General features: G+C 65.0%; 201 protein-coding genes, 4 tRNA genes, 5 pseudogenes and 1 riboswitch. Of the genes and pseudogenes, 145 read left to right on the top strand and 65 right to left on the bottom strand.

Features of this window, described 5'->3' with window-relative positions:
* Positions 1–63: 63 nt before the first annotated feature.
* A complete protein-coding gene (locus AC6CH3_RS05930) occupies positions 64–1,035 on the bottom strand; it encodes an acyl-CoA thioesterase (protein ID WP_498131530.1) in 972 nt (323 codons plus the stop codon).
* Between the two features lie 62 nt (positions 1,036–1,097).
* Between AC6CH3_RS05930 and AC6CH3_RS05925 the strand changes: the two genes are divergently transcribed.
* Positions 1,098–1,760 (top strand): DUF8185 domain-containing protein, encoded by a 663-nt coding sequence (locus tag AC6CH3_RS05925; RefSeq protein WP_498131529.1) that lies wholly within the window; start codon positions 1,098–1,100, stop codon positions 1,758–1,760.
* A 51-nt stretch (positions 1,761–1,811) separates the two neighbouring features.
* Here the strand turns inward: AC6CH3_RS05925 and AC6CH3_RS05920 are convergent, their stop codons facing one another.
* From AC6CH3_RS05920 to pepN, 4 genes are all read right to left on the bottom strand, one after another.
* Positions 1,812–2,273, bottom strand: a complete 462-nt coding sequence (locus AC6CH3_RS05920) for a globin (protein ID WP_400575707.1) — start codon at positions 2,271–2,273, stop codon at positions 1,812–1,814.
* Positions 2,274–2,275: 2 nt separating this feature from the next.
* A complete protein-coding gene (locus AC6CH3_RS05915; RefSeq protein WP_498131528.1) occupies positions 2,276–2,947 on the bottom strand; it encodes a mechanosensitive ion channel family protein in 672 nt (223 codons plus the stop codon).
* Positions 2,948–3,061: 114 nt separating this feature from the next.
* The gene (locus AC6CH3_RS05910; RefSeq protein WP_498131527.1) at positions 3,062–3,562 is read right to left on the bottom strand and encodes an OsmC family protein; all 501 of its coding nucleotides are present in this window, start codon (positions 3,560–3,562) and stop codon (positions 3,062–3,064) included.
* A 22-nt stretch (positions 3,563–3,584) separates the two neighbouring features.
* Positions 3,585–6,137, bottom strand: a complete 2,553-nt coding sequence (gene pepN, locus AC6CH3_RS05905; protein WP_498131526.1) for an aminopeptidase N — start codon at positions 6,135–6,137, stop codon at positions 3,585–3,587.
* Between the two features lie 134 nt (positions 6,138–6,271).
* On the opposite strand from pepN, the gene AC6CH3_RS05900 reads away from it, so the two are divergent.
* The 3 genes from AC6CH3_RS05900 to AC6CH3_RS05890 all read left to right on the top strand — a co-directional run bounded on the left by AC6CH3_RS05900 (position 6,272) and on the right by AC6CH3_RS05890 (position 8,798).
* Complete coding sequence (locus AC6CH3_RS05900; RefSeq protein ID WP_498131525.1) at positions 6,272–7,288, top strand: hypothetical protein; 1,017 nt, start codon at positions 6,272–6,274, stop codon at positions 7,286–7,288.
* Between the two features lie 104 nt (positions 7,289–7,392).
* Positions 7,393–7,887, top strand: a complete 495-nt coding sequence (locus tag AC6CH3_RS05895; protein WP_498131524.1) for a ribose-5-phosphate isomerase — start codon at positions 7,393–7,395, stop codon at positions 7,885–7,887.
* On the top strand, positions 7,887–8,798 hold the full coding sequence (locus AC6CH3_RS05890) for an Fpg/Nei family DNA glycosylase (RefSeq protein WP_498131523.1): 912 nt from the start codon (positions 7,887–7,889) through the stop codon (positions 8,796–8,798). Before AC6CH3_RS05895 ends, AC6CH3_RS05890 begins: the two co-directional genes overlap by 1 nt.
* An 82-nt stretch (positions 8,799–8,880) precedes the next feature.
* Here AC6CH3_RS05890 and AC6CH3_RS05885 read toward each other — a convergent pair.
* Positions 8,881–8,951, bottom strand: a tRNA-Gly gene (locus AC6CH3_RS05885).
* A gap of 132 nt (positions 8,952–9,083) precedes the next feature.
* Between AC6CH3_RS05885 and AC6CH3_RS05880 the strand changes: the two genes are divergently transcribed.
* The 6 genes from AC6CH3_RS05880 (at position 9,084) to AC6CH3_RS05855 (ending at position 14,402) form a co-directional block, all read left to right on the top strand.
* A tRNA-Pro gene (locus AC6CH3_RS05880) sits at positions 9,084–9,158 on the top strand.
* 80 nt (positions 9,159–9,238) lie between these two features.
* Entirely contained in the window at positions 9,239–10,621 is a 1,383-nt protein-coding gene (tig, locus tag AC6CH3_RS05875) for a trigger factor (protein ID WP_498131522.1), read from the top strand.
* A gap of 267 nt (positions 10,622–10,888) precedes the next feature.
* A complete protein-coding gene (locus AC6CH3_RS05870; protein WP_205654111.1) occupies positions 10,889–11,485 on the top strand; it encodes an ATP-dependent Clp protease proteolytic subunit in 597 nt (198 codons plus the stop codon).
* 39 nt (positions 11,486–11,524) lie between these two features.
* Positions 11,525–12,184 carry an ATP-dependent Clp protease proteolytic subunit gene (locus AC6CH3_RS05865; RefSeq protein WP_205654046.1) on the top strand — a complete coding sequence of 220 codons (660 nt, stop codon included), beginning with the start codon at positions 11,525–11,527 and terminating at the stop codon, positions 12,182–12,184.
* A gap of 183 nt (positions 12,185–12,367) precedes the next feature.
* Positions 12,368–13,657: an ATP-dependent Clp protease ATP-binding subunit ClpX gene (gene clpX, locus AC6CH3_RS05860; protein ID WP_498131521.1), complete on the top strand. Its 1,290-nt coding sequence runs from the start codon at positions 12,368–12,370 to the stop codon at positions 13,655–13,657.
* A gap of 130 nt (positions 13,658–13,787) precedes the next feature.
* Positions 13,788–14,402: a mycothiol-dependent nitroreductase Rv2466c family protein gene (locus tag AC6CH3_RS05855; protein WP_494034331.1), complete on the top strand. Its 615-nt coding sequence runs from the start codon at positions 13,788–13,790 to the stop codon at positions 14,400–14,402.
* Positions 14,403–14,853: 451 nt separating this feature from the next.
* Here AC6CH3_RS05855 and valS read toward each other — a convergent pair whose 3' ends face one another.
* Positions 14,854–17,475, bottom strand: coding sequence for a valine--tRNA ligase (valS, locus tag AC6CH3_RS05850; RefSeq protein ID WP_498131520.1), 2,622 nt, complete (start codon positions 17,473–17,475; stop codon positions 14,854–14,856).
* Between the two features lie 75 nt (positions 17,476–17,550).
* On the opposite strand from valS, the gene AC6CH3_RS05845 reads away from it, so the two are divergent.
* Both AC6CH3_RS05845 and AC6CH3_RS05840 read left to right on the top strand, forming a co-directional pair.
* Positions 17,551–17,919, top strand: coding sequence for a DUF488 domain-containing protein (locus tag AC6CH3_RS05845; RefSeq protein ID WP_498131519.1), 369 nt, complete (start codon positions 17,551–17,553; stop codon positions 17,917–17,919).
* A 30-nt stretch (positions 17,920–17,949) separates the two neighbouring features.
* Positions 17,950–18,711 (top strand): SDR family oxidoreductase, encoded by a 762-nt coding sequence (locus AC6CH3_RS05840; RefSeq protein WP_498131518.1) that lies wholly within the window; start codon positions 17,950–17,952, stop codon positions 18,709–18,711.
* 16 nt (positions 18,712–18,727) lie between these two features.
* On the opposite strand, the gene AC6CH3_RS05835 is transcribed toward AC6CH3_RS05840, so the two are convergent.
* Positions 18,728–19,855, bottom strand: coding sequence for an endonuclease/exonuclease/phosphatase family protein (locus AC6CH3_RS05835; protein WP_498131517.1), 1,128 nt, complete (start codon positions 19,853–19,855; stop codon positions 18,728–18,730).
* A gap of 390 nt (positions 19,856–20,245) precedes the next feature.
* On the opposite strand from AC6CH3_RS05835, the gene ileS reads away from it, so the two are divergent.
* From ileS to ndk, 4 genes are read left to right on the top strand one after another with little or no spacing between them, the layout of a single operon-like run.
* Positions 20,246–23,611 carry an isoleucine--tRNA ligase gene (gene ileS, locus AC6CH3_RS05830; RefSeq protein ID WP_498131516.1) on the top strand — a complete coding sequence of 1,122 codons (3,366 nt, stop codon included), beginning with the start codon at positions 20,246–20,248 and terminating at the stop codon, positions 23,609–23,611.
* 5 nt (positions 23,612–23,616) lie between these two features.
* Positions 23,617–24,978 (top strand): bifunctional folylpolyglutamate synthase/dihydrofolate synthase, encoded by a 1,362-nt coding sequence (locus AC6CH3_RS05825; protein ID WP_498131515.1) that lies wholly within the window; start codon positions 23,617–23,619, stop codon positions 24,976–24,978.
* Positions 24,978–25,442, top strand: coding sequence for a DUF4233 domain-containing protein (locus tag AC6CH3_RS05820; RefSeq protein WP_498131514.1), 465 nt, complete (start codon positions 24,978–24,980; stop codon positions 25,440–25,442). The genes AC6CH3_RS05825 and AC6CH3_RS05820 overlap by 1 nt, the downstream gene beginning before the upstream one ends.
* 40 nt (positions 25,443–25,482) lie before the next feature.
* Positions 25,483–25,902 (top strand): nucleoside-diphosphate kinase, encoded by a 420-nt coding sequence (gene ndk, locus AC6CH3_RS05815; RefSeq protein ID WP_400575739.1) that lies wholly within the window; start codon positions 25,483–25,485, stop codon positions 25,900–25,902.
* An 88-nt stretch (positions 25,903–25,990) separates the two neighbouring features.
* Here the strand turns inward: ndk and AC6CH3_RS05810 are convergent, their stop codons facing one another.
* A complete protein-coding gene (locus AC6CH3_RS05810) occupies positions 25,991–26,674 on the bottom strand; it encodes a vitamin K epoxide reductase family protein (RefSeq protein ID WP_498131513.1) in 684 nt (227 codons plus the stop codon).
* Positions 26,675–27,136: 462 nt separating this feature from the next.
* Here AC6CH3_RS05810 and AC6CH3_RS05805 point away from each other — a divergent pair, with 462 nt between their 5' ends.
* The 12 genes from AC6CH3_RS05805 (at position 27,137) to AC6CH3_RS05750 (ending at position 40,610) form a co-directional block, all read left to right on the top strand.
* The gene (locus AC6CH3_RS05805; RefSeq protein WP_498131512.1) at positions 27,137–30,532 is read left to right on the top strand and encodes an Rne/Rng family ribonuclease; all 3,396 of its coding nucleotides are present in this window, start codon (positions 27,137–27,139) and stop codon (positions 30,530–30,532) included.
* A 178-nt stretch (positions 30,533–30,710) separates the two neighbouring features.
* A riboswitch (TPP riboswitch) is annotated at positions 30,711–30,808 on the top strand.
* The gene (gene thiD / locus AC6CH3_RS05800) at positions 30,791–32,341 is read left to right on the top strand and encodes a bifunctional hydroxymethylpyrimidine kinase/phosphomethylpyrimidine kinase (protein WP_498131511.1); all 1,551 of its coding nucleotides are present in this window, start codon (positions 30,791–30,793) and stop codon (positions 32,339–32,341) included. It overlaps the preceding riboswitch by 18 nt.
* Before the next feature lie 344 nt (positions 32,342–32,685).
* A complete protein-coding gene (gene rplU, locus AC6CH3_RS05795) occupies positions 32,686–32,994 on the top strand; it encodes a 50S ribosomal protein L21 (RefSeq protein WP_003803420.1) in 309 nt (102 codons plus the stop codon).
* Positions 32,995–33,054: 60 nt separating this feature from the next.
* A complete protein-coding gene (gene rpmA / locus AC6CH3_RS05790) occupies positions 33,055–33,318 on the top strand; it encodes a 50S ribosomal protein L27 (RefSeq protein WP_003803426.1) in 264 nt (87 codons plus the stop codon).
* 117 nt (positions 33,319–33,435) lie between these two features.
* Positions 33,436–35,025: a GTPase ObgE gene (obgE, locus tag AC6CH3_RS05785; protein WP_498131510.1), complete on the top strand. Its 1,590-nt coding sequence runs from the start codon at positions 33,436–33,438 to the stop codon at positions 35,023–35,025.
* Positions 35,026–35,089: 64 nt separating this feature from the next.
* Positions 35,090–36,187: a glutamate 5-kinase gene (gene proB, locus AC6CH3_RS05780; RefSeq protein ID WP_498131543.1), complete on the top strand. Its 1,098-nt coding sequence runs from the start codon at positions 35,090–35,092 to the stop codon at positions 36,185–36,187.
* A 26-nt stretch (positions 36,188–36,213) separates the two neighbouring features.
* Positions 36,214–37,563: a glutamate-5-semialdehyde dehydrogenase gene (locus tag AC6CH3_RS05775; protein WP_498131509.1), complete on the top strand. Its 1,350-nt coding sequence runs from the start codon at positions 36,214–36,216 to the stop codon at positions 37,561–37,563.
* A gap of 98 nt (positions 37,564–37,661) precedes the next feature.
* A complete protein-coding gene (locus AC6CH3_RS05770; protein WP_498131508.1) occupies positions 37,662–37,886 on the top strand; it encodes a hypothetical protein in 225 nt (74 codons plus the stop codon).
* Positions 37,831–38,559 (top strand): nicotinate-nucleotide adenylyltransferase, encoded by a 729-nt coding sequence (gene nadD, locus AC6CH3_RS05765; RefSeq protein ID WP_498131507.1) that lies wholly within the window; start codon positions 37,831–37,833, stop codon positions 38,557–38,559. The genes AC6CH3_RS05770 and nadD overlap by 56 nt, the downstream gene beginning before the upstream one ends.
* A 7-nt stretch (positions 38,560–38,566) precedes the next feature.
* On the top strand, positions 38,567–39,934 hold the full coding sequence (locus tag AC6CH3_RS05760; protein ID WP_498131506.1) for a hypothetical protein: 1,368 nt from the start codon (positions 38,567–38,569) through the stop codon (positions 39,932–39,934).
* 44 nt (positions 39,935–39,978) lie between these two features.
* Positions 39,979–40,380 carry a ribosome silencing factor gene (rsfS, locus tag AC6CH3_RS05755; protein WP_205654029.1) on the top strand — a complete coding sequence of 134 codons (402 nt, stop codon included), beginning with the start codon at positions 39,979–39,981 and terminating at the stop codon, positions 40,378–40,380.
* 154 nt (positions 40,381–40,534) lie between these two features.
* A tRNA-Ala gene (locus tag AC6CH3_RS05750) sits at positions 40,535–40,610 on the top strand.
* 91 nt (positions 40,611–40,701) lie between these two features.
* Here the strand turns inward: AC6CH3_RS05750 and AC6CH3_RS05745 are convergent.
* Positions 40,702–41,091, bottom strand: coding sequence for a hypothetical protein (locus AC6CH3_RS05745; RefSeq protein WP_498131505.1), 390 nt, complete (start codon positions 41,089–41,091; stop codon positions 40,702–40,704).
* Between the two features lie 248 nt (positions 41,092–41,339).
* Between AC6CH3_RS05745 and AC6CH3_RS05740 the strand changes: the two genes are divergently transcribed.
* The 3 genes from AC6CH3_RS05740 to AC6CH3_RS05730 all read left to right on the top strand — a co-directional run bounded on the left by AC6CH3_RS05740 (position 41,340) and on the right by AC6CH3_RS05730 (position 44,050).
* Positions 41,340–41,415 (top strand) — tRNA-Ala (locus AC6CH3_RS05740).
* Positions 41,416–41,525: 110 nt separating this feature from the next.
* Entirely contained in the window at positions 41,526–42,674 is a 1,149-nt protein-coding gene (locus tag AC6CH3_RS05735; protein WP_498131504.1) for a class I SAM-dependent methyltransferase, read from the top strand.
* Between the two features lie 173 nt (positions 42,675–42,847).
* Positions 42,848–44,050, top strand: a complete 1,203-nt coding sequence (locus tag AC6CH3_RS05730) for an ROK family transcriptional regulator (protein WP_498131503.1) — start codon at positions 42,848–42,850, stop codon at positions 44,048–44,050.
* Position 44,051: 1 nt separating this feature from the next.
* Here AC6CH3_RS05730 and AC6CH3_RS05725 read toward each other — a convergent pair whose 3' ends face one another.
* Positions 44,052–44,249, bottom strand: coding sequence for a hypothetical protein (locus AC6CH3_RS05725; RefSeq protein ID WP_494034350.1), 198 nt, complete (start codon positions 44,247–44,249; stop codon positions 44,052–44,054).
* 407 nt (positions 44,250–44,656) lie between these two features.
* Here AC6CH3_RS05725 and AC6CH3_RS05720 point away from each other — a divergent pair, with 407 nt between their 5' ends.
* Positions 44,657–45,622: a methylenetetrahydrofolate reductase gene (locus tag AC6CH3_RS05720; protein WP_498131502.1), complete on the top strand. Its 966-nt coding sequence runs from the start codon at positions 44,657–44,659 to the stop codon at positions 45,620–45,622.
* 138 nt (positions 45,623–45,760) lie between these two features.
* A complete protein-coding gene (gene metE, locus AC6CH3_RS05715) occupies positions 45,761–48,091 on the top strand; it encodes a 5-methyltetrahydropteroyltriglutamate--homocysteine S-methyltransferase (protein WP_498131501.1) in 2,331 nt (776 codons plus the stop codon).
* A gap of 105 nt (positions 48,092–48,196) precedes the next feature.
* Here metE and AC6CH3_RS05710 read toward each other — a convergent pair whose 3' ends face one another.
* Positions 48,197–48,703 (bottom strand): DUF2004 domain-containing protein, encoded by a 507-nt coding sequence (locus AC6CH3_RS05710; protein ID WP_400575766.1) that lies wholly within the window; start codon positions 48,701–48,703, stop codon positions 48,197–48,199.
* 45 nt (positions 48,704–48,748) lie between these two features.
* Positions 48,749–49,666, bottom strand: a complete 918-nt coding sequence (locus tag AC6CH3_RS05705) for a LysR family transcriptional regulator (protein ID WP_498131500.1) — start codon at positions 49,664–49,666, stop codon at positions 48,749–48,751.
* A gap of 122 nt (positions 49,667–49,788) precedes the next feature.
* Between AC6CH3_RS05705 and AC6CH3_RS05700 the strand changes: the two genes are divergently transcribed.
* The 7 genes from AC6CH3_RS05700 (at position 49,789) to nrdF (ending at position 57,751) form a co-directional block, all read left to right on the top strand.
* Positions 49,789–51,144, top strand: a complete 1,356-nt coding sequence (locus AC6CH3_RS05700; RefSeq protein WP_498131499.1) for an NAD(P)/FAD-dependent oxidoreductase — start codon at positions 49,789–49,791, stop codon at positions 51,142–51,144.
* Positions 51,141–51,866 carry a DUF1365 domain-containing protein gene (locus tag AC6CH3_RS05695; RefSeq protein ID WP_498131498.1) on the top strand — a complete coding sequence of 242 codons (726 nt, stop codon included), beginning with the start codon at positions 51,141–51,143 and terminating at the stop codon, positions 51,864–51,866. The genes AC6CH3_RS05700 and AC6CH3_RS05695 overlap by 4 nt, the downstream gene beginning before the upstream one ends.
* A complete protein-coding gene (locus AC6CH3_RS05690; protein ID WP_498131497.1) occupies positions 51,863–53,188 on the top strand; it encodes a class I SAM-dependent methyltransferase in 1,326 nt (441 codons plus the stop codon). The genes AC6CH3_RS05695 and AC6CH3_RS05690 overlap by 4 nt, the downstream gene beginning before the upstream one ends.
* 465 nt (positions 53,189–53,653) lie before the next feature.
* Positions 53,654–53,899, top strand: a complete 246-nt coding sequence (gene nrdH / locus AC6CH3_RS05685) for a glutaredoxin-like protein NrdH (protein WP_056625338.1) — start codon at positions 53,654–53,656, stop codon at positions 53,897–53,899.
* A 137-nt stretch (positions 53,900–54,036) separates the two neighbouring features.
* A complete protein-coding gene (nrdI, locus tag AC6CH3_RS05680; protein ID WP_498131542.1) occupies positions 54,037–54,495 on the top strand; it encodes a class Ib ribonucleoside-diphosphate reductase assembly flavoprotein NrdI in 459 nt (152 codons plus the stop codon).
* 26 nt (positions 54,496–54,521) lie between these two features.
* Positions 54,522–56,678: a class 1b ribonucleoside-diphosphate reductase subunit alpha gene (gene nrdE / locus AC6CH3_RS05675; RefSeq protein WP_400575769.1), complete on the top strand. Its 2,157-nt coding sequence runs from the start codon at positions 54,522–54,524 to the stop codon at positions 56,676–56,678.
* A 98-nt stretch (positions 56,679–56,776) separates the two neighbouring features.
* A complete protein-coding gene (nrdF, locus tag AC6CH3_RS05670) occupies positions 56,777–57,751 on the top strand; it encodes a class 1b ribonucleoside-diphosphate reductase subunit beta (protein ID WP_400575771.1) in 975 nt (324 codons plus the stop codon).
* Positions 57,752–57,858: 107 nt separating this feature from the next.
* Here the strand turns inward: nrdF and AC6CH3_RS05665 are convergent, their stop codons facing one another.
* From AC6CH3_RS05665 to AC6CH3_RS05650, 4 genes are all read right to left on the bottom strand, one after another.
* Positions 57,859–58,626 (bottom strand): SCO1664 family protein, encoded by a 768-nt coding sequence (locus AC6CH3_RS05665; RefSeq protein WP_498131496.1) that lies wholly within the window; start codon positions 58,624–58,626, stop codon positions 57,859–57,861.
* Positions 58,626–59,180, bottom strand: coding sequence for a DUF3090 domain-containing protein (locus tag AC6CH3_RS05660; RefSeq protein ID WP_498131495.1), 555 nt, complete (start codon positions 59,178–59,180; stop codon positions 58,626–58,628). Before AC6CH3_RS05660 ends, AC6CH3_RS05665 begins: the two co-directional genes overlap by 1 nt.
* Before the next feature lie 25 nt (positions 59,181–59,205).
* Complete coding sequence (locus AC6CH3_RS05655) at positions 59,206–59,898, bottom strand: MSMEG_4193 family putative phosphomutase (protein ID WP_498131494.1); 693 nt, start codon at positions 59,896–59,898, stop codon at positions 59,206–59,208.
* 64 nt (positions 59,899–59,962) lie between these two features.
* Positions 59,963–60,325, bottom strand: a complete 363-nt coding sequence (locus AC6CH3_RS05650) for a UBP-type zinc finger domain-containing protein (RefSeq protein WP_498131493.1) — start codon at positions 60,323–60,325, stop codon at positions 59,963–59,965.
* 245 nt (positions 60,326–60,570) lie between these two features.
* Between AC6CH3_RS05650 and AC6CH3_RS05645 the strand changes: the two genes are divergently transcribed.
* From AC6CH3_RS05645 to AC6CH3_RS05635, 3 genes are all read left to right on the top strand, one after another.
* The gene (locus AC6CH3_RS05645) at positions 60,571–62,334 is read left to right on the top strand and encodes an NAD(P)/FAD-dependent oxidoreductase (RefSeq protein WP_498131492.1); all 1,764 of its coding nucleotides are present in this window, start codon (positions 60,571–60,573) and stop codon (positions 62,332–62,334) included.
* Positions 62,318–63,163 (top strand): hypothetical protein, encoded by an 846-nt coding sequence (locus AC6CH3_RS05640; protein WP_498131491.1) that lies wholly within the window; start codon positions 62,318–62,320, stop codon positions 63,161–63,163. Before AC6CH3_RS05645 ends, AC6CH3_RS05640 begins: the two co-directional genes overlap by 17 nt.
* A 113-nt stretch (positions 63,164–63,276) precedes the next feature.
* Positions 63,277–63,711, top strand: coding sequence for a hypothetical protein (locus tag AC6CH3_RS05635; protein ID WP_498131490.1), 435 nt, complete (start codon positions 63,277–63,279; stop codon positions 63,709–63,711).
* Positions 63,712–63,765: 54 nt separating this feature from the next.
* On the opposite strand, the gene AC6CH3_RS05630 is transcribed toward AC6CH3_RS05635, so the two are convergent.
* Positions 63,766–63,969, bottom strand: a complete 204-nt coding sequence (locus tag AC6CH3_RS05630) for a VOC family protein (RefSeq protein WP_498131541.1) — start codon at positions 63,967–63,969, stop codon at positions 63,766–63,768.
* 42 nt (positions 63,970–64,011) lie between these two features.
* Positions 64,012–64,170 (bottom strand): hypothetical protein, encoded by a 159-nt coding sequence (locus AC6CH3_RS05625; protein WP_498131489.1) that lies wholly within the window; start codon positions 64,168–64,170, stop codon positions 64,012–64,014.
* Between the two features lie 72 nt (positions 64,171–64,242).
* On the opposite strand from AC6CH3_RS05625, the gene AC6CH3_RS05620 reads away from it, so the two are divergent.
* The 6 genes from AC6CH3_RS05620 to AC6CH3_RS05595 all read left to right on the top strand — a co-directional run bounded on the left by AC6CH3_RS05620 (position 64,243) and on the right by AC6CH3_RS05595 (position 68,897).
* Complete coding sequence (locus tag AC6CH3_RS05620) at positions 64,243–64,407, top strand: nitrilase-related carbon-nitrogen hydrolase (RefSeq protein ID WP_498131540.1); 165 nt, start codon at positions 64,243–64,245, stop codon at positions 64,405–64,407.
* On the top strand, positions 64,394–64,612 hold the full coding sequence (locus AC6CH3_RS05615; protein WP_498131488.1) for a hypothetical protein: 219 nt from the start codon (positions 64,394–64,396) through the stop codon (positions 64,610–64,612). The genes AC6CH3_RS05620 and AC6CH3_RS05615 overlap by 14 nt, the downstream gene beginning before the upstream one ends.
* A 601-nt stretch (positions 64,613–65,213) precedes the next feature.
* Positions 65,214–65,504: a hypothetical protein gene (locus AC6CH3_RS05610; protein WP_498131487.1), complete on the top strand. Its 291-nt coding sequence runs from the start codon at positions 65,214–65,216 to the stop codon at positions 65,502–65,504.
* Between the two features lie 280 nt (positions 65,505–65,784).
* A complete protein-coding gene (locus tag AC6CH3_RS05605) occupies positions 65,785–67,140 on the top strand; it encodes an extracellular solute-binding protein (RefSeq protein WP_498131486.1) in 1,356 nt (451 codons plus the stop codon).
* Positions 67,141–67,143: 3 nt separating this feature from the next.
* Positions 67,144–68,025 carry a carbohydrate ABC transporter permease gene (locus AC6CH3_RS05600; protein WP_498131485.1) on the top strand — a complete coding sequence of 294 codons (882 nt, stop codon included), beginning with the start codon at positions 67,144–67,146 and terminating at the stop codon, positions 68,023–68,025.
* Positions 68,022–68,897 carry a carbohydrate ABC transporter permease gene (locus AC6CH3_RS05595; RefSeq protein WP_498131484.1) on the top strand — a complete coding sequence of 292 codons (876 nt, stop codon included), beginning with the start codon at positions 68,022–68,024 and terminating at the stop codon, positions 68,895–68,897. Before AC6CH3_RS05600 ends, AC6CH3_RS05595 begins: the two co-directional genes overlap by 4 nt.
* Positions 68,898–69,113: 216 nt before the next feature.
* On the opposite strand, the gene AC6CH3_RS05590 is transcribed toward AC6CH3_RS05595, so the two are convergent.
* Together AC6CH3_RS05590 and AC6CH3_RS05585 are read right to left on the bottom strand one after the other, a co-directional pair.
* Positions 69,114–69,458 (bottom strand): hypothetical protein, encoded by a 345-nt coding sequence (locus tag AC6CH3_RS05590; protein ID WP_498131483.1) that lies wholly within the window; start codon positions 69,456–69,458, stop codon positions 69,114–69,116.
* 124 nt (positions 69,459–69,582) lie between these two features.
* Positions 69,583–69,861, bottom strand: coding sequence for a hypothetical protein (locus AC6CH3_RS05585; protein ID WP_498131482.1), 279 nt, complete (start codon positions 69,859–69,861; stop codon positions 69,583–69,585).
* Between the two features lie 1,840 nt (positions 69,862–71,701).
* On the opposite strand from AC6CH3_RS05585, the gene AC6CH3_RS05580 reads away from it, so the two are divergent.
* Positions 71,702–73,591 carry a heavy metal translocating P-type ATPase gene (locus tag AC6CH3_RS05580; protein WP_498131481.1) on the top strand — a complete coding sequence of 630 codons (1,890 nt, stop codon included), beginning with the start codon at positions 71,702–71,704 and terminating at the stop codon, positions 73,589–73,591.
* A gap of 160 nt (positions 73,592–73,751) precedes the next feature.
* Here the strand turns inward: AC6CH3_RS05580 and AC6CH3_RS05575 are convergent, their stop codons facing one another.
* Positions 73,752–74,213, bottom strand: coding sequence for a pyridoxamine 5'-phosphate oxidase family protein (locus AC6CH3_RS05575; RefSeq protein WP_498131480.1), 462 nt, complete (start codon positions 74,211–74,213; stop codon positions 73,752–73,754).
* Between the two features lie 181 nt (positions 74,214–74,394).
* Between AC6CH3_RS05575 and AC6CH3_RS05570 the strand changes: the two genes are divergently transcribed.
* The 5 genes from AC6CH3_RS05570 to AC6CH3_RS05550 all read left to right on the top strand — a co-directional run bounded on the left by AC6CH3_RS05570 (position 74,395) and on the right by AC6CH3_RS05550 (position 79,814).
* Positions 74,395–74,847 carry a pyridoxamine 5'-phosphate oxidase family protein gene (locus tag AC6CH3_RS05570; RefSeq protein WP_498131479.1) on the top strand — a complete coding sequence of 151 codons (453 nt, stop codon included), beginning with the start codon at positions 74,395–74,397 and terminating at the stop codon, positions 74,845–74,847.
* Between the two features lie 352 nt (positions 74,848–75,199).
* On the top strand, positions 75,200–76,144 hold the full coding sequence (locus tag AC6CH3_RS05565) for a 1-phosphofructokinase family hexose kinase (protein WP_498131478.1): 945 nt from the start codon (positions 75,200–75,202) through the stop codon (positions 76,142–76,144).
* A 157-nt stretch (positions 76,145–76,301) separates the two neighbouring features.
* Positions 76,302–77,300 (top strand): 2-hydroxyacid dehydrogenase, encoded by a 999-nt coding sequence (locus AC6CH3_RS05560; RefSeq protein WP_498131477.1) that lies wholly within the window; start codon positions 76,302–76,304, stop codon positions 77,298–77,300.
* An 11-nt stretch (positions 77,301–77,311) separates the two neighbouring features.
* Positions 77,312–78,829 carry an L-lactate permease gene (locus tag AC6CH3_RS05555; protein WP_498131476.1) on the top strand — a complete coding sequence of 506 codons (1,518 nt, stop codon included), beginning with the start codon at positions 77,312–77,314 and terminating at the stop codon, positions 78,827–78,829.
* A 106-nt stretch (positions 78,830–78,935) separates the two neighbouring features.
* Positions 78,936–79,814, top strand: a complete 879-nt coding sequence (locus tag AC6CH3_RS05550; RefSeq protein ID WP_498131475.1) for a universal stress protein — start codon at positions 78,936–78,938, stop codon at positions 79,812–79,814.
* A 47-nt stretch (positions 79,815–79,861) separates the two neighbouring features.
* Here the strand turns inward: AC6CH3_RS05550 and AC6CH3_RS05545 are convergent, their stop codons facing one another.
* The 5 genes from AC6CH3_RS05545 to AC6CH3_RS05525 form a co-directional block, all read right to left on the bottom strand.
* Positions 79,862–80,326 (bottom strand): pyridoxamine 5'-phosphate oxidase family protein, encoded by a 465-nt coding sequence (locus AC6CH3_RS05545; RefSeq protein WP_498131474.1) that lies wholly within the window; start codon positions 80,324–80,326, stop codon positions 79,862–79,864.
* A gap of 76 nt (positions 80,327–80,402) precedes the next feature.
* Positions 80,403–80,801, bottom strand: a complete 399-nt coding sequence (locus AC6CH3_RS05540; protein ID WP_498131473.1) for a nuclear transport factor 2 family protein — start codon at positions 80,799–80,801, stop codon at positions 80,403–80,405.
* A gap of 51 nt (positions 80,802–80,852) precedes the next feature.
* Positions 80,853–81,827, bottom strand: coding sequence for a membrane protein insertase YidC (gene yidC, locus AC6CH3_RS05535; RefSeq protein WP_498131472.1), 975 nt, complete (start codon positions 81,825–81,827; stop codon positions 80,853–80,855).
* Positions 81,828–82,146: 319 nt separating this feature from the next.
* Positions 82,147–82,938 (bottom strand): cation diffusion facilitator family transporter, encoded by a 792-nt coding sequence (locus tag AC6CH3_RS05530; protein ID WP_498131471.1) that lies wholly within the window; start codon positions 82,936–82,938, stop codon positions 82,147–82,149.
* Complete coding sequence (locus AC6CH3_RS05525; protein ID WP_498131470.1) at positions 82,935–83,261, bottom strand: ArsR/SmtB family transcription factor; 327 nt, start codon at positions 83,259–83,261, stop codon at positions 82,935–82,937. The genes AC6CH3_RS05530 and AC6CH3_RS05525 overlap by 4 nt, the downstream gene beginning before the upstream one ends.
* Positions 83,262–83,795: 534 nt before the next feature.
* Here AC6CH3_RS05525 and AC6CH3_RS05520 point away from each other — a divergent pair.
* The 3 genes from AC6CH3_RS05520 (at position 83,796) to AC6CH3_RS05510 (ending at position 85,851) form a co-directional block, all read left to right on the top strand.
* Positions 83,796–84,269 (top strand): SRPBCC family protein, encoded by a 474-nt coding sequence (locus tag AC6CH3_RS05520; RefSeq protein WP_498131469.1) that lies wholly within the window; start codon positions 83,796–83,798, stop codon positions 84,267–84,269.
* A 32-nt stretch (positions 84,270–84,301) separates the two neighbouring features.
* Entirely contained in the window at positions 84,302–84,718 is a 417-nt protein-coding gene (locus AC6CH3_RS05515; RefSeq protein ID WP_494034448.1) for a CBS domain-containing protein, read from the top strand.
* Positions 84,719–84,873: 155 nt separating this feature from the next.
* On the top strand, positions 84,874–85,851 hold the full coding sequence (locus tag AC6CH3_RS05510; protein ID WP_498131468.1) for a dienelactone hydrolase family protein: 978 nt from the start codon (positions 84,874–84,876) through the stop codon (positions 85,849–85,851).
* A gap of 37 nt (positions 85,852–85,888) precedes the next feature.
* Here the strand turns inward: AC6CH3_RS05510 and rlmC are convergent, their stop codons facing one another.
* Together rlmC and AC6CH3_RS05500 are read right to left on the bottom strand one after the other, a co-directional pair.
* Positions 85,889–87,013, bottom strand: a complete 1,125-nt coding sequence (gene rlmC, locus AC6CH3_RS05505; RefSeq protein WP_498131467.1) for a 23S rRNA (uracil(747)-C(5))-methyltransferase RlmC — start codon at positions 87,011–87,013, stop codon at positions 85,889–85,891.
* 67 nt (positions 87,014–87,080) lie between these two features.
* A complete protein-coding gene (locus tag AC6CH3_RS05500; RefSeq protein WP_498131466.1) occupies positions 87,081–87,971 on the bottom strand; it encodes a ribonuclease Z in 891 nt (296 codons plus the stop codon).
* 116 nt (positions 87,972–88,087) lie between these two features.
* On the opposite strand from AC6CH3_RS05500, the gene AC6CH3_RS05495 reads away from it, so the two are divergent.
* Positions 88,088–89,305 carry a pyridoxal phosphate-dependent aminotransferase gene (locus tag AC6CH3_RS05495; protein ID WP_498131539.1) on the top strand — a complete coding sequence of 406 codons (1,218 nt, stop codon included), beginning with the start codon at positions 88,088–88,090 and terminating at the stop codon, positions 89,303–89,305.
* A gap of 553 nt (positions 89,306–89,858) precedes the next feature.
* On the top strand, positions 89,859–90,599 hold the full coding sequence (locus tag AC6CH3_RS05490) for a DNA alkylation repair protein (RefSeq protein ID WP_498131465.1): 741 nt from the start codon (positions 89,859–89,861) through the stop codon (positions 90,597–90,599).
* On the opposite strand, the gene AC6CH3_RS05485 is transcribed toward AC6CH3_RS05490, so the two are convergent.
* A complete protein-coding gene (locus tag AC6CH3_RS05485; protein ID WP_498131464.1) occupies positions 90,596–91,960 on the bottom strand; it encodes an ammonium transporter in 1,365 nt (454 codons plus the stop codon). The genes AC6CH3_RS05490 and AC6CH3_RS05485 overlap by 4 nt on opposite strands.
* Positions 91,961–92,319: 359 nt before the next feature.
* Here AC6CH3_RS05485 and AC6CH3_RS05480 point away from each other — a divergent pair, with 359 nt between their 5' ends.
* The 3 genes from AC6CH3_RS05480 (at position 92,320) to AC6CH3_RS05470 (ending at position 93,510) form a co-directional block, all read left to right on the top strand.
* Positions 92,320–92,571 (top strand): hypothetical protein, encoded by a 252-nt coding sequence (locus tag AC6CH3_RS05480; protein WP_498131463.1) that lies wholly within the window; start codon positions 92,320–92,322, stop codon positions 92,569–92,571.
* Between the two features lie 8 nt (positions 92,572–92,579).
* Complete coding sequence (locus AC6CH3_RS05475; protein ID WP_498131462.1) at positions 92,580–93,026, top strand: DUF1810 domain-containing protein; 447 nt, start codon at positions 92,580–92,582, stop codon at positions 93,024–93,026.
* 307 nt (positions 93,027–93,333) lie between these two features.
* Positions 93,334–93,510 (top strand): CsbD family protein, encoded by a 177-nt coding sequence (locus tag AC6CH3_RS05470; protein WP_498131461.1) that lies wholly within the window; start codon positions 93,334–93,336, stop codon positions 93,508–93,510.
* Here AC6CH3_RS05470 and AC6CH3_RS05465 read toward each other — a convergent pair.
* The gene (locus AC6CH3_RS05465) at positions 93,497–94,072 is read right to left on the bottom strand and encodes a metallophosphoesterase family protein (RefSeq protein WP_498131460.1); all 576 of its coding nucleotides are present in this window, start codon (positions 94,070–94,072) and stop codon (positions 93,497–93,499) included. The genes AC6CH3_RS05470 and AC6CH3_RS05465 overlap by 14 nt on opposite strands.
* A gap of 32 nt (positions 94,073–94,104) precedes the next feature.
* Here AC6CH3_RS05465 and AC6CH3_RS05460 point away from each other — a divergent pair, with 32 nt between their 5' ends.
* The 5 genes from AC6CH3_RS05460 (at position 94,105) to AC6CH3_RS05440 (ending at position 97,552) form a co-directional block, all read left to right on the top strand.
* Positions 94,105–94,629, top strand: coding sequence for an NUDIX domain-containing protein (locus tag AC6CH3_RS05460; protein WP_498131459.1), 525 nt, complete (start codon positions 94,105–94,107; stop codon positions 94,627–94,629).
* Entirely contained in the window at positions 94,622–94,975 is a 354-nt protein-coding gene (locus AC6CH3_RS05455) for a TraR/DksA family transcriptional regulator (protein WP_498131458.1), read from the top strand. The genes AC6CH3_RS05460 and AC6CH3_RS05455 overlap by 8 nt, the downstream gene beginning before the upstream one ends.
* 83 nt (positions 94,976–95,058) lie before the next feature.
* Positions 95,059–95,247, top strand: a complete 189-nt coding sequence (locus AC6CH3_RS05450; RefSeq protein ID WP_400576020.1) for a DUF1918 domain-containing protein — start codon at positions 95,059–95,061, stop codon at positions 95,245–95,247.
* Positions 95,248–95,255: 8 nt separating this feature from the next.
* Positions 95,256–95,720: an LpqB family beta-propeller domain-containing protein gene (locus AC6CH3_RS05445; RefSeq protein ID WP_498131457.1), complete on the top strand. Its 465-nt coding sequence runs from the start codon at positions 95,256–95,258 to the stop codon at positions 95,718–95,720.
* Positions 95,717–97,552, top strand: a complete 1,836-nt coding sequence (locus AC6CH3_RS05440) for a DUF5671 domain-containing protein (RefSeq protein ID WP_498131456.1) — start codon at positions 95,717–95,719, stop codon at positions 97,550–97,552. Before AC6CH3_RS05445 ends, AC6CH3_RS05440 begins: the two co-directional genes overlap by 4 nt.
* Here AC6CH3_RS05440 and AC6CH3_RS05435 read toward each other — a convergent pair.
* A complete protein-coding gene (locus AC6CH3_RS05435; protein WP_498131455.1) occupies positions 97,523–98,227 on the bottom strand; it encodes an endonuclease/exonuclease/phosphatase family protein in 705 nt (234 codons plus the stop codon). The two genes, AC6CH3_RS05440 and AC6CH3_RS05435, sit on opposite strands and share 30 nt — an antisense overlap.
* 260 nt (positions 98,228–98,487) lie before the next feature.
* Here AC6CH3_RS05435 and AC6CH3_RS05430 point away from each other — a divergent pair, with 260 nt between their 5' ends.
* Positions 98,488–99,291: a thioesterase family protein gene (locus AC6CH3_RS05430; RefSeq protein ID WP_498131454.1), complete on the top strand. Its 804-nt coding sequence runs from the start codon at positions 98,488–98,490 to the stop codon at positions 99,289–99,291.
* A 25-nt stretch (positions 99,292–99,316) separates the two neighbouring features.
* Here AC6CH3_RS05430 and AC6CH3_RS05425 read toward each other — a convergent pair whose 3' ends face one another.
* Positions 99,317–99,697, bottom strand: a complete 381-nt coding sequence (locus AC6CH3_RS05425; RefSeq protein WP_498131453.1) for a DUF2177 family protein — start codon at positions 99,695–99,697, stop codon at positions 99,317–99,319.
* Between the two features lie 22 nt (positions 99,698–99,719).
* On the opposite strand from AC6CH3_RS05425, the gene AC6CH3_RS05420 reads away from it, so the two are divergent.
* The gene (locus tag AC6CH3_RS05420; RefSeq protein ID WP_498131538.1) at positions 99,720–100,469 is read left to right on the top strand and encodes a lipoate--protein ligase family protein; all 750 of its coding nucleotides are present in this window, start codon (positions 99,720–99,722) and stop codon (positions 100,467–100,469) included.
* 20 nt (positions 100,470–100,489) lie between these two features.
* Here AC6CH3_RS05420 and AC6CH3_RS05415 read toward each other — a convergent pair whose 3' ends face one another.
* Positions 100,490–100,849 (bottom strand): VOC family protein, encoded by a 360-nt coding sequence (locus AC6CH3_RS05415; RefSeq protein ID WP_498131452.1) that lies wholly within the window; start codon positions 100,847–100,849, stop codon positions 100,490–100,492.
* Between the two features lie 149 nt (positions 100,850–100,998).
* Positions 100,999–101,613 carry a LysE/ArgO family amino acid transporter gene (locus tag AC6CH3_RS05410; RefSeq protein WP_498131537.1) on the bottom strand — a complete coding sequence of 205 codons (615 nt, stop codon included), beginning with the start codon at positions 101,611–101,613 and terminating at the stop codon, positions 100,999–101,001.
* 78 nt (positions 101,614–101,691) lie between these two features.
* Here AC6CH3_RS05410 and AC6CH3_RS05405 point away from each other — a divergent pair, with 78 nt between their 5' ends.
* The gene (locus tag AC6CH3_RS05405) at positions 101,692–102,573 is read left to right on the top strand and encodes an ArgP/LysG family DNA-binding transcriptional regulator (RefSeq protein ID WP_494034466.1); all 882 of its coding nucleotides are present in this window, start codon (positions 101,692–101,694) and stop codon (positions 102,571–102,573) included.
* A gap of 7 nt (positions 102,574–102,580) precedes the next feature.
* Here the strand turns inward: AC6CH3_RS05405 and AC6CH3_RS05400 are convergent, their stop codons facing one another.
* Entirely contained in the window at positions 102,581–102,838 is a 258-nt protein-coding gene (locus AC6CH3_RS05400) for a mycoredoxin (protein ID WP_494034467.1), read from the bottom strand.
* Between the two features lie 104 nt (positions 102,839–102,942).
* Between AC6CH3_RS05400 and AC6CH3_RS05395 the strand changes: the two genes are divergently transcribed.
* Complete coding sequence (locus tag AC6CH3_RS05395; RefSeq protein ID WP_498131451.1) at positions 102,943–103,692, top strand: SOS response-associated peptidase; 750 nt, start codon at positions 102,943–102,945, stop codon at positions 103,690–103,692.
* 9 nt (positions 103,693–103,701) lie between these two features.
* On the opposite strand, the gene AC6CH3_RS05390 is transcribed toward AC6CH3_RS05395, so the two are convergent.
* Positions 103,702–104,121, bottom strand: coding sequence for a VOC family protein (locus AC6CH3_RS05390; protein ID WP_498131450.1), 420 nt, complete (start codon positions 104,119–104,121; stop codon positions 103,702–103,704).
* Between the two features lie 14 nt (positions 104,122–104,135).
* Here AC6CH3_RS05390 and AC6CH3_RS05385 point away from each other — a divergent pair, with 14 nt between their 5' ends.
* Positions 104,136–104,462 (top strand): chorismate mutase, encoded by a 327-nt coding sequence (locus AC6CH3_RS05385; RefSeq protein ID WP_400576038.1) that lies wholly within the window; start codon positions 104,136–104,138, stop codon positions 104,460–104,462.
* Between the two features lie 78 nt (positions 104,463–104,540).
* Here AC6CH3_RS05385 and AC6CH3_RS05380 read toward each other — a convergent pair whose 3' ends face one another.
* The gene (locus AC6CH3_RS05380) at positions 104,541–104,927 is read right to left on the bottom strand and encodes a hypothetical protein (RefSeq protein ID WP_400576040.1); all 387 of its coding nucleotides are present in this window, start codon (positions 104,925–104,927) and stop codon (positions 104,541–104,543) included.
* Between the two features lie 143 nt (positions 104,928–105,070).
* Between AC6CH3_RS05380 and AC6CH3_RS05375 the strand changes: the two genes are divergently transcribed.
* The 6 genes from AC6CH3_RS05375 (at position 105,071) to pdxS (ending at position 113,378) form a co-directional block, all read left to right on the top strand.
* A complete protein-coding gene (locus AC6CH3_RS05375; RefSeq protein ID WP_498131449.1) occupies positions 105,071–105,412 on the top strand; it encodes a DUF6504 family protein in 342 nt (113 codons plus the stop codon).
* Complete coding sequence (locus tag AC6CH3_RS05370; protein WP_498131448.1) at positions 105,409–108,948, top strand: DNA polymerase III subunit alpha; 3,540 nt, start codon at positions 105,409–105,411, stop codon at positions 108,946–108,948. The genes AC6CH3_RS05375 and AC6CH3_RS05370 overlap by 4 nt, the downstream gene beginning before the upstream one ends.
* Positions 108,949–109,119: 171 nt before the next feature.
* Entirely contained in the window at positions 109,120–111,084 is a 1,965-nt protein-coding gene (gene thrS, locus AC6CH3_RS05365) for a threonine--tRNA ligase (RefSeq protein ID WP_498131536.1), read from the top strand.
* A gap of 19 nt (positions 111,085–111,103) precedes the next feature.
* On the top strand, positions 111,104–111,691 hold the full coding sequence (locus AC6CH3_RS05360) for an HIT family protein (protein ID WP_205653964.1): 588 nt from the start codon (positions 111,104–111,106) through the stop codon (positions 111,689–111,691).
* A complete protein-coding gene (gene pgsA / locus AC6CH3_RS05355) occupies positions 111,681–112,301 on the top strand; it encodes a phosphatidylinositol phosphate synthase (RefSeq protein ID WP_498131447.1) in 621 nt (206 codons plus the stop codon). The genes AC6CH3_RS05360 and pgsA overlap by 11 nt, the downstream gene beginning before the upstream one ends.
* 150 nt (positions 112,302–112,451) lie before the next feature.
* Positions 112,452–113,378: a pyridoxal 5'-phosphate synthase lyase subunit PdxS gene (gene pdxS / locus AC6CH3_RS05350; protein ID WP_400576050.1), complete on the top strand. Its 927-nt coding sequence runs from the start codon at positions 112,452–112,454 to the stop codon at positions 113,376–113,378.
* A gap of 165 nt (positions 113,379–113,543) precedes the next feature.
* Here pdxS and AC6CH3_RS05345 read toward each other — a convergent pair whose 3' ends face one another.
* Positions 113,544–115,556: a M3 family metallopeptidase gene (locus AC6CH3_RS05345; RefSeq protein WP_498131446.1), complete on the bottom strand. Its 2,013-nt coding sequence runs from the start codon at positions 115,554–115,556 to the stop codon at positions 113,544–113,546.
* Between the two features lie 83 nt (positions 115,557–115,639).
* Between AC6CH3_RS05345 and AC6CH3_RS05340 the strand changes: the two genes are divergently transcribed.
* Positions 115,640–116,956 (top strand): CapA family protein, encoded by a 1,317-nt coding sequence (locus tag AC6CH3_RS05340; protein WP_498131445.1) that lies wholly within the window; start codon positions 115,640–115,642, stop codon positions 116,954–116,956.
* A gap of 9 nt (positions 116,957–116,965) precedes the next feature.
* Here AC6CH3_RS05340 and AC6CH3_RS05335 read toward each other — a convergent pair whose 3' ends face one another.
* Together AC6CH3_RS05335 and AC6CH3_RS05330 are read right to left on the bottom strand one after the other, a co-directional pair.
* Positions 116,966–117,706, bottom strand: a complete 741-nt coding sequence (locus AC6CH3_RS05335) for a type 1 glutamine amidotransferase (RefSeq protein WP_498131444.1) — start codon at positions 117,704–117,706, stop codon at positions 116,966–116,968.
* The gene (locus AC6CH3_RS05330) at positions 117,703–118,995 is read right to left on the bottom strand and encodes a MurT ligase domain-containing protein (protein WP_498131443.1); all 1,293 of its coding nucleotides are present in this window, start codon (positions 118,993–118,995) and stop codon (positions 117,703–117,705) included. The genes AC6CH3_RS05335 and AC6CH3_RS05330 overlap by 4 nt, the downstream gene beginning before the upstream one ends.
* A gap of 91 nt (positions 118,996–119,086) precedes the next feature.
* Here AC6CH3_RS05330 and pdxT point away from each other — a divergent pair, with 91 nt between their 5' ends.
* The 9 genes from pdxT to AC6CH3_RS05285 all read left to right on the top strand — a co-directional run bounded on the left by pdxT (position 119,087) and on the right by AC6CH3_RS05285 (position 129,051).
* Entirely contained in the window at positions 119,087–119,809 is a 723-nt protein-coding gene (gene pdxT / locus AC6CH3_RS05325) for a pyridoxal 5'-phosphate synthase glutaminase subunit PdxT (RefSeq protein ID WP_498131442.1), read from the top strand.
* A 3-nt stretch (positions 119,810–119,812) separates the two neighbouring features.
* Positions 119,813–120,568 (top strand): YebC/PmpR family DNA-binding transcriptional regulator, encoded by a 756-nt coding sequence (locus AC6CH3_RS05320; protein WP_498131441.1) that lies wholly within the window; start codon positions 119,813–119,815, stop codon positions 120,566–120,568.
* 34 nt (positions 120,569–120,602) lie between these two features.
* On the top strand, positions 120,603–121,181 hold the full coding sequence (gene ruvC / locus AC6CH3_RS05315; RefSeq protein WP_498131440.1) for a crossover junction endodeoxyribonuclease RuvC: 579 nt from the start codon (positions 120,603–120,605) through the stop codon (positions 121,179–121,181).
* Positions 121,182–121,275: 94 nt separating this feature from the next.
* Positions 121,276–121,920 (top strand): Holliday junction branch migration protein RuvA, encoded by a 645-nt coding sequence (gene ruvA, locus AC6CH3_RS05310; protein ID WP_498131439.1) that lies wholly within the window; start codon positions 121,276–121,278, stop codon positions 121,918–121,920.
* Complete coding sequence (gene ruvB / locus AC6CH3_RS05305) at positions 121,913–123,001, top strand: Holliday junction branch migration DNA helicase RuvB (protein WP_498131438.1); 1,089 nt, start codon at positions 121,913–121,915, stop codon at positions 122,999–123,001. Before ruvA ends, ruvB begins: the two co-directional genes overlap by 8 nt.
* A 234-nt stretch (positions 123,002–123,235) precedes the next feature.
* Complete coding sequence (yajC, locus tag AC6CH3_RS05300; protein ID WP_498131535.1) at positions 123,236–123,622, top strand: preprotein translocase subunit YajC; 387 nt, start codon at positions 123,236–123,238, stop codon at positions 123,620–123,622.
* 112 nt (positions 123,623–123,734) lie between these two features.
* Positions 123,735–125,492, top strand: coding sequence for a protein translocase subunit SecD (gene secD / locus AC6CH3_RS05295; protein ID WP_498131437.1), 1,758 nt, complete (start codon positions 123,735–123,737; stop codon positions 125,490–125,492).
* Entirely contained in the window at positions 125,492–126,508 is a 1,017-nt protein-coding gene (gene secF / locus AC6CH3_RS05290; protein WP_498131436.1) for a protein translocase subunit SecF, read from the top strand. Before secD ends, secF begins: the two co-directional genes overlap by 1 nt.
* 149 nt (positions 126,509–126,657) lie before the next feature.
* Positions 126,658–129,051, top strand: a complete 2,394-nt coding sequence (locus tag AC6CH3_RS05285; RefSeq protein ID WP_498131435.1) for a RelA/SpoT family protein — start codon at positions 126,658–126,660, stop codon at positions 129,049–129,051.
* Between the two features lie 108 nt (positions 129,052–129,159).
* Here the strand turns inward: AC6CH3_RS05285 and AC6CH3_RS05280 are convergent.
* The 3 genes and pseudogenes from AC6CH3_RS05280 to AC6CH3_RS05270 form a co-directional block, all read right to left on the bottom strand.
* A pseudogene (locus AC6CH3_RS05280) lies at positions 129,160–129,396 on the bottom strand (type IV toxin-antitoxin system AbiEi family antitoxin); the annotation flags it as partial.
* A 362-nt stretch (positions 129,397–129,758) separates the two neighbouring features.
* Positions 129,759–131,396 (bottom strand): DUF349 domain-containing protein, encoded by a 1,638-nt coding sequence (locus AC6CH3_RS05275; RefSeq protein ID WP_498131434.1) that lies wholly within the window; start codon positions 131,394–131,396, stop codon positions 129,759–129,761.
* Positions 131,397–131,468: 72 nt separating this feature from the next.
* Positions 131,469–132,269: a peptidylprolyl isomerase gene (locus AC6CH3_RS05270; RefSeq protein WP_498131433.1), complete on the bottom strand. Its 801-nt coding sequence runs from the start codon at positions 132,267–132,269 to the stop codon at positions 131,469–131,471.
* 252 nt (positions 132,270–132,521) lie between these two features.
* Here AC6CH3_RS05270 and hisS point away from each other — a divergent pair, with 252 nt between their 5' ends.
* Positions 132,522–133,886, top strand: coding sequence for a histidine--tRNA ligase (gene hisS, locus AC6CH3_RS05265; RefSeq protein ID WP_498131432.1), 1,365 nt, complete (start codon positions 132,522–132,524; stop codon positions 133,884–133,886).
* Between the two features lie 24 nt (positions 133,887–133,910).
* Here the strand turns inward: hisS and AC6CH3_RS05260 are convergent, their stop codons facing one another.
* Positions 133,911–135,185: an APC family permease gene (locus AC6CH3_RS05260; RefSeq protein ID WP_498131431.1), complete on the bottom strand. Its 1,275-nt coding sequence runs from the start codon at positions 135,183–135,185 to the stop codon at positions 133,911–133,913.
* Positions 135,186–135,280: 95 nt separating this feature from the next.
* Here AC6CH3_RS05260 and aspS point away from each other — a divergent pair, with 95 nt between their 5' ends.
* Together aspS and AC6CH3_RS05250 are read left to right on the top strand one after the other, a co-directional pair.
* Positions 135,281–137,068: an aspartate--tRNA ligase gene (gene aspS / locus AC6CH3_RS05255; protein WP_498131430.1), complete on the top strand. Its 1,788-nt coding sequence runs from the start codon at positions 135,281–135,283 to the stop codon at positions 137,066–137,068.
* Positions 137,069–137,175: 107 nt separating this feature from the next.
* On the top strand, positions 137,176–138,000 hold the full coding sequence (locus AC6CH3_RS05250; RefSeq protein ID WP_498131429.1) for a GNAT family N-acetyltransferase: 825 nt from the start codon (positions 137,176–137,178) through the stop codon (positions 137,998–138,000).
* A 146-nt stretch (positions 138,001–138,146) separates the two neighbouring features.
* Here the strand turns inward: AC6CH3_RS05250 and AC6CH3_RS05245 are convergent, their stop codons facing one another.
* Entirely contained in the window at positions 138,147–138,821 is a 675-nt protein-coding gene (locus AC6CH3_RS05245; RefSeq protein WP_498131428.1) for an acVLRF1 family peptidyl-tRNA hydrolase, read from the bottom strand.
* An 89-nt stretch (positions 138,822–138,910) separates the two neighbouring features.
* Between AC6CH3_RS05245 and AC6CH3_RS05240 the strand changes: the two genes are divergently transcribed.
* The 14 genes and pseudogenes from AC6CH3_RS05240 to nusB all read left to right on the top strand — a co-directional run bounded on the left by AC6CH3_RS05240 (position 138,911) and on the right by nusB (position 152,844).
* Positions 138,911–140,449 (top strand): replication-associated recombination protein A, encoded by a 1,539-nt coding sequence (locus AC6CH3_RS05240; protein WP_498131427.1) that lies wholly within the window; start codon positions 138,911–138,913, stop codon positions 140,447–140,449.
* A 181-nt stretch (positions 140,450–140,630) separates the two neighbouring features.
* Positions 140,631–141,257 carry a 30S ribosomal protein S4 gene (rpsD, locus tag AC6CH3_RS05235; RefSeq protein ID WP_215049997.1) on the top strand — a complete coding sequence of 209 codons (627 nt, stop codon included), beginning with the start codon at positions 140,631–140,633 and terminating at the stop codon, positions 141,255–141,257.
* A 144-nt stretch (positions 141,258–141,401) separates the two neighbouring features.
* Positions 141,402–141,776, top strand: coding sequence for a DUF948 domain-containing protein (locus tag AC6CH3_RS05230; RefSeq protein WP_498131426.1), 375 nt, complete (start codon positions 141,402–141,404; stop codon positions 141,774–141,776).
* 17 nt (positions 141,777–141,793) lie between these two features.
* Entirely contained in the window at positions 141,794–142,024 is a 231-nt protein-coding gene (locus tag AC6CH3_RS05225) for a DUF6167 family protein (RefSeq protein WP_400576087.1), read from the top strand.
* Positions 142,025–142,147: 123 nt separating this feature from the next.
* Entirely contained in the window at positions 142,148–144,826 is a 2,679-nt protein-coding gene (gene alaS, locus AC6CH3_RS05220; protein WP_498131425.1) for an alanine--tRNA ligase, read from the top strand.
* A 7-nt stretch (positions 144,827–144,833) separates the two neighbouring features.
* Positions 144,834–145,433 (top strand): Holliday junction resolvase RuvX, encoded by a 600-nt coding sequence (gene ruvX / locus AC6CH3_RS05215; protein ID WP_498131424.1) that lies wholly within the window; start codon positions 144,834–144,836, stop codon positions 145,431–145,433.
* A complete protein-coding gene (mltG, locus tag AC6CH3_RS05210; protein ID WP_498131423.1) occupies positions 145,430–147,325 on the top strand; it encodes an endolytic transglycosylase MltG in 1,896 nt (631 codons plus the stop codon). The genes ruvX and mltG overlap by 4 nt, the downstream gene beginning before the upstream one ends.
* The gene (locus AC6CH3_RS05205; protein WP_498131422.1) at positions 147,322–148,182 is read left to right on the top strand and encodes a shikimate dehydrogenase; all 861 of its coding nucleotides are present in this window, start codon (positions 147,322–147,324) and stop codon (positions 148,180–148,182) included. Before mltG ends, AC6CH3_RS05205 begins: the two co-directional genes overlap by 4 nt.
* A gap of 26 nt (positions 148,183–148,208) precedes the next feature.
* Positions 148,209–149,408, top strand: coding sequence for a chorismate synthase (aroC, locus tag AC6CH3_RS05200; RefSeq protein ID WP_400576097.1), 1,200 nt, complete (start codon positions 148,209–148,211; stop codon positions 149,406–149,408).
* 56 nt (positions 149,409–149,464) lie between these two features.
* Positions 149,465–149,947, top strand: a pseudogene (locus tag AC6CH3_RS05195) (shikimate kinase); the annotation flags it as partial.
* Positions 149,948–150,105: 158 nt separating this feature from the next.
* Complete coding sequence (gene aroB, locus AC6CH3_RS05190; RefSeq protein ID WP_498131421.1) at positions 150,106–151,194, top strand: 3-dehydroquinate synthase; 1,089 nt, start codon at positions 150,106–150,108, stop codon at positions 151,192–151,194.
* Positions 151,194–151,712 (top strand): tetratricopeptide repeat protein, encoded by a 519-nt coding sequence (locus tag AC6CH3_RS05185; protein WP_498131420.1) that lies wholly within the window; start codon positions 151,194–151,196, stop codon positions 151,710–151,712. Before aroB ends, AC6CH3_RS05185 begins: the two co-directional genes overlap by 1 nt.
* 158 nt (positions 151,713–151,870) lie before the next feature.
* Positions 151,871–152,434: an elongation factor P gene (gene efp, locus AC6CH3_RS05180; RefSeq protein ID WP_400576102.1), complete on the top strand. Its 564-nt coding sequence runs from the start codon at positions 151,871–151,873 to the stop codon at positions 152,432–152,434.
* Positions 152,434–152,844 carry a transcription antitermination factor NusB gene (gene nusB, locus AC6CH3_RS05175; RefSeq protein ID WP_400576104.1) on the top strand — a complete coding sequence of 137 codons (411 nt, stop codon included), beginning with the start codon at positions 152,434–152,436 and terminating at the stop codon, positions 152,842–152,844. Before efp ends, nusB begins: the two co-directional genes overlap by 1 nt.
* Positions 152,845–152,949: 105 nt before the next feature.
* Here nusB and AC6CH3_RS05170 read toward each other — a convergent pair whose 3' ends face one another.
* Positions 152,950–154,218, bottom strand: a complete 1,269-nt coding sequence (locus AC6CH3_RS05170) for a PrsW family intramembrane metalloprotease (RefSeq protein WP_498131419.1) — start codon at positions 154,216–154,218, stop codon at positions 152,950–152,952.
* A 150-nt stretch (positions 154,219–154,368) separates the two neighbouring features.
* On the opposite strand from AC6CH3_RS05170, the gene pyrR reads away from it, so the two are divergent.
* The 13 genes from pyrR to AC6CH3_RS05105 all read left to right on the top strand — a co-directional run bounded on the left by pyrR (position 154,369) and on the right by AC6CH3_RS05105 (position 169,474).
* Positions 154,369–154,953 (top strand): bifunctional pyr operon transcriptional regulator/uracil phosphoribosyltransferase PyrR, encoded by a 585-nt coding sequence (gene pyrR / locus AC6CH3_RS05165; RefSeq protein ID WP_498131418.1) that lies wholly within the window; start codon positions 154,369–154,371, stop codon positions 154,951–154,953.
* A complete protein-coding gene (locus AC6CH3_RS05160; protein WP_498131417.1) occupies positions 154,950–155,945 on the top strand; it encodes an aspartate carbamoyltransferase catalytic subunit in 996 nt (331 codons plus the stop codon). The genes pyrR and AC6CH3_RS05160 overlap by 4 nt, the downstream gene beginning before the upstream one ends.
* Positions 155,945–157,348, top strand: a complete 1,404-nt coding sequence (locus AC6CH3_RS05155; protein ID WP_498131416.1) for a dihydroorotase — start codon at positions 155,945–155,947, stop codon at positions 157,346–157,348. Before AC6CH3_RS05160 ends, AC6CH3_RS05155 begins: the two co-directional genes overlap by 1 nt.
* Positions 157,348–157,869 (top strand): PH-like domain-containing protein, encoded by a 522-nt coding sequence (locus AC6CH3_RS05150; protein ID WP_498131415.1) that lies wholly within the window; start codon positions 157,348–157,350, stop codon positions 157,867–157,869. The genes AC6CH3_RS05155 and AC6CH3_RS05150 overlap by 1 nt, the downstream gene beginning before the upstream one ends.
* A complete protein-coding gene (carA, locus tag AC6CH3_RS05145; RefSeq protein ID WP_498131414.1) occupies positions 157,850–159,112 on the top strand; it encodes a glutamine-hydrolyzing carbamoyl-phosphate synthase small subunit in 1,263 nt (420 codons plus the stop codon). Before AC6CH3_RS05150 ends, carA begins: the two co-directional genes overlap by 20 nt.
* Positions 159,112–162,411: a carbamoyl-phosphate synthase large subunit gene (gene carB / locus AC6CH3_RS05140; protein WP_498131413.1), complete on the top strand. Its 3,300-nt coding sequence runs from the start codon at positions 159,112–159,114 to the stop codon at positions 162,409–162,411. The genes carA and carB overlap by 1 nt, the downstream gene beginning before the upstream one ends.
* A complete protein-coding gene (gene pyrF, locus AC6CH3_RS05135; protein ID WP_498131412.1) occupies positions 162,404–163,288 on the top strand; it encodes an orotidine-5'-phosphate decarboxylase in 885 nt (294 codons plus the stop codon). Before carB ends, pyrF begins: the two co-directional genes overlap by 8 nt.
* 86 nt (positions 163,289–163,374) lie before the next feature.
* Positions 163,375–163,698, top strand: a complete 324-nt coding sequence (mihF, locus tag AC6CH3_RS05130) for an integration host factor, actinobacterial type (protein ID WP_400576119.1) — start codon at positions 163,375–163,377, stop codon at positions 163,696–163,698.
* A gap of 40 nt (positions 163,699–163,738) precedes the next feature.
* On the top strand, positions 163,739–164,311 hold the full coding sequence (gmk, locus tag AC6CH3_RS05125; RefSeq protein ID WP_205653914.1) for a guanylate kinase: 573 nt from the start codon (positions 163,739–163,741) through the stop codon (positions 164,309–164,311).
* Between the two features lie 39 nt (positions 164,312–164,350).
* On the top strand, positions 164,351–164,611 hold the full coding sequence (gene rpoZ, locus AC6CH3_RS05120; protein WP_205653913.1) for a DNA-directed RNA polymerase subunit omega: 261 nt from the start codon (positions 164,351–164,353) through the stop codon (positions 164,609–164,611).
* 39 nt (positions 164,612–164,650) lie between these two features.
* The gene (coaBC, locus tag AC6CH3_RS05115; RefSeq protein WP_498131411.1) at positions 164,651–165,907 is read left to right on the top strand and encodes a bifunctional phosphopantothenoylcysteine decarboxylase/phosphopantothenate--cysteine ligase CoaBC; all 1,257 of its coding nucleotides are present in this window, start codon (positions 164,651–164,653) and stop codon (positions 165,905–165,907) included.
* Positions 165,908–165,983: 76 nt separating this feature from the next.
* The gene (gene metK / locus AC6CH3_RS05110; protein ID WP_400576124.1) at positions 165,984–167,219 is read left to right on the top strand and encodes a methionine adenosyltransferase; all 1,236 of its coding nucleotides are present in this window, start codon (positions 165,984–165,986) and stop codon (positions 167,217–167,219) included.
* Positions 167,220–167,329: 110 nt separating this feature from the next.
* Complete coding sequence (locus tag AC6CH3_RS05105) at positions 167,330–169,474, top strand: primosomal protein N' (protein WP_498131410.1); 2,145 nt, start codon at positions 167,330–167,332, stop codon at positions 169,472–169,474.
* Here the strand turns inward: AC6CH3_RS05105 and AC6CH3_RS05100 are convergent.
* The 3 genes from AC6CH3_RS05100 to AC6CH3_RS05090 are packed head-to-tail and all read right to left on the bottom strand — an operon-like array spanning position 169,471 to position 172,366.
* A complete protein-coding gene (locus AC6CH3_RS05100; RefSeq protein WP_498131409.1) occupies positions 169,471–170,559 on the bottom strand; it encodes a glycosyltransferase family 4 protein in 1,089 nt (362 codons plus the stop codon). The two genes, AC6CH3_RS05105 and AC6CH3_RS05100, sit on opposite strands and share 4 nt — an antisense overlap.
* The gene (locus AC6CH3_RS05095) at positions 170,556–171,485 is read right to left on the bottom strand and encodes an alpha/beta fold hydrolase (RefSeq protein WP_498131408.1); all 930 of its coding nucleotides are present in this window, start codon (positions 171,483–171,485) and stop codon (positions 170,556–170,558) included. The genes AC6CH3_RS05100 and AC6CH3_RS05095 overlap by 4 nt, the downstream gene beginning before the upstream one ends.
* Before the next feature lie 11 nt (positions 171,486–171,496).
* Positions 171,497–172,366, bottom strand: coding sequence for an aldo/keto reductase (locus tag AC6CH3_RS05090; protein ID WP_498131407.1), 870 nt, complete (start codon positions 172,364–172,366; stop codon positions 171,497–171,499).
* 87 nt (positions 172,367–172,453) lie between these two features.
* On the opposite strand from AC6CH3_RS05090, the gene AC6CH3_RS05085 reads away from it, so the two are divergent.
* The gene (locus AC6CH3_RS05085; protein ID WP_498131406.1) at positions 172,454–173,917 is read left to right on the top strand and encodes a protein adenylyltransferase SelO; all 1,464 of its coding nucleotides are present in this window, start codon (positions 172,454–172,456) and stop codon (positions 173,915–173,917) included.
* Between the two features lie 36 nt (positions 173,918–173,953).
* Here the strand turns inward: AC6CH3_RS05085 and AC6CH3_RS05080 are convergent, their stop codons facing one another.
* Positions 173,954–174,238: a hypothetical protein gene (locus AC6CH3_RS05080; protein WP_498131405.1), complete on the bottom strand. Its 285-nt coding sequence runs from the start codon at positions 174,236–174,238 to the stop codon at positions 173,954–173,956.
* Between the two features lie 42 nt (positions 174,239–174,280).
* Here AC6CH3_RS05080 and AC6CH3_RS05075 point away from each other — a divergent pair, with 42 nt between their 5' ends.
* Positions 174,281–175,480, top strand: coding sequence for a M23 family metallopeptidase (locus AC6CH3_RS05075; RefSeq protein WP_498131404.1), 1,200 nt, complete (start codon positions 174,281–174,283; stop codon positions 175,478–175,480).
* A gap of 25 nt (positions 175,481–175,505) precedes the next feature.
* On the opposite strand, the gene AC6CH3_RS05070 is transcribed toward AC6CH3_RS05075, so the two are convergent.
* Positions 175,506–176,465: a sugar-binding transcriptional regulator gene (locus AC6CH3_RS05070; RefSeq protein ID WP_498131403.1), complete on the bottom strand. Its 960-nt coding sequence runs from the start codon at positions 176,463–176,465 to the stop codon at positions 175,506–175,508.
* A gap of 128 nt (positions 176,466–176,593) precedes the next feature.
* Here AC6CH3_RS05070 and AC6CH3_RS05065 point away from each other — a divergent pair, with 128 nt between their 5' ends.
* The 7 genes from AC6CH3_RS05065 to AC6CH3_RS05035 all read left to right on the top strand — a co-directional run bounded on the left by AC6CH3_RS05065 (position 176,594) and on the right by AC6CH3_RS05035 (position 187,169).
* Positions 176,594–178,384, top strand: coding sequence for a glycerol-3-phosphate dehydrogenase/oxidase (locus AC6CH3_RS05065; protein ID WP_498131402.1), 1,791 nt, complete (start codon positions 176,594–176,596; stop codon positions 178,382–178,384).
* 60 nt (positions 178,385–178,444) lie between these two features.
* Entirely contained in the window at positions 178,445–179,191 is a 747-nt protein-coding gene (locus AC6CH3_RS05060) for an MIP/aquaporin family protein (protein WP_498131401.1), read from the top strand.
* A gap of 73 nt (positions 179,192–179,264) precedes the next feature.
* Positions 179,265–180,779 carry a glycerol kinase GlpK gene (glpK, locus tag AC6CH3_RS05055; RefSeq protein ID WP_498131400.1) on the top strand — a complete coding sequence of 505 codons (1,515 nt, stop codon included), beginning with the start codon at positions 179,265–179,267 and terminating at the stop codon, positions 180,777–180,779.
* A gap of 299 nt (positions 180,780–181,078) precedes the next feature.
* Positions 181,079–183,610 (top strand): leucine--tRNA ligase, encoded by a 2,532-nt coding sequence (leuS, locus tag AC6CH3_RS05050; RefSeq protein ID WP_498131534.1) that lies wholly within the window; start codon positions 181,079–181,081, stop codon positions 183,608–183,610.
* Between the two features lie 72 nt (positions 183,611–183,682).
* Complete coding sequence (locus AC6CH3_RS05045) at positions 183,683–184,783, top strand: DegV family protein (RefSeq protein WP_498131399.1); 1,101 nt, start codon at positions 183,683–183,685, stop codon at positions 184,781–184,783.
* Positions 184,784–185,104: 321 nt separating this feature from the next.
* On the top strand, positions 185,105–186,022 hold the full coding sequence (locus AC6CH3_RS05040; protein ID WP_498131398.1) for a ComEA family DNA-binding protein: 918 nt from the start codon (positions 185,105–185,107) through the stop codon (positions 186,020–186,022).
* 154 nt (positions 186,023–186,176) lie between these two features.
* Positions 186,177–187,169: a ComEC/Rec2 family competence protein gene (locus AC6CH3_RS05035; protein WP_498131397.1), complete on the top strand. Its 993-nt coding sequence runs from the start codon at positions 186,177–186,179 to the stop codon at positions 187,167–187,169.
* 264 nt (positions 187,170–187,433) lie between these two features.
* Here the strand turns inward: AC6CH3_RS05035 and AC6CH3_RS05030 are convergent, their stop codons facing one another.
* The 3 genes from AC6CH3_RS05030 to AC6CH3_RS05020 form a co-directional block, all read right to left on the bottom strand.
* The gene (locus tag AC6CH3_RS05030; RefSeq protein ID WP_498131396.1) at positions 187,434–187,607 is read right to left on the bottom strand and encodes a hypothetical protein; all 174 of its coding nucleotides are present in this window, start codon (positions 187,605–187,607) and stop codon (positions 187,434–187,436) included.
* 459 nt (positions 187,608–188,066) lie between these two features.
* Positions 188,067–188,654: a DUF305 domain-containing protein gene (locus AC6CH3_RS05025; protein ID WP_498131533.1), complete on the bottom strand. Its 588-nt coding sequence runs from the start codon at positions 188,652–188,654 to the stop codon at positions 188,067–188,069.
* Positions 188,655–188,897: 243 nt separating this feature from the next.
* Positions 188,898–189,320, bottom strand: coding sequence for a four-helix bundle copper-binding protein (locus AC6CH3_RS05020; RefSeq protein WP_498131395.1), 423 nt, complete (start codon positions 189,318–189,320; stop codon positions 188,898–188,900).
* Between the two features lie 453 nt (positions 189,321–189,773).
* Between AC6CH3_RS05020 and AC6CH3_RS05015 the strand changes: the two are divergent.
* Positions 189,774–189,983 (top strand): annotated as a pseudogene (locus tag AC6CH3_RS05015) (IS110 family transposase); the annotation flags it as partial.
* A gap of 1,231 nt (positions 189,984–191,214) precedes the next feature.
* Here the strand turns inward: AC6CH3_RS05015 and AC6CH3_RS05010 are convergent.
* Positions 191,215–193,914: a cation-translocating P-type ATPase gene (locus AC6CH3_RS05010; protein ID WP_498131394.1), complete on the bottom strand. Its 2,700-nt coding sequence runs from the start codon at positions 193,912–193,914 to the stop codon at positions 191,215–191,217.
* A 150-nt stretch (positions 193,915–194,064) separates the two neighbouring features.
* Between AC6CH3_RS05010 and AC6CH3_RS05005 the strand changes: the two genes are divergently transcribed.
* The 10 genes and pseudogenes from AC6CH3_RS05005 (at position 194,065) to AC6CH3_RS04960 (ending at position 208,498) form a co-directional block, all read left to right on the top strand.
* Positions 194,065–196,500 carry a phosphoketolase family protein gene (locus AC6CH3_RS05005; protein WP_498131532.1) on the top strand — a complete coding sequence of 812 codons (2,436 nt, stop codon included), beginning with the start codon at positions 194,065–194,067 and terminating at the stop codon, positions 196,498–196,500.
* 369 nt (positions 196,501–196,869) lie between these two features.
* Entirely contained in the window at positions 196,870–197,115 is a 246-nt protein-coding gene (locus AC6CH3_RS05000; RefSeq protein WP_498131393.1) for a hypothetical protein, read from the top strand.
* A pseudogene (locus tag AC6CH3_RS04995) lies at positions 197,103–197,387 on the top strand (recombinase family protein); the annotation flags it as partial. The gene AC6CH3_RS05000 and the pseudogene AC6CH3_RS04995, both read left to right, overlap by 13 nt.
* A gap of 892 nt (positions 197,388–198,279) precedes the next feature.
* Complete coding sequence (locus AC6CH3_RS04990; RefSeq protein ID WP_498131392.1) at positions 198,280–198,849, top strand: hypothetical protein; 570 nt, start codon at positions 198,280–198,282, stop codon at positions 198,847–198,849.
* Between the two features lie 1,884 nt (positions 198,850–200,733).
* The gene (locus AC6CH3_RS04985; RefSeq protein ID WP_498131391.1) at positions 200,734–201,696 is read left to right on the top strand and encodes a 1-phosphofructokinase family hexose kinase; all 963 of its coding nucleotides are present in this window, start codon (positions 200,734–200,736) and stop codon (positions 201,694–201,696) included.
* Positions 201,697–201,804: 108 nt separating this feature from the next.
* The gene (locus tag AC6CH3_RS04980; RefSeq protein WP_498131390.1) at positions 201,805–202,809 is read left to right on the top strand and encodes a 2-hydroxyacid dehydrogenase; all 1,005 of its coding nucleotides are present in this window, start codon (positions 201,805–201,807) and stop codon (positions 202,807–202,809) included.
* 11 nt (positions 202,810–202,820) lie between these two features.
* Positions 202,821–204,338 (top strand): L-lactate permease, encoded by a 1,518-nt coding sequence (locus tag AC6CH3_RS04975; RefSeq protein ID WP_498131389.1) that lies wholly within the window; start codon positions 202,821–202,823, stop codon positions 204,336–204,338.
* A 108-nt stretch (positions 204,339–204,446) separates the two neighbouring features.
* Entirely contained in the window at positions 204,447–205,370 is a 924-nt protein-coding gene (locus AC6CH3_RS04970; protein ID WP_498131388.1) for a universal stress protein, read from the top strand.
* A gap of 241 nt (positions 205,371–205,611) precedes the next feature.
* Positions 205,612–208,128 carry a cation-translocating P-type ATPase gene (locus tag AC6CH3_RS04965; protein ID WP_498131387.1) on the top strand — a complete coding sequence of 839 codons (2,517 nt, stop codon included), beginning with the start codon at positions 205,612–205,614 and terminating at the stop codon, positions 208,126–208,128.
* A gap of 37 nt (positions 208,129–208,165) precedes the next feature.
* Complete coding sequence (locus AC6CH3_RS04960; protein WP_498131386.1) at positions 208,166–208,498, top strand: hypothetical protein; 333 nt, start codon at positions 208,166–208,168, stop codon at positions 208,496–208,498.
* Between the two features lie 485 nt (positions 208,499–208,983).
* Here the strand turns inward: AC6CH3_RS04960 and AC6CH3_RS04955 are convergent, their stop codons facing one another.
* The 4 genes from AC6CH3_RS04955 to AC6CH3_RS04940 form a co-directional block, all read right to left on the bottom strand.
* A complete protein-coding gene (locus AC6CH3_RS04955) occupies positions 208,984–210,456 on the bottom strand; it encodes a multicopper oxidase family protein (RefSeq protein WP_498131385.1) in 1,473 nt (490 codons plus the stop codon).
* Entirely contained in the window at positions 210,456–210,713 is a 258-nt protein-coding gene (locus AC6CH3_RS04950; RefSeq protein ID WP_498131384.1) for an SHOCT domain-containing protein, read from the bottom strand. Before AC6CH3_RS04950 ends, AC6CH3_RS04955 begins: the two co-directional genes overlap by 1 nt.
* Before the next feature lie 490 nt (positions 210,714–211,203).
* A complete protein-coding gene (locus AC6CH3_RS04945; protein ID WP_498131383.1) occupies positions 211,204–211,674 on the bottom strand; it encodes a pyridoxamine 5'-phosphate oxidase family protein in 471 nt (156 codons plus the stop codon).
* 122 nt (positions 211,675–211,796) lie between these two features.
* Positions 211,797–212,222 (bottom strand): pyridoxamine 5'-phosphate oxidase family protein, encoded by a 426-nt coding sequence (locus AC6CH3_RS04940; protein ID WP_498131382.1) that lies wholly within the window; start codon positions 212,220–212,222, stop codon positions 211,797–211,799.
* Positions 212,223–212,704: 482 nt separating this feature from the next.
* Between AC6CH3_RS04940 and AC6CH3_RS04935 the strand changes: the two genes are divergently transcribed.
* Positions 212,705–213,169, top strand: a complete 465-nt coding sequence (locus AC6CH3_RS04935) for a pyridoxamine 5'-phosphate oxidase family protein (protein ID WP_498131381.1) — start codon at positions 212,705–212,707, stop codon at positions 213,167–213,169.
* A 669-nt stretch (positions 213,170–213,838) separates the two neighbouring features.
* On the opposite strand, the gene AC6CH3_RS04930 is transcribed toward AC6CH3_RS04935, so the two are convergent.
* Positions 213,839–214,702, bottom strand: a complete 864-nt coding sequence (locus AC6CH3_RS04930) for a universal stress protein (protein ID WP_498131380.1) — start codon at positions 214,700–214,702, stop codon at positions 213,839–213,841.
* Positions 214,703–215,217: 515 nt separating this feature from the next.
* Positions 215,218–215,688 carry a pyridoxamine 5'-phosphate oxidase family protein gene (locus AC6CH3_RS04925; RefSeq protein ID WP_498131379.1) on the bottom strand — a complete coding sequence of 157 codons (471 nt, stop codon included), beginning with the start codon at positions 215,686–215,688 and terminating at the stop codon, positions 215,218–215,220.
* A gap of 161 nt (positions 215,689–215,849) precedes the next feature.
* Here AC6CH3_RS04925 and AC6CH3_RS04920 point away from each other — a divergent pair, with 161 nt between their 5' ends.
* A complete protein-coding gene (locus tag AC6CH3_RS04920) occupies positions 215,850–216,359 on the top strand; it encodes a pyridoxamine 5'-phosphate oxidase family protein (protein ID WP_498131378.1) in 510 nt (169 codons plus the stop codon).
* A 61-nt stretch (positions 216,360–216,420) separates the two neighbouring features.
* Here the strand turns inward: AC6CH3_RS04920 and AC6CH3_RS04915 are convergent, their stop codons facing one another.
* A complete protein-coding gene (locus AC6CH3_RS04915) occupies positions 216,421–217,140 on the bottom strand; it encodes a tellurite resistance/C4-dicarboxylate transporter family protein (protein WP_498131377.1) in 720 nt (239 codons plus the stop codon).
* Positions 217,141–217,434: 294 nt separating this feature from the next.
* Here AC6CH3_RS04915 and AC6CH3_RS04910 point away from each other — a divergent pair, with 294 nt between their 5' ends.
* On the top strand, positions 217,435–218,898 hold the full coding sequence (locus AC6CH3_RS04910) for an MGDG synthase family glycosyltransferase (protein WP_498131376.1): 1,464 nt from the start codon (positions 217,435–217,437) through the stop codon (positions 218,896–218,898).
* Between the two features lie 171 nt (positions 218,899–219,069).
* Here AC6CH3_RS04910 and AC6CH3_RS04905 read toward each other — a convergent pair whose 3' ends face one another.
* Entirely contained in the window at positions 219,070–220,269 is a 1,200-nt protein-coding gene (locus AC6CH3_RS04905) for an IS110 family RNA-guided transposase (protein WP_498131375.1), read from the bottom strand.
* A 456-nt stretch (positions 220,270–220,725) separates the two neighbouring features.
* Between AC6CH3_RS04905 and AC6CH3_RS04900 the strand changes: the two are divergent.
* The 3 genes and pseudogenes from AC6CH3_RS04900 to AC6CH3_RS04890 all read left to right on the top strand — a co-directional run bounded on the left by AC6CH3_RS04900 (position 220,726) and on the right by AC6CH3_RS04890 (position 224,123).
* Positions 220,726–221,645: pseudogene (locus tag AC6CH3_RS04900) on the top strand (IS110 family transposase).
* Positions 221,646–222,061: 416 nt separating this feature from the next.
* Entirely contained in the window at positions 222,062–222,532 is a 471-nt protein-coding gene (locus tag AC6CH3_RS04895) for a hypothetical protein (RefSeq protein ID WP_498131374.1), read from the top strand.
* Between the two features lie 415 nt (positions 222,533–222,947).
* On the top strand, positions 222,948–224,123 hold the full coding sequence (locus AC6CH3_RS04890; protein WP_498131373.1) for a glycosyltransferase: 1,176 nt from the start codon (positions 222,948–222,950) through the stop codon (positions 224,121–224,123).
* A gap of 844 nt (positions 224,124–224,967) precedes the next feature.
* Here AC6CH3_RS04890 and AC6CH3_RS04885 read toward each other — a convergent pair.
* A complete protein-coding gene (locus AC6CH3_RS04885; RefSeq protein ID WP_498131531.1) occupies positions 224,968–225,489 on the bottom strand; it encodes a transposase in 522 nt (173 codons plus the stop codon).
* Positions 225,490–225,839 lie beyond the last annotated feature (350 nt).

The following is a 225,839-nucleotide window of genomic DNA, read 5'->3' as shown; positions in this document are numbered from 1 at the left end:
CAGTGACCTCACAAGGGAACCGGCCTTTCGCATGCCCGGGCGGGAGAGAGCGGATAGCCCCGGTCAGCCCTTGCGCATCTGGTGCTGCAGGACTTTGGACTGGAACGCCCCCGCAACCTTGCTCTTCAGGTCCGTCGGCACACGGACCATTCCTTCCTGGGCGACCGACGCCACGTGCAGGCCGTCGCGGTTGAAGATCTTCCCCGTCGCCAGTCCCCGGGCACCCTGGGCGCTGGGCGATTCCTGGACGTAGAGCAGCCACTCGTCAACCCGGACAGGCCGGTGCCACCACATGGCGTGGTCCAGGCTGGCCACGCTCATTCCCGGTGTGATCCAGCTCAGCCCGTGCTTGCGGAGGATCGACTCCAGCAGCGTGTAGTCGCTCGCATAGGCCAGGGCCGCCCGGTGGGTGTTGGCGTTGTCCGGCATGCGGCTGAAGGTCTTCATCCAGACGGCATTCCGGGCTTCCTTCGTGCCCGTGGCTGCCACATAGAGGGCCGGATCCACGTGCCGGATGTCGAACGGCCGCTCATACGCCCAGTGCCGCGCCACCGGATGGTCAAACTTCCCCAGCAGGTCGGCGGTGCTGGGGAGTGACTCAGGATCAGGGATTCCGGCCGGCATCTCGGACTGGTGTTCGATTCCCTCGTCCCCGGCCTGGAACGAGGCGATCATGCTCAGGATCGGCTTACCCTCCTGGTACGCATGCACCCGGCGTGCCGAGAACGAACGCCCGTCCCGCAGCCGCTGTACCCCGAAGGTAATGGGCTTGTCTGCGTCGCCGGGCCGGAGGAAGTACCCGTGCATGGAATGCACCGTCCGCTCCGCGTCCACTGTGCGCATTCCGGCTATGAGGGACTGCGCCAGCACCTGGCCGCCAAAGACCCGCTGGTGCGGCTGCCGCTGGGAAGGGCCCATGAAGATGTCCTCATCCGTGCGGGCACCCTCAAGCTCGCCGAGGTCCAGCAGTTCGATCAGGGAAGTTGTGGGATCGTTCGTGGGCAGTTCCTGCAATCCGGCGTCCGCTTCAGTCATGGTTTGACTCTAGACGTCGCCCCGGCAGCGCTCAACCGAGCCCAGCCGGTAGTGTTTTAGATGTGTCTGATCTCCTCACCCAGTCCTTCCGCTTCGCGGATCCCCGCGATCTAGCGGATCTCCGCACCTACGTCACCCGTGCCAAGGCCGTGGACGACGGCGCCATCCGCCTCCAGGCCACGGGTCCGGTCCTGGCCGCGTATGTCTGCGTGCTCCGGCCCAGGATCCTGGGGGAGTCCACGCCAACGATCCTCGGTCTGCGGACGATCGGCCTCGCGGAGCCGTCCACCACGGACGTGACGGTGCCGCTGGCGGCCGTCCTCGACCGGCTCGCCCGCGCGGGGGAGAACGACGCCGAGCTGCCGGTCCCGCCGTCGACCGTCACTGAATCCTGGGCCGGTGTGGGAGCACCGCGGGGAGGCTGGGAGCTGATCGGTTCCGTTCCGGACTCCGAGCTGCGCGAGGCCGCCGAGGCCGGCATCACCGAGGTCGCGGGAATCATGCCGGACAATCCCGGCGCCCACATCGTCAACAACGCCCGTGCGGCGGTCTGGGGCCGCGAACTGGAGGGGCGCTCCGGGCTTCCGGCAGGCGCGGCTTTTGCCGCCCTCACGCTCGGCTTCCTCGGCAGCGGTGACCAGCAGCTGTTCCGGGCAGGGCGCTGGTTCCGCCTCAGCGGCAGCCGAGGGCACGTCCTGGCCAGGACAGGTGCCGGCCTGCTCTAGCAGGGACCTGGCACAGGCCCGTCAGCCGAATCGGCGGGAGCCTGCGGGAACCTAGGCCCCGGACGAGGGGCTGTTGACCATGGAAAGCGCAGCCCGCTCCATGTAGTCCCACAGGGTGCCCTCGTACAGCGGCGGCAGTTCCAGCGAGTCCACGGCGGCGCGCATGTGGTGCAGCCAGCGGTCCTTCGCCTCCGGCGTCACCTGGAACGGCATGTGGCGCATGCGCAGCCGGGGGTGGCCGCGCTCCTCGCCGTAGGTGGTGGGTCCGCCCCAATACTGTTCGAGGAACATCAGGAACCGCCGCTTGGCCGGCTCCAGGTCCTCTTCCGGGTACATCGGCCGCAGCAGGGGGTCGGTAGCCACGCCGTCGTAAAACACGTCGATCAGCTTCACAAACGTCTCGTGGCCGCCCACGGCGTCATAGAAGTTGTCCGTGTAGCCCGGCTGGCTGAAAGGATCGTTGCGCATCAGCTGCCGGGGCGCGTTGGGTTCCGAAGGTGTCGGGAGGGTCATGGCTACTCTCCGGCCTTCTGCTGCGGTCCGTGGTGGGCCTCGGCCTCAAGCGGCCCGGCGTCCGGCTCCTCTGCCGGCGGCACGTAGTTGCCCTGCGACCGGTTGCCCACGCGGAGGATTTCGCCGTTCCGCAGGTACCAGATTGCCCCGTCTTCGTCGCGGACCCGGGTGATCCTGAGCCCGATGGACTCCACCACGCCAACCACTTCGCTGGTCTCGATGATGTCCCCGATGCCGTACTGGTCCTCGATGGTGATGAAGATGCCGGCCAGGAAGTCGCGGATGAGCTGCTGGGCGCCGAAACCGATGGCGATACCGAGGATACCGACGCTGGTCAGCAGCGGTGCGACGTCCACGTCCAGGTTCTTCAGCACGTAAATGCTGGTGATGACGGCGAGGACCACGCCCACCAGGCTGTTCAGCAGCGAGCCGATGGTCCTGGCCCGCTGGACACGGCGTTCATGGTCCAGGGCACGCAGGGCGGGGGCGACCCACCGGAAGTGGGGCTTCTTAAACAGTGTTGTTCCGGTGGCAACCCGCTTGGTGATCCGGGAGATCAGGTAGGTTGCCAACAGCCACAGGAGAACGCCTGCGCCGAGGCTGATCGCTATTCCGGGGACGTTTAGCCCCGCGGGCTCAAGCGACGCCGTAGGCGTTGTAAACATGCTGTACATCAGTAGGGATGCTCCTTGTACTTTCCAGCCAGTTACTTTCCAGCCAGTTGCTGTCCGGCGCGGCCGACGGTTCCGCCGGCGTTGCCGCGGCGGCTGGGATGTTCGCTATTAAGCCTAGCCGGACTGAGCCGGTGGTTCGCCTTCGGCTGTTGTGGTAACGGGAACGTGCCCCACGGGGAAATTTACGCTGCGGGCGATGAAGCACACCGCGTTGGCCTCGCGGTGCATCTGCTCGGCAAGCGCGACGTGGACCGGGTCGGCCACCGTCACGTGGGGGCGGAGGGTCACGGTTTCGAACTGGCCGCTGCCGTCGCGATTGAGGCGCATCAGTCCGCTGGCGTTGTCCTCATACGACAGGACAACGACTCCGTGCCGCACCGCCACATGCAGGAACGACAGCATGTGGCACTGCGCCAGGGCCGTGAGCAGGAGCTGCTCCGGGTTGTACCGCGACCGGTCGCCGTGGAACGTCGGATCTGCCGAGCCTTTGAGGACCGGCAACCCCGGAATCTCGACGTCGTGGTCACGGGAGTATTCCCGGTACGAGGACGTTCCGCTGCCGCGGTTGCCGGTCCAGCGAACAGTCAGCGAATAATGATGCTCGTCGAGGGCCATGCCGCCAGTTTAGACGCCGTTCCTAGACGTCAGCTGCGCGTGCCCGCAGGGCGCGGGCTACGCCGTCGCGGTTTTCCAGCATCATGCGGCGCAGCGCCGCGCTTTCCTCCGGGAGCGCCGCCAGGAAGGCGTCCGTGCGGTCCACGGTGGCCTGCGTGGTCAGCTGCGCCGGGTAAAGCCCGACGACGATCTGCTGCGCCAGCGCGTTGGTCCGCTCCGCGACAATTCCGGGAACCGCCTCAAAGTACTTCTCCGAGTACGGCTGCAGCAGCCGGGTGTCCAGCACGCGCGTGAATCCGGCGACGGCCGATGCCTGAATAGCGTTGGACAGCTCGCCCTTGACCACGATCGACTCCCACGCGGCAGCCTTGGCCTCGGGCGTGGGGATGGCCGCTTGCGCCAGGGCGGCCGCATTCTGCCCGCTGGAGGTGTTGTCCCGAGCCAGTTCGGCGTCGATCTGTTCCTGGCCCATCCGTCCGCCCACCACAAGGGAGGCCACCAGTTCCCAGCGCAGGTCCTGGTCCACCGTCAGGCCGGACAGCGTGAGGGAGCCGTCCAGCAGTCCTGCCACATTGTCCAGCTGCTGCCCGCTGCGGGCCAGCAGGGCGTAGGACTTGATGAACTGCAACTGCGCATCCGAGCCGCCCGGCACGGCCGAGGCAAGGTCCCACAGCCGGTCGCCCGCCGCCACAATCGTGGCTTCCCGGTGTTCCTCGGCAACGTAGAAGGTCAGCGTCGTGGCCAGCTGCCGCAGCTGGACCAGGATCACCGAGGAGTCGCTTTCGGCGGCGATGTTCGCCAGGATCAGGTCCACGTAGCCGCGGGCCGGGCTCTCGCCGTCGCGGGCGGCGTCCCAGGCTGATCCCCACACGAGCGTGCGGGGCAGGCTCTCCCTGAAGTCCTTCAGATGCGCCTTGGCCGTGGCCAGCGACCTCTCATCCAACCGGACCTTGGCGTATGCGAGGTCGTCGTCGTTGAGGAGGACAAGGTCAGGCTGGCGCAGTCCCACCAACGCCGGAACGTCCGTGTGCTCCCCGTCGACGTCGAGCTCCTCACGGTGTGTGCGCTCCAGCTTTCCCTCGTCCGTGACGTCGTAGAACCCGACGGCGAGGCGGTGCGGGCGCAGGGTCGGCTGGTCAGGGACGGCGGACTGCCGGATGCCGAAGCCGGTGATCGTGCCGTCCGCGTCCACAGCCAATTCGGGCTGCAGGGTGTTCACCCCGGCCGTTTCCAGCCAGAGGCGCCCCCACTGGTCCAGGTCGCGTCCGCTGGCCTTTTCCAGTTCGATCATGAGGTCTCCCAGCTCGGTGTTGCTCCACGCGTGCTTGGCGAAGTACTCACGGACGCCGGCCATGAACTGCTCCGGGCCCACCCACGCCACGAGCTGGCGCAGCACGGACGCGCCCTTGGCGTAGGTGATCCCGTCGAAGTTGACCTCCACATCCTGAAGGTCGTTGATCTCGGCGAAGATGGGGTGCGTGGTGGGCAGCTGGTCCTGGCGGTAGGCCCAGGACTTTTCGACCGAAGCGAACGTGGTCCAGGCACTCTGGAACTTGGTGTTTTCCACAGCGGCCAGATGCGACATGTATTCGGCGAAGGATTCATTCAGCCAGAGGTCGTTCCACCAGCGCATGGTCACGAGGTCGCCGAACCACATGTGCGCCAACTCGTGCAGCACGGTGATGGCGCGCCGTTCCACTTGGGCCTCCGGGACCTTGCCGCGGAAGACATACCCCTCCAGGATGGTCACTGCCCCTGCGTTTTCCATGGCGCCGGCATTGAATTCGGGCACGAACAGCTGGTCGTACTTTTCAAAGGGATACGGGCTGCCGAACTGCGCCTCGAAGAACTCGAACCCCTGGCGGGTGAGTTCAAAAATGTTGTCGGCGTCCAGGTACTGCATCAGGGACTTCCGGGCGAACACGCCCAGAGGAATGACGCGGCCGTCCGAGCCGGTAACGTCGCTGCGTACCGACTGGTAGGGGCCCGCAATAAGGGCGGTGACGTAGGAAGAGAGCCTCGGCGTCGGCGCAAACTCCCAGACGGAACGGGCGCGGCCGTCAGCTCCCGGGGACGTTGCCACAGGCGCCGGTGTGGGGGAGTTGGAGACGACATCCCAGTGCGACGGCGCCGTCACGGTGAACTTGAACGTGGCCTTGAGGTCCGGCTGCTCGAAGACGGCAAACATGCGGCGGGAGTCCGGCACCTCGAACTGGGTGTACAGATACACCTCGCCGTCCACCGGATCAACGAAACGGTGCAGCCCCTCGCCCGTGTTCATGTACGGCGTGTCCGCCACCACGGTGAGTTCGTTCTGACCGGCCAGGTCCGGCAACTGGATGCGGACGCCGTCGGAGACCTCCGTCGGGTCCAGTTCCCGGCCGTTGAGCGTCACGCTGTGGACCGCGTCGGTTACGGCGTCGATGAAGCTGGAGGACCCGGGCGCGGCGCTGAACTTTACGGTGGTGGTGGCACCGAAGACTTTCTCGCCCCTGGTCAGGTCCAGGCTGACGTCGTAGGAATCGACGGAGATCAGTTCGGCGCGTTCGCGGGCTTCGGCGCGCGTCAAGTTCATACCTGGCAAGGTTGTGCCTCCAGAGAGTGGTGGGTATTACTGTGAAGTCATTCTTTCATTCAGCGGGTCTTTGGCAAGCTGCGTGGATCACGTTCCCGGTCCCGCCGGCGGCGCCGCAGGGGTAGCGTTAAGGCATGGGAAAGTTCCTCGATTCGGTGGACACCAAGGCGCTGCGCTTCGCGATCGGGTTTCCCGTACTGCTCGCTGCGGCCTTCGCCCTCAGCGCCATGTTGCTGCAGCCTGACCTGCCGGACCCCCTGGCCGTTCGCTGGGACGACGGCGGCGGCGCCAGTTTTGCGCCGTTTGCCGCGTACGTGGGCGCCGGAGCTGCCCTGATCGCGGCCGCCGGCTGGCTGGTGCTGCTGCAGGCCGTGCCCCTTTCCAGGCCCACGGTGATGCGCCGCATCATGATGGGTGCCGGCCTGACGGTCAGCCTGTTTGTGACCACCGTGCTGGCCGCGGGCCTTGTGGGGCAGGCGGGGGTGGCCGACGCCCGGGACTCCCATGTGGACCTGATCGTTCTGGCCACGGGCAGCGGCGCCGCCCTCTCGCTAGGAGTGATCATGGGATTCGTCTTTAAGGCGGACCAGCAATGGACTCCGGAGGACGACCAGGCGCTGCAGCGGGCCCTGGAGCTGGAACTTGACCCCGAACTGGCCACTGATTCGATCAGGATGTGGGTCCACGCCCGCAGCTCGGTCTTCGTCATGATCGGCGTCGCCAGCCTGTTTCCGGCCTCCCTCATTTCCATCGCCGTTCCCTGGCTCGGTGTCCTGCTGGTTGCCGCGGCCATCGTCGGTGCTGCCTTTCTCTTCGCCAGAGTCACAGCGGACCGCAGCGGGCTGCGGGTTTTCGTTGCCGGGATACTGCGCGTGGTGGATGTACCGGCCGAGGCCATCTCCGCTGCGGCTCCGGCGGATGTCCGCGCCGCTGACTATGGCGGCTGGGGCTACCGCAACCACGGCGGAACCGCGGCCGTGCTTGTAAGCAGCGGCCCCGCCGTCGTCGTCCGGAAAACCGACGGCCACCGGCTCGCGGTCAGCGGCGGGAACCCCGACGCTGCGGCACGCCTCGCCGACGTGCTGACGCGCGTTGCCGCGCGGGCACGGCGGGAAGGCCGTCCGCCGCTCCAGGGGGACACAGACGCGTAACCCGCGCGTCATGGCCGGAGTGCCACCTAGTACTCTGGGAGCTGTTGATTTTGCCCTGTACAGCCCGGCTGCGCCCCGGTGCTCACGACTGAACGGAAGCCCCCGTGACCACAACTCCTGCATTTCCGCGGGTCCACATCGCCACCGACCACGCCGGCATGGAACTGAGCGCCCATCTGGTCAGCCACCTGTCGGCCAAGGGCTATGACGTCGTGGACCACGGGCCCAAGGAATACGACGCCCTGGATGACTACCCGTCCTTCTGCATCAACGCGGCACTCGCCGTCGTGGCGGACCAGCAGGCCGGCGTGCACGCCCTGGGCATCGTGCTGGGCGGCTCGGGGAACGGCGAGCAGATCGCCGCCAACAAGGTCAAGGGTGTCCGTGCGGCACTCGCCTGGAACCACTCCACCGCAACCCTGGCCCGGCAGCACAACGATGCCAACGTGGTGGCTGTAGGCGGCCGGCAGCACAGCGTCGACGAGGCCACCGCCCTCATCGAGGCGTTCCTGCAGGAGCCTTTCAGCAACGACGAGCGCCACATCCGCCGGATCGGAAAAATCGCAACCTACGAAACCACGGGCGAGGTCGTCGAGTAGTGCCCGAAGGGCATTCCATCCACCGGCTGGCCCGGCAGTTCCGGGACGTCTTTGCCGGCCGGCGGCTGGCCGTCTCCAGCCCCCAGGGCCGTTTCGCTGCCGGTGCAGCCGTGCTGGACGGCCACGCGGTGGTGCGCGCGGTGGCGCACGGCAAGCATCTGTTCCTGCATTTTGAGCACGGGATAGTCCTCCACGTCCATCTGGGCCTGTACGGCGCCTGGGACTTCGGCGGCGACAGCGAGTTCCGCGGCGCGTCGAGCATCGGTGCCCCGCGCAGGATTGGGGAGCGGGAGGTGCCGGCTGACGCCGGGGCCGACGGCGGCACGCCAGGCTACGACGGCCCTCCGGAGCCGGTCGGCGCCGTGCGGGTGCGGCTGGCCTCCGACCACGGCTGGGCCGATTTACGCGGCGCCACCACCTGCGCAGCCATCACCGAAGCCGAAGCCGAGGCGGTCCTCCGGCGGCTGGGGCCGGATCCGCTGCACGACGCGCAAGGCGCCCGCGAAATCTTCATCCAGCGGCTGACGGCGCGCAGCACGCCGCTGGCGTCATTGCTGATGGATCAAAAGGTGATCGCCGGCGTCGGGAATGTGTACCGGGCTGAAGTGCTCTTCCGCCAGGGTATCGATCCGCTGCTTCCGGGCCGGTCGCTCTCAGCCTCCGCTGCCGGGCGGGTCTGGGACGACACGGCTGCGGTCATGGCCGACGGCGTCCGCGACGGCCGGATCATCACCACGACAGCGGGGTACTGGAGTGACCCGGCTACGCTGCCGCCCAACGAGGAAGCGCACTTTGTCTACCGCCGGCACGGCCAACCGTGCCGGGTGTGCGGCACTGCCGTGGCGCTGGCAGAGCACGCCGCCCGCAAGCTCTACTGGTGCCCCACCTGCCAGCTCGCGAAGGGGGCCTAGTCAGGCAGCAGCCTGGCTGGGCCCGGCAGAGCTTTACGCCTGGACACGAATAAGGGCCCCTCATCAGAGGGGCCCTTCGCGGAGGGGACGACGGGAATCGAACCCGCGTAATCAGTTTGGAAGACTGAGGCTTTACCATTAAGCTACGTCCCCGGAAGAAGGCGGTGTTTCCACTGCAGATCTTCGGGATGGCTGTTCAAGCCGCATATAACTAAACCTAATTCATGCCCCCGGTGTCAAATGTGCAAAGCCGGCAGGTATGAACGTAGACTGTCCTGTGCATTACGGGGTGTAGCTCAGCTTGGCTAGAGCACCTGCTTTGGGAGCAGGAAGTCGCAGGTTCAAATCCTGTCACCCCGACTCTGTGGCCCTGGCCGATGGCCCGGGCAGAGAATCGCGTTTGCAGAACCCCATCCAACAAAACCAGGAGTACTTAGACCGTGAAGAGCGCTGTCGAGAACCTCACCCCCACGCGGGTCAAGCTCAATGTTGAGGTCCCCTTTGAGGAATTGAAGCCCAGCATCGACGAGGCATACAAGACCGTTGCTTCGCAGATCTCGGTTCCTGGCTTCCGCAAGGGCAAGGTTCCCTCCAAGCTGATCGATCAGCGCGTCGGCCGCGGCTACGTGCTCGAGACGGCCATCAACGAGGGCCTCAACGGCTGGTACCAGGCTGCCGTTCAGGAATCCGGCATCCATCCGCTGAGCCGTCCGGAGGTTGAGATCACCGAGGTTCCGGACCCGTCCGCAACCGACGGCGAACTCAAGTTCCACGCCGAGGTCGACGTCCGCCCGGAGATCGAACTGCCGGACTACTCCGGCATCAAGGTTGAGGTCGCCGCTGCCGAGTCCTCCGACGCCGATGTCGACAAGGCACTGGATGAGCTGCGCGGCCGCTTCGGCACCCTGAAGTCCGTGGACCGCCCGGCAGCCGACGGCGACTTCCTCACCATCGACATCACCGCGACCATCGACGGCGCCGAGGTGGACTCCGCTTCGGGCCTGTCCTACCAGGTCGGTGCCGGAACCATGCTCGAAGGCATGGACGAGGCAGTCACCGGACTCAGCGCCGTCGAAGACGCCATCTTCGACACCACCCTCGTCGGCGGCGACCACGCCGGTGAAGCAGCCCAGGTCAAGGTCGTGGTCAAGTCCGTCAAGGAGCGCGAGCTTCCCGAGGCCAACGACGACTTTGCCCAGCTGGCATCGGAGTTCGACACCCTCGCCGAACTCCGCGAGGACCTCGCAAAGCAGGCCGCCGACTCAAAGATCGTGGAGCAGGGCGTCGAAGCCCGCGACAAGGTCCTGGACAAGCTCGTCGAACTCGTCGAGGTTCCGGTTCCGGACTCCGTCGTCGAAGAGCAGATCGAGCAGCACTTCAAGGCCGAGAACTCCCACGGTGAAGGTGAGCACGACACCGAGGAGCACCGCGCCGAGGTCAAGGCCAACACCGAGCGCGCCTTCCAGAACGAAATCATCCTCGACGCCATCGCCGAGAAGGAAGAAGTGGGTGTCAGCCAGAACGAGCTGATCGACTACATCGTCACCACGGCCAGCCAGTACGGCATGGACCCGAACCAGTTCGCCCAGATCATCGATCAGAGCGGCCAGGTCCCCATGATGGTTTCCGAGGTCCGCCGCCGCAAGGCACTGGCAGTCGTCCTCGGCCAGGCTGAGGTCACGGACTCCGCGGGCAACAAGGTTGACCTGAGCGATTTCGTCCGCCCTGCAGGCCAGGACGAGGCTACGGCCGCCGAGGGCGAAGCCGCCGAAGAGGCAGCCGAGGTCACCCCCAGCGACGATCCTGCAGCCGCGAAGTTCTAACCGCTGCCGCGTCCCAGCAGCTGCGCTCTGACAGCGTGAGGGCAGCCCCCGGATCCGTTGATCCGGGGGCTGCTTCGTTTAACTCCGCTGTACGGCCAGCGACGCCGCAGCGGGGGCCCCGGCGATCGTGCGCCGTCAGCGAACAGCGCGATTTCGGCGAACAAAACGGCTGCGAAAGCGGTTAGTGTCCAAGTAGTGAAGTTCAGTGATGTCACCGTCACCAGCGAGAGGTAAGTACATATGTCACAGCAAGCAGAGGCGCCCCGCATGGCAACTGTCGATCCGGCAGCCCAGGACAACTACATCTACAACCGACTGCTGAAAGAGCGCATCATCTGGCTTGGCTCCGAGGTGCGCGATGAAAATGCGAACGCCATCTGCTCGCAGCTGCTGCTCCTGTCCGCAGAGGACCCGAGCAAGGACATCTACCTTTACATCAACTCTCCCGGCGGTTCCGTGACCGCCGGTATGGCGATCTATGACACCATGCAGTTCATCCCGAACGACGTCGTCACCGTCGCCACCGGGCTGGCTGCCTCCATGGGCCAGTTCCTGCTGTCATCCGGGACCAAGGGAAAGCGGTACGCCACCCCGAACGCCCGCATCCTGATGCACCAGCCCTCGGGCGGCATCGGTGGCACGGCCTCCGACATCAAGATCCAGGCCGAACTCATCCTGCACATGAAGAAGGTCATGGCTGAGCTGACCGCCGAGCAGACCGGCCAGACGGTGGACACGATCCTGAAGGACAACGACCGCGACAAGTGGTTCACCGCAACCGAAGCACTCGAATACGGCTTCTTCGACAAGATCTCCGCGCATGCCGGTTCGGTAGCCGGCGGCGGCGGCACGGCCCAGAACTAAACCGGCACGCAGAGCGAACTGAATCCAGGAGTAAAGAACATGAACTACAATTTCGGCTCGACTGCCGGCAACCTGCCGACCAGCCGCTACGTGCTGCCCCAGTTCGAAGAGCGCACGCCGTACGGCTTCAAGCGACAGGACCCGTACACCAAGCTGTTCGAGGACCGCATCATCTTCCTCGGTGTCCAGGTTGACGACGCTTCGGCCGACGACGTCATGGCGCAGCTGCTGGTGCTGGAATCCACGGACCCGGACCGCGACATCACCCTCTACATCAACTCCCCGGGCGGTTCCTTCACCGCCATGACCGCGATCTACGACACCATGACCTACATCCGCCCGGAGATCCAGACTGTCTGCCTTGGCCAGGCGGCCAGCGCCGCCGCCGTGCTGCTTGCAGCGGGAACGCCCGGAAAGCGGCTGGCCCTGCCGAACGCCCGCGTGCTGATCCATCAGCCCTCGCTGTCCGGCGGCCAGGGCGGCCAGGCCTCCGACCTGGAGATCCAGGCGGCCGAGGTCATGCGGATGCGCTCCTGGCTGGAGGACACGCTGGCCAAGCACTCCGGCCGGACCCCGGAACAGGTCAACAATGACATCGAGCGGGACAAGATCCTCACCGCGGCCGAGGCCCAGAGTTACGGCCTGATCGACCAGGTGCTGGATTCGCGCAAGATCAAGCCGCAGGCGATTGCCAGATAGCAGCGGCTGACCAAGACGCCGGTGCGGTTCAGATTTTTGAACCGCACCGGCGTCTTGTTTCCACCTCTCGGGCCGAATGTAACCTAGAGTGGATGTAATCACGGCCAGACTGCGAGAGGATGGCCGGGACTCAAACAACCGGTGCAAAGCTGCACTCGCAGCAAGATACTAAGGGGTTCACATATGGCTCGGATTGGCGAGAGCACGGATCTGCTCAAGTGCTCTTTCTGCGGAAAGAGCCAGAAGCAGGTGCGCAAGCTCATTGCCGGGCCCGGCGTCTATATCTGCGACGAGTGCATTGAACTCTGCAACGAGATCATTGAAGAGGAGCTCGCCGAAGTAGCCGATCTGGGCAGTTTTGAACTGCCCAAGCCCCGCGAAATCTTTGACTTCCTGCAGGAATACGTCATCGGGCAGGAACCCGCCAAACGGTCCCTCGCCGTCGCGGTCTACAACCACTACAAGCGGATCCAGGCCGGCCATGCCCCCAAGAGCGGCAGCCTCGCGGACGGCGTCCACCACGACGACGTCGAGATCGCCAAGTCCAACATCCTCCTGATCGGTCCCACCGGCTGCGGCAAGACCTACCTCGCACAGACCCTCGCCCGCCGGCTCAACGTTCCGTTCGCGGTCGCCGATGCGACCGCCCTGACCGAAGCCGGGTACGTCGGCGAGGACGTCGAAAACATCCTGCTGAAGCTCATTCAGGCGGCGGACTATGACGTGAAGAAGGCCGAGCAGGGCATCATCTACATCGACGAGATCGACAAGATCTCGCGCAAGAGCGAGAACCCGTCCATCACCCGCGACGTTTCGGGTGAGGGTGTGCAGCAGGCACTGCTCAAGATCCTGGAAGGCACCGTGGCCTCCGTGCCGCCGCAGGGCGGCCGCAAGCACCCGCACCAGGAATTCATCCAGATCGACACCACCAACGTGCTGTTCATCGTGGCCGGCGCCTTTGCCGGGCTCGAGGAGATCATCGGTTCCCGGTCCGGCCGCAAGGGCATCGGGTTCGGCGCACCGCTGAACGAGGTCAAGAACAACACCGACTCCTACGGCGAGGTCATGCCGGAGGATCTGCTGAAGTTCGGCCTCATTCCCGAATTCATTGGACGCCTCCCGGTCATCACCACGGTCTCGAACCTGGACCGGCCGGCGCTGATCCAGATCCTCTCGACCCCCAAGAACGCGCTGGTCAAGCAGTACCAGAAAATGTTCCAGCTGGACGGCGTGGAGCTCGTGTTCGATGACGGTGCCCTGGAACTGATAGCGGACCAGGCACTCGAGCGGGGGACCGGCGCCCGCGGGCTCCGCGCGATCATGGAGGAAGTCCTCCTCCCGGTGATGTTCGACCTTCCCAGCCGGGACGACATTGCCAGCGTGGTCATCACGGCGGACGTCGTAGCCAAGAAGGCACAGCCCACCATGATCGCGCACGACGTCGTGGCCAAGCGGCGGAATAAATCCGCGTAGTTACCCGCTGTCCTTAACGGTGTGCCTGTCGCGCGCCGTCCCCGCTGAACTCACGTGATGGCATCCGCGCGCGCTGATGCCGGATCACTGCGAACAGCCTTGCCGCCACGAACAGTGAAGGAATTCATCCATGACTGAGACCCTCCCGAACAAGGCAGACTTCTGGTTCGACCCCCTGTGCCCTTTCGCCTGGATCACCTCGCGCTGGATCGGGGAGGTGGAAGGCGTCCGCGACATCACCACCGACTGGCACGTCATGAGCCTTTCCGTGCTCAACGAAGGCCGTGAGCTGGACCCCAAGTACCGTGAAGCCATGGACAAGGGGTGGGGCCCGGTCCGCGTGATTATCGCCGCCCAGGAACAGCACGGCGACCAGGTGGTCAAGCCGCTGTACGACGCCATGGGTACGCAGATCCACGACGGCGGCGAGAAAGACTTTTCGATCGTCATCAGCAAGGCCCTCGCTGAGTGCGGACTTCCTGCCGAACTCGCGCAGGCCGCGGAGTCCGATGCCTTCGACCCCCAGCTCCGCGCCAGCCACGAGCAGGGGATTTCGCTGGTGGGCCAGGACGTCGGGACCCCCGTGGTCGCCTTCAACGGCACGGCGTTCTTCGGCCCGGTGCTGACGCGCATTCCGCGGGGTGAGGAAGCCGGCCGCCTGTGGGATGCCACCATCACCCTGGCGTCCTACCCGCACTTTTTCGAGATCAAGCGCAGCCGGACGGAAAGCCCTGCCTTCACCTAGGGCGGTCCGCGCCGTTTCCGGTGCCGTGGGCCCCGGGAGAACTACATCAGAGTAGTTCTCCCGGGGCCCTTGCGCATCCAAAAGCGGAGGACCAGAATAGTTGTTACCCACTTCGAAAGAAGAGGGACGCAAGAACCAAAGATTCAGTGACATGCATCTAACGCAGCCTTCGGCAAAGTTAGAAGCAGGCTACCAGTGACAAGGTAGGAAGACCTGAAAATTCTGAGGATCTTGCCAGACTGTCAAAGATGTCACCAGACAGCCGAAAAGTCGAAGCCCCACCAACCGCAAAAAGCTGATGGGGCTTCCCCTTTGCCCTCAAACAGGTGGGCCTTAGAGCAGGTGTGCCGTCAAACAGTTTGCCCCGGAAGTGTTTCCGAAAACAGAAGCCCCACCAGCCGGACGCTGATGGGGCTTTGCTGTTGTCGCTTGACTGTCGTCAGGGTGCCGATCAGGCCGGCGCGTTCTCCTCGGCGGGAACCAGCACGACGTCGCTGACGGTGAGCTCTCCCTCGCCGGTCTCCAGCACGATTTCCTGGGCGTTCGCCGCAGCCTTCAGGTCGTTGAGGCCGGCCCGGAGCTGGGCCACGAGCGGGGCGGTGGCCGTAATTGTCGCGGTGAGCACTTCGGTGCGCTGCTTGACCTTGGCCTCGGACTTGGCCTTGCGGATGCCGCTGAGCGCCACGCCCACGGTGCCCAGCATGGCGGTGTCGCCGTCGGCAATCTGCAACGCCGCCGGCCACGCAGCCCGGTGCACGGACCCCGTGCGCCACCAGCTCCACACTTCCTCGGTAGCGAAGGGCAGGAACGGGGCGAAGAGCCGGAGCAGCGAGTCCAGGGCGGTGGCCAGTGCGGCCAGCACGGAGGCCTGCTCGGTTTCGCCGGCGGCCCCATAGGCACGGTCCTTGATGAGCTCCACATAATCGTCCGTGAACTGCCAGAAGAAGCTCTCGGTGATCTGCAGTGCCCGGGCGTAGTCGTAATTGTCGAACGCCCTGGTGGCTTGCGCCACCACATCCGAGAGCTGGGCCAGGAGCGCCCGGTCCAGGGGATTCGTCAGCACGGACAGGTCCGTGGAGACCACGGAGTTCTCCGTGGCGCCAAGGTTCAGCACAAACTTCGAGGCGTTCAGCAGTTTGATGGCCAGGCGGCGGCCAATCTTCATCTGCGCGATCTCGTAGGCCGTATCGGCGCCCAGCTTGGCGGAAGCCGCCCAGTACCGCACGGCGTCGGAGCCGTACTCGTTCAGGACGTCGGTCGGCACAACGACGTTGCCCTTGGACTTGGACATCTTCTTACGGTCCGGGTCCAGGATCCAGCCGGAAATGGCGGCGTGCTTCCACGGGGCGCAGTCCTGGAGGGCATCCGCACGCACTGCCGAGGAGAACAGCCAGGTCCGGATGATGTCGTGGCCCTGGGGGCGGAGGTCGAACGGATATACCTTGCTGAACAAGTCTTCGTCCCGGCTCCAGCCGCCGACGATCTGCGGCGTCAGGGAGGACGTGGCCCAGGTGTCCAGCACATCAGCGTCGCCCGTGAACCCGTTGGGCTGGTCGCGCTGGGACTCGTCGAAGCCAGGCGCCGCATCTGCGGCAGGGTCCACCGGCAACTGTTCGTCGGAAGGCAGGATCGGGGCGTCGTAGTCAGGGTTGCCCTGGGCGTCCAGCGGGTACCAGACCGGGATCGGCACGCCGAAGAACCGCTGGCGGGAGACCAGCCAGTCACCGTTGAGGCCGGCAATCCAGTTCTCGTACCGGGAACGCATGAAGGACGGGTGGAAGTCGATCTCGTGCCCGCGGGCAATCAGGCGCCCGCGGCGGTCCTCGTCGCGGCCGCCGTTGCGGATGTACCACTGGCGGGAGGTGACAACCTCGAGCGGCTTGTCGCCCTTTTCGAAGAAGTTCACCGGGTGAGTGATCTTCTTCGGCTCTCCATCCAGCAGGTTGGCCGCGGTGAGGAGCTCCACCACGGCTTCCTTTGCGGAGAAGACGGTCTTTCCGGCGATGGCTGCATACGCCTCGCGGCCGGCGTCGGTGGTGATCCAGTCCGGGGTCTCGGCGAGGATGCGGCCGTCGCGTCCCACGATGGCGCGGGTGGGCAGCTGGAGTTCGCGCCACCAGGTGACGTCGGTCAGGTCGCCGAAGGTGCAGACCATCGCGATGCCCGAGCCCTTGTCCGCCTTGGCCAGCGGGTGGGCCTTGACTTCCAGTTCGACATCGAAGAGCGGGGACTTCACGGTCTTGCCGAACAGCGGCTGGTAGCGCTCGTCGTCGGGGTTCGCCACCAGCGCGGCACACGCGGCCAGGAGCTCGGGACGCGTGGTCTCCACGAAGATCTTCTCGCCGTCGGCGGTGAAGAACGGGTAGCGGTAGTAAGCGCCCGGCACCTCGCGGTCCTCGAGCTCGGCCTGGGCCACGGCGGTGCGGAACGTGACGTCCCACAGCGTGGGGGCTTCGGCCATGTAGGCGTCACCCGCGGCCAGGTTGGCCAGGAATGCGCGCTGGGACACGGCACGGGAGGTGTCGTCAATCGTGCGGTAGGTGAGGTTCCAGTCGACGGACAGGCCGAGAGTCTGGAACAGGTTCTCGAAGACCTTCTCGTCCTCGACGGCGAGTTCCTCGCAGAGTTCGATGAAGTTCTGCCGGGAGACGACGTCGAAATCCCGCTGGTTCTTCGCCGGCTGTGCCGGCGGCTGGTAATCCGGGTTGTACGGGATGGCAGGATCGCAGCGGACACCGTAGTAGTTCTGGACGCGGCGCTCAGTGGGGAGGCCGTTGTCGTCCCAGCCCATCGGGTAGAAGACGTTCTTGCCGGTCATGCGCATGTACCGGGCCTGGACGTCCGTCTGCGTGAAGGAGAACATGTGGCCCACGTGCAGGGAACCGGATGCAGTCGGCGGGGGAGTGTCGATCGAGTAGACCTGCTCCCGGGTGGTGTCCGGGTTGAACCTGTAGGTCCCTTCCTCGAGCCAGCGCTGCGTCAGGGCAGCTTCGAGCCCTTCGAGGGCCGGCTTGTCCGGAACGTTGATAGGGGCGGTGGTGGGCGTGTCTGTACCCTGATTTGCTTGAGCCATGGAGCAATTGTTTCATGGCCGCTGCCGGGTTCTTGCAGCGGCGGTGTCCGTGACGCCTGCAGTAGCATGCCCGGTATGGGCAACGCACACGGTCGTTTCGCGATCAAGCGGATCTATGACGAACCCGCGGACGACGACGGCTGCCGGGTTTTGGTGGACAGGCTCTGGCCGCGCGGGGTCAGCAAGGAGCGTGCGGCCCTTGAGCTGTGGCTCAAGGAGATCGCGCCGTCCCCGCCCCTGCGGCGGGAATTCGCCCACATGCGGGAGCGCTTCGCGGACTTCCGGGAGCAATATGAAGCGGAACTGGAACAGAACCCCGCCGTGGGGCAGGTGCTGGACCTGGCGGCGCGGGAGGGCAAGGTGACCCTGCTGTACGGCGCCAGGGATCCGGAAGTAAACCATGCCCGGGTGCTGCTGGAATTCCTGCAGTCACGGCAGCGCTGAGACATTTCCCGATTCCGTTAGGGTGGTGCCATGACTGAGGCATCGAACACTAAGGCAGCTGTAGTAACGGGTGCGAGCACCGGCATTGGCGAGGCGACAGTCCGTGCGCTGAGGGCTGAGGGATGGACCGTCTACGCCGTGGCCCGGCGCCAGGAGCGGCTGGCTGCGCTGGAAGCCGAGACAGGCGCCGTCGCTGTTCCTGCCGACATCGCCGAGGACGCGGACGTCGCCAGGCTCCTGGCTGACGTGACCGCCGGCGGCGGGATCGACACCCTGATCAACATCGCCGGTGGAGCCCGCGGCGCAGACCCCGTGGGACAGGCACAGACGGATGACTGGGAGTGGATGTACCGGGTCAACGTCCTGGGCACCATGAAACTGACCCGTGCTTTCCTGCCGATGCTCCGCGAACACGGCGAAGGCACCGTCCTGAACCTGACCTCCACGGCCGGGCTCGTGGCCTATGAGGGCGGCGCCGGCTATAACGCGGCCAAGTTCGCCCAGCGTGCCATGACCAATGCCCTGCGGCTGGAGGAGGCCGAAAACAATGTCCGCGTGATTGAAGTGGCGCCGGGGCTGGTGCGCACGGAGGAATTCGCGCTCATGCGGCTGGGCGATGAGCAGGCGGCCCAAGACGTCTACCAGGGGGTGGAAAAGCCGCTGACCGCCGAGGATGTGGCGGATGTGGTGCGGTACGCCGTCTGCGCGCCGCACCATGTGAACCTGGACCAGATCGTGATGCGGCCCGTTGCGCAGGCGGCCAACCACAAACTGATCCGCAAGCAGGCCTGACGGACTGCCGCCGAACCTAGTCTCCCACCGGGATGCCCAGGGTGGCCAGGACCGCGGCATGGTCGGTTCCCGGGACCCGGTGCGCCGCGTAGCCGGAGTGCACGATCTGTGGGCTCGTGACGAGATGGTCGATGGCAATGCCCGGCAGCGGCACGCCTTCCATCGGCCACGTGGGGGTCAGCCGCCGGCCGGCCGCGGTCCCCACGTCCACCAGCTTCGGGCCCGGGCCGCCGTCGAGCAGCGCCCTGAACTCGGAGTGGTCGTAGGTGGCGTTGAAGTCGCCAATGAGCAGGCGGTTGGCCGCTGGTGCGCCATCGGGCACCGTTGAGCCGCCTCGGGAGACCGGACCGTCCTGAACCACCGAACCGTCCTGGGCCACCGGACCCGCCTGGGCCAGGCGTCCCAGCGCCGCGAGGTCGCTGCGCCACTGTGCGATGCGGACGTCCACAGGGGGCAGCGCATGCACGTTGGTGACCTCCACGCTGCCGGTGCGGCCCGCGTCCTGAACAGTGAGGCGTACCGTCGGCATCTGAAAGGGCGTGTCGGGAAGGAGCCCCACGGGCTCCATTGGGTGGGCCGCATACAGAGCGCTGCCGGCGCCGTCGTCCGTGGGGCTGCTGACCCTGTTGGGCAGCAGGCTTCCGAGTCCCTCGGCGGCCAGCCGGTCCTCAAATCTCTGCGTGTGTTCCTGGACTCCGAGCAGTTCCACGCCGTTCTCCCGGACCAGCCGGACGACCTCCGCAGCATCCGCTTCGCCGAACTGTGAATTGATGTTCATAGCCGTGAGCTCGGTGCTGGGACGGGAGGCATCGGGAATTGCGCGGCCGGCGTCCAGCGGGAAGAGCCAGAACAGTTGGGCGGACAGCAGGAGTGCGGCCACAACGGTGATCCAGGTGCGGCGGCCTGCCAGCGCCAGGCCAAGCCCCAGAACTGCCGGGACCACCAGCCATGGGGTGAAGGACAGCAGCTGGACCACCGGCGTCGGCCATTGCCCCGGCACAGCCCGAAAGATCGACAGGGACACGACCGGCACCATAACGGCCAGCGCCAGCACCCGCCACGCGAAGAGCGCGCCGTGTGGGAGCGCGGCAGGTTGCAGGAGAGCGGGGCCATTTTGGGCCGGTCCGGGGGATGGAGCGGTCATGGCATCGAGTCTAGGCAGGAAAGGGCGCAGGATGCCCGCACTGCCGGGCCGGGCGGGTTTCTGCAGGGGCCTGACCGGTTAGGGAGTCCGCGAGCGCAGCCGCTAGACTTGTACCAACAGCTTTGACCCGGCCATCACCGGCGAGCTTCCGGAAGAACGCCCGGTGCGCCTCCGCGTGCCAGGGCAACTAGAACCGGACGGGTAAGCCCGTCACAGCAGTAATTGAGCGGCCGGTGCCGGAACAGCCCCCCAGGGGCGGTCCCAGTCCCGGTAAGTGAGGTGGTACCGCGGTACCGGTGCGTTGGACGGTGAAAGCCGGCCGGCAGTGCACGGGCCGTCCTCGCATCCTGAATGATCCACTTGTTCACCAGCTCAACCCAGGATGTCGAGATGACCTATTACCCCAAGGCCTCTGCCGCACCGTCAGGCGCCAACGCCTCAGGCGTATCCGCCTCCGTGAAGTTTCCGGAGATCGAAGAGCGGATCCTCAAGTACTGGGACGAGGACGGCACCTTCCAGGCGAGCATCGACCAGCGCAGCGCGGACCTTCCCGGCGGCACCACCGGCAGCAACGAGTTCGTCTTCTACGACGGCCCTCCCTTCGCCAACGGGCTGCCGCACTACGGCCACCTGCTGACCGGCTACGCCAAGGACCTCGTGGGCCGCTACCAGACCCAGCGCGGCAAGCGCGTCGAGCGCCGCTTCGGCTGGGACACCCACGGGCTGCCCGCCGAGCTGGAAGCGATGAAACAGCTGGGCATGACGGACAAGACCCAGATCGAGGCCATGGGCATCGACAAGTTCAACGACGCCTGCCGGGCCTCCGTCATGAAGTACGCCGACGAGTGGCAGAGCTACGTCACCCGGCAGGCCCGCTGGGTGGACTTCGACAACGACTACAAGACGCTCAACGTCGAGTACATGGAGTCTGTGCTGTGGGCCTTCAAGCAGCTGCACGAGAAGGGCCTCACCTACAACGGCTACCGGGTCCTGCCGTACTGCTGGAAGGACGAGACCCCGCTGTCCAACCATGAGCTGCGCATGGATGACGACGTCTACAAGAACCGCCAGGACCAGACGGTCACCGTGACGTTCCCCGTGAAGGCGGGGGAGTCGGAGCTCTCCCGGCAGCTGGCCGGCGTGCAGGCGCTCGCCTGGACCACCACCCCCTGGACCCTGCCCACCAACCTGGCGCTCGCCGTCGGGCCTGACATCACCTACGCCGTGCTCCCCGCCGGTCCCAACGGCATCAAGGCAGCATCTGCTGATGCCCCTGTCACCGGCAGCTTCCTGCTCGCCGCCGACCTGCTCGGCACCTACGCCAAGGACCTGGGCTACGGTGATGGTGCCGACGGCGTTGCTGCCGCTGCCGCCGCCGTCACGTCCACCCACACCGGCGCCGAGCTTGCGGGCCTCCGCTACGAGCCGCTGTGGCACGACTTCAGCGACACCGAGAAGTTCGGCACCGAAAACGCGTGGCAGTTCCTCGTGGCCGACTACGTCACCACCACCGACGGTACGGGCATCGTCCACCAGGCCCCCGCCTTCGGTGAAGATGACCAGAAGGTCTGCGAGGAAGCCGGCATCCCGGTCATCCTGTCGGTCGACGAAGGCGCCAAGTTCCTGCACCTGTTCGCCCATGGCGACCTGCACGACATCGCCGGGCTGCAGGTTTTCGAGGCCAACAAACCCATCACCCAGGTGCTGCGCGCCCAGGGCCGCCTGGTCCGCCAGGCCAGCTACGAGCACAGCTACCCGCACTGCTGGCGCTGCCGCAACCCCCTGATCTACCGGGCCGTCTCCTCCTGGTACGTCGAGGTCACCAAGTTCCGGGACCGCATGTCCGAACTGAACCAGGAGATCAACTGGATCCCCGGGAACGTCAAGGACGGCCAGTTCGGCAAGTGGCTCGCCAACGCCCGCGACTGGTCCATCAGCCGCAACCGTTACTGGGGCAGCCCGATCCCCGTCTGGCAGTCCACGGACCCCGAATACCCGCGCACGGACGTTTACGGCTCGCTCGCCGAGATCGAGGCCGACTTCGGCCGCCTGCCGCTGAACAAGGACGGCCAGGTTGACCTGCACCGGCCGTTCATCGACGAACTGACCCGGCCGAACCCGGATGACCCGCGCACGCCCGAAGAGGGCCAGTCCGTCATGCGCCGCGTGGAGGACGTGCTCGATGTCTGGTTCGACTCCGGTTCCATGCCCTACGGCCAGGTCCATTACCCGTTCCAGAACGAGGCGTGGTTCAACACCCATAACCCGGCCGACTTCATCGTGGAGTACATCGGGCAGACGCGCGGCTGGTTCTACATGCTGCACATCCTGTCCACGGCACTGTTCGACCGGCCCGCCTTCCGCAACGTGATCAGCCATGGCATCGTGCTGGGCTCTGACGGGCAGAAGATGTCCAAGAGCCTGCGCAACTACCCGGACGTGTCCGAGGTGCTGGACCGTGACGGCTCCGACGCCATGCGCTGGTTCCTCATGTCCAGCCCCATCCTGCGCGGCGGCAACCTTGTGGTCACCGAACAGGGAATCCGCGACGGCGTCCGCCAGGTCATCCTGCCGCTCTGGAATGTGTACAGCTTCTTCACGCTGTACACGAATGCATCCAACGTAGTGGACGGTACAGCTGCCGGCTACGACGCCAAATTGCGCTACGACGGCTACTCCGACACCCTGGACCAGTACCTGCTGGCCAATACGGGGGACCTGGTCCGCAACATGACCGCCCAGCTGGACAGCTACGACATCTCCGGGGCCTGCGATGAACTCCGCAGCTACCTGGACATGCTCACCAACTGGTATGTCCGCCGCAGCCGCCAGCGCTTCTTCGACGAGAACGCCGACGCCTTCGACGCGCTGTACACGGCCTTGGAAGCCGTGTGCCGCGTCGCCGCCCCGCTGCTGCCGCTCGTATCCGAGGAAATCTGGCGAGGCCTCACCGGCGGCCGCTCCGTGCACCTGGCCGACTGGCCGGACGCCGGACTGTTCCCGGCCAACGCCGGACTCGTGGAAGCGATGGACCGGGTGCAGCAGATCTGCTCCACCGGATCGTCCCTGCGCAAGGCAGCGAACCTGCGCGTGCGCCTGCCGCTGCAGGAACTCACTGTTGTGGCACCCGGCGCAGATGCGCTGAACGGGTTCGCCGCCGTCGTCGCCGATGAGCTGAACCTGCGCTCCGTGCGTCTCCTTGACGCCGCCAGCGCTTCCCCTGAGGAATTCGGCATCGAACAAAAGCTCGTGGTCAATGCCCGCGCGGCGGGCCCGCGCCTGGGCAAGAACGTCCAGCTCGCCATCAAGGGCTCCAAGTCCGGTGACTGGTCCATCTCCGACGCCGGTGTGGTGACAGCCGGCGGCCTCGAGCTCGAGCCGCAGGAATACACGCTGGAGACAGTGGTTGCCGAGTCCGACGGCGGTTCGGCCTCAGCGTCTTCTGCTGCCGCAGTTCTGCCCACCGGAGGTTTCGTCGTTCTAAATACCGAGGTCACGCCCGAGCTCGAGGCCGAGGGCCTGGCCAGGGACATGGTCCGCTCCATCCAGCAGGCCCGCAAGGATGCCGGACTCAACGTGAGCGACCGGATCCGGACCTCGGTCACCGCGGTGCAGAGCGTGCTGGACGCCCTGCTGGCCAACGCAGAACTCGTCAAAACCGAAACCCTGACGCTGGAGCTGGACACCGTTCCTGCCGACTCCGGGGAACCCCGCATCGGTGTCGAAAAAGTCACCGTCGAAAGAGCAGAGGCCTGAAACATATGACCGACGAATTCTCAGTGGAGAGCGTCTACGCCGAGCTGCTGGGCCGGGCGCCGGAAAACAAGATGGAGCCCCGGCTCGCACCGCTGTTCCGGGCCATGGACGTGCTGGGGGAGCCGAACAAGGCCTTTCCGATCATCCACGTCACCGGCACCAACGGAAAAACCTCCACGGCCCGGATGATCGAGGCGGGCCTGCGGGCCCACGGCCTCAGCACGGGCCGTTACACCAGTCCGCACCTGTCCAAGGTCACTGAGCGGATCAGCGTGGACGGCGCCCCGGTGTCCGACGAAACGTTCGTGCGCATCTGGGACGAGATCCGGCCCTACCTGGAAATCGTGGACAACGAACTCATCGCCGAGGGCCAGCCCAGGCTGACCTACTTCGAGTGCCTGACGATCCTCGCTTTCGCGGTCTTTGCCGACCAGCCGGTCAACGTGGCGGTCATGGAGGTGGGCCTCGGCGGCATCACGGATGCCACCAACGTGGGCGACGGCCAGGTTGCCGTGGTGACGCCCATTTCCCTGGACCACACCGACCTGCTCGGCGACACCACGGAGGACATTGCCTACGAAAAGGCCGGCATCATCAAGCCCGGCGGCTTCCTCATCAGCGCCGCCCAGCCCGTGGACGCCGCCCAGGTGCTGCTTGAGAAAGCCCGGGAAGTCCAGGTGCCGTTCAAGTTCGAAGGCGTCGAATTCGGCGTCGAATCCCGCCAGGTTGCTGTCGGCGGGCAGGTGGTGACCGTCCAGGGCATCGCCGGACGCTACCCGGAGCTGATGGTGCCGCTGCACGGATCCCACCAGGCCGAAAATGCGGCCGTGGCCGTCGCCGCGCTGGAGGCCTTCCTGGGCGGGGGAGAGAAGGAGCTTTCCGCAGAAGTTCTGCAGGAGGCCTTCGCCACCGTCTCGTCCCCAGGGCGCCTGGAAGTCATGCGGACTGCGCCCACCATCATCGTGGACGCGGCGCACAATCCGGAAGGCATCCGGGTCACGGCCGAAGCCATTGAGGAAGCCTTCAGCTTCAGCAAACTGGTGGTTGTGGTCGGTGTCCTCAAGGAAAAGGACGCCGAGGAGATCCTGCGCCAGCTCAAGGAGTCACTCGGCGGCCTTGCCGAGGAATTCTGCTTCACCCAGTCCAACTCCCCGCGGGCGGTTCCCGCCGCGGAACTGGCGGAGATCGCCGTCGACCTTGGCTTTGGCGAGGACAACATCCACATCGCCGAGAAGCTGGACGATGCGCTGGAATGGGCCGTGGAACGCGCGGAGGCCAACGAGGACCTGGCCGGCGGCGTGCTGGTGACGGGTTCCATCACGCTGGTGGCTGATGCGCGCATCCTTCTCGGGAAGACGGCAGCCTGATGGCACGGCTCACTAAGGCCCAGCGCGAATGGCGGCCAGGCATGCCCAAGAAACGCCGGTCCACCAAGGTCATGTTCGCCTCCACCGTGCTCCTGCTGGAAGCCTTCGTGGCATTCTTCGCCACACTGGCCGTGTTCGGCCTGCGCCGCAGCGAGGTGCCCCCTGTCCTGATTCTGTCGGTGGGCATCGGACTGAGCGTGGTTTTGGTGCTGGCCTGCGCCGTCCTGTCCAAGCCGTGGGGCGTAGGCCTCGGCTGGATCCTGCAGCTGGTGCTCATCCTCGCCGGGTTCGTGGAGCCGATGATGTTCCTCGTCGGCGTCCTGTTTGCGCTGGCCTGGTGGTACGGGATCCGGACCGGCATCCGGATCGACCGGGAAGCCGCGCAAAGAGCCCGGGAACAGGCGGAATGGGAAGCCGCGCATTCGGACGGATGCCGCGATGAAGGCGCCGGCCAGAACCCGTAGAATTACCCGGAAACCCACAACCAACCGCATTGGAGCAGCTGTGAGCATTGAGCGCACCCTCGTCCTTATCAAGCCCGACGGCGTCACCCGCAACCTGACCGGCGAAATCCTTGGCCGCATCGAGGCAAAGGGCTACACGCTGGCCGAGCTCAAGAAGGTCAACGCCACCCGGGAGCTGCTGGAGCAGCACTATGAAGAGCACGTGGGCAAGCCGTTCTACGAGCCGCTGGTTGATTTCATGCTCAGCGGCCCGGTCGTCGCTGCGATCTTCGAAGGCCACCGCGTCATCGAGGGCTTCCGCTCGCTGGCCGGCACCACTGACCCCACGACGGCGGCGCCGGGCACCATCCGCGGCGACTTCGGCCGGGACTGGGGCCTGAAGGTCCAGCAGAACCTGGTCCACGGCTCGGACTCCGTCGACTCGGCCGAGCGCGAAATCAAGATCTGGTTCCAGGCCTAGAACAGCGCCTAAGCGCGAACTGGCAGCAAATGCCCTCAAAATCAGCTTTTGAGGGCGTTATCTGCCAGTTCGCGCTTTTTCTTTTGGCCTAGAAACCGGAGGTGCCGATGAATACCTGGATGAAGGCGAAGAAGATCGTGGCGATGACTGCCACATAGAGCAGCGCGGTGATGATCCATCCGGCGTCGCCGAGAATTTTGGCCACACCCGTCGGCGCCGGGATGGCCCCGCGGACAACGTTGCGGACGGTGACCCAGACGAAGAGGGGAATCATGGCAGCCCACACCACCATGCAGAACGGGCACAGGATGCGGATCTCATAGAGCGCCTGGAACCACAGCCACACAACGAAGGCGAAACCGAGAGTGACGCCGGCCTGCAGTCCCAGCCAGTACCAGCGGCTGAAACGGGCGCCGGACAACAGCGCCATGCCGACGGTGATGATCACGGCGAAGGCCACTATGCCGATGAACATATTGGGAAAGCCGAAGACCGAACTCTGCGGCGTTTGCATCACCTGGCCGCAGGAGATCCACGGGTTCACGTCGCAGACGGTGGTGTGGTTGGGATCCTTGAGAACCTCGAGCTTTTCCAGCACCAGGATGCCGGACGCGATCCATCCCACGATGCCGGTGATGACCAGCAGCCACCCAAACGGGCGGTCACGCGTCATGGCCGGTCCTGCAGCTTCGGCAGCTGCAGCCCGCCCCGGGGTTTCGTCGGCGTAGTCGTGCTCGGAATCCGTGCCGGTGGAAGACGGAATGCTGGGCATGGGGGTGGCGTCCTTTATCTTGGGTGCTCCTGCCCAGATTGTATCGCCGCAGTCTGGATGCAAGCTTGGTGCGGCGGGCACTCCCGGCTCCCTTGACTGTGTTTGTCACTCAATGACGGCGTTTTTGAACTGCTGTATGAGAGAATGAACGTGGCTGGAACGCGAACCACATTCGGGTTCCAGTCCGGTGGCTTGTTCCCAAGACCGCCAATGAGACGCAGCGGAGGCCCGGATAACGGAAATCCTGCCTCCGCATTCCATTGGACGGCACCTGGTTGTGGATTGCAGAAACAACGGGTTCCAGTAACATTCCCGCCGGCCTTTCAGGGCTGCCGCACCCCACTGCCGGTGCGAACCTGAGGGTATCCAATTGACTTCTGTCAACGCCTGCGGGTTTTGACAATATGTGCCCCAACGGGTGCCGGATGTGGCGGCATGTCAGGGGCAGGAGTGTCGCCACATATGGATAATGACCAGGTAAACGCCGTTAACGAGGATCCGGCCGCCAACGCGGAAGCGGTAGCTCCCAAGAAGGCCACCCGCACACGGCGCAAGGCAGCGCCCAAGGTAAAGGAACCCGAGGCCCAGGCGTCGCTGCCGGAACCGGCGCTGCAGGAGCCTGTCCTCGGCGAGCCCGCGCTGTCGGCTGACTCCGTTGTGTCGGAACCCGTGGACGCAGCGCATTCTGAAGTGACGGCGGTGGAAGCTGCCGTTGCGGAGGCAAAAGCCCCGGTGCGTCGCACGCGTTCCCGCAAGAAGGCCGCGGACCAGCCGCTCCCCGCGTTCGCCGAAGGGGCGGGCGCCGAGGCAGCCGCCGGGGCATCCGCTGAAGCGGCCGCCGTCGAGCCCTCCGGTGCCGAGCCCTCCGGTGCCGAGCCGGCCGGAGAGCCTGAAGCGAAGCCCGTCCGCCGCCGCCGCGTTGCAAAGGCCAAAACTGTAGAGCCCGCCACCGAACAGTCCGACACTGAAGAGCAGCCAGCGCCCGCGTCCGCAGAAGCCGCAGCGGCCGGGTCCGCTGCTGAAACTTCTGCCGTGGAAACTCGGGTCGAAGAAACGCCGGTCGCAAAAATCCAGGCGGAGACAGCCGCCGCGCAGGCCGCCGAAGCTGAAGCCGCCGAGGATGCAGCCGAGATCGAGGAGGAGCCGTCGCCGGCCGCTCCGGCAGGTTCGCTCTTCCTGGAGCCGGCATCGGTCACGTCGATCATCTTCCAGGCGCCCGACCTCAACACCGTGATTCGCCCGGCTGCCACTCCCGCCGCGGAGGACACTGAGGCCGAAGGCGGCGAGGACGAGCAGGACGACGAGGGCGGACGACGCCGCCGCCGCAGCCGCGGCCGCCGTGGGCGGACCCGGAACGGCCGTGAAATCACTGACCGTGACGTCTCGGAGCGCGACGACTCCGGAGCCGACGCCGAGGGCGCAGACGCGTCCGAGGACACCGACGAAGAGACCGTGGGCCAGGGTGACGAAGGTGTGACGTCCCGCCGCCGGCGCCGCCGCCGGCGCGGGGACCAGGACCTCGAGCTCACCGGCGGGGGAGACGACGATCCCCCCAACACGGTGACCCGCGTCCGGGCCCCGCGCGTTCCCAGTGAGCCTGCCGTCAGCAACCGGGTGACCAGCGTTAAGGGCTCCACGAGGCTCGAAGCGAAGAAGCAGCGCCGCCGTGAATCCCGCGACACCGGCCGCCGCCGCACCGTCATCACCGAGGCCGAGTTCCTGGCCCGCCGCGAATCAGTTGACCGGCAGATGATCGTGCGCCAGCGCGACGACAGAATCCAGATCGGTGTCCTCGAGGACGGCGTGCTGGCCGAGCACTTCGTGTCCAAGACACAGCAGGACTCGCTGATCGGCAACGTCTACCTGGGCAAGGTCCAGAACGTCCTGCCGTCGATGGAAGCGGCCTTCGTTGACATCGGCCGCGGCCGCAACGCCGTGCTCTACGCCGGTGAAGTGAACTGGGAAGCGGTGAACCTCGAGGGCAAGCAGCGCCGGATCGAGAACGCCCTGAAGTCCGGGGATTCCGTCCTCGTCCAGGTCACCAAGGACCCTGTGGGCCACAAGGGTGCACGCCTGACGAGCCAGATCTCCCTGCCCGGACGCTACCTGGTGTACGTGCCCGGCGGTTCCATGACGGGCATCTCACGCAAGCTGCCCGACGTCGAACGCAACCGCCTGAAGCGGATCCTCAAGGACCGCCTGCCCGAGGATGCCGGCGTCATCGTCCGCACGGCGGCCGAAGGCGCGTCGGAGGAAGAGCTCACGCATGACATCAACCGCCTCCGGGCGCAGTGGGAGGGCATCGAAAGCCAGGCGAAGTCCACCAAGGTCCTCGCTCCCGAGCTGCTGTACGGCGAACCGGACCTGACCATCAAGGTTGTCCGCGACGTCTTCAACGAGGATTTCTCCAAGCTGATCGTCTCCGGCGACGAAGCATGGGACACCATCGAGGCCTACGTCACCTACGTTGCCCCGGACCTTGTCGGACGGCTTGAGAAGTGGACCAAGGACCAGGACATCTTCTCGGCCTGGCGCATTGACGAGCAGATCCACAAGGCGCTGGACCGCAAGGTGTTCCTGCCGTCCGGCGGTTCCCTCGTCATTGACCGCACCGAGGCCATGACCGTGGTGGACGTCAACACGGGAAAGTTCACCGGCAGCGGCGGCAACCTCGAGGAAACCGTCACGAAGAACAACCTGGAGGCGGCCGAGGAAGTTGTCCGCCAGCTGCGCCTCCGGGACATCGGCGGAATCATCGTGATCGACTTCATCGACATGGTCCTGGAGTCCAACCGGGACCTCGTGCTGCGCCGTATGGTGGAGTGCCTGGGCCGTGACCGCACCAAGCACCAGGTGGCGGAAGTGACCTCACTGGGTCTCGTCCAGATGACCCGCAAGCGCATGGGCACCGGCCTGCTGGAAGTCTTCGGCGAACAGTGCGAGGTATGCGCCGGCCGCGGCGTGGTCACGCACGACGAGCCCGTGGAACACCGGCGGGCCAACGTTGTTGCGGCCGAGCACCACGTTCCGCGGGCGGAGCACCAGCCCGCCGTGCGGACCGAACGCAAGAGCCGCCGGCGCGGCAAGGGCGGTCAGCTTCCTGCGGAAACGGGCACCGCTGCACCTGCTGCCGTCCACCACGAGCCCACGGAGGCCGAGCGCCACGCCAAGGCTGAGGCGACACGGGCCGCACTTGCCAACATCGCGGCCGCGGCCCATGCAGCGCATCTCCATGAGGACGCCGCCCACCAGGCCGCTTCCGCCGGAGCACAGCGCTCTGCCGCTGCCCCGGCGCCATCCGCCCCGGAAAGCCCGGCGGTGCACCGTACCCCGGAGACGGAGAGCGTTTCAGGCCGTCCCGGCGCCGTGCTGACCTTTGGCGGCGAGAAAGTCGTGCTTCCTTTCGTCGAGCACGCCGGCGAGCCGGCCTCCGAAACTCCTGCCCTGACGCTGGACCGGCTGGAGGAGGCGTTCGCGCACCTCGGCGCGCCGGCCGCTCCCGCTGAGGAGCAGCCGACGGCGGACCGCGCACCTGCCGCTGGGGAGACGTCCGCTGCCGAGCCGGCAGCGCCGGCCGGAACGCGGCCTGCCCCGGCAGGCGCGGACCACGACGCCGACCGGTTCGCTGACCACTCGGCGGTGCAGACCCGCACGCGCCGGCCGCGCCGCAACCGCAGTGCCAGCCGGGCTCAGGGCGCAGCCAACGAGACATCCGTGGAACACCACGAGACCGCTCCGGCATCAGCAGCCGGGCACTCGCACGAAGCCAAGGCGCCGGATTCAGGCAGCGCCCCTGCCCCGAAGCCTGCCAGCGAGCCGATCATTCTCGGCGTCGGCGTGCCTGCGTCCGAGCTGTGAGGCGGACGGATTTCCGTTTGAACTGACCTGATTCAACGGGCCAGTGCCGCAACGGCGGCACCGGCCCGTTGTGCTTTTGCGCCAGGGAACGTCCGCAGGCTGTTGCCCCGGCACATTGCGGGGCTGCCGGTCGCAAACTGCAACGCAGTGCCCGAAGGGGAGCAAACCGCTAGGCTGGGGGACTGACACGGGGTGCCGCGCACGGAGCCGGCTGAGATCCAAACCCGTTGAACCTGACCGGTTAGCACCGGCGAAGGGATGTCTCCTTTGTCTTCACTATCTGCCCTGCACCTTGTCCAGCCTGCGTCGGGTGAGGCTGTACCGCCCACCCGCAGCATTCCCCGCGTCCTGGCCATCGCCGGCTCGGACCCGTCCGGCGGAGCCGGCATCCAGGCGGACCTGAAAAGCATCGCCGCCACGGGTGGCTATGGAATGGCGGCCATCACGGCGCTGACCGCCCAGAACACCCGGGGCGTCAGCGCCGTGCATGTCCCGCCGGCTGACTTCCTGACGGCACAGTTGACCGCCATCAGTGACGACATCGCCGTGGACGCCGTAAAGATCGGCATGCTGGGCGACGCACAGGTGATTGCCGCGGTGCGCGGCTGGCTGGAGAAGGTGCGCCCCGGCGTCGTCGTTCTTGATCCCGTGATGGTGGCAACCAGCGGGGACCGGCTTCTGCAGGAGTCTGCTGAGGCGGCCCTGCGGGAACTCCTGCCGCTGGCTGACCTGATCACACCCAACCTCGCCGAGCTTGCGATGCTGCTCGGGGAGCCGGAGGCCTCCACCTGGCCGGACGCGCTGGAGCAGGGCAAACGGCTGGCCGCCGAAACGGGGGCCACCGTCCTCGTCAAAGGCGGGCACCTGGACGGTGCCGACTGCCCCGACGCCCTGGTGAATACGGGCGGCGCCCTGTCGGCCGATGTCGTCGTGGTGGACGGCCCGCGGGTGCCGACCCGCAACAGCCACGGGACCGGGTGCTCCCTGTCCTCGGCGATGGCCACCGTGCAGGCCCGTGTGGGCGACTGGGAACAGTCACTCCGCACCGTCAAGCCCTGGCTGGAAGAGGCCCTCCGCTCCTCCGGGCAGCTTGAGGTGGGGCACGGCAACGGGCCGGTCCACCACTTCCACCACCTGGCGTCCCCGGGAGCAGGCGCCGAGGGCAGTTTTGCGGACCTGCTCCATGCGGAGGCCGCCGCGGATCTCGACGCGATCTACGGCCTGGGCTTCATCCGTGGGCTGGCTGAAGGCACGCTGCCCGAAAGCGAGTTCGCCTATTACCTCGCGCAGGACGCCATCTACCTCAACGGATACTCACGCGTCCTGGCACGGGCCAGCGCCCTCGCCCCCACCGAGGCTGAGCAACTCTTCTGGGCCCGTTCTGCGCAGCAGTGCCTTGAAGTGGAGTCCGAGCTGCACCGCAGCTGGCTCAGCACCCGGATGGTGCTGCCCGACCTCGGGCCGGTCACCAAGGCTTATGTGGACCACCTGGTGGCAGCGTCTGCCTCGGGGAGCTATGCCGTGCTGGTGGCCGCGGTGCTCCCGTGCTTCTGGCTTTACGCCGAAGTGGGGGAGACCCTGCACGCCGAATTCCTCGCAGCCGGCGCCGCTGAAGGGCATCCGTACGCGGAGTGGTTGCGCACCTACGCCGACGAGGGCTTTGCAGAGGCCACCCGGCAGGCCATCGCGATCACCGACGCCGCGGGCCGCGCGGCGTCCGACGCAGAACGCAGCCTGATGCTGACGGCATTCAGGCAGTCCTGCCGCTACGAGGTGGATTTTTTCGACGCGCCGCGGCTCCACAGCTGAACGGTCTCCGGCGCAGGAGCCGGTATGATAAACGCGCACGGTGACGGCAGGTCGGTGCAACAGGCCTGTGGTGCTTATCACGGACAACCCGCCGAAACCAGCCTCATTTGCGGCCGAAGACGAAATTAGCGTATTCTAGATCTTCGGTGCTTACGCCAACACTTGGGTTATGACCCCGGGAACGGTCCTTTTGGAATTCCAAACGGCATTGTTCCGGGGATAGCTCACGGATTCCCCCGGGGAATCCACGGCGTTGAGGCACAGCGAGAGCCGGACCAAACACCTTTGGACCCAGGTTCCGCACGCAAATTTAGTAATAAACGTCGAGAGAAGTGAGTTCCCAAGTGGTGTACGCGATTGTCCGCGCAGGCGGCCGCCAAGAGAAGGTTTCCGTTGGAGACTTCGTTACCCTGAACCGCGTCGCCGGTGGAGCCGGCAGCACCATTGAGCTGCCCGCACTGCTCCTGGTAGACGGTGACAAGGTCACATCCGCAGCTGCGGACCTGGCCAAGGTAACTGTTACGGCTGAGATCCTCCAGGACCTCCGTGGTCCGAAGATCGTCATCCAGAAGTTCAAGAACAAGACCGGTTACAAGAAGCGCCAGGGTCACCGTCAGGAACTGACCAAGGTCAAGATCACCGGTATCAAGTAACCTCTGGTTACTGTTCAGGTTTTCAGCAGATTCCCCAGAATTTAAAGGCAGGCATTCCAAATGGCACATAAAAAAGGCGCGAGCTCCACTCGCAACGGTCGTGACTCCAACGCCCAGTACCTCGGCGTCAAGCGCTTCGGCGGCCAGGTAGTTTCCGCAGGCGAGATCATCGTCCGCCAGCGTGGCACCCACTTCCACCCCGGTGCAGGCGTTGGCCGCGGTGGCGATGACACGCTGTTCGCACTGCAGGCAGGCGCTGTTGAATTCGGCACCCGCCGCGGCCGTCGAGTCGTGAACATCGTTGCTGCTGCAGCTGCAGAGTAACAACAGGATCTGAACCGGTGGAGCGGGCCATGATGGCCCGCTCCACTGGTCTTTTAACCGCATTACAATCAATTTGGGCGTCCAGAACGTCCGGATTAGGCACAGAGGAGATTCACCGTGGCGAGCTTTGTAGACCGGGTAGTACTGCACGTATCCGGCGGTACCGGCGGCCACGGCTGTGTCTCGGTGCACCGTGAGAAGTTCAAGCCGCTTGGCGGCCCCGACGGCGGCAACGGAGGCAATGGCGGAGACGTCATCCTCCGCGTGGACTCCCAGACCACCACGCTGCTGGACTACCACCACGCCCCGCACCGGCACGCCACCAACGGCGGGCCCGGCATGGGCGACTGGCGCGGCGGCAAGAACGGCGAAACGCTGATCCTTCCGGTCCCGGACGGCACGGTCGTCAAGACCAGGGACGGCGAGGTCCTGGCGGACCTCGTGGGCGAAGGCACCGAGTTCATCGCCGCGGCCGGCGGGCTCGGTGGACTCGGCAACGCAGCCCTGTCGTCCCAGAAGCGCCGGGCGCCGGGCTTCGCTTTGCTCGGCATCGAGGGCGAGTCCAGCGACATCGTGCTGGAACTGAAGTCCATCGCAGACATCGCCCTGGTCGGCTTCCCGTCCGCCGGCAAGTCAAGCCTGATCGCAGCGATGTCCGCCGCAAGGCCCAAGATCGCCGATTATCCTTTCACGACGCTCATCCCCAACCTCGGCGTCGTGCAGGCCGGCGACGTGCGGTTCACCATCGCCGACGTCCCCGGTCTCATCGAAGGCGCAAGTGAAGGCAAAGGCCTGGGGCACAACTTCCTGCGCCACGTCGAGCGGTGCGCCGCTTTGGTTCACGTTTTGGACTGCGGTACGCTGGAATCTGACAGAGATCCACTCTCCGACCTCGCCATCATCGAAGCTGAACTCGAAAAGTATGCCGTTGATATGAGCTATGCCGGCACCGACGGCGAGGTTGTTCCGCTGAACCACCGGCCCCGGCTGGTGGCTTTGAACAAGGTCGACCTGCCTGACGGCAAGGACATGGCCGAGTTCGTCCGCCCGGAGCTGGAGTCGAGGGGCTACCGCGTGTTCGAGGTTTCGGCCACGAGCCACGAAGGTCTCCGGCAACTCGGATTTGCCATGGCGGAGATCGTCAAGGCCGCCCGTGACTCTGTGGCCGCGACGCCGCCGAAGGTGCACGCGCCTGTGCTGCGCCCCCGCGCAGTCAACGAGGCCGGCTTCAAGATCCGCCGCGAGGAAAAGAACCTGGAGCCGCTGTTCCGCGTTCTGGGTGAGAAGCCCGTGCGCTGGGTCAAGCAGACTGACTTCACCAACGAGGAGGCCATTGGCTACCTCGCGGACCGGCTGGCCAAGCTTGGTGTTGAAACCGAGCTGTTCAAGCAGGGCGCCAAGCCCGGCGACACCGTAGTGATCGGTGACGACGACGGCGTGGTGTTCGACTGGGAGCCGACCATGATGGCAGGCGCCGAACTGCTGGCGTCGCCGCGCGGCACCGATGTCCGCTTTGCAGACATCGGGGACCGGCCCACCCGTGGCCAGAAGCGTGAAGAACAGATTGAACGCCGTGAGGCCAAAGCAGCGGCACGCGCCGAGCTGGAAGCCGAGCGCAAGGCGGGCATCTGGACCGAATCAGTCAGCGGGCGCCGTGCCGCACGGCCGCTCAAGGAGAGTGGACTGAACACCCAACATGAGGAGTGAACCCGCACACGTGTCTGATAATTCCGCAATTGTCATCGAGGAACCAAGAACCGACGACCGCAGCATGCTCGCCAGGGCCCGCCGCATTGTCGTCAAGGTCGGATCGTCGTCGCTCACGAGCATCAAGGGCGGAATCTCCGAAGAGGCATTGATCGAGCTCTCCAATGCGCTGGCCGCCAAGAGCAACGAAGGCACCGAGATCATTCTGGTCTCCTCCGGTGCCATCTCGGCGGGGCTGGCGCCTCTTGGCCTGGTCAAGCGCCCGCGCGACCTGGCGACGCAACAGGCCGCAGCCAGCGTGGGGCAGGGGCTGCTCATGGCCCGCTACACGCACGCCTTCGCGGCGCACGGCGTCACCGTGAGCCAGGTGCTGCTAACCGCGGATGACCTGATGCGGCGGAGCCACCACCAGAACGCGTTCCGGGCATTGAACCGTCTGCTGAACCTGGGCGTGGTCCCCGTGGTCAACGAGAATGACACCGTCGCCACCCACAAGATCCGCTTCGGCGACAACGACCGGCTCTCGGCCCTTGTGGCCCACCTGGTCCGCGCCGATGCGCTGGTGCTGCTTTCCGACGTCGACTCCCTGTACGACGGCCCGCCCGCCAAGGGCGCCAAGCGGATCCCGCAGGTTGACGGCCCCCAGGACCTGGAGGGTGTCAACATCGGCAGCCCCGGCAAGGCCGGCGTCGGCACCGGCGGCATGCAGACCAAGGTCGAGGCCGCCACGATGGCCGCCGATTCGGGCATTCCCGCCCTTGTCACCTCAACGGCGAACGCCGCGGCCGCCCTGGCCGGCAAAGACGTGGGAACCTGGTTCTCGGTCAACAGCGGCCGCAAGTCCGTGCGCATGATGTGGCTCGCCCACCTGGCACACGTGCAGGGCCGCCTGATTCTCGACGACGGCGCCGTGAGGGCCGTCCGGGACAACGGCGCCTCGCTGTTGCCGGCCGGTATTACGTCCGTTGAAGGCCACTTTGAGTCGGGCGACGCCGTCGAAATGATCGCGCCCGACGGCACCGTGATTGCCCGCGGCCTGGTCAACTATTCAGCCGACGAACTGCCGCAGATGCTGGGCCGTTCCACCGTGGAACTGGGGGAGTCCCTGGGCCGCGGTTTCGACCGTGAAGTTGTCCACGTAGACGACCTGGTTCTGGTCTAACGGCCAGACTCACCTAGACTTGAATGATGACTGAGGCACTGATGAACCAAGCAGCAGAGACATCCACCGACGCTACGCAGGTCCCCTCCACGCCGGAAAACAGCCAGCCCTCACCCGCTGAGGTTGAAGCGGCCGTGTACGCGATCGCCGACCGTTCCCGCCAGGCTGCCCGCAGCATGTCCCGCGCCAACCGCGCACTGAAGGACAAGGGCCTCCGGGCCATCGGGACCGCCCTCCTCGAGCGCAAGGCTGAAATCCTCGCGGCCAACACCAAGGACGTAGAGGCGGGGCGCGCCAACGGAACGTCGGCCGCCCTGCTGGACCGGCTGACCCTCAACGACGCCCGCATCGAGGCCCTCTCCGGCGCCCTGGAAAACCTCGCGGGACTTCCCGACCCCGTCGGCAACGTAGTCCGCGGCCAGACCCTGCCGAACGGCCTGCGCCTGCGCCAGGTCAACGTTCCCATGGGCGTTGTTGCAGCCATCTATGAAGCACGCCCCAACGTCACCGTGGATATCGCAGGACTCGCGCTCAAGAGCGGCAATGCGGTCATCCTGCGCGGCGGAACCGCGGCTGCGGCCACCAACGAGGCCCTCATCAGCGTCCTTCGCGAGGCTCTCACCGCCGTCGGCCTCCCCGCCGACGCGGTCCAGACCGTGGACCAGTACGGCCGCGAGGGCGCCAACGTGCTCATGCGCGCCCGGGGCCGTGTTGACGTGCTGATTCCCCGCGGCGGGCGTGAACTGATCCAAACCGTGGTCAACAACTCCTCCGTCCCGGTTATCGAGACCGGCGAGGGCAACGTCCACATCTTCGTTGACGAGTCAGCCAGCGAGGACATGGCCGTGGAGATCCTCCTCAACGCCAAGACCCAGCGTCCCAGCGTCTGCAATACGGTGGAAACGCTTCTGGTCCACTCCGGCTCCAAGGTCCTCCCGGCGGTAGCGGCGGCACTGAGCAAGGCCGGAGTCAGGCTCCATGCCGATGAGCGGGTCCGGGCTGCGCTTCCCGCATCCGTCGAGTCCGTGCCGGCCACCGATGAGGACTGGGCCACCGAATACATGGACCTGGACCTGGCCGTGGCCATGGTGGACAGCCTCGACGAGGCCGTGAAGCACATCCGCACGTGGACAACCGGGCATACCGAGGCCATTCTCACCAATGACCTGGGGAACGCCGAGCGCTTCATCGCGGAGATCGACTCTGCCGCGGTGATCGTGAACGCGTCCACGCGCTTTACTGACGGCGGCGAGCTGGGCCTGGGGGCCGAGGTCGGCATCTCCACCCAGAAGCTTCACGCGCGCGGTCCGATGGGCCTCACGGAACTCACCACCACGAAGTGGATCGTGCAGGGCGAGGGCCAGGTCCGCGGCTAGCACCGCCATTATCGCGTCAAACAACGCGGTAACATATACAGAAGTCCGGAACGGCGGGAAATGCCGCCGTCGCCATCCTTTCAGCCCTAGGGGAGAAAATGCTGCTCCAGCAGATCGCCTTGTCCGCCGCCCAACACGAAGAACGGGCCCCGCTGTGGGCGGAACCCTGGGTCTTCGGCATTGCGATCTTTGCCATCCTGTTGGTCATGATGTTCGTTACCTTGTCCTACACGAACCTGGGCAACCGCCACACCGCGGTTGACGAGCATGCAGACCCGCACCGTCAGCACCCCAACAAGCACGACCACGGCCAGGGCCACTAACATTTCCGCCGCATTGCACCACGGCGGCCGGCAAGGCCGGCTGAGGCTGGGCGTGATGGGTGGGACGTTTGACCCCATCCATCACGGCCACCTCGTTGCGGCAAGTGAGGTGGCAGCCAAGTTTGGACTGGACGAAGTGGTGTTCGTCCCGACCGGCCAGCCGTGGCAGAAGTCGAGCAAGAAAGTCAGCGAGCCGGAGCACCGCTACCTGATGACCGTGATTGCGACGGCATCGAATCCGCGCTTCACCGTCAGCAGGGTTGATGTGGACCGCCCCGGTCCCACCTACACCATCGACACCCTCCGTGACCTCCGGCGACAGCGCCCCGACGCTGATCTGTTCTTTATCACCGGCGCGGACGCCTTGGCGCAGATTCTGTCATGGAAAGATATCGACGAGCTCTGGTCGCTGGCCCACTTCGTGGGAGTCACGCGCCCCGGGCACGAACTCGACGGCATGGGCCGCGACGACGTCAGCCTCCTGACAGTGCCGGCCATGGCGATTTCCTCGACGGACTGCCGGGCACGGGTGGCTGAGCACAACCCGGTCTGGTACCTGGTTCCGGACGGCGTCGTTCAGTACATCGCCAAGTACGGCCTGTATGCCGCACCGCCGGCCGAACGAACCAGCTCTGAGCTTACCGAGACAGACGATCCCGCCAGCACTGAATGAGTTTTTAATGAGTCAGGAACAGCCTCCCATCCGCAGCCGCCGTGAATTACGGAAGGCCAGAGATGCAGCCCAGGGTCAGATCCGGGACGCCAGCACCGCCGGTGCCGGTGAGGTAACCCCTGCGACAAAACAACCTGCCGCGAAGCAGACTGTTACGAAAAAGGCAGACGCGAAGCAGCCTGTTACGAAACAGGCTGAACCGGCCCGGCCTTCCCCTAAGCAGCCTGCACCCCAGGTGCCCGCGGACCGCCGCAAGACGGACACTGCCCGCGGCGCGGAGGCAACGCGTCCGTCCTCAGCGACCGGACGTGTCCGGCGTGTAGCGCCGGGTCCCGTGGACTCGGTTCCCGCCGGTTCGGCGGCCGAGCGCTCTTCCCAGATCAGGGCCAGGGACCGGGCAGCGCTCCGCACCATCAAGGAACTTGCGGAGAAGGAAGGACAGCTGTCAGCCGGCGGGCCTCCCACGCGGCGCCAGCTCAGGCTGCAGCAGCTGGAACAGGCCGTCACGTCGGCCATTCCGGTGGTCCCGCCCGCTTCCGGCCAAGGCACTGCTTCCGGCAAGGGCCCAGCCCAGCCGCAGGCGCCGGCCCAACAGCCCGCACCGGCGCAGCCACAGGCGGCCCCAAAGGCAGCTTCCCGCGAATCGACCTCCGGTGTTCCCCAGGAGCTGCCCGACGGTATGACCGTTGAGCAGGCCCTTGAGGCGCGGGCCCTCATAGCCGAACAGGCCAAGAACCAGATCGCGAAGATGGAGCACATCGCGGCAACGGATCCTGAAGCTGTGGATCCTGAGATCCTGGCCGAGCAGATCGCTCTTGCGGAACGCGCTGCCGTGCTCAACAAGCGCGCACTGGCCAAGCAGAAGCTGGCGGAAAAGAACACCCCGGCGCAGCCTCAGAACGATCCGTCGACCGCCAGTAACCTGGCCATGGTGACGCCGCTGGAGTTCGTCCAGGTGCCCGGCGTGGACCGTCCCGTCATGAAGCGTCCGGCCACATCGTATGTTCCCGTGGTGACCAATCCCGGGCCACGCATCCCTGCGCGTGGTTCCCGCCCATCCAAGGCGGCGGGCAATGCGACGTCTACGGGACGGGCCCGGGTGATTGCCCGTGCTGAAGCTGCTGCCAAGGCTGCCGCTGCACCGGCCGCCGCTCCCCAGGCGACCGCGGGCCGGGATACGGATGCCGTTGAGGAGTTCACGGGGCTTCCGCCGGTTTCGGCGAAGTCCGCCTATGGGCTGGATCCGCTGGATGCTGCCACGGCAGGCCTCGCCCGGGCACAACGGCTCCGCATTCTTCAGCTGGGGGTGCTGGCCCTCGGGGCCCTGGCACTTATCGCCGGCGTCATCATGATCATCAGCGGCCTGTCGCGCTGACTTCCACAACCAACACCAGGTTTTACACCACTACAAGGAGTCCCGTGACTGCATCTGATTCATCCATCGCCACAGCCCGACACGCAGCGAGGGCTGCGGCGGACAAGATTGCCCAGGACATCGTGGCTCTCGATGTCAGCGAACGCCTGGCCTTGGCGGACGTCTTCCTCATCGCCTCGGCCCCCAGCGAACGCCAGGTCAACGCCATCGTTGACGGGATCGAAGAAGAACTCATCAAGCAGGACCTCCGTCCGGTGCGTCGCGAAGGACGGTCAGCGGGACGCTGGGTGCTGCTGGACTACTCCGACGTGGTGATCCACGTACAGCATGAGGAAGACCGCGTCTTCTACGCCCTCGAGCGGCTTTGGAAGGACTGCCCGGTCGTGGATTTGCAGCTCGGCGATGACACCTCGGCCAAGGCCGCCGCAGGCTCCGATTCCGAGTAGCCGCGGCGGAACAGCGCCGAATATGCCGGATTTGGAATTTTCGGAAACGCTGTTCTAAGATATTTGAGTTGCTTCGGAGCGATCAGGACAGATCGATCCGGACAGTAGGACGGGCCAGCAGGCGAAAGCCGAAGGCATCGAAGCGGCGAAAATTGGGGCTGTGGCGCAGCTGGTAGCGCACCTGCATGGCATGCAGGGGGTCAGGGGTTCGAGTCCCCTCAGCTCCACCACCAACCGCTGGAACCGGGATTACTCTGGTTCCAGCGGTTTTTTGTTGCCGCTCACTACGGAGGCTGCGCGCAGGGCAGGAGCAGGTGGCGCCTACTGCTCCGGACTTCCCGGACGCTGGTGGGGCAGGTAGCCCTGCCGCGTGGCCTCACGCACCAGCAGCCGTATGTTCGCGAACAGGACCGCCTTAACGGCCACCGGATCCGGCCTGTGTCCGCGCTTCACCGCTTGCTCAAGCTTCTGGCAGTATTCTTCGAGCCTCAAGCCCCCGGCCATGGCCGACGTCACCCTCAGGCTCACGAGCGGCTCCACGGCCGACGCAGGCTCTTCGCTTGCCAGGCCACGCAGGATCGCGGCCGCGCGGACAGGCAGCAGCTGCAGGTACTCCTCGAAAAACGCTTGGGCCACCGCACGTCCCGCCTCGTCTGCCAGGGACCGCAGCACGGCGCCGTCCAACGGGGGCAGGTCCTGATCGTCGGCCACCGCAGTCCTCCTGGGTCTACAAAGAGCCGCGACGCTGCTGCCCGGCTCCTTGAATGCTCCCGCGGCGACCTCAAGGCCGTTAAAGTGTTCCCGCATGTTCGGATCAAGACTCCAGATTCCGTCGCGGCGTGAGCCCGAGCGAAGCGTCAGCCTGCGGCAGCGCTCCTCGATTTCGCTTCCGGGAGATTGTGCATTACGCTATTCAGGTTGCTTCCGGGAAACACAAAGACCGGCAGCGGCAACAGTTCGGGGCTGTGGCGCAGCTGGTAGCGCACCTGCATGGCATGCAGGGGGTCAGGGGTTCGAGTCCCCTCAGCTCCACCAAGAACAAGAAAGGGTCGTCCCATGGGGCGGCCCTTTTGCGTTATCCATCGGGTCTGCATTGTGTATCCGGTGGGCGGAGGCAAGCAGCGACGAACAGGCGGCAGCGGTACGTGACGGAGAACAGTTTAGGGCAGGTTCTGGGCACGCTCCGGAGATACCCCGACGTCGAGGCGGTGAACCTGCAGGCATGGGATGCCACGGACGTGCTCCTGCTGGACACGGCCGCCGAACTCCTGACGCCGGAGAGCGACGTAGCCGTCATCGGAGACCGCTACGGGGCCCTCACGCTCGCCCTCCTCTCGGGGATTGCGCCCCGGGTGCCGGCCCGGATCCGCGTGCACCAGGATCTCATCACGGGCGAACGGGCACTTCGGAACAATGCGGCAGCACTCGGCATTGATGCCGGCTTTGAGCAGCTCCCCTTGGGGGAAGGGCTTTTGGCCGGTGCGGACCTCGTCCTGTTGCAGCTTCCCAAGACCCTCGCCGAACTCGAGGAAATCAGCGCCGCCGTGGCGCGGTACGCGTCTGCCGGGGCGGTGGTCCTGGCCGGTGGCCGCGTGAAGCACATGTCCTTGGGCATGAACGCCGTGCTGGGGCGGTACTTTGAATCCGTCCAGCCGCAGCTGGCGCGCCAAAAATCCCGGGTCCTCGTGGCCTCGCGCGCCAGAGCCGTGCAGCCACCGCCGCCGTATCCCGTGACGGAGCACAACACCGAGCTCGATCTGGACATCTGTGCCCACGGCGCCGTTTTCGCCGGCACTAAGCTGGACATCGGAACACGTTTCCTGTTGCGCTTCCTCCCTGATATGCCCGAGGCCGCCACCGCCGTGGATCTGGGCTGCGGCACCGGCGTCCTGGCAGCCATGTACGCCCGGGCCCACCCTGGGTCGGCAGTCATCGCCACTGACCAGTCAGCGTCCGCCGCAGCGTCCGCAGCGGCCACGGCAAGGGCGAACGGCCTGGGCGGGCAGATTACGGTGCTGCAGGAGGACGCCATGGCTTCCCTCCCGGCTGGCGCCGCCGACCTCATCCTGCTGAACCCGCCCTTCCACCTCGGCGCGAGCGTGCATGCGGGCGCCGGCATCAAAATGTTCGAGGCCGCGGGCCGCGTCCTGGCTCCGGGCGGTGAGCTCTGGACTGTCTTCAACAGCCACCTGCGGTACGTACCGGCTCTCGAACGGCTTGTGGGCCCCACCCGCATCAAGGGCCGAAATCCCAAATTCACGGTGGCTCTCAGTGTCAAGGGGCAGGCCGGCTAGGCCCCGCCGTTGGCACCGGCCACGGGCCTCACGCATTCGCGCGTGGGACATACCCGTATACCGGCAGGTAACGTACGATTCAGACATCGATAGTGGCCCACCGACGATGCTTAGGGGATTCCTTGACCGAGATCCGCCAGCCCTCACCGAGGCGCGGAACAAACTTGCCCCGCATGGGTGACTTCAATCTGACCGTCATCCTGGATGCGATCCGGCGCTCGTCCGGAGGCCTGAGCCGCGTCGAACTGGCGCAGATCGTCGGTCTGTCCCCGCAGACCATCTCAAACATCTCCCGCCGCCTGCTGGACCAGAACCTCATCATCGAAGCGGGAAAGGAGGGGAGCGGGCCGGGAAAACCCCGCACGATTCTCCGCCTCAACCCGTCGGGGATGTACGCCGTGGGCGTGCACCTGGACCCCGCCGTCGCAACGTTTGTGCTGCTGGACCTCGTGGGTGCGGTGGTCCAGCATTCGCAAATCAAAACCCCCGCGGACGGCGGCCCGGACGCTGTCATTGCCGCCATCGCCGACGAGATTGAACAGCTGATCCGGGCCTCCGGCGTGGACCAGGGCAAGATCGCCGGTCTGGGCGTTGCGGCGCCGGGACCGATCGACCATGACAACGGAACCGTGGTGGAGCCTCCGCTGCTGACCGGCTGGCACCGTGTTCCGCTCCGTGACGCACTGGCGGACGCCACGGGCATGTCCGTCCTCATGGACAAAGACGTCACCAGCGCCGCCGTCGCGGAAACCTGGGCAGGCGGCCCCAGCGGTACCGGGAGCTTCGTGTTCATGTACATGGGCACCGGCATTGGCTGCGGCATCGTGCTCAACGACGAGGTTGTGCGCGGTTCATCGGGCAACGCGGGCGAGATCGGCCATATTGTCGTTGATCCGGACGGCCCTCTCTGTGACTGCGGCCTGCGGGGTTGCGTCAAGTCATCGTGCATTCCCAAGGTCCTGGTGGCTGAAGCCCATGCCGCCGGAGTCCTGGACGAGGCCGCCCCGCTGTCCAACGGACCGGCCGTGCAGGAAGGGTTCGCCCTGCTGTGCCAGGCTGCCGACGCAGGAAACGAGGCAGCAGCGGCCATCATCGACAAATCAGCTGTCCTGGTGGCGCGGGCGGCGGCCGTGGTGGCCAACACGCTCGACGTTGACCGTGTTGTATTCGGCGGACCGTTCTGGGCTCCACTGTCCAAGCGCTACCTGGACCAAGTCCCCGATCTGATCAGGGAAAACAGCGACGCCCGGAACATCCACGCCATCGAGGTGGTGGGAACCGGGGTGGGGGAGGACGTCGGTGCCGTGGGGGCTGCCTGCCTGGTCCTGGAGCACACGCTTGCGCCCCGCGCGCAGCGGCTGCTGCTGGAGGGTTGAGTCAGTCGATGTCCTCGACGATCGTTCCGTAGGGAATGGTGTCATCAAGGTGTGCCTGGTGGCCTCGCGGGACATACAGCACGCGGACGCCGTGGAGCTGGTCCGCTGCGGACTGCAAGAGGACAGGCCGGACCATGTCAACGAAGCTCGGGTCCTTGTCGGCAAGATATTCCTGGTAGCTGGCTGGTAGCTGGATCATGGCAAAAGAATAGACCTGTTCCCGCCCCAAAGGGAGGGCTCCTATGCGGCAGCCGGCGAAGAAAATTCTGTGGCGGACGGTCAAGGAGGCGTAAGAATGCGTCTTAATTCGATGCCCGACTTGAACGGTGCCCGGCACGGCTCCTAGAGTTCTATACAAGTTACCGAGGTAACGTGTCAGCGATCCTCCGCTGCGGATATGCCGCCAGGCAGCCGCCAAGGAGGATGTGGGTGCCCCCATGTGGGCCTGACATTTGCTCACGGACAGCTTTTATTCAGGCGTAACAGTCGCGGCTGCGCCCTGCCGAAGTTGCTTCCGTGTTCCCCAAACTCAATTCATTGACCGCTCACTGCACGGGCCCACGCCACGGCAGTTCCGCCTTCAATGGCCCATAGCCAAGGACGCAAATGTCACCACCCAGCCTTATTGAGACACATCCAAATCTTTCAGACGCCGCCCCGGTGGCGCTCTCCTACGAGCTCTTCCCGCCGCGCTCTCCCGCGGCTGCAGAGACACTCTGGACCACCATCCGCGAGCTCGAGACCACTGACCCCGACTATGTCTCCGTCACATACGGTGCCAGCGGCTCCAACCGGGACACCGCCGTCGAACTCATCAACCGGCTCGTCCTGGAAACCACCCTCCGGCCGCTGGCCCACCTGACCTGCGTGGGAAACACGCCGGCGGAACTTGCCGAGATCATCGGGGAGCTCCTGGATGCCGGAGTCCGCGGCATCCTCGCCCTCCGCGGCGACCAGCCCAAGGACCAGGGAGAGCCCGTCAGCGGTTCGCTCCGCTACGCGCAGGACCTGATCGAGCTCATCCGCCGCGTTGAGCAGCGCCGTTCCGCGCTGCTGTGCGCCGGCAAGGTGGCTGTTGGCGTGGCCGCGTATCCCACCCGGCATCCGGAATCCCCGAGCGAGGCGCACGACGTCGAGGTGCTGCTGGCCAAGCAGCGCTCCGGAGCGGACTTCGCCATCACCCAGGTGTTCTTCCGCACCGAGCAGTACGCGGACCTCATCACGAGGGCGCGCCGCGCCGGCGTCACCATCCCGATCATTCCGGGCGTTATGCCGCTCACGAGCCTGCGGAGGCTGAAGCGCCTCGGCGAGCTCACCGGCGTTCAGCCCGCCCCGGAACTCATCGAACGGCTTGCCGCTGCGGACTCCGACGCCGAGCGGCTCCGCATCGGCGTCAGCGCCACCGTGGATCTGGCCAACGCCGCCCTGGATGCCGGAGCCCCCGGGCTCCACCTGTACACGTTCAATGAACACCAGAGCGCGATGGACGTCCTCGACAAGCTGTCGCTTGCGAGGCCCACACGCTCCGCCAGCCGCCTCAACGCGCTCGCCCGTCGTCAACTGGCCAGTTGACAATACCGCCAGCTGACAACACCGCCAGCTGACAACACCGCCAGCTGACAACACAGCCAGCCGACAACACCGCCAGCTGACATTGCGCGGCAGGCAGCCACGACCCTCACACTTTCTCAACCATTCAAGGAATCTCACATGACTGAACAGAACACCGCGTTCCCGTCCGCCTCGATCCTGGGCTACCCCCGCATCGGCCGCCGCCGCGAACTGAAGAAGGCCGTCGAAGCCTACTGGGCCGGCAAGATCGACGCCGCCGCCCTCGACGCGGCCGCCAAGGAAATCCAGCTGGGCACCGCGAAGCGCCTGCAGGGCCTGGGCCTGACCGAGGCTGCCGCCGTTCCCGGTACCTTCTCCTTCTACGACCAGGTGCTCGACGCCGCCGCCCACCTCGGCGCCGTTCCCGCCCGTTTCGGCAACCTCCTCAACGCTGAGGGACAGCTGGACATCGACGGCTACTTCACCCTGGCCCGCGGCAACAAGGAACAGCAGCCGCTGGAGATGACGAAGTGGTTCGACACCAACTACCACTACCTCGTACCGGAGATCGGCCCGGAGACCAACTTCGCGCTGACCTCCAACCGGATCGTTGAGGAATTCGAATACGCCCTCGCCAACGGTGTGGAGACCCGCCCGTACATCGTGGGCCCGGTCACCTTCCTCCTCCTGAGCAAGGCTTCCGACGACGCCCCGGCAGGCTTCAGCCCGCTGTCCCGCCTTGAGGACGTCCTCCCGGTCTACAGCGCACTGCTCGAGAAGCTGGCCGCTGCCGGCGCCAGCTGGGTCCAGCTCGACGAGCCCGCCCTGGTGGTTGACCAGGACACCCCGGCCCAGGAGATCCAGGCAGCCGTTGCCCGCTCCTACGAGGTGCTCTCGGCCGTTGCCCAGCGCCCGCAGCTGTTCGTCTCCACGCCCTACGGCGCGCTGAACGGCCAGCTCGGCACCCTCGCCGCCACCAACATCGACGCCCTGCACATCGACGTCTTCAAGGGTGCCGTTCCCTCCGCCGCGGCATTGGCCGCCCTGGGCGGGAAGACCCTCGTTGCAGGTGTCGTTGACGGCCACAACATCTGGCGCAACGACCTGCAGGCTTCGGCGGACAAGGTCGCCGAACTTCAGAAGTCTGTCGCCAAGCTGGCCATCAGCACCTCCACCTCCACCCAGCACGTCCCGCACGACGTCGAGGAAGAGACCCAGCTGTCCGAGCAGCTCCGCAGCTGGCTGGCATTTGCCGACCAGAAGGCCGTCGAGGTCGTCACCCTGGCAGGTCTGCTGACCGACGCCGCCGCCGTGCAGCCGGCCATCGACGAAGCCACGGGGATCATCGCGTCCCGCGCTGCCGCAGAGGGTGTGCAGCGCGCCGACGTCCGGGCCCGCACCGCCGCCCTGACCTCCGCCGACTTCAACCGCTCCGAGTACTCGGTCCGTGAAGCCGCCCAGGAGACGGCCCTTGCCCTGCCGCCGCTGCCGACCACGACCATCGGCTCGTTCCCGCAGACGTCCGAGATCCGCACCGCCCGTGCCCGCGCCAACAAGGGCGACCTCACCACGGAGCAGTACGAGCAGCTCATGAAGGACGAGATCAAGCGCGTTGTGGAGCTCCAGGAAGAGCTCGGCTTCGACGTCCTTGTGCACGGCGAACCCGAGCGCAACGACATGGTCCAGTACTTCGCGGAGAACCTCGAAGGCTTCGACGTCACCGTCCACGGCTGGGTCCAGTCCTACGGCTCGCGCTGCACCCGTCCCTCCATCCTCTGGGGCGACGTCACCCGCAGCGCCCCCATCACGGTGGACTGGGCCAAGTACGCCCAGTCCCTCACCAACAAGCCGATGAAGGGCATGCTCACCGGCCCGGTCACCATCCTCGCCTGGTCTTTCGTCCGCGACGACCAGCCGCTGGGCGAGACCGCCAACCAGGTCGCCCTGGCGCTGCGCGACGAGATCGCCGACCTCGAGGCTGCCGGCATCAAGATCATCCAGGTGGACGAGCCCGCACTGCGCGAACTCCTGCCGCTGCGCAAGGCGGACCAGCCCGCATACCTGGACTGGTCCGTGAACTCCTTCCGCCTGTCCACCGCCGGCGTTGCTGACGAAACCCAGATCCACACGCACCTGTGCTACTCCGAGTTTGGCGCCATCATCGACGCCATCGACGGACTGGACGCCGACGTGACCTCGATCGAGGCAGCCCGCTCCCGCATGGAGGTTGTCCACGACCTCGAGTCCCACAACTTCGGCCGCGGCGTTGGCCCGGGCGTCTACGACATCCACTCGCCGCGCGTTCCGGGCGAGCAGGAAGTCACCGAGCTGCTCAGCACCGCCGTCAAGCACGTCCCGTCCCGCCAGCTCTGGGTCAACCCGGACTGCGGCCTGAAGACCCGCGGCTACACCGAGACCGAAGAGTCCCTGCGTAACCTCGTCGAGGCCACCAAGACAGTTCGCGCAGAACTGCTGGAAAGCGCAAAATAAGAATGTAGCCGCTGATCGAGCTTGAGACGCGACGGCGGGCGGTCACCTCAGGGTGACCGCCCGCCGTCGGCGTTTAATGCTCCTGTGGTTGAACCCGTCGAATCCTCACGACTCCCAGAGGATTTCGTCGTCCACGACGCCGTCTTCGTCCGCGGAGGCCACGAGCACCTCGTCGGTGAAGTGCTCGCCGAGGGTGAAATCCATGACGAAGTAGCGTTCGGGCTGGCCGGGGTAGATGCCCACATGGCCCAGCTTCAGGGCCTTCAGGAACACAGCGTTCGTCAGCTGGCTCTTGTCCTGGACGCCGAAGACCTTCTGCAGGTGCTCGTCCTTGATGGCGTTGCAGTGGAAGCGGAGATACTCCTGCGGGCTGGTGCCTTCCTGCTCCAGCTCTTCAGCGATCATTTCGCGGACCTCGTCCACGAGCTCGGGCAGGTAGCGCAGCCGGTAGTCCACCTTGTGCATGGCTGCTTCATCGAAGTGGTCGTGCGCGTTGATGTTCAGGTCCAGCTCAAGGCGCTGTCCGGCAAGCTCATGTTCCGTGGCGATGTTACGGTCCCGGCCGTGGTTGAGCTCGATTACTCCGAAGTGCTGGCTCGCTACCTTGGTCATATCTTCAACATAGACCCGAAAAGCGGCTCATTCCAGCATCGGCGATTATTTATCTGAAGACCCCAGACTGCCGAGCGTGTCAGCCAGCAGGTCCACGAAGAGCTGTACGCGGGCGGTCTTCTTCTCGTTGATCAGCAGCGCAAAGACGTTGCGGGCCAGCCTGATCTCCGGCACATCCAGCACCACGACGCCGGACGGCCGGTGCAGCAACGCAAGCTCGGGTACGAGTGCGGCGCCCAGCCCCGCAGCGGCCATCTCCAGACTGGCGTGAAAGTCGTCGCTGTACGCCACAACGCGGGGATGGAGGTTGCAGCTGGCAAAGAGCCGCTCGATCACGGTGGCATCGCTCGTGCCGGGATGGTGCATGATCCAGGGCATGTCCGAAAGATGGTCCGCTGCCACCTTCGCCTCGGTGCGGAAACCCCAGCCGCTGGGCAGGACCACGCGGAAATTGTCGTCGCCGATCCACTGCCGGTTGATCGTGTGCGGCCAGGCGAGCCCTGACTGGCCCACCTGGTACACCAGAGCCACATCCACGTCTCCGCCGGTGCGGAGCCCCTGGATGGTCTGCGCCGGCTCGGCCACGGAAACCCGGAGGTCGATGCCCAGGTTTTTCCAGGCCGGGTTCTTCAGAATCTTCGGCAGGACGTAGGTGGCGAGGCTGGGGAAGATGCCCAGCCTCAGCTCCTGGCTTGTGGCGTCCTGGGTCTTCGATGCGGCGGCCATCAGGGCCTCGATGTCCGTCAGGACCTTGGCCGCATGGCGGGCCATCACCACTGCGGCATCAGTGGGCACCACGCTCCGGGCCGACCGCTGGAACAGATGGACGCCAGTGTCGCGTTCCAGCGCTGACATCTGCTGGGACACGGCGGAGGCGGTGTAGCCCAGCCGGCTCGCAGCGGCCGCAAACGACCCCAGCCTGGTCACTTCCAGCAGGGTCCTGAGATGTACGGGATTGACCACCAGCCCACATTACTCCCGCTGCTCAGCCGCACGAAAACAGCAGCACCCATCCGTGCGCTCTCCTGTTCCGAATAGCCCGTGAGTATTCAAGCAGCGGCAGCTGTCCAGCAGAGGAGCAAGGAATGTCATCGAGCCCAGCGGCGACTGGAGACGGGCACCGGCGCGTCGCCGTCGTCGGCAGCGGAGTGGCGGGCCTGACGGCCGCGCACATTCTTAGCCGGCGTGATCACGTGACACTGTTCGAGGCGGACGCCAGGGCCGGAGGCCACGCCCACACGCATGACATTCCGCAGGCGACGGGGACGCTGGCCGTCGACACCGGATTCATCGTCCACAACAACCGCACCTACCCCAACCTCATCAGGCTCTTCGGGGAGCTGGGCGTCGAGACCCAGGACTCCGATATGACCATGAGCATCCGGTGCGACGGCTGCGGCCTGGAATACGCAGGAGCCAAGGGCGCCGCCGGCGTCTTTGCCCGCCCTGCCAACCTCCTGCGGCCCCGGTACCTGAGGATGCTGGCCGAAATCCTGAGGTTCTGGCGCAGGGCACGGGCACTGCTGGCCGCAGGTCCGGAGGCGGGCGCGGAGGAAACCCTGGGATCCTTTTTGGAGCGGGAAAACTTCAGTGGCTACTTCACGGCCCATTTCATGGCTCCGGTGGTCAGTGCCGTCTGGTCCTGCGACCCGACCACCGCGCTCTCGTACCCTGCGCGCTATCTCTTCACCTTCCTGGACCACCACGGCATGCTCGGCATCAAGGGCTCCCCGCAGTGGAAGACGGTAAAAGGGGGATCCCGGAGCTATGTTGACCGCGTGGTGGACGGCATACAGGAAGTCCGCCTCAACAGTCCCGTCATTGCCGTGCGGCGCACAGCCGCAGGGGTCCGGATCACGACGGCGGACGGCACCGAGGAGTTCGACGCCGCCGTCATCGCTGCCCACCCGCGCGAGGCTCTGGCCATGATCGAGGATCCCACGCCGGACGAAACCAGTGTGCTGGGCGCCATGCCGTACTCCGTGAACCACATCACGTTCCACCGCGACCCCGCCGTGCTGCCGCACAGCGAGGCAGCCCGGGCTTCCTGGAACTACCGGCTGCCATCCTGCGGGGCGCGCCCGGGCCACGTGCTCGTCAGCTACGACCTGACCCGTCTCCAGCGCCTCCGCCCCGAGGACGGCGGCAGCTACATCGTCAGCCTGGGCGAATCCGAGCTCATCGAACCGGGAAAAGTGCTGCAGGAGCTCGTCTATGAGCACCCCCAGTACACGCCGGATTCCGTGGCCGCGCAGGCCCGGCTGGGGGAGCTCGGCGATTCCCGGCTGGCGTTCGCCGGCGCGTACCACGGCTGGGGGTTCCACGAGGACGGGGCAGCGTCGGGGGTCCGGGCTGCCGCCCTGCTGGGCAGGGAGTGGGAGGCCCCCGCCGTCGGGCACCGGATGATGGCCGCCGGGCAGCCGGCGGAGCTTGCGCCATGACGGCGGCCATCTACCGCACCAGCATCCGGCACGTGCGGCGGGACCCGCTGGCCAACGCTTTCACCTATCGCAGCTACAGCTGGTTTGTGGACCTCGATGAGCTGCCCCACCTGCCATGGTGGCTGCGGCCCATTGCAACCTTTCACGCGGAGGACCACCTGGGCGATCCCAAGGCCAGCATCCGGGCGAACGTGGATCGCTTTCTCGCCGTCAACGGGCTGGAGCCCGACGGCGGCAAGGTCACCATGCTGGCGAACGCCAGGGTCCTTGGCCATGTCTTCAACCCCATCAGCCTGTTCTGGTGCCACGGTGCCGACGGCAGCCTGCGCGCGGTCATTGCCGAAGTGCACAACACCTACGGGGAACGGCACTGCTACCTGGTGGCCACAGATGATGCCGGACGTGCGAGCACCGACAAGGAATTCTATGTGTCGCCCTTCAACGAAGTGGACGGCAGCTACCGGATGACTCTGCCGGAACCCGGTGGCCGGCTGGCCGTCGCGGTAGTGCTCGAGCGGTCCGGGCGGAAGCCATTCACGGCCACCATGACCGGCGTGCGCACGGCGGCCACGCCCCGCAGCATTGCCGCCGCGGCGCTCGACGTTCCGCTGGCGCCGCTGCGCCTGGTCGCCCAGATCCACTGGCAGGGAATCAAGCTTTGGGCCCGTGGACTGCCCGTCGTCAACCGCCCCCACCACCCCCCACAGGAGACAGTCGCATGACTCTCACAGACCCGACGTACCAGGGAAGCCCGGCCGGTCCGCTCCGGATCCCGCCGGCTCCGGCCGCCATCGACGCCGACGTCTGGCCCGGCGTCGCGCATCCGCCTGCCGGGGCGAAAGCCGCCCTGGCGGGGAAAGCCGCAGGTGCCCTGTTCAGGGGTGCCGCCCGGCGGCTGCCGCTGCGCGTGGAATACCCTGACGGGTCCCAGCTGGGTGCCGGGGACGCGAAGTCCCCGGTGATGACGATGATCAGGCCCGACCATTTCGACGCCCGCATCGGCGGCAACGGCCTGATCGGCCTGGGGGAGTCGTTCATGGCGGGGGACTGGGAGGCGTCCGACCTGGCCGGCGTGCTCGAGGTCTTCGCCTCCTCGGTGGACACGCTGATTCCTGTGCCGCTGCAGAAGCTGCGCAGCCTGTATCTGCCCCGCGCACCGCGCCAGGAGCGCAACACGGAGCAGAACACGCGCGGCAACATCTCGCGGCACTACGACCTGTCCAACGAGCTCTTCGCCACCTTCCTGGACACCACCATGAGCTATTCCTCGGCGCTGTTTCCGCCAGGCGCCGGTCCGCTGCCGGACGTCGGCTGGGAGACCATCGCGGCGGCGCAGCAGGCCAAGATCGACAGGCTGCTGGACAAGGCCGGAGTGGGAGAAGGGACGCGCCTGCTGGAGATCGGCACGGGCTGGGGCGAGCTTGCCCTGCGCGCAGCTGCCCGCGGTGCCACCGTCTACACGGTCACGCTGTCCAGCGAGCAGCAGGCGCTGGCACGGCAGCGGATTCAGGATGCGGGTTACTCGGACCAGGTCACGGTAGCGCTGCAGGACTACCGCGCCGTGGAAGGCGAGTACGACGCCGTCGTGTCCGTCGAGATGATCGAGGCGGTGGGCTATGAGTACTGGGCCATCTACTTCCAGACCATCGACAGGGTGCTGGCGCCCGGCGGCAAGGTGGCCATCCAGGCCATTACGATGCCGCACGACCGGATGCTCGCCACCCGGAATGCCTACACCTGGGTGCACAAGTACATCTTCCCGGGAGGTTTCCTCCCTTCAGTGCGGGCGATCGAAAGTGTCACCGAGCAGCACACCACGCTCCGGGTCCGGGAACGGCGGGGGATGGGCGACCACTACGCGGCCACGCTCCGGCTCTGGGAGGAACGGTTCATTGAGCGGGCCGGCGAGGTGCGGGAACTCGGATTCGATGAGGTCTTCCAGCGGATGTGGCTGTTCTACCTCTGCTACTCCCGGGCCGGTTTCCAGTCAGGCTACCTGGATGTGCAGCAGATCGTGCTGGACCGCCGTGAGGCGCAGCTGTAGCCACGTTTCCTTAATCACATGAAGGGGTCCGGAAGCATGCTTCGGGGCCCCTTAATCGTGTCCGGCGCCACGTCTGCGGGCCGGTCCGAGGAGGTGCGACACGCCGTCTTCCGCGCGACACGCTGGGGTTTAAATGTGTCTAACTACTCCACAGGGTGTGGATTTCGTCCGCGAAAATGCCGGAAATCCGGACATTTTGGGGACCCCCGCCTGTGGATTAAAAGTGCATTAAATGACATACTTGTAATACATCATCTAGGGGTTCCGCTGGGGGCCTTGCACTACATGTAGTATCGACATACAGATTGAGCGGGAGACCGGTGATGCCAGTACCGGGCAGTAGGGTTCTGGTTGACAGCAGTTCCAGGCAGGGTCTCCACCGCATCGGTGAAATTAGACGCAGAGACTTCAAGCAGAGTCTTCAGGAGTACAGAAGCAGTGACTTCAACAAAGGGGACAGGGACCATGACCGTTACGGTTTACACGAAGCCGGCCTGTGTTCAGTGCAACGCAACCTACCGCGCGCTGGACAAGAAAGGCATCACCTACCAGAGCGTGGACATCTCCCAAGACGCGGACGCCCTTGAGCGCCTGAAGTCACTGGGGTACATGCAGGCTCCGGTTGTCGTCACGGACCAGGACCACTGGTCCGGCTTCCGTCCGGACAAGATCGAAGAGCTGGCGCTGAGCGCCGCTGCTTCGGTGGCCTAGGCTACGCAAGCCCGAAGGCCTGCACCAGGGCCGAATGCCGTTCCGGCCAATGAATACCAGTAGGTGAGGTGACTCCCATGGCCGCGCCGGCTTTTGCCGATGCGCCGGTTGCAGCGCAGGCTGACAACACGACGCCGATGAACCGGGCACCCGAGGACAGTGCGTCCGGGAACCGGACGCACTGTCACCTCATCTATTTTTCTTCGGCCTCCGAGAACACCAGGCGCTTCATCGACAAGCTGGGCGCAGATGCGGCGCGCATTCCGCTGTATCCGAAGGACCAGCCGCTCACTGCTTCCGAGCCATATGTGCTGGTGGTGCCGACGTATGGCGGAACCGGAGGCGAGGGCTCCGTGCCCAAGCAGGTCATCCGGTTCCTGAACAACCCGCAGAACCGCCGCCTGCTCAGGGGCGTTATCGGGGCGGGGAACACGAACTTCGGGGACAACTACTGCATGGCGGGGGACATCATCGCCGCCAAGTGCGGCGTTCCCCATCTATACCGTTTCGAACTCATGGGGACGCCGGAAGACGTCGACCGTGTACAAAAAGGATTGGAAGAGTTTTGGACACGACTGTCGCAGACACAGAAGTAACCAGGCCCGAAGGAAGGGACAAGCCCATGGACACGGCTGTTGAAAAGCAGGAGAAGCCGGCGCTCCCTGCCGCATACAAGGGCCTGGGCTACCACGAGCTGAACGCCATGCTGAACCTGTATGGCCCCAACGGCGAGATCCAGTTCGAGGCGGACCGCGAGGCCGCACACCAGTACTTCCTGCAGCACGTGAACAACAACACGGTCTTCTTCCATGACCTCGAGGAGAAGCTCGACTACCTGGTGAAGAACCAGTACTACGAGCGCGAAACCCTCGACCAGTACACGATGAACTTCATCCGCGAGCTCTTCAGGCGCGCGTACAAGAAGAAGTTCCGCTTTGAGACCTTCCTGGGCGCCTTCAAGTTCTACACGTCCTACACGCTGAAGACCTTCGACGGCAACCGCTTCCTGGAGCGCTACGAGGACCGGGTCTGCATGGTTGCCCTGCACCTGGCCCGCGGCAACGAGCAGTTGGCCACCCAGATGGTGGATGAGATCATCGAGGGCCGCTTCCAGCCCGCCACACCGACGTTCCTGAACGCCGGCAAGAAGCAGCGCGGCGAGCTGGTCTCCTGCTTCCTGCTCCGCATCGAGGACAACATGGAGTCGATCGGCCGCTCAATCAACTCGGCGCTGCAGCTGTCCAAGCGCGGCGGCGGCGTGGCGTTCGCGCTGACCAACATCCGCGAGGTCGGCGCGCCGATCAAGCAGATCGAGAACCAGTCCTCCGGCGTCATCCCCGTGATGAAGCTGCTCGAAGACAGCTTCTCGTACGCCAACCAGCTCGGTGCCCGCCAGGGCGCCGGTGCCGTGTACCTGCATGCCCACCACCCGGACATCTACCGGTTCCTGGACACCAAGCGGGAGAACGCGGACGAGAAGGTCCGCATCAAGACGCTGTCCCTCGGCGTCGTGATCCCGGACATCACCTTCGAGCTGGCCAAGAAGGACGAGGACATGTACCTGTTCTCGCCGTACGACGTCGAACGCGTCTACGGGATGCCGTTCTCCGACGTCTCGGTCACCGAGAAGTACTACGAGATGGTGGACGATTCCCGGATCAAGAAGACCAAGATCAAGGCGCGCGAGTTCTTCCAGACCCTCGCCGAGATCCAGTTCGAATCCGGCTACCCGTACATCATGTTCGAGGACACCGTGAACCGGGCCAACCCGATTGACGGCAAGATCATCATGTCCAACCTGTGCTCCGAGATCCTCCAGGTCTCCCAGCCCACGACGTACCACGACGATCTGTCCTACGACGAGACCGGCAAGGACATCTCCTGCAACCTGGGTTCGCTGAACATCGCGAAGACCATGGACTCGCCGGACTTCGGCCTGACCATCGAGACGGCCATCCGGTCGCTCTCGGCAGTCTCGGACATGTCCAATATCACCTCGGTGCCGTCGATCGCCAAGGGCAACGACCAGAGCCACGCCATCGGCCTGGGCCAGATGAACCTGCATGGCTACCTGGCGCGTGAGCGGGTGCACTACGGTTCCGAGGAGGGCCTGGACTTCACCAACATCTACTTCTACTCGGTGGTGTACCACGCCATCCGCGCCTCCAACCTGCTGGCCATTGAGACGGGCCAGACGTTCGGCGGCTTCGAGAAGTCCAAGTACGCGTCGGGTGAATTCTTCGACAAGTACACGGAGCAGGAGTGGGTGCCGGAAACCGAGAAGGTTAAGGAGCTGTTCAAGAACGTCCACATCCCCACACAGGATGACTGGCGCGAGCTGAAGGCCTCCGTCATGGAGCACGGCATCTACAACCAGAACCTGCAGGCCGTCCCGCCCACCGGCTCGATCTCCTATATCAACAACTCCACCTCCTCGATCCACCCGGTGGCGTCCAAGATCGAGATCCGCAAGGAAGGCAAGATCGGCCGCGTCTACTACCCGGCGCCGTACCTGACCAACGACAACCTGGAGTACTACCAGGACGCGTACGAGATCGGCTACGAGAAGATCATCGACACCTATGCCGCTGCCACGCAGCACGTGGACCAGGGCCTGTCGCTGACGCTGTTCTTCAAGGACACCGCCACCACCCGCGACATCAACAAGGCCCAGATCTATGCCTGGCGCAAGGGCATCAAGACCATCTACTACATCCGTCTCCGCCAGCTCGCGCTGGAAGGGACCGAGGTGGAGGGCTGCGTCAGCTGCATGCTTTAGTTGTAGCTTCGACTAAATCGTCACCAGTACGACGGCGGGCAACCGCCCGCCGTCGTACGCTTTAATTAAGAAACCACCCAAACTTTTTAGGGGAAGATATGACCGAGAGGGTCAAGCTGCTGACGCACGTCGAAGCGATCAACTGGAACCGGATCCAGGACGACAAGGACGTGGAGGTCTGGAACCGCCTGGTCAACAACTTCTGGCTGCCGGAGAAGGTGCCGCTGTCCAACGACGTCCAGTCCTGGGCAACGCTGACGCCGGCGGAGCAGCAGCTCACCATGCGGGTGTTCACCGGTCTGACGCTGCTGGACACCATCCAGGGCACCGTCGGCGCCGTTTCGTTGATCCCTGATGCGCTCACGCCACACGAAGAAGCCGTCTACACCAATATCGCGTTCATGGAGGCTGTGCACGCGAAGAGCTACTCGTCGATCTTCTCGACGCTGTGCTCCACCAAGGAGATCGACGACGCGTTCCGCTGGTCCACGGAGAACGAGAACCTTCAGAAGAAGGCGCAGATCGTCATGGACTACTACCAGGGAGACGATCCCCTGAAGCGCAAGGTGGCCTCGACTCTCCTGGAGAGCTTCCTGTTCTACTCGGGCTTCTACCTGCCCATGTACTGGTCTTCACGGGCCAAGCTGACCAACACGGCCGACCTGATCCGCCTGATCATCCGCGATGAGGCCGTGCACGGTTACTACATCGGCTACAAGTTCCAGAAGGGCCTGGAGAAGGTTTCCGAGGAGCGCCGCCAGGAGATCAAGGACTACACCTTCGAACTGCTCTTCGAGCTGTACGAAAACGAGGTCCAGTACACGCACGACCTCTACGACGGCGTCGGCCTGGCCGAGGATGTCAAGAAGTTCCTTCACTACAACGCCAACAAGGCCCTGATGAACCTGGGCTACGAGGCGATGTTCCCGGCCTCCGTCACGGACGTGAACCCGGCGATCCTGTCGGCCCTGTCGCCGAACGCGGACGAGAACCACGACTTCTTCTCGGGCTCGGGTTCCTCCTACGTGATCGGCAAGGCCGTCAACACTGAAGACGAGGACTGGGACTTCTAGTTCTTGTCATCACACTGCTCGCCGAGAAGTGTCCCGACGGGGTCTCGTCGGGACACTGCCTTTCAACGTCCGCCTGACGGCCTACGAAGCCTGCAGCCCTGGTGTCCTTAGAACAGCGGCCAAGGAACTGCGGGCATGTCGCCGCTCGGAGCCGGGAACCGCCCTGTCAACCGCAACCGGGTGCAGCGCGCGGCGAGTGAGGCGATTTCTCCGGCGCTGAGCAAGTCCGCGAGGTTTCGGCCCAGGTCACCGTGCAGCCCTTCGATGACGCGATCGACGCCGTCGCATTCCTGGTCGGTCAGGGTCTCTCCCAGCCACCCCCACAGCACCGTGCGCAGCTTGTGATCCTGGTGAAAGGTGAGTCCATGGTCCACGCCGTGCCGGTGCCCGTCCGTCATGGCAAGGATGTGAGCGCCTTTGCGGTCGGCGTTGTTCACGACGACGTCGAACACCGCCATGCGTCTCAGCGCCGGCGTGTCCTCGTGGACGAGGGCGACCATCCGTCCCTCCCCATCCTGACCCTCGAGAACGTGTTTCCAACCACTTCCCGGGACGTCGTCCGTAGCGACGAGGTCCACCGCGTTCTGGTCGGCGTCTGTCTCCTGCCACAACTGCACCATCCCTTCGCCGAACGGACCATCGCGCAGCCAGGTGCGTGGCACCACGTTCCAGCCGAGGACCTCTGACACCAGGTAGGCGGCGACCTCCCGGTGGGCAAGGAAGCCGTCGGGAAAATCCCACAGCGGTTTCTCTCCGGCTATCGGCTTGTAAACGACCGCGGTGTCACCGATGGTGCCCAGGAAGGTGGCATTCGACGCCGTCGTAATGCGGCCAGTGAGCGTCAGCTCGGCAGTCAGCAGGTCGGGCGCCGGCATCAGACTTCGGGAAGAGTGCAGAGGTGTCCGTCTGGGTCCACGGGATAACCGCAGAGCGGGCATGCGGGACGCCCGGCGCCGACAACCTCTCGGGTCCGCTTGGCGAAGGCACGGGCGGTACCGACCGGCATCCGCACCAACAGCATTTCGGGCACTTCCGCGCCGTTCCCATCAAGCGATTCGTCGTTGTCATCGTCATCGACATCGGTGATCGGGAATGCCTCTATGACCACTTGCGCCGTCGTCGGGTCCCAACCCAAGGTCATGGCACCGGTTCGGAACTGCTCGTCGACCGCCTCGAGCTGGTCATTGTCGACGAGTTCGATGGGAGTACCGGTGGGAACGCTGAAGGGGTTGCCCTCAAGGGTGATGAGCTGATCAAGGATTTCGTCAATCTTCTCGGCAAGCTGGGCCGACTGCTGCTTCTCGAGGGCGATGCTCACGATTTGCTTACCTGTGCGTACCTGCAGGTAGAACGTGCGCTCCCCTGGAACGCCGACGGTACCGATGACGACCCGGTCAGGCCAGGCAAACTCGTGAACACGTGTGGGCATGTCAGTATTTTAGGCACATGAGGTTTTAGTGAGCCGTATGCCCGGCACCGCCGCCCACCGGCGCATCGCCGGAGTTGACGCCTTTCGACAGCCATGACAGATCCCCCGCGTCGGTGTTCGTCGCATAGACGCTCGGCCGAACTGCACCGTAGTGGACGATCGATACGGAGGCAGGGCCCACATTTATGCGCTGGAACAGGTCGAGGTGCATGCCGAATGCGTCGGCGAGGATTGATTTGATGATGTCACCGTGACTCACTGCCACCCACACGGCTCCTGGCCCGTACTTGGCTTCGAAGGCTGCATCGTGGCGCCGGATTGCTGTTACCGACCGAGCCTGCATCGCCGCCATGGATTCACCGCCGGGAAAAACGACGGCGGACGGCTGCGACTGCACAGCCGCCCACAGGCCTTCCGTCGCGAGATCACTGAGCATGCGGCCCTGCCACTGGCCGTAATCGCACTCGGTGAGATCGGGATCGGTCGGCGCATAAGGATTACCAGCCTGGCGATCGAGGATGAGCCGGGCGGTTTGCTGACAACGCTCGAGGGGGCTCGATACCACCCCAACTAAGGGCACGACCGCGAGTCGGTCTCCGGTCAAAGCTGCCTGCTCGCGCCCGATCTGGTCCAAACTGACGCCGGCCGCCCGCCCCGCCAGCAGTCCAGCGGCATTGGCTGTGGTGCGGCCGTGCCGCACGAGGATTACTGTCGCCATCCATACAGCCTAACCAGCATCCTTCGTCGAATCCCCGTCAGCGCTGATGGTTCTGGATCCGCGGTTACCGGTGTAGGTGCTCTCGCCAGTCTGCCGGTACCTTGTCTGCCGGTGCAGGTGCTGGCTGCTCTAGCGGTCTGGACTGAGGATCCGGAAGCCGCGGGCCGCGGAAGAACTTCTTTGTAGTGTGCTCGTAGAACCACTCCTCCCCAGGTTCAAAGGACCTCACGACGGGGTGACCGACGGTTCGCGCGTGGGCACTTGCATGCTGTGAGGGTGATGAATCGCAGCATCCGATGTGCCCGCATTGGGCGCAGCGGCGAAGATGTAGCCACCAGCCTGGGCCGTCACCGCTGAGGCACTCCAGACACCCCGTTCCACTGGGTGTGGCGGCCAGGCTGATTCCCGGAATGGGGCGATTCTCCATGGGGTCCTCCATTTCCATCGCTCCGGTTCTGCTCAGGTCATCCCGCTTGCCCACCGCCGGGAGCCATTCTGGCAGAATCTCCGCGCCTTAGGAATGACGGAATCGAGGCGACAACCGGGGCCCGATACAACTCCGACACTGGTGGCGAAGGACCTTCCGGGAGGCAACAAGCACCCCTTGTCCCCAATGTCCTCGCACGGGTATCGTGAGCGTCACCGATCCATTGATCCGGAAAGACGGCGGCCATGGATGACTCGGTTCCGGTCATGCTGATTGCTACCACAGACCCGACCTCTCGGCGCGTTCTTGGAGATGAGCTACGTCGACGGTACGGTGCCGACTATGAGGTGGTGGCCTGCGCCGACCACGCCCACGGGCGGGCGGTGCTTGAGGGGCTCCGGCGCTGGAATCGCCAGGTCGCCCTCATCCTCGCGTGCTACGGCCCGGCTGACCGCGGTGGGCTCGATTTCCTGCGGCGTTCCTATGTCTTTCACCCGGCAGCCAAGCGTGGTGTTGTAGTCACATGGGGTGACTTCGCCAGCGCCCCCACTGTATTCCGGGCGATTGCGCAGGGGTACGCCGAATTGGTGATCATACGTCCCGAACGATCGCGCGACGAAGAATTCCATGGGGCGATTACCGACGCCCTCGACGACTGGCACCTGGCCCAGGGGGTCGGGTTCGAGGCGGTCCGGCTGATCGGGGAGGTAGGCGACGAACGGACTCATATGTTGCGCGATTCCTTGAGTCGAAACCACATCCCGGTGGGCTTCCACCCTGTGGGGTCCGAGACCGCGCAACGGACGCTGGAGAGCCTGGACCTGCGCGACCCCGTGCTGCCGGTCATGGTGCTGGAGTTCACCGCTTCACCAATTGTCCTCGAGAACCCCAGTGACCTGGAGATCGCCGAAGCGATGGGGGTGACCCGACCGCCGCCGGCGGACAAGATCTTCGATGTGGTGGTTGTGGGAGCCGGTCCATCCGGTCTCGCGACCGCCGTGTATGCCTCCTCCGAGGGCCTCTCCACCATGGTCGTGGAGGGTGAGGCTGTGGGAGGCCAGGCCGGCACCAGCTCGTTGATCCGCAACTACCCTGGCTTCTCCCGCGGTGTGAGCGGTGCCCACCTGGCCTACCGCTCATTTCACCAGGCCTGGACTTTGGGCACGGACTTCCTGTTCATGCGGAAGGTGGAGGGCGTCCGCGTGGACGGGGCGTTGTACGCTGTATCGATTTCCGATGGAAGTGTCGTGCGGTGCCGCACAGTCGTGGTGGCCACCGGAGTGGACTACCGCCGCCTCGGCGTACCTCAGCTGGAGGATCTGGTCGGCAGAGGCGTCTTCTACGGCGCCACAGTCTCCGAGGCGCCGTCGATGGCCGGAAAGCACGTCTGCGTCGTGGGTGGCGGCAACTCGGCCGGACAAGCGGTTCTGCACCTTGCTAAGTACGCGAAGAAGGTGACGCTGCTGGTGCGCGGACCCACCCTGTCGGCCAGTATGTCGGACTACCTCATCTCCCAACTCGAGGCCACCCGGAACGTTGCGATCCGCCACAGCACCGTGATCGTGGGGGTCCGCGATCAGGACGGATTCCTTGCCGCCGTCAAGGTCGCCGCATCCGGAGCCGACGCAACCCCGAGCGAGGAGATCGAAGCGGGCGGCTTGTTCGCGCTGATCGGTGCGGTGCCGCGGACCTCCTGGCTGCCCGACACCGTAGAGCGTGACCCAGCCGGCTTTCTGCGCACGGGCGCCAGCCAGGATGTCAGTGTCGCCGGGTCCACCAGGCCGGACAGGGCGCCATTAGCGCTGGAAACCAGCATGCCCGGCATTTTCGCGATCGGCGACGTGCGGGCCGGTTCGATCAAAAGAGTGGCTACCGCAGTCGGGGACGGCGCCACCGTGGTCTCGATGCTTCACAGCTACCTGGCCGAGAACCCCCTGCCTGCCTCGCCCCCTGCCCCTGCTGAGATCGCCGCATCCGAGGAACTGCCCGGTGATGTCCACTTCAACTGAGGTCACACCGTTGATTCCGCCGATGCGGCGGCTGCTCTACGTCGCTGCATTCCTCGTGTTTCTTGCCGGGCTCGTGCTGTTCGTGTTTCCGCTCCGGACTGAGGAATGGTTCGCGTGGACAGTCAATCCGCCCATGACCGCTGTCTTCCTCGGGGCGGCATACTGGTCGAGTGCCGGCCTGGAAGTGACGGGCGCCCGCTCAGCGAATTGGGATTCAGCGAGGCTGGCAGTCTGGCCCGTGTTCGTCTTCACGACATTGACCCTCGGAGTCACCCTGCTTCATCTCGATCGATTCCACTTGTCGCCGGACACTGCCCCCACCGCGCAGGTAGCCACTTGGGCCTGGCTGGCAATCTATGCCATCGTGCCCGTGGCGATGCTCGTCATAAGCTGGATGCAGGTCCGGTCCAGGCGTCCTGCCCCAAAGTCCGTAACGGCGGGAAGGCCAATGCTACCCTCTGCGCTCCGGCTGCTCCTGGCGGGAATCGCCGCGGTACTGCTGCTATATGGCGCGGCGCTCCTGGCAGTACCCATTCCTGCCGCGACGTGGTGGCCGTGGCCGCTGTCCGAGCTCACAGCGAGGGCGATCGGAGCGTGGCTGGTCGGTCTTGGGTGGGCGGCCGCCCAGGGCCAGTTGAGCGGCGACCTTCGCACCGTCCGCCCCGTGGCGCTAACCTCCGTTGCCTTCGTCATTCTGCAGGCGCTTGCCCTGCTGCGGTATGGCGACGCCCTGACATGGCCGAGCGCACCGGCGATCGGCTTTGTAACTGTACTACTTGCCATTGGAGTGGCCGGCGGATGGGCACTCGCCCTTTCCCGTGGCCGGTAGTCCGGCCGGAATTTCGTGAGCGTCCTACATGAAGAAGAGAGGGGGTGGTGGCTTTGCCTGCCGTCCAAACTACACCGCAGAACCAGGCCCGCCTCCGGACGGGAGCCGCTCTCATGACGCTTGCCGGGCTGGCCTTCGTTGCTTACGCCGCAGTCTTCCTGGGACTCAACTTTACGGGTGCCTTCCTCGAGTTGGGTATCGGTCCCGATCAAGTGGACAAGGGGATGGCGGAGGTCGAGGCGTTCAGCCCGCAACTGCATCACTACATCAGCCATCTGCACATTGCGCTGAGCGGCTTCATCGCTGCGACCGGGCTGGCCATCGCAGGCCTCTCCTGGTACGGGGTGCGCCGAGGAGAACGGTGGGCCTTCACCACAGCCGTTATCGTCCCGACCGTCGGACTCGCAGTGGCCCTCCCCGCGCATTACCCGTGGGGTCTGGCCACTCTAGGGCACCTCGGCCCGGTCTACCTCGCTGTCCTGATTTTCCTGGCAGGGGTCGGGGTAGCCTACAGCGGGATGCGAAGCCCTGCGAGGAATCGCAATTGACATTCCGAACCAGTCCGCCGGCGGATCGCGGTCACCGAGATTCGAAGTGCCTGCTCAAGCCGGTGGCGCCCAGCTCTGCAGCTCGACGGCGTTGCCCTCGGGGTCGGTGACATAGCACCAGGTGACCCTGCGCCCGTCGGCTGTCGTGAGGGTGACGACTTCGCCAACGGAGCTCCCGCCCTCATCGAGGACGCGGCGTCGGGCGGCGTGGACGTCCGCAACCGCGAAGGCGATGTGGCGGAAGCCCGGCCGGTCAATCCCACTTCCGACGCTCCGTCCGTCGAGACGAACGTGTAGATCTCAAGCGTCGGGCCCCGAGTAGTCTCGCTCCGGTGGAACCGGCGTGCATCCGAAGAGACGCACGTACCAGTCGGAGAGGCGGCGCCAGTCGCGTGCGATCAGATTCGTGTGCCCGTATCGGGTGCCGTCGATGGGTCCGCTTGCCTCGTCACCAGTCATGGACGCATCGTACCCACTGCGGGCCCAGAATGAACCGATGCAGACGTCCACGGCGTCGGTTACAGACAGGACCTGAATGTCACCGAGACTCGAGTCGGGAGGGTTGGCGGCCTCATCTGTTGGGAGAACCGCATGCCTCTCGCGCGATATGCGATCTATCGTCAAGGCGTGCAGATCTGGACGGCCCCGACGGCCGATGACTCTGACGGCTGGATCTCCACGATTGCCAGACGATGATCAGGCGCTCGGACGAGGTGGAGCGGCGATTTTCGAGCCACTTAACGGCCGTGCCATAGCGGGTCCTCTCTATGACCAGGAAGGAATAGTTGTCGCAGACGTCGACCTGGATCGCTCCATGACGGCCAAGCGAATTTTCGACGTTGTGGGGCACTACAGCCGCGAAGACATCCTCTACCCACAGGCCTCAACCACGCTTCGGTAGGCCCGGCATTTCAGCCCCAATACCACTTGAGCGCGTAAAATTGCCTTATGCGCCCTGAGGAAGCGATCGCACTGGTATTCGCGATGGCTATCACGTGGGTCGGCACCATTCTGGTGCTGCTTTCGAGGCTCGACCGCCCTGAAAGGCGGGCACGGCGCCAGGAACGGAGAGCCGGCCGGGCCGTGCACGAGCGGTCGCACCGCGTAACACGACCGCGGCGGCTGGTGCACCACCGAAGGCCGGCCCGCCGCGGCCGGAGTCGAATCGTGTAAAAATGCTTGGAAGCTCTGCTGACTTAGCAACATCTGATCGCCACTCCATGTGATGCCAATTCGGACATAACATTGTTGTATGGGCAGCACGGAAGCGATTGCTCTTGTCTTTCTATTTCTTGTCATCTGGGTCGGCACGATCCTGGTGTTGCTGTCCCGTGTGGACCGCGATGAGAGGCGGGAACGGCGCCAAGAACGGAGAGCCAGTCGACAGGCTGGGCATCACGCGCACTAAGCAATCCGACCCCGCTTGGCATGAGGACCGGCAGAGTTGACGACACGCCAGACAGCTTCGCAAGACTGTCAGCGGCCGGCGAGATCATGGACGTATGACGGCGCCAACAGTGGAAGCTGCGATCCATGACTTGATGGATCTTGCTTGGAATGTGGTCTATGACCTTCTGGCGGAGCGCGGCCTGCTCGGTGACGGGCTGGACGTCGGTGAGTACACAGGGATCCATTCCTGGGTGGAAGGCCTTACGCGCTACACCATCGTGCACTCCCGTACGGTTGCGGTGTTGTTCCTGGACACCCGCCCGGTGGATGCCATCGTGTTCCATCACGACCTGCTCGGTGCCGACGACCCGAAGAGCTTCTTCACCGAAGCCGGGAGGGCGTAGTAGGCAGCAACTTCGGCGGGCGGGCAGGGCCGGCAAGAGGGTGAGGTTACGAACTTCTGAAAGCCCCGACCGCTACCACCCAAGCAAACGCAATTTGCTGACCGGAAAGGGATACTCTGTCAGAGAGGCTGGGGAGGGTTCCCGGCTGAAGGCTAGTGCTTGAAGGCTGAGGACCGGCTCACGCCGGTTAGCCGGTGGGCGATATTCACCTGAAATTGCATACAGGCTGGGGCCAGCTGGAGGATATTGGGGGCTGCAGCCGCTCGAAGATTGGAGCGTCATGCACCGCCCTGCCAGATCATTTGTGGCACTGTTGTCTGCGGCAGTGCTGCTGGCAACATCGGCCTGTTCCCCGGAACAGCCGGCCGCAGAAAACCGGACACTGAAGATCGTCTACCAAAAGACAGACTCCTTTACCGCCCTCGACACCCTGTTCAAGGATGCCAAGAAGGAATTTGAAGCCGCTAACCAAGGCACCACCGTTGAGCTGCAACCCATCGAGGCGAACGACGACGACTATGGCACCAAGCTTGCACTGGCCCTGAGGTCAGCGGAAACCGCACCGGACGTCTTTTACGAGGACACTTTCAAAGTGCGGTCGGACGTCGACGCCGGATACCTCCTGAAGCTTGACAGTTACCTTGAGAAATGGGACGACTGGAAGACCTACAGTGAAGCCGTCCAGGCTGCCGGCACCGGGGACGACGGCGGCATCTACGCTGTCCCGCTGGGCACTGACACCCGCGGCATCTGGTACAACAAGAAGGTCCTGCAAAAGGCAGGGATCGCCGTGCCGTGGCAGCCCCGGACCTGGGATGAAATACTCGACGCTGCCCGCAAAATGAAGGCCGCGGACCCCTCCGTGGTTCCCTTCAACATGTACGCCGGCAAGGCGACCGGTGAAGGCACCGTAATGCAAAGCTTCTACGAGCTGTTGTATGGCACGGACAGTGAGCTGTATGACCAGCAGGAGAAGAAGTGGGTGGTCGGCTCGCAGGGCTTCACCGATGCGCTGGCCTTCCTGAAAACCCTCTACGACGAAAAACTGGCCGTTACGCCTGCCGAGGCGCTCGACGCGAACGTCTGGAAGAAGGTCTTCGGCGAATGGTTGCCGAAGGGCAAAATGGGGGCCGTCGTGGAAGGTTCCTACGCGCCGTCGTTCTGGCAGAAGGGCGGCAGTTACGAGTGGGCAGGCTACGCCGAAGACATGGGCGTGGCTAAGTTCCCCACCCAGCACGGCCAGGAGCCGGGCGGCGTCAGCATGTCGGGCGGCTGGACCCTGGCCGTCGGTGCGGACTCCAAGAATCCGGACCAGGCATTCCAGTTCCTTGCCACGGCCCTGAACAAGAAGAACTCACTGGCGTTCACCGTTGCGAGTTCCCAAATCGCGGTCCGCTCCGACGTTGCCGCCGAACCCGACTATCTGGCGGCCAACCCGTTCGTCAAAGACGTGTCAGAACTCGTTTCCGTCACCCACTACAGGCCCGCAACAGCGGACTACCCGCGGATCTCCGCGGCCGTGCAGGTTGCCACTGAAGCTGTGATCACGGGTACGCTCTCGCCGCAGGAGGCAGCCGAGCAGTACGACAAGACAATCAGGGACCAGGTGGGTGACGCCAAGGTTCTGCAGAAATAACGCATGGGTGCCCGCAAGTCCGTCCGGCAGCAGCTCCGGCTGCTGCCGGTCGTGCCGTCCGTCCTGCTGCTCCTCCTTTTCCTCGCGGCGCCTGTCCTGTGGTCCTTCCACGCGTCCTTCACGAATGCGGCCCTTACCGGCCGGAACGCCAGGAATCCGGCCTGGACCGGCGTCGACAATTACGCGCGGCTGCTGACCGACTCCGCATTCCCGGCGTCAGTTGTCCTGACGGTTGTTTTCGTGGTGGCGTCCGCGATCGTGGGCCAGAATCTGCTGGGACTGCTGATTGCCGGACTGATGACGCGTGCCCGGAAGCCCGTGTCCGCCGTCGTGGGTACCGCCGTGGTGGCGGCCTGGGTGCTTCCCGAGATTGTTGCCGCGTTCGCCGCTTACGCCTATTTCAGCAGGGACGGGACGTTCAACCAGCTGCTCGCAGGTGCGGGCTGGGGCGGTGCCGATTGGCTGTACGCGTTTCCCATGGTGGCCGTGGTGCTCGCCAACATCTGGCGCGGCACCGCCTTCTCTATGCTGGTGTACCGGGCGGCCCTCGCCGACGTGCCGGAGGACATCTCCGAAGCCGCCCTCATGGACGGCGCATCCGGCCGGCAGCGGCTGGTGTTCATCACGCTGCCATTGATCCGGTCCAGTATCGCCACGAACCTGATGCTCGTGACCCTCCAGACCCTGGCGGTCTTCACGCTGATCTGGGTGATGACGGCTGGCGGACCGTCCAATGCCAGCACCACTTTGCCGGTCCTTGCCTATCAGGAGGCCTTCAAGTTCGGCGACATCGGCTACGGCACCGCCATCGCCTCCGTGCTCATTGTCCTGGGCCTGGTGTTCGGGATTGCGTACGTCCGGCTGCTCAAGGGGGACAGCCGATGACGACGGCGGAACAGGCGGCCCGGCGGACCGCTGACGGGCGGGTATCCTCGCCGCGGCGCCGTACCGCCAGTGCTCCGGCAGATGCCGCGCTGCTGCTGATCGGCGTCTGCTTTCTGCTGCCGTTGCTGTGGCTGGTATTCGCTTCGCTGGATACCAACGCCGGTTACCAGACACAGCTGCCCGCCAGCGCCTCGCTCACCAACTTTGCGGCTGTCCTCACGCCGGAATTGCTGATCAGGCCGCTCTGGAACAGCCTGCTGCTCTCCGGCGGGACGGCGACGGTGACCCTGGCGGCTGCCGTGCTGGCCGCCTACCCGCTTTCCCGGTTCCAGTCCAGGTTCAACAGGCCGTTCCTGTATTCGATCCTGTGCGGGACCTGCCTGCCCATCACCGCGATCATGGTTCCGGTCTACGGCCTGTTCGTCCAGTTGCGGCTGCTGGACTCCATGCCGTCAACCGTTCTCTTTATGGCGGCGACGGCACTGCCAATGGCCATCTGGATGACCAAGAACTTCATGGACACGGTGCTCGTCTCGCTGGAGGAAGCCGCCTGGATGGATGGTGCCTCCGGGCTGACGGCACTGCGCACCGTGGTGCTGCCCCTCATGCGCCAAGGGCTGGGCGTGGTGTTCATCTTCGTTTTCATCCAGACCTGGGGCAACTTCTTCGTGCCCTTCATACTCCTGCTGTCCCCGTCGAAACAGCCCGCGTCCGTTTCGATCTTCAGCTTCTTCGGCCAGCATGGAGCCATCGCCTACGGCCAGTTGGCCGCATTCTCCATCCTGTATTCGGTTCCGGTCCTCGTCCTGTACGTTCTGGTGGCGCGCGGGTCCGGCGGATCGTTCGCGTTGTCCGGGGCGGTCCGGGGCTAAGCCAGGGTCAGTCGATGTCTTCGTACTACTACACCGAGACGCCGCGTGGCCGCTCGGTGCGGACCGGCTGACAGGCTCCCTCTCATCGGATACCCGGTGATCAACAGTCGGCAGTGGCTTCTCGGGATGAGAGCTAGCCGAAGAGGGTTCGGGTCGTGCTCCTGGTTGAGTCAGTTATGCCAACCGTAGGTATTCCAGCCAGGAAGCCGCTGCGCCTCATGGAACCGGGACTTGCTTGTCACCGCCCGGCCACGGCCAGAACATGACGAGGTTGACCCAGGCAAGACCCAGAACAAGCACGATGCGAATCCACAGCCACCAACCGGTGTTCCATATCCAAAGGGCAATGGCCCAGGGCAAGAGGAGAACGAACTCGATTACCTGCAGCAGCCAGTGTTGTCCGCGGAAGGTGTTCCACAGGTCGCTCAGATCACCTTGACGCCAAATCAGGAGCGCGCCGAAGGCCGCCCAAAGGATTGCCGCGACGAAGAATATCGTGACGTTGAATATAGCCTCGCCCAAGGTTTTCCTCCTCTTCGGGGATGTCTCGGGGGCGGTCATATTCTTGAGGATACGCCCGCCATACCGCGGTCGACAGGGGCAGAAAGTCTGCCGTTCTCAGTGTTATAAGCGATCAGGTCTCGGCTCTGGGGACGCTATGAAACGGGCTGCTGATCCGTTCGATTCACCAAGTTTTTGATCCACTTGTGGATGTCCTAGTGGTCTCGCCAACGTGCAGTCTGCTCAGGTGCAGGATGCCGAGAACAAGGAACAACATGGACAATCCAAGTGCCGGCCAAAACGCAGCTGTGTTCATCGGCGCATTGAACAAGGGTTTGACCAGCTCGCCGACGGCCAGCGAGAAGATGAGGGTGAAGCCGAGGACGTACATGGCCGGCAGCAGTACCAGTCCCGTCCCCTGGTTCCTGTAGGTCAGGATGGACAGGATCAGGAAGGCGGGCATGATGAAGCACAGGTCCAGGATGAAGATCGAGTAGAGGGAGTCGATCTGCTCCCCGGTTTTGCATCAGGGGCAGGAGCATCCCGATCCAGAGCGGGTAAAAGATGAGGGGCTGGAGGATGGCGCCGGAGGCGGATACACGGCGAAGGGTCTTGGAGAGGGCAGGTTCGGGCAGATCACGGCGAAGGTGGGCTCCGGCATAAACCAAGGCCCAGAACGCCAAGGTGAAAATCGCCATATAGACGAGGTACAGGCCGTTGTAGGCCCGCTCGATCACGTAGATTCCATACGCATAGAAGAGGTAGCCCAGAAGGCCCAGCGCAATAATCTGGTGTTTCACCCGGCCGGCATGGGCCCTGAGGGCCAGGTAGAGGAGGCCCAGTGCGGCGGCGACGGATAGCAGGTCCTGTGAATAGGCCCCTGGGATGAGCGCGTCACTGACGATGCGGTCGTAGATCCCGGGTGCCCAGAGCCCTATCGCTGCAGCACTGAGTGTCAGGACTCCGGTAACAGCCCAAAGGAACCGATGAAGGTTCGTATGAGTGAGCATGGCGACCTTTCGGGGAGGCGTGGTCTGCAGTTCAATCGGGGAATGCGCCTTATATTCAGCAGTGAAGACGGCGATGACGCTAGCCGCAATACCCCCGGAGGAGAGAAAGGCAGTGCCTGCTGCGGGCCGAAGCACCAGCAAATGAAGACACTCACCTGCAGCAGAGGAAGGCGCGGACTTCTGCCCTCCCAGAGCCCATCCCTGAGTCGTACTCTGCAGGACACTGCAGCTTGGAGGCGAGACATGCAAGCAGCGGTTGTCTACGAATCGATGGATGGCCATAGCACAGCATCGCCCAGGCAATAGATGCTCGCCGAAACCCTGAAAGACGGGTAACCATGTAGCTAGGGCGACAGCGGGGTAGCGGGAGAGGACATGGCGGACTCCACGAAGAACGTAAATGTGATCGTGTTCGCCCTAGCGGTGCTGCTGTGCGTCGGCTTTATCGCCTTGCCGTTGTGGCCGCGGCTGCGATGACGGATGCTGATCGGCAGGAGCCGTCATGGTTGTCGACCGACTCGGCCGCTAGGCATGCTCCATGCTGTCAGTTGCAGCGCGTCATCACGATTGTCACGAGCACTTTTCGCCGAACACGAGGAGTTGCCCGAAGCGCATCGAACCTGGCCGATCAGTGTGAATCCCCGAACGTGGATGGTGGTCAGATCGGTAGTGCACAAAGTAGTAGCGGGTGCTTAGGTTGAAAGATGAATGAACATCGCCGGACCCTGAGGGCGGTAAAGGCCTTTCACACCTTTGCCTGGTTCACCATTGAGGCGTGCATGGTTTACCTGCTCTATTCCGGGGTACGTGGGCGCACGGACCAGCGGGCGGCCACGGCGGCCGCCGTTGTGGCCGGGGAATCAGTCATCTTTATTGCCAATGGATTTCACTGCCCGCTCACCCCTTTGGCCCGGCGCCTCGGTGATCCCTCAGGCGGTTCCGTGACGGACATCTACCTGCCGAAGTGGTTCGCGCGGAATCTTCCGGCGATCCATGTTCCCTTATTGGTTTTCGCCGCGGTGGCCCATTGGCGAAATCTCCACTCTGCAAGATCCGGTATGGCCACGCCGCCAGCGGTTGTGAAGAGGAGGAACGGCCGGTGAGCGTCCCTCGGTCTGGCGTTCCGACGTTCCGGATTCCCGACGGCCTGGCATCCCGGCACCCGGCCCCAGCCACGGCCGGATCGTGCCCAGCGCTCAGCGTCGCATGCAGGAAGCGCTCTTTGCGGCGGACCGGGATGTTCGCTTGCCTTGCCGGCGGAACCAGTCAGGCTGCGGCGGAGGACGGTTACTGATGGGCTTTGTCCGCCGGTATCCGCTGGTGGCTGCCACGGTTCTCTGCGGCCTGGTGGTGGCCGGTCTGCTGTTGGGTGGGGAAGCGGTGGCGGCGCAGTGGACTGCCAGCGTCTATGCGCTGTTCATCACGGTCCGGCTGACGGCAGACATGATCCGCGCGGTCGTTCGCGGGCGCCTGGGAATAGATTTGCTGGCGGTGGCCGCCGTGGCGAGCACGGTGGCCGTGGGCGAGTACATAGCGTCCCTGATCGTTGTGCTCATGCTCTCCGGTGGCCGTGCACTCGAGGACTTTGCGCAGGGACGCGCCCGGCGGGAGCTGAGTGCCCTGCTTGAGCGCGCACCTCAGATCGCCCACCGGGTGAGAGCGGGCCGTGCTGTCGAAGACATCAGCGTGGAGGAGGTCCGCCCCGGCGACATGCTCCTGCTCAGGCCTGCCGAGGTAGTGCCGGTTGACGGGCTGCTGGCCTCAGGGTCCGGGTCCTTTGACGAATCGGCCCTGACCGGTGAGAGCCTTCCGGTGGAAAAGACGGCCGGAGACCCGGTTATGAGCGGTTCGGTCAACGGGCCCTCCGCGGTACGGATGCAGGCATCAGCCGCGGTGGCTGATTCCCACTACAGCCGGATCGTGGCGCTCGTGCGGGAAGCTGCTGCCAGCCGTGCCCCCATTGTCCGGATGGCGGACCGTTATGCCGTACCGTTTACCCTCTTCGCGTTTGTCCTTGCCGGGACTGCCTGGCTGGCCAGCGGCGATCCGGGACGGTTTGCCGAAGTCCTGGTGGTGGCCACCCCCTGCCCGCTGCTCATTGCTGCACCCGTGGCGTTCGTGGCCGGCATGAGCAGGGCTTCCAGGGCTGGCATCATCGTCAAGCACGGCGGCACACTGGAAACGCTGAGCAGAATCCGGGTTGCCGCTTTCGACAAGACCGGGACACTGACCGGTGGGCGGCCGGTGCTGGTCGAGGTCCGCACCGCCGCCAGGGTACCGGGCATCAGTCCGGATGAGCTGCTCCGGAGGGCAGCCTCGGCGGAACAATACTCGTCCCATGTTCTGGCTGCTTCGGTGATGGAAGCTGCGGCCCGGCGCAGGCTGCCGTTGCTGGCCGCAAGGGACGCTACCGAACATGCCACCCACGGAGTGTGGGCGGACTTCGGCAGCTGCACGGTCGTCGTCGGCAAGCGCCGCTTTGTTGAGGAAAACGCTGCCCGGGTGGAGAATGCGCAGCTGACCAGCGGGCAGATGGCCGTGTACGTGGGCATCGATGGTGTCTTCGCCGGAACGCTGATCATGAGTGATGCTGTACGCCCGAACGCGGCGCAGACGCTGGAGCAGCTGCGCCGGCTGGGAATCCGCGAGACGCTCATGCTGACAGGTGACGCGAAGGAAACCGCGGAACATATCGCCGCCGAACTTGGTATCACTCGGATCCAGGCCGAGTGTCTGCCGGCGGACAAGGTGGAAGCGGTGGAGGCCCTGCCGTCCCGGCCGGTCATGATGATCGGTGACGGTGTTAACGATGCACCGGTGCTGGCCGCGGCGGATGTGGGAGTGGCGATGGGAGCCAAGGGTTCCACCGCGGCCAGCGAGTCCGCCGATGTGGTGATCATGCTCGATGATCTGTCCAAGGTGGCCCGGGCCGTGGAGATCGGACAGCGCAGCGTGAAGGTGGCCCTGCAGAGCATCTGGATTGGGATCATCCTCAGCACCGGGCTCATGATCATTGCCGCCTTCGGCTATATTCCCGCCGTAGCCGGCGCCCTGTCCCAGGAGCTGGTGGATTTGGCCACGATTCTCAACGCGCTGAGGGCGCTGGCGCCTGCGCAGAAGGCGGGTTCTGTCAGCCAGATGACGCTGCGTCCCGCGCTGCCGGAGAACAAAGTGCATCCATAACCGGATGACGAGCCGGAAGCGGGTGCCGAACACTCTGCTTTGTCGCGGTCGAGGCTGCCTGATGGGCGAGGGATGTCAGCAGGTCGGCGTCATCCTTGGATGGGGCTGCCTACGACGAGAAAATCATCGGAGGTCGGTACGCCTGTGCACTGGAAGAGAGCTATTCGAAGGATTTTCGGCGCGGGTCGTTGATCCGGGTGGCCCATACATCCGGGGCGTTGACCTTGAACCGTCGTCCCGTCAACACCTGTGGCTGCAGCCGCACGTAGTGAGACTTTGCGCCGGGTTCCCAGGGCTCCAGGCCGAGGGCGTCCGCGGCGGATTGTTCATCCGGGTTCTCGATCAACGTGGTGCTGCCCCGCGCGACGACGCTCCACGCTTCCTCCGCCGTGGGCTCGTAACCGTCGATCTCGAATGCGGCAGGTTCTTCCTTCATGGATGTCCACAGCTTTGTCCCTGCAGCCGTCCGGAACACGATGCTCCTGCGTTCCAGTACGAAGTTCACCGGAAAGATCTCGGGGTGGCCGTCGACGATTAGAGCGAGTCGTCCCACGATGGAGGCTGCCAGCAGCGCCCAGCACTCATCGAAATCGATCTTGCTGCCCTTGGGTGCATCGTTCATGTGTACAAATACTACTGTCAGCGGATGCGTCCCTCCACGGCTTGCTTGAACGTACGCCTTTCCATGATCTCGCCGCCCCTGCAGCCACATTCGACTGACAGACCACTTACCCAAGCCGTCGAACCTGACGGTGGACGTTCCGCTCTTTTGACTGATCCTTCGGGTGGCTATGCTCGGCTGCATGAACAAGCCTGAGGAAGCACCCGAATCTGAAGTTCTAAGCCTCAACGAATGCTGGAAATACCTTCGATCCTCCTCCATTGGGAGACTGGCAGTGGTGAGCAGCGCCGTGCCAGAGATTTTTCCGGTGAACTACCTGCCAGAAGACGCGACACTCATTTTCCGCACGGGACCGGGAACCAAGTTGGATGCCCTGCATGAAGGTGGACCTGTCGCGCTCGAAGCCGACGGGCTGAACAGCTACGGGACCATTGCCTGGAGCGTTGTGGTGAAGGGGCTTGCTGAAACAGTCCCCATGAGTGACCAGGATCGGGCATCGGCGGCAGACCAGAGGCTCTTTCCTTGGGAACCGGGAGTCAAGGAGCATCTAATCCGGATCACGCCAACAGAAGTCAGCGGCCGCCGTTTTGTCATCAGTTCGCCCAAGCGATGGTGGTCACCTCAGGAGTCCTGATGACGGCGGCATGATTTGGTTGACTTAACTTTCTTGGATGTGGGGCTGCCGTTGGCCTGTCGGGGCTGCCTGGAAGACGTCGGGATGGCCCTCGATGATGACCGCGAGCCGTCCCACGGTCGTTTCACCAGGTAGCCTCCAACAATCGTCCAGGCCGAGTATCTCTGCTGTCCCAGGATCTCCGACATGGAGCAGACTCGTACCGGGTCAGGAGCGTTCTGGCTGCTCACCCAAGTTGAAGTGCCGCCCACTGATCCGCGTCGGCTTGATTTCCACGTAGAGTTGCGTCATCACGAAGCGACCCGGTCCTGCGGCAGTCCCTTATGCTGGGCGCATGGAAGCCTCACAGCCCATGAGCACCAAACAGATTCTCACTCTCACGGTGAACCCGGCGCTGGATGTCAGTACCTCAACTGAGCAGGTGGTCAGCGTTCATAAGCTGCGGTGCGGCACGAGCCGAGTGGATCCGGGCGGCGGGGGAGTGAACGTGTCGAGGGTGGTCCAGCGGCTGGGCGGGCGTACTTTGGCGGTATACACCGCAGGTGGTCCTGTAGGAGAGGCCTATCGCCGTCTCATTGAAGCCGAACGCATCCCCAGCCTGGTGTTGCCGATCCAAGGCAGTACCCGCCAGAATTTTACAGTCGATGAGACGTCGACCGGGAACCAGTTCCGTTTTGTACTCGAAGGTCCTGAGCTGAGCGAGACAGAGTGGGGCACCTGCCTTGATCTTGTCGCCCAAGCAATCCCGGTTGGCGGGTATGTGGTTGCCAGCGGCAGCCTGCCGCCGGGGGTTCCGGAAGATTTTTATGCCCGCGTGGTCCGCCTGTCGCGGGAGGGCGGTGCCCGCTGCATAGTGGATACGTCCGGACCCGCCCTCGCCCAAGTACTGGCTGAGGGCGTCTTTCTGGTCAAACCCAGTCGGCGCGAGTTGGGTGAGCATTTTGGTGTATCACTGGACAGTGAACAGAGCCAGGTCGAGGCAGCGGCTGCGCTGGTCGCCGACGGCTCTGCGGAATACGTTGCGCTGACCCTCGGCGGAGCGGGCGCCGTGCTCGCTGCGAAATCCGGTGTTGTCCGATTGCCGGTTCCGTCGGTGCGGGTGCTCAGCACAGTCGGGGCTGGCGACAGTTTTCTCGGCGCATTTGTGCTCCGGCTCGCCCAGGGCCACCCTGTGGAAGTGGCTTTCCGTTCCGCGGTCGCTGCCGGGAGCGCGACGGCGATGACGCCGGCCACAGAATTGTGCCACCGGCGCGACGTTGAACGTCTGGAGGCTGAACTTTCCGCGGCAATGCCTTGAGCGCCACCGCGTCCACTCGATGGAAACGTTGCGGCACCCGATGCTGTTTTCCGCCCCCGGCCGGGCTCACTGTGGACCGCACCCGGGCCTGCCCCTAGAGTGTTGGGGATCAGCAGAGTGTTGGGGGCAGTGACGTTAGCGGAGGCAGACGATGCGGGTGGCCGTTTACAGCACGAAGCCGTATGACAAGCAGTTCCTGACCGAGGCAAACGTGACCCACCAGCATCATCTGTCGTTCTTTGAGCCCCGTTTATCCCATGACACGGTTCCGCTGGCAGCGGGTGCCGAAGCGGTCTGCGCCTTTGTCAATGACGATCTAAGTGCGGGGGTACTCGATGACCTTGCCCGGCTTGGCGTCCGCCGGGTGGCGCTACGCTCTGCGGGCTTCAACCATGTGGATCTGAACGCGGCGGCGGCGCTGGGGATCTCGGTGACGCGTGTCCCGGCCTATTCGCCACACGCGGTAGCCGAGCACTGCGCGGCCCTGGTGCTCGCATTGAACCGGAAGACTCACAGGGCCTACAACCGGGTCAGGGAAGGTAACTTCGCGCTGGCGGGCCTGATGGGTTTCGATCTGTTCGGAAAGACCGTGGGGATCATCGGGACCGGCCGGATCGGGAGCTGTTTCGCACGCATCATGATTGGTTTTGGCTGCCGGGTGGTCGCGAGCGATCCATATCCCAGCGATGAGTGCCGCGCTATGAAGGTGGAGTACGTGCCCCTTGAAGCTTTGCTGGCTCAGAGCGACATAGTGTCACTGCACCTGCCCCTGACACCCCAGACTCATCACTTCATTGACGCTGAGCGATTGGGCAGCATGCGCGATGGGGTCATGCTGATCAACACGAGTCGGGGCATGCTGATCGACACTGTCGCTGTAATCAAAGCACTTAAGCGAGGGAAGCTGGGTTATCTGGGTTTGGACGTGTACGAGGAGGAGGCTGACTTATTTTTCGAGGACCTCTCCGACCAGGTCCTGCGCGATGACGTATTTTCCCGGCTGCTCACCTTCCCCAACGTGCTGATCACCGGCCACCAGGCGTTCTTCACGCGTGAGGCCATGACCAACATCGCGGCAACGACGATGGATAATCTGACGGCTGCGGAGCACGGCGAGACCCTGAACCAGGTCACCGCTGACGACCTCGCACGGTAACCCGGGCAGACGTGCTGGCATTCTTAGCCGTCACACCGGTACTGCTGGTGCTGGTGCTGATGACCGCTGCTGGCTGGTCGGCCGCCCGGGCAGGGGCCGTCACAGCGGCGGTCACCCTTGTGGTGGCCGTTGCGGCATTCGGCTTCGGTGGTCCGGCAGATCAGTTCACAGTGCTCTCCGGAACGGCCGGCGTTGTGGCCGAAGCTGCGTTCGTCGCCATGACGGTGGCAGGTATCATCGGGCCGGCCCTGGGCATCCATTACCTGCAGCAACGGACCGGGGCTGCAGAGCGTTTGCGCGAGGGCCTGGCCCGCCTTCACCCTGACCCCCGGCTGGGTGCGCTGGTGGTGGCGTGGTTCTTTGTCCTGTTCCTTGAAGGCGCCGCCGGATTCGGCACCCCGGTGGCGTTGGCTGCACCGTTCCTGGTGGCCGCCGGCATGCCTCCGGTACCTGCGGTGGCAGCTGCCCTCATGGGCCACGCCGCGGGTGTTTCTTTCGGCGCCATTGGCACACCAGTGCTGGCTCAAAGCGCCCTTGTTGAATTTTCCGGGGCGGAGCTGGCCAGGGCCACAGCTCCATACCACGCTATCCTCGGAGGGATCCTGACTGCTGCGGTGGCGCTGACCATCGGGCGCGCCGTGAAAGGCAGCCGCAGGCTCTGGCCCTGGGCTGTCCTGGCCGCGGCTTCTTTCCTGATTCCCTACGCCCTGATTGCCACCTTTGTGGGCCCCGAACTCCCCACCCTCGGCGGCGCCCTGGCCGGCGTTGCCGTCTTCGCCGTCGTGCTTGTCCGACGGCGGCTGGAGACGGCTGGCTCCTCCGGCATCCAATCCGCGGGGCTGGGGGAGCGTGTGGCGCTGTTGCGCGCAGCCACGCCGTACCTGGTCCTGGTAGCCCTGGTTCTTGCCACCCGCCTCATCCCCCCACTACGCGAGATCCTGGAGGGCGTGACGGTCCAGTGGGAAACGGGCACCGGCTTCTCCGGCAGCGTCCGGCCGCTGTTCCACCCGGCGATGCTGCTGACGGTGGCCTTTGCCGCCGGAGCGGTCGGGCAAAGGGCTCCGGGGCGCGACGTCCGGGAGGCCTTCCTGACCGCGACCAGGCAACTCGGCCCGGTGATGGTTGCGCTGATTGCGATGGTCACCATCGCCCGCACAATGTCCCACGCCGGGATGACCGAGGAGCTGGCCCTTGCGGCAGCCGGAATCGGCACGGCATGGCCGCTGGTCGCACCCGCCGTCGGGGCGTTCGGGACTTTCGTCACCGGGTCCGCGACCGCCTCCAACGTGCTCTTTACCGAACTCCAGGCCACTACCGCCCACAATGCCGGCCTTCCCGCGCTACCCCTCCTGGGGGCCCAGGGATTCGGTGCCGCGGTAGGCAATATCGTGTGCCCACACAATATCGTGGCTGCAGTGGCCACGGTGGGCCTCACCGGGCAGGAGGGCAAGGTGCTGCGCGCCACCTTTCCAATAGCCGTGCTCTACGTCATACTCGGAGGGCTTCTGGCGCTTGCCTTCACGCGATGAGACAACCCCCAAACGGATACCCGGGCCCCTGACCGCCCCAAGTACTCTGAGAGAAAACGCCACCGGTTCAGGAACCGAACGTGAAATACCGGACAAGGGAGAAACCGTGCAGGAATCCAAGACCATCGTGGTCGGCTATGACGGCTCGGCTCAAGCCGCACTGGCCGTCCGCTGGGCGGCAGAGCAGGCGGGCCTGCGGAACTGTTCCCTGCATCTGGTGCATTGCACACTGTCACCCCTGCCGGACCACGATCTTGATCCCGTCCCCGGCGCCGCAGACAGCGGACTGGAGCGGTCCGCACAAGTCACACTCGACGAGGGCCTGGCTGTTGTAAATCAGGCCGCACCGGAGGTGGAAGTCCGAACGAGCCTTCTATACGGGTGGCCCAGCGTTCATCTGCCCAAAATTTCCGCAGGCGAAGAGCTGCTCGTCGTGGGAAGCCGCGGCATCGGTGGCTTTATCGGCCTGCTCGTCGGGTCCGTGAGTCTGGAAATGGCAGCCACCGCAGCATGTCCCGTTGCGGTGATCCGATCTGTGGAGCACCCTGACGGGCCCGTTGTTGTGGCCATTGACAGCTCAGGTTCAAGGGCTGCACTGGAGGATGCCTGTGCCGTGGCCGCGGTGACGGGAGCGGACCTCATCATCGTTCACGTACAACATGCCCCGGCCGGTTACAGAATGCTTAGGGATCCCGTCGACGTTCACGCGGCAGCAGAGGAACATCTGGATTCAGCGGTCAGTACGGTCCGGGATCTGGCGCCGGGAATCACCGTCCAAAGGCAACTTCTCACCGATACTTCCATCCCGCGGGCCATCCTGAACGCGTCCCGGCGAGCCCGTCTTACAGTCGTGGGAACCAAAGGCCATGGGCTCATAAGAGGCACCATCGGTTCCACCGCCCACGCAGTCCTTCACCATGCCCAAGGTCCGGTGCTCATCTCCCGGCGCGAGGGCACTCTGGAAGTCGCCCCGGAAATGCTGTGAGCCTCAAGACCTGGGAAGGTCCGGCGATCGGGAGGCCGATCCTGCGGCTAGGTCCAGTCCGAAGAGAAATCCAAAGGCGGCCACCACCGCGTTCTCGAATGAACGGCGAACCTGCGCCCGGTGACCTCCGTGGGCCTGATCTGAATCAGATGCTCCTTCAGACCCGGCTCCCAAGGTTCACGATCCGGCCCTGCCATCGCCAAATTCACCTCGCTGTCTGGTATGGGCCCGGGGATGCCTCTGACAACGACGCTCCAAACCTCGGTTCCATAGAGGTTTAGCCCGTCCGTCTCGAAGGCAACAGGGGTCCCCGCAAGCAAGGAACGGAGCTTTGTTCCAGGCGCCGTCCGAAACAAAAGTGTCCTCTCGAGGGGCAGAAAATTCACCGGGAATATTTCGGGTGTCGTGCCGTTGATGACGGCCAGCCTGCCGATGTAAGAGGACGCCAGATACTTCCAGCATTCGTCTACGGTAAGAACTTCGGCCTTCGGTCCCGGCTGCGAGGTGCCCATGGCCGTGATTCTAAACGCCCGGCTCGGGCAGGACTAGTAGAAGGTGCGTGTAAAGGCCGGGCATGCCTCTCAGTCGTCACTCAACCACGGTGTCTGCATGCCGGTGGGCCACTTTCCATTCGCCGCCTTCGCGGCGATAAATTTGCGTGGCCCGCAGGCTGTAATTGCGCGGCTGGCCGTCGACTGATGCTGAAGTGTGCTCTAAACCTGCGGTATAGGCCACGTCGCCCACGACGTCATAGGCCTGCACCTCGAAGCTGTACGACGTGCAGTCAGAGAATTGCCTTTCAAGGCCCGTGAACAGCTCGTCCAGTTCACGCTGCCCTATAGCGCTGCGCCACGCTCCCAAGATGCTCACGGGCTCTTTGCGGGACCATAGCTCCCGTCGCGGCGCGGCGTCCCCGTTGTGAAGGGCGACTTCCGCCTGATACAACGCGGACTTCACCCAGGCAAGGAATTCGTCGGAGTCACTCATACCTCAGTATGCTCCGGCAACACAGTCGCTGCGAGAGCCGAACGGCAGGCGCTACTTTCTCTTCTTTTTCCTGTTCTTGCGTTGTGGCTGGCTGCGCTGGCTGTGGGCGTGTGCGATCGCAGCGGCGGCCTCTGCCTCGACGTCGGCCTTTTTGTTTCCCAGGGAGGGGACGGGCGGGAGGCCTTTGGCGGCCCGGCGCTCGGCGAGGGCCTTGGCTGCGGGGGAACCCGGCGTCGGCATCCGGCGGATAACGAAGAACTGCTGACCCATGGTCCACAGGTTGGTCGTCGTCCAGTAAATCAGGACACCGATGGGAAAGTTGATGCCGCCCACACCGAACACGATGGGCAGGAGGTAGAGCATCATTTTTTGCTGGCGCATGAACGGGGAGGCCATGGCCTCTTCAGACATGTTCTTCGCCATGATCTGCTTCTGCGTGATGAACTGCGAAGCCGTCATCGCCAGGATCATCACGATGGTCAGGATGGTGACCGCTGTCGGGTTGCCTTCGGGATTGTGAAGCAGCGTAGCCGAGAGCGGGGCGCCGAAGATGGTGGAGTCATCGAACTGGATCACCTGGGCGTGGCTCATCGCACCAATGCCCTTGCCCTGGTCACGGGCTGTGCTGATGCCCGACAGCACCGTGAACAGCGCGAAGAAGAACGGCATCTGGATCAGGAGGGGCAGGCAGGCGGAGAACGGGTTGGTGCCGTGCGTCTTGTACAGGGCCATCTGTTCCTGACCCATGGCCTGGCGGGACAGCGGGTCTTTCTTGCCCTTGTACTTGTCCTGCAGCTTCTTCAGGTCCGGCTGCAGCAGCTGCATGCCCCGCTGCGCCTTGATCTGCTTGACGAACACGGGAATCAGGGCGGCCCGGATCACCAACACGAGCCCGATGATGGACAGCGTCCACGTCCAGCCGCTGCCCGGCGGCAACCCGATGCTGCTCAGGCCCTCATGGAAGCCCACCATGATGATGGACACGAACCAGTTGAACGGAAACATGACCGTTTGAAAAAAGTCCATGCAATACCCCTGTTCATCAGGCTCGCCCCAGGGCAGCCGCGCGTGCTCGTCGCAGTTCTTGGTCGGCCTGAGGCTTTTGCCCCCAGACTACGCGCACCCCGGCTGCTACGCTCGGGCAATCACCAGAGGCACGTGAGGTTTTGCACGTCGATTCCAGGCCTTTTGGTCAGCCATGTCTCCATCAGTTCGCCAAGGTCGGATTCGTGGCCGCCCGACCAGTCATCCATGCCTAATCCGCGCTGTCCGAGGAGGTCTGACAGCGACTGAAGACTTCGGAAGTGCCCCTGCACGCATGACCTGATGAGGAAGGCTGGGGCGGTCAGGATTGATCCGGACTGGCGCCATGCCGCAGTTCCTGAAAGTGCACAGGTTTGCCGGGCATGAGGGTCTTTGAACAGCCCGTCCCAGTTTCTCCATTGCCTGATCGATCCGTGCCGCAGCAGTCATCCTCATCAGCAGCGACGCTGGCAGATGCAGCCAGCGGCACGGTGCAGCAGACGTCGCCGCGCCAGGCATTGATGCCCTCACGGACGGCGATCCCGGCAATGACCAGGGCAGCACCGGCGTCGGCCCACCACCATCCCATCGCGCTGTTCAACACCAGACCGACCAGCAGGACTGCCGACAAGTAGGTGCACAGCAGGGTCTGTTTAGAATCCGCCACAGCCGTCCTGGAGCCGAGCTCCCGACCGGCACGTCTCTGCAGCCACGACAGGACCGGCATGATGGCCAGGCTGAGGGCCGCGATCACGATGCCCGGCGTGGAATGCTGGGCTTCGCCACCGCCGGTCAGGGACCTCACTGAATCCACGGTGACGAAGGCGGCAAGGGCGAAGAACGATATCGCAATGATCCGCAGGGTCAGGTGCTCTCGTTTCACCGGATCCTTGGCGGAGAACTGCCAAGATAAGGCCACGGCAGACGCGACCTCAATCACCGAATCCAGGCCGAATCCGATCAGTGCCGAGGAGTCCGCCACATTTCCGGCCCAGAGGGCCACGACGGCTTCGATGATGTTGTAGGTGATCGTCGCGGCCGCGAACATCCGGACGCGGCGGTTCAGGACGGCGCGGCGGGCCGGCGACGGGACGGTCCGTGTGGCATTGCTCATGCGACGCACGTCCCATCCGGTGCGCAGCAGGCGGGGTCAACGGCCAGCACGACGCCGATCAGATCCTTGATCGCATGGCCCAAGCGGGCGTCGGCGAGCTCGTACCGGGTTCGCCGGCCATCGGCGGCGGCCACTACCAAGCCGCAGCCGCGCAAGCAGCTCAAATGGTTGGACATGCTCTGCCGAGACACTCCGAGCGCGTCGGCCAAATCCGACGGGTAGGCCGGCTCATCGGCCAGTGCCAGCAGAATCCGGGCCCGGGTCGGATCCGAGACAGCGTAGCCAAACCGCGCGAGCACCGGAGCGTGCGTGAGGGTTTCCATGAACCTAAAAGTACACTCAAGCGTGTATTCAGGCAATCGTGTATTGCGGGCAAGCCGAGAACGCAGGCGCAAAAGTGGGGAGGGTGCGACTCAGGCTGCACCGGTGACAGGCCGCGCAAAACGGTCATCGGCCCTGGTTGGCACGCCTGTCGGTAGGGGCTTGGCCCCGGTCTGTTACTCGCAAAGACCGGCGGCGGGCTGGGAGTCTACGTGGCATGGGGGAAACCACCAGACCGTCCGTCGCCGGCCTGAAATAAGCCTACGCCGTCAACCAACTTTGGCCCATGGTTAAACAGCGGCATCTGCCGTAAGAGATGGATCCGGGCTGGAAGAGCCAGACTGCCAGGCGGAACATGGCTGCCGAGGAACGGTCCCATTCGGTGGTTTCCCGCGGGCTGTTCCGGGACTTGGAGGGTCTGGACACAGACGGCCAGTGGATTTACCTTTCAGGAGGGGGGGTGCTGTTGCAGAAGAACGGCGCCCGCTGCCGGTCCGTTTTTTCGCGGGCCGTCCCTCACTGACAGGAGGAAGAAAATGCAAACCGTTGAAGAGACCGTTGATGTCGCTGTTCCGGTCCATACGGCCTACAACCAGTGGACACAGTTCGAATCCTTCCCGCAGTTCATGTCCGGAGTTGAATCCGTGACCCAACTGACAGACACAACCAACCACTGGGTTACCAAGGTCGCTGGTGTGGAGCGGGAATTCGATACGGAAATAGTCGACCAGGAGCCGGACGACCGGATCGCCTGGCGCAGCACCGACGGCAAGTCTCATGCTGGCATCATCCGGTTTACGCCGCTCGATGCCAATCACACCAAGGTTAAAGTCCATTTTGAATGGGCGCCGGAAACCTTCACGGAGAAAGCAGGTGCGGCCCTGAAGATTGACGAAATGCAAGTCAAAGCCGATATGCGTAAATTCAAGGATTTCATCGAGTCCCGCGGCACCGAAACCGGAGCCTGGCGTGGAGAAGTCGAGGACACCGGCCCGACCGGGCAGATGTAGAAGCCTCTGTCGGATCATTTGAGGAGAATGCCATGACCACTGCCCGTGAAATCATGACCGGCGGCGTTGAATGCGTCGGTGAAAATGAAACCCTGGAACAGGCTGCGCGGAAAATGAAGGACCTTAACGTCGGTTCTCTGCCTATCTGCGGTGAGGACAACCGGCTCAAGGGCATGCTCACGGACCGTGACATTGTGATCAAGTGCCTCGCTGAGGGCGGCGACCCCCGAACCGCCACCGCCGGGGAATTTGGCCAGGGCAAGCCCGCGACCATCGGCGCCGACGATTCCATCGAGGAAGCGATCCGGACGATGCAGGACCACCAAGTCCGTCGACTGCCGGTCATTGACGGCCATGATCTGGTCGGAATGCTCAGTCAGGCCGACATCGCCCGTAACTACCCTGAGGAGAAGGTCGGGGAGCTCGTCGAACTCATCTCCTTCTACTGAATCGGTCCCTCATCCGGACGGGTCCACCGGGCGCCGGGGCGGCGCTGTACCAACGCGTACACCCGCCCACGGCGCCCGTTGCCCGGCCGGCACCCGGCCCTCTTGCCGGGTGAATGACTTCGGAGGAGGATACCTTCACACTGAAGGAGGCCCTCGTGACGCAGCTAGGTAAATTCGAGAAGTACCTGATCGAGGAGTTTTTCGACGATTACCGCGCGGGCACCATGAGTCGTCGCACCTTCACGCGTCGGGTGGCATTCATTACCGGCAGCATGGGTGCAGCTGCGGCGGCAATGCTGCTGGTGGGCTGCACGCCAAATGAAGTTCCGCGCAGCACCGATCCCATGCCAACTCCCGAACCATCAACGCCGTCCCCGGGCCCAGGAACCGCCACCGCGGGCGCGGTTCCTGGAGCCAAGAGCCCGCTGTCCGTTCCGGAAGGTGCCGCCGGAATGGTGACGGCGACCGTGCAGGTACCTGCGGGCGGAACCAACATCAGTGGGTACCTTGCCCGGCCAGAGGGGAACCGGCCCGGACCTGCCGTTCTGGTCTGCCACGAAAACCGCGGGCTGACTCCCCACATCCAGGACGTGGCACGCCGTTTCGCCAAGGCCGGGTATGCGGCGCTCGCATTGGACTTGCTCAGCCGCGAGGGCGGCACTGCGAGCCTGGACCGGGACGCCGTACCCGGTGCGCTGACCAAGGCAGGAGCCCAACGCCACGTCTCCGACTTCAAAGCCGGTTTCGATTACCTGAACTCACAGGACTACGTCGACGCAGGCCGCATCGCCATGACCGGCTACTGCTTTGGAGGCGGCATTACCTGGCAGGCGGCGACGGAACTGACCGGGCTTAAGGCAACGTCGGCGTTTTACGGGCCGGCACCGGATTTGGAGAAGGTTCCGGCCATCAAACCGGCGGTTTTCGGTGTCTACGCGGAACTTGACGACCGGATTACCGGCGCCATGCCGGCCTTCCGGGACGCCCTCGCCGCAACAGACGTCCGCCATGAGATCAAGGTCTATCCCGGCGTCGACCACGCGTTCCACAACGACACCGGCGAGCGTTACAACGAGGCACAGGCCACCGCCGCGTGGAACGACACTCTGGCGTGGTTCAAACGGTACGTCTAAGGCACCGGCAGGCGCGTGAAGGTTTTGCCTTCTCCGACTATGACCTCTCGAGCAGCACCATGGCTTCGTAGTGGGAAGTTTGAGGGAACATATCCAACAGCCGGACGCGTCGTGCCGTGAACGACGGCATGGCTGCAAGATCGCGGGCCAGCGATTTGGCATTGCAGCTTGAGTAGACCACATGCTGCACGGTTGAGGATTCCAGCCACCCGCACAGCTCGTTGCCGATACCGCGCCTCGGAGGATTGACGATCACGAGTTCGGGCTCCGGGCTTGTGGAAACGGCGAAGGCCGTGGCGTCGCCAGACTGGAATCGAACCCTCTGCAGGCCCGCGTCCCTGCTGCTCAATTCGGCGCTGGCGATGGCTTCCCGGCTCGTTTCGACGCCGACAACATCCCTGGACGGGTCGGCGCAGTGCAGGGCAAAGCCGCCAACGCCGCAATAGAGGTCCCAGACGGAAGCCGGCGCGACCTCACCCACCCATTCGCTTCCCTGGCGGTACAGGGCAGCCGCCATCTCGGTATTGGTCTGGAAGAAGCTCTGCGGCCTCAGATGGAGGTCGAGGTCATTGACGCGCATCCGTAGCGTTGACTGCTCAGTAAGCAGCACCTCCCGGTCGCCTTCCAGCACAGCCTTGTGCTCCGGGTGCAGGTTGACGGACACCACCTTCAGCTGCGGCAACGCCTCCAGCAAGAAGGGCAGGTGACGGCGGATGCGGTTGATCAGGTTCTCGGACCGCAGGACCAGGCGCAGCATCAGCTCGCCGTCCGGGGATTCGGTGACGATCAGGTGCTTGAGCTCGCCGCTGCGCCGCGGCACGTCATATGGCGTAAGCCTGGCCTGGCTGATGAACGAAGCGAAGCCCGGGAAACAGGCCTGCAGGCCGGGGGAGCATACCCCGCATTGGCGCAGGTCCACGCCCTGCCCCTCGGTGTCGAGAATACCGAGGGTAGGATTCCGCACCGAGCCTCCGACGACCATCTTGGCCTTGTTACGGAAACCAGACTCCCGGCTTTCCACCGGCGGCAGCCATTGGAGCGAACTGTGGCCGGCGAGCAGCGTTCGGCAGTGCAGCTCTTTGGCGGCTAACTGTTCGGAGTAGGGTTGACCCATCTGTGTGCACGAAAGGCAACGGGCAGCATCAAAGTAGGAGCATCGCATGGCGTTGCAATTCTACTTTTCCCGCGGGACTTCCTAGGCACCAGGTGACCGGCTTGCCTGCCCCAGGTCACGTTACTGGCCGCCGCTTGGGAAAGCTGATCCTGTCGAGATCATTCGCCGCAATAACCGCAGCGCCGTCCGCCCTTGCCCTTGCCTGGTCCGCGAGCAGGCCGGTATCCCCATAGCGGGACGAGAAATGGGTGAGGACCAGCGTGCCGGCCCCGCCGCCGGCCGCCAGATCACCGGCCTGACCCGCCGTGAGGTGGGCATACTGCGTGGCCAGGGATGCGTCGTCATCACTGAACGTTGACTCGGCCACCAGCAGGTCCACGCCTTCGGCCAGCGCTTCGGCGCCCCCGCAGGGAGCGGTGTCCATGACGAAGGCGAAGCGCTGACCCGGCCGGGGCACGCTCACGTCCTCAGGTCGCACGCCGTGAAGGATCCCCTCACGTTGCAGCCGCCCGATGTCCGGGCCGGTTATGCCCGCCGCCTTCAGCCCCTCAGGCAGAAACGTGCGGCCGTCAGGTTCGCTGAGCCGGTAGCCGAAGGTTTCAATGCGGTGCCGCAGAGGCTGCACCTCCAGGCCCGGAGCGATCTGTCCCGCCTCGGCGTGGGGCTGCAGCCGCAGATCCAGGCCGGGGGAGGCGACGGACACCAGCGCGCGGACGATGTCGTCGCCGCTGGCGGGATAGTGCAGATGAACCGGGTGCGTCACACCATCCAGCACCATGCGAGACAGCACCCCGGGCAGCCCGAAGCAGTGATCACCGTGGACGTGGGTGAGGCAGATGCGCGTAATTTGGGAGGCCGAGACTCCGGCGTGGATCATTTGCCGCTGCGTGCCCTCTCCCGGGTCGAAGAGCAGTCCCTCGCCGTCCCAGCGCAACAGGTAGCCGTTGTGGTTCCGGGTGCGGGTTGGTACTTGGGAGGCGGTGCCCAGTACGACCAGTTCACGCATGAAACCGAGTCTCTCACTGGTTCGCGAGGCAGGCCACCTTTCCCCAACAGGAGAACCCTGGGCAAAAAATCGCCCGCCTTCAACGCCGTGTCGGGAGGTTTATGAAAAGATCAACCATGCGTCCGATGCAGCTCTCCAGCAAACTCCAGAACGTCCGCTATGAACTGCGGGGGCCACTGCTTCAAACGGCGAAGCAAATGGAGGCCGAGGGCCACCGGATTCTCAAAATGAATCTGGGGGACACCGCCGAGTTCGGACTGGAGGCGCCCGAATCCGTGGTCGTGGACATGATCCATCATTTGCGGGGGGCCCAGGGTTACAGCGATTCCAAGGGCATCTTCTCGGCGCGCACGGCGATTTCCCAGTACTACCAGACCCGCGGCCTCCTGCAGATCGGCGTCGAGGACATCTTCATCGGCAACGGAGTCAGCGAGCTCATTTCCATGAGCCTGCAGGCGTTCATGGAAAACGGGGATGAAGTCCTCATCCCCGCTCCCGACTACCCGCTGTGGACCGCAGCTGTCGCGCTGACAGGCGGCAAACCGGTGCACTACCTGTGCGACGAGGGCGAAAACTGGTGGCCGGACATGGCTGACGTCGAGTCAAAGATCACCCAACGCACCAAAGCGATTGTCATCATCAACCCGAACAACCCCACCGGGGCCGTCTACCCCCGGCATATCCTGGAGCAGTTCGCCGCCCTGGCCCGCAAACACAACCTCGTGCTTTTCTCGGACGAGATCTACGAGAAAATCCGCTACGAGCATGCCGAGCACATTCACACTGCCTCCGTCGCAGATGATGTCTGCTGCCTGACCTTCAGCGGACTCTCCAAGGCATACCGCATGCCCGGCTACCGCGCCGGTTGGGTGGCCGTCACCGGCCCGCACGCCGTGACACTGGCCTACCGTGAAGGGCTCGAGCTGCTGGCTTCCCTCCGGCTGTGCCCCAACGTCCCCGCCCAGCACGCGATCCAAACCTGTCTTGGCGGCTACCAGAGCATCGAGGCCCTGATCCGGCCCGGGGGGAGGCTGCGTGAACAGCGCGATCGTGCGCACAGACTCCTGACAGCCATTCCAGGGGTGACGTGCGTGCCCGCCGCTGGGGCCATGTACCTGTTTCCACGGCTCGATCCTGAGCTGTATCCGGTCAAGAACGACGAGCAGTTCGTTCTTGACCTGCTGCGGGACCAAAAAATCCTGGTGTCGCACGGAACGGCCTTCAACTGGCCCCAGCCGGATCATTTCCGGTTCGTCATCCTGCCATCCGTCGAGGATATCGAAGAAGCAGTGCGCAGGATCTCAACCTTCCTGGCCGCATACCGCAACAGCTAATGGGAGTCCCGCAGGTCAACCGACCGGATGCCCGTGGTCGCAGGTTGTTTCGCCTGGCCGGACTTCGTGCCCCTGGATGCACGTCACAGAGGGCGGCTGCGGAGTATCGTGCGCGAGGAAGAACAAACTGCTCCTGCCGTGGCTGAATTGGCTCTCTTCCCGCCGCAGCCATGAAAAAGCTTTCCGCCGCGGCTGTTTGGACGTCTCTGAGTTCCAATGGTGTGGGTGCATAAACGGAATCTTGACCACGGCTGCCTCGACTTTCCAACGTTCCGTCGCTGCCTCCGCGCAATGACGCGCGCGTGATCCGCGCAGTAATGGACGTGCAGCGATAGAGCCGGTGCGATGAGTATAGGCGCGGGCGCCTTGCTGCATAAGCCCCCGCGTTGAGCAGGCCGAGGAAAAAGCAGGCAACGGCCGACGGCGGCGCCTCCTGCGTGGCCGCCGTCGGTCATGTGCGGGGAGACACGGAGAACCCGGCCGCAGGGCCGGTGTCACTGGCTTCCGGGATGCGGATTGGCCGCCACGGAAACGGACGGCGCAGAATAAAGAGATGAGTGAGGCTGGCGAGTTCATCGACCGCGCCCTGCAGCGGGAAGGGGCCTGGTACAGGGCCGACGAGATGCGCCGCACGTATGGTGACCGTTTCCAGGACGGGCATCTTCAGCGCGGGGATCTCCAAGGCGGGGATCTCCAAAGCGGAGACGCGCAGGGCGACCAGCTTGAATTTTACGGGTCCTCCGTCGGTGCAGTGCGCGGCACAGTCAGAGACGCGCTCCGCCGTCACTCCGACCTGACGCATGATGACATCACCGCGTTGAGTTCCGAGCTGTGGTCCGAGCCGGTCTTTGAACGCCGCCTCGCAGCCGCGGTTCTCCTGCAATCCAAGGTGCGGCTTCTCAGGAACTCGGATCTGACCCGCATCGAAGGCTTTGTCAGAACCGCCCGGTTGCGCGCACTGGTCGATTCCCTGGCCGTGGACGTCGTTGGGCCGCTGATGGAGAGCATCGACGCGCAGGGCAGGGGCCGCGCTGAGTCCGTGCTCGACCGGTGGGCCCGTGAACCTGACGTGTGGCTGCGCCGCGCCGCCCTCCTGGCTCCGCTGCGTGCCCTGCAGCGTGGCGGCGGTGACTGGGACAGGTTCTCAAGCCGGGCGGCGTTCATTCTCGCGGAGCCCGCAGCTCCCGGACCCGACGGCGACGCTGCCCGGGAGGCAATCGCGCTGGTCCTCGATGAAGTGTCAAAAAGCCGGCCCGAGCTGCGGCTTTCGCCCGCCGCTCAAAGACGTGGTTAGGCGCTGACCTTCTCGGGCTCTTCGACGGCCTCGGCTTCTGGTTGGACGGCCTCGGCCTCAACGGGGGACGCTGTCGCCACCGGGTGCAGGATCTGGGGGCGCGGGTGGAATTGGCCGTGCCCCAATGCCCCGAACTCGTACGCAGTCTCGGCGTGCTCGGACAGATCGACGCCGGCGACCTCGTCCTCGTGGCTGACCCGGAAGCCGATGGTCTTGTGGATCGCGATGCCGATGACGGCCGTCATGAGGACTGAGAGGCCCAGGGTGATGAGCGTCGCCACGGTCTGGGCAATGAGCTGCTGGAAGCCGCCGCCATAGAGGAGACCTCCGCCCGCCCCGTCGACCGGCAGGGCGATGAAGCCCAGCGCCAGCGTTCCGACCAACCCGGCGCCCAGGTGCACGCCCACGACGTCAAGGGAATCGTCGAAGCCGAACTTGTACTTCAATTCCACGAACATGGCGCAGGCGAACCCAGCCACGAGCCCCAGGCCCACCGCGGCCAGGGGGCTGATGTTTGCGCAGGACGGGGTGATGGCCACCAGACCGGCGACGGCCCCGGACGCGGCACCGAGGGACGTCGGGTGGCCGTGGCGGACCTTCTCGGTAACGAGCCAGCTGAGCAGTGCGGCGGCAGGGGCCACGAGGGTATTGGTCCAGATCAGTCCGGCCTGCTCGGCGGTCGTGGCTGCACCGGCATTGAAGCCAAACCAGCCGAACCACAGGAGGGCCGCGCCGAGCATGATGAACGGGACGTTGTGGGGCCGGTGGCCGGGATCCTTGCCGAAGCCGTGGCGCTTGCCGACGATGAGGGCGAGGACCAACGCCGCGCTGCCGGAGCTGATTTCGACGACGGTGCCGCCGGCGAAGTCGATGACCTGACCGAACGCCGCAGTGACAGCTCCGCCCCGGCTCATGAGGCCACCGCCCCAGACCATGTAGGCGAGAGGGCAGTAGACGGCTGTGATCCAGAGCGGAACGAAAACAACCCAGGCCGTGAACTTCGCCCGGTCGGCGATAGCGCCACTGATGAGGGCAACGGTGAGCATGGCGAACGTGGCGCTGTAGCCGGCTTTGATGAGGTCGGTACCGGCAAGGTTGGTCAGCCCGAAACTGGCGAACGGATTGCCGAAGAGGCCCATGATGCCTTCGCCGCCGCTCATCGAGTAACCCCAGAGGACCCAGACGACTCCGACGATGCCTGCCGAGACGAAACTCATCATGATCATGTTGAGCGAGGCCTTCGCCCGCGTCATACCCCCATAAAACAAGCCCAGGGCAGGGGTCATCAGCAGAACGAGCGCCGTCGACAGCAGTATCCAGATGTTTCCAGCAGTGAGTTCCACCGGTGTGTCCCTTCGCATCACAGTAGCCAACCGGGCTCCGTTGATGCCCGCCGTTTTCCCCTCGTCGATACTTGTCGGGCTTTGTTTCGGGGCGGGGCTGGCTGCGTTTCGTAAAAGTTTCGGAATGGGACCTTGCGTAAAGCCCGCATGACCGGACTATTTCAGGCATGTTAACGGAAGCCCTCGGGTGGCCTCGTGTGATTGGCCGCTCCTCGAACCTGGGCGCGGAAACACGGGAACCGGGAGACCGCCACGGTGAGGTCCGGCCAGGAGCGGCAGCATTACGGCTGAGTGAACGGATCCTCACTGGAAATCAGCTCCTCCAGAGTGCCTTCTGGGGGATTGACCGCCGCCGCAGGGCGCGGCCACGATGGGGTATGACTGATTCCGCAGCCACTGGCGCTGACTATTTTGACGATGAGCCCGGACCGGGGGCGCAGGTCCCGGCTGATCCCGAGACGGTAGAGCACATCGCGGATGAAATCCGTGACGATATCCGTCTCGGCCACGTCGTCGACGACGACGTGAATCATGTCCTGCAGGAGCGCCTCGATGGCGCCGGCATCTCTATGCGCCCGGAGGACGTGGACACCCTGGCCGACGAGATCGAGCGGGATGCATCAACTTAGGAGCTGCAGTGGAGGATCCCTTTGACCTGGACCGCTTCGTAACGGCCCAAAACAGTGGCGGCACCTATGAACAGGCGCTCACTGAGCTGCAGACCGGCAGCAAACGAAGCCACTGGATGTGGTTCATATTTCCCCAGATCGCAGGACTCGGGCAGAGCGCCACATCCAGGAAGTATGCGATTTGTTCGCTGGAGGAAGCCACTGCCTATCTGCAGCACCCGGTCCTCGGCCCGCGGCTGATCGAGTGCGCTGATACTGTCGGGGCGCTCAAGGACCGAACGGCAGAAGAGGTTTTTGGAGGGACCGATGCACGGAAGCTGCACTCATCCGTGACCCTGTTCCTCCGCGCAGCGCCGGGGGAGCCTGCATTCAAGCAGGTACTCAGCCGCTTCTTCGAGGGAGAGCCGGACGCCGCTACGGACGAGCTGCTGAAGAAACAGCGCGACCTGGACTGAGAGTGGGAGAAGAGAGGTCGCCAGGTCCCTGCGCATCAGGGGTGAATGCGCCGGGACCCGGCAGTCCCTCATCAACAGGTCGCGGCTCCCTTGTTCTTCAGGACACCGCCAGTGTCCCTTTTGCGTCTTGGGAAAAGCCCGGTCCCCGGACCCGAACTGGTGGTGGTGCCAGCCCCCCGCAAAGAGGGGGTCTTCCCAAGGTTTAAGGGGGAGTCCTCCCATCCTTCACCGGGCTGTTCGGCGGTTCTACACTTGAAGCACCAGCCTGCCCGCAGCCAGCGGGCTACGCGGACGGAAGGACAGTGTCATGGGTCTGGACGACAAGATTGATCACGCAGCAGAGAAGCTTGGTGGCAAGGCCAAGGAGAGCGCTGGCAAGGCCAGGGACGATGAAGGCCTGGAAGCCGAGGGAAAGACGGATCAGGCCAAGGCTGACCTCAAGCAGGCCGGCGAAAAGGTCAAGGATGCCTTCAAGCACGACTGATCTGACCTGACCCCGAAGCCCCGCCTGTCGTTGCAGGCGGGGCTTCCTGCCGCTCCGGGGGTTTTGTGACCTCCACCAGTTCCAGGTCAACCAGACGGCCGCTGTCGACGGCAGCGGTCATGTACGTGCACACGGGCTGGCGGCGGCGGTCTGTGGGCGAGCCGGGGTTCAGCAGGCGCAGCCCGCCCGCCGAGGTCGTGTCCCAGGGAATGTGCGAGTGGCCGAAGACCAGGATGTCGGAGTCCGGGAAGAGCGCCTCGCATCGCTCCTCGCGGCCTTTTGCGGGGCCCGTCTCGTGGACCATGCTGATGCGTAAGCCTTCCAGCGTGATGCTGGCCGTTTCCGGCAGACGCTCCCGAAGCTCGGCGCCGTCGTTGTTGCCGTACACCCCGACCAGCCTCCGGCTGCGGCGTTCGAACTCGTCCAACAGTTCCGCGGTTACCCAGTCACCGGCATGGAACACGACATCCGCGTTGGCGACGGCGGCCCACACCTGATCGGGCAATCCCCGTGCCCGCTTAGGCACATGGGTGTCGGAAATCAGCACTAGCCGGAGGCTCATCAAAGCATCTTCCCATGAGGCAGACTGGGACGATGGAGAGAATCGTGCCTGCCCCGCCCGGAGATCCCCGCCGCCCGCTTGGCCCACGGGACCCAGGCGATGCATGGGTGGAGGGCGACCACGGAAGATTCTGGGGACGCTTTGGATCCGCCGGGCTCCTGGCCCATGACCCCGGGAAGGGCATCCTGCTGCAGCACCGCGCCGTCTGGAGCGACCACGGCGGAACCTGGGGGCTGCCCGGCGGTGCGCTCCACCAGGGGGAGGATGCCGTCACCGGGGCGCTGCGCGAAGCCTTTGAGGAAGCCGCTGTCCCGGAGGGCAACGTCAGAGTCCTGTTTACGTCCGTCTTCGACGTCGGCTACTGGTCCTACACCACGGTCGCCGTCCGGGTGGTGGAACCGTTCGAGCCAACCATCACCGACCCGGAGAGCATTGAACTGAGATGGATCCCGGTCGAGAACGTGGCGCGGCTGAACCTGCATCCCACCTTCGCCGCTTCCTGGCCCGCGCTCAGTCAGAAACTCCTCGACCACGAACGGCGGGTGCTCCGTGATTGACGTCGGGCGGTTCCGGATGCTCCTGGAGGAGGAACGGGCACGGAAACTCGCCCTGCTGCCCGCGCTCCGCGCAGACATTGCCTCGGCCAACATTGCCCGGCAGAACTCAAACGTGGACGACGAACACGATCCCGAAGGCGCCACGATCGCCTTCGAACTGTCCCAGGCGTCGGCACTGCTGGACCAGAGCAGGTCCGGCCTTGCCCAGGTCGAGGCAGCTTTGGACCGGATCGCTGCCGGCACTTACGGCTCGTGTGCGATATGCGGCGAACAGATCGCGGAGGGCAGGCTCGAAGCCCGGCCCTGGACGCCGTTTTGCATCCTGCACGCACGAGGCAGGGCCTAAGCGGCCGGAGTAGAAACATCCGGCCCGCAGGCTGTTCCGAAGCCGGGACGGAAACCGTACGCTAGGGCTGGGAGGTGATTGCCATGGAGGCAGCACAAGGAGACCGCATCATCATCCATGGCCGGACGGTGGAATCGTCGGACCGGCATGGGGAGATTCTGGAAGTCCGTGGCCCTAACGGAACTCCGCCGTACCACGTCCGCTTTGACGACGGCCACGAGACCATCCTGTATCCCGGCGGCGATTTCGCCGTCGAGCACCGCACTACGTAGCTCCTGCGGTGCGTGAATCGGCGAGACGACCCGATCGGATCCTGATCGTCATCCTTTCCGTCATTGCCGGCCTCGTAGTGGTGGCGCTGGCTGCGGTCTTCTTCCGTGGCCAGCCGGAACCACTGGACGAGGGGACGCCCGCGGGCGTTGTGCAGCGCTACGCCGCCGCGGTGCTCGACGGCGATGAAGCCACCGCGTCAGGTTACCTGGCGGACCGGTCCGGGCGGCCGTGCGGCCCGGTAGAGCGCGCTGCCCGCAGCGGGCTGCGGGTCACTCTCGTGTCAACGACGGAACGCGCCGACTCCGCGGACGTCCACGTGGCCATCACGGTTTCGAATGGAAGCGGTCCGTTCGGAAGCCAGGAATATGAGTCCGAGGGCGTGTTTGACCTCGTCAAGGTCGGCGGGCGGTGGCTCGTGAAAACCGCCCCCTGGCGGTTCACCATCTGCCCGGCCGCTGCTGTGAGCCCATGAGCACTGTCCGGCCGGATACGGCCCTGCCACAGCACTCGGCGCTGACCATTGTCCGCCGCCTGATACTTTTCCTGCTCCTGTTTGCCCTTGTCCTGATCGCGGCATCGGGCCTGAGCGGCCTGCTGGGGCGGCTGTTCTCCAGCGGAGCCTCGCTGGCGGAGGGCGACGTCGGCGGGCTGGCCAGGTCGCTCGCCTTCGCTTTGGTCGGCGGCACGCTCGCGGCCCTTCTCTGGTGGGCAGTGTGGCGACGGCTGCGCGAGGGCGGGGAAAGGGCCGCGCTATCCTGGGGCCTCTACATCGCCGGCGTCTATGCTGTCGCCCTCATCACGTTCGCCACGGCACTTCTCGGGCTGGCGTCCTCGCTCATCGGCGGGGAGGCGCCGCAATGGTATTCGGAAGCAGCCACGGGCCTGGTGTGGGCTCTGGTTTGGGTGTGGCACCGGTGGATGTGGCTGGATCCGGCCAGAGGGCCCCGCCGCCTCGCCGGCGTGCCCGTTGTGGTGGGCTCGGTGTTCGGGCTGTTGATCGGTGCAGGCGGGGCTGCCACGGCCCTGGGAAACCTTCTCGATGCCGGACTTCAGGGATTCACCGGAACGCAGTCTTTCGGGAACCCTTGGTGGGTCCCGGTGCTGCAGCCTCTGGTGTGGGCGGCCGGTGGAGCCGTGGTCTGGTGGTGGCATTGGATCCGTGGCCGCGGACGTTTCCTGACAACGGGCCTGGCCAACGTGGCACTTGCCGTCGTCGGTGTCCTTGGCGGCTGCATCCTTGCCCTCTCCGGCGCGATCGCCTCACTCTATGTGCTGCTCCGATTGGCCTTTGACCGCTCGGGCCCGCTTCCGCAGCTCCTGGAACCACTTGGTCCCGCTGTGGCGGCGGCCGTGATCGGCGCGGTGGTCTGGCGCTATCACGCTGCGCTCGCAGGGCACAGGCCAGGCGCTATGCGCGAGGCGTCCCGGCTGCTGGCGGCCGGTGCCGCATTGGTCGCCGCGGCCTCAGGGGTCGGCGTGGTGATGAATGCGTCACTCGGGCTGGCGGAAACCGCGCTCGCGGGAACAGGCCTGCGGACGCTGCTATTGGGCGGCCTTAGCGCTTTGTCCGTGGGCGGTCCGGTTTGGTGGCAGATGTGGGACCCTCTGCACCCGCGGCACCATCAGCGGATCCGTCAGAGGAGCCTTGAGCCGTCTGAGCACCGGGGCCAGCGCATTTACCTGGTGGTGGTTTTCGGTATCAGTGCCGTGGTGGCCCTCATCGCGCTGCTGGTGATCGGCTACCTGGCATTTGAGCATCTCCTCGATGCCTCCGGCAGGGGCAGCCTGCTCGGGAGGGTGCGCGCCCCGCTCGGCCTGCTGACGGCCACGGGACTGGTCGCGGCCTACCATTACGGTGTCTGGCGGCGGCAACGGACGGTCCCGCCGCCCACGGAACCCGTCCCGCCGCCGGGGGAGCCGTCCGCGGAGCCGGTCCCCAGGGGCGGAATCGGCCACGTGATCCTCGTGACCGCCTCAGATCCCGTTCCGTTATCCCGCGCCATACGCGACGCCAGCGGCGCCGAAGTTACGGTGTGGAAAAGGGCCGACGGCGGCGCTGCCGCCGCGGGATCCGGCACAGCGGGACCCGCCGATGCTGCCGCCCTCGGCACGGTGGAACTCGGCGCGGCGGAAACCGGCGTCGAGGGTTCAGACATGCAGCCGGATCCCGCAGATCTGGCACAGGCGCTGAACGGCATCAGCTGCCCCCGTGCACTGGTTGTCGTCGGCCGGGACGGCCGGATCGACATTATCCCTTTGGCGGACGGCGCCGCGTCAGGAGACGGGCTGCCTTTTGATCGGTGAGCGGTCCTGGCCGTATTCCGCGGTGACCAGGATCGGCAAGTGGTCCGATTTGCCGCGCGGCAGTGTCTCCACGCTCGAAATATCCAGCCCCAGGGACGTGGCGAAGTCGAAGTGCCCCTTGAAGACCTTGTAGCGCGTGTACGTCCTGCGGTTGCTGAGCGACAGGGCATAGCCCGAGTCCTTCATGTGCGCATGCAGGCTCTTGGTGAAGAACGGGTAGTTGAAGTCGCCGACCATCAGCGTCATGAGTCCGCTGCCCATGCTCAGGAGCTCCGCGTGCGCGGCATGGATCTGCTTCCGGCGAAGTGAATTGGAAGCGGTCAGCGGCGCCGCGTGAAAGGAGCCGATCACCAGTTCGTGGTCCGTCTCGTTGTCCACCACCCGGGTGCCGATGAGGCGCTCGTGGGCGGGTGCCATGACGTGGTCGTGCATGGACTTCTTCAGGGCAAAGGTTTTGGTTTCCAGCGCCGTGAACCGCTCGGTGCGGTAGTAGATCGCCAGTCCGAGCCTGTTGCCTTTGGTGAAGTCGGCCAGGTGCAGGGGACCGAGGGTTTCCGGCAGGTCCGCGGAATCGCATTCCTGGAGGCAGAGGGCATCGATTCCGAAATTGCGGGCCAGATTGACCAGCTCTCCGCTGGCCTTGTGCTTGCGGAGGTTGTAGCTAATTACTCGCATCAGTGGAACCTCTTCCGAGGGCTGCTAGAAGGACCTGGCTCCGAGTCTACCCAGAAAATCCTCTGGGGATCGGTAGGTTACTGCCCCCCGGGCTACCCGCCGGGCGCATGCCCCTGGGTGTTCACTGGAGACTTCCGGGGCCCCCATATTGGTCCCGATATTGGTGCCGTTGGATGTGAACGAGGTACCCGGGACGGTGGCAGTGGGGAGCTCGCGATAGGGTGATCGCAGATTTGTTTACTGTGTCGAAAGGGTCAACGTTGACTGCTGCACTGCCGGAACTCGCGGACGGCGATTTCTATTACCAGGACCTGGGCGGGGGGCACTTCCGCTCCACGATTCACGCCCAGGGTGCCTGGAACGAGCATGAACAGCACATGGCGCCGGCCTCCGGGTTGCTTGCCGACCGGTTGGAACGGCATGAGCCGCGCGGCGACATGCGGATGGCACGCCTCAGCTACGAAATCCTCGGCCTGATTCCCGGCGGCGAGTTCGAGGTCGTCACCACGACACTGCGCCCGGGCAGGACCATCGAACTCCTGCAGGCAGAACTGGTGGCTGCCGGACGCGTCATCATCCGGGCCACGGCCTGGCGGATGATCACCAGCGACACCTCCGCAGTGGCCGCCATCGAGGACGCTGACATCCCGTCACCCCACGACTGCAAACCCTACGACGGCGCCAGCGTCTGGCCCGGCGGATACATCCGGTCACTGGAGATGAGGGTGGCCGACGGACACCGTCCCGGCGCCGGCAAGGTGTGGCTGCGCACCGACCATCCGCTGACTGATGCGTCGGACAGCACCGATATGGCCCGGCTGATGGGCCTGGTGGACACGGCAAACGGCATCGCCGCCCGGGTGCCGCCGGGCAAGGACAGCTATTCCTTTCCCAACCTGGACCTGCAGATCCACATGTATCGCCGGCCGGAGGGCGAATGGCTGGGGCTCGACAACGCGGTCTCTTTCGGAGCCGACGGCATCGGGCTCACCTCAACCGTGCTGCACGATATGGCAGGGCCGTTCGGCCGCGCGGAGCAGATCCTGACGCTGCGGAAAAGCTGACGCCCCGGAAGTCCGGATCCCGCGGTTACCGGTGAAAGACCAGCCAGCCGGCCAGCGTCGCGAGGGCGGTCAGGACGGCGCCCCAGGCCATGTCCACGAGGATCAGCTGGAGGGGCCAGGTTTTGAGCGTCGCCGCGTTGGTCAGATCATACGTGGCGTAGGCGAAGGCACCGAGCGCGGCACCGTAGCCGACGGCGGTAAGCCAGCTGCCGCCGTCGAGCGCCGGACGCAACGCGAAGAAGACGATCCCGGCGATGTAAATCGCGTAGAAAGCGACGGCGTACCCTAGATTGGGCCGTTGGGCCAGCAGGTCGCCGATGTGGCCGCGGTAAAACGGGTTCATGAGCTTGAGCCATACGGCATCGATCACGGCGAAGGCGGCTGCGACGACCAGGAATTGCAACATGACCATAAGGGAGCTTAGCAACATGCACCAGGCCGGGGCCGGAGCACCGACGCTGACCATCGTTCGCCAGCACGATTCGCTGGGCGCCGCCCGGGACCTGGACTTCGGAATCGAGCTGCTGGGCCTGGCGAAGACGGGGAGGGTCGGCCCCACGCTCAGGCTGTACCGCCCGGCCCCGACGGTTGCCTTCGGCCAGCGCGACACGCATCTTCCCGGGTTCGAAGCCGCGGCGCAGGCGTGCCGGGAGCAGGGCTTCGAGCCCCTGATCCGCAAGGCCGGCGGGCGGGCCGCCGCCTACCACCAAGGGACCCTGATCGTCGACCACGTGGAGCCGCACGCCGATGCGATCGCCGGAGCCAAGGGCAGGTTCGCGTTCTTTGGTGAGATGCTGGCGGAGGCCCTGCGAAGCATCGGAGTGCCGGCTGCAGTCGGCGAGATCCCGGGGGAATATTGCCCGGGCGAGTTCAGCGTCCATGGAACGCACCCGGACGACTCCGCGCACCGGGTCAAGCTCGTGGGCACCGCCCAGCGCGTGGTGTCCGGCGGATGGCTGTTCAGCTCCGTCGTCGTGGTGGAAAACTCCGCGCCGCTCCGCAGTGTCCTCACGGCCAGCTACGGCGCACTGGGCCTGAACTGGGACCCCACGACGGCCGGTGCCGTTGACGACCTTGTGCCGCACCTGGACGTGCAGTCCATCGAGGACGCCGTGATCAGCACGTACAGCGGCTACGCGCCCCTGGCGTACGCCGAGTTCGGCAGCCTGCAGCGGTAGTCAGGACTAAGCTGCCGGCGCTATTCCGTCGCTGCCGGTATCTGGCAGACCATCAGGACGTTGCCGTCGGGGTCCCGGAAGTTAAACCACTGGTCCTCGTTGACCTCTGTGAGTTCCACGCCACGGTCCTTCATGAACCCGTGCGCGGCCCGGATGTCCGAGGTGTTGAAGTGAAAGGCCGGAACCTTGAAGACTGCATCGGGGGAGTAGATCTTGCTGTCCAGGACCAGGCCCGTGCCGTTCATGGGCAGCATGTACAGATGGTCGAGAATGGAATCTTCGACAGGCACGCCCAGCACGCCGCAGTACCAGTCCCGGGCCCTCTGGACATCGCTGACGGGGACGAAAACGGTGCCAATTTGCGCGGAAACTGGGTTCATGGCCATCCTTCGTGACGTGGGTTGCGACTGTGCCTGGACCTGCGGTTTTTGACTCCGGGTTTGAACTGTAGTGCGGAGCGGAAAATACCGCCAGAGCAACGCGCGTCCTCCAGGACCGCGGCTGCCGCCGAACCTGGTAGCGGACGGGCCTACGGAATGACCAGGAACGCGGCCAGTGCCAGCATCAGGAGGGCGATGGCGCCGTCGAGGACCCGCCAGGCTCCGGGCCGAGCGAACACCGGAGCCAGGAACCGTGCCCCGAAGCCGAGAAGGGCGAACCAGAGCGTGCTTCCCGCAATCGCTCCCCAGGCGAACGGCCAGCGGCCTTCAGGGCCGTGGTCGGCTGCGATCGATCCCAGGAGCACGACGGTGTCCAGGTACACGTGCGGGTTCAGCCAGGTCAGTGCGACGGCGGTTCCCACCGTTGCGGCCAGCGTGTTCCGGGAAGTGGTGACGGCTGCGCTCAAGCTGCGTGGCTTCAAGGCGCGCCGGGCTGCGAAAAGGGCGTAGGCAAGCAGGAAAGCTGCGCCTGCCCAGCGCACGATGACCAGGGCCAGCGGCGCCGCCTGGATGAGCGCGCCGACGCCGGCGACTCCCGCCGCAATCAGGACGGCATCGCTCGCGATGCACACCGCCACAATTGGCGCCAGGTGTTCGCGCCGCAGTCCTTGCCGCAGGACGAAAGCGTTTTGTGCGCCAATGGCGACGATGAGGGACAAGCCCGCGCCGAAGCCGGTGACCAGGGCGCCGAGGGTTGAAGTAATTTCCACTTGCCTGACTCTAGGTCCCCGGGAATCATGAGTACAGCTAAAGTTTCTTACCCCAATTAAGGAAAACTTAGGATGGATGCCACCACAGAGCAGCTCAGGACGTTGGCTGCTGTGATCGACCACGGGACATTTGACCGCGCCGCCGCGGCGCTGCATGTGACGTCGTCGGCGATCAGTCAGAGGGTCAAGGCGTTGGAGCAGCAGACAGGGCGGGTCCTGCTGCTCCGCACCAAGCCGGTCCGGCCAACGAAGTCCGGAAGCGTGGTGGTGCGCCTGGCGCGGCAGGTGGCATTGCTGGAAAGCGAGGCCATGGAGGAACTGGGCCTGGAGGGTGCAGGGTCCCGCCCCCGCATTCCGCTGGTAATCAACGCGGACTCCCTCGCCACCTGGGTGCTGCCGGCCTTGGCGGGGGTGGAGCGGGCAAGTTTCGAAATCAGCATCGATGACCAGGACTATTCCATCGAGCGCCTCCGGGAAGGGACGGCAATGGCGGCCATCACCTCAAACCGCGAGCCCGTGCAGGGCTGCACGGTCCGGCCGCTGGGCGTCATGCGCTACCGCGCTGTGGCGAGCCCTTCCTTTGCCGCGCAATGGCTGTCAGACGGTTTTACCGATGCGGCGTTGTCGCGGGCGCCCCTGGTGGTGTTCAACCGCAAGGATGCCCTCCAGGACCGTTACCTCGAGGGCAGGCTGAAGCCCGGGGCCAGCTACCCGCCCCGTCACTACGTCCCGGCGTCGTCGGACTTCATGCGGGCGATCGAACTGGGGCTTGGGTGGGGAATGTTGCCGGATCTTCAGTCCAAGGGGCTTCTGGACGCAGGCACGCTAACGGTGCTGGATAAAAGCGGGCATGTGGACGTTCCGCTGTACTGGCAGCAATGGTCCATAGAGTCGGCCACGCTCGCCCGGATCGCCGCTGCCCTGCAGGAGGCAGCAGCGGCCGGGCTGCGCTGACGGGGGGCTAGGCCGCGAGCCGGCTCTTGACCTCGGCGGCTGAAGGGTTCGTTGCGGCGGTGCCGTCCGGGAACAGCACGGTGGGAACTGTGCGGTTGCCGCCGTTGATCTGCTCGACAAGTTCGGCCGTGCCGTCAACCTCTTCGATGTTGATCTCGGTATAACCGATTCCCTGGGCATCCAGCTGCTTCTTGAGCCGGTTGCAGTAACCGCACCAGGTGGTGGAGAACATGGTGATGCTGCCGTCTTCGGGGGTGAAGTCCACGGAGAGCTCCTCAGGTATAGGTTCGTGCCTGTCAGTTTCGTTCAGTCAACGTTAACCCGTGAGCCGGTATTTCCCCGTTTGTGTTGCGGTGGCATGCTGGTGCCATGTGTGGACGTTACGTAATGGCCAGGGCGGTCGGGGATCTGCTGGCCGAATTCGACGCCGAGCTTGAGAACGAAATGGAGCTCCCGCCGTCGTGGAATCTGGCGCCCACGGATGATGCGCCCATCGTCCTGGAACGGCTGATCGAGGGCGCCACAGTCCGCCAGCTCCATATAGCGCGCTGGGGACTCGTGCCGTCCTGGGCCAAAGACCCGGGAGTCGGGCCGAAGATGATCAATGCCAGGAGCGAAACGGTGCTCGAGAAGCCTGCATTCCGCAAGGCCGTACAGTCCCGGCGCTGCGCAGTGCCGGCTGACGGCTATTACGAGTGGAAGCAGGGCGAAGGGCGACGCAAACAGCCGTACTACGTGCATCCCAAGGAAGGGCCGGGAATGGCCTTCGCAGGCCTCTATGAGTGGTGGAAGGACCCCTCCAAACGGCAGGATGACCCGGGCCGCTGGATGCTTTCCATGTCAATCATGACGGCGGATTCACCACCGGAGGGTGCCGAATCCACTGTGTTCGGTGAGCTCACCGCCCTTCACGACCGTGTTCCGCTGCCCATGAGCCGGGACACCATGGCAGCATGGCTCGACCCCCAGGTTGACGACCCAGCCGGGCTGCTGGACCTCGTCCGCTCCGGGGTCAGGGACGAGGCGGCAGGCTGGCGCGTGGATTCGGTAGGGCCGGCCGTGGGCAACGTCAGGAACAATTCGCCGGAACTCATCGAGCCCGTGGGAGCACTCTTCTAGCGGGCCGCATCACAGGCTGACCCGTCCGCCGTCGTCAACTGTCCACGTGGGGTTGAAGGCGATCTCCCACCTGAAACCGTCCGGATCGGCGAAGTAGCCCGTGTACCCTCCCCAGGGCTGGGTCTTGGGGCTTGCCACGACCGTTGCGCCGGCAGATTCCGCCTGGGCCATCACTTCATCGACTTCGGCAGCGCTTTGCACGTTGTGGCTGAGCGTGATGCACGGGACGGACTCGGGGGCATCCACCGCGGCTTCGGCCTGCATCTGCCTGGCGTCCCAGAGGGAGAACATGAGGCCATGGTTGGCCTGAATGAAGACCACTTCGGGGAATTCCTTGTGGACGGGCCAGCCGAGGCCCTCAACGTAGAAGCTGCGGGAGGCGGCCACGCTTCGCACTCCCAGGGAAATAAAATCGACTCGGGGCTGCATGGTTCGATACTGTCATGGACATGCCCACAAATCACGGAGACGATAAAAGCGCCCAGGCTGACAGGGAGCAGCTCGCCGCTGTGCGGATCGCAGTGGACGAGGTTGATGACCAGATCGTCACGCTGATTGCACGCCGCGAACGTCTGATCAGGATCGCGGGAACGCTAAAGGGCGATGACGCCGAGGTCCGGGCTCCCGGGCGCGTGGAACGTGTGATTGAACATGTCCGCGCCGCTGCCGAGAAAAAGGAAATCGACCCGGACATCGTGGAAACCACCTACCGGGCCATGATTTCGAAGTTCATCGAGCTCGAGATGAAGATCCATAACGAGAACAACTGACCGGGCAGCAGGAACTGCCGGCGGGACGTCGGGGCGACGGCGGGAAACAGGCCCCGAGTATTTTGCTTCCTTAGGTGCCTAGAGGGCTTCTTCCACCGGTACGCCGGACTGGAATTCCCGTCCGTCGGCCTCGCTGAAGGCTGACATGAGGTGGCCTTTCTCCAGTCCGAGCACCGTGCTCATGGGAAAGTTACCCGTTATGGTGCTGCCCGAATGCTCGACGCTCTTGACGTCGAAGTTTTCTTCGGTGCCGTCATGGCTGAACGAGTACATCGACACGGCTTCGCCGTTCATGAACTCAATTCCGAGCCTTCGCTGATGTGAATAGTCCGGAGTTGCTGCCACGAGCCCCACTACAAAGGCGCCCGATCCTGGAATATTGCCGTCAATATCAAATTTGGCCTCCAAGATGGTGTCTTTGGCGGCGATGCTTACGTGCTTCAGGAGTGCGTCATTGGAACTCATGGCTCCATCCTGCCCCTTGAGCCGCTGTCAGTCCACACCCATCTAGGTTTTGCCGGAGCCCAGGCGTAGACTGGACTTATTCGAATACATATTCGAACCATCCTTCATCTGCAGCACCTTCATCTTGGTTTCCGGAGGCACCTATGGGCATGTTCAGCGAGTCCGTGGACGTTGCCTGTGGACCGGAAGGCCAGCCCGTGGAACTGCAGTGGGGCGGGCGGAGGTACACGGTCTGCGCCGAGCCGGTTCATTGGTATGAACGCCGCCAGTGGTGGGCCGAGGAACAGCGGGCTCCACTGGGCAGCGGGCCCGGACTTGTGGATCACGAGATCTGGAGAGTTCAGGTAGCGCCCCTGGAAGCCTCGTTGTCCGAAGAGGCCCCTGCGGCCCCTGAACACCTGACACTCGATCTGGTCCGGCATACCGGCAGCGGACGCTGGCGGCTGCTCCGGATCCACGACGCACTCCGGCATAAGACAGCATGAGCTTTACCCACCTGCACGTTTCCACCGCCTTCAGCGCCCACTACGGCGTTTCCTGGCCCGATGAACTCGCCCAATCGGCGGCGGCCCAGGGTGCAACCGCCCTTGCCTGCACGGACAGGGACGGCCTGTACGGAACGGTCAAGCATCTGAAAGCCTGCATGGCTGCCGGCCTGGACCCGGTGGTCGGGGTGGACCTCGCCGTTTTCGACGACGAGGGAGATCTTCGCACCCAGCTTTCCGGCCGCGTAGTGGTGCTTGCGCACGGCCACAACAACGGGGCCGGCTACAAGGCGCTCTGCCGGTTGATTTCCGATGCCCATGCCCGCACCACGGGCAAGTCCGGGGGAGCGGTGCCGGCTGCAGTCACCCGGGCGGAACTGGCCTCAAGGATTCTTGACCCGCTTACCCTGAAGCCCGTGCTCAGCGTGCTGATCGGGCCGGATTCCGACGTCGGAAGGGCCATGGGCGGACGCCGTTACCTCCGGCCCCGCACGCTCTTCAAGAGCTGGCTGGATTCCCTGCCGGCCGGAAGCGTCGTCGCGGAGGTCGTCTCCCATCTCAGCGCCCCGGGAGAGCCCCTTAGCACCGCCCATGCGGTCCGCATGCTCAAGCTCGCCCAGGAGTACAGTGTTCCGGCGGTCCTCACCAATGCAGTCCGTTATTGTGCCGAGGACGGTGCCGCCACGGCCGATGTCCTCGACTCCGCCCGGACCCTGAAGTCCCTGCCCGAACTCTCAGCCGCGCCACTGCTGCAGCCCAATGGGCAGGGCTGGCTGAAGTCCCCTGATCAGATGCTGCAGCTGGGCAAGGAAATTATTCACGCCGCCGGGTATGGGGCGGCGGATCTTCAGGTCCTGCTCGCGCAAACGGAGGCGCTCGCCGACCGCTGCAGGATGGATCCCGTCACGGACATGGGCTGGAAGCAGCCCGTCGTTCCTGAGGCTTCGGTGATCGGCATCGAGGGTGACCCCCTGGCGGAACTGGCCTTGAGGTGCGAGGCCGGTGTGGTACGCCGCTTTCCGGGTATTTCCGGGAAGGCCGAGGCTGAAATGCGCAGCAGGCTGGAGCACGAACTGAAGATCATCGCCAACCTCGGCTTCGCCTCCTATTTTCTGACGGTGGCCGAGGTATCGCGGATGATCCTGGACATGGGCGTGCGGGCCGCTGCCAGGGGCTCGGGAGCGTCCAGCCTGGTGAACTACCTGCTCGATATCAGCCAGGTGAACCCGCTGCAGCATGACCTTATTTTCGAACGCTTCCTGTCGCGGGACAGGTCCACCCTTCCGGATATCGACATCGACGTCGAAAGCGCTGAGCGGCACAACGTATACCGGAAGATCTTTGACCGTTTTGGCGCCGAGCGCGTCACGCTCATGAGTATGCAGAACGGCTACCGTGCCCGGGGGGCAGTGCGGGACGCCGGGATGGCCTTGGGCATGGACGACGGCGACATTGGAGAGATTGCCAAGCAGCTGTGGCGCTTTTCCGCCCGCAGGTTCAGGGAAGCCCTGGAAGAAAAACCCGAGCTCCGTGAATTTGCTGACCGGGTGGAGCAGCGGGATGCGTCAGGCAACCAGCAACTGGACCTGCTCGTGGACCTCACCGAACGCCTGGACAGGCTTCCCCGCCACATCTCAATGCACCCCTGCGGAGTCATCCTTGGCGACGCGACCCTGCTGGACAGAACTCCTGTGCAGCCCAGCGGGCTGGGGCTGCCGATGAGCCAGTTCGACAAGCACGACATGGATCCGATGGGAATGCTCAAACTGGACGTGCTGGGAGTCCGGATGCAAAGCGCCATGGCGTTCGCCGTCCGGGAGATCATCCGGATCCATCCCGCCAAAGCCGATGTGGTGGCTGCGGGCGCCCACCCCGCGGGTCCGGACGGCAACGGCCCGGACTACATCAGGGAGGACGGCTTCATCGACCTCAACGCGGTGCCGCTGGATGATGAGCCCACCTATGAGCTCATCCGGAGCACCCACACCCTGGGATGTTTCCAGATCGAATCGCCGGGCCAGCGCGAACTGGTCGGCAAGATGGCGCCAAGGGAATTCAACGATCTCATCATCGACATTTCCCTGTTCCGTCCCGGGCCCATGAAATCCGACATGGTGCGGCCGTTCCTCGAGCACCGGCACGGATTTGCGCCGGAGGTCTATCCCCATTCGGATCTCAAACCCGTGCTGCAGGAAACCCACGGTGTCACGGTGTTCCACGAGCAGATCCTGAGGACCTTTGACGTGATGACCGGCTGCGGGCTGGCCAAAGCCGACGAGTTCCGCAGGGCGTTGAGCAACGAGGTCATGGAATCCCAGGTGGAGGAGTTTTTCCGCCGCATGGCAAAGGCAAAAGGGTATTCGCCGGACGTCGTTGACAAGGTCTGGGGGACCTTGAAGTCCTTTGCCAGCTTTGGCTTCTGCAAGGCCCACGGCGCTGCCTTTGCCGTGCCCACCTACCAGTCGGCCTGGCTGAAAGCGCATCATCCGGAGGCCTTCCTCGCCGGACTGTGGGAGCACGATCCGGGCATGTACCCCAAGCGCCTGCTTGTCGCCGAGGCCCGCCGCCTGGGAATCCCCATCCTGCCGCTGGACATCAACCGCAGCGGCGCGGAGTACCGGGTGGAGCGCATCGTTTCGGGGCCGGACCAGGGCAAACTCGGCATCAGGCTGAGCCTGAAAGGCATCTTCGGGCTCTCCGGGGCCGAACTGAAGCGGATAGTGGCCGGACAGCCCTTCGACTCCCTGGCTGACCTGAGGGCGCGGTCCAGGCTGACGAAACCGAGCATCAAGAGGCTGGCCCAGCTGGGAGCCTTCGATTCCTTGCACAGGGAATCCGGCGGAGCGGCCAACCGGGCGGACCTGGTCCAGCATCTGCAGACCCTGCAGAACAGCCAGCACCGGAAAGCGCCCGACGTCGTTGCGGGCCAGCTGGCTCTGCCCCTCGGAGACATTGAACTGAGGAACGTCAAGGCCGAACTTCCGCCACCCACCGTCGTGGAGAATGTCAGGGCGGAACTTGACCTCATGGCCGTTGACGTCAGCGAGCACCTGATGTCCAGCCACCGTCCGCTGCTGGACAGGCTGGGCGTCACCACTGCCGACAAGCTCCTCGGACTGAGGAACGGCACTGAAGTTCTGGTGGCCGGGGTCCGCATCGCCACCCAGACCCCGCCCATGCGCGGAGGCAAAAGAGTGGTGTTCATCAGCATCGACGACGGCACCGGCTGCGTGGACTCTGTCTTCTTCCATGAGGCGCAGGAGAAGTCGGGACCTCTGCTGTTCGGCACCCGCCTGCTGCTTATCAGGGGAACCACCCGGCGGACGGGCCCTCGGGGGATCAGCCTCAGCGCCAGCATGGCCTGGGACCTGAGCAGGATTGAGACCCTGCCTTTCCCGGCGAAGGATTCCCCCTCCGGGCGCGGACCGGAGAGCGGGGAACCCAACACCGGCACCGTCATCCCGGCCGAGTTCCGGACACCCGGCCCGTTGAGCGGGACCGGCAGGAACCTGGCCATCACCGGCCTGGGCGGCTGAACCCCACCACCCCTGCCCGTGTGCCGCTTTGGCTGGCCTCAGCCGTAACCGATACGATTGACGAGGCTGGCTGTGGTCCCCGTATGCCACAAGCTACGAAGCCTTAACTTTGAATAGGAGACACCCGTGTCAGAAGCCCAGCAGATCACCCTCATCGTCGATGGCGAAGAGATGAAGGTGACTACCGGGACCACCGGCGCGGAAGTCTTCTTTGAGCGCCGCGACGTCGTTGTGGCCCGGGTTGACGGCGAGCTGAAGGACCTTGACCAGCCGCTTCCCGAAGGTGCCGAGGTCCAAGGCGTCACCATCGACTCCCCGGACGGCCTCAACGTCCTTCGCCACTCCACCGCCCACGTCATGGCCCAGGCCGTGCAGCAGCTGCGTCCCGACGCCAAGCTCGGCATCGGCCCGTACATCACCGACGGCTTCTACTTCGACTTCGACGTCGCGGAGCCCTTCACCCCCGAAGACCTCCGGCAGCTGGAAAAGATGATGCTCAAAATCGTCAACCAGAACCAGAAGTTCGTGCGGCGCGTCGTTTCCGAGGATGAAGCCCGCGAGGCGATGAAGAACGAGCCCTACAAGCTGGAACTGCTGGGCAAGAAGAACGAAGCCGCCGACGCCGGGGAAGGCGTCAACGTCGAGGTGGGCGCCGGCGACATCACCATCTACGACAATGTTGACCGCAAGAGCGGTGACAGCGTCTGGTGCGACCTGTGCCGCGGTCCCCACCTGCCCAATACCAAGCTGATCTCCAACGCCTTCGCCCTGACCCGTTCCTCGGCCGCCTACTGGCTGGGCAACCAGAACAACCAGCAGCTGCAGCGCATCTACGGCACGGCCTGGCCCACCAAGGACGCACTGAAGGCTTACCAGGAGCGCATCGCCGAGGCCGAACGGCGCGACCACCGCAAGCTCGGCGCCGAGCTGGACCTCTTCTCGTTCCCGGATGAGCTGGGCTCGGGCCTGCCGGTGTTCCACCCGAAGGGCGGCATCATCCGCAAGGCCATGGAGGACTACTCGCGACAGCGGCACGTGGATGCAGGCTATGAGTTCGTCTATACCCCGCACATCACCAAGGGGCACCTTTACGAAGTCTCCGGCCACCTGGACTGGTACAAGGAAGGCATGTTCCCGGCGATGCACATCGACGCGGAACTGAACGAAGACGGCACCGTGCGCAAGCCCGGCCAGGATTACTACCTGAAGCCGATGAACTGCCCCATGCACAACCTCATATTCCGGTCCCGCGGGCGCTCGTACCGCGAGCTGCCCCTGCGCCTGTTCGAATTCGGTTCCGTCTACCGGTATGAAAAGTCCGGTGTGGTGCATGGCCTGACCCGGGTCCGCGGCATGACACAGGACGACGCCCACATCTACTGCACCCGCGAACAGATGAAGGACGAACTCACCGGCACGCTGAACTTCGTCCTGGGCCTCCTCAAGGACTACGGCCTTGACGATTTCTATCTGGAGCTTTCCACCAAGAACGAAGACAAGTTCGTGGGTGACGACACCGCCTGGGAGGAAGCCACCCGCACCTTGGCCGAAGTGGCCGAAGCGTCCGGACTGGAGCTGGTCCCGGATCCCGGGGGAGCCGCGTTCTACGGGCCGAAGATCTCCGTCCAGGCCAAGGACGCACTGGGCCGCACCTGGCAGATGTCCACGATTCAGCTCGACTTCAACCTGCCCGAGCGCTTCGAACTCGAGTACCAGGCTGCAGACGGCACACGCCAGCGCCCGGTCATGATTCACCGTGCGCTGTTTGGTTCGGTGGAACGGTTCATGGGCGTGCTCACCGAGCACTATGCAGGAGCCTTCCCCGCCTGGCTGGCTCCCGTCCAGGTGGTCGGCATCCCCGTGGCGGAAACCTTCAACGACTACATGTTCGACGTCGTGGACCAGCTGAAGGCCGCCGGGATCCGCGCCGAGGTTGACATCTCCTCGGACCGGTTCCCCAAGAAGATCCGCACCGCCAGCAAGGACAAGATCCCGTTCGTGCTGATCGCCGGCGGCGAGGACGCCGAAGCGGGCGCGGTGTCGTTCCGTTTCCGCGACGGCAGCCAGGACAACGGTGTGCCGGTGGCAGAGGCGGTCCAGCGGATCGTGGACGCCGTCCGCAACCGGACCAGCTAGCCACAAACGAGAGGCACACGTGCAGGAGAACACAGGCGCAGGCTATCCGGGCGACGCCGAGGTGACGGACGATTTTGGCCTCGCCGGCGTTCCGGACGCTTTCCAGCGCCTCTGGACTCCGCACCGCATGGCGTATATCAAGGGCGGGCAGCACCAGTACAAGAACCAGGACGACTGCCCTTTCTGCGTTGCTCCGGCCCGCACCGATGAGGAATCCCTGATCGTGTACCGCGGCCGCACCAGCTACGTGGTGCTGAACCTGTTTCCCTACAACCCAGGCCACCTGCTCGTGTGCCCGTACCGCCACGTTCCGGACTACACGGACCTGACCGTCGAGGAGACCGCCGAATTCGCCGACCTCACGCAGACAGCGATGCGCGTGCTGCGGAAGGTGGCAAATCCTGGCGGATTCAACCTGGGCATGAACCAGGGCGTGGTGGGCGGGGCAGGGATTGCCGGGCACCTGCACCAGCACATCGTTCCGCGGTGGGGCGGGGATGGAAACTTCTTCCCCATCATTGCCCAGACCAAGGCGATCACGCAGACACTCGACGAAGTGCGCCAGCAGGTGGCCGAAGCGTGGCCGGGGGAGACGCATGCTGAATAGGCATGCCCGCGGGTTCTTCACCGCGCTGTTCTCCCCGCTTGCCCGCTGGCTGCTCAAAATGGGGGTCTCTCCGGACGCCATCACCATTGTCGGCACTGCCGGCGTGGTGATCGGCTCGCTCGTGTTCTACCCGCTCGGGCAGCTCTGGTGGGGGACCCTTTTCATCACCGCCTTCATCTTCTCCGATGTCATCGACGGCATCATGGCGCGGATGCAGGACCGCGAAGGCGCCTGGGGCAACTTCCTGGACTCCACCTTGGACCGGCTGGCCGACGGCGCATTGTTCGCAGGCGTGGCCATCTGGTTTTTCACCGGGGGAGGGGATACCGCGATTGCCATTGCCGCCGTCGTCTGCTTGGTCCTGGGCATGGTGGTGTCCTACGTCAGGGCCAAGGCGGAGTCCCTGGGCTTCCAGGCGAATGTGGGCATCGCCGAACGCGCCGAACGCCTTGTTTCGCTGCTCGTCGTTACCGGCTTCACCGGGCTGGGACTGCCGAGCATCGTGCTGTTCGTGACCCTGGTGCTGCTTGCCGGTGCCAGCCTCGTCACCGTGGTGCAGCGCGTGCTGGCGGTCCGCCGCCAAGCCACCCAGGACACAGCGCAACCCTGATTAAGCCCCGCCGCCACGGTGGGACTAGTATTAGGACTACCTGGTCCATGGATCCGGGAATCCGGTGTGTGCGAACTGGGGCATTGTGTGCCCTCTGCACCGGGTCGAGAGACCGGATCCAGCAACATCTATCTACCCATAGGGGTTTTTGTGTCTACACCTGATGTAAGCAGCGAAGCCGGCTCGTCCGCCAACAGCGTCACGGGCAGCAACCGCGTCAAGCGCGGCATGGCAGAGATGCTCAAGGGCGGCGTCATCATGGACGTCGTCAACGTCGAACAGGCCCGCATCGCCGAAGACGCCGGTGCCGTTGCCGTGATGGCGCTCGAGCGCGTCCCGGCCGACATCCGCGCCCAGGGCGGCGTGTCGCGCATGTCCGATCCGGACATGATCGACAAGATCATCGACGCCGTCTCCGTGCCGGTCATGGCCAAGGCCCGGATCGGCCACTTCGTCGAGGCGCAGGTCCTGCAGTCCCTCGGCGTTGACTACATCGACGAGTCCGAGGTCCTGACCCCGGCCGATTACACCAACCACATCGACAAGTGGAACTTCACCGTTCCCTTCGTCTGCGGTGCCACCAACCTCGGTGAGGCGCTGCGCCGCATCAACGAGGGCGCGGCGATGATCCGCTCCAAGGGCGAGGCCGGCACCGGCGACGTCTCCAACGCCACCACGCACATGCGCCAGATCCGCGCGGAGCTGCTCAAGCTCGCGGCCCTGCCCGAGGACGAGCTGTACGTCGCGGCCAAGGAACTGCAGGCACCGTACGAACTGGTCAAGGAAGTTGCCTCCACCGGCAAGCTCCCCGTGGTGCTCTTCACTGCCGGCGGCATCGCCACCCCGGCCGACGCCGCGATGATGATGCAGCTCGGCGCCGACGGCGTGTTCGTCGGCTCGGGCATCTTCAAGTCCGGCAACCCGGCCCAGCGCGCCGCCGCCGTCGTGAAGGCCACCACCTTCTTCGATGACCCCGATGTCATTGCCAAAGCCTCCCGCGGCCTGGGCGAAGCCATGGTGGGTATCAACGTGGACGAGATCCCGCAGCCGCACCGCCTCGCCGAGCGCGGCTGGTAACGTTCGGGCGCTTCTCAAGGAGCGTGGCGCTGAGCGCCCCGCTTCTTGAGCCTCTGCGCCCTCTCTTATTAAGCCGAGAGAGTTAGGCGCCATTGTCGCCAGGCGTAAGTACGACGTCGGCCGGTCACCTTGTGAGGTGACCGGCCGACGTCGTTGTTTCCTGGGTTACTCGAGGCCGCGGCGCTTCAGCAGCGGCTCAAGGGCGGCGGCACGGCCGCGGAAGGTGCGGAAGGATTCGAGCGGATCCCGGCTGTTGCCACGCGAGAGGAGTTCCGCGCGGAATCGGTCCCCGTTGGTCCGGTTGAGCCCCCCGTTCTCGACAAACCAGTCCACGGTCTCCGCGTCAAGGACTTCACTCCAGATGTAGGAGTAGTAGCCGGCGGCGTAGTAATCGCCCGCGAAGATGTGCTGGAAGTAGCCGGTGCGGTACCGCGGCGGGATGAGTGTATGCGCCACCCCGGCCGCGGCCAGGGCCTTCGCCTCGAACTCCACGACGTCCTGTGGAACGCTGCCGGCGTCCAGCACGTGCCACGCCAGGTCAAGCAGCGCTGCGCCGAGGTATTCAGTGGTCGCGAAACCCTCGCCCCACAGCCGTGACTCGTTCAGCCGGTCCACAACATCCTGCGGGAGCGGTTCGCCGGTGGCATGGTGGCGGGCATAGTTTGCCAGGACCTCCGGCCACATGAGCCACATTTCGTTGACCTGGGACGGATACTCCACGAAGTCCCGGGGCACGCTGGTGCCCGAAAACCGCGGATAGGTGACCTCGGAAAAGAGCCCGTGCAGGGCGTGCCCGAACTCGTGGAAAAGGGTGCGGACCTCATCCAGGGTCAGGAGCGTGGGCTCACCGGCCGGCGGCTTGGAGATGTTGAGGTTGTTGATCACCACGGGCTGGGTGCCCAGGAGGGCCGACTGATCGACCAGGGAATCCATCCAGGCTCCGCCGCGCTTGGATTCCCGCGTGTAGTAGTCCCCCAGGAACAGTCCCAGCCCGGAGCCGTCGGCGTCGCGCACTTCCCAGATGCGGACATCGGCATGATAGCCGGAGAGCTCTGGACGCTCGTGGAACGTGATGCCATACAGCGAGGTGGCAGCGAAGAACACTCCGTCCACCAGAACCCGGTCCAGTTTAAAGTAGGGCCTGATGGCCTGTTCGTCCACGGCATAGCGCTCCCGGCGGACTTTCGCGGAATAGTAGGCCCAGTCCCATGCCTCGAGCTGGTGGCCGGCACTCTCGGCCAGGGCCGCGGCCTCGGTGTCAGCGTTCCGGACAGCGGCCGGGGCCAGCCGGTTGAGCATGGAGCGGACCGCCTCGAAGTCCGGGGCTGTCTGCCGGTCCACTACGAGTTCGGCGAAGTTGCCGAAGCCCAGCAGGGCGGCCTTCTCGGCGCGCAGCCGCACCATGGACTTGACCAGGTCCTGGACGTCAAGGCTCCCGCCGCTGCTGCCGCGGGCGATGGATGCCTCGTAAAGACGGCGGCGGACGCCGCGGTTCTCCAGCGCGGCCATGGCGGGCTGGTTGCTGGGCTGGATGAGCGTGAGCAGGAACTTTCCCTCGTGGCCCGCCACACGGGCCGCTTCCGCTGCGCTGGCGACGTCGTCGGCCGGCAGGCCCGCCAGTTCCGCGGCGTCGTCCAACAGCAGGGCGGCACTCTTCATCGCATCCTTGACGCGCTGTCCGAACTCTGTGCCAAGGCGCGACAATTCCGCATTCAGCTCCTTGAGCTGTTCCTGGCCTTCGTCATCGAGCTGGATCCCGGACTGCCGGAACTCCTTGAGGTACTCCTCGACAAGCCGGACGGACTCGGCATCGAGGTTTGCCATGTCGATGGCGGCGAAGCGTTCGTACAGGCCCCGGTTGAGGTAGACGGCATCCTGATGGGCAGCGAATCGCGGCGCGAGTTCCGTTTCGAGATCCTGGATCGCATCCGAAGCGTCCGCCGACACCACCGTGAAGAATGCCGAAGCAGCCCGCTGCAGCAGGCGGCCGGAGCGTTCCATGGCCAGCGCGGTGTTCTCGAACGTCGCCGGATCGGGGTTGCCTGTGATGGCCTGGATCTCGGCCAGGTGTTCGGCCAGGCCGGCGTCCACGGCCTCGGCGTAGTGGGTGTCCTCGATGGCCTCAAAGGGAGGCAGCCCGAACGGCAATCCGCTCGGGCTCAGCAGGGGATTAGTCATGAAGCAACCCTTTCATGCAGGCGCGGTGTTCACAATGACAGCGTTCGCGTTTTTGGATGGCGTGCCACCGTAGGATGGCGTCTATGGGGAACACATACACCATGCTGATCAGCCGCACTGCCCGGGCCTCTGCGGCGGCGGCACTCATTGCAGCGCTGGCGTCCTGCGGAGTCATCGCCGGGCAGGGCAACGGCCAGGGCGGACCCGACGGCGGCGCCGGGCAGGGGAGCGCCAGCGCAACACCTGCTGCGCCGGAGGGATCATCGGGTACATCGCCCAGCGCGTCAGTTCCGCCGGCCACGGCTTCCAGCCAGAACCCGGTTCCCAGCCAGACGCCGACGCCCGGGGCCGGGCCCGAATGCCTGGCTGTCCGCTGTGCCTCCGTGGTGGTCACCGGCGACATGCTGGTCCACACGCAGCTGTGGGAGCAGGCCCGCCAGGATGCCTTGGCGGCGGGTTCCAAGGGTTTGGACTTCGGGCCGCTGCTGGAAGGCCAGCGGCGGTATATCGAGCAGAGCGACCTCGCCATCTGCCACCAGGAGACTCCCGTGGCGGCCCCGGCGGGCCCGTTCTCGGCGTACCCGTCGTTCAACGTGCCGCCGCAGATCATCGCGGCCGCCAAGGCCGTGGGCTACCAGGCGTGCACCACGGCAAGCAACCACACCATCGACCAGGGCACGGCAGGACTGGTCCGGACGCTGGACGCGCTGGACGCTTCCGGACTGCAGCACACCGGCTCCTACCGGACCGAGGCGGATTCGAACGGCATCCTGATCATGCCGACGGCCGCCGCCGACATCGCGGTGATCCAGGGCACCTACGGCCTGAACGGCCAGATTCCCGAACAGGACTGGCAGGTGGACATGCTCGACGCGCCGACCATGATCGCCAAGGCGAAGAAGGCGCGGCAGCTCGGCGCGGACATCGTGCTCGGGGTCATGCATGCGGGGGACGAATATGCGAGTGTCCCGAATGCGCAGCAGCAGGAGGTGGCCCACGCGCTGGTGGACAGCGGACAGTTCACCATGATCTACGGGCATCACACGCATTCGGTGCTGCCGATTGAAAAGTACAAGGGAACGTGGATCGTCTACGGCCTGGGCAACGGCGTGACGGAACTCTCGCCGGTCTATGCGGTCAACAACGAAGGTCTGCTGGTCCGTGCCCAGTTCAGCCAGGATGCAGCGGGCAAATGGACGGCAGCCGACCTCGGCTGGGCGCCGTCAGTCATTGTCAACGCGCCCTACCGCTGGTGTTCGGTCGCATCTGACGCACCGCAGGGCGTCTGTGCAAGCCCCGCAGCTGACGCCGAAACCCGGCAGCGGACCAAGGCCGTGGTGGAATCGATGGGGGCCGCGAAGGCGGGGGCCCACGAACTCCTGATCAGCAAGGAGAAGTAGCGGCCCTGTTCAGCGCGGCCGGCGGGCCGCGTGTTCCCTGGCAAGCACGGCGAAGCGGTCGTCCGGTTCGCCGGGCGTGAAGGACCCGTACTTGCGTTCGGCGGCGTTCCGGATCAGGAAGTCCGCGATGGCCGGGTTCTTGGGGAGCAGCGACCCGTGAAGGTAACTCGCCACGATGTTGCGGTAGCGGGCGCCCTCGTGGCCGTCCTTGCTGTTGTTGCCGGTCCCCTTTTCAACCGTGCCCAGAGGCTTGACACCCGGGCCGAGGGTCGTCTGGCCGCTGTGGTTTTCGTAGCCAAGGACCTCGCCGAACTCGGCGGTGGTCACCTTCACGTTGCCGATCAGGCGCTCGTCCGTTCCGTGGGTCTCCACATCCAGGATTCCGATGCCCGGAATAACGGTGCCCGAGCGGGTCTTGAAGAAGTGCCCGAACAGCTGGTAGAGCCCGCAGATCACCAGCATGGGTGCGTCGTCCTCCGCAAGGCCCCGAAGCGTGTCCGCCCTCATCTGCAGGTCGTCCTGGATCACCAACTGGCCGCTGTCCTGCCCGCCGCCCGCGACGATCACATCCACCTCGTCGGGGAAATCGTCGCCCGGGTTGTATTCGAGCAGTTCCGGCGTGTAGCCGTGCCATTTCAGCCGCTGCTGCAGCACCAGGGCGTTGCCCCAGTCACCGTAGATGTTCATGTCGCGCGGATAAAGCTGCAGGACCCGGATGGTCCCCTTGCTGCCTGATGTCCCGGGGGTCATGAGACCACCTCCACTGTGGTGATTTTGGAGAGCTCACGGCGGATGGCGAGCATGGCGGTATAGGTGCAGAAGACGCGCTTCGGTTTGTCCTTCGCGCCGGCGATAAAGGCGGCCAGTGCAGGGGCAATTTCCGTGTCGACAGAGCGGACGGCCACTTCGTCGTACTGCAGGCGCAGGGCCATGTCATAGGCGCGGGAGCCGCTGACCTGGTCCACGCCGTCTTCCCGCAGCGATTCAAAGTCGACGTCCCACAGCCAGGACATGTCGCGCCCGTCCGCGTAGTTGTCGTTGATCGCGATCATGGTGGCGTACCCGCCCGAGGGGAAGGACTTCAGGCCCAGCCGGAACCCGCTGGGGTTTTTCACGAGCACGAGATCCAGAGGCAACCCGTCCACCACCAGGCTTTCGCCGCGGCCGAAGGCGGGGGCCACCTTGGACAGCGCGTCGAGCAGGGCAGCGTGGTCCGCCGTCGCAGCACCGCTGCCGCAGATGCTGCGGGCCAGCACCAGGGCCGCAGCGGCGTTGAAGATGTTGTAGACGCCGCGGAGCTTCATTGAGGTGGTGACCGTGGCGCCGTCGTACTCGAAGTCGGCGCTGTCGGCACCCACCTTGCGAAGCACGACGTCGGCAGCCGGCCTTTGGGGGACAGTCGCCGGAGTGGGGCTGCCGGGTCCGGCGCGCAGCTCGTCGTCGCTGGGAAAGGTGCCCAGCAGGGAATCGTCGAGGCCGAAGTAACGGACGTCGGGTCCCTGCAGTGTGTCGGCGATCCGCGCCACGCGGGGATCCTCGCGGTTCAAGACCACCGTCCCGGTGGTCTTGTCGGCGATGTGCTGCAGGAGCTGGGCCGTCTTGTCGATTTCCCCGAAGCGATCCAGCTGGTCGCGCAGCACGTTCAGCAGGAGGCTGTAGCGGGGCGGGACCCGATTGACGAAGTGCACTGCATGGGCTTCATCAAGTTCCAGCACCGCAATGTCGGCATCAAGGCGTCCCCGCCAGTCGACGTCGCCCAGCAGGGCAGCGGCAACACCGCGCGTGAAGTTGCTGCCGGTGCGGTTGGTGAAGACCTTCAGGCCCTGGCTTTCCAGGAGCTCCACCACCATCTTGGTGGTGGTGGTTTTGCCGTTCGTTCCGCTGACCACCGCCACCCCGTGGGGGAGTGTGGACAGTGTCCGCTGCATGAAGCCGGGATCGATTTTTTCGACCACCAGACCTGGAAAAGCGGAGCCTCCGCCCCTGAGCCGGGTGACCCGGCGGACGAGCTTGCCGAGCGGAATGCTGAAGGAAAACATGCTCTGTAATATATCCCAGTTGAGGCATGGAACGGGCGGTCGCCCTGCCGTCGGGGGCCGGATCCAGCTTCCGGGACACTATGATTATTGGATGACCAATCCCCTTTCTGCCGCGCAGCCGCGCGTTCGTCCAGGTATCGGTTCAGGATTGCGCATCGGCGTCCTGGCGCTCCAGGGCGACTTTCGCGAGCACCTACGTTCCGTGGAGGCATCCGGCGCTACCGGCGTCGGGGTCCGCCGTCCGGCGGAACTTGACGGCCTGGACGGTCTCATTATTCCCGGGGGAGAATCCACTGCCATTGACAAGCTGGCACGGGCCTTTGAGCTCGCGGACCCGCTGCGGAAGCACATCGCCGAAGGGTTGCCCGTCTATGGATCCTGCGCCGGGATGATCCTCCTCGCCCATGACATTGCGGACCCCGCCACCGATCTTGCCGGCAATCCGCAGCAGACCTTTGGCGGCCTGGATATCACGGTGCGGCGCAATGCCTTCGGGCGCCAGCGGGAATCTTTCGAGACCGACCTTGAATTCAAGGGCCTGGACTTCAGCGCCACCGAACAGGGTGTGGCTCCCGTGCACGCCGTTTTCATCCGCGGCCCGTGGGTAGAACGGGTGGGACCGGACGTCGAGGTCCTTGCCCAGGTGGAGCCGGCAGACCCGGCGCATGCCTCCCACGCAGCCGATCTGCAGGGGACAGCTAGAATTGTTGCAGTGCGTTCCGGCCAACTGCTGGCCACCTCCTTCCACCCGGAAGTGACAGGGGAGAAGCGCGTGCATGAACTTTTTATCCGCATGATCAGAGGAGAAGCGTAAAGCATGTCAGGCCACTCCAAATGGGCAACGACCAAGCACAAGAAGGCCATCATTGATAGCCGCAGGGCCAAGTCGTTCGCCAAGCTGATCAAGAACATCGAAGTCGCGGCACGCATGGGCGGCCCGGACCTTGCAGGCAACCCGGGGCTGGAACTGGCCGTGACCAAGGCCAAGAAAACCTCGGTGCCCAACGACAACATTGACCGCGCCATCAAACGCGGTGCCGGGCTCACCGGCGAAGTCGTTGACTACACGGAGATCATGTATGAGGCCCGCGGTCCCCAGGGCTCCGCGCTCCTCATCGAGTGCCTCACCGACAACAAGAACCGCGCTGCCTCCGAGGTGCGTCTCGCCATTTCCCGCAACGGCGGCACCATCGCCGACCCCGGATCGGTCAGCTACCTGTTCACCCGCAAAGGCGTTGTCACTTTGCCGAAGAACGGCCTGAGCGAGGACGACGTCCTCATGGCAGTCCTCGACGCCGGCGCCGAGGAAGTCAAGGACAACGGCGACACCTTCGAGATCCATTCGGATCCGAAGGACCTCCAGGCCGTCCGCGACGCACTCAAGGAAGCCGGGATCGAATACGACACCGACGAGGCTGAGTTCGTGCCATCCATGGAGGTGCCCCTCGACCTGGATGCCGCCAAGAAGTTCATGAAACTCGTTGACGCGCTGGAAGACCTGGATGACGTCCAGAATGTCTACAGCAACGCCGACCTCAGCGATGAAGTGCAGGCCGCGCTGGAAGCCGAGTGATCCCGCAGCCCTGCTGTGATTTCGAGGCCCGGCCTTGACGCTGCGCGTCCTGGGCGTCGATCCCGGCCTCACCCGCTGCGGCATTGGCGTGGTGGACGTGGAAAAGAACCGTCGCGCCACCATGGTGGCGGTGGGCGTGGTGGGGACCTCTGCCGAGGAGACCCTGGATCAGCGTCTGCTGGTCATTGCCCTCGCCATCGACGAGTGGCTCGACCGGTATGAACCGCACGTGCTGGCTGTTGAGCGGGTCTTCTCCCAGCTCAACGTCAGCACCGTCATGGGCGTCGCCCAGGCTTCCGGCGTCGTGATAGCAGCAGCCGCCCGGCGGGGAATCCCGGTGGCGCTCCACACGCCGTCGGAAGTCAAAGCGGCGGTGACCGGCAGCGGAAACTCCAACAAGGACGCCGTCACGAAGCTCGTGACCAAGATCCTGCGGCTGGACGCCCCGCCGCGGCCGGCAGACGCCGCCGATGCCCTCGCCCTGGCCATCACCCACGCGTGGCGGGCCGGCAGCGGGGCCGCCATTGCCACCACCGGACCGGGCAGCAGTTCGCTGACTCCGGCCCAGCGGGCGTGGGCGGAAGCGGAAGCAAAGGCGCGGCGCGCCCGGTGAGTGTCCGGCTGAATGGCCGGGGAACTTGTTAGGGTATTCGTAGATATGTTCGGATAGCCGGTCTTTTTGCCGGCGGTAGTTCAGGAGCCCGGCCTTGATAAGTTTTCTTCGCGGAACCGTAGCGCACGTGGGCCTGTCCACCGCCGTGATCGACCTCAACGGCGCCGGGATGTGCGTGAACGCCACCCCGCGGACCCTCAGCCGGCTCCGCGCCGGCGAGGAGGGTCAGCTCTTCACCTCACTGATCGTCAGGGAGGATTCCCTGACACTCTTCGGCTTTGCGAGCGACGACGAGCGCGAGGTCTTCGATGTCCTGCTCAGCGTCAGCGGAGTCGGGCCGCGGCTGGCCCTCGCGGTGCTGGCGGTCCATGATCCGGAAGCCATCCGCGTCGCTGCGCACACCGGGGACAGCAAAACGTTCACGAAAGTCCCCGGAATCGGCCCTAAGGTCGCCGGACGCATCGTGCTGGAACTGGCCGGCAAGCTGGTTCCCCATGGCACTGCGCCGAGTGCAGCCCCTGCCCCGTCCGGGGAAGCGGTCTGGAAGCCGCAGGTGGTGGCCGCCATGACAAGCCTCGGCTGGTCCGAAAAGGATGCATCCGGCAGCATCGACAAAGCCCTGGCCGACGCCCCCGAGCTTGCCGGCCAGGGCAATGTCGCTGAAATACTGCGCACCACGCTGCGCTGGCTTGGCCAGGACGGCGCCCGTGCCGGCAACAGGGTAGGCAGCCGTGGCTGAGCCGTCCCTCGTCGCCGGGGGAGAAGAACCCGAGGAAAAGGCGATCGAGGCCGCCCTGCGGCCCAAAAACCTGCACGATTTCGTGGGCCAGCACCGTGTCCGCAAACAGTTGTCCCTCGTGCTGCAGGCATCCCGGATGCGCGGCCGCAGCGCCGACCATGTGCTTTTCTCCGGTCCGCCGGGCCTGGGCAAAACCACGCTGGCCATGATTGTCGCAGCCGAAATGAACGCACCCCTCCGGATCAGCAGCGGTCCGGCGATCCAGCATGCAGGGGATCTGGCCGCCATCCTTTCCTCGCTGTCGGAGGGCGAGGTCCTTTTCCTGGATGAAATCCACCGGATGTCCCGCCCCGCTGAGGAAATGCTCTACATGGCGATGGAGGACTTTCGGGTGGACATTGTGGTGGGCAAGGGAGCCGGAGCCACGGCCATCCCGCTGGAACTGCCGGCGTTCACCCTGGTTGGCGCCACTACCCGCGCCGGGCTGCTGCCCGGACCGCTGCGTGACCGGTTCGGTTTCACCGGTCACCTGGAGTTCTACTCTGTGGAGGAGCTGGAGCTGGTCCTGCGCAGGTCCGCCGGCCTCCTTGACCTGAAGGTGAATTCGGCAGGGTTCAGCGAAATCGCCGGACGGTCCCGCGGGACGCCGCGAATCGCCAACCGGCTGCTGCGGAGGGTGAGGGACTGGGCCTTGGTGCACGGCATCGAGCAGATCGACGCCAGATCCGCCTCGGCCGCGCTGGACATGTACGAAGTGGACAAGCGCGGCCTGGACCGGTTGGACCGGTCCGTGCTTGAGGCGCTCATCACCAAGTTCGGCGGAGGGCCGGTAGGCCTGTCCACGCTGGCGATCGCCGTCGGCGAGGAACCCGAAACGGTCGAGACCGTAGCCGAACCGTTCCTGGTCCGGGAGGGACTCCTGGGCCGGACGCCCCGGGGACGCATTGCGATGGCCCCGGCATGGACCCACCTGGGGTTCGCCGTTCCCGACGGCGTCTTCGGGCAGGAGGCTCTGGACCTGTTCGGACCGGACCCGGAAGATGAACAATCCGCTGCGGACTGGATCTCAAACGCCCAATAACAGCGGCCTTTCAGCTTTTCCCTCTAGACTGGAATGACGCTCGGCACGTCCGTGTCTTCGTTTCCGTGGCCGGCCCTCCGGGGGTCGGCCGACTCGGGCATGTATCCTGCCCGGGAATGCGGCGCGAAACGGACGCTGCTGTCAACCAGCTACGCAAGTACAGAATGGAACTTCCACGTGTTCGGAAATATAACTGCCCAGGCCCAACCGCAGGCCGGTGGCGGCATCGACATCATGACCATCCTGCTGTTCGTCATGCTCGGCATCTTTATCTTCATGATGTTCCGCCGCAACAAGAAGACGCAGCAGCAGCAGGCCGCAGTGCAGTCGCAGTTCGCTCCCGGCGTTGAGGTCATGACGAGCTTCGGCCTCTTCGGCCGCATCGTCTCGATCGATAACGAGGAGAACAAGGTTGTGCTGGAACTGTCTCCCGGCAACCTGGCCACCGTCCACCGCCAGGCCGTCACCAAGATCCTGGAGCCCGCGGCGGCTGACGCGACCCCCGTGCCGGATGACGCTTCGTCCCTTACCGCCGACACCGAGGGCAGCGCGCCGACGACCGCCGAAGCCCAGGACGACGCCGCGAAACGCAGCAATGATGAAGGCAAGAAGGACATCTAGTCCACCGGCGCGTTAGCGCGCCGCTTATCATCTCTTCGGCCGCGGCCCGCCGTCGGGACGGGCCCGCTCAGCCCGCACCGGCGGCTGCTCCGTAACAACAGAAAGATCGACAATGGCACGAACTGGCCACAAGAAATCAGCCATCAGGGTGCTGGTCTGGCTCGGCGTAATTCTGGCTGTCATGACGGCCGTCCTCGCGGGCGGCACCATGGCCGGACAAGCCAGCTGGGCCCCCAAGCTGGCCCTTGACCTTGAGGGCGGCACCCAGATGATCCTGGCGCCCAAGGTAGAGGGCGGTTCGGACATCAACGAAGAGCAGCTGAACCAGGCGGTCGCGATCATCCGCCAGCGCGTCGACGGTTCGGGTGTCGCTGAGGCTGAAATCAGCACCCAGTCCGGCCGCAACGTCGTGGTGAGCCTTCCGGGCACGCCCTCCTCGGAGACCCGGGCGCTGATCCAGGCGTCGGCCGACATGAACTTCCGCCCTGTGCTGTTGAACGGGCCCGGAACGCCGGTTCCTGCGGCGGAGCGCACCCCGGAGGCGCAGCTGCCCAAGCCCACCGCCAAGCCGGAGAACGGCAGCGATTCGAACTGGATCACAGCGGACATCATGAAGCAGTTTGAGGCACTGGACTGTGCCAATCCTGCACAGGACAAGCAGGAGCGCTCGGATCCCGCCAAGCCGTTGGTCACCTGCGAGCCGGCCACCGACGAGACCCCGGCGATCAAGTACATCCTGGGCCCGGTTGAGGTCAAGGGCGTCGAGATCCAGGGTTCCACGTTCCAGCTCCAGCAGGGCGCCCAGGGTGCTGTCACCAACGAGTGGGCAGTCAACATCCAGTTCAACGCCGAGGGCACGGCCAAGTTCAAGACGGTCACCGAACGGCTCAACCAGTTCTACGTGGCGGCCGGCGGAGATACCGGCACCGATCCCAAGTCGCAGTTCGCCATCGTCCTCGACGACCAGGTCATTTCCGCGCCGCGGTCCCAGGCCGTGATCACCGACGGCCGGCCGCAGATCACCGGCGGGTTCACCGAGCAGTCCGCCAAAGCGCTGTCCGACCAGCTGCGCTTCGGCGCGCTGCCCATCAGCTTCGACATCCAGAGTGAGCAGCAGATTTCGGCGACCCTGGGTGGTGAGCAGCTCCGGATGGGGCTGCTGGCAGGCCTGATCGGGCTGCTGCTCGTGGTCGTCTACTCCCTGTTCCAGTACCGGGCCCTCGGCTTCGTCACCATCGCCTCACTGGTGGTGGCCGGTGCACTGACCTACCTGGCGATCGCCATCCTTGGCTGGACGGAAAACTACCGTCTGTCCCTGGCGGGCGTCGCCGGTATCATCGTCGCCATCGGCCAGACCGCCGACTCGTTCATCGTTTACTTCGAACGCATCCGTGATGAGCTCCGTGAGGGCCGCGGCCTGGTGTCGGCCGTCGAGAACGGGTGGAAGCGGGCCAAGCGCACCGTGCTGGCTTCCAAGGCCGTCAACCTCCTGGCGGCACTGGTGCTCTACTTTGTGGCCGTCGGCAACGTGCGCGGCTTCGCCTTCACCCTCGGCCTGACCGCCATCGCCGACCTGATTGTCGTCTTCATGTTCACGCATCCGACCCTCCAGCTGCTGGCCCGGACCCGCTTCTTCGGTGAAGGCCACCGGTTCTCGGGCCTCGACCCCGAACGCCTGGGTGCTGTGCCGCTCTACAGGGGCGCCGGCAGGATCCGGACCCCGGAGGAACGGCCCGCCGTCGTGCGCGCCAAGAACACGGGAGCGTCGGCCGAGGCGGAGCGCCGGATGACGATTGCAGAACGACGCCTCGCGGAAAAGCAGCAGCAGCTTGCGGGTTCCTCCAAGGGCGCCAACAAGGAGGGCAAGTAATGGCTAGAAGCTTTGCGACATTCGGTAACGAGCTCTACACCGGAAAACGCTCCTACGACTTTGTCGAGCGGAAGAAACTGTGGTTCCTGATAGCGCTTGCCGCGGTTGCACTGTCGATCCTTATCCCGGTGGTCAAGGGCGGGTTCAACCTGGGCATCGAGTTCCGGGGAGGATCGGAATTCACCGTGTCCAACGTCACGAGCACGGACGCGGGACTCGGCGAAAAGGCCGTGGAGGACGTAGTCCCGGGCAGTGTTCCCCGCGTCGCCAACGTCGCCGGGACCACGATGCGCATCCAGACGGACAAGCTCTCGGATGACGAAACCCTGAAAATCAAGCAAGGCCTCACCACTGCCTACGGCGTCACTGACAACGAGGTGACCTCGACGTTCATCGGGCCCACCTGGGGTGCCGACGTCACCAAGCAGGCGCTGATCGGCCTGGTGGTCTTCGTGGGACTGGCGACCGTCCTCATGTCGCTGTACTTCCGGACCTGGAAGATGTCCCTGTCGGCGATCGCGGGCATGCTGGTGACGATGTTCATCACGGCCGGCGTGTACGCCCTCAGCGACTTCGAAGTGACGCCGTCGGCCATCATTGGCTTCCTGACGGTGCTCAGCTACTCGCTGTACGACACTGTGGTGGTGTTCGACAAAATCCGCGAAAACACGGCCGACATCGACATATCCACCCGGCGGACGTTCGGCGAGGAAGTCAACCTGGCCGTCAACCAAACCCTCGTGCGTTCCATCAACACCATGATGGTGGCCATTCTTCCGGTGGCCGCGATCCTGTTCATCGGTGCCGGCCTGCTCGGTGCCGGAACCCTGCGGGACCTTTCGCTGGCGCTGTTCGTCGGGATCCTGATCGGCACGGCAGCCACGATTTTCATCGCTGCGCCGATGTACGCGTGGCTGCGTCAGAACGAGCCCGAACTGGTCAAGCAGGCAAAGCGCGTGGAGCACCGCCGTGCAGACGCCGCCGCCAAGGCTTCCGCCGAACCAGCCAAGGCCTGACAGTCCCAAGCTGAAGGCCGGATGCCGTCGTTTCGACGGTATCCGGCCTTTTGCGTCGGTGTCCTGTCGTTCGGCGACGTTCCGGTTATCAGGCACGCCCGCGGCGGGAATAGACTGGAATAATTAAACGGGTCGTGAGGGGTGCTTCATTGGAAGAACGTTCGACGTCGGCGCCAGAGGCTGCCGGTCATGACGGTCCGGGCCATGGCCCGCAGACTGGTCTCGTGGCTGCCGGACGTCCCGGCCCGGGTGTGCCGGTGGACAACTCCGGTGTGCGTCCCACATTTCCCGGCCGCCGTGAGCGTACCCGGTCCCGGCTCGCGAGGCTGACAGGCCGCGGCACCGCAACGTATTCGCCCATCCTGGAGCCGCTGCTCCGGACCGTCCGGGCGAACAACCCCAAAGAGGACTTCGACCTCATCCAGCGCGCTTTCGTGGTGGCCGAGCAGAGCCACCGCGGACAGAAGCGCAAGAGCGGCGATCCATACATCACGCACCCCGTGGCGGTGGCTACAATCCTCGCCGAACTGGGGCTCAGTGGGACCACGCTGGCCGCTGCGCTGCTGCACGACACCGTCGAAGACACTCCCTACACCCTCGACGACCTGAAGGCCGACTTCGGACCGGAAGTGGCCATGCTGGTGGACGGTGTCACCAAGCTGGACAAGGTCAGCTTCGGCGAGGCCGCGCAGTCCGAAACAGTCCGCAAGATGGTCGTGGCGATGGCCAAGGACATCCGCGTGCTGATGATCAAACTGGCAGACCGGCTGCACAATGCCCGGACGTGGCGCTTCGTGTCCGCCGAGTCCTCGGCACGCAAGGCACGCGAGACGCTGGAGATTTTTGCCCCCCTCGCGCACCGGCTTGGCATGAACACCATCAAGTGGGAACTCGAGGATCTCTCCTTTGCCGCACTGTATCCCAAGGTCTACGAGGAAATAGTCCGCATGGTGGGTGACCGGACACCTGAGCGCGAAAAGAGCCTGAGCGTGATCCGGAACCAGATCGCCGAGGACCTTCGCGTGGCCAAAATCAAGGCCACCATCACCGGCCGGCCGAAGCATTATTACTCGATTTACCAGAAGATGATCGTCCGGGACAAGGACTTCGACGACATCAACGACCTCATGGGCGTGCGCGTGCTGGTGGACTCGGTGCGCGACTGTTACGCCGCGCTGGGCACCCTGCATTCGCGCTGGAACCCCCTTCCCGGGCGGTTCAAGGATTACATCGCCATGCCAAAGTTCAACATGTACCAGTCGTTGCACACCACCGTGATCGGCCCGGGCGGAAAGCCCGTGGAGATCCAGATCCGCACCCACGAGATGCACCGGCGGGCCGAGTACGGCGTTGCCGCCCACTGGAAATACAAGGACCAGCCCAACCGCACGGCCGCCGCGCCAGGCAGCCCCCGGGACGGGGACATGGGCTGGCTGCGGTCACTCGTGGACTGGCAGCAGGAGACCTCCGACCCCGGTGAATTCCTGGACTCGCTGCGTTTTGAGATCAATGCCAGGGAAGTCTTCGTGTTCACGCCCAAGGGCGAAGTCATGGCGCTGCCGGCCGGCTCCACACCCGTGGACTTTGCCTATGCGGTGCACACCGAGGTGGGCCACCGCACCATCGGCGCCCGGGTCAACGGGAAGCTCGTGCCGCTCAACAGTGAACTGAACCACGGCGACTGGGTGGAGATCTTCACCTCGAAGGCCGAAGGGGCCGGGCCGAGCCAGGACTGGCAGCACTTCGTCAAGAGCGCCCGGGCACGGAACAAGATCCGCCAGTGGTTCAGCAAGGAACGGCGCGAGGAGGCAATTGACCGCGGCAAGGAGTTGCTGACCCGCGCCATGCGGAAGCAGAACCTGCCCCTGCAGCGCCTGATGACCCACGATGCGCTGGCCGCAGTGGCCGAGGAATTCAAGTACGTCGACATCTCGGGCCTGTACGCCGGCGTGGGCGACGGGCACACGTCCGCGCAGCACGTCATGGAAAAGCTCGTCGACATGCTTGGCGGGAACGACACGCCGGAGGACGACCTCACCGAGGTCAGCATCCCCACCCAGGTCAGCAAGGCGCGTTTCTCCGACTCCGGCGTGGTGGTCCGGGGCGTAGGTGACGTCTGGGTCAAGCTGGCGCGCTGTTGCACTCCGGTGCCGCCGGACCCCATCCTGGGGTTCGTCACGCGGGGCTCCGGCGTTTCCGTGCACCGCACGGACTGCACGAACATCTCTGACCTGAAGGACCAGCCGGACAGGATCGTGGACGTTGACTGGGCACCGACGCAGTCCAGCGTGTTCCTCGTGGAGATCCAGGTGGAGGCCCTGGACAGGAAGTCGCTGCTCTCGGACGTCACCCGCGTGCTTTCGGAGAACCACGTGAACATCCTCGCCGCGAGTGTGCACACCTCAACGGACCGTGTGGCCATCTCCAAGTTTGCCTTCGAGATGGGTGATCCCAAGTACCTGAGCCACGTGCTCAGCGCCGTCCGGCGGATCGACGGCGTCTTTGATGTCTACCGGACCACAGGGAACCGCCGGCGAAGCTAGGGCCAGTTTGTCCAGGGCCGCCTTCTTGTGGGGCAGCCTGGGCGATGCCTCCACGGCCAGGACCAGCAACCGGACACGGACATCAAGTTCGGGCCTTTCCAACAGCTGGCGCAATGCCGGGACGGCACGCTCGGCGTCCACGTGCAGGGCGATGTCCAGTGCGGTGCGCAACGGGCTGGAAACCATCAGGCCGCCGAGGCTGACGACATCAAAGGGGCCGAGCCGTACCTCATGGAGCGTGCAGCCGCGGGTTGCGCGCAGACTGGAAACACGGCGCTTGGCATCCACCAGGAGGGCCATCCGGTCCGGTTCACGGGCGCACCCGTAGATCCAGGCGGCCGTCATCCGTCCGGCCACCACACGTTGCCGGATGGCAGGCGGCACCGCATTCGCTGCCGCACGTGCCCGCAGCTGCGGCGAAGCCTCCACGCCCGGCACCGTGTAGCCGTGCTGATGGAGCTGCGTCAGCACGCCGTCGGCCGCCATGGACTGCAGCTCGGGCGACGAAAACAGCTGCCCGGGCGCGTAGAGGTCCAGGAACTGGCCGGGGGAGTCAGAGGCGCCTGCGAGTGGGCCCGACGTGCGCGGAGACGCCCTGCCCGGCGTTGTGAACGCTTCCATCCAGCCATCGTGCCTGACGGGCCGGAACGAGTACAGGCCCCGCCCCGGTCATGTGGATAACCGGTACGGGGCCTGCAGGACTGAGACTAGGAGAGCTCGCTGGCGGATCGCTGGATCTGGTCCAGCCAGGCCTGGCGGGCGTCAAGGGCTTCGCGGGCGGCCTTGATCTTGCGCTGGTCCCCGGCCTTCTCGGCCTTCTCGAGATCGTCCTTGAGACCCGCGATGGCGGACTCGAGCTGGCTCAGGGCGCTGTTGGTGCGGGCCTTGGTCTCAGGGTTGGAACGCTGCCAGTTCTCTTCCTCGGCCTGCCGGACGGCGTCCTCAATCCTGCGCAGTCCTGCCTCGACGCGTCCCATGTCCGCGCGGGGGACCTTTCCGGCGTCCTCCCAGCGGTCACGGATGGACTGCAGTGCCTTCTTGGCGGCACCGAGGTCCTTGACGGGAAGGATGGTGTTGGCCTCCTCGAGAAGGGCTTCCTTCACTTTGAGGTTGGCGGCGTATTCCTGGTCAATCTCGTCGTTCGCGGCCTGCCGGTTCGTGAAGAAGACGTCCTGGGCGGCACGGAAGCGCGCCCACAGCGCGTCGTCGTCCTTGCGGCTGGCGCGGGGGGAGGCCTTCCACTCGTCCATCAGGCGTCGGTATTCACCTGCAGCAAATCCCCAGTCCGTCGAGGAGGACAGGGCCTCAGCCTCGGCGATCAGCTTTTCCTTGGCGGCCTTCGCTGCCGAGTTGTTGCTGTCCAACTGGGAGAAGTAGGCGCGGCGGTGGCGGTCAAACACCGTGCGGGCGGCACGGAACCGCTTCCAGAGGGCGTCCTCATTGCTGCGGCCGAGGCGGACACCGCTCTTTTGCGCGGTCTTCCAGCTCTCGAACAGTTCATTCATCCTGGCGCTGGAGGTCTTCCACTGGATATGGGCCGGATCTGTTCCCGAGATGGCTTCGGCTTCGGCGACGATGGCCTCACGCGCGGCCAGTTCGGCTGCGCGGACGGCGTCGTGCTGTGCCTTCTCTGCCTTTTCGAGCTCGGTGATCTGTGTGGACAGCGTGTCCAGGCGGCCTTCGGCCGAACGGATGTCGCCCACCATGTTGCGCTCAGCCAACTGCTCGCGCAGATGCGTGACAGTCTTCTGCATGTCAGTGGTGGGGGCCTTGGACGCAACCCTCTGCTCCAGCAGGAGGATCTGGGCCACGACGTCGTCGTACTTCCGGGCGAAGTAGGCCAGGGCCTCGTCATCGCTGACGTCCGGGTACTGGCCGACCGGGTGTTCCTCGCCGTCGATCGTCAGGAAAACGTGGCCGTCTCCTTCAACACGGCCCCAGCGGGCCGCTTCCGCGAGCGACGTGGCCGACGGTGCGGTCACCGGCGCCGCCGTGGCCGCAGGGCCTGCCTTCGGGCGCGCCGCAAAAGCTGCCGGTGACGGACGGGGTGACGGGGCAGGCCGCGGCGACGGGGCCGGGCGGGCGGCGGGCGACTCCGCCGGTGCCTCTACCGCAGGTTCTTCTCCAGCGCCCTGCGCGGGTGCCTCTTCCACCGGAGCAGCGTCTGACGGCGCAGCCTCCACCGGTGCAGCCTCAGCCGGCGCAGCCTCCTCCGGAGCTTCGTGCGCCTGCGTTTCGTCTGCCTGGGTACCTTCGGCAGCCGCCTCCTCGGGCCCGGCCGGAGGAGCCGGAGCCTCAATCAGGTCTGCTGCTGCTGTTTCGTCGGATTTCTGACTGTCTGTCACCGCTAAAAGTCTTTCGCTTGGAGGAAAATACTCTCGTAATCCACCTGGGGCCGCGTGGGGACCCGGGGCTTCTTACTTCAGAGAAAACGAGTCTATCGTGACTGGTTCCACAGGCGTGCCGTCGGTCGCATTTTCGCCCTGCTTAAGACCCGCCGCCGCAATCTTTGTGACCACGTCCAGTCCGGAAGTCACTTTGCCTACCACCGTGTAACCGCCGGCGGCGTCAGACGGAATCACAGTGTCCTTGTACACAATGAAGAACTGTGTCCCGTTGCCATAGGCGTTTCCGCCGGTCCGGGCCACCGCGATGGTGCCAGCCGCATACTTGTTGTCCGCGGGCGTGTTTTCCAGCGGACCCCAGGTGTAATTGGGGTCGCCCTGCCCGTCACCGCTTTTGGAGCCGCATTGCAGAACGCCGAAATTCTCGGCGGTGGTAAGCCGGTGGCAACTCACGCCCTTGTAATAGCCCTGATCGGCGAGGGACTTAAATACAGCTGCGGCCTGCGGCGCTTTGGTGCCATCCAGCTGCACTCCCACGGCCCCGCGATTCAGTTTGAGTTCACCGGTGAAGGCCTTGCCCGCTGCTGTTTCCGGCTTGGGAATGTTGGCGGCGTTGGTGGCCGGCGCCGACGGCGACGCGGAAGGGGACTGCAGCCCCGCCTCGGCAGCCGCAAATTCCTCTTCGGTCGGGTTTCCGGAGTAGACCGCGAGCTGAAGCACGACGGCGAGTATCAGCGCCGCCGTTCCGGCGCCGCCTGCAATCAGGTTGTCCCGCCTGCGCCGCTTCTCCTGGTCACGGCGAAGCTCGCGCTTGGCTTCCATCTGCTGGATACGCCGCTTGGCTTCACGCATATCGCGTGGAGATGCCGCCACAGGTCCTCCTCGTTGATCGGGCTGCCCCCGGGGTCACCCGCTGAAGGCATCCCCGGCTGCAGCTGCACGGCGGCAGCCTGTTCCGGCGCCTGCATTAGAGATGCAGGCGCCAAAAGCATAAACTGACTGCCGCACATAGTTTATGCATGACAGCCTGGACTCCCGCCCTTGCCCGCCGTTTTTGATCAATGGCGATTTCGGAATGCTGGGCAGCGGACTCCGGCGGTCGGTTACCTGAGGAGAAATTCCACCATGGCACGCACAGCCTCCCTGTCCGGATTCCCCGAGTGGCTTCCCGAGGAGCGGCTGGTGGAGCAGCATGTCCTGGACAGCCTGCGGCGCACCTTTGAACTGCACGGTTTTTCCTCCATCGAGACCCGCGCGGTGGAGACGGTGGGCCAGCTGCTGCAAAAGGGCGAGATCGACAAAGAGGTGTACGGCCTCAGCCGGCTTCAGGACGACGAAGATGAAGCCGCAGCTGGCACAGGCAAAGGGAAGCACGACCCCCACGCGCTTGCCCTTCACTTCGACCTGACGGTTCCGTTCGCCCGTTACGTCGTGGAGAACGCCGGATACCTCGCGTTCCCGTTCCGCCGGTACCAGATCCAGAAGGTGTGGCGCGGCGAGCGTCCGCAGGAGGGCCGGGCCCGCGAGTTCACCCAGGCTGACATTGACGTGGTGGGAGACGGTGACCTGCCCTTCCGCTACGACGTCGAGATCGCGCTGGTCATCGCGGAAGCGCTTAGCGCCCTGCCGATTCCGGATTTCCGTCTCCGCATCAACAACAGGAAGCTGGCCGAGGGTTTCTACCGGGGCATCGGGCTGGACGACACTGCCGGCGTCCTGCGCAGCATCGACAAGCTGGAAAAGATCGGTCCGGCCAAGGTGGCGGAGCTGCTCAAGACCGAGCTCGGTGCCACCGATGACCAGGCGCAGGCGGCGCTCAAGCTGGCCGGCATCCGCACCGAGGACACGTCCTTCGTGGCCCAGGTCCGTTCCCTCGGGGTGAGCAATGAACTCCTCGAAGAGGGCCTGGACGAGCTCGAGCAGGTCATCGAGGCCGCCGTGAAGCGGGCACCGGGCAAGGTCATTGCCGATTTGAGCATCGCCCGCGGGCTTGACTACTACACGGGAACAGTCGTGGAAACCGTGCTCGTCGGCCACGAGCAGCTCGGATCCATCTGCTCGGGCGGCCGCTACGACGCCCTCGCGAGCAAGGGCAACCGGAAGTTCCCCGGCGTCGGACTCTCCATCGGCGTGACCCGGCTGGTGTCCCGCATCCTCAGCCAGGACTTGGCAAAGGCGTCCCGCTCCGTCCCCACCGCCGTTCTGGTCGCCCTCAACGCGGACGACACCTGGGGCGAGGCCCAGGACGTCGCCATGCAGCTGCGCAGCCGCGGCATCGCCACCGAAGTCGCCGCGAAGGCGGAGAAGTTCGGAAAACAGATCAAGTTCGCTGACCGCCGCGGCATTCCCTTCGTCTGGTTTACCGATGACGACGGCAAGCACCAGGTGAAGGACATCCGCTCGGGCGAGCAGGTCGACGCCGATCCGGCGACGTGGACGCCGTCGGACGAGGACCTGTACGTCCGGGTCACAGGTGCCTCCCCGGAGTAGGCCCGTTTCAGCCGGTGGTGCCGCTCAGCTGGTGCTGCGGCGGCCCCGCCGCTGCAGCACCACCGCCCGGCCTGCCACGCCGGCTGCCAGCACCGCCGCCATGGTCAGGACTGATGACGGCGGCAGCGTGAAGGCCAGGACCAGGCAGCCCGCAAGCCCCGCTGCATTGAGCCATCGCGGCGCGTGAAAAGGGCGGTCCGTCAGGCTGTATGCCGCCGCGTTTGCTACCGCGTAGTACACGAGGACGCCGAAGCTGGAAAAGCCCACCACGGTCAGTACGTTGCTGGTCAGCAACAGCACAATCACGACGGCGGCAACGGCCAGTTCAGCGACGAACGGCACCGTGTGGCGTCCCCCGACCCGGGCGAGCGGGCCCGGCAGATCCCGTTCCCGCGCCATGGCCATCGCGGTGCGTCCCACGCCCGTAATAAGTGCCAGCAGCGCCCCCAGGGACGCCGCGGCCGCTCCGCCCTGCACGAACGCTGCGCCGGCAGCCAGCTGTGAATTCGTCACCGCCTCCAGCAGCGGGGCCGCGGATCCTGCCAGCCGGGACAGCGGAAGGTGCCCCAGCAGCAGCACCGCCAGCACCAGATAGATGCCAAATGCTGCCGCGAGGGCGCCCAGGATGGACCGCGGGATAACCCGGGCAGGGTCTTTCACCTCTTCGCCGAGCGTGGCGATGCGCGCATATCCGGCGAACGCGAAGAACATCAGGCCCGCGGCGGGAAGGACACCCCAGGCGCTGTCCGCGCCGTCCGGGTCCGCAGTGGAGGGCGACGGGCCCGCGTCCGCGGGATGAGGCCCGAGGATGCTGGCCGCAGCCACAAAGACGAGGGTGGCCAGAACGATGCCCAGCAGGATGCGCGTCAGGAACGCCGTCCGGGTGATGCCCAGAAGATTGACGACCGTCAGGACGGCCACGGCCGCGATGGCCACAGGGGTGGCAAAATCCGGCGCGACATACTGCCCGAACGTCAGCGCCATTGCCGCGCAGGACGCCGTCTTGCCGGTCACAAACCCCCACCCGGCGATGAAGCCCGGCCATTCTCCGAGCTGCTTGCGGCCATAGACATACGTGCCGCCGCTTTCCGGGTATTTGGCTGCGAGCTGGGCGGACGCCACGGCGTTGCAGTAGGCCACGGCACCCGCGATGACGATGGAAACGACGAGCAGCGTTCCCGCCAGCCCGGCGGCCGGGGCGAACACCACAAAGACGCCGGCACCCAGCATCGATCCGAGGCCGATCGACGTGGCATCGAACACACCAAGCCTCCGTTGCAGGTGCTGATGCTTTGTCATGGCGGGGCAGGGGCCTTTCCAGCGGGTAAACTCGGACGGGATCGTTCCCGCAACGATCCTAATAAAACTTCTGTCTTCCTTCTGAAAGGAATGTTGTGCTGCGCACACATGACCTCGGGTCGCTTCGCTCCGAGCATATTGGACAAACCGTAACCCTGGCTGGCTGGGTAGGTCGCCGTCGTGATCACGGTGGTGTCGCATTCGTCGATCTGCGTGACGCTTCGGGAGTCGCACAGGTCGTGGTTCGTGAGGAAGAGGTGTTCCACGGCCTGCGCAACGAGTACGTCCTGCAGGTGACCGGCACGGTGTCCAAGCGCCCCGAGGGCAACGAGAATCCGGCACTCGCCACCGGCGAGATCGAGGTCATGGCGGACAAGGTGATCATCCTCAACACCGCCGAACCGCTGCCCTTCCAGATCGACGAGCACGTCGAAGTCGGCGAGGAGGCGCGGCTCAAGCACCGCTACCTGGATCTCCGCCGTCCCGGCCCCAGCCGCAACCTCCGCCTCCGTTCCGAGGCCAACCGCGTCGCACGTGAGCTCCTGCACCGCGAGGGCTACGTGGAAATCGAAACCCCCACGCTGACGCGTTCGACGCCGGAAGGCGCCCGCGACTTTGTGGTCCCCGCACGCCTGGCCCCGGGTTCCTGGTACGCGCTGCCGCAGTCGCCGCAGCTTTTCAAGCAGCTGCTGCAGGTGGGCGGCTTCGAGAAGTATTACCAGATCGCCCGCTGCTACCGCGACGAGGATTTCCGCGCCGACCGTCAGCCGGAGTTCACGCAGCTGGACATCGAAGCCAGCTTCGTGGAGCAGGACGACATCATCTCGCTCGGCGAGAACATCGTGCAGGCACTCTGGAGGCTGATCGACGTCGAGATCCCGACGCCGATCCAGCGCATCACCTACGCGGACGCCATGGCCCGCTACGGTTCCGACAAGCCGGACCTCCGCTTCGGCCAGGAACTGACCGAGCTGACTGAATTCTTCAAGGACACCAACTTTGGCGTCTTTAAGGCACCCTACGTCGGTGCCGTCGTCATGCCCGGCGGTGCCTCGCAGGCACGGCGTGCCCTGGATGCGTGGCAGGAGTGGGCCAAGCAGCGCGGCGCCAAGGGCCTGGCGTACGTGCTGTACAAGGAAGACGGCGAGCTCGCCGGCCCCGTGGCGAAGAACCTTACCGATACCGAACGCGCCGGCCTGGCCGACGCCGTGGGCGCCAAACCCGGCGACTGCATCTTCTTCGCCGCCGGTGAGAAGAACCCGTCCCGTGCGCTCCTCGGCGCGGCCCGCGTTGAGATCGGGCACCGCACAGGCCTGATCAACCCCAACGACTGGGCCTTCTGCTGGGTGGTGGACGCACCGATGTTCGAACCGGCCGCCGCTGCAGTAGCGTCTGGAGACGTGGCCGTGGGCGGCGGCCAGTGGACAGCCGTCCACCACGCCTTCACCTCGCCCAAGCCGGAGTTTCTGGACACCTTCGACAAGGATCCGGAATCGGCCCTGTCCTACGCCTACGACATCGTCTGCAACGGCAACGAAATCGGCGGCGGCTCCATTCGTATTCACGAGCGCGATGTCCAGGAGCGCGTCTTTGAACTCATGGGACTCGACCGGGCGGATGCGCAGACCAAGTTCGGCTTCCTGCTCGAAGGCTTCAAGTACGGCGCCCCACCGCACGGCGGCATCGCCTTCGGCTGGGACCGCGTAGTCGCCCTGATGGCAGGCGTGGACTCCATCCGCGACGTCATCGCGTTCCCGAAGTCCGGCGGAGGCCACGACCCCCTCACGGACGCTCCGGCGCCCATCACCCCGCAGCAGCGCAAGGAAGCCGGCGTCGATTTCAGGCCCGAGGTCAAGAAGCTTGAGGGGAAGCAGGGAGAATAGCCTCAACAGGCTGAGTGGCTTCAACAAATGAGCCTCAGGGGCTCCCCGGAAACGGGGAGCCCCTTCTTTGGCTAAACTCACCCGGCGGCTGCGGACGGAGGACCTCGATGACGGCCGAATCAATGCCCTGCCTGGAAGTGCTGATGGATGCCGCGTGGCCCGCTCCTGACCGACTCGACACAGGGGAGTGGGTGCTCCGGGCGGCGGAGGGCGTCACACAGCGGGCGAACTCCGTCTGGCCGCGCGTGGCCGCTGCGGATCCGGCGGCCGCCGCACGGGAGGCAGTTGCCTGGTACCGGAAGCGCCGGCTGCCGGTGATCTACCAGGTCTTCGACACCCCTTCCGCAGCCCCGCTGAATTGCCTGCTCGACCAACAGGGCTTCACCAAACAGTCCGAAACGCTCGTCATGGCCCTGGGACCGGCGGAGGAGGCGGCGGGGACAGTCGCCGCGGATGCCGCCGTCGAACTGTCCGAGCATCCGTCCGAGGAATGGCTCGGGCTGTGGTGGTCCGTCGATGGCCGCGGGGGTCCGGCGGCGCGCGAGACCGCCCAGCAAATCCTCACCGGATGCCCGTCGGTGTACGCCCTGGTGAGGGACGACGGCGGCAGGCCCGCCGCCGTCGGACGGCTCGCTCTTCCTCCAGGTGGGACAGACAAACCAGGCGGGGCAGACCAACCAGGCGGGGCAGACAAATACGGTGGCTTGTACTGCATGGCCACCCGGCCTGATGCCCGCCGCCGCGGTCACGCAACGCGCATTCTGCAGTCATTGCTGGCGGCCGGCGCGGCATGGAAGCTGGACGGCTACTGGCTCCTGGTCACCGCAGCCAACCCGGGAGCCAGGGAGCTGTATGCCCGGTCAGGATTCCGGGAGACCGGCCGCTACTTCTACCGGCAGGAGCGGCCCAAGCGGCACCTGACCGGCTGCTAGACGTGGGCGCCGGGGCTCGGGCCGCCGTTTCGACGGTTCCTTGCGCACTCGACGCCGCGAAGCATCGAACCGGCAGGGAACCGTCGAAATGGCAGGATCGAACCGGGGGGTCGAAGGCGGCAGGTGGCGGCTGCTGTGGACGTCCGCTAGGCCGGCGGATCGTTCACCGTGACCCGCACTGCGCAGGCGTCCGCCGCGGCCTTCCTCAGGACGGACGCGCGGGGATCGGGGACATCCAGGTAGGCCAGGCGAGATACTCGGGTGTAAGCCTTGAGGGCAGGCTGGCTGAGCACCTGGTCCGCCAGTGAACGGTCGCCGCCGGGCACGAGATATTCAAACGCGTGGCCGTTGAAGACATGCCTCGCCTGTTCAGCGACGGCCTCCACCATCGCATCGGCCTGGTTGGAGCGCCGCCGCGCGAACCTTTGCTGGGACTGGCCCCCGGCGGCCGTCCGGGACTGCACGTACTTGGAGCCTGTTTTGGAAGCAAGGATGACACCGCCGTTGACGACGGCCACACCGTATCCGCCGCGGCGTACCAGAAGCAGGCCAATGCTGCGGGGCTGGGAGGCCAGCGCGGCCAGCCGCTCCACGAGGCCGGCTCCGCGACCCGGCCGGCCGTCATCCGGCCAAGGTGCCTGCAGCACCGCGCTGGCGCCGTCAGCGGCAAGCAGCCGCACGCCGTCGTCGTGGTCTTCAATCTCGAGCACGCCGTGGCTGGCGCCGAACCGCTCCACCCAGCCGGCCAGCCGCGGACCTGGCACAAACGCTGTCCGGGTCGGCGGAGCGGGACGCCCGGCTGGTGAACCGCTGTGTGGCATTGCCGCATCCTCTGCTTTCCGTGCCGGACTTAGGTGTCCGGGTTCCGTGACCGGATCTTGCCTGCTGAATCTATGAGTAGCCTATCTATGTGGATGATCTCTTCGGCTCCGGGCGGGGCAACGACGACGACAGCGACGACGGCGGAAGTGACGCCGTCAGCGCGGGCAATGTCGGCAGCGCCGGCGGCCGCTTGCCGTCGGGGACACCGGGCGGCTTCCGGACCGCCTCGCCGCGCAGCCCGCTTGCCGTCCGGATGCGGCCGCGCACCATTGACGACGTTGTGGGTCAGCAGCACCTGCTGGGACCGGGTTCACCGCTGCGCCAGCTCGCGGCCGGCGCAGATGCTGGGGGTCCGGCCGGCCCCACCTCCCTCATCCTCTGGGGGCCGCCGGGCACCGGAAAGACAACCCTGGCGCACGTGATTGCGAGGGGACCGGGGCGGAAGTTCGTGGAGCTCTCGGCCATCACGGCCGGAATCAAGGACGTCCGCAGGGTGATGGATGAGGCACTGACGGCCCGGGACCTCTACAAGACCACCACCGTGCTGTTCCTGGACGAGATCCACCGGTTCAACAAGGCCCAGCAGGACGCGCTGCTGCCGGGCGTCGAGAACCGCTGGGTGGTGCTGGTGGCGGCTACGACCGAGAACCCGTCCTTCTCCGTGGTCTCGCCCCTGCTTTCCCGCTCCCTGCTTCTCACCCTCAAACCGCTGACCGACGCCGACATAGAAGGCCTGCTGGTGCGGGCGGTCGAGGATCCAAGGGGGCTGAACGGCAAAGTCCGGCTGACCCCGGAGGCTCTTGACCACCTCGTGCGGCTGTCCGGCGGGGACGCACGGCGGGCCCTGACAGCACTCGAAGCGGCGGCCGGCGTTGCGTATGGCGACGCTGACGACGTCGGCCTTTCCAAAGCCGATGAAGCGGCCGGTGAGGACACAACCGGTGAGAGCACGGCCGGTGCGGACACGGCCGCTGCGGGTGCCGGCGATCCGGTGACGGTCGAGCTGCGGCACACCGAACGCGCGCTGGATGCCGCGGCCGTCCGCTACGACCGCGCCGGAGACCAGCACTATGACGTCGCCAGCGCCTTCATCAAATCCATCCGGGGCTCCGACGTGGACGCGTCACTGCACTATCTGGCCAGGATGCTGGAGGCGGGGGAGGACCCGCGCTTCGTGGCCCGCCGCCTCGTGATCTCCGCCGCAGAGGACGTCGGCATGGCGGACCCCACCGCCCTGCAGACCGCCGTGGCTGCGGCCCAGGCGGTCCAGCTGGTCGGCATGCCGGAGGGCCGGATCGTTCTTGCCGAGGCCGTGGTCCACCTGGCCACCGCGCCAAAATCAAACGCCGCGTATATGGGCATCAACAAGGCAATTGCCGATGTGCGCGCCGGGCTGGGCGTCGGCATCCCGCCGCATCTGCGCGATGCGCACTACCCCGGTTCCAAGCAGCTGGGCCACGGCGTGGGTTATAAGTACGCCCACGACGCCCCGCACTCCGTGGCCAGCCAGCAGTATCCGCCGGACGACCTCGTGGGCCGCGACTACTACGAGCCCACCGGCAACGGCGCGGAGCGTGACATCGCGGTGCGGCTGGAGCGGCTGAGGAAGATCATCCGGGGCAAGTGAGCCCCATGGTAGGATGGATGTTTGTCTGGCAAGGCACGGACGCAAAATCCACTGTATTTCAGCATTTCATGCTGTTGGTGAGGTTATGCCTGTGCCCAGTAGCAAAAGGCAGCGGTTGGCCGATGCTCTCCATCGTGGAGGCCAGTAACACTGACACACCGCAGATATTGGAAGGACACAAGTGGCTAACAACACTCGTGCTCGCCGTCAGGCCCGCCTCTCGCGGTCCCTCGGCATCGCTCTGACCCCCAAGGCCGCCAAGTACATGGAGCGCCGCCCGTACGGCCCCGGTGAGCATGGCCGTGCCCGCAAGAAGCAGGACTCCGACTACGCCGTTCGTCTGCGCGAAAAGCAGCGCCTGCGCGCCCAGTACGGCATCCGCGAAGCCCAGATGACCCGTGCCTTCGAAGAAGCACGCCGCACCAAGGGCCTGACCGGTGAAAACCTGATCGAACTGCTCGAAATGCGCCTTGACGCCCTCGTGCTCCGTGCCGGCTTCGCCCGCACGATCGCCCAGGCCCGCCAGCTGGTTGTGCACCGCCACATCCTGGTTGACGGCATCCGCGTTGACCGCCCGTCCTTCCGCGTCGGCGAGGGCCAGCTGGTCCACGTTCACAGCCGCAGCGAAACCATGCCTCCGTTCCAGGTTGCAGCAGCCGGCGCGCACCGCGACGTCCTGCCCCAGGTCCCGGCCTACCTTGACGTCAAGCTTGACGCCCTGCAGGCACGCCTGGTTCGCCGCCCGAAGCGCTCCGAGGTCCCCGTGACCTGCGAAGAGCAGCTCGTCGTCGAATTCTACGCACGCTAAATCTTCGGCAGCGTTCCAAAGAAGCCCGTGGCAAGCGCCGCGGGCTTCTTTGTATGTAAGGTACTTGGGGGACATCCGCGGTTGCAGCACGCTGCCGCCGAGCACGATGTTCCGTTCCACGGAGTTTCAAGGAGATGAACGTCTATGTCTGGTGGCGATATTGCCGGCCTGATCGCGGCCGGGGTATTTGCGCTCCTGGTCCTGTTGCTTGCTGTCCCCATCATCAAGCTGGGGCGGGTCTTTGATGAGGTGCGGACCTCGATCCGTTCCATCAGCGACGGAGCAACGCCCCTCATGGACGAAGTCACGGCGACCGTCTCCACCACGAACCAGCAGCTGAAGAAGGTGGACGGCATCGCGTCCAACGTTTCGGACGCCTCGGCGAACATCTCGGCGCTGTCCTCCCTCGTTGCCGCCACGGTGGGCTCCCCGCTGATCAAGGTGGCCGCCTTCAGCTATGGCGTGCGCTCCGCCCTGGCCGCCCGCAAGAAGCCCGCCACCGGCCGTCGCAGCCGCTAACCATCCGGAGAATTGATATGAAGAGACTTGTCTGGATGGGAATCGGCGTGGCCATCGGTGTCATCGCGTTCCGCAAGGTCACAGAGGCGCAGGCAAACCTGGGGCCGGAAGGCCTGAACCGGGCGGTAGGGCGGCTGGCGGACGGCGTCTACGACTTCGCCGATGCCGTCCGCGCCGGAATGCGGGAGCGGGAAACCGACCTGCGCAGCGCGCTCGGCGTCGAATCCCAGGACCTTGCCCGCCGCTAGGTACGGCCGCGCGGCGGAAACGCGCGAGAATTAAACCAGCGGGTCGGCTACGCCCGGCCTGCATCTGAAACAAAACTGTCACGCGCCACACCGCGTGAACCAAGAAGGGTATGAAATCAGCTCATGAAGTCGCAGGAGATCACAAAGCGCTGGGTGGACTTTTTTGTCAGCAAAGGCCACACCGCGGTTCCCTCCGCGTCGCTGGTCTCCAGCGACCCCTCCCTGCTGTTCACGGTTGCGGGCATGGTCCCGTTCATCCCTTACCTGACCGCCCGTGAGGAAGCCCCCTACTCCCGTGCCACCAGCGTCCAGAAGTGCATCCGCACCGGTGACATCGAAGAAGTGGGCAAGACCGCCCGCCACGGCACGTTCTTCCAGATGTGCGGCAACTTTTCCTTCGGTGACTACTTCAAGGAAGACGCCATCAAGTTCGCCTGGGAACTGCTCACCACGAGCGTGGACGACGGCGGGTATGGACTTCCGCCGGAACTGCTCTGGGTGACCGTCTACGAAGAAGATGACGAAGCCAAGGACCTCTGGCTGAAGAACACCGGCGTCCCGGCCAGCCGGATCCAGCGCATGGGCAAGGCTGACAACTACTGGCACACCGGCCAGCCCGGCCCGGCCGGTCCCTGCTCCGAGATCTACTACGACCGCGGCCCCGAATACGGCGTCGAAGGCGGCCCCATCGCCGACGAGAACCGCTACGTCGAAATCTGGAACCTGGTGTTCATGCAGTACCAGATCGACAACGTCCGCTCGAAGGACGATTTCGACATCGTTGGTGAGCTGCCCAAGAAGAACATCGACACCGGCCTCGGCATGGAGCGGCTCGCCATGATCCTGCAGGGCGTCGAGAACATGTACGAGACCGACCAGGTCCGGCCCGTGATCGACAAGGCCGCCGAGCTCTCCGGCAAGGAATACACCTCCGCCGAAACCGTGGACGACCCCCACCACACGGACGACGTCCGCATGCGCGTCGTCGGCGACCACATCCGTTCGGCCCTGATGCTCATCGCCGACGGTGTGACGCCCTCCAACGAAGGCCGCGGCTATGTGCTGCGCCGGCTGATCCGCCGGGCCGTCCGTTCGATGCGGCTGCTCGGCGTCGAAAAGGCCTGCCTGCCGGACCTCCTGCCCGCATCCCGCGACGCCATGAAGGGTGTCTACCCCGTGGTGGAGACGGACTTCGACCGCATCAGCCGCATCGCCTACGCAGAAGAAAAGGCCTTCCTGCGGACCATCGCCTCGGGCACCGCGCGCCTCGAAGACGCTGTGAACGAATCCAAGGCCGCCGGGCGTCCGCTGTCCGGAGCCGACGCCTTCACCCTCCACGACACGTACGGGTTCCCGATCGACCTGACCCTGGAAATGGCCGAGGAAGCCGGCCTGAAGGTGGACGAGCCAGAGTTCCGCAAGCTCATGCTCGAACAGCGCAAGCGCGCCCAGGCGGACGCCAAGGGCAAGAAGGGCGCCCACGCCGACGTCAGCGCCTTCCAGGAACTGCTGTCCGAGGGCGAAACGGTCTTCACGGGTTACACCGAGCTCGAGGGCGAATCCCGGGTCCGCGGAATCCTTAACGCCGGCCGCAAGGTTTCCCAAGCTGCCACGGGCGACGAGATCGAACTGGTCCTCGCCGAAACCCCGTTCTATGCGGAAGCCGGTGGCCAGGCCGCCGACACCGGCCTGATCACGGGCGACGGCTTCGTCGTCGAAGTCCTGGACGTGCAGCGTCCGGTGAGGGGCCTGAGCGTCCACAAGGCCGTTGTCCGCGAGGGTGAAATCGCCGCCGACGCCCTGGTCAGGGCTGCGGTGGACCGCGAACGGCGCCACGCAGCCGAGCAGGCGCACACCGGCACGCACATCGTGCACGCTGCCCTGCACCAGATTCTGGGCCCGCAGGCCACCCAGCGAGGCTCGTACAACAAGGCCGGCTACCTGCGCTTCGACTTCGCCTGGGGCGAGGGCCTCAGCTCCGCCACCCGGTCCGAGATCGAGGAGGTCTCCAACCTCGCCATCCGGAACAACTTCCGCGTGGACACCAAGGTGATGCCCCTCGCCGAAGCCAAGGCGCTTGGCGCCATGGCGCTGTTCGGCGAGAACTACGGCAGCGAAGTGCGCGTCGTGGAGATCGACGGCGCGTGGTCGCGCGAGCTGTGCGGCGGAACGCACGTCTCGAACACTTCACTCATCGGCAGCCTGTCGCTGCTCGGCGAGCAGTCGGTGGGCTCGGGAAACCGCCGTGTGGAGGCCTTCGTGGGCATGGATGCATTCCGGCACCTTGCCGCGGAACGCGCCCTCGTCACGGAGCTGACGGAAATGCTGAAGGTGCCCTCCGGCCAGCTTGCCGACCGCATCGCCACCACGCTGACCAAGCTCAAGACGGCCGAAAAGGAGCTCGAGCGGCTCCGCAAGGAACAGCTCGCAGCGGCGGCCGCCCAGCTGGTCGGGACCGCCCAGGACGCTGCCGGCGTCCGTGTCATTGCCCATGATGCAGGGCAGGTCGGCGGAGCCGACGACCTCCGGGGCCTGGCCCTCGACCTGCGGAACCGTCTCGGGTCAGAGGCGTCCACGGTGGCGGTCGCCGGCGTCAGCAACGACCGTCCGGTGATTCTCATTGCCACCAACGAGGCTGCCCGTGCTGCGGGCGTCAAGGCCGGAGCGCTGGTACGGCTCGCGGCCGGCATCCTCGGCGGCGGCGGAGGCGGCAAGGACGACGTCGCCCAGGGCGGCGGCACCGACGCGTCCAAGGTCGGCGCCGCGCTGTCTGCAGTCGTCGACGCAGTCACCCGGCGCTAGCGGATCCGTGACCTCACCTGCTGAATCCGGCGTCTACCCCCAGGGCATCAAACTGGGGGTAGACGTGGGCACCGTCCGGGTCGGCGTCGCCATTTGCGACAGCGATGCCATCTTGGCTACGCCCTTGAAAACCCTTGACCGCAATCCGAAAAAGAACTCGGACGTGCGGGTCATTGCCGCCCTCGCGGCGGACCGCGGTGCTGTGCAGATTTTCGTCGGCCTCCCGAGGACCATGAAGGGCGAAGAACACGCCTCAGCCCGCATGGCCACGGAGTATGCCCAGCTGCTGGCGCAGGCGCTGGAGCGCGCCGGATTGGACGTTCCCGTGCACCTTGTGGATGAGCGCCTGAGCACGGTAACGGCACACCGACACCTGCACCAAGCTGGCATGAGCAGCAAAAATCACCGTAAAGTGGTGGATCAGGTTGCTGCTGCGGGGATTCTGCAGCACGCCATCGACATGCAAAAAGCCAGGGGAACGGATGTGGGAAGCCGCGTACGCGCGCTTTCGCAGCCGGGGCTGACCGGTGACGCCGCAACGCAGAATGATGCGCAGGTTGTCCCGGGAAAAGACACGCAATCTTCAGAAGATGGAAGGCTACAGTGAGCCCGGTCAATAGCGACGATTCCTCCGGCAGGAACTTCAGGGGTACCGGACGGCCGCTGACACGCAAGGAAATCCGTGCCCGTGAGAAGTCCCTCACGGCGGACGCCGCGGACCTTGTGCCTGAACAGGCCTACGAGTCCGGAAACGATGCCCCGGACCTCCCGGAACGCCGCCCGGAAGTGCCGCAGTCCGCGGCCCCTGCGCCGGCACAGCGGGTCGAGCCAACCGTCTCCGGCGCGCTGCCCGGGGCCGCGGCTTCGCCGGTCCCGTCCCCTGACGCGGTGGCCCCGACGCTTGGAGTTCCACTGGTTCCGCCGGTTCCGCCGACCATTCAGGAACCGGCTAGCCGGGAACCGGCCGGCCAGGCGCCAGACTTCGAGGAGCCGGCCATTCACGAACCGGCCAGCCGGGTTCCTGCTTCGGGCGCCCCGAGTGAGGGCGTACATGGTGCGCACGCTGACCCCGATCACCATGCTGACCATCACGCCGCCGCGCACCGCGCCGCAGCCCACCGGGCCGCTGCCGGCGACGCCACCGATTACACGCACACAGACCACACACACTCAGACCTCGGGCTCGCTGACCCTGCGCACACCGGCCACGGTGCCGCTCATCACGCAGGCGCAGGCTACGCCGATGACGGTTTCGGGGCCCCGGCGATCCACGCCGACGAGGCCCACTACCATGCAGCGCCTGGAGACGTGGACTACGCGGCGTATCACCATGACGCCCACCACGGGAGCTACGAGGACCATGTGCCGTACGAGGATGAGGCTATGGGCCATCAGCTGCTCGCCAACCCGCAGAACGTAACACCGGTGGCCCGCCCTTCCAAGAAGGTCCGCAGGCGGCGCCGCCTCGTGGCGCTGCTGCTCACGTTGGCGCTTTTCGTCACGGCCACCGTCGTCGGTGCCCAGTTCCTGAAGCCGTTGCTTGGTACCGACAAGCCCAGCGATTACCCGGGACCCGGCGCGGGGCAGGTCAAGCTGTCAGTCCAGCCTGGCGAAGGGCCGGTGTCGGTGGCCGCCAAGCTCGAAGAAGCCAGAGTCGTGGCAAATGCAGACACATTCATTTCTGCGCTTAGCGCCTCGGGTGGCACACTGTCTCCCGGCGAGTACGACTTCAAACAGGAAATGAAGAATGCGGACGCCGTTGCTGTCCTGCTGAACGAGCAGCAGGCCAAGGTCATGTACTTTGCACTGAGCGCCGGGCTCAGGATCAACGAGTCGCTTGAGGCGATCTCTGAGGGCTCCGGCATCCCCGTGGCCCAGCTTAAGTCGTTGAGTGATTCTCCCCAGCAGTTCGGACTCCCGGCCAAGGCAAAGAACCTTGAGGGCTACCTTGCCCCGGGCGAGCACCGGTTCCCGCTGGGATCTACGCCCAAGGAGATCCTCACGCAGCTTGTCAAGATCACCCAGGACGAGCTGAAGGCTCAGGGCGTCACCGATCCCGCCAAGCAGTATGAGGTGGTGACGGTGGCGAGCATCGTCCAGGCTGAAGGCGGCCAGGCGGAATACAAGGACGTTGCAGGCGCCATCTACAACCGGCTCAAGCCCAACAACACGGAGACGGCCGGGCTGATCCAGTCCGACGCCACGGTCACCTATGGCCTGGGCCGAAAAAGCTTCCACATTACCGAAGAGGAAAAGGCGGACAAGTCCAATCCGTACAACACTTACGCGAACCAGGGACTGCCCGTGGGCCCCATCGGTTCACCGGGGAAGACGGCCATCGATGCTTCGGCCAAGCCGAAGAATAACGAATACATGTACTGGGTGACCATCAACCTGGACACCAAGGAGACCAAGTTCTCCAAAACCCTTGCGGAGCACCAGCGGTACGTTGACCAGTACAACGCGTGGTGTGAGGCCAACCCCGGCCGTTGCGTATGAGCCGCCGGGCGGCCGTCCTCGGTCATCCGATCGGCCACTCCAAATCGCCTGCCCTCCATCTGGCCGCTTACGCGGAGCTGGGGGAGGAGATCGATTACAGCGCCATTGACGTGACCGAGGAATCCCTTTCCGCCTTCATGGCCTCCGTACGCGGCGAACAGGGCTGGTGCGGGCTGTCCGTCACCATGCCCCTCAAGAAGGCCATGGTCCGGGAGGTCGATGAAGTCCGAGGCGTGGCCCGTGTACTTGGCGTCATCAATACCGTGGTGTTCGACGGCGAAGGCGCATCCCGCCGGCGGATCGGATACAACACGGACGTTGCCGGCATCGTCAACGCGCTACGCAATGCCGGTGCCGCCGAAGCTCCCGCCGCGGCGGTGCTTGGCGGCGGGGGTACTGCGGCAGCGGCCGTGGCTGCGCTGCAGGAACTTGGCGCGAGGTCCGTGAACGTCTATGTCCGGGACACGGGCCGGGCCGCGGAAGCCAGGGCTGCCGCCCGGGGCCTGGCGATGGACATCGCCGTGCGCCCCATGACGGAGGCCGTCAGCGGCATGCTGGCCGCCGACGTCGTCATATCCACCCTGCCGCCGCGCGCCGCCGACGGAATGGCGGGCGAACTGGAGGGGCTCGGCGTGACAACGGAGGGTGTCCTGCTGGACGTCGCCTACGACCCCTGGCCCAGCCGCATCGCCGCCGCATGGCGGAAAGGCGGGGGGAAAGTGGTGCCCGGACTCGAGATGCTGCTCTACCAGGCCGTCGAACAGGTCCGCTACTTCACGGGCCGCGAGGATGCCGCCAGCGCCGAAGTCATAGATGTGATGTGCGACTCAGTCGGGGCACCCCGACGCGTCTTCTGACCGCCCCACGTGGCAGGATGGATGCTATGTTGCGTTGGTTGACTGCCGGTGAATCCCATGGCCCGGCCCTCGTCGGAATTATCGAAGGCGTTCCCGCCGGTGTTGAACTCACCAGCGGGCAGATCGCCGATGCCCTGGCGCGCCGCCGTCTCGGTTACGGACGCGGTGCCAGGATGAAGTTCGAACAGGATGTGGTCACCATCCTCGGCGGTGTCCGCCACGGACTGACCCAGGGCGGGCCCATCGCCGTCCAGGTCGGCAACACGGAATGGCCCAAGTGGGAGCAGATCATGTCTGCCGATCCCGTTGACCCCGAGTCACTCGCAGACCAGGCCCGCAACGCTCCGCTGACCCGTCCGCGGCCTGGGCACGCAGACTTCACCGGGATGCAGAAATACGGCTTCGACGAAGCACGGCCCGTCCTTGAGCGTGCCAGCGCGCGTGAGACTGCCACGCGTGTTGCCATGGGGACGGTCGCGGCGCAGTTCCTGAAGCACCTCGGCATCGAACTTGTAAGCCACACCGTGTCCATCGCCAGCGTCACGGTCCCCGAGGGCAGGCCCCGTCCCGTCCCGGACAACGTCATCGCGCTCGACGCCGACCCGCTGCGGTGCTTTGACCGCGAAACCTCGGACGCCATGGTGGCCGAGGTGGACGCCGCCCACAAGGAAGGCGAAACCCTCGGCGGAGTGGTCGAGGTGCTCGCCTACGGGCTCCCGCCGGGACTCGGCAGCTACGTCCACTGGGACCGCCGGCTCGATTCACGCCTGGCCGCCGCCCTCATGGGCATCCAGGCCATCAAGGGCGTGGAGGTGGGAGACGGGTTCCTTACCGCGGCCCGCCGCGGTTCTGCCGCGCACGATGAAATCGTCAAGGACGCCGACGGCAGGATCATCCGCACCACCAACCGCGCCGGCGGCATCGAAGGCGGCATGAGCATTGGCGACGTCCTGCGTGTGCGGGCTGCCATGAAGCCGATCGCCACGGTTCCCCGCGCCCTGAAAACCATCGATATCAGCACCGGCGAGCCCGCCAAAGCCCACCACCAGCGCTCCGACGTCTGTGCCGTCCCGGCCGCCGGCGTCGTGGCGGAGGCCATGGTTGCCCTCGTCCTCGCGGAAGCCGTCACCGAGAAGTTCGGCGGTGACTCCGTCGCGGAGACGGCCCGGAACATCAGGGGCTACATCGAGAACATTCCGGCGTCCCTGGACTCGATCGGACAGTAGTGCCCTTCAGCAATACACCCCGCACGGGCAACCGGCCAGTCGTGCTCATTGGCCCCATGGCCGTGGGCAAGTCGGCGATCGGGCATCAGCTGGCACAGCAGCTCGGCGCCCCCTTCGTGGACACCGACGCCGTCATCGTGGAGAACCATGGCTCCATTGCCGACATCTTCGCGGGACGCGGCGAGCACGCGTTCCGCGAGATCGAAGCGCGGACCGTGGCGCGCGTCGTCGAAGAAGCCACCGGCACGTCAACGGTAATCTCCCTCGGCGGGGGCTCTGTCCTGGATTCCGGAACACAGCAGCTGTTGGAGCGCTGTATCGTGGTGTACCTCGAATGCGATGTGGACACCGTCGCCGCCAGGATCGCCAGGAATTCCGGACGCCCGCTGCTGGCCGGTGACGGAATCCGCCGGTGGAAGACGCTGTTCGCCACCAGGAAGCCGGTTTACGAGCGCTTGGCGGACATTGTCCTGGACGTCCGGCGCGGCTCGGTAGCGGAACTGGGACGCCGACTCGAGGAAGCGCTGCGCGCCTATGCCGGCGGGACCGGCGGCGCCATAGGCACGGGCGGCACAGCCGACGGCGCCATCGGGAACACCACCGCGGCGGACTCCGCCACGGAGAAATCACGCGCGGCCAACACAGCCGCGAATACTGCGGCCAGCGTCATCCCGGCTGCAAAACAGGAAGTTGAAAAGTGAGCGAATCAACTGTCATCAAGGTCACCGGCGAATCGGCCGGGGACAACTACGACGTCGTAGTCGGACGAGGCCTGCTCGGCGCCTTGCCGGAACTGCTCGGTGAACGGGTCCGTCGCGTCCTGGTCATCCATCCCCGGGCCCTTCGCCTCACGGGCGACACCGTCAGGGACGAGCTGGAGGCCGCCGGTTTCACCGCCCTCACCGCGGAAATCCCCGATGCCGAAGAAGGCAAGCACATCCAGGTGGCCGCCTTCTGCTGGCAGGTGCTGGGACAAAACGACTTCACGCGGTCGGACGCCGTCGTATCGGTCGGCGGCGGGGCTGTCACCGACCTCGCCGGCTTCGTCGCCGCCACGTGGCTCAGGGGAGTCAAAGTCATCCATATGCCCACCAGCCTGCTCGGCATGGTGGATGCCGCCGTGGGCGGCAAGACCGGCATCAACACGGCCGAAGGAAAGAACCTCGTGGGTGCCTTCCATCCGCCCGCGGCCGTGCTGGCGGACCTGGACACGCTGAACACCCTGCCGAAGAACGAGCTGATCTCCGGCATGGCCGAGGTCATCAAGTGCGGCTTCATCGCCGACCCCGCCATCCTGGACCTCGTGGAGCAAAACCCGGATGCCGTCACCGACCCGCAGTCGGACGTCCTCCGTGAACTCATCGAACGCGCCATCGCGGTCAAGGCCCGCGTCGTGTCCGAGGACCTCAAGGAATCCGGGCTGCGCGAAATCCTGAACTACGGCCACACCCTGGGCCACGCGATCGAACTTGTGGAACGCTACTCCTGGCGGCACGGCGCCGCGGTATCGGTGGGCATGATGTTCGCCGCAGAACTGTCCCGCAGCGTGGGCAGGCTCGGAGACGCCGACGCCGATCGCCACCGGAGCATCCTGGAATCCCTGGGGCTTCCCGTCACCTACCGCCGCGACCGCTGGCAGGGACTGCTGGACGGCATGCGCCGCGACAAGAAGTCCCGCGGCGACCTGCTCCGCTTTGTGGTGCTCGACGGCGTCGGCAAGCCCGGGATCCTGGAGGTTCCCGATACCTCCCTGCTCTTTGCCGCCTACCAGGAGATCGCGTCCTGATGAGCGACATCACAGGTGAAACCATTGAATGGCCCGACGGAGGCTTCCCCGGCATCAGGATCAACCCGGAAGAACTGATTCCGGAAATCACCGGCCCCGAGGCTTGTGCCGCAGCACTGGATGCGTCCACGGATCCGGCAGACCGCGTGTTCGTGCTGCTGGTGGAGGGGCACGCGTGCGATGCCGCTGAACTGCTGGCCGAGGCGCGCTACAAGGACCCCGAGTCGTTCCGGCTGAGAGCTTTCGAGGCTGAAGTGCTGCGCGTCTCCCACCGCTACGACCTTGCCGTTGAGCTCTACCGGCAACTCCTCGCAGAGGCGGCGGGAACGCCCAACGAGGCCCTCGTGCACCAGTATCTCGGCAGGACCCACTTCGCCGCGGGCAACATCGGCGCCGCCGTGGAGTCGTTCGCACGGGCGCTGGACCTGAGGGTTGAACAGTCGGCCGATGCTGCGCTGATCTATTCGTCCACGGTGGCGCTGCAGCGGGCCCGGGACGTGCTCGAACTGGCTTCCTGACCGGCGGTGGTGGGCAGGGCTGACGGAGCCGGTCCACATGTCCGTTAGAATGGTTCTTGGATTTTTGATAAACACACGCTGGCGGCGCCGTTCGGCATGCCGGCTTGGCATATACGGCTGGCAGCCAGAGGCAGTCAGATAGAAACCAGAGGAAACCAGTGGCAACCACAAACGACATCAAGAACGGGACCGTCCTGAAGCTCGAGGGCCAGCTCTGGAACGTCATCGAGTTCCAGCACGTCAAGCCTGGCAAGGGTGGAGCGTTCGTGCGCACCAAGATGCGCAACGTCATGTCCGGCAAGGTGGTCGACAAGACTTTCAACGCCGGCCTCAAGATCGAGACCGCCACTGTGGACCGCCGCGATTACCAGTACCTGTACCAGGATGGCGCTGACTTCGTGTTCATGGACACCCAGGACTACGACCAGATCACCGTCTCCGGCGCCACGGTAGGCGACGCCACCAACTTCATGCTCGAAAACCAGATGGTCAACATCGCCATCCACGAAGGCACCCCGCTCTACATCGAACTGCCGCCGAGCGTTGTCCTCGAAATCACCTACACCGAGCCGGGCCTGCAGGGCGACCGCTCCTCCGCCGGAACCAAGCCGGCCACCCTGGAGACCGGTTACGAGATCCAGGTGCCGCTGTTCGTCGAGAACAACACCAAGGTCAAGGTCGACACCCGTGACGGCAGCTACCTGGGCAGGGTCAGCGAGTAGTGAGCGCCCGCGGTAAAGCCCGTAACAGGGCCTTGGACGTCCTCTTTGAGGCTGAGCAGCGCTCGGTTTCCGCGTTTGACGTGCTGCGCGCCCGGCGTGAGAAGACTGACCAGATCGTCAACCCCTACACGGTGGAAATCATCGAGGGTGTCGTGTCGCTGCAGCCGGCAATCGATGAGTTCCTCGAAACGTACTCGCAGGGCTGGACTCTGGAGCGCATGCCCTCCGTTGACCGCATCATCCTGCGCATCGGCACCTGGGAGCTCCTGTACAACGACGACGTACCCGACGGCGTCGCCGTCAGCGAAGCCGTCGCCCTGGCCAAGACGCTCTCAACGGATGAATCGCCGTCGTTCATTAACGGCCTGCTCGGCCGCCTCCAGCAGCTGAAGCCCTCGCTGCTGGCCTGACTTCTGCAGTCATGCACAGCAGCTGCATGCACAAAAGCCCCGACCCCCTGTGAATGAACTGGGTCGGGGCTTTTTGCTGCCCCTTGAGACGTCAGGGCGGCTTTTCTAATGCCCGACGGCGGCGCGCAGCGCCACGAGGTGGTGCAGCTGCTGCAGCTCGTCCTGCTGGTGCAGCGCAACGTCCCGGCCACTCAGGATCCGCTGGCGTATGAAGGCCAGCTGGGTTGCAGCCTTCACGAAGGCCTTCATCTGGGGACCGCGGTTGTATGCGCTGGCCCAGCGGACCGCCTGCCGCCTGCCGCCGGCGGTGGCGAGCATGCCGACCTCGGCGGGCGTGAACCAGCCCGCTGCGGCGTATTCGTGCAGCCGCTGGCGGGTGAGGCGTGACTCGGCGACCCGCAGGGCCACAATGCAACCCACGGCCAGCAGGAAAATGGGGACCTGGACCAGAACATACTGGGCCAGGAAGTCCTGCCCCATGCTGTTCCAGCGGTTGTGCAGGACCATGGCGGGAATGAGCCCCACGGCGAACCCGGCAACGGAAACACCGGAGTGCCAGCGCCGGGCAGCGAAACCCATGATCAGGCCGGTGGTTCCGGTGAAGATCGCATGCGCGAAGGGCGACATGACGCCGCGGAGGAAGAAGATCTGGGCGAGGTCGCTGCCGGGAGTGCCGGACTCGGCGATGGCCCGGCCGAAGTAGAGGATGTTCTCCGTGAAGGCAAAGCCCCCGGCGATGGTGAAGGCGAACACAACACCGTCCACGGGACCGTCGAAATGCCGGCGGGCGAGCAGCAGCAGGAGGAGCAGCCCCAGGGATTTCGCGAACTCCTCGACAACGGGGGCCTGGACGGTGGTCATGAAGTCCCGGAAGGACGCCTCGTCGGACGTGGGCGCCGCGAGTGCGAAGACCGGCTGGATCAGCAGCGTTACGGCGATGGACACTGCCGCGCCCCACGTAAACGCGAACAGGAGCAGCCGTTTCGGCTCAGGCTCCCAGCGGTCAATGATGTGCACGGCAAAGAGCACGGCCCCCAGCGGAATCAGTGAGGCGACAAACCCGATGGCGAAGCCGGTGACGCCGGTGTTGGCCAGCAGGAAGGGGACCACCAGGAACAGGCTGACGAAAGCGAGGACAATTCCTCCCACCACCAGGGACAGCACCCCGGAGGAAGGGCGGGCCGCAACGGTGGTGGCCGACTCAGGAATGACCTGGGCCACCGAGCCGCCGCGGTGTCCTGGCGCGGGACGGTAATCCTGCTGAAGGACATGGCCCATCCAGCTGGGATTCGTCTGCTCGTGGAACTGCCACTCGGGGTCTCCGGGGCGGTTGCCGGACGGTCCGGGTGCAGGCTGCTGCGGGTTCATGGACATAGTCATGAGCCTATCGGCAGACGGGCGGGCAGGATGTGACGGACGACGCCTTCCCGCGGGACCAGTTGGCAAATGTCCGTGTGGTAATTTGGGAAAGCAATGTTCCTTTTTTAATTCCGTCCCGTGAGGCGGGGAAAGGGGAGACGAGCGTTGACTCCTGTCACACAGGCACCGGTTCCGGCCAGGGTTGTACTCAACCAGGCTGATATTGACCGTGCACTCACTCGTATCGCCCATGAGATCCTCGAGGCCAACAAAGGCTCCCAGGACCTGGTGCTGCTGGGCATTCCGCGCCGCGGCTACCCGCTGGCCGTCCGGCTCGCCCAGAAAATCGCCGCCGCAGACCCCGCCGTCAACGCCGCCGCCATCGTTGGCCAGCTTGACGTCACGATGTTCCGCGACGATCTGTCCCACCAGCCCACCAGGCCGCCCCACCACACCCAGCTGCCGCTGACCGGCATCGACAACAAGGTTGTTGTCCTGATCGACGACGTGCTGTACTCCGGCCGCACCATCCGCGCCGCCCTGGACGCCCTCGTTGACCTCGGACGGCCCCGCATCGTGCGCCTTGCCGTCCTCGTCGACCGCGGGCACCGTGAGCTTCCCATCCGGGCGGACCACGTGGGCAAGAACCTGCCGACTTCCTCCTCCGAAAAGGTCCGCGTACGCCTCGAGGAAACCGACGTCATTGACGGCCAGACGGTCAATGAGGTCGTCATCGAGGCCGGCGCATGAAGCACCTGCTGTCCACCGAAAACCTGAGCCTCGCCAACGCTGTGCGGATCCTCGACACGGCCGAGGAAATGGCGGCTGTGGGTGACCGCGAGGTCAAGAAACTTCCCGCGCTGCGCGGCCGCACGGTGGTGAACCTCTTCTTCGAGGATTCCACCCGCACCCGGATCTCGTTCGAGGCCGCCGCCAAACGGCTTTCCGCGGACGTCATCAACTTTGCTGCCAAGGGGTCATCGGTCTCCAAGGGGGAGTCCCTCAAGGACACTGCCCAGACGCTGTCCGCGATGGGTGCAGACGCCGTCGTGATCCGCCACTGGGCCTCCGGTGCTCCACACCGGCTTGCTGCGACCGACTGGATTGACGCCGCCGTCATCAATGCCGGTGACGGCACGCACGAACACCCCACCCAGGCGCTGCTGGACGCCTTCACCATGCGCCGGCACTGGGCAAAACTCGCGGGCCTGCCATCCGTCGGGGCTGACCTGAAAGGCATGCGCGTAGCGATAGCCGGCGACGTCCTGCACTCACGGGTTGCGCGGTCCAACGTATGGCTGCTGCGCACGCTGGGAGCCGAAGTCACCCTCGTGGCGCCGCCCACGCTGCTGCCCATCGGCGTCGAAACCTGGCCCTGCAAGGTCAGCTACAACATGGACCAAACGCTCGAAAAGGGCGTGGACGCCGTGATGATGCTCCGGGTCCAGGGCGAACGGATGAACGCCTCATTCTTCCCCTCCACCCGTGAGTACTCGCGCCGCTGGGGCTTTGACGACGCCAGGCTCCGGGCCCTGGACACCCTCGGACTCAAAGACACCATCATCATGCACCCCGGGCCCATGAACCGTGGGCTGGAAATTTCCGCCGCTGCTGCCGACTCGCCCCGTTCCACCGTGCTCGCACAGGTCCGGAACGGCGTATCCGTCCGCATGGCCGCCCTGTACCTGCTGCTCTCCGGGGACACCCGCGAACCAGCCGCCACCCTGAAAGAGAGCAAGTAATGGCTGACCAGACCGCCAGCAATGGCACGAAGAGCAACGGCACGAACCCCAGCGGAACCTACCTCATCCGCGGCGCGTCGATCCTCGGCGAAGGTGCGGAGGACCTGCTCATCCGCGACGGCGTCATCGCCGGGCGAGGCAAGGACCTGTCGGGGACAGACGCGGCCGACGACGCCACGGTCATCGACGCCGACGGCCTCATCGCGCTGCCGGGCATGGTGGACGTGCACACGCACCTCCGCGAGCCGGGCCGCGAAGACGCCGAGACCGTCGAAACGGGAACCCGGGCGGCGGCGCTCGGTGGCTTCACCGCCGTGCATGCCATGGCCAACAGCACCCCGGTGGCCGACACGGCCGGCGTCGTGGAGCAGGTCCACAGCCTGGGCCGCGCCGCAGGCTGGGTGGACGTCCGCCCGGTGGGTGCTGTCACCGTCGGCCTGGCAGGGGAGCAGCTGGCCGAGCTCGGCGCCATGGCCGACTCCCGCGCGCAGGTCCGGATGTTCTCCGATGACGGCATCTGCGTCCACGACCCCGTCCTCATGCGCCGCGCCCTTGAATACGTCAAGGCGTTCGACGGCGTCGTGGCCCAGCATGCGCAGGAACCCCGCCTCACCGCCGGGGCACAGATGAACGAAGGCGAGGTCTCCGCGGTCCTGGGGCTGACCGGCTGGCCTGCCGTCGCCGAGGAAAGCATCATCGCCCGCGACGTCCTGCTCGCCCAGCACGTCGGATCCAGGCTTCACGTCTGCCACGTGTCCACCGCCGGATCGGTGGAGATCATCCGCTGGGCCAAGGGCCGCGGGATCAACGTCACCGCTGAAGTGACGCCCCACCACCTCCTGCTCACCGACGAGCTGGTCCGCAGCTATGACCCCGTGTACAAGGTCAACCCGCCGCTGCGCACCAACGCCGACGTTGAGGCGCTGCGGGCTGCCCTGGCCGACGGCACCATCGACGTCGTGGGCACCGACCACGCTCCGCACCCCAGCGAACACAAAGAATGCGAGTGGGCTCAGGCTGCCCTGGGCATGACCGGGCTGGAAACCGCCCTGTCCGTCGTGCAGCACGCCATGATCGAGACCGGCCTCATGACCTGGTCGGATTTCGCCCGGGTAACCTCCGTGGCGCCTGCCGGAATCGGCCGTCTCGCAGACCAGGGCCGTCCCCTCGAAAAGGGGGAGCCCGCCAACATCATCCTGGTGGATCCCGCGGCCCGCTGGACCGTTGACCCCTCCGCCATGGCCACGATGGGGCGCAACTCGCCCTTCCGCGGCATGGAACTCCCCGGCAAGGTGGTGGCCACGTTCTTCAAGGGGCACCCCACCGTCCTTGAGGGCAAACTCAACACCCCCTACCGTTATCCCGCGGAAGCTCCGGCTGCCGGCATGGCGGGCGCGAACTGATGGAGAAGGAACTCCTTGCCGGGCTGATCACGGCGGTCCTCATCGCCGTCGCCCTTGGCCTGATCTGGATGGGGTGGCGGAGCCGGCTCCGGCGCCAGTCGGACATCGAGCCACTTCCTTCCGTGCCCGCCGGACTGGGCGAGCCGCTGCTGACGGCCGAAGGCCAGTACGTCGCGTCCACCACGGCCGGCGACTGGCTGGACCGGATTGCGGTGCACGGCCTCGGCATCCGCACCAACGCGCAGCTCAGCGTGCATCCCCAGGGCGTGCTCCTGGACCGTTCCGGTGCCGCGCCGCTGTTCATCCCGGCAGCCGGGCTGAACGGTGTCCGGCAGGACAGCGGCATGGCCGGCAAGTTCGTCGAAAAGGACGGACTGCTGGTCCTCACCTGGGCGCTTGGGACCCACCAGCTGGACACCGGCTTCCGAACCCGCCGGGCCGCCGACAAACCGGCCCTCTTCCAAAAACTTCAAGAACTAATCTCCGCAGGCCCGCAGGCCGATGCCCAGAGTGGAAAGTAATACAGTGACGGACAACAACACAGCAAGCTCCCCGGCCGCCCTGGTGCTCGAAGACGGCCGCATCTTCCGCGGCAGCAGCTACGGCGCCCAAGGCACCGCGCTCGGCGAGGCGGTCTTCGCCACCGGCATGACCGGCTACCAGGAGACCATCACCGACCCGTCCTACGCCCGCCAGCTGGTGGTGCAGACGGCGCCGCACATCGGCAACACCGGCGTGAACAGCGAAGACGCCGAGTCCCGCCGCATCTGGGTGGCCGGCTACATCGTCCGCGACGCCGCCCGCCGCCCCTCCAACTGGCGCTCAGAGCGCAGTCTCGACGACGAACTCGTGGAGCAGGGCATCGTGGGCATCCAAGGCGTGGACACCCGGGCCATCACCCGGCACCTGCGCGAACACAAGACCATGCGCGCAGGCATCTTCTCCGGCAAGGCGGCAGAGGCCACGGAAAAGGAGCTCCTTGACGCGGTCCTGGCCAGCGCCCCGATGGAAGGCGCCCGGCTGGCCGAGGAAGTCAGCATCGACGAGGCCTACGTCGTGGAGCCCAAGGACCATGGCTGGAAAGGCGACGCGCGGTTCAGCATCGCCGCCATCGACCTCGGCATCAAGGCCATGACGCCGGTCCGGTTCGCCGAGCGCGGTGTCCGTGTCCACGTGCTGCCCGCCACCGCCACCATCGAGGACGTCAAGGCCGTCAACCCGGACGGGTTCTTCATGTCCAACGGCCCCGGCGACCCCGCCACGGCCGACAACCAGGTCAAGCTGCTCCGTACCGTGCTGGATGAGAAGCTGCCGTACTTCGGCATCTGCTTCGGCAACCAGATCCTGGGCCGTGCCCTGGGATTCGGCACGTACAAGCTCAAGTACGGCCACCGCGGGATCAACCAGCCGGTCATGGACCGCCGCACCGGCAAAGTGGAAATCACCTCACAGAATCACGGCTTCGCCGTCGACGCCCCGCTGGACGGCCCCACCACAGCGCCCGAAGAGCGCTACGGCCGGGTTGAAGTGAGCCACATCAGCCTCAACGACGACGTTGTTGAAGGGCTCGCGTGCCTGGACATCCCGGCCTTTTCGGTCCAGTACCACCCGGAAGCAGCGGCCGGGCCGCACGACGCCGCGTACCTTTTCGACCGCTTCATCGAGCTGATGGAGGGCACGCGTAACGGCCGCACCGCCAACCTGTCGGAGAAGCCGGCAGACGATCAGAACACCACCGATTCCAAGACTGAGGACAAGAAGTAATGCCCAAGAGAACTGACCTTAAGAGCGTCCTGGTCATCGGTTCCGGCCCGATCGTGATCGGCCAGGCCGCCGAATTCGACTACTCCGGCACCCAGGCCCTTCGCGTCCTCAAGGATGAGGGCCTGCGGGTCATCCTCGTCAACTCCAATCCGGCAACCATCATGACGGACCCCGAGTTCGCGGACGCCACCTACATCGAGCCGATCACCCCCGAGGTGGTCGAGAAGATCATCGCCAAGGAGCGCCCCGACGCCGTGCTGCCCACCCTGGGCGGCCAGACGGCCCTCAACACTGCCATCGCGCTGGACAAGAACGGCGTGCTGGAGAAGTACAACGTGGAACTGATCGGCGCCAACATCGCGGCGATCGAACTCGGCGAGGACCGGGAGAAGTTCAAGGGCGTGGTGGAGCGGTGCGGCGCGGAATCTGCGCGCAGCCACATCATCCACACCATGGACGAGGCCCTGAAGGCAGCCGACGACCTCGGCTACCCCATGGTGGTCCGCCCGTCCTTCACCATGGGCGGCCTGGGCTCCGGGCTCGCCTACAGCGAAGACGACCTCCGCCGGATCGTCGGCCAGGGCCTGCAGTACAGCCCCACCAGCGAGGTGCTCCTGGAAGAGAGCATCCTCGGCTGGAAGGAATACGAACTCGAAATGATGCGGGACAAGAACGACAACGTCGTTGTTGTCTGTTCCATCGAGAACTTCGATCCCGTGGGCGTGCACACCGGCGATTCGATCACCGTTGCCCCGGCACTGACCCTCACCGACCGCGAATACCAGCGGCTGCGCGACATCTCCATCGCGGTCATCCGTGAAGTCGGCGTGGACACCGGCGGCTGCAACATCCAGTTCGCCATTGATCCGCAGACCGGCCGCGTTGTGGTCATCGAGATGAACCCGCGCGTTTCCCGCTCCTCGGCCCTGGCCTCCAAGGCCACCGGCTTCGCCATCGCCAAGATCGCCACCAAGCTCTCGCTCGGCTACACCCTGGACGAGATCCCCAACGACATCACCCAGCAGACCCCCGCGTCCTTCGAGCCCACGCTCGACTACGTCGTGGTCAAGGTCCCGCGGTTCGCCTTCGAGAAGTTCCCCGCAGCCGACCCCACACTCACCACCACGATGAAGTCCGTCGGCGAAGCCATGGCCATGGGTCGCAACTTCACCGAGGCCCTGCAGAAGGCCCTGCGGTCCCTGGAGCAGAAGGGCTCGCAGCTGGACTTCAGCTCCGTTCCCGAATGGGAAGTGCCGGAGCTCATCGAAAAGGCCAAGCGCCCGACGACGGAACGCCTGCACCAGGTGCAGCGCGCCCTGCTCGGCGGCGCCAGTGTGGAGGAACTCTTCGAGGCCACGAAGATCGATCCCTGGTTCCTTGATCAGCTCCAGCTGCTGAACGAGATCTCCCGCGAGATCCGCCAGTCCGGCGCGCTCACGCAGGAGATGCTGCAGCGCGCGAAGCGCCACGGCTTCTCTGATGAGCAGATCGGTGCCCTGACGCACAACCCGGAGGCCGTGGTCCGCGGGGTCCGGCAGGCCCTCGGCATCCGCCCGGTCTACAAGACCGTGGACACCTGTGCCGCCGAATTCGCGGCGTACACCCCGTACCACTACTCGTCGTACGACGAGGAGGACGAGGTTGCGCTGCACTCCAAGCCGTCCATCCTGATCCTCGGCTCCGGCCCCAACCGCATCGGCCAGGGCATCGAGTTCGACTACTCCTGCGTCCACGCCTCCATGGCGCTGCGCAAGGCCGGCTACGAGACCGTGATGGTCAACTGCAACCCGGAAACCGTCTCCACCGACTATGACGTCTCCACACGCCTGTACTTCGAGCCGCTGACCCTCGAGGACGTCCTCGAGGTCATCGCCGCCGAAGAACGCACCGGCGGCGTCATGGGCGTGTTCGTGCAGCTTGGTGGCCAGACCCCGCTGAAGCTCGCCCAGCAGCTGGCCGACGCCGGCGTGCCCATCCTGGGCACCTCGCCGGAAGCGATCGACCTCGCCGAGCACCGCGGCGCCTTCGCCCGCGTCCTGGACGAAGCCGGGCTTATCTCCCCGAAGAACGGCACGGCCGTGTCCTTTGAGGATGCCAAGAAGATCGCCGATGAAATCGGTTACCCGGTGCTGGTGCGACCGTCCTACGTCCTGGGCGGCCGCGGCATGGAAATCGTCTACGACGAGCCCAACCTGTCCCGCTACATCGCCAACGCCACGGAAATCACCCCGGACCACCCGGTACTGATCGACCGGTTCCTGGAGGACGCGGTTGAGATTGACGTCGACGCGCTGTTCGACGGCAAGGACATGTATCTCGGCGGCATCATGGAGCACATCGAGGAAGCGGGCATCCACTCCGGTGACTCCGCCTGCGTCCTGCCTCCCATCACCCTGGGCGGCAACGTGCTGGAGCGCGTCCGGACCGCCACCCGTGCGATCGCCGAAGGCGTGGGCGTGCGCGGCCTCATCAACATCCAGTTCGCCCTGGCCTCCGACGTGCTGTACGTGCTGGAAGCCAACCCCCGGGCCTCGCGGACCGTGCCGTTCGTGTCCAAGGCGACCGGCGTGCAGATGGCGAAGGCGGCTGCCCTGATCGGCACCGGCGTCACTATCAACCAGCTCCGCAGCGCCTACAAGATGCTCCCGGAATCCGGCGACGGCTCCACCCTGCCACTGGATGCGCCCGTTTCGGTCAAGGAAGCTGTCCTGCCGTTCAGCCGGTTCCGCACCCCGGAAGGCAAGGTCGTAGACTCGCTGCTCGGGCCGGAAATGCGTTCTACCGGCGAAGTCATGGGTATCGATAAGCACTTCGACACCGCCTTCGCCAAGAGCCAGGCCGGAGCGAACAATGCCCTGCCCACGGAGGGCAAGATCTTCGTCTCCGTGGCCAACCGCGACAAGCGTTCCGTAATCATGGGCGTCAAGCGGCTCTCCGACCTCGGTTTCGAGATTGTCTCGACCGGCGGCACGGCCGACGTCCTGCGCCGCAACGGCATCCAGGCCACGCCGGTCCGGAAGGTGGCCGAGGGCAGCAGCGCCGAAGGCGAAGGCACCATTGCCGACCTCGTGATCGCAGGCGAAATCGACATGGTGTTCAACACCCCGTCCGGCGGCGAAGCCCGCAGCGACGGCTACGAGCTACGGGCAGCGGCCACCTCCATTGGCATCCCCTGCATCACCACCGTGGCCGAGTTCAACGCCGCCGTCCAGGCCATCGAAGCACTGCGCACCTACGAATGGTCGGTGACCAGCCTGCAGGAGCATGCCGCCAACCTCAAGGCGTCCTGGCATGCCTGAGGGTGCAGGAACCCGCAGCGCGGAAGCTGCAGAAACGGCCGGCCTGGAGTCCTTCGGCTCCCGGCTCGGCCGGGCCATGGCTGAGCGCGGCCCCCTGTGTGTCGGCATCGATCCGCACCCGGCCCTGCTCAGCGCGTGGGGACTGAACGACGACGCCGCCGGCCTGGAGCGCTTTTCGCTGACGGTCCTGGAAGCCGTGGGTTCCCTCGCTGCCGCCGTCAAGCCGCAGGTGGCGCTCTACGAGCGCCACGGCTCCAAGGGCATGGCCGCCCTGGAGCGGACGCTGTCCGCCGCGGCTGGCGCCGGTGTGCTGAGCATCGCCGACGCGAAGCGCGGGGACATCGGCTCCACGATGGCGGCGTATGCCGACGCCTGGCTGCGTGACGGCTCAGCGCTGGCGGCCGACTCGGTGACCCTGAGCCCGTACCTTGGCTTCGAGTCGCTGCGCCCGGCGTTGGACCTCGCGGCCGAGCACGGCCGCGGCGTCTTTGTCCTGGCCCTGACGTCAAACCCGGAGGGGGCCTCGGTCCAGCACGTCGGCGGCAGCGATTCTGTTGCGCGCCGGATTGCCGAGGCCGCCGCCGGAGAAAACAAACGGTACGACGGGACGCTTGGCTCCGTTGGACTCGTGGTGGGCGCCACCGTGGGCACCGCGCTGGCGGACCTGGGCCTGGACCTCGGCGCCGTCCGTGGGCCCATCCTGGCCCCCGGGCTGGGTGCCCAGGGCGCCACGCCTGCCGACCTGCGACAGACCTTTGGAGCCGCGTACCCGCAAGTGCTGGGGACGTCCAGCAGGGACATCCTCAAGGCCGGGCCCGGTGTCCGCAGCCTGCAGGACGCAGCCACGAGCACGCTGGACGGGCTCCGCGGCGAATAGTCCATTGATTTCTGCCGCTGCCGAGGAGTAGGTTCAGGACAAGTCCAACGGCCCAAGGCCGTGGATCCATAGGCGACCCTCGGGGGATGACCGTGACCTTGCGACCCTTGTCAGCCCAGGAACGTGCTGATGCGCTCAAGAAAGCCGCCGCTGCCAGGGCCGCCAGAGCCGCCGCCAAGGAGAGGCTCAAAACCGGAGACCTGTCCATCGCGGAGGTGCTGGACTCGGGAGGCAGCGAGGACGCCATCGCCCGGATGCGGGTGTCCGAGCTGCTGGAGGCCCTGCCGGGAATCGGGAAGGTGCGGGCTGCCGCCATTATGGAGACCGTGGGCATCGCAGCGTCGAGGCGGGTGCGGGGGCTGGGAGTGCACCAGCGCCGGGCGCTGGTAGATTTTATGAACGAGAAATAGATTCATCCGAAATTCATCTGAAAACTGCCCAAAGGAATACGTGAGCAAGAAACCCGGACTGACAGTCCTCGCTGGTCCTACGGCTGTTGGCAAAGGCACCGTGTCCACCTATATCAGGGACAACTACCCGGAGGTCTGGCTGTCCGTTTCAGCCACCACCCGTGCTCCGCGGCCCGGTGAGATCGACGGAGTGCACTACTACTTCAAGTCCAAGGAGGAGTTCGAGTCCCTCGTGGCCGCCGGAGAATTCCTCGAATGGGCCGTGGTCCATGGGCAGAACACCTACGGCACGCTGAAGAGCACGGTAAAGCAGGCCATCGCCGAGGGGCGCTCGGTGCTGCTGGAGATCGATCTGCAGGGGGCGCGGCAGGTCAAACAGGCGCTTCCGGACGCGCAGTTCGTGTTCCTGGCACCACCCAGCTGGGAAGAATTGGTGCGCCGCCTGGTGGGCCGCGGCACGGAATCGGCCGAGGAACAGCAGCGACGGCTGGAAACCGGTAAAGTAGAGCTTGCTGCTGAACCGGAGTTCGACCACACCGTCATCAATGACGACGTTCGCCGGGCAGCGGACGAGCTTGTTTCACTCATGGGGCTGACCCCGCACCCGCGCTAACCGCAGAAGCGATCAGCCCGTTAGAAATTTGGAGAATTCGTGTCCACGAACCTTGAAGGCATCATCAACCCGCCGATCGACTCGCTGCTCAAGGCAGCCGATTCCAAGTACGGCCTGGTGATCTTCGGTGCCAAGCGAGCACGTCAGATCAACGCATACTACGCCCAGCTCCATGAGGGCCTGTTCGAGTACGTCGGCCCGCTGGTCGACACCAAGCTGAACGAGAAGTCACTGTCCATCGCCCTGCGCGAGATCAACGAAGGCAAGCTCGTCTCTACGCCCATCGAGGCGTCCGAGTAACATCCACAGAGTAAAAGACTGCCTGTTGACGGAGATCACGTGCGCATAGTCCTCGGAGTCGGGGGAGGGATTGCCGCCTACAAGGTGGCATCGCTCCTCCGGCTTTTTACTGAAGCCGGCCATGACGTCACCGTCATCCCCACCGAAGCTGCAACCCGCTTCGTCGGCGTGGCAACCTGGGAGGCGCTCTCCGGTAACACGGTCAGCAACAGCGTCTTCGACGATGTCCACCTCGTGAACCACGTGCGCCTGGGCCACGAGGCAGACCTGATCGTCGTGGCCCCTGCCACGGCCGACCTGCTGGCCCGCGCTGCCACAGGGCAAGCTAACGATCTCCTGACGAATACTCTGCTGATGGCCGGCGGGCCCGTTCTTTTTGCCCCGGCAATGCACACCGAGATGTGGCTGCACGCCGCCACCCAGGCCAACGTCGAAACGCTGCGCAGCCGGGGCGTCACCGTCCTTGAACCTGCCAGCGGCAGATTGACCGGTTCTGATTCCGGGCCCGGAAGGCTCCCCGAACCCGAGGCGATCTACGAAGCGGCCATGGCCCTGGTCCACGGTCTCCGTGACGCCGTCCCCGGCTCTCCGGAAGCTCCGATCTTCCCCCTCGCCGGACGGACCGTGACCATCAGCGCCGGAGGAACACGTGAGCCGCTGGATCCGGTGCGGTTCCTGGGCAACCGTTCCTCCGGAAAGCAGGGCGTTGCCCTCGCCGAGGCGGCCAGGGATGCCGGAGCCAATGTGCGCCTCGTGGCCGCCCACATGGAGGTCCCCGTTCCGGCGGGTGTCGAGGTGGTGGAGGTCGAAAGTGCCCTGCAACTCCGGGAAGCCATGCTGACGGCGGCAGCCGGTTCCGACGTCGTCATTATGGCCGCGGCCGTGGCGGATTTCCGCCCGGCGGACGTTTCCGGCACCAAAATCAAGAAACGGGATGACCACGCCGACCCCGTCATCTCACTCGTCCGCAACCCGGACATCCTGCATGAACTCGTAGCGGTACGCGACGCCGGCGGAAACAGCCAGCTTGTGGTGGGCTTTGCTGCCGAAACCGGTGATGCCCAGGGCGACGTCCTTGAATACGCCGAAGCGAAGCTCAAGCGCAAGGGCTGCGATCTCCTGGTGGTCAACCATGTGGGCTCGGACAAGGTCTTTGGCCAGGACCACAATTCCGTGATCATCCTTTCCCGCGCCGGCGCCGAACCCCAGTCGGCGTCGGGCTCCAAGCACGACGTCGCCGCCGTCGTCATTGACCGCATCAGCGCCGAGCTGAGCAGGGTCTTCCCGCGAACCTGACGGGCGTAAGCAACGTCTCCTTAGCATGGGGACACACGCTGCGGCCCGGCCGATTGCCAACCAGTAAGGTAGTTGAGTGACTTTACCGCTGCACATTCCTGAATCCCACGGGTCCGTACCCTCCGCGCTCCGGCTCTTCACCTCCGAGTCGGTGACTGAAGGCCACCCGGACAAGATCTGTGACCAGATCAGCGACGCCATTCTTGACGCCCTGCTGGCCAAGGATCCGGAATCGCGGGTCGCTGTGGAAACCATGGCCACCACAGGCCTGGTCCATGTGGCCGGTGAGGTGACCACGGATGCCTACGTCGAGATTCCGCAGATTGTCCGCGAGACCATCCTGGGCATTGGCTACGACTCGTCGGCAAACGGCTTCGACGGTGCCCGCTGCGGTGTGTCAGTGTCCATCGGCCAGCAGTCCAACGACATCGCGGGTGGGGTCTTCAACTCCCTGGAAGCCAGGGAAGGCCGCCAGGAGGACGACTACGACCTTCAGGGCGCCGGGGACCAAGGCCTCATGTTCGGCTACGCCAGCGACGAGACGCCGTCCTACATGCCGACCCCGATCTGGGTCGCCCACCGGCTCTCCGAGCGGCTCACCGAAGTGCGCAAGAGCGGCGAACTCTCCTACCTGCGTCCCGATGGCAAGACCCAGGCAACCATTGGCTACGAAGGTGACCGTCCGGTGTCGGTCGAGACCATCGTGATTTCCAGCCAGCACGCCGAGGGCTTCAGCCTCGACCAGCTCCGCGCAGACCTCGCCGCGCACGTGATCGACCCCGTGCTGGCCCTCGCGGACCTGGACATCTCACGTACCGCCAACATCCTGAACCCCGCCGGTGCATTCGTCATCGGCGGCCCGGTGGGAGATGCCGGCCTCACGGGCCGCAAGATCATCGTTGACACGTACGGTGGCATGGCCCGCCACGGCGGCGGCGCGTTCTCGGGCAAGGATCCGTCAAAGGTGGACCGCTCAGCTGCCTACGCGATGCGCTGGGTGGCCAAGAACGTGGTGGCGGCAGGACTCGCCAAGCGCGCCGAGATCCAGATCGCCTACGCGATCGGCCAGGCCCGTCCGGTGGGCACCTACGTGGAGACCTTCGGCACTGAAACGGTCGATCCTGCAAAGATCAGCGCGGCGATCGCCGAGATTTTCGATCTCCGGCCCCGTGCCATCATCGACGCCCTCGACCTGAAGCGCCCCATCTACGCCAAGACCGCCGCCCACGGCCACTTTGGCCGCGACGACCCGGACTTCACCTGGGAGCGCCTGGACCGCGTGGACGACCTGAAGGCGTACTTTAACGCCTGAGCCGCGGCGGAAGACCAAGGGACCGAAAAGCCGGGGCACGGGGGACCGTCCGCCACAATGTCCTACCCAGGTGATTGGCTGGTGGTTGATCCGGGACAGAGGCAGGCGACATGGCACCGAATGCAGGGCAGGCAATGACGAACGAGCCCCAGCAGCTTTCCCTGCTCCAGGGCTTTCCCGCCAGTCCCAAAACTGCGGGGCCGCCCCTGGCTGCCCGCCTTCCAGTGGCCCGTGTCCTCATCGAGTCACCGCTGCCGCACCTGGACCGGCCGTTCGACTACAGCGTCCCGGCGGAGCTGGCCGACGCCGCCCAGCCGGGGGTGCGTGTCAAGGTCAAGTTCAGTGGACAGGAACTCAGCGGCTACGTTCTTGAACGGATCGCCGAGTCCGACGCCGGCCAGGCGCTGGTGCCGCTGCACAAGGTCATTTCCCCTGTCGCCGTCCTGACACCCGGGCTCAGGGAGCTCGCCAACAGTGTTGCGGCCCGCTACGCCGGCACTGTCAGCGATGTCCTGCGCGTCGCCATCCCCCCGCGGATCGCCAAAGTGGAGAAGGAGCTTGCGGCGGGCGAATCGGGCGGGCACCCTTCCGTCGAGGCGGGGACAGGCCCCCTGCCCTCAGGACCACCAGGCGCCGGCCCCGCCTGGATGGATTACCGGAACGGGACTGCCTTCCTGCGCCACCTCAACGCCGGAGGTTCGCCGCGGGCCGTGCTCAGCGCCCTGCAGGGTTTTGGTCCCCGCGGCTGGCCGCGGCTGATCGCCGAGGCCGTGGCCGCGGTTCGGCAATCCGGACGCGGCGCTGTTGTGGTGGTGCCCGATTATCGCGACCTGGACCGGGTCCAGGCAGCTTTGGAGGAGCTGCTCCCGGCCTCCGACGTCGCCAGGCTGACGGCGGATGACGGCCAGACGCCGCGCTACCGCAGCTACCTCCAGGTCCTCAACGGCACCGCCGGTGTGGCCGTGGGCACGCGCTCGGCGGCCTACGCCCCCGTTCGGAACCTTGGCCTCGTGGTGTGCTGGGATGACGGCGACGACCTCCACATCGAGCAGCGCTCTCCCTACGCCCACACACGGGAAGTGCTGCTGCTCCGCGCAGAACAGGACGGCGCGGCCTGCCTGCTGGCCGGGCATACGCGCAGCACCGAGGCGCAGCGCCTCGTGGACGCGGGCTGGGCCATGCCGGTGGATGCCGAACGCGCTGTGGTCCGCAGGAGCGTGCCCCGCGTCCTTAACACCGCCGACAGCTTTGAGCAGGAGCGCGATCCCCTTGCCCGGATCGCCCGGCTGCCCGGCGCGGCCTGGCGGACCGCCAAGGAGGGCCTGGAACGTGGCCCCGTCCTGGTCCAGGTGGCCCGCGCCGGCTACGCGCCCTCCCTTGTCTGCGACGCGTGCCGTGAACCGGCCCGCTGCCAGTCGTGTCAGGGGCCCTTGGCAATTGCGGGAGCCTCCGCCGTGCCGCAGTGCCGGTGGTGTTCAGTCCCGGCGCCAGCGTGGCGGTGCAGCCATTGCAACAACACCCATCTGCGCCGCGGCGCCACCGGGGCATTGCGCACCGCGGAGGAACTCGGCAGGGCCTTCCCCGGCAAACCCGTGGTGACATCCTCAGGAGACCACGTCAAAGCGTCCGTCCCAGGTGTCGCATCACTCGTGGTGGCCACCGTCGGCGCCGAGCCCGTGGCTGACGGCGGTTACGCAGCGGCCCTGCTTCTCGACGGTGACTCCCTGCTGCGGCGCGAGAACCTGCGGGCGGGGGAGGACGCCGTACGGCGCTGGTTCAACGCTGCTGCGCTGGTGAGGCCCGCAACGGAGGGCGGAATCGTGGTGATCACGGCCGACGACACCGCCGCTGTGGGCGCGCTGCTGCGGTGGGACCCGGCGGGCTATGCGCAGCGGGAACTGGGACTCCGCTCGGAACTGCAGCTTCCGCCCGCTGTGCGGGTGGCCTCCGTGACCGGCGGCCGCACCGCCGTCGGGCATTTCACGGAATCCGTCACCGGACGGCTGAAGGCGGAAGGAGTGGAGCTGCGCGTTGCCGGCCCGGCGCCGCTGCTGACGGGACAGCCAGCTTCCGCAGGTAAAGCGGGAGGGAATACGGCGAACGCTGCAAGCGAGGACGTCCGGACGCTGCTCTTCATTCCCTATGGCCAGGCCGCCACGGTGACCCGGATTCTGCGGGCGGTGAAAGCCGCCAGCGCGGCGAAGCGCACCGACGATCCTGTGCAGTTGCGGCTCGACGGCGTGGACGTTCTCTAGCGGGGTTGCTTTTTGCCCCGCAGGGCCACGACTTCCGCCGCCACGTCCACCAGCTGCCGCGCGGAGGCGTCCCAGCTGAAGTCACGCGCACGTTGCACCGAGCGCCGCGACACGTCCTGCCAATGCCGGACGTCGTCCAGGCTGTGCACCGCCGCGGTGAAGGCCGCCGGAGAATCCGGTTCCACGTAGGTGGCGGCGTTGGCGCCCACTTCGCGGAAAATCGGAATATCGCTGGCGATGACGGGGGTGCCCAGCGCCATTGCCTCAACGAGAGGCAGGCCGTAGCCCTCGGCCTTCGACAGGCTGACAAGGGCGGTGGTGCGCTTGAGCAGGGCGATGTACTCCTCGTCGGTCACGCCGTTGTGGAAGACCACCTTCGCGCCGGCCGGCATCCGGGATTCCAGTTCCGCCTGCCGCTGCGGAGTGATCCGGCTGAGCAGATGCAGGGTGTGTCCGGGCAGGTCCGCCATCCCGGCAAGCATAGTTTCGACGTTCTTGTACGGCATGAACGAACCCATGTAGAGGAGGGTCTTGTCGGCGCCCGCCTCCGGGTCGCGGGGGAGTTGGGAGGGCTGCGGGGCGTTGCTGACGATCCGGACCGGACGGTTCGTCAGCCGGTACTTGGCCATCAGTGCCTCGGTGGTGCGGCTGATGGTAGCCACGATGTCTGCCCGGTTGAGCAGCAGCCGCTGGGGCCAAAACGCCTTGTGGTACAGCCGCCACAGGATGCGCACCGGGGCCGGCAGGAAACCGGGCGGCGCCGGGTGCTCGTAGTAGATCAGGTCATGCAGCGTCAGCACGAGCCCGTACTTTCGGCCCCACGTGCCCATGGTCTGCATGGGGCAGACTACGACGTCGGCGCCCAGCCTGTTCACCGTCCTTGCGACGAACAGTTCCGCGGGGGACAGCGGGCTGTTGATCAGGGCGTACGGCACGTCGGGCAGCAGGGCGAGCTGCCGGAGGTCGCTGATCAGCATGGACACGTCCGCGATTTTCGAGGTTGCGGCGATGAGGCTTGCCCCGTAGCGGCTGATGCCGTCGTGGTGGTCCGTCCGGGTGAAGCGGGCGTCGATGACAATTTTCACGCAGCGTGGTCCTTCAGGAAGCGGCGGATGAAACCCGCGGCAGGTTCCGGAGTTTCATAGTGGATCAGATGCCCCACGCCGGGAATCACCTCCAGTGTGCCGTCCGGAAGGGCGCCTGCGAGTTTGTGCTGGTCGCTGAGAAGCGCGATTTCGTCCTTTTCACCGGCCACCAACAGGACAGGCAGGGTGAGCTTTCCGGCCACTTCGGTGACGTTGCTGCTGACGGACGCCGTGAAGGATTCCAGCAGGCTCTCGCGGTTGGCGAACGCGCTGAAGTAGGCTTCATGCTGCCCGTGGATGAACCGCCGGAGCTCCTTGTCCTTGGTTTTTGCCATGGCAACGCTCATGACGCGGACAATGAGCCGGCTGCGCAGCAGGAGCAGGCCCATGGAGCGGGGGAGGCGGGCGGAGAGCCGGTAGTACAGCACCGCAAGCCGGGTCATGAGTCCTTTGGGGCCCTCCAGGGCGGGCGCCGCTATGGGGTTGATGAGGATCAGCGGCCGCACAGTGTTCGGATTGTCGGCCACGAAGTGGGCAGCGATGATGGACCCGAACGAGTGCCCCAGAAGGACCGTGTCCGTCCCGAGGCCCAGTGCCTCCATGAACTCACTGATGAACTGCCCGTACCGGCGGACGCTGTGTTCGCCGTCGACAAACGCCTCAGAGCTGCCGAAAGCGGGAAGGTCAGGCATGATGAGGCGCATTTCGGGGAGTTGGTCCGCCACCCGAAGCAGGCCGTGGTGGTCGCCGCGGAACCCGTGGATGACCAGGATGGTGCGCGTTTCCGGGGTTGTCCGGACGGGCTCATATGTCCAGTACGCCACAGTGCTGCCCCGGAGGTTGACCTCGGACGCCCTGGTCCGGGCGGCAAGGTCGCCGCTGAAGAGGGACGCGCCGGTGGACGGCTCGGAGTCTGCTGTTTTCATGCGGTGTGGTCCTAGTTGACGTTGTCAGGGTGGGAGCCGGTACGGTGGCCGCGGTCCAGGCCTGCGATGTCAGCCATGTCCAGGGCGGACAGTTCAAAGCCGAAAATGTCGAGGTTCTGGCGGATCCGGTCCCAGGAGCTTGCCTTGGGGATGGCGACGTGTCCCAGCTGCAGGTGCCACCGCAGAATGATCTGGGCCGCCGTGACCTTGTACTCGGCGGCGAGCGCCAGGATGTCCGGGTCCTCCAGGATCTGCCCGCGGCCCAGCGGGCTCCATGCCTCGGTGACAATGCCCAGCTCCCGGTGCTTCTCCCTCAGTTCCGTCTGCTGCAGCCAGGGATGGAGCTCGATCTGGTTGACGGCAGGCACAACTTCGGCGGTCTCCAGGAGCCGGTCCAAGTGCTGCGCCTGGAAGTTGGATACGCCGATCGCCCGCACCTTGCCCTCCCGGTAGAGCGTCTCGAGCGCACGGTAGGTTTCCGGGAACAGTCCGCGCTTGGGGCACGGCCAGTGGATCAGGTACATGTCCACGTATTCCAGGCCCAAATTGATCATTGACCGGTCGAAGGCCCGCAGTGTGGCGTCGTAGCCGTGGTCGTCGTTCCAGACCTTGGTGGTGATGAACAGGTCTTCCCGGGAGGTGGGTGGCGCGGATTCGCCCGAGCCCCCGCGGGTCGCCTCCACGCCGTACAGTGAAACGACGCCGCGGGCCACGCCGGATTCGTTGCCGTACATCGCCGCGGTGTCAAAGTGGCGGTATCCGGCTTCGAGGGCCATGGTTACCAGCTTCGCTGTCTCGTCCCGGGGGACCTTGTAGAGCCCGAATCCCAACTGGTCGATCAGCACGCCGTTGTTCAGGCTGAGCCGGGGTGAGGTAGTCATGGCTATGACTCTACCGATATGGCTGGCCTGCCGCGCGAACCCGGTCAACGGCGCCGCTGACCGTGGCGCCGGCGATATCCTTGATGGATGAGTGACACAGCCCAGTCCGCCGTCACCTTTGATGGCCGCTTTGCCCGGGAGTTTGCGGAGCTGGCCATTCCGTGGCGGGCGGAAGAGGCTCCCGACCCGCAACTGCTGGTGCTCAACGAACCACTCGCCACGGATCTTGGCCTCGACCCCGCATTCCTCCGGAGTCCGGAAGGGTTGCTGCTGCTGATCGGCAACGCGGTCCCCGCGGAGGCCACTCCGGTGGCTCAGGCCTATGCCGGCCACCAGTTCGGCTGGTACGCCCCCCGGCTCGGCGACGGGCGTGCCCTTCTGCTCGGAGAGATTGCCCACGCGGACGGCCAGCTTCGCGACATCCACCTCAAAGGCTCGGGGCGCACTCCCTTCGCCCGGGGCGGGGACGGGTGGGCAGTAGTCGGGCCGATGCTGCGCGAATACCTCGTGAGCGAGGCGATGCATGCGTTGGCCATCCCCACCACACGCTCCCTCGCCGTGGTGGCGACGGGGCGGCAGGTGCAGCGAGAGACCCTCCTCCCCGGGGCTGTGCTCACCCGGGTTGCGAGCAGCCACCTGCGCATCGGCAGCTTCCAGTACGCACGGGCTACAGGCAACGTGGGCCTCCTGCGCCGCCTGGCCGACCACGCAATCACGCGTCACTACCCGGCCGCGGCGGAAGGCGGGAACCCCTATGCTGTCCTGTTCCAGGCGGTGGTGGCCGCCCAGGCGTCACTGGTGGCCCGCTGGATGCTGGTGGGGTTCGTGCACGGGGTCATGAATACGGACAACATGGCCATCTCGGGGGAGACCATCGACTACGGCCCGTGTGCCTTCATGGAGGCATTCGACCCGGCCGCGGTCTACAGTTCCATAGACGAGGGCGGACGGTACGCCTACCGCAACCAGCCCGTGGTGGCGGAGTGGAACCTTGCCCGGCTGGCCGAGTCGCTCCTGCCCCTTCTCCACGACGACGAGGAGAAGGCTGTGGAACTCGCGGTGGAATCACTCGGCGGGTTCCGCCGGCACTACAGTGCCGCCTGGTCGGCGGGCATGTCGGCCAAGCTGGGACTGCAGGATGGTTCCGACGACGACGTGACGTCGGGTCTCGTCGACGAGATTCTGGCCCTCCTTCAGGCGGGGCACGTCGACTACACGTCGTTCTTCCGGCGCCTCGGCAGGGCCGCCCGCGGCCAGACCGAGCCTGCGCGGAGCATGTTCCCGGAACCCTCCGGGTTCGACGGCTGGGTTCAGCGCTGGCGCGCCCTGGACCCGGACGCCGACGCGATGGACCGGGTCAACCCTGCCTACATTCCCCGGAACCATCTGGTGGAGGAAGCCCTCGACGCCGCCACCGCAGATGACCTGGCTCCCTTCGAACGGCTCCTGGACGCCGTAACCACGCCCTTTACGGAGCGGCCCGGCCTGGAGCGCTACGCGGCTGCCGCCCCCGAAGATTTCGGCACCTACCGGACCTTCTGCGGCACCTGAGCCTCAGCGCGGCTTCCTGTCGCTCGCCGGGATTGCTCAGCTTCCTGTCAGGATTTGCGCAGTTGGATCAAGCGGGGGCAAGGATTTTCCTAGCTTATCCACATACGCGGCCATCTCGATTCCTCCGGCCTGCCCGTCATGTTCCCATGGTAGAAACGACCGCCACGCAGAAGCATCCAGGCGGCCTTCATGGGGGAGAATCCGTTGGCAAAACATCTGGCACAGGCCGCTGTCCGGCGCGCGGCCCGGCATCGTCGTCACGCCGTTCGGCTGGCCGTAGCGGGTACCGCTTTCCTGGCGGCAAATGCCGTTGGAGTCCATGGCAGCGGCGCAGTTCTTTCCTCCGGGGAGACGGCAGCCCAAGTGACTGGCAACGTCTCAGTGAAAACACCGCCCGGCTCCGCTGCCGTTGCGTTGACCGGGCGGGATTCCGCTCCGGGCGCCGGTGCCATCTTGGCACCGGCCGGGGCAGTTCTTTCCTACAGCCGAACCGAAGTCCTTACCAGGCCGAAGGAAGTGGTCCGGAAACTCGATGCCGCGCAAGCCCAACGGCGGCGTCCCTCAGCCGGAACCCTGATGTCGCCGCTGGAGGTCCTTAATCGCAGTTCACCCTTCGGGCTGCGAAAAAATCCGATCACCGGCTCGGCGGGGGAGTTCCACTGGGGTCTGGACTTTGCCGCCGCCTGCGGAACCCGCGTGTACCCCGCGGATGCCGGCGTGGTGCGGGCAGTGGGATGGCATCGATGGGGTGGCGGCAACAGGGTGGAAGTCGATCACGGCAACGGCCTCATCACCACTTACAACCATCTCGAAGGCATTGCGGTCAAGAAAGGCCAGTCGGTAGAGGTCGGGGAAGTCATTGCCAAGGTGGGGACCACCGGTGCATCAACAGGATGCCACCTCCATTTCGAAACGGTTCTGAACGGCAGCCACACAGACCCTGCGAAATGGACACTGCTGCCGCTGAGCCCATCGCTGCCCTTTGCCGACGTCGCCATGACGGACTACCGGAAGGCCGGCCGGACGACGGACGATCCCGCGTGGGCGGTCCCGGCTACTAAAGCCCACCACCATGACGAGGAGGACCACGAGCATGAAGCGCCGAAGAGCACTGCTTCAAAGGCGAAGAAGTCCTCTACTCCAGCCAAAGCTGTTCCCGCCCCTGCACCGGCCAGGACGCCCGCCCCTGCACCGGCCAGGACGCCCGCCCCTGCACCGGCCAGGACGCCCGCCCCTGCACCGGCCAGGACGCCCGCCCCTGCACCGGCCAGGACGCCCGCCCCAGCTCCGGCCAGGACGCCGGCCCCTTCTCCGACTAAGGCGGCTCCGAAAGTCGCACCTGCCCCCGCTGCTCCTTCGCCGGCCCCTTCGCCAAGTGCGGCACCAAGCTCCGCGCCGGCTCCAAAGCCGGTTCCAGCCCAGGACGTCACGAAGGAACCTGCAAAGCAGCCGCTGCCGGACTCTGAACCAACAGCCGTGCCGTCTGCTGCCGGGTCACTGTCTGTGGCGGAACTGTCGGCGACGGTGCCGGCGACGGAAGGCGCCACGTCCCCTCGGCCGTGAAAGCCGGGAGCGCCGGCGGCCCCGTTCAGTTCCCGTCGAGACTGACCAGCCGGCGGGCCGACGCCTCGTCCAGGATCAGGTCAGTGGCGAGGCCGGCGGCCAAGGCTCCACGCAGCCCGTTGATCTTGGATGCCCCGGACACCACGCAGATCCGCCGGCGGACCTGGCGCAAGCGGTCGAGGGAAGGTCCGGTGGAGCGTTCGTTGAGCGTGATGCCGTCGGAAGAGCCATCGGCCCGGAAAAATACTGTGGCCACGTCCCCCACCACGTCGGAGCTGGCCAGGACGTTCAGGTCGTCCTCGTCGAGGTAGCCGCCGGCATACACGTGGCTGGGATAGTCCGCATCCACGGAGCCGACACCGAAGATCGCAATGCTCATCCGGGACTGCAGATCCAGGATGCGCTGAACGCTCCGCTCATTCCACATGGCGGTCTTTGTTGCCGCGTGGTCGAAGAAGGCCGGTACGGGAAACTGCTCAACCCGCGCCCCGTATGCGCTGCCGAAGCGGCGCATGATGTCGCTCGCGTACGTGATGCCCGTGGTCTGCATATTGCCCGCCCCGTTCAGCTGCACCACGACGGTGTCGTGGGTGATTTTCCGGGTGAGATGCCGGCTGACGGCACTGAGCGTGGCTCCCCAGGCCACGCCGATGATGGCATTGGAATCCACGAGAGGCCCAATGGTCCGGGCGGCCTGCATGGCCACGCGGTCGAGTGTTTCCGCCTCATTGAGCGTGTCCAGGACCGGTACCACGTGCACGTCCACCCCGTACTCCGACCGGATCAGCCGTTCCAATTCGGGGCCGGTGTCCAACGGACTGCGGATCTGGATCTGCACCAGGCCCGTTTCGCGGGCCGTCGAAAGGAGCCGGGAAACCGTGGAGCGGGAGGTGCGCAGCTCCCGGGCTATGGCGTCCATGGTGAGGTCCTGCAGGTAGTAGAGTTGGGCAGCCCGAAGGGCTTCGGAATGGCGTGGGCGCGGCATCGCGGCTCCGTTCTGCACGTTTGTGCATAGTGCTTGACGACATTTTCCAATACTTCGAAGAATAGGGGATGCAAGGCAGTCCGCTCCACAGCGTGCCGCCGACAACAACCCAACCCAAAGGAGCAGTTTTGGGATTCAAGGATTCATCCGGCCATCCGTTCACCTCCGGCGCAGTGCACACCGCAGCGCGCGCATCCGTGGCAAGCCTTCGGCAGCGGCCCCACGCCCGCGTGCTGATCGTCGGAGGCGGCATCAACGGGGTCGGCACCTTCCGCGATCTGGCCCTGCAAGGCGTCGACGTGGCGCTCGTGGAGCGCGGCGACTACTGCCAAGGCGCCAGCGGCGCTTCCTCGCACATGATCCACGGCGGCATCCGCTACCTCGAAAACGGCGAGTTCCGCCTCGTCCGCGAATCCGTGGTGGAACGCAACCGCCTCCTGCGGATTGCGCCCCACTACGTCAAGCCGCTGCAAACCACCATTCCGATATTCAGCACCTTCTCCGGGGTCCTCTCGGCACCCCTGCGTTTCCTGACCCACAAGCAACAGGGCAAGCCCAAGGAACGCGGCGCCTTCCTTATCAAGCTCGGGCTCAGCCTGTACGACTCCTTCTCCCGCGACGGCGGCAGCGTCCCCCGCCACCAGTTCCGCGGCCGCAAGAAAACACTGTCGGAATTGCCGCTCCTGAACCCCGGGGTCAAATACACCGCTACGTACTTCGACGCCTCCGTCCACAACCCGGAGCGCCTCACGCTTGACGTCCTCCAAGACGGCGAGAAGGCCGGCGCCGCGAATGCGGCAGGCAGCGCCCGTGCCAGCAACTACGTGTCCCTGGCCTCGGCCAAGGCACAGTCAGGCGGCTCCAGCACAGTGGAGCTGCGTGATGAACTGACAGGCGAGGTCTTCGACTTCACCGCGGATGTCATTATCAACACCACCGGCGCCTGGGTCGATCTCACCAACCAGGCGATGGGCGCCGCGTCTTCGTTCATGGGCGGTACAAAGGGCTCCCACATCGTCCTCGACCACCCCGGCCTGTTGGCGGCCTGCAACGGCCGCGAAATTTTCTTCGAGCACACCGACGGCCGGATCGTCCTGATCTACCCCATGGGCGACCGCGTCCTGGTGGGCACCACTGACGTCAAAGCCGACATGGCTGAAGACGCCGTGTGCACGGAAGGTGAGATCGACTATTTCTTCGACCTCATCAGCCACGTCTTCCCCGCGATCTCCGTAAACCGGGAACAGATCGTCTACACGTTCTCCGGTGTCCGCCCGCTGCCCCGGCACGATGCCACCCAGCCGGGGTTCGTCTCCCGCGACTACCGCATCGAGCGGCGCGCCCCGGAAGCCGGCGGCAGCGGCGCCGTCGTACTCAGCCTGGTGGGAGGCAAGTGGACGACGTTCCGCGCACTCGCGGAACACCTGAGCAACGATGTCCTCGCCGAATTGGGGATGGAACGGAAGGTCTCGACGGCGAAACTCGCCATCGGCGGCGGCGCCGGCTTCCCGGACTCTGATGCCGGGATCCAGCAATGGATCAAGGCGAACATGAACGGAGCCCGCGACGCCGACAGGGCCGCCGGCCTGCTGACGAGATACGGCACTCGTGCCGCGGCCGTTATCGAGTACCTCGACGGGGGCCCGGACAGCCTGCTCCGTTCGACCCGGGAACTGAGCGTCCGGGAGTTGGAATTCATGGCGGCACATGAGCAGGTCGGCCATCTCGTCGATGTCCTGGTCCGACGGACCTCTCTGGCGTTCCGGGGGCTGGTCACCGGCGAGCTGCTGAACGAAGTCGCCGAGGTTCTGGCGGGGCCGCTGGGCTGGGACGCGTCAGAGCGCGCCGCCGAGATCCACCATGCGGAGGAGGTGCTTAGGCGGTACCACCGCATCGAGATCCACAGCCTGGTCGCCTAGTGCGGCACCACAGTCCTTCAAACCCGCGAAGAACTGACAACACAAAACAAGGAGTCAACGATGTCTCTTGGACTGGTTTTTATTTCCGAAGTCTTCGGAACCGCGATGCTGACCCTGCTGGGTTGCGGCGTCGTAGCCAACGTGGCGCTCAAGGGCACAAAGGGCAACAACGGCGGGTTCCTGATGGTCACCTGGGGGTGGGGCATCGCCGTGTTTGCGGGCGTCTATGTGGCGGTCCGGTCCGGCGCCCATATTAACCCGGCCGTCACACTGGGGCTGCTCGTCAACGGCAAGGAGGAATACGCACCCGGAGTCCCCGTTGATTTCGCCTCAACGCTGACCTACTTCGGAGGCGAAATGCTGGGCGCGTTCCTGGGCGCTGTGGTCGTGTGGCTTGCATACAAGCAGCACTTTGACGTGGAACCTGAGCCGGCCAGCAAGCTGGGCGTCTTCTCCACCGGCCCGGCCATCCGCTCCGCGCCGTGGAACCTGGCCACTGAAATCATCGGCACGTTCGTGCTGGTCTTCGTGATCCTCACCTTCGGCGGGACCCCCTCGGGGCTTGGCCCGCTGGCGGTGGCGCTCCTGGTGGTGGGCATCGGCGTATCCCTCGGTGGACCCACCGGTTACGCCATCAACCCCGCCCGGGACCTCGGACCCCGCATCGCCCATGCCATCCTGCCCATCAAGGGGAAGGGGTCCAGCGACTGGAGTTACTCCTGGATCCCTGTTGTCGGACCCCTGATCGGCGGAACACTGGCAGGCCTCGCCGGGCTGCTCCCCATCGTGTTCACCGCTGCTACTTGAACCCGAAGCACAGCATTTCCCTGATCCACAGCACACATTCCTTCAGCTACACCATTAGGACAAGGACGTCATCATGAGCCAGTACGTAATCGCCATCGACCAGGGCACCACCAGCACCCGGGCAATCGTCTTCGACCAGAGCGGCAACATCGTCTCCTCCGGGCAAATGGAGCACGAGCAGATCTTCCCGCAGGCAGGATGGGTGGAACACAATCCCGCAGAGATCTGGAACAACACCCGTGAGGTCATCGCCTCCGCATTGTCCAAGGCGAACCTGACCAGGCACGACATTGCTGGTGTCGGCATCACCAACCAGCGGGAGACCGCGGTGGTGTGGGACAAGACCACCGGCGAGGCTGTCTACAACGCGATCGTCTGGCAGGACACGCGGACCCAGCCGATCGTGAATGAACTGGCCAAGGACGGCGGGGCGGACCGCTTCAAGCAGAAGGTCGGCCTGCCGCTGGCAACCTATTTCTCCGGCACGAAGATCAAATGGATTCTGGACAACGTAGACGGTGCCCGGGCGAAGGCCGAGGCCGGCGACCTGATCTTCGGCAACACGGACGCCTGGGTGCTCTGGAACCTGACCGGCGGTGTGGACGGCGGGGTACATGTCACCGACGTCACCAACGCGTCCCGGACCCTGTTCATGGACCTGGACACTCTGCAGTGGGACGAGGACATTATGGGCATCTTCGGTGTCCCCGCCACCATGATGCCGGCCATCAAGTCCTCCTCCGAGGTCTACGGCACGGTCCACACATCCCAGCTGCTGCGCGAGGTTCCGGTCGCGGGCATCCTCGGGGACCAGCAGGCGGCCACCTTCGGCCAGGCGGCGTTCCAGACAGGCGAGGCCAAGAACACGTACGGCACCGGCTGCTTCCTCATTTTCAACACCGGCGAGGAGATCGTCCACTCCAAGAACGGCCTCCTGACGACGGTGGGGTACAAGCTGGGGGACGCCGCGCCGCACTACGCCCTGGAAGGCTCGATCGCCGTCACCGGCTCGCTCATCCAGTGGCTGCGCGACAACCTCGGCATGATCAGCAGCGCACCGGAAGTGGAGACCCTGGCGGCATCCGTGAAGGACAATGGCGGCGTCTACATCGTTCCTGCCTTCTCGGGTCTGTTCGCCCCGTACTGGCGCTCGGATGCACGCGGCGCCATCGTGGGCCTCACCCGGTTCGTCAACAAGAACCACATCGCCAGGGCCGCCCTGGAGGCCACCGCCTTCCAGACCCGCGAGGTGCTGGATGCGGTCAACGCCGACTCGGGCGTTCCGCTCACCGAGCTGAAGGTCGACGGCGGCATGGTCGCCAACGATGCCCTCATGCAGTTCCAGGCAGACATCCTGGGTGTCCCCGTCATCCGCCCGAAGGTGGTGGAGACCACCGCGCTCGGCGCAGCGTACGCCGCCGGTCTCGCCGTCGGGTTCTGGAAGGACCTCGGGGAACTGTCCGCGAACTGGTCCGAGGACAAGCGCTGGGAGCCCACGCTGGACAAGGCCGAGCAGGACCGCCAGATGCGGTTGTGGAGGAAGGCCGTGACCAAGTCCATGGACTGGGTCGACGACGACGTGAGGTAATTGCCCGGACCGGCCCAATAGGGGCCCGGTAGCGGTCCCGGACCCGTGGAAGCCACGGGTCCGGGACCGCTGCCTTTTTCCCTCTTTTCAGCATGAATCCCGCGGAGAGGCTAGAGTAGGTTTATGCGTGCGATCCTCCTGCTTAGCTAGCCGCCCGGTATCCCGGAACTACGGACTACCGAGCGGCCGCCCCTCCATGTCGAGGGGCTTTTGTGTGTCCGGGACTCGTTCCCGGCAGGCGGCAGTGGATCAGACCGTTGTGACAGACAGACGTCATGACAGAACAGAAGAGGGCAGCAGTGAGCGTTCAGCCGGAGACCGAAACCGGAACAACAGCAGGTGGAGCCGAAGTCCCCGAGGAGGGTGCTTACAGCTTCGCAGCCATGGAGGCCCGGTGGCCGCAAGTGTGGGAGGACCTGAAGGTCTTCACACCCGCCGACGATGGTTCGCGCGAGCGCCGCTATGTCCTGGACATGTTCCCCTATCCATCGGGCGACCTCCACATGGGGCACGCCGAGGCTTTCGCCATGGGCGACGTCGTGGCGCGCTACCTTCGCCAGCAGGGCTACGACGTGCTGCACCCGATCGGCTGGGACTCCTTCGGCCTTCCCGCGGAGAACGCCGCCATCAAGCGCAACGCCCACCCCAGCGAGTGGACCTACGCCAACATTGAGACCCAGGCGGCGTCGTTCAAGCGCTACGCCATCTCTGCTGACTGGTCACGCCGCCTGCACACGTCCGACCCGGAGTACTACCGCTGGACCCAGTGGCTGTTCAAGCGTTTCTACGAGCGCGGCCTCGCGTACCGCAAGGACTCACCCGTCAACTGGTGTCCGAAGGACCTGACCGTGCTGGCCAACGAGCAAGTTGTCAACGGTTCCTGCGAGCGCTGCGGCACGGCCGTGACCAAGAAGTCGTTGAACCAGTGGTACTTCAAGATCACCGACTACGCCGACCGGCTGCTGGATGACATGTCCGAGCTTCAGGGGCGCTGGCCCGAGCGGGTACTGGCGATGCAGCGGAACTGGATCGGCCGTTCTGAAGGTGCCCATGTGCGCTTCGTGATCGAAGCCGCGGACGGACGTGCCGAGCGGGAAGTCACCGTCTTCACCACGCGTCCGGACACCCTGTACGGTGCCACCTTCTTCGTCGTGGCCGCGGACGCGCACCTGGCCCTGGATCTGGTCACCCCCGAACAGCACGACGCGCTCATGGCTTACCGTGAAAAGGTCAAGGCCCTCTCGGATATCGAACGCCAGTCCACGGAGCGCGAAAAGACGGGCGTGTTCACCGGCCGCTACGCCATTAACCCGCTTAACGGTGAAAAGCTGCCCGTCTGGGCCGCGGACTACGTCCTGGCCGACTACGGCACGGGCGCCATCATGGCCGTCCCCGCGCACGACCAGCGCGACCTCGACTTCGCCAAGGAGTTCGGCCTGCCCGTTCGCGCGGTGCTCGACACCGGCGAGGAGGACCCCGGCGCCTCCGGCAAGGCAACGGCCGGGGAAGGCACGCTCATCAACTCCGGTCCGCTGGACGGCATGCCCAAGGCAGAGGCCATCCCGGCCGCCATCGAAATCCTTGAACAGCAGGGCACCGGAGAGAAGTTCGTGAACTTCCGGCTGCGTGACTGGCTCCTGAGCCGCCAGCGCTTCTGGGGCACACCGATTCCCATCATCCACTGTGCCGAGTGCGGCGAAGTGCCGGTACCCGACGAACACCTGCCGGTGACGCTTCCCGAGGACCTGCGGGGGGAGGCGCTGTCGCCGCGGGGCACCTCGCCGCTGGCCGCCGCCGCCGAATGGGTCAACGTCGAGTGCCCGAACTGCGGGCGTGCAGCCCAGCGGGACACGGACACCATGGACACCTTCGTTGACTCGTCGTGGTACTTCCTGCGCTTCGTTTCGCCGCACTTCACCGACGGTCCGTTCGATCCCGCGAAGATCAACGACTGGATGCCGGTCGGACAGTACGTCGGCGGCGTCGAGCACGCCATCCTGCACCTGCTCTATGCACGCTTCTTTACCAAGGTCATCCATGACATGGGCCTCCTCGAAGCTGACGAGCCCTTCAGCGCCCTCCTGAACCAGGGGCAGGTCCTGAACGGCGGCAAGGCCATGAGCAAGTCCCTCGGGAACGGCGTGGACCTGGGCGAGCAGTTGGACAAATTCGGCGTGGACGCCGTCCGCCTCACCATGATCTTCGCCTCCCCGCCAGAGGACGACGTCGACTGGGCGGACGTCTCGCCGTCGGGATCCGCGAAGTTCCTGGCCCGCGCCTGGCGGTTGGGACAGGACGTGACCAGCAAGCCCGGCGTGGACGTCACCACCGGCGACCGTGCCCTGCGGTCAGTAACGCACCGCACCATCGCCGACGCCGCGGAACTCCTGGACAACAACAAGTTCAACGTTGTGGTGGCCAAGCTGATGGAGCTGGTCAACGCCACGCGCAAAACCATAGATGCAGCCACCGGCGCCGGCGGCGCGGACCCCGCTGTCCGCGAAGCAGCCGAAGCAGTGGCTGTCATCCTGAGCCTGTTCGCTCCGTACACTGCGGAGGACCTGTGGAACGTCCTTGGGCACCCTGCCTCCGTGGCGAACGCCGGATGGCCGGTCCACGACGACGCCCTGCTGGTGCAGGAAACGATCACCGCCGTCGTGCAGGTCCAGGGCAAAGTCAGGGACAGGCTCGAGGTTTCACCCGGTATCACCGAGGATGAACTGCGCGAACTGGCGCTGGCCTCGGAAAATGTCCAGCGGGCACTTGATGGCCGCGGGATCCGTACGATCATCGTGCGGGCCCCTAAACTGGTCAACATCGTCCCGGCTTAGCCGGGCCAACTCGCCAGCCGGGCGCCGGCCGCCGGTTTTCACCGGCGGCCGGCCCGAACCGCAGGAGGTCCCGTGATCGATCGTGAGCCGGGCGCCTGGCTGTGGTTGAAAGACCACCTGGCCCGTCTCCGCCAGGTGACCGTACCCGGGCGGGTGCCGTCCGCGGTGGAGCCCGCCGTCGTCGTGCGGACCGCCGTGGTGACGGACTCCGCTGCCGCGCTTCCCGCTGACTGGGTGAGGGGCTTCTCCCTCGACAGGCGGCTTGCGGTAGTGCCCATGCCGGTCATGGTGGGTGATGAAATCTACGGTGAGGGCGAGGACGACATCACCGAGACCATCGCGGTTGCCCTTGCCGCGGCCACGCCCGTCAAGACCTCCAGGCCATCTCCCGGGCAGTTTGAGCAGGCATATCTGGCGGCCGCCCGGCACGGCTACGAGGCGGTCGTGTCCATTCATATCTCCGGGGATCTCTCCGGCACCGCCGATTCCGCCCGGATCGCATCCGCACGCGTCGGCATTCCCGTCGAGGTGCTGGACACCCGGACCGTCGGCATGGCCCAGGGGCTGGCGGTACAAAGCGCTGTGGTGGCCGCGGCTGATGGGCGAAGCGCCGCGGAAGTGCGGCGGTTCGCCGAGGAACGCCTCTCCAAGACCAAGGTGTATTTTTACGTCCCGAGCCTGGAACAGCTGCGGAGGGGCGGACGGATCGGAGCCGCCGCCTCCCTGTTGGGAACCATGTTCGCCATCAAACCGATCCTCGCGGTCGACGGCGGCAAGATCGTCCCGCTCGAAAAGATCCGTTCCGCCGCCAAAGCCATCGCGCGCCTGGAGGAACTCGTGGTCGCGGACGCCGCGGCCAGGCCGCCAAAGGAGGCCAGGCTGGCCATCCACCACTTCGGGAACCAGCCGGAAGCCGAACTCCTCGCCTCCCGGCTCGCCGTCGCTCTGCCGGACAGCCCGCCGGCACAGATCAGCTCCCTGCCGGCGGTGCTCGCGGCGCACGCCGGGCTCGGTGTCCTCGCCGTCATCGTCAGCGAGAGCTCTGTCTGTGGTGCCGGCGTCCTCAGCCAGGCACCGGGCACCGCGGAAGCGCCGGCTGCGCATCCCGGACAGACGGGGCAGCCAGTTCAGCCAGGGCAGCCAGGGCAGTCGGATCCCGGGAAGGCCCGCTGACGCGCTATCCACATACGGCGGTCCGGGCCTGTCGGGAAGGAACCGCGGTCTCCTACGGTGGTGCGTATGTCACGCCGGACCGCTGGACCTGCAGCCAGCGCCGCACCGCGCCCGGACACGGGCAGGCGTTCACGCGCAAGCAGGGTCACGGCTCCCGGCGTTTATCCTGCGGATCCTGGCGCCGGCCAACCTGCCACCCGCCTGGCCGCACGTCTGGGCCCGCCGCAGGGGAGCGGTCCCGGTGCACGGGCTGCTGACACGACGGCGGCTGGCACGAAGGGCGCCGGCACAGTCGCAAATCATGCCGGGGCGGATCGTGCGGTGCCAGATCGTGTGGAGGAGGCCGGCTCGGTGGCCGGTGCTGAAGAGCCTGCAGGTCTGCTGGAACTGGGCAGCGGCGGGGGATTCGCCTACGGCAACGCCAACGCGGCTGGTGCGGGCCACGTAGCTTCCCAGGGTCCGGCCGTTTCCCGCGTCAGGTGGCGTCTGGGGCTTCGGGCTACCGTGCTGCTCGGCGTCATCTCGCTCGCAGCAGGCGGGTGGTTTTGGTGGCGGGTAGCGGCCGCAGCCCCGGAAGTGGTGCCTTTGACCGCGGTCAGTCAAACGGCCAGGGCTTCCGAGCCAGGCGCGTTCCCCGCCGAAAGCGGGAGACCGGAGGATGACCGCGGCACTGATGGAACTGAAGAAACCGACGGCAGTGCGGCTACTGCCGCCGCAGCCTCCGGCCACAACACGTCCACGGGACCCGTTGTCGTACACGTCGCCGGAGCAGTGAAGAAGGCAGGCATAGTAAGAGTCCCCAAGGGAAGCCGCGTCCATGACGCCATTGCAGCAGCCGGCGGGGGAACTGCGTCCGCAGACCTGAACCGGCTCAATCTCGCCGCTGTGCTGGACGATGGCCAGAAAATATACATCCCCCGCCACGGTGAACCGGGGCAGCCTCTGCAGCAGGGGGCGCCCGATGGAGCATCGGCAGATGCTCCGGGCGCCGCGGCCAAATCCGGGACCCCAGGCGCAGGGGGCGGCGGCGGCGAATCCGGGGCGACGGACAAGATCAATCTGAACACGGCCTCCCTCGAAGAGCTTGGCAGCCTGCCGCGCGTGGGGCCCGTGCTGGCCCAGCGCATCATTGACTGGCGCTCGGAGCAGGGCCCGTTCAAGACAGCCGAGGAACTCGACGCCGTGGACGGCGTCGGACCCAAGATGTTGGAAACCCTGCTTCCGTTAGTGACTGTCTGAGATGGGTGGCGGCCAGTCAGGGCGAACCAGCAGATGGCACCGCTATGTGCAGGCTGCTGTGCACGGCACGGCGGAGCAGGGCGGGCGCGGACCGGCTCCTCCGGCGGCGGCTCCAGCTCCGGGCGGAACGGCAGCTGTGACTCATCCTGCATTGGTGCCGCTGCAACTCCTCCGCGGGCGGATACTGTCCAGGCTGGTTCCCGAGGAACGGGCCGCCGACCCGGCCGGGGAGAGCCGGCGCCGGGTGGACCTTCGTTTGATCCCGCCTGCCCTTTGCGTGTGGGCTGCCGCCGGCGCCGGGCCCTGGTTGCATCCCGCATGGCTCCTCGGGCTGTGCTGCGCCGTGGCCGCGGTCTCGGTCCTGCTGGCGGTCTCGGTCCTGCGGCGGCACAGGACCGGAGGGCATGCCGGCCGGAGCTTCCTGCTGACAATGGCAGCCGCGATGCTGCTGTCCGTCGCCGCCGCGGCGCACTCGGCGGTATCGTCGGCACAAAAGCATGACGGGCCTGTGGCAGAGGCTGTTGCGGCCCGGGCGTCATGCCTGGCAGAGGTTGAAATTGCGGGCGCTCCGCGCGCCTTGAATTCGCAAGGATCCGATCTGTCATCGCGCTGGGCGGTGAATGCAACCGTCACGTCGCTGAGCACAGGGGGCCGGCTGCTCCGGGCCGAGGTCCCGGTAGTGATTGTTGGCGGTGTTGACTGGCAACATGTGGTTCCTGGCCAGCGCGTTCGCGCTGCCGGGAAGCTCCGCCCTCCGGCCTCGGGCCAGGTGGAGGCGGCCATCCTAGCTGCGTCCGCGGCTCCCATGGCGCTTGAACCCGCCGGTGCGTGGATTTCTGGGCCGGCGTCGCTGGGAAAGCAGTTCTCAGCCGCCGCGGGCTGGCTGGACGCTGACGCCAGGGGGCTCCTGCCCGGCATGGTGACCGGTGACACCAGCGGTCTGGACGAACAACTGGAGCTCTCAATGCAGACCGTGGGACTCACCCACCTGACTGCCGTCAGCGGCAAGAAGATTTGCAATTTTATATGGGTCGAGAATCGGGCAATTTCGCTCATTCCCGCAGGTCAAAGCGATTTTGCTACCCATCTGCGGCTAATAGTTTGTGACCACCAATGTTCAACTTTGTGGTACTCGATGCGCCGATGAGACGTCAACCGGCCGCAAACTTCTGCTGACTGGAATCGGTCCGCGGCCCTTGACGGTCGCAGCTTGGGGGAGAGGAGCCCACCGTCGGCGTTCGTATTCTCCCGATTCAGCGCAAGACTGTGCCCTAAAAGGAAAGGATGCTTATCCTTATTGGCGCAACAGTCACTTTTCCGGTACGTGGGCGTGAATCAAACCGCTTATCCCCACAGCCAGTAGGTCACCAGCATGATCAGGGGTGGACCGGCCTGGATCAGGGCCAAGCGTTCAATAGAGCCGCCAGGAGCATACAGCTGATACGGCGGCCGGCGCGCGGGGTAGGTACTGGTCTTCGGCGGTTGCCGCGGTGCCCAGTGGTGTCCTGCTGGTGTCGTTGCCGTCACCGGCTCGCGTGGTTAGGGCGGGACCGGCCGTGGTCGCCACCAGCCAAGTGACTGTCATCGGTGATCTATTCGTCGACGGCAGTAACGCCGGTGATCTGCTCCAGGGCATGGACACCGGCGGCAAGCCCGTTTTCGGCGCGGATAGGAGTCGGCTGCACAAGCCCCGTAGTTCCGCGGGATCCAGTGCCGACGACTTCTGAAACTGACAGTGGTTTCGCTAGAAGCAGCACTTGGAGGCCAAAGCTCTTTCGATGCCGTGAGACGTCTCGTATCCAGGGTTTCGACGCGGCGTGCCGGTGGTTCATACGGGCCTGTGGTCAAGAGCGCCGCGAGCATCTCCAAGGGGATGCAGCGCCCGCTGAGGTGGTGTGCCAGCGGACACGGAAGCATTCGAAGTCGGCTGCACCTACCGTGCTTCTGTCCAAAGTTGACTGCATGAAACTGGCATCAAGGCTGGGCTTTAGGGGAAGGGCTTCTCCGCGCATGAATGGGCTTGGCGTTGGGAGAAGGATTCCACTCATTCCCCGGGGCACTTGCGGTCTGCGGGCTCCTCGAAATCGCGGACCGCCCGGGCCTCGGCCTCCTGGGACGTTGCTGCTACCCCGTTCTGCTCAATATCCGCGATCAACCACTCCATCTCGGAAATCTCCCGGCGCTGGGCCTCGCTGATTTCAACCGCAAGTTCACACACCCGGACATCAGACAGTTCGGAGCGCTCGGACCGTGTGATAGCCAGGGAATGGTGCGGGATCATTCCACTCATGAACGCGCTGTCCTGCACTGTGGTCTGGCTGCGGTCCAGGAAAGCCCCACCGCCGAGCAGCAGGAGGCTGACCACCACGGCCACGTTCGCCTTTGTGTTCCGGTACATGTTCAGCATCCAGGCGAGCATTATCAGGCCCATGGTCCCGCCCATCGTGAGCGCCATGAACATGCGGCTCTCGCTCCAGCGCACGTGGCTCCACTCGTAGGAACCGACGAACATGAGAGCGTACATCACAACCACGGCGGTCAGGATCATCGCCGCCCAGCGCAGGTACATCATCCGACTGCGGTTGGAGTGGTGCTCACCGTGGCCGTGCCCTTTTTCCTGGTTCTTTCCCATGTTCGACACGGAACTCCTCCGCTCTCTATTCGGCTCGGCGTAACAGAAACAAGTGAAGCCTACCGATGGGGCCGATGGGCTTCCGGATTCGACAGTAATCCCACCTCGCCGTCTGGATCCTCAAAAATCAAGGAGTCGACACGCAGTAGATTCCTTCGCCCATTGCCCCGGAACGACGATTGGTTGGGCAGGACGATCCGGAGCGCCTCCGCCGGTGCCTGAGGAGGGCGTCCATGGTTGTTTTTACTCGGAGGCTCCGCGTCCGAGGGATCCGAGGAGTTCGTTGCAGGCGTTTTCGCAGCGGCGGCAGGCTTCGGCGCAGACCCGGCAATGCTCGTGCATACCGGCGTGCTGTTCGCATTCATCGGCGCACGCTTTGCATGCAACCGCGCAGGCTTCCAGGACAGCCTTGGTGATGTTGGCGTCGTAGCCGGTGTGGCGGGACAGGATGTTGCCGGTGGCGGCGCAGATATCCGCGCAGTCCAGGTTGGTGCGGATGCACTTGGTGAGCTCGGCGACCATGTCTTCGCTCAGGCAGGCATCGGCGCAGGCGGTACAGGTCTGTGCGCATTCAAAACACGCCGCGATGCAATCGGCCAGCTTTTGCCGGTCAATGCCGCCGAGGTCTTTCGGATAGGTCTCCAGCATGGCTGTGATGTGGCTCATCGTTCTGCTCCTGATCCATGGACGAAAGGGGAGCTGGCAGGTCGCCGACCCCATAAACACAGTAGCCTTATCATTCAGGGTCTTACCATCCCGCCCGGAACGCTACTGGCAGATTTCGGGTTCACGGGGAGTGTCTCGCCAGGGGTGTTCCAGTTCTAAGCGGCCTAGGAGCGTTGCCGCGCATGAGGTGTGAAAATGGGGGCCTGGTTGACTTTCCCGGCTCTGGTTTTCCTGCGGGCGTTGGGTGCATGATGGCCGTGTCTATCGCGGATGACGCCGGATTTCCTTGGCGCCGAGGTTGAGCTCGCTTCTAAGCGTGGTGTGAAGGACTCCCACGGGAACCGTGGATTGTTGCTTCGAGCACGAGTGCTAGATTCCTGAATATTTCCCTGTCCTTCCCGCGGTAGGCATTCCGCTGAATATCGGGAAGGGGCAGAGCAATGGACATTGTGCATGGGCGCTGGCATGGATATTTCCAAGCACAACGCGAAGGTGTGCGTGCGGGTCCCGGGAAGCCAACGGGGCCGGTTCACCTCGACGGTCACCACCTGGGGCTCAACCACAAATCAGATCCTCCAATTACGCTCTTTCCTAGAGGAGCAGCAGGTCACTACGGTGGTGATGGAAGCGACCAGTGACTACTGGAAGCCGTTCTACTACCTGCCTTTGAGGCGGTTTTCGTACTGCGGCGAGAACGGCCAAATGCACTGTTACCCGTAGGTCTTTGCCGGTTACCGCTACGCGTGGCTGGCTTGCGTAAATCTCTGTCTGCGCTAGCGGCCACAATCGTCTCTATGCAAATTAGAATCGCCAACGGCTGGCCTCTTGAGCCCATTAGCAGGGCAATGGACAACAATGCCGCCCTCGACAACCTTCCTTGCTTGCACAGTAAGGTGCGGCCTGCTGGCGGGGCAAGGCGAGGGTATAAGTGAGCGTCATAGCGGAAATTGGTGCAGGATCTTGGCCTGACTGGGTGGCCGCGGTAGGAACAAGCCTTGCATTCGCGGTAGCAGCACAGTCATATCGGCATAGCATTTTGTTCTGAAGGGAATCGCGAGCTCGTCTGGTGTACGCCAGGATCAATCACATTGAGTATCACCCAGTAGGAGCCGTTCTGGAGCCGCCGCCGAACGGCTCCAAGGTTGGCAACGGCAGCTTCGCAGTGTCGTTGGTGCCCCAACCAGCCGGGGGACCTCGCAACGGTCGCCGACCAGCCACTGTTTCAGGCGACATTAAAAATCCGCAACGGCAGTACAGAACTGATCGGCCCAGTGAAGCTCAGCTTCTTAATGTTGGTTTGGGCAAGATTCTTGAGGAATCATCCATCTTGTACTTGTCGGTTGAACCACATCCGATTTTCTGGTGACGTTCACCGTGGCGAACCCTCATTACCCAGGCGATCCTTCTGTTGGCGTTACCCTTCTGTTCCGCGCTAGTGGCCGCTGGTGGCGGCGACACCTGACCAACCCCATTGAAGCAGTACACGATGATCCTGAGAACACCGGATACACCCGCGCGGAAATGGCAGGATTTGCCGCAAACGCGAGGGCGATGGGACTGGAACCCACACGAGAGCCGCCTATTCCATGGAAAGCCCGATGGAATCGACTGAAGCGAAAGCTTCGAGGCAAGTCGCCCATTCCCTGGCGACCCTGGCACCGATCGTTCCGCGACCGACAATTCAGTTAGGTGTTCAGGCCTAGGACGGGAAGTGCTGACGATAGGCGGCGGCGGACCACAATTTCCAGGGCAGCATGGCCTGCGGGTGCGGGACCGAGAGCTTCATCGCGCACGAGGCCCAGCTCCAAACATGGCTGGTTGGTCGAATCACATCAGCCAAGCAGCGGCAGCTGCGCCTTGGTTGACGAAACACGGTGCATGATTGTGGCACCGCTCATGCAGTTGTCGTCGTGGCGTCGCGGCGGTGGGACCACCGACGGACGGCTTTTTCGAGTTCGACGATGACGAGCACCGTCGACCCGATGCCGAAGCACGCCGCCCACTGTGCCCAGTCCAGCGGGGTGAGGGTGAGCAGCTCCGCCGAGACAGGCCAGCTCATGGCCCCCCAATGGAGGAGCAGCGCACCCAGGGATGTGAACAGCAGGGCCTTGTTGTCGAGCGGGTTCATGGTGAGGGATGACCGGTACTGTGCTCGGGCGCTTTGCACCTGAAAGAAGTTGAGCAGCACGAAGGCGGTGAGGGCGAAGGTTCGCGCCTCGACCTCCGGCATGCCGCTCTCCAAGCTCCACCAGAAGGTGAGCGTGATGAGACCGGCCATCCACGCGCCGGTGATAATGGTTCGATACCAGAGGGTTCGTGAGAGCAGACCTTCGGAACGTGCCCGCGGGGGGCGCTTCAGTTCGTTTCCCTCCGCGGGTTCGAGAGCCAGCGCGATGTCTTGCACGCCGTTCGTCACGACATTGATCCAGAGCATCTGCACCGGCAGGAACAGCAGCGGTTGGTCGATCACGACGTTGATTGACATCGCGATGAGCGCGGCAGCTCCCGTGGAGAGCAGGAAGAACAGTGCTTTGCGGATGGCGGCGAAGGTGACGCGGCCCTGCTCGACCGCGTGGACGATGGTGACGAAGTTATCGTCGGTAAGGACCAGGTCCGCCGATTCCCGGGCGACATCGGTTCCCGAGCGCCCCATGGCGATGCCGATCGACGCGGCTTTGAGGGCGGGAGCGTCGTTCACCCCGTCGCCGGTTACCGCCACCACATGGTCACGGTCCTGGAGCAGCTTCACGATTCTCAGTTTGTCCTGTGGTGCCACGCGCGCCGCCACGCTGGTTGCATCGAGGCGGGCACTCAGCGCCTCGTCATCGAGTTCGGCCATCTCGGCCCCGGTGAGGGCCTGGACATTGGTGGGCAGTCCGAGGCGGGCGGCGATGGACATGGCAGTCAGTGGCTGGTCGCCGGTGATCATTTTCACGTCGATCCCGGCGTCCTGACAGGACCGGATGGCTGATGCGACGCCGGGTCGCGGTGGGTCGGACATCCCCTCGAGCCCGAGGAAGGTCAGTCCTTCCGGAGCCGGCAGGTGCAAGTCGAATTTCTCGTAGGGTGCGATCTCCCGGAAAGCTGTCGCGATGACGCGCAGGCCGTCGGACGCCATCTGCGCGTTCGCCTCGAGCACGAGACCGGTGTCGAGCGGAACGGGTCCCTGCGGTGATGCCAGGAACCGGGACATCCCCAGAAGTGCATCGGTGGACCCTTTGACGTAAAGGGAGCGCCGCCCGTCTGCGTCCCTGCGCACCGTTTGGGAATACCGCAGGTCCGGTTCGTACGGGGTGTGTGCTTCCGGTGCGGCCGCGAACTCATCGTCGCTCACCGCGCGGCTCATCAGGGCGATCCGCGCCATCGCGATGTCCACGGTGTCGCCAGTGAACTCGAAGCTATCTGGAACACGGGTTGCTTCGTTGGTGAACGCACCGGCGCGGAGAACCGCGTGCGCGGTCAGCAACGAGTTGCTGGTCTCGCTCTCCCCCAGCTCCTCCGTGTCGATGCCGGCAATATCGAGGGTGCCCTCCGGGGTCCAGATCCGTTCAACGGTTAACTGGTTCTGGGTCAGGGTTCCGGTTTTGTCCGATGCGATGACGGTTGTCGAGCCGAGCGTTTCGACGGAGGGCAGGGTGCGGATGATCGCGTTCCGTTTGGCCATCCGTGACACGCCGATGCCCATGGCGACGGTGAGGACGATAGGAAGGGATTCTGGGATGGAGGCGACCGCCAGGGCGACAGCGGTGCGGAACATGTGGGAAAGGTCGTTGCCCATCACGACGCCGGCAACGAAGACGAACGTCACCGCTCCCAGCACGATCAGGCCGATTCGACGCTCCAGCGTGTGGGCGAGCATCTGCAGCGGACCCTTGCCGGCCGGTCCTTGCACGAGCGCGTTGATCTCACCGAGCTCGGTCCTAGCTCCCGTGGAGGTGACGACTGCTCTTCCCCGGCCGCTCGTGACGAATGTTCCGCTGAACGCCATGTTGGTCCGGTCACCCGACGCGGCGTCTATGGGTAACGGCTCCGCTCTCTTGGTGACCGCGGCGGACTCTCCGGTGAGCATCGATTCATCCACCCGCAAGGCGTTGGTGTCGATCAGGCGCATGTCGGCGGGTACCCGTTCACCGCTCTCCACGAGCACCAGGTCACCCGGAACTACCTCCGGGGCGGGAAGCACCAGTTCCGTTCCGTCCCGCACAACGCGGCAGCTGTCGATCGACAGCGATTGTAGGGCGCGCACATCCGCTTCTGCCTTTCGCTCCTGCCAGAAGCCGATGGCGGCATTGATGCAGAGGATGAAAAAGATGGCGATGGCATCGACGTAGTGCTGCTGAATGGCGGAGATCGCTGCGGCAACAAGGAGGATCCCAATCACCGGACCGAAAAATTGCCGCAGGAGCACGCGCCACCAGGGTGCAACGCTCACAAACCCCAGTTGGTTCGGGCCGAACTCCTCGAGCCGCTGCGCCGCCTGCGCCTCGCCCAGACCGCCCGTCGAGGTCGAGAGCTCGCTCAGAACATCCTCGACGTCGAGGGAATACCATGGGGGTGATTTCCGGCCCGGGCCGGTCGAGGTCGTTGGTGGCATCGTTCCAGCCTAACCGCCCTGTCACGGCCTCCCCGCTTGAGCCTGGCAACGGGATCACCTAGGCTGACCACATCCGCCACCGTAAACCGATACTGGAGCCGCATGCCGAATCCTTACTGGAAAGCCGCGGGGGCTGCGACCGTCTCCGACATGGAACTTGAAACCGTCTCCGACATGGAACTTGAAACGCTCAACATGTGGTGGCGGGCGGCCAACTACCTGTCGGTGGGACAGATCTACCTTCTGAACAATCCGCTCCTTCGCGAACCGTTGAGCCGCGACCATGTCAAGCCGCGCTTGCTGGGGCATTGGGGAACGACGCCAGGACTGAACTTCATCTACGCGCATCTCAACCGGGTGATCCAGCAGCGCAGTCTCAGCACGATCTTCGTCGCCGGTCCCGGCCACGGCGGCCCCGGCGTGGTGGCGAACGCCTTCCTCGACGGCACGTACAGCGAGATCTACTCCGCGATCGAGCAGAACGAGGAGGGGCTCCGGAAGCTGTTCCGCCAGTTCTCCTTCCCGGGGGGCATTCCCAGCCATGCTTCTCCGGAGACCCCCGGATCGATCCATGAGGGCGGGGAGCTCGGCTATGCACTTAGTCACGCCTACGGCGCGGCCTTCGACAACCCCGACCTGTTGGTCGCGGCGGTCGTCGGCGATGGAGAGGCGGAGACGGGGCCGCTGGCGACGAGCTGGCACTCGAACAAGTTTATCAACCCGCTCCAGGATGGCGTCGTCCTGCCGATTTTGCATCTGAACGGATACAAGATCGCGAACCCTACGTTGCTCGCCCGGATCCCCGAGACGGAGCTGCTCGATCTCATGCGCGGTTACGGGCACACCCCCTACGTCGTCTCCGGAGGATTCGACGGCGAGGATCCGCTGCGCGTCCACGCCCGGATGGCCGAAACCCTCGACCGCGTGCTCAACCACATCGCCGAGATCAAAACGAGCGCAGCCGCCGGCACCCTCATCGACCGCCCAGCCTGGCCGATGATCATCCTCCGCACGCCCAAGGGGTGGACATGCCCGCCCGAGATTGACGGAAAGCCGGCGGAAGACCACTGGCGCTCCCATCAGGTGCCGTTGGCCGACGCCCGGGACACGCCCGAGCACACCTCCGTCCTGGAGCACTGGCTCCAGTCCTACCGGCCTGAGGAACTGTTCGACGCGACGGGCGCGCCCCTGGCCCGCATCACGGGCCTCGCACCGGCAGGCGACCTTCGCATGAGCGCGAACCCGCATGCTAACGGTGGCGTCCTCCGCGCTGATCTGAACCTTCCCGACTTCCGGGACTACGCCGTCGACGTCCCCACTCCCGGGGCCACGGTCGGAGAGGCCACGCGTCAGCTCGGCGTGTGGCTGGCCGACGTGATCCGCAGAAACCCTACTAACTTCCGCATCTTCGGGCCCGATGAGACGGCATCCAATCGGCTGGCGCCGCCCGTCTACGAGGCGACTGACAAGCAGTGGAACGCCGAGTTCCTTCCCGGCGACGACCATCTCGCGCGCGCCGGCCGGGTCATGGAAATGCTCAGCGAACACCAGTGTCAGGGCTGGCTGGAAGGCTACGTGCTGACCGGGCGGCACGGCGTGTTCACCTCCTACGAGGCGTTCATCCACATCGTCGACTCCATGTTCAACCAGCACGCGAAATGGCTCAACATCACCCGGAACATCCCGTGGCGAAAGTCCATCCCCTCACTGAATTACCTACTGTCCTCACATGTGTGGCGGCAGGACCACAATGGCCTCTCCCACCAGGACCCCGGCTTCATCGACCACGTGATGAACAAAAAGGCGGATGTCGTACGGGTCTATCTGCCGTTTGACACCAACACCTTGTTGAGCACATACGATCACTGTCTGCGCAGTGTCGATTACATCAACGTCGTTGTCGCTGGGAAGCAGCCGGCACCCAACTGGCTCACCATGGACCAAGCGGTCGAGCACTGCGCGCGCGGCCTCGGCCTGCTGGAGTGGGCTGGTACCGAACAAGCGGGCGAAGAACCGGACGTCGTGCTCGCCGCCGCCGGCGAAGTGCCGACGCTGGAGGTGCTCGCGGCAGCATCCATCCTGCGGGAGCGCGTGCCATCGTTACGCGTCCGTGTGGTCAACGTGGTGGATCTGATGCGCTTACAAAGCGAGGGAGAACACCCGCACGGACTCAGCGATCGCGAATACGACGCTGTCTTCACGCCGAACCGGCCCGTGATTTTTGCATACCATGGCTACCCGTGGCTCATCCACCGCCTTACCTACCGGCGCGCCGGTCACCAGAACCTCCACGTTCGCGGCTACAAGGAAGAGGGCACCACCACCACCCCGTTCGACATGGTGATGCTCAACGACCTGGACCGTTACCACCTGGTTATGGACGTCGTCGATCGGGTTCCGGGGCTCGCGTCCAGGCATGCGGCGCTCCGACAGGACATGCAGGATGCGCGTCTTCGGGCCCGCCAGTACACCCGCGATCACGGACAGGACATCCCCGAGGTGGTCGAGTGGACATGGTTGACCGAAACGGACAAGGCCAACTTTGGTGGAAGTGGTGCCGCTACAACCGGCGGTGACAACGAATAACCCGGCAATGTGACAGTGACACCGCTTGGCCTCTACCGGGGCAGCCCAACGGGGCTCTGTGACGCTGTGCGCCGGTAGCGCTGAATCCATCAACGTCCATCATCGAAGGTTGCCCCGCAAAGCGCTCACCGGACATACACGCAGATCCCGGCTCGGCCACGCCAGGGCTCCCGGGCTGAAAAGTCATCCGGAGAACATCAAGGGGGGAGTTGGCAATGAACCAGTTGCGCCAGGTACTGGCGGGCACATATTTTTCGGCCGGAGCGGCACATGCGGCCAAGCGCGCCGCCCTCGTCTCCCAGGAGACCGGGGCAGCACTTGAACTGTTCCATGCAACGAACCACTCCGGCCTAGACAAGTTACGCGGCCTTGTTGCGGATCCCCGTTGACCTGGAACAGCAAGTTCTGGACGCAGAGCGCGAACAACTAATCCGGTTGGGCCGGAAGCTGAGCGAAATGCACGGCATCGTTGCCGGGGTTGATGTCGGTTTCGGCTACACATCCTTACAAATCGAGGCACGCTCGGTAGCATTGTCCGCTGACCTGGTGGTCCTTGGGGCGCACGGAACGAGTGTCCTGCCCCGCCCGGTCGTTGGTTCGACAGTGGCCGGCTGATGCTGAACATGCTCGCCACCCTCGCCGAGTATGAGCGCAAGCTGATCATCGAGCGGGTCAACGCCGGCATCACCGCCGCAAGGCAGAACGGAACCCGCTTCTGACGGCCGGTGTCCGACGCGGCCGTCATCGCTGACAAGCTGGCGATCGCCCAGGACGCCCACGCGAAGGGCCGTACAGCCGAAGACGCTGCCCGGATGGTGGACTGGAGCCGCGCAACGCTCTATCGCCACCAGCAGGCCCTCGCTGCACGCCAGAGCAGCACCCTGTAGGTGCTCCTAAGCGGCGGGTAACGGGGGGAGAGCAGCCCACCGTCGGTACATAATCCTGTTCCACGAACCTGCAGTTGCTCAGCGGCTGATATCAAGCTGGTCGGAGCAAGGCTCCCTAGAAGCTCCCTGGGGCAGAGAAGATCCCCAAAGTGGGCATCGTTGAGCGGCATTGGGCTTCCCGTCCGGAACCTGTTTATCTCGGATCCCGGACGTCTCCGCACCTTCTTCTGCCATCTCATCCGTAGCGGGTGATCGGACCGAGTTGTCGCTCGAACAGCTCGGGAAAGAAAGCCCCATGGGAAGGAACCACCTCCAAAGTCAACAATTACTGGCGAATTTTGGGGGATGGGTGTCGCAGACCTCCGCGCCGCGTGCCTAGGTAGAGCGGCTGTTCAGGTGGAATTTTCACCACCCATCCCAGGCTTGAGAGCTGGTGCGGACTCTGGCTGTCCTCAGGTTGTGCTCATGCGTCGCGGGGGTGAGGAGTTCACGACTCCAGGCACAGCGGGTCACGAGATCGCGGCCAAACACGTGTCCGTCTACGACGTCGCGAATGCCGTCGGCCTGTACCGGTACTGCGATCCAGGCCTCCGTCCGAAAGCGTGCGGAAGGTCGAGACACCGTGCCGCCTCCTGCTGTCTCGGCACTGAACTTTAACCTGGGCACCAGCGGTGCTGATGTGGTTCCGGGCATGGAACCGGTCAGAGGCATTCCGCACGGGTCAGCGGCTTGTCCGCAAAGCCGGTGTAGAAGGACATCAGGCCGCACGGTCTGCGGCACATTGTCTGCGCTTAGTTCCCCTGTTGCGATAAGCCTTTGAGGTGGGCGTCCCCCCGGTGTCTGGGCTTTGCGTGACAGTAGTGTGGTGTTTCTATTGTCAGAGCTCGTTATTATGAGTTTCTTCTCGTCGCAAGGCTGGCAGTCCTGGGATCTCGAGTACAGGCCGGTGATCCCGGAGGGGATGCCGGTGCTGGTCGATGACGACTTGCTGTTCGAGGACGGTCCGGCTGCACCGCGGCCCGCGACAGTGGTGAACCGATGGAAGGCCGGGTTGAGCCGGTATGCCGAGCACCGGGCGGCCGGACCGGTGAAGGGCAGGTTCGCGACGACGTGGGGCCAGCACATGAACATCCTGTCGCTGTTCTACCGGTGGGCGATCGATGAGGAGTATGCGTCCGCCGAGCCGTTCACCTACCGGTCGGCGCTGGCGCTGTTCGCCAGCATCGGACGGAAGGTGAAGGTGAACCTGGCGGTGCGTCCGCTGGCGAGGTCGGTGCGTCGGCCAGGCCGGGGGAGGCGGTGCGAGGATCCATTCCAGCTCAGCCAGACCAGATTCAGCGCGACGTTCCGGAGCCGGCGGCTCCATCGCGGTTCCGGAGAATCGCCAACACATGAGCATGTGGTGGCGATGGCGATATTGGCGTGCTGGCACGGATCTGAAGCTCGCTTTGCGCTCGTTTAGGAGCACATCAGCAGACCGATACACACTCCTCCGGGAGCAGGCAAGACGATGCACGATCGATGAGGCGGCGAATTTCGCCCGATCGCGACGACGCCGCGCCGGTGACCATTTCGAGCCTGCCCACTTGGACTCCCGAGCGACAACATTTCGGGAGACAATCGGCGGCGCACCGTTGACGGCGGCCTCCGCCGGACACGGGTAATCGTGACCGAGCTCAAGCCAACGTTCCACGCGAGGACCATCCATGCGCCGATTACTCGTCCGTCAGACGGACCCTGGTTGGTCGAGCGAGCACAATGCGACCTGGGCCCATCCGACCCACCTCATTCTTGAACGTTCGTCAATCAAGCTCCTCTCACATGGTCTCTCGCAAGGTCGCTATCGTCCTCCGGTCAAGCTCGGCACAGTCGACTTGATCGCCGTGCCAGGAGCCTATTGGATGCCGAGAACCGTGCCTGAACAGGGGAAACACCGGCCTGAAACGACCCATATCCTCTTGTAACATTCACCGGCAAGAAAATCTGGAACTTTATATGGGTCAAAATCGGGGCAAATTCGCGCATTCCCGCAGGTCAAGGGCATTTCTCCTACCCGCCTCCGGCTAATAGTTTGTGGCCACCAATGTTCAATTTGAGGTATTCGATGCGCCGATGAGACTTCAATCGGCCGCGTACCTTTGCTGACCGGGCAAAATGCGGGGTAGAAGGGCCTTGGCAGCAGAACTGGCTCTCCTTGCAAAGAGCGAACTCTCTGACGAGGAATTCAATGCCGTCAAGCTAGGCACCCTTGGAGACTGATATCCAGCGGTTGCTTCGTCAGTCGAGTAGCGACTTCAGGGGGCGACTTCGGCCAGGAATTTGCCTATCGTGCCCCGCAGCGAGGGAAAAGGAAGGCCCACCGATGGGGGACCGGCGGGCCTTGAGCACGCCACGCTACAGCGGTTTGCTTAGAACATCGACTGGACGAAGGAGCAGAGAATGCCAGATGAATCCCATGGCCTTCCACCGTTTAGTTGTCCGTGATGGACTGCAGCAGCCACTTGCTCCGACAAGGGGTCGCGGCGCAACTCGAATGTCCGCAACGCCGCCATGGGGAGGCATATTGGGCATGTAGGAGGATGTGGAGGCGACGTTTCCGAATTCAAGGTTCTACGGGACGCCCGAAGGCACCTGACCTGCGGTTATACGTTCTGGATAGCGTCTCTGAAGCTGGAAAAGCGGATTCACCTTTGCGGAGTAATGAAAATTTGGGTATCACTGCCGATCCGTCCACCACCGCACGAACGGCGCCTCGTCCAGGCTGTCGGTTCCAAGTGGTCTACGACCCGCACGTCCAGGTGAGGTCGCATCACGCCAGCTATGCTGCGCGCGCCTATAACTGCAGCGAATGCACGTGCTCGGTTGGATGCGCTGCACCAGGTAGGACGTGTCCGGATGTCGCGTGACCAGTGCCCGTCGGCGTGGCGGTGCCGTGTTTCATCCCGGCGGCGCTCATTGATTCTTCCCTGGGGTAGCAGACGTGGTCCGGGACCGACTCGCCCCGGCAGTGGTAAATGCAGTCCCGTACTCATCGGAGATTTGTTCCACCGAGGTCATTGACGGGTCGAAACTCACGGTCGCGGTCTGGGCGGTCGGTTTCTCCTCGACGGCGACAAAGCTCACCCGTCCCGATACATCATCGCTGTTTCCTCCCGGTGGAAGTGCCTTTGCGTTCAGTGTCGTCCGGTGCCCACGCGTCAGAGTCTTTCTGTCAATTCGTGGATGTTGAAGTTGTGCGGGCGGGCCCAGCCCCGTTCGCTGTCACGCAGTTGGCAACCGGCAGTTATTCTTCTCGTGTGGGTCGCTGTTGCAGCTTGAAATGGGCATGGTCGCCTATGCTCTGCGCATGGAAGCCTCACAGCCCATGGGCGCCAAGCAGGTCCTCACCCTGACGGTGAACCCGGCACTGGATATTAGTACCTCAACGGAGCAGGTTGTCAGCGTTCATAAGCTGCGGTGTAGTACCAGCCGTGTGGATCCCGGCGGTGGTGGAGTGAATGTGTCCACGGTGGTCCAGCGGCTTGGGGGGCATACCTTGGCGGTGTATACCGCAGGAGGACCAGTTGGCGAGGCTTATCGCCGCCTCATCGAAGCCGAACGCATCCCCAGCCTAGTGGTGCCGATCCAGGGGAGTACCCGGGAAAACTTTACTGTGGATGAGACTTCCACCGGGAAGCAGTTCCGGTTTGTCTTGGAAGGTCCCGAGCTCAGCGAAGGGGAGTGGCGCGCCTGCCTGGATCTTGTTGCCCAGGCCATCCCGGTCGGAGGGTATGTGGTGGCCAGCGGCAGCCTGCCGCCGGGAGCCCCGGAGGATTTTTATGCCCGGGTGGTCCGCCTGACGCGGCAGGGCGGTGCGCGCTGCATCGTGGATACCTCCGGGCCTGCCCTCACCGAGGCCCTTGCCGAGGGTGTTTTCCTGGTCAAACCCAGCAGTCGCGAGCTGGGAGGGTATATCGGGGCAGCGCTCGGCAGTGAACAGAGCCAGGTGGAAGCAGCCTCGGCTCTGGTCGCCGGCGGAGCGGCGGAGTACGTCGCGCTGACGCTTGGTGGGGCAGGTGCTGTGCTTGCCTCGAAGTCCGGGATTGTCCGCCTGCCGGTTCCGTCAGTGAAGGTGGTCAGCACCGTGGGGGCCGGTGACAGTTTCCTTGCGGCATTTGTGCTCCGGCTCGCGCAGGGCCGCTCTGCTGAGAAGGCCTTCAGGGCTGCCGTCGCAGCCGGGAGCGCGGCCGTAATGACGCCGGCCACCGAATTGTGCCACAGGGGCGATGTGGAACACCTGGAGGCTGAACTTTCTGCATTCCTGCCTTGAGTCTGGCGGCACCCGTGGTGTCTGCAGCAACCGGACAAGGTTTGTGTTGGACCGCACACGGGCACGGCCCTAGAGTGTGGGGATCAGTGACTCAAGTGGAGGCAGAACATGCGGGTAGCCGTTTACAGCACCAAGCCTTATGACAGGCAGTTCCTGACCGCGGCAAATCTCACTCACGGGCACGATCTGTCCTTCTTTGAGCCGCGTTTGTCCCATGAGACGATTCCGTTGGCGGCGGGTATCGAAGCGGTCTGCGCCTTTGTCAATGACGATCTGAGTGCCGGGGTGCTTGATGGCCTTGCCCGGCTCGGCGTTAACCGCGTGGCGTTACGCTCCGCAGGCTTCAATCATGTGGATCTGCAGGCGGCGGCGCGGCTCGGGATCTCGGTGACGCGCGTTCCCGGTTACTCCCCGCACGCGGTGGCGGAGCACTGCGTGGCCCTGGTGCTGACGTTGAACCGCAGGATACACAGGGCTTACAACCGGGTCCGGGAAGGTAACTTTGCGCTGACCGGCCTGATGGGTTTCGATCTGTTCGGCAAGACCGTGGGGATCATCGGGACCGGCCGGATCGGAGGCTGTTTCGCACGGATCATGATCGGCTTCGGTTGCCGGGTGATAGCGAGTGATCCATATCCCAGTGATGCGTGCCGGGCGATGGGGGTGGAGTACGTGCCCCTTGAAGTATTGCTGGCGCAGAGCGACATCGTGTCATTGCACCTGCCCCTGACACCGCAGACCTATCACTTCATTGACGCTGAGCGGCTGGCCAGCATGCGCGATGGCGTGATGCTCATCAACACCAGCCGGGGCATGTTGATCGACACTGCCGCTGTAATCAACGCACTCAAGCAGGGGAAGCTGGGTTATCTGGGTTTGGACGTGTACGAGGAGGAGGCGGACCTGTTCTTCGAGGACCTCTCCGACCAGGTCCTGCACGATGACGTCTTTTCGCGGCTGCTCACCTTCCCCAACGTCCTGATCACCGGCCACCAGGCATTTTTCACGCGTGAGGCCATGACCAACATCGCGGCAACGACGATGGATAACCTCACGGCAGCGGAGCACGGCGGGAACCTGAACCAGATTACTGCTGACGAAATCGCACGGTAATCCAGGCCGACGTGCTGGCATTCTTAGCCGTCATACCGGTGCTGCTGGTGCTCGTGCTGATGACTGTTGCCGGCTGGTCAGCCGCCCGGGCGGGGGCGGTGACAGCGACCGTAACCCTGGTCCTGGCTGTAGCAGCGTTCGGATTCGGCGGACCGGCTGACGAATTCACCGTGGTCTCCGGGACGGCCGGCGTGCTGGCGGAAGCTGCTTTCATCGCCCTGACGGTGGCAGGTATCATCGGCCCGGCGCTGGGCATCCATTATCTGCAGCAATGGACCGGGGCTGCGGAGCAGCTGCGCGCAGGTTTGGCCCGCCTTCATCCCGATCCACGGCTGGGTGCGCTGGTGGTGGCCTGGTTTTTTGCCCTGTTCCTCGAAGGTGCTGCCGGTTTCGGCACCCCTGTGGCGTTGGCTGCACCCTTCCTGGTGGCGGCGGGCATGGCCCCCGTTGCTGCCGTAGCAGCGGCCTTAGTGGGCCATGCCGCGGGTGTGTCCTTCGGCGCCATCGGCACACCGGTGTTGGCCCAAACCGCACTTGTTGAGTTTTCCGGGACAGACCTGGCCAGGGCCACCGCTCCGTACCACGCCATCCTCGGCGGGATCCTGACAGCTGCGGTCGTGCTGACCATCGGGCGCGCCGTGAAAGGCAGCCGCCGGCTCTGGACCTGGGGTGTCCTGGCCGCGGTTTCGTTTTTTGTGCCCTACGCCCTGATTGCCAGCTTTGTGGGCCCGGAACTGCCCACCCTCGGCGGTGCCCTGGCCGGCGTGGCCGTCTTCGCCGTCGTGCTTGTCCGACGACGGCGGCAGGAAGCGGGCGCATCCGTTGCCACCTCCGCGGGGCCGGGAGAGCGGCTGGCGCTGTTGCGCGCAGCCACCCCGTACCTGGTCCTGGTAGCACTGGTTCTTGCCACCCGCCTCGTTCCCCCGCTGCGTGAGGCCCTCGAGGGCGTAACGGTCCAGTGGGAGACCGGCACGGGCTTTTCCGGCAGCGTCCGGCCGCTGTTCCACCCGGCGATGTTGCTGACGGTGGCCTTTGCCGCAGGGGCGCTCGGGCAAAGGGCGTCGGGGCGCGACGTCCGGGAGGCTTTCCTGACCGCGACCAGGCAACTCGGCCCGGTGATGGTGGCGCTGATTGCGATGGTCACCATCGCCCGCACCATGTCCCACGCCGGGATGACCGAAGAGCTGGCCTATGCGGCAGCCGGGATCGGGGCAGCGTGGCCACTGGTTGCACCTGCCGTCGGGGCATTCGGGACGTTCGTCACCGGCTCTGCCACCGCCTCCAACGTGCTCTTCACCGAACTGCAGGCCACTACCGCCCAGACTGCCGGTCTTCCGGCGCTGCCACTCCTGGGGGCCCAGGGATTCGGGGCCGCCGTGGGCAATATCGTCTGCCCACACAACATTGTGGCTGCAGTGGCCACGGTGGGCCTCACCGGGCAGGAGGGCAAGGTGCTGCGGGCCACTTTTCCCATAGCTATCCTCTACGTCGCACTCGGAGGCCTTCTGTCGCTTGCCTTCACGTCATGAGACAACCCGCAAACAAATAAGCGGAGCTCACGACCGCCGCACAGTACTCTGAGAGGGAACGCAACCGCTTCAGGAACCCGAACGTGAAATATCAGTCAAGGGGAAATCGTGCAGGAATCCAAAGCGATCGTGGTCGGCTATGACGGCTCGGCCCAAGCGGCCCAGGCCGTCCGTTGGGCGGCCTGGCAGGCAGCCCTGCGGAACTGCCCCCTGCACCTGGTGCATTGCTCACTGTGGCCCCTGCTGACCAATGACCTCGGCCCGGTGCCAGGCGTTGCAGACAGCGGACTGGAACGTTCTGCAGAGATTGTCCTCGATGAGGGTTTGGCACATGCGAAGCATGTCCTGGAGGAGGGCCTGGCCCGGGTGAAGCAGGCCGAAGCAGGGGTGGAAGTCCGGACCAGTCTTGTGTACGGGTGGCCCAGTGTTCATTTGCCTAAGATTGCGGCAGGTGAAGAAATGCTCGTTGTCGGAAGCCGCGGTATCGGTGGGTTTATCGGCCTGCTCGTCGGGTCCGTGAGCATGGAGATGGCGGCTACCGCGGTATGTCCCGTTGCGGTGATCAGATCCGTGAAGCACCCTGACGGGCCCGTTGTTGTCGCCATTGACGGCTCAGGCTCCGCCGCTGCACTCGAAGATGCCTGCACCCTGGCCAGCGTGACTGGAGCGGAGCTCATCGTTGTCCACGTTGAGCATGCCCCGGCTGGGTACAGAATGCTTCGCGATCCTGTGGACGCTTACCCGGCAGCGGAGGCGCTTCTGGACTCAGCTGTCAGTACTGCCCGGGACCTGGCGCCGGGAATCACCGTCCAAAGCCAACTTCTCACCGATGCTTCCATCCCGCGGGCCATCCTGAACGCGTCCCGGGAAGCCCGCATCACAGTGGTGGGGACCAAAGGCCGCGGACTGATCAGAGGCACTATCGGTTCCACCGCCCACGCAGTCCTTCACCATGCGCAAGGTCCAGTGCTCATCTCCCGGCGCGAGGCGACCCACGGGCTTCCGGTCACGGGCGTGGAGGACGGCGGCTAACCTGGCGGTTTCGGCCCAGGCAGCGAACGGGCAGTGCCGTTGCTTGCCGGATTGGCTGTGCCCGGGGAGACTGTGGCTATGGCAGCCCGGTTCACGGCATCCGTTCCAAGCCCAGTGAAGTCTGTGCCGTGGCACGCGTTGAGTTCCGAGGCCGTTTTCGTGGGGCTGTCTTCCGGGCCGGAAGGCCTTAGTTCCGCGGAGGCTGGTCGCGGCGGGGCCTAATCAGTTGAGTGTCGCGGGTGTGACTCCATGGTGGCGTGTACTGCTGCGGCAGTTCATTAGTCCGCTGATTGGCATCCTGCTGGTTGCCGCCGTGGTGACCCTGGTCCAGCAGCACTGGGTGGACGCCACTGCGATTTTCCTCATCCTGTGCATCAATGCCACCTTGGGCTTTTTTCAGGAGCGTAAGGCCGAGGCGGCCGTGCGTGCCCTCCAATCACTGTCCACTCCGTCGTGCCGGGTATTGCGGGATGGTACCGAACAGGTGGTCCCGGGACGTGACGTTGTTCCGGGCGACGTGGTGCTGTTGGAGAGCGGTGGACGGGTGTCGGCGGACCTGCGGCTTTTCGAGGCCAACGGCCTTCAGGTGGATGAGTCGATGCTGACCGGCGAGTCTTTCGCGGCGTCCAAGCACATCGAACCGGTGCCGGAGGATGTTGGCGATGCCGACAAGGCCAACGTGGCGTTCAGCGGGACGTTTGTCGGCAGCGGCCGGGGCAGGGGCATTGTGCTTGGGACCGGCGCCAACACTGCCCTGGGGGAAATCAATGCCCTCGTCCAGGGGCCTTCCAGGAAATCGCCGCTGCAGGTTCTCACCCACAGCCTGGAACGGCGCATCGGCCTGATTGTCCTCGCTGCCATTATTTTCATCTTCATTGCCGGGCTGGTACTCGGCAACGACGTCTCCACGATGTTCCGGACCGCAGTGGGCCTGGCGGTTGCCGCCATTCCCGAATCGCTCCCGATCGTCCTGACGGTCGCGTTAAGCCTGGGCGTGTCCCGGATGGCCCGGCGGAACGCGATAGTGCGCACCCTGCCCGCGGTCGAGACGCTGGGCTCCACCAACGTCATTGGTTCGGACAAGACCGGAACCTTGACCGAGAACCGGCTGACGGTGGAGAGGATCTGGACCACCGCGGGGACCCTGGATATTTCCGCCGGGAATGGTAGCGGCGGCGCAACGGACCCGCCGCTGGTGCGTGCCGTACTGCGCGCCGGTGCGCTGACCAACGAGGCGACGGTCTCCGCCGAGGACGAGGAACTGGAGTATTCCGGTGACGCGGTGGATGCTGCGATGGCGAAGACCGCCGTCGTCCGGGCCGCCATCAGGGAAGCGGAGCGCATCCTCGAACCGCTGACCCATCAACCCTATGAACCGCACCTGCGGTATTCGCAGACCGTTCAGCAGGAGGCCGGCGGGCGTCGGACCCTGTACGTGAAGGGGTCCCCGGAGGCGTTGCTGGCGGCCGCCGCTGATATGGCAGGGCCAGGCGGCATACTGCCGTTGGACGAGGCCCGGGTCCATGCAGCCAATGAGGAGATGGGCCGGGACGGGCTGCGTGTCATTGCCACCGGGTCCCGGATACTGTCCAAGGGCGAGGTGCTTCCGGTGCCGTTGCCTCCTCCGTCCGGCCTGACTTTTCTGGGTATGGAAGGGATGACCGACCCCCCGCGGGCAGGCGTGGCCGCAGCCGTAGAGCGGTGCCGCCGGGCCGGCATCAAAGTCATTATGGTCACAGGCGACCATCCTGTTACGGCGATGGCTATCGCCGGCCGCCTGGGCCTGCCCACCGACAAACCTGCCCTGACCGGAACCGAGATGGCCGGCCTTGAGGACCTTCTGCTCGCCGCCCGCCTCGAACAGGCCAGCGTGGCCGCCAGGGTTTCCCCGGTGGACAAGCTCCGGATAGTGCACGCTCTGCAGGGCGCAGGGAAGGTGGTGGCAGTGACGGGGGACGGCGTCAATGACGCCCCGGCGCTCAAAGCGGCCGCGATCGGCGTGGCGATGGGCAAGTCCGGAACGGACGTAGCCCGCGAAGCCGCCGACATCGTACTGACCGACGACAACTTCGTCACCATCGTGCATGCCGTAGAGGAAGGCCGGGTCACGTTCGCAGCGATCCGCAAGACCACGTTCTTCCTGCTGTCCACCGGGGCCGCCGCGCTGTTGGCCGTGACCTTGAGCGTCTTCGCTGAGACCCCCCTCCTGTTCCTTCCCGTCCAAATGCTGTGGATGAACGTGGTGACCAACGGGGTCCAGGACATCGCCCTGGCCTTCGAACCGGGAGAAGGGGATGAACTCAGCCGCCCGCCGCGCCCGCCGTCCGAAGGCCTGCTCTCGCGCACGCTGTGGTTCCGGGCCGGGATTACGGGCGCATGGATGGCCCTGGCGGTGATCCTGAGCTTCATCGTGGTCCTGCACACCGGATCGTCCGAAATCCATGCACGGACGCTGGCGCTGACCATGTTCGTGATGCTGAGTTTCTTCCAGGTGTTCAGCGCCCGGGCCGAGCACAAATCCCTCTTCCAGCTCAGGCCGCTCGCCAACAAACCGCTGCTCTATACGTCGCTGGCCGCCCTGGCCCTGCACTGGGCCGTAATGAACTGGCCGGTCAGCGCCGCCTTACTGGAGTTGACCCCGCTGACTGTATGGGAGTGGCTCCTGTGTGCGGCTGTGGGCTCCACAGTGCTGATCATCGTTGAGGCCGAGAAAGCTGTCCGGCGCTGGTCCCACCGAAATGATGCGTCCACGACATGATCAGCGTCCAGCACCGCGGCGGAATAAACCAAGGGAGATGGCTCCGCAGTTTGCGGGGTGGGCCGACGGCGATTTCGGAAGCAGCGAGTGGCTTTTGAGCTATGACGGCTACGATCCGGAGGTCGAAGGGCTGCGCGGGGCTCTCCGCGCGGTGGGCAATGGCTACCGGACCATCAGGGGGCCGCGCCGGAACCCGGCGCCGTCCATTACCCGAGAACCTGCCCAACTGGCGTTATACAAGCGGATGCGGACTGAGTGGGCAGGGCATACTATCGAGGACGAGCACATAGTCGAGACTCGTGATTGGCTGCCGCTGTGGTTCAAAGTAGCCGATGGCACTTGGTTCTGTCCGGACCCTGCCGGATCCTGAGCTATCGGAAGGAGCCGGATTTGAGGAGAGGCGTGCTGACGCGCGTAATTCGCTTCAGCGACGACGCAGGGAGAAATCACCAAGGTCACCTCACTGCGATTCATTCCCCATTCCGCCCCGCACATCGCGTCCCCCGCGCCTGAGGAGTACTCCCGCGGTTGTTTTTACTCGGGAGACTCCGCGTCTGAGGGATCCGAGGAGTTCGTTACAAACGGTTTCGCATCCATCGGCGCACGCTTCGCACGCAACCGGCGCAGGCCTCCAGGACGGCTTTGGTGATGTTGGCGTCGTAGCCGGTGTGGAGGACATCGAGCGTGATCATCAGGCAGATAGCACTCCCGGAACATGATTTCATCCGGGGCAAAACAGAGGCGGCCAGCACAATCCATCCCCCCACTCCACGGAATACCGGTTCTTCGACTCAACCCGACCTAAAGCCAAAGAACGCCGACGGGGGCGAAATAAAAAAAGCGACGACTGTGGTGCTATTGGCGGACTTCGATCACTCCCATCATTCCCTGATCCTCGTGGTCCAGGATGTGGCAGTGGTACACGGTTCGCCCCGCAAAGTCCTTGAATGCGACCCTGACCTTGACCTGTCCATTTGCCGGTACATTGACAACATCGCGCCAGAGGGGGGAGTTCGGAGTCCTGCCTTGGTCTTCCACGATCTGCATGGGCCACACGTGCAGGTGGACAGGATGGTCCATGGGGCTGGGATTCACCAGGGTCCATTCCTCCACGGTCCGGGCGGCCACGGTGGTGTCCGTACGGGTTTCGTTGAATTCCCGGCCGTTGATGGTGAAACTCATCATTCCCATTCCCATGCCCATGGTGCCAGTGGCGAAAGTCAGCTGCCGGCGCGCGGCAATGGCAGAGGTCCTCAAGTCTTCCGGGTCTTTCTGGGCGGGCACAGGCGGGAGCGGGGCCACCGGCTCACCGGACACGGAAAGAGTCGCCAGAACGACTCCCTCCTGGCCTTGACCGTCGTCCGCGGCTTGTCCTGCCGATCCCGGCCCCCTCATGCCGGCCATGCTGCCGCGGTCGTAGTACACGGCTCTAAGGGTGGAGTTGCCCGTGGCCGCTGCGACCAGAACATCCGCCCGGTTGCCGGGGGCGAGCAGGAGCTCTTGAACCTTTTCAGGTGTTTGGAGGCGTCCCGAGTCCATGCCGAGGAGCTGCATCTGCTGCCCGTCCAGCCGCAGCCGCAGGTAGCGCGACACGCAGGTGTTCACGATCCGCCACCGCTCACGCTCACCCGGCTGTGCATAGAGTTTCGGGTTGCTTTGCCCGTTCACCAAGACAAGGTCCCCTTCCCGTCCCATCATCCGTTCCATGGGTGAGACGTCCGAGACAGTCCCGCTGCCATCCAGTGTGATATCCGAGACCACCAGGACCCGCTCCCGGCTGACGACCAGGGGCTGGGCGTCCTCGACGATGATGGCACCAAACAGGCCTGCGAAAATCTGGTCCGCGACGAGACCGTGATGGTGGGGGTGGTACCAGTACACGCCAGGAGGGTGATCAACGGGGATGCTGTACTCATAGCTGAACGAGCCGCCCGGTTTCACACTGACGAAGATGTTGTCTCCGTTGCCCTGGGGTGAGACATGGAGTCCGTGGACATGCAGGTTGGTTTGGACGGCCAGGCTGTTGACCAGCTCGACGTTGAGCACATCTCCGGCACGCAGCCGCAGGGTTGGCCCGGGGAGCCCGCCATTATACCCCAGCGCCGATGCCTGCCGCCCCCCGAGCAGCAGTGTTCCTTCGGCAGCTTCGAGGCGGACCTGCAGCCGGCCATTGGTGCTGCGCAGTTCGGCCGGCTCGGTGAGATCCGCTCCGGACACCGGGGAGAACCGGGAATTCAGCGTCGCAAAGAGCCCGGCACCGCCAGCCGCCGTGCCTGCCGCACCAAGGCCTCCCAGCAGAAGAGCAGTCCGGCGGCTGATGGCCCGCATTATTGCTCCTCGCCAAGAACCCGTAACTGTTCGCGGTATTGCTCCGCCGACAGCTCACCCCGGGCGAAGCGCTCATCGAGGATCAGGCGGGCGCGGCTTCTTCCCGAGCAGGGTCCGGCCGGACCCTGCGGGCCGCCACGGCTCCCGCCGCCGACAAACAGGCGTACGGCGACCAACACGAGCAGCGCAATTCCGATGAGCATAAGCAGGCCCCAGAGCCACATCCAGCCCATGTTCGTCCCGTAACCCCACATCATGGCAGGCTCCCTTCCCTCGGACCGTTGTTGTTCCGATTCTGCGCCTGACCTCCACTGACCGGTAGAGACGGAAGGCCTCTGCGGGGGCACGACGCCAGATCCATCCGTCCATAGTCGGCTTCCCTGTTCACCACGGGCAGACGTAGAGCCGTTCAAGCACGGGAATCGAGCGGATGTTCGGGTCGCCGCAGCCGTGGGCAACTCCACCCTTAGAGCCGTGTACTACGACTGCGGCAGCATGGCCGGCATGCTGAAAAATGACAGGGCAAAGAAACCAAGGCTCACCCGTACCAGCCACTTCAGTCAGGAACAAGCGATGAGTCCCCACCTGCGTTCCATTGCCCGGCGTTTTGTCGAGAACCGTTGCTCACCCAGGTTGTAGTCGACAAGGCATGTTGAAGTCGACCGGGACAAAACGCAGGAGGGTGCCCTGTGAGGTCCGGGCCCACCGGGCCCAGGAGGCCCGCAATGTACTGGGATCCCCGCTGTGCTACTCCAGTCCTGGGCGGGTGGCGTCGTCCAAGGATCTGTGCCACATCAGAGGGGTGGTGACGCTGAAACGCCTGCCTGTTACAGACCGGGGAATGATCCGAATCAGATGGTCTTGTCCAACTCCCTGCCAAGGAAAAAGTGCGCGACGGATTTGGTCCACGGCTGGACCGGTGGGTGTTGTCTCCTCCGCCCGGCCTTTAACCACAACGCTCCAGGCCAAACCGAATTCGGCGCTGACAGCATCCGCCTCCAAGGCAACGACGGCGTCGGCTTCAATCGCCTGCTGCTTGGTTCCGCTGCCGGTGCGGAAGACGAGTGTCTGGTTGTCCACTGTGAAGTTCACCGGGAAGACGTCCGGATGGCCGTCGACGATAACCGCGAGCCGTCCCACTGTCGTTTCACTAAGTAGCCTCCAACAATCGTCCGGATCGAGAATCTCTGGGTCGGGCACCATATTCTTGTCCATCATGTAGCGATCCTACGCGGGGTTGCTCGATGCAACAGAGTCCAAAACCGGAAAAGCGGTGAGGCTGAAGATCGTCCTCGCACCGTCCGTCCGAACCTCGAACAGGAGCAGTGACTTGTGGCGGGTCAGAAGCGCTCTGGCTGCTCACCCAAGTTGAAGTGCCGCCCGCTGATTCGCGACGGCTTGATTTCCACGTAGAAGTCCTTGAGCGTGGGAATCCATGTCTTGAGGTTCAGTGCCTCGGCTGCGGCTATGTCCGAACTCTGCTCAAGCACCTGGGCTTTTCCCTTGACTACTACGCTCCAGGCTTCGTCAGAGGTGATGCCATCGGTTTGGAATACGACGTTTTCATTGATGGTCAGCTCGGCAAGCTTGGTGCCAGGCGCCGTCCGCAGCAGCAGGACGCCGTCGTGAGCGCGGTAGTTGATGGGAAAAACATCCGTTTCACCGGCGGCGTTCAGGACCAGACGACCGTGCTGGGTGTTCTCCAGCAACTTCCAGCACTGCTCATCAGTAAGGACAAGGACGGGGTCTTCATGCGAGAACATCATGGTTACATCCTTCTGACGTTCGTAGAGCAAAGTAAAGGGGAAACGCAGGATAAGTAGTTGGCGGATGTTGTATCGGCCTATCCGTACCTGTGCCTACCTAGGGTGTCGGCATGGCTGTCTAATACTTTAGCGCGGCCGTGAGACCGAATCGCGGGCCGCCGAGTGATACGCCAAAGAACGGCTGGATTAACACGCAGCCCGCGAGTCGAACACCTTACCGAGAGATCATCAACGGGCGCTGGGGAGCAGAGCATCACAGCAGTGGAGCCAACGCCACCAGCACCGTAGTCCCAAAACTAGCCGAACAGTTACAGGACCCTATGGCACCAGTGCGACGACATCATGGTCCAGGTGGAACCCCTCATGGAGGCTCACCCTCTTCACAAGGTCCTGACCTCGATGCCCGGCAGATCCGTGATTGCCTGAGCTCTTCTCTGTCTGCCGCAGATTTCCATGGGCGGGAGCAGGTATCGTGGCTGTTCATGGATAGTGGTACGAACCCAGAGGGAAAACTGAGCTTCGACGATTGCTGGGAGCTGTTGGCGGCTGGGATCGTCGGGCGAATCGCTCTGATTGTCGATGGTCACCCGGAAATCTTTCCGGTGAATTACGTCCTGGAGAGCCGGAGCATCGTTTTCCGAAGCGCCGGCGGTACCAAGCTGTGGGGTGCAAAGGCAGGCAAACCGGCAGCTTTGGAGATCGACGGTTACGATCCGGCGAACGAAGAGGCGTGGAGTGTAGTGGCGCGGGGCGATACCGAAGTCATCAGCAACCAGGAGGAGAAGGCAGTGGCCGACGCACTCCACCTTGAGCCGTGGCAACCCGGAGCCAAAGACAACTACGTCCGGTTAACACCCCGGGTCCTGACTGGACGCCGCTTCAAGGTGAACAGGCCTGATCTGTGGAACACGCGCCTGAACGATGCCCGGCGTTCTTCCTTCGAATAGCGAGCTGGAGCCTTCCTTCTGGCCGGGGGCTGCCATGCTCGGGGGCTGCGTATCGCACGCATTCCCACCAGCCGGGGCGTTGGCTGAGTCCCTTATGCTGCGGCCATGGACGCCCTGACAGCCCCACGAGCGCCAAGCCAATCCTCACTCTCACGGTGAAGCCGGCTCCGGACAGTAGCCTGGAGCGCGTTGCGAAGGGCCTTCCTGAAAGCGTCGGGATGAACGACCGGATGCCAGCGGCCGAGCAGAGGCTCTTTCCTTGGAAACCTGGGGTCAAGGAGAGCCTGATCCGCGTCGTGCCCAGTGAAGTCAGTGGTCGACGTTTCGTTATCAGCTCGCCTGGACGATGGTAGTCTCCTCGGGAACCCTGATCAGTCGTTTGGATTCAGGCACTTCCGCTCATGGGTAGGAAGGTGCCGATATGAAAGATCTGGGCGACTTTGGACGGCCCACCGGGGCGAGACTCTACTCCTGCCAGAGCCGAGGCCTAGAATCACCGCCATGGACACCTCTCAGACAGGGCCGAAAGCTGAAGTTCTTACTGTGGACGAGTGCTGGAAATATCTGGATTCCTCCTACATCGGCAGGCTGGCAGTAATCGATGGAAAGGTACCCGAGATTTTCCGTACTAATCGCCCCGTCCCGCGGTTGACGGTTTCGAGGACATAGCTAACTGTGGTCTCTGTGCCTCGTTGTGTTGCGCCGTGACATAAGCACAGGGCCGTTGGCATGATGGAGGACTGCATGCGCTGTGGACCCGATGGTTCCCCTGATCAGGCCGTGGCCCTTGGTGCCGACGACTGTCACACTTGCGCCCTGGGCTGCCTTCAGAATGGCCCGGGGAATGGAAGTGTCGGTAAGAAGTTCTCCGTCGACGTTGGTCCCCGGCGCCAGCTCACGGGCTCTACTGAGGGCCGAGTCGAGAGTTGCCTCCGGCTGCTCATCCATCTCGTCCCGGAGCAACCTGTAACCGGCAGGCGTGTGCTGTACATGAAGGACTTTCAGGTCCGCACCTGTCAAGGAGGCCAGAGTGCATGCATCTTCAAGGGCCGCGGCCGAGCCGGAGCTGTCAACGGCGACCATGACGGGCCCGTCAGGGTGCTCGTCTGACCGAATCACTGCAACGGGACAATCCGCGGTTGCTGCCATTTCCAGACTCACCGACCCGACGAGAAGCCCCATGAACCCGCCGATGCCACGGCTTCCCACGACGAGCATTTCGTGGCCGGCGGAAATTTTGGGGAGATGTTCAAAAGCCCACCCGTAAAGAAGGCTGGTTTCGACCTCCAGCCCCGGTGCTGCATGCTTCGCGTGCGCCAGGCCCTCTTCGAGAATGCGGGCGGAATGTTCCCGTCCGCTGTCTGCACGACCCGGAACGGGCCCGCGACCGTCGGGAGTCGGCACCGGCCACAGTGTGCAGTGAACCAGACGCAGGGGGCAGTTGCGCAGAGCTGCCTGTCTCGCAGCCCAGCTGACGGCTTGTCCTGCTTCAACCGAGCCGTCATAACCCACCACGACAGTTTTCTCAGGCATGGATTGCCCCCCTTTTTCGATATCACGTTCCGGCGCGCTTTACTCTGACCCTATACGCGACGGGCCGGAGAAAGCCGAAGGGTAGTTCGGTTCAGTGCGCGACCAGAAGGGGGATTTTTGCAACGTTCGGCAATCGAAGAGCTGACACAGCGCATCAGAATGCTCTGGAACCCACCAGTCCGCGGCTTCCGAGGAGCAGTACCTGGGGTTCTTGCTGTGCAGGTGCCTGCGGTGAAGCTCTAAGCCGATCGCTTCTTAGCGCATTCCTTCACTTCCAAGAAGCATCAGACTGCTCAGCGACAATGCCCCCCACTCAGGGTTGACAGGCGCTCGTTGCTCCAGGACCAGTCTGTGGCCGGGATCAACGGTGCGGACTGTATCCATGCTTGTCCGAGGTCCGCCCGAGGCATTTCTCCGGTGAGCCATATCTTGTTTGCCACCACAAACGTCCCCACGTTCGTCACGATGACGGTGACAAGGCGAGCATCGGACCGGTCTTGGTAGCCGATGCTTTGTTACTCCACCGATGAGCGCTTTGCGCCTTCATCAGGGGTCCACCACAGGTTGGGAGGGGCGACGGTGAACCTGCGCCCGGAAATCGAACCCGGCACCACGCGCACAAAATGGTCTTTCTTGCCCGCCTCCCAGGGAAACAGCGGCAGAGAGAATGAGTTCACAACATCCTCGGTCTTCGTCAGCAGCTCAGCCCTGCCACGGACCACAACGCTCCAGGCCACTCCTGTTTCCGGATTAACTCCGTCAGCTTCCATCGCCACCGGAAAGTCACCCAGACTGGCCTCAAGTTTCGTACCCACCCCCGTTCGGAAGACCACTGTTCCATGATCCGTCGTGAAGTTTACGGGAAAAACATCGGGCCCGTCTTCAAGCCAGACTGCCAGACGGGCCACGGACACCTGCCGTAACAGATGCCAGCATTCCTGACTTTCCAATTGCTCTGTCCTGGGCACCGTGGGCTTGTTCTCCATACCGCCGATCCTAAGCTCAACCGCTTCGGAGGGACAGGGCACTGAAGGTGCGTGCTGTGACTTTCTTTGAGGAGTGCCCCGTGCGACTCTAAAGGTCTCCGGTCTGAGGGCGGAGGCCCTTCTGCTCTACTGCCTCGTCACTCAGGTGTAAGCTCGGCCGCATGAACACGTCGGAGGAAGCGCCGGAAACAGAGGTTTTGAGGATCCACGAGTGCTGGAGGTACCTTCGATCCTCCTCCATCGGCCGGCTGGCCGTGGTCGGCAGCGCAGGTCCGGAGATCTTTCCCGTCAATTATCTGCCGGAGGAGGCAACACTGATTTTCCGGACAGGCCCGGGAACCAAACTGGATGTTTTGCTGGGCGGGGGCCCTGTTGCGTTGGAGGCGGATGGACTCAACCGCTACGGGACCATTGCCTGGAGCGTCGTCGTGAAGGGCCACCCTGAGGCCGTAGGAGGCAATGACCGTGATGAGACGGCGGAGGGTCAGGGTGTCTCCCCTTGGGAGCCGGGAGCCAAGGATTTCCTGATCCGCATCACGCCCACGGAAGTCAGTGGTCGCAGGTTTATCATCAACCCGCCCGGAAAATGGTGGTCGCCCAAGGAGCCCTTGCTGCTGCCGGCCGAGGCGGCGACAAGGCAACCGGGGAAATCCGACAGACAAGCATCCTAGTGAACAATGCCGGAATCGTAAGTTCCAAACTGCGACCCGGCCACGGAGCCATACGCTACCCTTACGGTGCCGCGGGCTTGGGGCGGAAGATTGTGGACCACAGGTGCCAGAGCATCCCTGCAAAAGTTGCGAGGAACGCTTCGACAGCAACCCAAGGCTCGGCGCGGCCGATAGCAGCGACGATGGGCAGACTGTCTGCGCGCCCAAGATAGATGCTGGCCACGGCGTACATGCCGAGGGGGGAGATGACGCTCCATCGCCCTGGCTCGAAGGCCAACGGTACGCGGTGGATCACGTGCCTCCACCACCCGGCCGCGAGGAGCACGGGGAAGAGCCAGGAGGCGAAGGCCCAGAAAACCACAGACGAGCCTGCTACCAGCCCCCGCGTCGCGTCCACCATGGGCGCGCCGGACATTTCTACGATTCGCGCGCCGGCGAGGACGCTGATCGCCAAGGCGCCCATGGCAACGAAGTACTGCGGGCGGAGGTCCTCCGGACGGATGGGGTAGGTCATGAGCCGCAGCGAGACGAAGATCCCCTCAGCGCCAGCCAACGCACCCGCGAAACCATCCCCGCCAAGGATCTCGAGGACGTCAAGACCTGGGCACGGACCCGAATCGAAGCCCAGGGCGCCGAGTTCGGAGCCATCTACGCTCCAGTCAGCGGGAGCGTCGCACCAGGAACGGGGGTCCCTCGTGTCCAGTTTCGACCGTTCAGTGGGCTGGTACCGATAACCAGTGCAAGCGCTCCACGTTCCGCTCAAGGCCTTGGACGTGCGCACATCCGCTTACATCCACCAGGCACTGAGGGTCATGCAGGCCACGGGAGCCGCCAATGGCAGCCCACGGACGCTGTGAAACAGAGGGCCTCCGCCCTTAGCTTTCCTGGCAGAGCCTGACTGTCCGGCATATAGGACATCACCGCCGGGGCGCAGGCTCGTCAGCGCCACGCTCCTGGCAACCGGGACCTAGACAACATCAAGCTGGCGCTTGCGGGAACGGAACCGCCCCGGCGATAATGGCCGGGTCCGGACGGGCAGGACCTGACTTCACTTCATATCGTCTAGTCTGTCTTCATGCGCAGGACGTCGGCACGAGGCTCAGGCACCGCTGGAGGTGAGCGCGTACTGGTCCTGTCTGCGGGGGTGGGAGCGGGGCACAACAGCGCCGCGGCGGCGGTGCAGCAGGCGTGCGCCGGGCGCACTGATATCGCCGAGGTGCAGGTGCTGGATGTGCTGCAGGTGAGTAGCGTGCTCTACCGCGCATTGCTGGGGAAGGGTTACTTCGTCCTGGTCGAGGACTTGCCCTGGCTGGTCGAGTGGGGCTATGACATCAGCAACCCGCCGTTCCGGCGCCGCGGCCCAATCGACCCCTGGACATGGGCGAACGCCGTTCCGGTCATCAGAGCCATCAAACGATTCCGACCGACCGCGATCGTGTGCACGCACTTCCTGCCCGCCCAGCTGTTGGCGTCACTGCTCCTTGGCGGCGTGATTGACGCGAGGACCGCTGTCGTGACGACGGACTATGACTTCCAGGGCCTGTGGCTTACGGGCGCGTTCCACGCGCTCTTCGTGGCCAGGGAGGAGGGGAGGGCGGAGTTGCTGGCGCTCGGCCTTCCTCCCGACCGAGTCGCGGCCACCGGCATCCCGATCGCCAAACAGCTCAATGCCGCGCCCCCGCGTGATGCCAACGAGCCCCCGATGCTGCTGATTTCGGCGGGCGCAACCGGCGGCGACTATGCGGTCTCGGTGGTGCGGCAGACGATGCACATGCGCTCGGCGTTCACGGCCACGGTCGTGTGCGGACGCAACGATACGCTGCGGCACCGCATCGAGCAGCTGGTGGCGCCCGCTGGCGACCGCTACCGCGTGCTCGGCTTCACGGCGGAGATGCCGCAGCTGCTGCACCGCGCCGACCTGTTTGTGGGCAAGCCGGGCGGGCTTTCGGCGTCGGAGTGCATGGCTGCAGGGCTGCCCATGGTACTCGTGAACCCCATCCCGGGGCAGGAGGTGCGCAACGGCGACTACCTGATGGAGCAGGGGGCGGCCGTCCGCTGCAACACCGCCGCGACGATCGGCTGGAAGATCGACGAGGTGCTGCGCGAGCCGGGACGCCTGCAGCGGATGCAGGCTGCAGCGCGGAGAACCGGCCGACCTGATGCCGCGGCGAACGCGCTGACCGGCCTGCTGGACGGGCCGTCACGTCCGCTGGTCGTGACCCGGGCGGCGCAAAGGACAATTCTCGCGGCGAGCGAGCAGCGCTTCGTCGCGACCGATCTGACGGGACCCTCCTCGCTGGTCCGCCTGATCGACGCGGCTGCGGGTAGCACGGTCGCGCTGCTGCAAGCCGAGGAGCTGGGGGGTCTGCAGAAACGTTACGCGACTCGGAACGGGGGTCTGGTGCTGCGGAGGGGCCAAGCGCCCCTGTCGCTCCGGGGGGAGGAGCGGCGGTTGCTTCGCGCCATGCTGCGGGGCGACGACGCGCTGCCTGTCCGCGTCCTGGGACTCTCGGCACCGCCTAGCATCCTTCCCGGGTGACCGGCGGGACGCGGGCCATATCGACCTCAGGCCGGCCGTCCGGGACACCTTCCCGAGCGATCGGTCCCACCGGGGGTCGCAACCGGGCCGCGTTCGCCCAGCTGACCGGGCTGTGTTGGCCGGGGAGCAGGGCCCAGTCGCCCGCGCGGGGGGGTGTCCCTATGCTTTTCGTCAAGCGGCCTGGGCGGGTTTTTCTTCATAAAAGGTGCCGTGTCTGAGCATGGAGTAGATGACGTCGCAGCGGCGCCGGGCCAGGCAGATGACGGCGGCGTTGTGTTTCTTTCCCTGGGCCCGTTTCTTTTGGTAGTAGGCCTTGGAGGCCGGGTGATGGCAGCTGGCGATCCACGCGGACCTGAAGAGTGCGTTCTTGAGCTGTTTGTTCCCGGAACGCGCGGGGAATTCACCGCGGATCGAGGTTCCGGAGCGCCGTGTCACGGGGGCGATGCCGGCGTAGGCGGCCAGGTGCCCGGCGGACGTGAAGGTCCCGGCATCGCCGATGGTCAGGAGTATGGTGGCTGCGGTCTTGATGCCGACTCCTGGCATGGACATCAAGACCTGGGAAAGAGGGAAGTCATCGAGGAGTTTTTCGACTTCTTCGGCCACGATGGCGCGTTGGTGTTTGAGTTCCTTGATCTGGGCGGCGACGCGGGGAATGACCAGTTCGACGGCCTCGGTGCCGATCACGGTCACGCTCTGCTCGCCCAGCGCCGTAAAGACCGCATCGATGAGGTTCACCGGGTCCTTTCGGCTGTGGTTTCTGGCCCAGCGCAGCACGTTGGACCGCCCGGCGGCCCGCAACCCGGCGGGTCCGGAGTACTTGATGAACAGCTCCAGAACCAGCGACCGGGTCAGCACGGTTCCGGGAAAGACACGCTCCAGCGCGGGGAAAATCTGCAGCAGCAGGGAACGCAGACGATTGATCGCCCTGGTGCACTCGTGGGTCAGGTCCGCATCGAATCCGGAGAGCACCTTCAGCGCCGCGAGCACCTCGCTGTCCCGGTCAACGGCCCGCAAAGTGTGCGGCATCGCACGTGCCGTCTCGGCAATAATGAACGCATCGCGCGCATCCGTCTTGGACTTACCCGGATACAGATCGGCCGCTTTACGCATCGCAAGCCCCGGCAGATACGCCACCGTGCAGCCGCAATCCCGCGCCACGGCTATCGGCAACGCACCAATGGTGTTGGGCTGATCCACGATCACCAGCACCCTGCCGTGCTGCTGCAGATCAGTGAACAGCTCCCGCAGCCGCGCCTCATCCTGCGGCAACGGCTTATCGAAGACCCTCTCGCCCGCGGCATTCAATGCGGCGGCGTGATGCTCGGACTTGCCGACATCGAGTCCGCAGTAAACCTCGTATCCCTCGTCCATCCGGCGCTCCTTTGCACCACTACCTGGCCGCAGTCACGACACCCGATGCTGGCACCCACGTTACAAAGAGACCTGGCACCAGTGGAAGGAGCCGGCCGTGTCCCTATCAGCAGTCAACGCGTGCCTCCGAACCCGGCGACAACACCCCCCTGTGAGTCTTGATGTGGCTGGTCCGGGACCGGCTGGCAGGGTTGGTACTGGCCGCCCCTCCCGAGGCTGTGACTCAACACCCCCTCGGCCCTTTCATGGGCCTTGGATCCGAATTGTCCGGCCTTGGGAATGGCGGCCGGCGCCTGCCCGGCCCACACCGATGGCTTGATCAGAAGACTGCCCAGCCCCCTTGGGGACCTGTGGCCCATCACAGGAATGCCTCGGATGACCTTCACCCGGGCCGACGCTGGCCGCGTAGTGCGGCCAGAACATCTGCCCGTTCGTGAGGAAGGACCCTTGGCCGCGATGACCACTGTCGCACACACATACCCGTTCGTTATAGGCGTCGACACCCACGCCCGTACCCACACCTACGCCGTGCTCGCCGCCAACGGCGAACACCTGGGTACCGAGGCCTTTCCCAACACACATGCAGGCAGAGCGCGCGCGATTGCGTGGGCAGCCCGGCGCACCGGCGGCGACCTCGGAGCCCTCTGGGTCGTCGAAGGAAGCGGAAGCTACGGGGCCCTGCTCGCCGGCACCGTCTCACGGGCAGGCTACCGCGTAATCGAAGCGCCCAGGGTCAGGGCCTACGCGCCCGCCCGGCGCGGGACTGGAAAGTCCGACCCGCTGGACGCCGGTGCGATCGCCGCAGCAGCCCTCCCACTCGAAGAGACGCATCTGCGCAACCCGCGACAGGACGATGGAATCCGCGCCGCTCTGCGGATCCTGGTCGCCACCAGAGAACAGATGACGTTTGAGCGGACCGCGAAGGTCAACGCCCTCACTGCACTTCTCCGGAGCATCGACCTCGGCATCGACGCCCGCAAGCCCCTCACCGATGCCCAGATCACCGAGATCGCTCACTGGCGCACCCGTGACGAAGCCCTCGCTGCCGCCATCGCCCGGGCAGAGGCAGTCCGCCTCGCCAAGCGCATCACCGTGCTCGATGCCGAGCTCAAGGACAACAACACCCGCACCACAGAGCTCCTCGAGGCAAGCCCGCGGCGCCCCTATTGCAGGAGACCGGCATCGGCCCTGTCACTGCCGCCGTGGTCAGGATGGTCCACGACCCGGCCACCCGCGCCTACGCCGAGCGACGGAAGGCCGAAGGCAAGACGCCACGCGAGATCCGGCGGTGCCTCAAGCGCTACCTTGCCCGCCGCCTCTACCGCGCCCTCAACGCACTCCATGCCGATGACAGCACATTCACGAGCGCAGCTTGACAGATATAGAAGATTCGGATCATCAAATGACAGGGCAAGAAAGTCATACCGGGCCCAGCGACCAAATCCCCGGCCCTCGGGGACCCAATAAATGTAACGGGGTCCTTCGCCGATTCTTAGAGAACGCCATCAGCTCTTCCTCTACCGGATTATTGGAGGGTGCCTTGTTGCTAGACGATGACGTCTTGACGGCGGCATATGGCAGGGCCAACATGAGAGGACATGTTGGCGGTCTCCTGAGAGATGGCGGTTGATCATGGTCCGGGGACGTTTTGACAACAGTTTTTGGACCCAGCAGTTTCCGAAATGGGCAGGGCGCCGCAGCGATGCTTGGCGGGGTGCTCTGGGTCCTTGCCGCACTCGTTCACTCCTTGGAACCCACCGGCTGTATAGCTCTGGAATGCGATACGAGAGCAATGCGCAACACGACCGGGATTGTGGCATTAGCGAGCTTTGCCGCTTTGGCCCTGATCCTGGTGGGCATAGCGTGGCTAATGCTGCTGGCACGTCGGTCCGGCCGCCACACCAAGCTGGCGAGTACCGGGCTGATTCTCGTCGCCATCGGCCTTGTCACGTTGCTGGCCGGCGGGCTGATCCAGACCCTGTCCTTCAGCGGCGACTTCCCCGGGATGCCTTACATCGTCATCCCGGCCCTACTGGGGCTGGTCGCCGGCCTGCTGCTCATCGGGATATTCATCCTTCGTTCCGACGTTCTTCCCCGATGGCTCGGGATCTCCTTCATGGTCAGTTCCGTCGCCCTTGTGGTGGCCAATGAACAGACACTTGCCGTCCTCCTGTTCATCCCGTTCGGGCTGGCCATGGTGGCGGCAGGGTGTCTCATCTGGACCGGCGGAACCCGCTATGCAGTCGCATCTGTCAGGAGGTAACGGGTCGGTTATTGGGACGATACTTGGAAGACTTTCAAGTAGACGATGTGTTTCTTCCCAAAAAGGAAGCGATTCTTCCAAGACGTCATGAAGCCCAGGAATATACCGACGCCGGTACAGCCGAACGCGTCACGCTGCGGTTCATGGCGGGGCAACAGAGACTAGAACCGTGACTGTCAGGGCTACCCCCTTTAGGAGGTTTTCGGACGCAGGTTTGCGGGGTCGGTCGCCCCGCCTGTTTCGCTCAACATGACTGTGGGCGATTGGCTAGGAATGTTCGAGAACGGAGGCAGCAATTGTGAGTGGCGCCATCGTCCGTCGTCGCTACCTCGTGGCCCTCGTCGACGCAGGGGGGACAGTCCCGCCCGCTCTCGGCCTCGCGGCGGAGCTGGTGCGGCGTGGCCACGGAGTGCACGTGCTTTCCGATCCCACTGTTGAGGCCTCGGCTCTGTCAGCGGGGTGTTCCTTTTCGCCCTGGCATGAGGCACCTCATGTCAACTCCCGCGAGGAGCAGACGGCACTGCTCGCCGCGAGCGAGGGTGGTAACCCGTACCGCGCGTTCCGCGCGATACGGGACTATGCGGGCAAGGACATGACGAGCCGGTTTGCCCAGGACGTTGTCAGCACCGTGCAGGTCGTTCCAGTCGATGCGATCCTGAGCGACGGGTTGCCAGGAATGCTGATCGGAGCGCAGGCGACAGGGCAGCCTACGGCGGTGTTGCTTGCCAATATCTACGCGCGCCCGACGCTGGGCCTACCACTCTTCGGCACGGGGTGGTCGCCGGGTGACGGCAGGTTCGTAAAGGCCAGAGACAGTCTGGCCCCCGGCATCGCCACGTGGCTAATTGGGCGCACGCTCCCGCGCATCAATTCGGTCGCGGCACGGTATGGCCAGGCTCGGCTCCGCGATGTCTTTGAGTTGTTCGACCGGTGCAAGCGGGTGTTGGTGATGACTAGTCCGTCCTTCGACTTTTCCGCACCGCAGCTCCCGGCGAACGTCCGTTACGTGGGGCCTCAACTTGACGATCCTTTCTGGGCTGTCGAAGCGGAGTGGTCGAGACCTAGCAGTCAGCCCCTCGTGCTCGTCGCCCTGAGCTCTGTGTATCAAAATCAAACCGAGCTGCTACGCAGCATTGCCCAGGGGCTGGGCAGGTTGCCGGTCAGTGTCGTGCTGACTACCGGCACGGCGGTGGAACCTCGCCAGATCCCTGCTTCGCCCAACGTCCAGGTGTTGCGAGCCGCACCCCACCAACGTGTCCTGACTGAAGCTGCCGCCGTAGTCACCCACGCCGGTCATGGGACCGTGATGAAGGCGCTGGCTGCTGGAGTACCGATGGTCTGCATACCGATGGGGCGTGACCAGAAGGACAACACGGTACGGGTGCTGAGACTGGGAGCCGGCGTGCAGATCGGAAAGCGGTCGACTCCCGACCGCATAGCCGAAGCCGTGACCGAAGTGATTGGTCGCCCGCAGTACCGGACAGCTGCCCGCCGGTTCGCCGACGTGCTCGCACGGGAAGCGGCCAGCAGGCCGAGCGGTGCAGACGAGGCAGAGGCAATGCTCGCCGATCCCTCCGATGTACCCGGTTAGCGGACTCCTTTGATCTTTTTGATTTGGGCATCGTTGATGTAGCCTTTCCGACGGCGGAGCCGGAAAGCCCGAAAACCATCATGACGGTAGTACCGGGTATGGGCTTATCGGGCTCAAAGAGAGAGTGGAAATCGCCGGGGGAAGCATCAAATGGGGGCCTAACGACAGAGGGTTCTTTCTCAGTGCCCGCCTTCCCTCTTCGCCCTAGTGCACTCTTCGGATCTAATCGTGGTCCAGGACTCGATGCGGTGCCGGGGTGAGAGGAGTCAACGCCTTCACGCGGGTAGCGAGCAAGCGAACTGAAGACTTCGCCGTCGAGAACGGCATTGTGTCCCGAGGAAGTTGGGCGAACCGGCAGCGAAGCCAACCTCCCGAAGTGCCTCCAACCTGTCAAGGATGGGGTCAGCTCCCCAGTGGGCGTTTGCGAATGAATGGATCTGGGGTGGTCAGCAGAGTGCGCGCGCCGGTGTGGATGTACTCCTCAACGCCGCGGGTCCCGTCAAACGGATGCGGGGCACTGACGATTAGTTGTTCGACAGCCTGTGTCTCTGGGACGTGAGGTGGTGGAGAAGCGGGCCTTGCTGAAGATGCGGTCCTTCGCCCGTGTGGATGTAGCTCACACCGGTCTGAGCCAAACTGCCATAGTCATATAGCTATCTTGAGTCCAACGTCACTTCGGAAAAGTCGTTGTCACCATGCCACGAACCGGAACAGCAGACGCCTGACGGGCGTTCCTGATTCGCCCCTATACAGGAGTGCGGACGACTTCGGATATTCCGTGCAGACGACTTCTAGTACGAAAATGGACGCACGCTAGTGGGCATTTTCGTTAGTTCGTCGGGGGTCAGGCGGCCAGTGCCTGTTCGTGTTTGCCCAGGCGGCGCAGGTAGTCGTTGAGGTTGGCGCGGGTGTATTTCCAGTCGAAGGGTTCTGCCGTGCTGTTGTAGCGGTGCTGGAAGGAGAGCACGCGCTCCGCGAGCTGATCGAGGTCTTTGAAATCGCCCCCGGTGATGGCCTTGCGCTGCAGGATGGAAAAGTAGACCTCCACCTGGTTCAGCCACGAGGCATGCACGGGCAGGTGGATCAGGGTCGCGGCCAGCCAGTCGGCGTTCATCCGCTCGATGGAGCGGGCCCCGTTGTGGGATGATCCGTTGTCAACCACCCAGAACACGCGTTTGGCTGAGGCATAGGGCTCGATGGTCATGACCTTTTCAACAAGTTCGGTGAAGGGCTTGATCCCGGTCTTTTCCGCGATCGTGCCGATCACGTTCGGGTGGTGAACGTCGTGGGCGGCGAAGTAGGCCAGGGTCCCGCCGCCGCGGTATTCGAACTCGATCCTGCGAGTCTGTCCCGGGCCCGTGCCCAGTCCGGCCCTGCGCCGGCGCAGGGCCTCTGAAGCTGGGATTTCTCATCTAGTACGATAAATGGACGCACGCTAGTACGAAAATGCCCACTAGCCCCTGTCGTTCCTCCCGGGGCCTGCGGCCCGCAGAATCGGCTACGGCCCTCCTGCGTCGCTGATTTCCTCCGCAGATTCCGCGGTCCTCGCCCTTTGGGTAGACAGGCTTCCGTCGGCCACAGCTCTGCAAGCTTCGCCAGCAGCCAAAAAACAAATATCGGCCTAAACGGTATGAGGCCGGCCAACCCAGTGCAAGCACATCGCAGAACGCTACTTGAGCCAACGTGCGTCTAGGCTCGGCAAGCGGGAGAGATTCT

Source organism: Arthrobacter sp. GQ119 (assembly GCF_059759125.1).
The sequence above is the reverse complement of the archived record's forward strand: the minus strand, read 5'-3'. Positions and strand labels throughout refer to the sequence as shown.

Coding starts and splice junctions, on each gene's coding strand:
- rlmC (WP_498131467.1), bottom strand. CDS start 87,013: ATGCGATGCTCCTACTTTGATGCTGCCCGTTGCCTTTCGTGCACACAG.
- AC6CH3_RS04950 (WP_498131384.1), bottom strand. CDS start 210,713: ATGATGTGGGGTTACGGGACGAACATGGGCTGGATGTGGCTCTGGGGC.
- proB (WP_498131543.1), top strand. CDS start 35,090: ATGCTCGCCAGGGCCCGCCGCATTGTCGTCAAGGTCGGATCGTCGTCG.
- AC6CH3_RS05515 (WP_494034448.1), top strand. CDS start 84,302: ATGACCACTGCCCGTGAAATCATGACCGGCGGCGTTGAATGCGTCGGT.
- AC6CH3_RS04895 (WP_498131374.1), top strand. CDS start 222,062: ATGCGCAACACGACCGGGATTGTGGCATTAGCGAGCTTTGCCGCTTTG.
- AC6CH3_RS05085 (WP_498131406.1), top strand. CDS start 172,454: ATGAGTGACACAGCCCAGTCCGCCGTCACCTTTGATGGCCGCTTTGCC.
- AC6CH3_RS05460 (WP_498131459.1), top strand. CDS start 94,105: ATGGAGAGAATCGTGCCTGCCCCGCCCGGAGATCCCCGCCGCCCGCTT.
- pgsA (WP_498131447.1), top strand. CDS start 111,681: ATGCTGAATAGGCATGCCCGCGGGTTCTTCACCGCGCTGTTCTCCCCG.
- AC6CH3_RS05855 (WP_494034331.1), top strand. CDS start 13,788: ATGACTGAGACCCTCCCGAACAAGGCAGACTTCTGGTTCGACCCCCTG.
- AC6CH3_RS04960 (WP_498131386.1), top strand. CDS start 208,166: ATGGCTCCGCAGTTTGCGGGGTGGGCCGACGGCGATTTCGGAAGCAGC.
- AC6CH3_RS05330 (WP_498131443.1), bottom strand. CDS start 118,995: ATGTTTTCCTTCAGCATTCCGCTCGGCAAGCTCGTCCGCCGGGTCACC.
- AC6CH3_RS05490 (WP_498131465.1), top strand. CDS start 89,859: ATGAGTGAGGCTGGCGAGTTCATCGACCGCGCCCTGCAGCGGGAAGGG.
- AC6CH3_RS05155 (WP_498131416.1), top strand. CDS start 155,945: ATGGCTGACCAGACCGCCAGCAATGGCACGAAGAGCAACGGCACGAAC.
- AC6CH3_RS05900 (WP_498131525.1), top strand. CDS start 6,272: ATGGGAAAGTTCCTCGATTCGGTGGACACCAAGGCGCTGCGCTTCGCG.
- AC6CH3_RS04925 (WP_498131379.1), bottom strand. CDS start 215,688: ATGGAGAACAAGCCCACGGTGCCCAGGACAGAGCAATTGGAAAGTCAG.
- AC6CH3_RS05370 (WP_498131448.1), top strand. CDS start 105,409: ATGAGCTTTACCCACCTGCACGTTTCCACCGCCTTCAGCGCCCACTAC.
- AC6CH3_RS05650 (WP_498131493.1), bottom strand. CDS start 60,325: ATGGAGAATCGCCCCATTCCGGGAATCAGCCTGGCCGCCACACCCAGT.
- AC6CH3_RS05580 (WP_498131481.1), top strand. CDS start 71,702: ATGGGCTTTGTCCGCCGGTATCCGCTGGTGGCTGCCACGGTTCTCTGC.
- secF (WP_498131436.1), top strand. CDS start 125,492: ATGGCTAGAAGCTTTGCGACATTCGGTAACGAGCTCTACACCGGAAAA.
- AC6CH3_RS05590 (WP_498131483.1), bottom strand. CDS start 69,458: ATGACCGCCCCCGAGACATCCCCGAAGAGGAGGAAAACCTTGGGCGAG.
- AC6CH3_RS05910 (WP_498131527.1), bottom strand. CDS start 3,562: ATGGCCCTCGACGAGCATCATTATTCGCTGACTGTTCGCTGGACCGGC.
- AC6CH3_RS05565 (WP_498131478.1), top strand. CDS start 75,200: ATGAGCACCAAACAGATTCTCACTCTCACGGTGAACCCGGCGCTGGAT.
- AC6CH3_RS04980 (WP_498131390.1), top strand. CDS start 201,805: ATGCGGGTAGCCGTTTACAGCACCAAGCCTTATGACAGGCAGTTCCTG.
- AC6CH3_RS05730 (WP_498131503.1), top strand. CDS start 42,848: ATGGGTGACTTCAATCTGACCGTCATCCTGGATGCGATCCGGCGCTCG.
- AC6CH3_RS05105 (WP_498131410.1), top strand. CDS start 167,330: ATGGCACCGAATGCAGGGCAGGCAATGACGAACGAGCCCCAGCAGCTT.
- AC6CH3_RS05030 (WP_498131396.1), bottom strand. CDS start 187,607: ATGACAGTCACTTGGCTGGTGGCGACCACGGCCGGTCCCGCCCTAACC.
- AC6CH3_RS05465 (WP_498131460.1), bottom strand. CDS start 94,072: ATGAGCCTCCGGCTAGTGCTGATTTCCGACACCCATGTGCCTAAGCGG.
- AC6CH3_RS04990 (WP_498131392.1), top strand. CDS start 198,280: ATGAGTTTCTTCTCGTCGCAAGGCTGGCAGTCCTGGGATCTCGAGTAC.
- pdxT (WP_498131442.1), top strand. CDS start 119,087: ATGACCAATCCCCTTTCTGCCGCGCAGCCGCGCGTTCGTCCAGGTATC.
- AC6CH3_RS05170 (WP_498131419.1), bottom strand. CDS start 154,218: ATGTCCATGAACCCGCAGCAGCCTGCACCCGGACCGTCCGGCAACCGC.
- AC6CH3_RS05060 (WP_498131401.1), top strand. CDS start 178,445: ATGTCTCTTGGACTGGTTTTTATTTCCGAAGTCTTCGGAACCGCGATG.
- AC6CH3_RS05530 (WP_498131471.1), bottom strand. CDS start 82,938: ATGAGCAATGCCACACGGACCGTCCCGTCGCCGGCCCGCCGCGCCGTC.
- pepN (WP_498131526.1), bottom strand. CDS start 6,137: ATGAACTTGACGCGCGCCGAAGCCCGCGAACGCGCCGAACTGATCTCC.
- AC6CH3_RS05540 (WP_498131473.1), bottom strand. CDS start 80,801: ATGAGTGACTCCGACGAATTCCTTGCCTGGGTGAAGTCCGCGTTGTAT.
- alaS (WP_498131425.1), top strand. CDS start 142,148: ATGAAGTCGCAGGAGATCACAAAGCGCTGGGTGGACTTTTTTGTCAGC.
- carB (WP_498131413.1), top strand. CDS start 159,112: ATGCCCAAGAGAACTGACCTTAAGAGCGTCCTGGTCATCGGTTCCGGC.
- AC6CH3_RS05595 (WP_498131484.1), top strand. CDS start 68,022: ATGACGACGGCGGAACAGGCGGCCCGGCGGACCGCTGACGGGCGGGTA.
- AC6CH3_RS05185 (WP_498131420.1), top strand. CDS start 151,194: ATGAGCGACATCACAGGTGAAACCATTGAATGGCCCGACGGAGGCTTC.
- AC6CH3_RS05775 (WP_498131509.1), top strand. CDS start 36,214: ATGACTGAGGCACTGATGAACCAAGCAGCAGAGACATCCACCGACGCT.
- metE (WP_498131501.1), top strand. CDS start 45,761: ATGACTGAACAGAACACCGCGTTCCCGTCCGCCTCGATCCTGGGCTAC.
- AC6CH3_RS05660 (WP_498131495.1), bottom strand. CDS start 59,180: ATGCCCACACGTGTTCACGAGTTTGCCTGGCCTGACCGGGTCGTCATC.
- thiD (WP_498131511.1), top strand. CDS start 30,791: ATGTCTCCTTTGTCTTCACTATCTGCCCTGCACCTTGTCCAGCCTGCG.
- AC6CH3_RS05095 (WP_498131408.1), bottom strand. CDS start 171,485: ATGAAAACAGCAGACTCCGAGCCGTCCACCGGCGCGTCCCTCTTCAGC.
- AC6CH3_RS05010 (WP_498131394.1), bottom strand. CDS start 193,914: ATGCCACCAACGACCTCGACCGGCCCGGGCCGGAAATCACCCCCATGG.
- AC6CH3_RS05625 (WP_498131489.1), bottom strand. CDS start 64,170: ATGACTGGTGACGAGGCAAGCGGACCCATCGACGGCACCCGATACGGG.
- AC6CH3_RS05645 (WP_498131492.1), top strand. CDS start 60,571: ATGGATGACTCGGTTCCGGTCATGCTGATTGCTACCACAGACCCGACC.
- AC6CH3_RS05395 (WP_498131451.1), top strand. CDS start 102,943: ATGTGTGGACGTTACGTAATGGCCAGGGCGGTCGGGGATCTGCTGGCC.
- AC6CH3_RS05575 (WP_498131480.1), bottom strand. CDS start 74,213: ATGAACGATGCACCCAAGGGCAGCAAGATCGATTTCGATGAGTGCTGG.
- AC6CH3_RS05825 (WP_498131515.1), top strand. CDS start 23,617: ATGACCGACGAATTCTCAGTGGAGAGCGTCTACGCCGAGCTGCTGGGC.
- AC6CH3_RS05915 (WP_498131528.1), bottom strand. CDS start 2,947: ATGTACAGCATGTTTACAACGCCTACGGCGTCGCTTGAGCCCGCGGGG.
- ileS (WP_498131516.1), top strand. CDS start 20,246: ATGACCTATTACCCCAAGGCCTCTGCCGCACCGTCAGGCGCCAACGCC.
- AC6CH3_RS05345 (WP_498131446.1), bottom strand. CDS start 115,556: ATGACTAATCCCCTGCTGAGCCCGAGCGGATTGCCGTTCGGGCTGCCT.
- AC6CH3_RS05610 (WP_498131487.1), top strand. CDS start 65,214: ATGACGGCGCCAACAGTGGAAGCTGCGATCCATGACTTGATGGATCTT.
- pyrF (WP_498131412.1), top strand. CDS start 162,404: ATGCCTGAGGGTGCAGGAACCCGCAGCGCGGAAGCTGCAGAAACGGCC.
- AC6CH3_RS05245 (WP_498131428.1), bottom strand. CDS start 138,821: ATGCCACACAGCGGTTCACCAGCCGGGCGTCCCGCTCCGCCGACCCGG.
- AC6CH3_RS05425 (WP_498131453.1), bottom strand. CDS start 99,697: ATGTTGCAATTCCTGGTCGTCGCAGCCGCCTTCGCCGTGATCGATGCC.
- thrS (WP_498131536.1), top strand. CDS start 109,120: ATGAAGGTGACTACCGGGACCACCGGCGCGGAAGTCTTCTTTGAGCGC.
- AC6CH3_RS04955 (WP_498131385.1), bottom strand. CDS start 210,456: ATGCGGGCCATCAGCCGCCGGACTGCTCTTCTGCTGGGAGGCCTTGGT.
- AC6CH3_RS05640 (WP_498131491.1), top strand. CDS start 62,318: ATGTCCACTTCAACTGAGGTCACACCGTTGATTCCGCCGATGCGGCGG.
- AC6CH3_RS05080 (WP_498131405.1), bottom strand. CDS start 174,238: ATGGACTCCAACGGCATTTGCCGCCAGGAAAGCGGTACCCGCTACGGC.
- AC6CH3_RS05665 (WP_498131496.1), bottom strand. CDS start 58,626: ATGCCGGCGCCCGACCTGCTGACTGCCGAGCTGACGCTCACTGGCCGC.
- AC6CH3_RS05570 (WP_498131479.1), top strand. CDS start 74,395: ATGAACAAGCCTGAGGAAGCACCCGAATCTGAAGTTCTAAGCCTCAAC.
- AC6CH3_RS05485 (WP_498131464.1), bottom strand. CDS start 91,960: ATGCGAAGGGACACACCGGTGGAACTCACTGCTGGAAACATCTGGATA.
- AC6CH3_RS05545 (WP_498131474.1), bottom strand. CDS start 80,326: ATGGGCACCTCGCAGCCGGGACCGAAGGCCGAAGTTCTTACCGTAGAC.
- AC6CH3_RS05805 (WP_498131512.1), top strand. CDS start 27,137: ATGGATAATGACCAGGTAAACGCCGTTAACGAGGATCCGGCCGCCAAC.
- AC6CH3_RS04920 (WP_498131378.1), top strand. CDS start 215,850: ATGAACACGTCGGAGGAAGCGCCGGAAACAGAGGTTTTGAGGATCCAC.
- AC6CH3_RS05725 (WP_494034350.1), bottom strand. CDS start 44,249: ATGATCCAGCTACCAGCCAGCTACCAGGAATATCTTGCCGACAAGGAC.
- AC6CH3_RS05205 (WP_498131422.1), top strand. CDS start 147,322: ATGAGCCGCCGGGCGGCCGTCCTCGGTCATCCGATCGGCCACTCCAAA.
- AC6CH3_RS05600 (WP_498131485.1), top strand. CDS start 67,144: ATGGGTGCCCGCAAGTCCGTCCGGCAGCAGCTCCGGCTGCTGCCGGTC.
- AC6CH3_RS04935 (WP_498131381.1), top strand. CDS start 212,705: ATGGATAGTGGTACGAACCCAGAGGGAAAACTGAGCTTCGACGATTGC.
- AC6CH3_RS05865 (WP_205654046.1), top strand. CDS start 11,525: ATGAACTACAATTTCGGCTCGACTGCCGGCAACCTGCCGACCAGCCGC.
- nadD (WP_498131507.1), top strand. CDS start 37,831: ATGCAGACCCGCACCGTCAGCACCCCAACAAGCACGACCACGGCCAGG.
- AC6CH3_RS05690 (WP_498131497.1), top strand. CDS start 51,863: ATGACTCTCACAGACCCGACGTACCAGGGAAGCCCGGCCGGTCCGCTC.
- AC6CH3_RS05760 (WP_498131506.1), top strand. CDS start 38,567: ATGAGTCAGGAACAGCCTCCCATCCGCAGCCGCCGTGAATTACGGAAG.
- AC6CH3_RS05090 (WP_498131407.1), bottom strand. CDS start 172,366: ATGACTACCTCACCCCGGCTCAGCCTGAACAACGGCGTGCTGATCGAC.
- AC6CH3_RS05720 (WP_498131502.1), top strand. CDS start 44,657: ATGTCACCACCCAGCCTTATTGAGACACATCCAAATCTTTCAGACGCC.
- AC6CH3_RS05710 (WP_400575766.1), bottom strand. CDS start 48,703: ATGACCAAGGTAGCGAGCCAGCACTTCGGAGTAATCGAGCTCAACCAC.
- AC6CH3_RS05150 (WP_498131415.1), top strand. CDS start 157,348: ATGGAGAAGGAACTCCTTGCCGGGCTGATCACGGCGGTCCTCATCGCC.
- AC6CH3_RS05405 (WP_494034466.1), top strand. CDS start 101,692: ATGGATGCCACCACAGAGCAGCTCAGGACGTTGGCTGCTGTGATCGAC.
- AC6CH3_RS05495 (WP_498131539.1), top strand. CDS start 88,088: ATGCGTCCGATGCAGCTCTCCAGCAAACTCCAGAACGTCCGCTATGAA.
- AC6CH3_RS04940 (WP_498131382.1), bottom strand. CDS start 212,222: ATGATGTTCTCGCATGAAGACCCCGTCCTTGTCCTTACTGATGAGCAG.
- AC6CH3_RS05385 (WP_400576038.1), top strand. CDS start 104,136: ATGGACATGCCCACAAATCACGGAGACGATAAAAGCGCCCAGGCTGAC.
- AC6CH3_RS05380 (WP_400576040.1), bottom strand. CDS start 104,927: ATGAGTTCCAATGACGCACTCCTGAAGCACGTAAGCATCGCCGCCAAA.
- AC6CH3_RS05470 (WP_498131461.1), top strand. CDS start 93,334: ATGGGTCTGGACGACAAGATTGATCACGCAGCAGAGAAGCTTGGTGGC.
- AC6CH3_RS05845 (WP_498131519.1), top strand. CDS start 17,551: ATGGGCAACGCACACGGTCGTTTCGCGATCAAGCGGATCTATGACGAA.
- AC6CH3_RS05635 (WP_498131490.1), top strand. CDS start 63,277: ATGACGCTTGCCGGGCTGGCCTTCGTTGCTTACGCCGCAGTCTTCCTG.
- valS (WP_498131520.1), bottom strand. CDS start 17,475: ATGGCTCAAGCAAATCAGGGTACAGACACGCCCACCACCGCCCCTATC.
- AC6CH3_RS05770 (WP_498131508.1), top strand. CDS start 37,662: ATGCTGCTCCAGCAGATCGCCTTGTCCGCCGCCCAACACGAAGAACGG.
- AC6CH3_RS05655 (WP_498131494.1), bottom strand. CDS start 59,898: ATGGCGACAGTAATCCTCGTGCGGCACGGCCGCACCACAGCCAATGCC.
- AC6CH3_RS05920 (WP_400575707.1), bottom strand. CDS start 2,273: ATGACCCTCCCGACACCTTCGGAACCCAACGCGCCCCGGCAGCTGATG.
- AC6CH3_RS05450 (WP_400576020.1), top strand. CDS start 95,059: ATGGAGGCAGCACAAGGAGACCGCATCATCATCCATGGCCGGACGGTG.
- clpX (WP_498131521.1), top strand. CDS start 12,368: ATGGCTCGGATTGGCGAGAGCACGGATCTGCTCAAGTGCTCTTTCTGC.
- AC6CH3_RS05025 (WP_498131533.1), bottom strand. CDS start 188,654: ATGGGAAAGAACCAGGAAAAAGGGCACGGCCACGGTGAGCACCACTCC.
- AC6CH3_RS04905 (WP_498131375.1), bottom strand. CDS start 220,269: ATGGACGAGGGATACGAGGTTTACTGCGGACTCGATGTCGGCAAGTCC.
- carA (WP_498131414.1), top strand. CDS start 157,850: ATGCCCAGAGTGGAAAGTAATACAGTGACGGACAACAACACAGCAAGC.
- AC6CH3_RS05160 (WP_498131417.1), top strand. CDS start 154,950: ATGAAGCACCTGCTGTCCACCGAAAACCTGAGCCTCGCCAACGCTGTG.
- rpmA (WP_003803426.1), top strand. CDS start 33,055: ATGGCACATAAAAAAGGCGCGAGCTCCACTCGCAACGGTCGTGACTCC.
- AC6CH3_RS04910 (WP_498131376.1), top strand. CDS start 217,435: ATGCGCAGGACGTCGGCACGAGGCTCAGGCACCGCTGGAGGTGAGCGC.
- AC6CH3_RS05480 (WP_498131463.1), top strand. CDS start 92,320: ATGACTGATTCCGCAGCCACTGGCGCTGACTATTTTGACGATGAGCCC.
- AC6CH3_RS05420 (WP_498131538.1), top strand. CDS start 99,720: ATGCACCAGGCCGGGGCCGGAGCACCGACGCTGACCATCGTTCGCCAG.
- AC6CH3_RS04930 (WP_498131380.1), bottom strand. CDS start 214,702: ATGCCTGAGAAAACTGTCGTGGTGGGTTATGACGGCTCGGTTGAAGCA.
- AC6CH3_RS05525 (WP_498131470.1), bottom strand. CDS start 83,261: ATGGAAACCCTCACGCACGCTCCGGTGCTCGCGCGGTTTGGCTACGCT.
- hisS (WP_498131432.1), top strand. CDS start 132,522: ATGGCACGCACAGCCTCCCTGTCCGGATTCCCCGAGTGGCTTCCCGAG.
- AC6CH3_RS05700 (WP_498131499.1), top strand. CDS start 49,789: ATGTCATCGAGCCCAGCGGCGACTGGAGACGGGCACCGGCGCGTCGCC.
- AC6CH3_RS05340 (WP_498131445.1), top strand. CDS start 115,640: ATGGGGAACACATACACCATGCTGATCAGCCGCACTGCCCGGGCCTCT.
- AC6CH3_RS05005 (WP_498131532.1), top strand. CDS start 194,065: ATGGAACTTGAAACCGTCTCCGACATGGAACTTGAAACGCTCAACATG.
- AC6CH3_RS05335 (WP_498131444.1), bottom strand. CDS start 117,706: ATGACCCCCGGGACATCAGGCAGCAAGGGGACCATCCGGGTCCTGCAG.
- AC6CH3_RS05695 (WP_498131498.1), top strand. CDS start 51,141: ATGACGGCGGCCATCTACCGCACCAGCATCCGGCACGTGCGGCGGGAC.
- AC6CH3_RS05870 (WP_205654111.1), top strand. CDS start 10,889: ATGGCAACTGTCGATCCGGCAGCCCAGGACAACTACATCTACAACCGA.
- AC6CH3_RS05435 (WP_498131455.1), bottom strand. CDS start 98,227: ATGCGAGTAATTAGCTACAACCTCCGCAAGCACAAGGCCAGCGGAGAG.
- AC6CH3_RS05375 (WP_498131449.1), top strand. CDS start 105,071: ATGGGCATGTTCAGCGAGTCCGTGGACGTTGCCTGTGGACCGGAAGGC.
- AC6CH3_RS05230 (WP_498131426.1), top strand. CDS start 141,402: ATGTCTGGTGGCGATATTGCCGGCCTGATCGCGGCCGGGGTATTTGCG.
- AC6CH3_RS05320 (WP_498131441.1), top strand. CDS start 119,813: ATGTCAGGCCACTCCAAATGGGCAACGACCAAGCACAAGAAGGCCATC.
- AC6CH3_RS05810 (WP_498131513.1), bottom strand. CDS start 26,674: ATGCCCAGCATTCCGTCTTCCACCGGCACGGATTCCGAGCACGACTAC.
- mihF (WP_400576119.1), top strand. CDS start 163,375: ATGACCGTGACCTTGCGACCCTTGTCAGCCCAGGAACGTGCTGATGCG.
- AC6CH3_RS04945 (WP_498131383.1), bottom strand. CDS start 211,674: ATGATGGACAAGAATATGGTGCCCGACCCAGAGATTCTCGATCCGGAC.
- AC6CH3_RS05225 (WP_400576087.1), top strand. CDS start 141,794: ATGAAGAGACTTGTCTGGATGGGAATCGGCGTGGCCATCGGTGTCATC.
- AC6CH3_RS05585 (WP_498131482.1), bottom strand. CDS start 69,861: ATGCCCGCCTTCCTGATCCTGTCCATCCTGACCTACAGGAACCAGGGG.
- AC6CH3_RS05020 (WP_498131395.1), bottom strand. CDS start 189,320: ATGAGCCACATCACAGCCATGCTGGAGACCTATCCGAAAGACCTCGGC.
- AC6CH3_RS05500 (WP_498131466.1), bottom strand. CDS start 87,971: ATGCGTGAACTGGTCGTACTGGGCACCGCCTCCCAAGTACCAACCCGC.
- AC6CH3_RS05415 (WP_498131452.1), bottom strand. CDS start 100,849: ATGAACCCAGTTTCCGCGCAAATTGGCACCGTTTTCGTCCCCGTCAGC.
- nrdE (WP_400575769.1), top strand. CDS start 54,522: ATGGACACGGCTGTTGAAAAGCAGGAGAAGCCGGCGCTCCCTGCCGCA.
- AC6CH3_RS04985 (WP_498131391.1), top strand. CDS start 200,734: ATGGAAGCCTCACAGCCCATGGGCGCCAAGCAGGTCCTCACCCTGACG.
- AC6CH3_RS05835 (WP_498131517.1), bottom strand. CDS start 19,855: ATGACCGCTCCATCCCCCGGACCGGCCCAAAATGGCCCCGCTCTCCTG.
- glpK (WP_498131400.1), top strand. CDS start 179,265: ATGAGCCAGTACGTAATCGCCATCGACCAGGGCACCACCAGCACCCGG.
- AC6CH3_RS05820 (WP_498131514.1), top strand. CDS start 24,978: ATGGCACGGCTCACTAAGGCCCAGCGCGAATGGCGGCCAGGCATGCCC.
- AC6CH3_RS05930 (WP_498131530.1), bottom strand. CDS start 1,035: ATGACTGAAGCGGACGCCGGATTGCAGGAACTGCCCACGAACGATCCC.
- yidC (WP_498131472.1), bottom strand. CDS start 81,827: ATGGACTTTTTTCAAACGGTCATGTTTCCGTTCAACTGGTTCGTGTCC.
- secD (WP_498131437.1), top strand. CDS start 123,735: ATGGCACGAACTGGCCACAAGAAATCAGCCATCAGGGTGCTGGTCTGG.
- yajC (WP_498131535.1), top strand. CDS start 123,236: ATGACCATCCTGCTGTTCGTCATGCTCGGCATCTTTATCTTCATGATG.
- AC6CH3_RS05070 (WP_498131403.1), bottom strand. CDS start 176,465: ATGCCGCGCCCACGCCATTCCGAAGCCCTTCGGGCTGCCCAACTCTAC.
- AC6CH3_RS05605 (WP_498131486.1), top strand. CDS start 65,785: ATGCACCGCCCTGCCAGATCATTTGTGGCACTGTTGTCTGCGGCAGTG.
- AC6CH3_RS05260 (WP_498131431.1), bottom strand. CDS start 135,185: ATGACAAAGCATCAGCACCTGCAACGGAGGCTTGGTGTGTTCGATGCC.
- AC6CH3_RS05520 (WP_498131469.1), top strand. CDS start 83,796: ATGCAAACCGTTGAAGAGACCGTTGATGTCGCTGTTCCGGTCCATACG.
- nrdF (WP_400575771.1), top strand. CDS start 56,777: ATGACCGAGAGGGTCAAGCTGCTGACGCACGTCGAAGCGATCAACTGG.
- AC6CH3_RS05250 (WP_498131429.1), top strand. CDS start 137,176: ATGACGGCCGAATCAATGCCCTGCCTGGAAGTGCTGATGGATGCCGCG.
- nrdH (WP_056625338.1), top strand. CDS start 53,654: ATGACCGTTACGGTTTACACGAAGCCGGCCTGTGTTCAGTGCAACGCA.
- nrdI (WP_498131542.1), top strand. CDS start 54,037: ATGAACCGGGCACCCGAGGACAGTGCGTCCGGGAACCGGACGCACTGT.
- aroC (WP_400576097.1), top strand. CDS start 148,209: ATGTTGCGTTGGTTGACTGCCGGTGAATCCCATGGCCCGGCCCTCGTC.
- AC6CH3_RS05440 (WP_498131456.1), top strand. CDS start 95,717: ATGAGCACTGTCCGGCCGGATACGGCCCTGCCACAGCACTCGGCGCTG.
- AC6CH3_RS05390 (WP_498131450.1), bottom strand. CDS start 104,121: ATGCAGCCCCGAGTCGATTTTATTTCCCTGGGAGTGCGAAGCGTGGCC.
- AC6CH3_RS05840 (WP_498131518.1), top strand. CDS start 17,950: ATGACTGAGGCATCGAACACTAAGGCAGCTGTAGTAACGGGTGCGAGC.